General features: G+C 46.1%; 122 protein-coding genes, 1 tRNA gene and 2 pseudogenes (1 of these 125 only partly in view). 69 read left to right on the top strand and 56 right to left on the bottom strand.

Going from position 1 to position 178,082, the window contains the following annotated elements; all coding sequences use genetic code 11:
* Positions 1–472 precede the first annotated feature (472 nt).
* The 8 genes from ACMA1I_RS06245 to ACMA1I_RS06210 all read left to right on the top strand — a co-directional run bounded on the left by ACMA1I_RS06245 (position 473) and on the right by ACMA1I_RS06210 (position 9,255).
* The gene (locus ACMA1I_RS06245; RefSeq protein WP_337067438.1) at positions 473–1,705 is read left to right on the top strand and encodes a multidrug effflux MFS transporter; all 1,233 of its coding nucleotides are present in this window, start codon (positions 473–475) and stop codon (positions 1,703–1,705) included.
* A gap of 771 nt (positions 1,706–2,476) precedes the next feature.
* The gene (locus ACMA1I_RS06240; RefSeq protein ID WP_337067437.1) at positions 2,477–2,938 is read left to right on the top strand and encodes a DUF4268 domain-containing protein; all 462 of its coding nucleotides are present in this window, start codon (positions 2,477–2,479) and stop codon (positions 2,936–2,938) included.
* Between the two features lie 246 nt (positions 2,939–3,184).
* Complete coding sequence (locus tag ACMA1I_RS06235; protein ID WP_337067436.1) at positions 3,185–4,195, top strand: LacI family DNA-binding transcriptional regulator; 1,011 nt, start codon at positions 3,185–3,187, stop codon at positions 4,193–4,195.
* Between the two features lie 192 nt (positions 4,196–4,387).
* Positions 4,388–5,302, top strand: coding sequence for a carbohydrate kinase (locus ACMA1I_RS06230; protein ID WP_337067435.1), 915 nt, complete (start codon positions 4,388–4,390; stop codon positions 5,300–5,302).
* Between the two features lie 699 nt (positions 5,303–6,001).
* The gene (locus ACMA1I_RS06225) at positions 6,002–6,436 is read left to right on the top strand and encodes a nuclear transport factor 2 family protein (RefSeq protein WP_337067434.1); all 435 of its coding nucleotides are present in this window, start codon (positions 6,002–6,004) and stop codon (positions 6,434–6,436) included.
* A gap of 413 nt (positions 6,437–6,849) precedes the next feature.
* Positions 6,850–7,416: a sigma-70 family RNA polymerase sigma factor gene (locus tag ACMA1I_RS06220; RefSeq protein ID WP_337067433.1), complete on the top strand. Its 567-nt coding sequence runs from the start codon at positions 6,850–6,852 to the stop codon at positions 7,414–7,416.
* Positions 7,394–8,722, top strand: coding sequence for a hypothetical protein (locus tag ACMA1I_RS06215; RefSeq protein WP_337067432.1), 1,329 nt, complete (start codon positions 7,394–7,396; stop codon positions 8,720–8,722). The genes ACMA1I_RS06220 and ACMA1I_RS06215 overlap by 23 nt, the downstream gene beginning before the upstream one ends.
* Before the next feature lie 80 nt (positions 8,723–8,802).
* Positions 8,803–9,255, top strand: a complete 453-nt coding sequence (locus ACMA1I_RS06210) for a CHRD domain-containing protein (RefSeq protein WP_337067431.1) — start codon at positions 8,803–8,805, stop codon at positions 9,253–9,255.
* 116 nt (positions 9,256–9,371) lie between these two features.
* Here the strand turns inward: ACMA1I_RS06210 and ACMA1I_RS06205 are convergent, their stop codons facing one another.
* Both ACMA1I_RS06205 and ACMA1I_RS06200 read right to left on the bottom strand, forming a co-directional pair.
* Positions 9,372–9,620: a DUF3820 family protein gene (locus ACMA1I_RS06205; protein WP_337067430.1), complete on the bottom strand. Its 249-nt coding sequence runs from the start codon at positions 9,618–9,620 to the stop codon at positions 9,372–9,374.
* A 65-nt stretch (positions 9,621–9,685) separates the two neighbouring features.
* The gene (locus ACMA1I_RS06200) at positions 9,686–10,144 is read right to left on the bottom strand and encodes a GNAT family N-acetyltransferase (RefSeq protein ID WP_337067429.1); all 459 of its coding nucleotides are present in this window, start codon (positions 10,142–10,144) and stop codon (positions 9,686–9,688) included.
* Between the two features lie 289 nt (positions 10,145–10,433).
* Here ACMA1I_RS06200 and ACMA1I_RS06195 point away from each other — a divergent pair, with 289 nt between their 5' ends.
* Positions 10,434–11,315 (top strand): hypothetical protein, encoded by an 882-nt coding sequence (locus tag ACMA1I_RS06195; protein ID WP_337067428.1) that lies wholly within the window; start codon positions 10,434–10,436, stop codon positions 11,313–11,315.
* 59 nt (positions 11,316–11,374) lie between these two features.
* Here ACMA1I_RS06195 and ACMA1I_RS06190 read toward each other — a convergent pair whose 3' ends face one another.
* The 3 genes from ACMA1I_RS06190 to ACMA1I_RS06180 all read right to left on the bottom strand — a co-directional run bounded on the left by ACMA1I_RS06190 (position 11,375) and on the right by ACMA1I_RS06180 (position 15,132).
* Entirely contained in the window at positions 11,375–11,641 is a 267-nt protein-coding gene (locus ACMA1I_RS06190; RefSeq protein WP_337067427.1) for a hypothetical protein, read from the bottom strand.
* A gap of 118 nt (positions 11,642–11,759) precedes the next feature.
* Positions 11,760–13,382: an alpha-amylase family glycosyl hydrolase gene (locus ACMA1I_RS06185; protein WP_337067426.1), complete on the bottom strand. Its 1,623-nt coding sequence runs from the start codon at positions 13,380–13,382 to the stop codon at positions 11,760–11,762.
* A 187-nt stretch (positions 13,383–13,569) separates the two neighbouring features.
* Positions 13,570–15,132 (bottom strand): PQQ-dependent sugar dehydrogenase, encoded by a 1,563-nt coding sequence (locus ACMA1I_RS06180; protein ID WP_337067425.1) that lies wholly within the window; start codon positions 15,130–15,132, stop codon positions 13,570–13,572.
* A gap of 426 nt (positions 15,133–15,558) precedes the next feature.
* On the opposite strand from ACMA1I_RS06180, the gene ACMA1I_RS06175 reads away from it, so the two are divergent.
* From ACMA1I_RS06175 to ACMA1I_RS06160, 4 genes are all read left to right on the top strand, one after another.
* Positions 15,559–16,473 (top strand): YihY/virulence factor BrkB family protein, encoded by a 915-nt coding sequence (locus ACMA1I_RS06175; RefSeq protein WP_337067424.1) that lies wholly within the window; start codon positions 15,559–15,561, stop codon positions 16,471–16,473.
* Positions 16,474–16,845: 372 nt separating this feature from the next.
* On the top strand, positions 16,846–17,250 hold the full coding sequence (locus ACMA1I_RS06170; protein WP_337067423.1) for a DoxX family protein: 405 nt from the start codon (positions 16,846–16,848) through the stop codon (positions 17,248–17,250).
* A gap of 255 nt (positions 17,251–17,505) precedes the next feature.
* Positions 17,506–18,168 carry a hypothetical protein gene (locus ACMA1I_RS06165; RefSeq protein WP_337067422.1) on the top strand — a complete coding sequence of 221 codons (663 nt, stop codon included), beginning with the start codon at positions 17,506–17,508 and terminating at the stop codon, positions 18,166–18,168.
* Positions 18,169–18,250: 82 nt separating this feature from the next.
* Positions 18,251–18,865: a hypothetical protein gene (locus ACMA1I_RS06160; protein WP_337067421.1), complete on the top strand. Its 615-nt coding sequence runs from the start codon at positions 18,251–18,253 to the stop codon at positions 18,863–18,865.
* Between the two features lie 552 nt (positions 18,866–19,417).
* Here ACMA1I_RS06160 and ACMA1I_RS06155 read toward each other — a convergent pair.
* Positions 19,418–20,116: a cyclase family protein gene (locus ACMA1I_RS06155; protein ID WP_337067420.1), complete on the bottom strand. Its 699-nt coding sequence runs from the start codon at positions 20,114–20,116 to the stop codon at positions 19,418–19,420.
* 97 nt (positions 20,117–20,213) lie between these two features.
* Entirely contained in the window at positions 20,214–20,837 is a 624-nt protein-coding gene (locus tag ACMA1I_RS06150; RefSeq protein WP_337067419.1) for a hypothetical protein, read from the bottom strand.
* Positions 20,838–21,383: 546 nt separating this feature from the next.
* Here ACMA1I_RS06150 and ACMA1I_RS06145 point away from each other — a divergent pair.
* The 15 genes from ACMA1I_RS06145 to ACMA1I_RS06075 all read left to right on the top strand — a co-directional run bounded on the left by ACMA1I_RS06145 (position 21,384) and on the right by ACMA1I_RS06075 (position 49,095).
* Entirely contained in the window at positions 21,384–24,584 is a 3,201-nt protein-coding gene (locus ACMA1I_RS06145; RefSeq protein ID WP_337067418.1) for a SusC/RagA family TonB-linked outer membrane protein, read from the top strand.
* A 69-nt stretch (positions 24,585–24,653) separates the two neighbouring features.
* Positions 24,654–26,096 carry a SusD/RagB family nutrient-binding outer membrane lipoprotein gene (locus ACMA1I_RS06140; protein ID WP_337067417.1) on the top strand — a complete coding sequence of 481 codons (1,443 nt, stop codon included), beginning with the start codon at positions 24,654–24,656 and terminating at the stop codon, positions 26,094–26,096.
* A 191-nt stretch (positions 26,097–26,287) separates the two neighbouring features.
* Positions 26,288–27,805, top strand: coding sequence for a calcineurin-like phosphoesterase family protein (locus ACMA1I_RS06135; protein ID WP_337067416.1), 1,518 nt, complete (start codon positions 26,288–26,290; stop codon positions 27,803–27,805).
* A gap of 1,070 nt (positions 27,806–28,875) precedes the next feature.
* Positions 28,876–30,222, top strand: a complete 1,347-nt coding sequence (locus tag ACMA1I_RS06130) for a DUF1080 domain-containing protein (protein ID WP_414703873.1) — start codon at positions 28,876–28,878, stop codon at positions 30,220–30,222.
* A 154-nt stretch (positions 30,223–30,376) separates the two neighbouring features.
* Positions 30,377–31,720: a Gfo/Idh/MocA family oxidoreductase gene (locus tag ACMA1I_RS06125; RefSeq protein ID WP_337067414.1), complete on the top strand. Its 1,344-nt coding sequence runs from the start codon at positions 30,377–30,379 to the stop codon at positions 31,718–31,720.
* 358 nt (positions 31,721–32,078) lie between these two features.
* Entirely contained in the window at positions 32,079–32,651 is a 573-nt protein-coding gene (locus ACMA1I_RS06120; RefSeq protein ID WP_337067413.1) for an XRE family transcriptional regulator, read from the top strand.
* Positions 32,652–33,131: 480 nt separating this feature from the next.
* On the top strand, positions 33,132–34,241 hold the full coding sequence (locus tag ACMA1I_RS06115; protein ID WP_414703870.1) for an aspartate aminotransferase family protein: 1,110 nt from the start codon (positions 33,132–33,134) through the stop codon (positions 34,239–34,241).
* 147 nt (positions 34,242–34,388) lie between these two features.
* Positions 34,389–37,664, top strand: a complete 3,276-nt coding sequence (locus tag ACMA1I_RS06110) for a SusC/RagA family TonB-linked outer membrane protein (RefSeq protein ID WP_337067407.1) — start codon at positions 34,389–34,391, stop codon at positions 37,662–37,664.
* A 17-nt stretch (positions 37,665–37,681) separates the two neighbouring features.
* Positions 37,682–39,175 (top strand): SusD/RagB family nutrient-binding outer membrane lipoprotein, encoded by a 1,494-nt coding sequence (locus ACMA1I_RS06105; protein WP_337067406.1) that lies wholly within the window; start codon positions 37,682–37,684, stop codon positions 39,173–39,175.
* A 68-nt stretch (positions 39,176–39,243) separates the two neighbouring features.
* The gene (locus tag ACMA1I_RS06100; RefSeq protein WP_337067405.1) at positions 39,244–40,872 is read left to right on the top strand and encodes an alkaline phosphatase family protein; all 1,629 of its coding nucleotides are present in this window, start codon (positions 39,244–39,246) and stop codon (positions 40,870–40,872) included.
* A 16-nt stretch (positions 40,873–40,888) separates the two neighbouring features.
* Positions 40,889–41,572 carry an HAD-IA family hydrolase gene (locus tag ACMA1I_RS06095; RefSeq protein ID WP_337067404.1) on the top strand — a complete coding sequence of 228 codons (684 nt, stop codon included), beginning with the start codon at positions 40,889–40,891 and terminating at the stop codon, positions 41,570–41,572.
* Between the two features lie 3 nt (positions 41,573–41,575).
* Positions 41,576–42,913, top strand: a complete 1,338-nt coding sequence (locus ACMA1I_RS06090; protein ID WP_337067403.1) for a DUF5690 family protein — start codon at positions 41,576–41,578, stop codon at positions 42,911–42,913.
* Positions 42,914–42,927: 14 nt separating this feature from the next.
* Complete coding sequence (locus tag ACMA1I_RS06085) at positions 42,928–44,058, top strand: TIGR03364 family FAD-dependent oxidoreductase (RefSeq protein WP_337067402.1); 1,131 nt, start codon at positions 42,928–42,930, stop codon at positions 44,056–44,058.
* A 1,186-nt stretch (positions 44,059–45,244) separates the two neighbouring features.
* Positions 45,245–46,378, top strand: a complete 1,134-nt coding sequence (locus ACMA1I_RS06080) for a hypothetical protein (protein WP_337067401.1) — start codon at positions 45,245–45,247, stop codon at positions 46,376–46,378.
* Positions 46,379–46,659: 281 nt separating this feature from the next.
* Complete coding sequence (locus ACMA1I_RS06075) at positions 46,660–49,095, top strand: TonB-dependent receptor domain-containing protein (RefSeq protein ID WP_337067400.1); 2,436 nt, start codon at positions 46,660–46,662, stop codon at positions 49,093–49,095.
* Positions 49,096–49,233: 138 nt separating this feature from the next.
* Here ACMA1I_RS06075 and ACMA1I_RS06070 read toward each other — a convergent pair whose 3' ends face one another.
* Complete coding sequence (locus ACMA1I_RS06070; RefSeq protein ID WP_337067399.1) at positions 49,234–50,448, bottom strand: GAF domain-containing sensor histidine kinase; 1,215 nt, start codon at positions 50,446–50,448, stop codon at positions 49,234–49,236.
* Between the two features lie 351 nt (positions 50,449–50,799).
* On the opposite strand from ACMA1I_RS06070, the gene ACMA1I_RS06065 reads away from it, so the two are divergent.
* The 3 genes from ACMA1I_RS06065 to ACMA1I_RS06055 all read left to right on the top strand — a co-directional run bounded on the left by ACMA1I_RS06065 (position 50,800) and on the right by ACMA1I_RS06055 (position 53,108).
* Positions 50,800–51,075, top strand: a complete 276-nt coding sequence (locus ACMA1I_RS06065; RefSeq protein ID WP_337067398.1) for a hypothetical protein — start codon at positions 50,800–50,802, stop codon at positions 51,073–51,075.
* Between the two features lie 165 nt (positions 51,076–51,240).
* Positions 51,241–52,272 carry a DUF262 domain-containing protein gene (locus tag ACMA1I_RS06060; protein WP_337067397.1) on the top strand — a complete coding sequence of 344 codons (1,032 nt, stop codon included), beginning with the start codon at positions 51,241–51,243 and terminating at the stop codon, positions 52,270–52,272.
* Positions 52,269–53,108: an MAE_28990/MAE_18760 family HEPN-like nuclease gene (locus ACMA1I_RS06055; protein ID WP_337067396.1), complete on the top strand. Its 840-nt coding sequence runs from the start codon at positions 52,269–52,271 to the stop codon at positions 53,106–53,108. Before ACMA1I_RS06060 ends, ACMA1I_RS06055 begins: the two co-directional genes overlap by 4 nt.
* Positions 53,109–53,196: 88 nt before the next feature.
* Here the strand turns inward: ACMA1I_RS06055 and ACMA1I_RS06050 are convergent.
* The 3 genes from ACMA1I_RS06050 to sucC form a co-directional block, all read right to left on the bottom strand.
* A tRNA-Leu gene (locus tag ACMA1I_RS06050) sits at positions 53,197–53,280 on the bottom strand.
* A 15-nt stretch (positions 53,281–53,295) separates the two neighbouring features.
* Positions 53,296–53,832, bottom strand: a complete 537-nt coding sequence (gene hscB / locus ACMA1I_RS06045; protein WP_337067395.1) for a Fe-S protein assembly co-chaperone HscB — start codon at positions 53,830–53,832, stop codon at positions 53,296–53,298.
* Between the two features lie 442 nt (positions 53,833–54,274).
* Complete coding sequence (sucC, locus tag ACMA1I_RS06040; protein ID WP_337067394.1) at positions 54,275–55,477, bottom strand: ADP-forming succinate--CoA ligase subunit beta; 1,203 nt, start codon at positions 55,475–55,477, stop codon at positions 54,275–54,277.
* A gap of 229 nt (positions 55,478–55,706) precedes the next feature.
* On the opposite strand from sucC, the gene ACMA1I_RS06035 reads away from it, so the two are divergent.
* The 3 genes from ACMA1I_RS06035 to ACMA1I_RS06025 all read left to right on the top strand — a co-directional run bounded on the left by ACMA1I_RS06035 (position 55,707) and on the right by ACMA1I_RS06025 (position 59,388).
* A complete protein-coding gene (locus ACMA1I_RS06035; protein WP_337067393.1) occupies positions 55,707–56,798 on the top strand; it encodes an AI-2E family transporter in 1,092 nt (363 codons plus the stop codon).
* 89 nt (positions 56,799–56,887) lie between these two features.
* Positions 56,888–57,556 (top strand): ABC transporter ATP-binding protein, encoded by a 669-nt coding sequence (locus tag ACMA1I_RS06030; RefSeq protein ID WP_337067392.1) that lies wholly within the window; start codon positions 56,888–56,890, stop codon positions 57,554–57,556.
* Positions 57,557–58,602: 1,046 nt separating this feature from the next.
* Entirely contained in the window at positions 58,603–59,388 is a 786-nt protein-coding gene (locus ACMA1I_RS06025) for a hypothetical protein (protein WP_337067391.1), read from the top strand.
* Between the two features lie 224 nt (positions 59,389–59,612).
* Here the strand turns inward: ACMA1I_RS06025 and ACMA1I_RS06020 are convergent, their stop codons facing one another.
* The 8 genes from ACMA1I_RS06020 to ACMA1I_RS05985 all read right to left on the bottom strand — a co-directional run bounded on the left by ACMA1I_RS06020 (position 59,613) and on the right by ACMA1I_RS05985 (position 73,010).
* A complete protein-coding gene (locus ACMA1I_RS06020) occupies positions 59,613–60,812 on the bottom strand; it encodes a hypothetical protein (protein WP_337067390.1) in 1,200 nt (399 codons plus the stop codon).
* A 141-nt stretch (positions 60,813–60,953) separates the two neighbouring features.
* Complete coding sequence (locus ACMA1I_RS06015) at positions 60,954–61,757, bottom strand: NIPSNAP family protein (RefSeq protein ID WP_337067389.1); 804 nt, start codon at positions 61,755–61,757, stop codon at positions 60,954–60,956.
* A gap of 62 nt (positions 61,758–61,819) precedes the next feature.
* Positions 61,820–62,164 carry a hypothetical protein gene (locus ACMA1I_RS06010; RefSeq protein ID WP_337067388.1) on the bottom strand — a complete coding sequence of 115 codons (345 nt, stop codon included), beginning with the start codon at positions 62,162–62,164 and terminating at the stop codon, positions 61,820–61,822.
* 493 nt (positions 62,165–62,657) lie between these two features.
* Complete coding sequence (locus ACMA1I_RS06005) at positions 62,658–64,421, bottom strand: efflux RND transporter periplasmic adaptor subunit (RefSeq protein WP_337067387.1); 1,764 nt, start codon at positions 64,419–64,421, stop codon at positions 62,658–62,660.
* Between the two features lie 174 nt (positions 64,422–64,595).
* Positions 64,596–66,032: a TolC family protein gene (locus ACMA1I_RS06000; protein WP_337067386.1), complete on the bottom strand. Its 1,437-nt coding sequence runs from the start codon at positions 66,030–66,032 to the stop codon at positions 64,596–64,598.
* The gene (locus tag ACMA1I_RS05995; protein WP_337067385.1) at positions 66,029–69,790 is read right to left on the bottom strand and encodes an efflux RND transporter permease subunit; all 3,762 of its coding nucleotides are present in this window, start codon (positions 69,788–69,790) and stop codon (positions 66,029–66,031) included. The genes ACMA1I_RS06000 and ACMA1I_RS05995 overlap by 4 nt, the downstream gene beginning before the upstream one ends.
* A 217-nt stretch (positions 69,791–70,007) precedes the next feature.
* Positions 70,008–70,427 (bottom strand): HYC_CC_PP family protein, encoded by a 420-nt coding sequence (locus tag ACMA1I_RS05990; protein WP_337067384.1) that lies wholly within the window; start codon positions 70,425–70,427, stop codon positions 70,008–70,010.
* A 240-nt stretch (positions 70,428–70,667) separates the two neighbouring features.
* The gene (locus ACMA1I_RS05985) at positions 70,668–73,010 is read right to left on the bottom strand and encodes a mechanosensitive ion channel family protein (RefSeq protein ID WP_337067383.1); all 2,343 of its coding nucleotides are present in this window, start codon (positions 73,008–73,010) and stop codon (positions 70,668–70,670) included.
* Positions 73,011–73,412: 402 nt separating this feature from the next.
* Between ACMA1I_RS05985 and ACMA1I_RS05980 the strand changes: the two genes are divergently transcribed.
* On the top strand, positions 73,413–75,320 hold the full coding sequence (locus ACMA1I_RS05980) for an ATP-dependent DNA helicase RecQ (RefSeq protein WP_337067382.1): 1,908 nt from the start codon (positions 73,413–73,415) through the stop codon (positions 75,318–75,320).
* 75 nt (positions 75,321–75,395) lie between these two features.
* On the opposite strand, the gene ACMA1I_RS05975 is transcribed toward ACMA1I_RS05980, so the two are convergent.
* Positions 75,396–76,157 carry a hypothetical protein gene (locus ACMA1I_RS05975; RefSeq protein WP_337067381.1) on the bottom strand — a complete coding sequence of 254 codons (762 nt, stop codon included), beginning with the start codon at positions 76,155–76,157 and terminating at the stop codon, positions 75,396–75,398.
* A gap of 423 nt (positions 76,158–76,580) precedes the next feature.
* Positions 76,581–77,882 (bottom strand): DUF4861 domain-containing protein, encoded by a 1,302-nt coding sequence (locus ACMA1I_RS05970; RefSeq protein ID WP_337067380.1) that lies wholly within the window; start codon positions 77,880–77,882, stop codon positions 76,581–76,583.
* Positions 77,883–78,367: 485 nt separating this feature from the next.
* On the opposite strand from ACMA1I_RS05970, the gene ACMA1I_RS05965 reads away from it, so the two are divergent.
* Complete coding sequence (locus ACMA1I_RS05965; RefSeq protein WP_337067379.1) at positions 78,368–79,615, top strand: bifunctional 3,4-dihydroxy-2-butanone-4-phosphate synthase/GTP cyclohydrolase II; 1,248 nt, start codon at positions 78,368–78,370, stop codon at positions 79,613–79,615.
* A gap of 195 nt (positions 79,616–79,810) precedes the next feature.
* Positions 79,811–80,491 carry a hypothetical protein gene (locus tag ACMA1I_RS05960; RefSeq protein ID WP_337067378.1) on the top strand — a complete coding sequence of 227 codons (681 nt, stop codon included), beginning with the start codon at positions 79,811–79,813 and terminating at the stop codon, positions 80,489–80,491.
* 170 nt (positions 80,492–80,661) lie between these two features.
* On the opposite strand, the gene ACMA1I_RS05955 is transcribed toward ACMA1I_RS05960, so the two are convergent.
* The 3 genes from ACMA1I_RS05955 to ACMA1I_RS05945 form a co-directional block, all read right to left on the bottom strand.
* Positions 80,662–81,432 (bottom strand): ABC transporter permease, encoded by a 771-nt coding sequence (locus ACMA1I_RS05955; RefSeq protein WP_337067377.1) that lies wholly within the window; start codon positions 81,430–81,432, stop codon positions 80,662–80,664.
* Positions 81,433–81,439: 7 nt separating this feature from the next.
* Positions 81,440–82,330: an ABC transporter ATP-binding protein gene (locus tag ACMA1I_RS05950; protein ID WP_337067376.1), complete on the bottom strand. Its 891-nt coding sequence runs from the start codon at positions 82,328–82,330 to the stop codon at positions 81,440–81,442.
* Between the two features lie 108 nt (positions 82,331–82,438).
* Positions 82,439–83,221, bottom strand: coding sequence for a hypothetical protein (locus tag ACMA1I_RS05945; protein ID WP_337067375.1), 783 nt, complete (start codon positions 83,219–83,221; stop codon positions 82,439–82,441).
* Positions 83,222–83,669: 448 nt separating this feature from the next.
* On the opposite strand from ACMA1I_RS05945, the gene ACMA1I_RS05940 reads away from it, so the two are divergent.
* Positions 83,670–84,302, top strand: a complete 633-nt coding sequence (locus ACMA1I_RS05940; protein ID WP_337067374.1) for an HAD family hydrolase — start codon at positions 83,670–83,672, stop codon at positions 84,300–84,302.
* An 85-nt stretch (positions 84,303–84,387) separates the two neighbouring features.
* Here ACMA1I_RS05940 and ACMA1I_RS05935 read toward each other — a convergent pair whose 3' ends face one another.
* From ACMA1I_RS05935 to ACMA1I_RS05900, 8 genes and pseudogenes are all read right to left on the bottom strand, one after another.
* On the bottom strand, positions 84,388–85,869 hold the full coding sequence (locus ACMA1I_RS05935; protein WP_337067373.1) for a PQQ-dependent sugar dehydrogenase: 1,482 nt from the start codon (positions 85,867–85,869) through the stop codon (positions 84,388–84,390).
* A gap of 372 nt (positions 85,870–86,241) precedes the next feature.
* Positions 86,242–86,760 carry a cupin gene (locus ACMA1I_RS05930; protein ID WP_337067372.1) on the bottom strand — a complete coding sequence of 173 codons (519 nt, stop codon included), beginning with the start codon at positions 86,758–86,760 and terminating at the stop codon, positions 86,242–86,244.
* 468 nt (positions 86,761–87,228) lie between these two features.
* A pseudogene (locus ACMA1I_RS05925) lies at positions 87,229–87,390 on the bottom strand (recombinase family protein); the annotation flags it as partial.
* Between the two features lie 690 nt (positions 87,391–88,080).
* Positions 88,081–89,763, bottom strand: a complete 1,683-nt coding sequence (locus ACMA1I_RS05920) for a RagB/SusD family nutrient uptake outer membrane protein (protein ID WP_337067371.1) — start codon at positions 89,761–89,763, stop codon at positions 88,081–88,083.
* A gap of 9 nt (positions 89,764–89,772) precedes the next feature.
* Positions 89,773–92,967: a TonB-dependent receptor gene (locus ACMA1I_RS05915; RefSeq protein WP_337067370.1), complete on the bottom strand. Its 3,195-nt coding sequence runs from the start codon at positions 92,965–92,967 to the stop codon at positions 89,773–89,775.
* 71 nt (positions 92,968–93,038) lie between these two features.
* Positions 93,039–93,140 (bottom strand): annotated as a pseudogene (locus ACMA1I_RS05910) (IS1 family transposase); the annotation flags it as partial.
* A gap of 304 nt (positions 93,141–93,444) precedes the next feature.
* Positions 93,445–94,704, bottom strand: coding sequence for a DUF2264 domain-containing protein (locus ACMA1I_RS05905; protein WP_337067369.1), 1,260 nt, complete (start codon positions 94,702–94,704; stop codon positions 93,445–93,447).
* Positions 94,705–94,817: 113 nt separating this feature from the next.
* Entirely contained in the window at positions 94,818–96,056 is a 1,239-nt protein-coding gene (locus ACMA1I_RS05900) for a glycoside hydrolase family 88 protein (protein WP_337067368.1), read from the bottom strand.
* A 598-nt stretch (positions 96,057–96,654) separates the two neighbouring features.
* On the opposite strand from ACMA1I_RS05900, the gene ACMA1I_RS05895 reads away from it, so the two are divergent.
* Complete coding sequence (locus ACMA1I_RS05895) at positions 96,655–100,884, top strand: two-component regulator propeller domain-containing protein (RefSeq protein ID WP_337067367.1); 4,230 nt, start codon at positions 96,655–96,657, stop codon at positions 100,882–100,884.
* A 243-nt stretch (positions 100,885–101,127) separates the two neighbouring features.
* Here ACMA1I_RS05895 and ACMA1I_RS05890 read toward each other — a convergent pair whose 3' ends face one another.
* From ACMA1I_RS05890 to ACMA1I_RS05870, 5 genes are all read right to left on the bottom strand, one after another.
* The gene (locus ACMA1I_RS05890; protein ID WP_337067366.1) at positions 101,128–101,376 is read right to left on the bottom strand and encodes a hypothetical protein; all 249 of its coding nucleotides are present in this window, start codon (positions 101,374–101,376) and stop codon (positions 101,128–101,130) included.
* Between the two features lie 221 nt (positions 101,377–101,597).
* A complete protein-coding gene (locus ACMA1I_RS05885; protein ID WP_337067365.1) occupies positions 101,598–102,071 on the bottom strand; it encodes an integrase core domain-containing protein in 474 nt (157 codons plus the stop codon).
* A gap of 5 nt (positions 102,072–102,076) precedes the next feature.
* The gene (locus tag ACMA1I_RS05880) at positions 102,077–102,496 is read right to left on the bottom strand and encodes a hypothetical protein (RefSeq protein ID WP_337067364.1); all 420 of its coding nucleotides are present in this window, start codon (positions 102,494–102,496) and stop codon (positions 102,077–102,079) included.
* Positions 102,497–102,751: 255 nt separating this feature from the next.
* Positions 102,752–109,396 carry a T9SS type A sorting domain-containing protein gene (locus ACMA1I_RS05875; RefSeq protein ID WP_337067363.1) on the bottom strand — a complete coding sequence of 2,215 codons (6,645 nt, stop codon included), beginning with the start codon at positions 109,394–109,396 and terminating at the stop codon, positions 102,752–102,754.
* Positions 109,397–110,558: 1,162 nt separating this feature from the next.
* Entirely contained in the window at positions 110,559–110,951 is a 393-nt protein-coding gene (locus ACMA1I_RS05870) for a hypothetical protein (RefSeq protein WP_337067362.1), read from the bottom strand.
* 762 nt (positions 110,952–111,713) lie between these two features.
* Here ACMA1I_RS05870 and ACMA1I_RS05865 point away from each other — a divergent pair.
* Complete coding sequence (locus ACMA1I_RS05865; RefSeq protein WP_337067361.1) at positions 111,714–112,145, top strand: hypothetical protein; 432 nt, start codon at positions 111,714–111,716, stop codon at positions 112,143–112,145.
* Between the two features lie 311 nt (positions 112,146–112,456).
* Positions 112,457–113,350 (top strand): lytic transglycosylase domain-containing protein, encoded by an 894-nt coding sequence (locus ACMA1I_RS05860; RefSeq protein WP_337067360.1) that lies wholly within the window; start codon positions 112,457–112,459, stop codon positions 113,348–113,350.
* Positions 113,351–113,422: 72 nt separating this feature from the next.
* Here the strand turns inward: ACMA1I_RS05860 and ACMA1I_RS05855 are convergent, their stop codons facing one another.
* Positions 113,423–114,730, bottom strand: a complete 1,308-nt coding sequence (locus tag ACMA1I_RS05855; RefSeq protein WP_337067359.1) for a pectinesterase family protein — start codon at positions 114,728–114,730, stop codon at positions 113,423–113,425.
* 147 nt (positions 114,731–114,877) lie between these two features.
* Between ACMA1I_RS05855 and ACMA1I_RS05850 the strand changes: the two genes are divergently transcribed.
* From ACMA1I_RS05850 to ACMA1I_RS05830, 5 genes are all read left to right on the top strand, one after another.
* A complete protein-coding gene (locus ACMA1I_RS05850) occupies positions 114,878–115,666 on the top strand; it encodes a PhzF family phenazine biosynthesis protein (protein ID WP_337067358.1) in 789 nt (262 codons plus the stop codon).
* 299 nt (positions 115,667–115,965) lie between these two features.
* The gene (locus ACMA1I_RS05845; protein WP_337067357.1) at positions 115,966–117,807 is read left to right on the top strand and encodes a DUF1080 domain-containing protein; all 1,842 of its coding nucleotides are present in this window, start codon (positions 115,966–115,968) and stop codon (positions 117,805–117,807) included.
* A gap of 18 nt (positions 117,808–117,825) precedes the next feature.
* Positions 117,826–119,805 carry a c-type cytochrome gene (locus ACMA1I_RS05840; protein ID WP_414703869.1) on the top strand — a complete coding sequence of 660 codons (1,980 nt, stop codon included), beginning with the start codon at positions 117,826–117,828 and terminating at the stop codon, positions 119,803–119,805.
* Between the two features lie 94 nt (positions 119,806–119,899).
* Positions 119,900–120,670 carry a DUF1080 domain-containing protein gene (locus ACMA1I_RS05835; RefSeq protein ID WP_337067356.1) on the top strand — a complete coding sequence of 257 codons (771 nt, stop codon included), beginning with the start codon at positions 119,900–119,902 and terminating at the stop codon, positions 120,668–120,670.
* A 266-nt stretch (positions 120,671–120,936) separates the two neighbouring features.
* Entirely contained in the window at positions 120,937–121,413 is a 477-nt protein-coding gene (locus ACMA1I_RS05830) for a Dps family protein (protein WP_337067355.1), read from the top strand.
* Between the two features lie 86 nt (positions 121,414–121,499).
* Here the strand turns inward: ACMA1I_RS05830 and ACMA1I_RS05825 are convergent, their stop codons facing one another.
* Complete coding sequence (locus ACMA1I_RS05825) at positions 121,500–123,248, bottom strand: M14 family metallopeptidase (RefSeq protein ID WP_337067354.1); 1,749 nt, start codon at positions 123,246–123,248, stop codon at positions 121,500–121,502.
* Positions 123,249–123,655: 407 nt separating this feature from the next.
* Positions 123,656–124,096: a DoxX family protein gene (locus ACMA1I_RS05820; RefSeq protein ID WP_337067353.1), complete on the bottom strand. Its 441-nt coding sequence runs from the start codon at positions 124,094–124,096 to the stop codon at positions 123,656–123,658.
* On the opposite strand from ACMA1I_RS05820, the gene ACMA1I_RS05815 reads away from it, so the two are divergent.
* From ACMA1I_RS05815 to ACMA1I_RS05800, 4 genes are all read left to right on the top strand, one after another.
* On the top strand, positions 124,095–124,220 hold the full coding sequence (locus tag ACMA1I_RS05815) for a hypothetical protein (RefSeq protein WP_337067352.1): 126 nt from the start codon (positions 124,095–124,097) through the stop codon (positions 124,218–124,220). The two genes, ACMA1I_RS05820 and ACMA1I_RS05815, sit on opposite strands and share 2 nt — an antisense overlap.
* Positions 124,221–124,582: 362 nt before the next feature.
* Positions 124,583–125,359 carry a 5'/3'-nucleotidase SurE gene (gene surE / locus ACMA1I_RS05810; protein WP_337067351.1) on the top strand — a complete coding sequence of 259 codons (777 nt, stop codon included), beginning with the start codon at positions 124,583–124,585 and terminating at the stop codon, positions 125,357–125,359.
* A gap of 928 nt (positions 125,360–126,287) precedes the next feature.
* Positions 126,288–129,275 carry a TonB-dependent receptor gene (locus ACMA1I_RS05805; protein ID WP_337067350.1) on the top strand — a complete coding sequence of 996 codons (2,988 nt, stop codon included), beginning with the start codon at positions 126,288–126,290 and terminating at the stop codon, positions 129,273–129,275.
* A 14-nt stretch (positions 129,276–129,289) separates the two neighbouring features.
* On the top strand, positions 129,290–130,783 hold the full coding sequence (locus ACMA1I_RS05800; RefSeq protein ID WP_337067349.1) for a RagB/SusD family nutrient uptake outer membrane protein: 1,494 nt from the start codon (positions 129,290–129,292) through the stop codon (positions 130,781–130,783).
* A 273-nt stretch (positions 130,784–131,056) separates the two neighbouring features.
* Here the strand turns inward: ACMA1I_RS05800 and ACMA1I_RS05795 are convergent, their stop codons facing one another.
* The 4 genes from ACMA1I_RS05795 to ACMA1I_RS05780 all read right to left on the bottom strand — a co-directional run bounded on the left by ACMA1I_RS05795 (position 131,057) and on the right by ACMA1I_RS05780 (position 137,817).
* Positions 131,057–132,412: a RagB/SusD family nutrient uptake outer membrane protein gene (locus tag ACMA1I_RS05795; RefSeq protein ID WP_337067348.1), complete on the bottom strand. Its 1,356-nt coding sequence runs from the start codon at positions 132,410–132,412 to the stop codon at positions 131,057–131,059.
* Positions 132,413–132,433: 21 nt separating this feature from the next.
* Positions 132,434–135,457 carry a TonB-dependent receptor gene (locus ACMA1I_RS05790; RefSeq protein ID WP_337067347.1) on the bottom strand — a complete coding sequence of 1,008 codons (3,024 nt, stop codon included), beginning with the start codon at positions 135,455–135,457 and terminating at the stop codon, positions 132,434–132,436.
* Between the two features lie 540 nt (positions 135,458–135,997).
* Positions 135,998–136,576: a histidine phosphatase family protein gene (locus ACMA1I_RS05785; protein WP_337067346.1), complete on the bottom strand. Its 579-nt coding sequence runs from the start codon at positions 136,574–136,576 to the stop codon at positions 135,998–136,000.
* A 656-nt stretch (positions 136,577–137,232) separates the two neighbouring features.
* Positions 137,233–137,817 (bottom strand): GNAT family protein, encoded by a 585-nt coding sequence (locus ACMA1I_RS05780; protein ID WP_337067345.1) that lies wholly within the window; start codon positions 137,815–137,817, stop codon positions 137,233–137,235.
* Between the two features lie 361 nt (positions 137,818–138,178).
* Between ACMA1I_RS05780 and ACMA1I_RS05775 the strand changes: the two genes are divergently transcribed.
* The 13 genes from ACMA1I_RS05775 (at position 138,179) to ACMA1I_RS05715 (ending at position 152,190) form a co-directional block, all read left to right on the top strand.
* Positions 138,179–138,880: an SDR family oxidoreductase gene (locus ACMA1I_RS05775; protein WP_337067344.1), complete on the top strand. Its 702-nt coding sequence runs from the start codon at positions 138,179–138,181 to the stop codon at positions 138,878–138,880.
* Between the two features lie 28 nt (positions 138,881–138,908).
* Complete coding sequence (locus ACMA1I_RS05770) at positions 138,909–140,027, top strand: NAD-dependent epimerase/dehydratase family protein (protein ID WP_337067343.1); 1,119 nt, start codon at positions 138,909–138,911, stop codon at positions 140,025–140,027.
* Positions 140,028–140,070: 43 nt separating this feature from the next.
* Positions 140,071–142,128 carry an SDR family NAD(P)-dependent oxidoreductase gene (locus ACMA1I_RS05765; protein ID WP_337067342.1) on the top strand — a complete coding sequence of 686 codons (2,058 nt, stop codon included), beginning with the start codon at positions 140,071–140,073 and terminating at the stop codon, positions 142,126–142,128.
* Complete coding sequence (locus ACMA1I_RS05760) at positions 142,128–143,138, top strand: MDR/zinc-dependent alcohol dehydrogenase-like family protein (RefSeq protein WP_337067341.1); 1,011 nt, start codon at positions 142,128–142,130, stop codon at positions 143,136–143,138. The genes ACMA1I_RS05765 and ACMA1I_RS05760 overlap by 1 nt, the downstream gene beginning before the upstream one ends.
* A 2-nt stretch (positions 143,139–143,140) precedes the next feature.
* Positions 143,141–144,193, top strand: coding sequence for a Gfo/Idh/MocA family oxidoreductase (locus ACMA1I_RS05755; protein WP_337067340.1), 1,053 nt, complete (start codon positions 143,141–143,143; stop codon positions 144,191–144,193).
* Positions 144,194–144,199: 6 nt separating this feature from the next.
* On the top strand, positions 144,200–145,309 hold the full coding sequence (locus ACMA1I_RS05750; protein WP_337067339.1) for a glycosyltransferase family 4 protein: 1,110 nt from the start codon (positions 144,200–144,202) through the stop codon (positions 145,307–145,309).
* A 639-nt stretch (positions 145,310–145,948) separates the two neighbouring features.
* Positions 145,949–147,076 carry a glycosyltransferase family protein gene (locus tag ACMA1I_RS05745; RefSeq protein ID WP_337067338.1) on the top strand — a complete coding sequence of 376 codons (1,128 nt, stop codon included), beginning with the start codon at positions 145,949–145,951 and terminating at the stop codon, positions 147,074–147,076.
* The gene (locus ACMA1I_RS05740) at positions 147,073–148,179 is read left to right on the top strand and encodes a glycosyltransferase family protein (RefSeq protein WP_337067337.1); all 1,107 of its coding nucleotides are present in this window, start codon (positions 147,073–147,075) and stop codon (positions 148,177–148,179) included. The genes ACMA1I_RS05745 and ACMA1I_RS05740 overlap by 4 nt, the downstream gene beginning before the upstream one ends.
* A gap of 168 nt (positions 148,180–148,347) precedes the next feature.
* On the top strand, positions 148,348–149,424 hold the full coding sequence (locus tag ACMA1I_RS05735; protein ID WP_337067336.1) for a glycosyltransferase family protein: 1,077 nt from the start codon (positions 148,348–148,350) through the stop codon (positions 149,422–149,424).
* 51 nt (positions 149,425–149,475) lie between these two features.
* On the top strand, positions 149,476–149,850 hold the full coding sequence (locus ACMA1I_RS05730; RefSeq protein ID WP_337067335.1) for a hypothetical protein: 375 nt from the start codon (positions 149,476–149,478) through the stop codon (positions 149,848–149,850).
* A 10-nt stretch (positions 149,851–149,860) separates the two neighbouring features.
* Positions 149,861–150,691 (top strand): TIGR04290 family methyltransferase, encoded by an 831-nt coding sequence (locus ACMA1I_RS05725; protein ID WP_337067334.1) that lies wholly within the window; start codon positions 149,861–149,863, stop codon positions 150,689–150,691.
* Positions 150,692–150,938: 247 nt separating this feature from the next.
* Positions 150,939–151,508, top strand: coding sequence for an NUDIX hydrolase (locus ACMA1I_RS05720; protein WP_337067333.1), 570 nt, complete (start codon positions 150,939–150,941; stop codon positions 151,506–151,508).
* Between the two features lie 226 nt (positions 151,509–151,734).
* On the top strand, positions 151,735–152,190 hold the full coding sequence (locus ACMA1I_RS05715; RefSeq protein ID WP_337067332.1) for a MarR family winged helix-turn-helix transcriptional regulator: 456 nt from the start codon (positions 151,735–151,737) through the stop codon (positions 152,188–152,190).
* 32 nt (positions 152,191–152,222) lie between these two features.
* Here ACMA1I_RS05715 and ACMA1I_RS05710 read toward each other — a convergent pair whose 3' ends face one another.
* Positions 152,223–153,206: a formylglycine-generating enzyme family protein gene (locus ACMA1I_RS05710; RefSeq protein ID WP_337067331.1), complete on the bottom strand. Its 984-nt coding sequence runs from the start codon at positions 153,204–153,206 to the stop codon at positions 152,223–152,225.
* Between the two features lie 456 nt (positions 153,207–153,662).
* On the opposite strand from ACMA1I_RS05710, the gene ACMA1I_RS05705 reads away from it, so the two are divergent.
* The 3 genes from ACMA1I_RS05705 to ACMA1I_RS05695 all read left to right on the top strand — a co-directional run bounded on the left by ACMA1I_RS05705 (position 153,663) and on the right by ACMA1I_RS05695 (position 156,508).
* On the top strand, positions 153,663–154,478 hold the full coding sequence (locus ACMA1I_RS05705; RefSeq protein WP_337067330.1) for a TerB family tellurite resistance protein: 816 nt from the start codon (positions 153,663–153,665) through the stop codon (positions 154,476–154,478).
* Between the two features lie 284 nt (positions 154,479–154,762).
* Positions 154,763–155,617, top strand: a complete 855-nt coding sequence (locus ACMA1I_RS05700) for an aminotransferase class IV (RefSeq protein ID WP_337067329.1) — start codon at positions 154,763–154,765, stop codon at positions 155,615–155,617.
* A gap of 126 nt (positions 155,618–155,743) precedes the next feature.
* Positions 155,744–156,508: a Mut7-C RNAse domain-containing protein gene (locus tag ACMA1I_RS05695; RefSeq protein ID WP_337067328.1), complete on the top strand. Its 765-nt coding sequence runs from the start codon at positions 155,744–155,746 to the stop codon at positions 156,506–156,508.
* Between the two features lie 48 nt (positions 156,509–156,556).
* On the opposite strand, the gene ACMA1I_RS05690 is transcribed toward ACMA1I_RS05695, so the two are convergent.
* The 6 genes from ACMA1I_RS05690 to ACMA1I_RS05665 form a co-directional block, all read right to left on the bottom strand.
* A complete protein-coding gene (locus tag ACMA1I_RS05690) occupies positions 156,557–157,327 on the bottom strand; it encodes an oxygenase MpaB family protein (RefSeq protein ID WP_337067327.1) in 771 nt (256 codons plus the stop codon).
* 791 nt (positions 157,328–158,118) lie between these two features.
* Entirely contained in the window at positions 158,119–159,192 is a 1,074-nt protein-coding gene (pelA, locus tag ACMA1I_RS05685) for a pectate lyase (RefSeq protein ID WP_337067326.1), read from the bottom strand.
* Between the two features lie 182 nt (positions 159,193–159,374).
* Positions 159,375–160,688: an NCS2 family permease gene (locus ACMA1I_RS05680; RefSeq protein WP_337067325.1), complete on the bottom strand. Its 1,314-nt coding sequence runs from the start codon at positions 160,686–160,688 to the stop codon at positions 159,375–159,377.
* A gap of 186 nt (positions 160,689–160,874) precedes the next feature.
* Positions 160,875–161,360: an ankyrin repeat domain-containing protein gene (locus ACMA1I_RS05675; protein ID WP_337067324.1), complete on the bottom strand. Its 486-nt coding sequence runs from the start codon at positions 161,358–161,360 to the stop codon at positions 160,875–160,877.
* Between the two features lie 358 nt (positions 161,361–161,718).
* Complete coding sequence (locus ACMA1I_RS05670; RefSeq protein WP_337067323.1) at positions 161,719–165,603, bottom strand: hypothetical protein; 3,885 nt, start codon at positions 165,601–165,603, stop codon at positions 161,719–161,721.
* A 189-nt stretch (positions 165,604–165,792) separates the two neighbouring features.
* The gene (locus ACMA1I_RS05665; protein ID WP_414703872.1) at positions 165,793–167,724 is read right to left on the bottom strand and encodes a M13 family metallopeptidase; all 1,932 of its coding nucleotides are present in this window, start codon (positions 167,722–167,724) and stop codon (positions 165,793–165,795) included.
* A gap of 611 nt (positions 167,725–168,335) precedes the next feature.
* Between ACMA1I_RS05665 and ACMA1I_RS05660 the strand changes: the two genes are divergently transcribed.
* From ACMA1I_RS05660 to ACMA1I_RS05650, 3 genes are all read left to right on the top strand, one after another.
* Positions 168,336–168,563, top strand: coding sequence for a hypothetical protein (locus ACMA1I_RS05660; RefSeq protein ID WP_337067321.1), 228 nt, complete (start codon positions 168,336–168,338; stop codon positions 168,561–168,563).
* Positions 168,564–168,947: 384 nt separating this feature from the next.
* Positions 168,948–170,102: an acyl-CoA dehydrogenase family protein gene (locus ACMA1I_RS05655; RefSeq protein ID WP_337067320.1), complete on the top strand. Its 1,155-nt coding sequence runs from the start codon at positions 168,948–168,950 to the stop codon at positions 170,100–170,102.
* Between the two features lie 27 nt (positions 170,103–170,129).
* Positions 170,130–171,662 carry a PAS domain-containing sensor histidine kinase gene (locus ACMA1I_RS05650; protein ID WP_337067319.1) on the top strand — a complete coding sequence of 511 codons (1,533 nt, stop codon included), beginning with the start codon at positions 170,130–170,132 and terminating at the stop codon, positions 171,660–171,662.
* 634 nt (positions 171,663–172,296) lie between these two features.
* Here ACMA1I_RS05650 and pbpC read toward each other — a convergent pair.
* From pbpC to ACMA1I_RS05625, 5 genes are all read right to left on the bottom strand, one after another.
* Positions 172,297–174,651: a penicillin-binding protein 1C gene (pbpC, locus tag ACMA1I_RS05645; RefSeq protein WP_337067318.1), complete on the bottom strand. Its 2,355-nt coding sequence runs from the start codon at positions 174,649–174,651 to the stop codon at positions 172,297–172,299.
* 807 nt (positions 174,652–175,458) lie between these two features.
* Positions 175,459–176,286: an anti-sigma factor gene (locus ACMA1I_RS05640; RefSeq protein ID WP_337067317.1), complete on the bottom strand. Its 828-nt coding sequence runs from the start codon at positions 176,284–176,286 to the stop codon at positions 175,459–175,461.
* The gene (locus tag ACMA1I_RS05635; protein ID WP_337067316.1) at positions 176,279–176,833 is read right to left on the bottom strand and encodes an RNA polymerase sigma factor; all 555 of its coding nucleotides are present in this window, start codon (positions 176,831–176,833) and stop codon (positions 176,279–176,281) included. The genes ACMA1I_RS05640 and ACMA1I_RS05635 overlap by 8 nt, the downstream gene beginning before the upstream one ends.
* 372 nt (positions 176,834–177,205) lie before the next feature.
* A complete protein-coding gene (locus ACMA1I_RS05630) occupies positions 177,206–178,006 on the bottom strand; it encodes a ferritin-like domain-containing protein (protein WP_337067315.1) in 801 nt (266 codons plus the stop codon).
* Positions 178,007–178,017: 11 nt separating this feature from the next.
* Positions 178,018–178,082: the 3' end of a ferritin-like domain-containing protein gene (locus tag ACMA1I_RS05625; RefSeq protein ID WP_337067314.1), read on the bottom strand. It continues 646 nt past the right edge of the window; 65 of the gene's 711 nt are visible here — the last part of the coding sequence; its start codon lies off the right edge, out of view; its stop codon occupies positions 178,018–178,020.

Raw genomic sequence — 178,082 nt, 5'->3', positions numbered from 1 at the left:
AGACTCGTTAAGGGTAAATATTCGGAGCGGTTTGGTTCTTTATCATTAGTAGTTTGCATACTAGAATAAAGAGCCGGCCGCTCTGTTTTGTTCCTACTACTATATTTTCAGAATAAGCTTTATTAAATACTATTGGTTTAAAGAATATAATTTATCTCGCAATAGTATATAAATAATCTGATATATTTTTCCTGTATTATAAATTAAGTATTTTGATATAGTATATTTCTGATAGGTCTGTGGTTAAGGCATTGGTAGCTAGTAGGTTATTTGTTACTGGAGCAACATAAAAATAATTTATCACAGCACCTGCTGCTGTACCTTTGTTACCTTAATTCCTGCCGATGATTACTAAATATAGCAACAGCTGGGGCAACAACTCTGGCTCCCAGCGGTATAACTCTTCTTTTAACAGCAATTTTTTTAGAACCGGAATTAATGTTGTAACTTTGAATGTTTTTTCAATTTATATATGACACGTAGACAATATTTTATAGTTATTTTAATACTGGGTGCTCTTTCAACCATTAGTCCTTTTGCAATTGATATGTACCTGCCTGGTTTTCCGGCCATTGCAGCAGATTTAAACACTACTATTTCTCAGGTTCAGTTTTCTCTTACCAGCTATCTAATTGGTATTTCGGCAGGTCAGCTGCTCTACGGCCCACTTCTCGACAGGTATGGACGTAAAATGCCTTTGTACATGGGCCTGGTTATTTACATCATCGCTTCATTGGGTTGCGCCCTTACCAACTCTGTCGAATCGTTGATCGGAATGCGTTTTTTACAAGCCATAGGAGGTTGTGCGGGTATGGTGGCAGCACAGGCGCTGGTGCGCGATATTTTTCCGGTTAATAAAACAGCGCAGGCTTTCTCGTTGCTTACACTGGTGATAGCTGTATCGCCTATGATTGCGCCTACAGTGGGAGGTTACATGACAACTGCTTTTGGCTGGCACTCGGTGTTTATTGCGCTGGCGGCCATTACTGCTCTTATTATGGCGGGAGTACACTTTTTCCTGCCGGTGGGCAAGGTGGCAGATCCCAGTATTTCGCTGCGGCCTAAACCCGTGCTCAACAACTTCCTGACAGTGCTCCGGCAGCCACAATTCCTGATTTATATGCTGGCCGGTGGTATTGCCACAGCGGCTCCTTTTGCCTACATAGCCGGCTCCGCCGATGTGTTTATGAACATTTACAATGTGAGCGAGCAGGAGTACGGGTGGATTTTCGCCACTATTGCTTTTGCCATGATTGGTTCTACACAGCTCAACCATGTGCTGCTGAAACGCTTTACCAGCCAACAGATTATTATAGTAACCTTGTATTACCAAACGGCCATTGGTCTGCTCATGGTGCTTGGCACCTGGTACGGCTGGTATGGCAAGTATAGTCTGGTAGCCATTATTTTTATATTCCTCACTGGCCAGGGATTAACAAACCCGAATGCAACAGCCTTGTCGTTGGCACCATTCTCGAAACACACAGGAAGTGCCGCTGCCCTGATGGGAAGTTTCAGAATGGCGATGGGCGGATTAGCGTCTGCTATTGTAAGTTTTCTGCACAACGGTACCACTATGCCAATGGTGAGCATTATGTTGGGGTGTGCGCTGGTGGGTCTGCTGATCTTGATGACCAGCACCCGGATCGTACGGTACCGCGCCAGCCGCCAAATGGTAGAAGAAGATACCTCTGTGGTACTATAGTTACCCTTAAGGCCAGTTAACGTAAATAGCCTCAGGAAGGGGTTTTTCATTAGAATAATTTGGTTTTGCAGAAGCTGCCTTGACATTTAATAAATTTTGCGGCAGCAAGCTACAGAGCGAACACTTTGCCTGGTGCAGCTACTGACGATTTTTTGTCTGAGCGTTCAGCGAGTTCAAAATCGTCTTGATTTTTTTGGTTCTTTTTGTATCAAGACAAAAAGAATAAGAAAGCCAGCTATGCAATAGCTTCATTCCGCTGTCACAGCAAGAAAAGCCGCTATGTGAACTTAGACTTAAAAGCTAATAACGACTGCTAAAGTGGCTATGCGAACTTTGACTAAAAGCTAATAGCGCCTGCTAACGAATCTCGCCCACGCTATAAAGTGAAACCGTTGGCATGAAAGTACGAGCTACAAGCTCGCACTAGCGAGGAATTTTAACCAGGAAGCTAATAGCGACTGCTGTTGGATCTCGCCCACAAGTTCCTTCCAAAATGACAAAAGGTGGATGATAAAGGACTATCTAATAATTCGCTACTACCGCACAAATTAGCTATAGTAATCTGGTTTTGCAGCGGTGAGGTACATTGGAGCAGCTGTTAATAGTCGTAACCATAGTAATTTTGGAATCTTGCAGGCAAGAGGCAAAAGCAAATGGGCCAGGAGGTGTAGGTGGTGAGCCTAAATAGCCACAGGCGCAATACGTGACAGATACAGCTCCTCTGCTAAAACCACTTTTGCTTACCAGCCATCAGAATCGTATTTTTAAAGCATGTATACACGAGAACAAGCATCGCAGCTGCGCCAGGCTTTCTGGACGGCCTTTGGACAATATATAGCGCCGCACCCTTCGGCCGAGGGGTTGCGCACCAATTGGGCAAATTATAAAACCGGCCTCAAGCATGTTTACTTCAGAATGCAGGCCGATAAAAAGTCGGCCTCTATTGCCATCGAGATTACCCATCCGGACCCTGAGATCCAGCTGCTTTTTTTCGAGCAGTTCCAGGAACTTCGCGCCATGCTGCACGATACAGTGGGGGAGGAGTGGGAGTGGGCCTTGCACACCACCGACGAACATAACCGCATTATCAGCAGAATTTACAAGGAGCTGCCCAGTGTAAATGTGTTCAACAAAGATGACTGGCCCGCCCTGATTTCTTTCTTTAAACCGCGCATTATTGCCCTCGACGAGTTCTGGAGCAATGCCCAGTACAGTTTCGATCCTCTGAGGTAAACAACTAAACCTGCTTTCTGTCTTCTTTCAGAATCTTACCTTTTCCGGTATTTGCTGCTCCGGCATGTGCCGTGGTGAGTAGGCGTACGAGCAGCTTCTATCCACTCCAGTCAGTTTTTTTGCAGCCTGTGTTCAGGAGTAGAGCGCTTGCCTGGTCCTGGCTTAGGAGTAAATGAAGATAATGCTTGTATGTTTAAACGTTTAAATTTAATATTAAGTCTGAATCAACTACAGAACAGGGTCGGCATGAAAAGGAAAGTATCGTTAAAGGATATTGCGCAGAAAGTAGGAGTATCTACTGCGCTGGTGTCTTATGTACTAAACGGGCAGGAACGCGAGAAACGGGTAGGAGAGGAAGTCGCCATAAAAATAAGAGCCGCCGCCAAAGAACTCAACTACCAGCCCAACCAGATTGCCAAAAGCCTGAAAAGCGGTAAAACACATACCATTGGCCTGATTGTAGCCGATATTGCCAATCCTTTTTCGGCCAACATTGCCCGCATTATAGAAGACGAAGCCAAGCAGCACAAGTACAACGTAGTATTTGGCAGCTCCGACGAAAACGCCGACAAAGCCTGGGACCTTATCAAGGTTTTGCTCAACCGCCAGATCGATGGGTTTATTATTGCCCTTACAGAACATGCCGAGGAACAGGTGCGGTACCTGCAGGAACATCATATTCCGTTTGTTCTTATAGACCGGTATTACCCTGATATAGAAGTAAGCTATGTAGCACTCGATAATTTTAAGGCCGCTTACGATGGAGTGGAACATCTTATCCAAAAGGGCTACAAAAGGATCGGGATGATAAATTATAATTCGGGACTTTACCACCTGCAGGAGAGAACCCGAGCTTACCGCCAGGCCCTTCAGGATTACAACATAAACCTGGAGGCAGATTGGTGTATAGAAGTAAACGAAGATCGCCTGAAAGAGGACATGGACCGGCACATGCAGGAGTTGCTATACGGAGAGCAGCCCGTAGAGGCACTGTTTCTGGCCTCTAATAAAATTGCTATCAACGGACTCAAGTTCATAAATGAGAAAAAGCTCCGGGTGCCGGAAGACGTAGCAATTATTGGTTTTGATCAGACCGATGCTTACGACCTGTTTTACTGCCCCGTAACGCACATCCGGCAACCAATGGCAGAAATAGGACGAAAGGCTGTGCAGGCCCTGCTTCAGCTAATAGACGGAAACCAAGCCCGTACCCAGCTCAACCTGGAGGCAACGCTGGTGGTGAAGAGCTCTTGCTAAGCTTCTACAAGGCAAAAACAGCTATTTCAATTATCAGCACCATCGTGTGCACGAGGAACCTGGCTGCCAAAAGGAGCAGGCTATATAGTTTGGTTTCGAAATGCTTTTGTGCTTAAACACTCGTTTCTGCGTAACATATGTAGTTAATTTGTACATCTTTGTCGTGTTATCTGTAGCTAACCTGTGTCTTCTATGAATTTATCTTCTGAGCAACCAGCTGTTATTTGTTTTGGCGAAGTGCTGTGGGACGTATCTCCTTCCACTGCCACACCGGGAGGCGCCCCCATGAATGTAGCCTACCACCTGCAGCAGCTCGGCATAAACGCCACTTTAGTAAGCAGAGTAGGTGCCGATGAGAAAGGCCAGCAACTGCTGCAGCACCTCCAAAACTGGGGCTTGTCTACGGCCTTTTGTCAGACAGATCAGGAACATAAAACCAGCGAAGTGCTGGTGCGCCTGGACGAGCACAAAGATGTAACCTATGATATTCTGTATCCTGTTGCCTGGGATTTTGTCTCTTTTGAGGAAGCACATGTACCCCTGGTACAACAGGCCGATGCCCTGGTGTTTGGCAGCCTGATTACCCGTCACGATGTATCGCAGCAGACCTTGCTAAGGCTCCTCGAGCTTTCTTCTTACAATGTGTTTGATGTGAACCTGCGGGAGCCGTACTACACCCCGGCAAAGCTGGCGCAACTTCTGCCGCACACTAACCTGCTTAAACTGAATGTAGAGGAGCTGGAGCTGGTAACCGGTTACTTCAATCAGAGCCTGAGTACAGAGCAGGAGCGCATAGCGCTATTGCAGAACCAGTTTAACATACACGAAATCATTCTTACCAAAGGCAGCAAAGGAGCTTCTTATTACACACCTAACGAAAACTTTCACCAAGAGGCTTTTGCGATTGAGGTGGCCGATACCATTGGCAGCGGAGATTCGTTTCTGGCTGCCTTTCTGGCAAAGAAGCTCCGGCAGCAGCCACCCGAAGCTGCGCTGGCCTTTGCCGCCACTCTCGCTGCTTTTGTAACCATGCACCACGGCGCTTGCCCGCCCTATGAGCTGCAAACATTACATGCCTTTCAGCAGCAACTGGAGCAGCAAGGCTAGGGCACAGCAGCTGGCAAGGCCAAATTGTTCTAGCTCATTTGTGCCGTGGTTGAGCATAGTTTGTTGCTCAACCACCATCTTACTTTTGGGATCTTAAAATGATCTTGTGGGGAGAGGCATCAGCAGCGGTTTTTAGTCGAAGTTCGCATAGCTGCTTCTATTGCTTTAATAAAATGAAGCTGTTGCATTGCCTGCTTTCCTGTTCTTTTTGTCTTGATACAAAAAGAACCAAAAAAATCAAGACAATTTTAAACTCGCTGAACGCTCAAACAAAAAATTGTCAATCTGTGCACCTGGCAGAAGTAATCGCCCTATAGCTTGCTGTCGTAATACCTTGTTAATAATTAGCTTTCAGCAAATTAATCTAATGAAAATTTCCTTCCAGAGGCTTTTTAGTGCCTAATGCTTCTTTACGAACTACTATTGTGCTAGTGCTCCTCTCTGTTTATTGCTGGAGCGTTCTTTTGACTGCTAAAGAGTATCAAAACCGGCCGAAATCTTGGTAAAGTAGTTAGGAGCGAAAAGGCGCATTCTATATAATTTCTTATTTTATATCTGGTGAAGAAAGGGTTTATTATTTTAGCTTCTGTTATGTTTTTTCTAAATAATTTAATAGCTTGATCCTGTCCCGGCATTTGGTTAGAAATATATTTTGCCTTGTGAGGTGGGGCTAAGGCATGGTGAAGTGATCAACAGGAAATGAGAAGAGTTATAAGCTTGCTGGCTATCTGCCTGTTCTGGCAACTGGCGGTTCAGGCACAAACAAGAAATGAGAAACGTGTGGCCGCTGCCGTAGAAATTTTCCGGACTGTGCTGGTGAATCCAGATAAGGTGGTGCTGGAAAATGTGCTGTCGGAGGAGTTGAGCTTTGGGCATTCGAGCGGAAATGTAGAAGGAAAAACTACTGTTATCGAAAAACTGGTTAGCGGCAACACCAATTGGGATATGGTGCAACTAACAGATCAAAGCATACAGGTCTCTGGTAAAACGGCCATTGTGCGCCACAGGTTTATTGGCGAGCTCCGGAGTGCCGAAACCGTAGAAAAAATTAATATGCATGTGCTGCTGGTATGGCAAAAGCACCGCGGCAAGTGGCAATTGCTGGCAAGGCAGGCCGTTAAACTTAACCCCTAAGGCTGTAGCAACAGTAAGTGGCGCGTTTTTAACCTTATAACCTGCTTTTATCAATGCTGCTGACAGAGGCAGTGGCTGACAAATGTTATCTGCCATATAGCAGCTGCATCAGTAGCCACAGTACCTGCACCAAGCGTTTCAACTCCTGCACGCAAGGGCAGTTAAATTCTTTAACTTATTTTGGCGTAGCAGCAGGGCCCTGACACCCAATATTGCCATTGCTATTTACAAATCACTGAAACACTCCCCTCTACTGATTAGGTCAGTTACTCCCTGTTAGGCTGCTGGTGGCAGTTCGGCATGTTGCATAAAATTTGTAGCACCTACAGACGTTCTATTGCCCCAAATATTTTTTTGCAGCAAGGCAACCATTCCGAAAATGGGGGCGTGATGGACATATTAATTCAGACCGAGTGACGGATACAGAAAGCAAAGAGGTTGAGGAGCTTCTTCGTGGATGTGTACAGCAAAACCGCGACGCTCAAAGAAAGCTTTATAAGCTTTTCTTCGGCTATGCCATGAGCATCTGTCTGCGCTACTCCAAAAATGCAGAAGAGGCAAAAGAGGTGCTCAACGATGGGTTTCTGAAAGTTTTTACGCGGCTGGACAAGTATAAACCGGAGAAGCCTTTTAAGGGCTGGGTGAGGCGGATTATGATTAACACGGCCCTCGACAACTACCGCCACAACCTGAAGCACTACCACCTCGCAGACCTGGAAACCGCTGAACCGGCCGCAGATACTTTTGATGTATTGCAGCAGCTACATTATGAGTACCTGATAAGCCTGGTGCAGCAGCTCTCACCTGCCTACAGGGCTGTGTTTAACCTGTTTGTGATAGATGGCTACACACACGAGGAAATAGGCACTCTGCTGGGTATTTCAGTGGGGGCATCTAAGTCAAATCTATCTAAGGCGCGGGCAAATTTACGGGAAGCATTAAAGAAAAACAGGATACATGAGGATAAACAATATATCTGACGAAGAGCTGGATAACCTGTTCAGGAAATCAGCAGAAGGCTTCGATCCTCCTTATGATCCGGAAGCCTGGCGGGCTATGGAGCAAAAGCTGGATACAGGCAAAGGCCATGCTGCGGGCTTCTGGCGTGTGCTTCCGCTTTTGTTGCTTCTCCTCCTAATCGGCACAGTGCCTTTATACGATGTAAGGCAGGGACAGCAGCCAGTTTCAGTTGCCTTACCAGATCCAGAAAATACACCACACCTGCAGCCACGCTTGCCTGCACCCGCTGCGGTTACCGGAGAAACAAAGCTGCCTGGGGATAACTCCTCCTACAGAGGCCTGCAGGCTTCTGTTGCCCAGGCAGCCCATCCGGGAGCACCAGCACCAGGTAGCCAGGAGCAGCCTGAAAGCAGAAACACCTTCGGCATACGAAAAAAGAAAGCAGCTGCCTCTGTCGCCATACCGCATAACGTAGTGCCGACTACTGCCACAGCAAGCTCTTTTCCTGGGGCTGATAAGGTAAATTGGGGAACTGCAGACCTTCCTGGTTTACCGCCTCATGCAGCTCCTGCCGACACAAGCGGTGGGGTGCCCGTCCCGGTGCTGGCAGATATGGAAAAGCCGGCTGCACCTGAGGCTAAAGATACTGTGCCGCAACCTGGTAAAGACGAGAAAAAAGCCTCTTTTAAGCAGACCTCAGCTGCTGAAAAGCAACCTTACCTGCTGCAGAAAATACACTTGATGCTGGCAGTGGCCCCCGACCTGACCATGGTAAAGTTTAAAGACCCAAGCGTGTTTAGTTCGAACGCAGGCTTGCTGGTAGCACTGCCGCTTTCACGCAGGCTCAGCCTGGTTTCGGGGGTGCTGTGGGCGAAAAAGCGGTACAGTGCTCAACCTCAGGATTACTCCCCGTCGCCGGATTATTGGGACGGGAAGTACCTACCCGACAAGATAGACGCGACCTGCAAGGTGCTTGATATTCCCTTAAATATGCGGGTACTGCTACTGGAGCGGGGCAAAAATCAGCTGGCGGTACAGGCAGGGCTTTCCAGTTACATTATGCTGCAGGAGGAGTACCTCTATAACTATGAACGCTACGTAAGTTACCCCTATACCAAAACCTGGGTAGTAGAAAATGAAAACCGACATTGGTTTGCTGTTCAAAACTTGTCGGTTGCTTACACGCGCAGGCTTTCTTCTGCCTTTGCCGTAGGAGCAGAGCCATTTGTTAAAATACCGTTTAGCAGCATAGGGGCGGGCCATGTGAAATTAACCAGTGCCGGTGTGCTCCTTACAGCCGGTTATACCTTCGATCTTAAAAAATAGACACCCGGTGCTTATGTTCAGATAACATAGGTCGCATACAGCATTTACTACTTATATTAACTTATTTAACAAAAATTGATATGAAAAATGTAAACATCCTGAGCAGGCTGTTCCTACCGCTTTTGTGCCTGTTGGTCTTTTCGTTGAGCAGCTGCAGCGACGATGACGACGACATGGACAACCTGGTCTCTTTCCAGAACATCAGTCTGACCGGGGCCAAAGAAGTACCTGCCAACACCTCACAGGCTACTGGTACATTTAACGGCACCTTCGACAAAACCACCAGAATCATTACCTACACCATTACCTTCACCGGCTTAAATCCGACAGCCATGCACTTTCATAAAGGGGACCCAACAGAATCAGGACCGGTAACGATCGGGATAGGGTCTGCCCCATACACCAGCCCGGTAACTGGTCAGACGCCAGCTTTAACTCAGGAGCAGGCAGCTGAACTGTTATCTGGAAGGTGGTATGTAAACGTGCATAGTGCTCAGTTCCCGGCAGGGGAAATCAGAGGGCAGCTAAGGTAATTTCTACTACAGAGAAGCCAGCCAAGCCTGCCAATCTTTGATAAAACCTGGATTGGCAGCTTTAGCTGCAACACTTTATCTGACGCTAGAAAATAGAAAACCTGCTACTGACGAGGCTAAGAGTAACCTTTTTTCAGCTGCTTTTTGAGAGGCGTGAGCAGGTAGTCCAATCCGTTGGTTTTGATTTCGTAGATGGTAGCCAGTTGCATTCCCAGTTTACCGGGCGGAAAGCCTTCGCGGCTAAACCATTCGAGGTAAAAAACAGGGAGGTCGCAGAGGGTGGTGCCTTTGTATTTCCCGAAAGGCATCTTCATTTTTATAAGGTCCAGTAGAATGTCGGAATTTGGCTGCGCCGGATCTGTCATGGGAGCAAAGGTTAGGTAGAAATTATTCGAATGAAAACGGCCTTCCGGAGGTGTTTTTGGCCGATTTAAGCCTTTATCATTTCAATATGGTCGATGCCGTCTTCATCATATACGTCGCTGGACTGCACAAAACCAAACGATTCGTAAAACTTCCGCGCATACAGCTGTGCTCCAATTTTTATCGGGCCATGGCCGAAGAGCTGGTAACAGGCTTCAATAGCTTCCCGCACCAATTCCTTTCCTAAGCCGGTGCCTCTTGCCGCCGGGCTGGTAACAATTCGCCCAATCGACATTTCGGTGTAGTATAACCCGGCCGGTAGGAGTCGGGCAGTAGCAGCCAGCATGTTATTTTGGTATAGCAGCAGGTGGTGGCACTGTTGGTCTTTATTATCTAAATCCAGGAATACGCAATTTTGCTCTACTACAAAAACTTCGCTACGGAGCCGGAGCAGGTCGTACAGTTCGTCCGGTGTAAGGTCTTGAAATGGTTTGCAGATGCTACGTGGGCCGGTTTCGCTGCTCATATGGTGTAGGGGTGCTGTTTCGAAAGCAGCAAAGATACGCAAGGCGGTTAACTTCTACAGCAGGCTTGGCAGAGAAAGTAGAACAGGCTTACAAATAGCTTTTACTGCTGATAATGGTTAAATAATTTAAATAAAAGTTTATATATTTATATGAAAGGGCGGACTTCAGCTTCCAATTTGGCAATGCCTCCTGTTACAATCAAATTTTGTAGACTACCTAAATCAAAACAAATGTGCATGAAAAGAAGCGGTCTTAAAAACTGTTGGCCTCACACCCACAGTTCATAAAATGGATAGCAGGAAAAAAAACGTGTTGGCAAAGCACTTTTGGTCTACAGCCTTATGTTGTATACTGCTGCTGGCGACAGAAGGACTCTTTGCGCAAAGATCTTTTTACACGCCCAAATCACTTATCATGCCGCTGCACGATCGGCAGAACCAGTTGCATGTATCGGTTGGCAGAGCTGGTGGGTACGACCTGCATCTTTCCTATGCTTTTACAAACAAGTTTGCTGTGTTCGGAACAGCCACTTTGGACCACGGTATCAAAAAAAGAAGAGGCATGCTTAACAATCGGTCCAACATTGACCGGAATGACTATGTGCTAAGAGGAGGTCTGGGTTATTTTAGAAAAAAGGAAGGGCGAATGTTTTCTATTTTGGAGGTGTACGCAGGCGCTGGTGTCACTGAAATAGATAATTATTGGTACTCCCTTTCAAGTAAACTTAGCAACGAAGAAGTTACAAAGGCCAAATACTGGAGTTATTTCGGGCAGATCAACATCGGCGATAAGCTGGAAAGAGTGGAATATGGCTTTGGCCTGAGGCTGGTCTACTCCAACTACAGTTACTTTCGGTTTTACAATCGCCACCGCTCTAACGACCTTGAGCAAAGCCAGTACATTGGCCTGCGTGGCCTTACCGTAGAACCTGGCATGAATATAACCTTTAACCTGCCGAAGCGGCTTCAGGTAACCTGCCAGTATGGCCTAGCCCTCCCGTTTGGCATCAGGAATGTGAACCAAAAAAATACAACTGCCTACTTCGATGGTTCTTCTGTTACGGTTCAGGAACAGGTTGAGCGTACAAATGTGCCACTTACTGCCCTTATGGGCAGGCTAGGTTTGCAGTACAACCTGAATCTGGGTGGTGAGCAAAAAACGGCCCATTAGCATGTACTATAGCAGGTGAAGCTTTACAGGGCGGCACAAGTTGAGCCGCCCTGTAAAACTCAATCTCGTTTCACCAGTTTATTAAAGTTGCCGCTTGGGTCGTGGAGCAGCGCCAGCTTGCTGTTCTCAAATTCTTCAAAGAACTCATCCCAGCTTATTTCCTCAAAGCTGTCGTTGCTATCGCTCTTTTCAGGGAAGTGAATGCGCAGCACTCCTTCGCCGCTGCCATCGCTTTCGGTGCCTTTGATTACGCAAGGAACTCCGCCATGCTTTTCGGCCCATTCTTTAATCTCTTTCTTGTCTGTTGTTTTCTTAGATTCGCTCATAGTTTTATAGTTTGTATGTTGATTTTACATAGTACGCGCAGTAGAAGGTACAGGATCAGGTAAATAAGGTCCTCCTCTGGACCCGTGGCTCAGTACTTAGATAGTGCTAAATTTCTCCTTACTCTATTTCAATTATCAGTCCTTCATTGCCTTTTAGTTTGATCTCATTTTCCACCGTTTCGGTTTCATGGTCCGGAAGCAGGCTAAGCATCACCTTGCCTTTAAATTTAAAACGATCTGGCTTAAAGTAGCAGGTTTTGTCGGTCAGGTTAAGTACAACAAGAAAGTTTTTTTCTTCTGTTTTCCGCAGGTAAGCAATCAATTGGTTATCTGAGAAAACAGGCCGGTAAAGACCTTTGTACAAGGCTGGCTCCTGCCGCCGAAGCGCAATCAGCTTTTTGTAGAGCGACAGCATAGAATCCGGGTTTTGCAGCTGGGCTTCTACGTTGAGTTTCTCTGTTTTTTCGACCATGCGGAGCCAGGGTTTGCCGGTGCTGAAGCCTGCATTTTCGCTGTTGTTCCAGGGCATGGGTGAGCGGTAGGGGTCACGGCTGAGGTCTTTGTCTGGCATAAGTTTGCCCTGTGGGTCCTGCACCTCGTCTTTGGGGATTTTTACGTCTTGCAAACCTATTTCGTCGCCGTAGTAGAGGGTAGGGGTGCCGCGGAGCGTTAGCAGAAGCATAGCCGCCACCCGCGCCTGTGCCTCGCCCAGTTTGCTAGCCATCCGGGATTGGTCGTGGTTACCCATTACCCAGTTAGGCCAGCCAGCGTTTGGCAGGGCTCCTTCGTATTGATCTATAGCGATGGCTATTTTTTTAGGCTCCCAGGGCAGGGTGAGTAGCTGAAAGTTAAAGGGCAGCTGTGCTCCCTGGTTATCGGGGCCGTAGTAGCTTACGAGCTGGTGTATGGGCAGGTATATTTCCCCGATGAGCACACGGTCGGGGTAACTATCGGTGAGGTTACGCATTTTTTCAATAATGTCGTGCACCTCGGGCTGGTCGGTAGAATACACAGGCTGCAGCTGGTTGTAGGTAGGTTGCTCTTCTTTGTAATCAGGGTTGTCGGGGTTATCGCGGAAATATTCGTCTTTGATCAGGTGCCACATCACATCTACCCGGAAACCATCTACACCCTTTTCGAGCCAGAAACGCATTTCTTCCAGCACCGCCTTTTGCACTTCGGGGTTACGCCAGTTCAGGTCAGGCTGCTCCGGCAGAAAGGCGTGGTAATAGAACTGCTCCGTTTGCTCGTCCCACTCCCAGCCGCTGCCGCCGAACATGGCCAGCCAGTTGTTGGGCGGATTGCCCGCTGCATCGGCATCTGCCCAGATGTACCAATCGCGCTTGGGGTTGTTGCGTGAGGAGCGGGCCTCTTTAAACCACGCATGCTGGTCGGAGGTATGGTTAGGCACCTGGTCCACGATCAACTTCATACCCCGCTGGTGCGTTTGGCGCAACAGTTCCTCAAAATCGCGCATGGTTCCGAACATTTTGTCTACGCTCTTAAAATCAGAAATGTCGTAGCCAAAGTCTTTCATCGGCGATTCGTAAAACGGCGTTACCCAGATGCAGTCTATGCCCAGATCTTTCAAGTAGTCGAGTTTGGCGGTTATGCCTTTCAGATCTCCGATGCCATCGCCATTGGTGTCGTTAAAGGAACGAATATATACTTCGTAAATGATGCCTTTCTGCCACCAAAGGTCACCTGATGCTCTTTCTGACTTGGGTGTTTTTGCCTGCATGCTGCTGAGTTTAGGTTAGAATGCTGACTAGAGCTAACGGTGCGGCAGCCCTTTAGGTTAAAAGGTGGCTAGCGTAATTCTGCTAATGAAAATGGGCTTCCGGAGGCTTGTTTGGATAGAACAAGCCAAGGGCCGGCCAGATGTTGGCCTCCCTTGTTTCAGACATCTATAGCCTCTGGCCATTGCACTATTCCTGTTCCTGCCGTAGTAAACCGGTTTGGTTGTTTTGCTTACGAGCGGCCTCTTTGCTGCCAGGGGTACCGCCGCTTTTGTAAGTAAATTCCATGATGCAGCCGGAACAGGCATTTTCGTCTGGTGGAGCTTCTTCTGAGGGGCCTGAGGTTACGGTAACGCTATCTGTAGAGAGGTAGAGGCGGGTGCCATCCGGCGAAATGGCGATGTCGCGGTAGCGGATGGGAGCCTTAAAGTAGCTGAGGGTATCGCCGGTAATGCCATTACCTTTGGCATTGAGTTGCAGGCGGAACAGCTTGCCATTTTTTAGCGATGGTATAAGAAGCGAGTTTTGCCAGCCAGGTATGGCAGCCGCCGTGTACACGCTCAGGCTGCTGGGCGCTTCAGAAGGCCAGTCTGGTTTGTCGGTGTCGGCTTTTATCTTGCTCATCACAGATTTTAGAAATTTATTAGGGTGTGGGTACAGGCTTTTAATCGGGTCCTGGTAAGCAGCTCCAAGGGCTTTTGCGTTGGCTGCCTCAGAACGAATGGTAGGGTAGGTGGTTTGCCAGGTACCGGGCAAAAAGCTATAGGGTGTGGTACCGGCTGCCAGTCCATCGTAATTACCGTCGTTGTAGCCGATAATGAGCGGGTGCCCGTAATTTTTTCCTTTGTAAATAATATTGAGCTCGTCGTCGGAGAAGGGGCCGTGCTCGGAGGAGTAGAGATAGCCGGTACCGTTTACTTCGGCATAAGCAAGTCCCTGGGCATTGCGGTGGCCGGTGCTCCAGACGGCATTTTGTTTTCTTTCAGAAGTGAAAGGGTTGTCGTTTGGAATCCATTTGCCGAACTGGCCTTTGTCAGCGTCTGGTTCCAGGTTAAAGCGCAGCACCTTTCCTTCATAGCTGCTGCTGTTCTGTGCTTTGTTCGGCCTGCCGCCGTTGGCGTACTGGCCGGCTCCCATATCACCTACCGTCAGGAAAAGGTAGTTTTGGCCAGCTACGGGGGCAACGGTCAGGCGGCCGGAGTTGTGGTCGTTGCTGGCAGGAATAGTGTCGCAGAGGACTTCGGGGTTTGTCAGTTTCTGATCTTTTACATCGTAGGCATAGCGCACAAGGCGGGTAGTATAGTAGCAGCCACCTTCTTTGGCCTCACAGCCATCTCCCTCCTTATCAGCTCCTTTAAACTCGTAGATGTAAGCCAGGTATACATAGGGTTTGCCCTGTAGCAGCTCAGGGTGTAGCGCCAGGCCCATTAATCCGCCTTGTGGCCAGCGCTTACCACCGCTCTGCTCTTCGTCCTGTTGGTCGTACCTCGGAAATTGCCTATCCTGGCTCAGGTCCAGTAAAACGGTTCTTTTGCCACTTTCCGGATCTATGCGACTTATTTTATACCCTTTCGCCTCCGTAACCCATAAGTGATTATCGGGGCCGTAGGTAATCTCCCAAGGGTCGCTTAGTTTTTGTGCAATTACTCTTCTGGTAAATTCTTCGCCTTTGGGGCCTTTTATTGTTTGGGCAGTAGCCGGAATGAGCGTTATATATAGTAAAGCAATAGTAAATTTAAATAGCCTCAGCATGTGAATATCTTTTTATAATTCAAAATTCGGGTACTTTTCTATAGAACCTTTAATCCAGAATAAGGTTGCCACTGAGGTTAATTACAGACATTAAATCAGTTTTTCTACATCATGTATGCGGTAACTACTAAGGACTCAGGGGAGGCTATATTGCTTTAAAAGTTGCTACTCTATTGCCCTGTTTTGGCAGCTAGCCAGCTTGTTAGTGAGGTTTATTAGTGTGTGGGGCTGCTGCTGGGGTCTAACTTCTGCTGTTTACGCTCGTTAATTATGCCAGTCGCTGGCTAGATCTGGCGTTACAACCCTGGACTGGAGACAGTAATAGGCTATATAAATGAGGTTCCTTTAAATGCAGGAGAAGTCTGCTAAACAAGTTCCTCAGCAAGTTGTTGGCTCTTCTTGTAGAAGTATTGTTAAAGAAATCACGTGAATAACATTGTAAATCATACCTGGCGCATATTAAAAGATGCCAATAAGAATTTTCAGCATGGGGAGCCCATTGTGTACAGTGCTGCCATTGCTTTTTTTACCATTTTTTCGTTGCCCGCAATTTTGATTGTGCTCACGCTGGCAGGCTCTGCTTTTCTCTCAGAGCAAACAGTAAGAGAAGAAATAGTGGTGCATCTGCAGAAACTGATTAACCCGGAAGCTGGCGATCAGATAAACGACCTGCTCGAAAACGTGCTGGATTTTCCGGCCGGGTTCTGGGGAATTTTTGTTGCCGTTGTTGTGGTGATCAAAAGTGCTACTATTATTTTCTTCATCATTCAGAAGGCTCTAAATGCTGTGTGGCAGGTGCGGGTAAAGCCTAATGTAAAGTATCTGCGGTTTTTGAAGCACCGCCTCATAACTCTGGCGATGGTGGCTGGCCTTGGACTGTTGCTGCTGCTGAGCATTTTGCTGAACACTGTAATTGCTGTTTTTAGCGAAGGTTTGCAAAATGTGCTTGGAGAGAATTTTACACCGGCAGTCAGGGCTATTAACTGGGCTTTTTACCTGGCAGTGGTGTTTGGATTTTTTACGGCCATTCATAAAGTATTGCCCGATGCACGCATCTCCTGGAAAGATGCGTTTGCCGGTGGAGCTATTACGTCTATCCTGTTTCTAATTGGGAAACAGATCATCAATATTATTTTAGGTAGTATTAAAATTGTGGGCATTTATGCTGCGGCCGGGTCGCTGGTGGTGGTGCTGTTGTGGGTCTTTTACTCCTCGGTTATACTAATACTGGGAGCAGAAGTAACCAAGGCCTACGCCAATAACAGGGGCCGGGAGGTAGAACCCACCGGCATAGCAGATAAATACGAAAGCGAAAAAATTGCGTCGGGGCAGGGGAACTGATTGGCTTTTGCGTCTTCGATATTATTGTCTCCTGGTGCTGATGTTATGTTAAATGGGTATATAGCGTCTCGCGTACAGACTAGTCACGGCTGCGAATAAATATTTACCAGCAGCAGGTAGCAACATGAAGAAATAAAGTTGATTGGCCGACGGTGTAATAGCTTCAAATCTTTTGTAGGCAAGTTGTGCTTAAAGCGTTCGAAATAGGGGGAGCTGCCTTGGTGGCTGTGCTAGTTCACTGTTGAGCCTGATAACCTAACCTAGAGTAGCTGTAGCGGCTTTTTTAGTCGTACAATAGCTCATGGTTGAGTTGAAGATTTCGGAAGGTATATATGCTATGCCCGATGCAATTAACTGCTTTTTATAACTACTATGTCAAAACTCTTCAGCTGGTTAGATAGGAACCAAGATATTGGTGTTTTGCTACTCCGTATCTTCATAGGGTGTCGGCTGATCTATGGTGTACTAGACAATATAATTTATTGGCCGCATATGCTGGAGTTCCGCGATTTCCTGCAGCAGTTTGACTTTCCGTTGCCATTGGCTAGTGCTGTTATATCAGTTTACGCGCAATTTTTAGCTGGTGTATTCGTGTTGGTGGGATGGAAAATACGTTATGCTGCTCTAATATTAATTCTAAATTTTACCATTGCCTTTCTTATGGTAGACCGGCATGGCTCGATCGAAAGCATGACACCAGCACTAGCCATGCTTTTCAGTGCTTTGCTTTTCTTATTTCAAGGCAGCGGCAAATTTTCACTTGACAAACAGTTATAGCCAATATAATTCCCACCTAAATTCAGGACGGAGTCACAACTGCCCTTATCTTTTTATCAGATTATCCCTCGTTTTCGAGTTGGTTGAGCTGTATTGGCAGCCAGTAGTGATATAGTTTACCTGAAATTTACTATATTGAGGTACGGAAGAAAAATTGACAACTCGCACAGGATGTGCTCAAATTGCCTCCGCACATAATGCAGATAAGCGTATGTTTGCGTTTAGCTACTAGTTAGCAAATATAAAAACTATAAAATGAACAAGTACCTTCTGTTCCTTTTGCTCTTCATTCCTGTAGCAGCCTGTACAGACAAAAATGCTACGTTTAATGCACAAGTTAATGAATCAGTAGGTACAGATAATCAGGACTTGTCATTAACTGATTTAAAAGACAGATTTAAGTTTGCAAATCTTAAAGTGTTTGAAATAGATACCTTAAGCTACGGAACAAGACCTGTTAATTACCAAATGCTGGATGAGAAGTACTTTAACAAAGTATGGCAAGAAAAGAAACATAGCTTTGCGGAACAAGACTTCGTGGCAGAGTATTTTCATTCATGGCAAGAGAGAAATCCTGACTTGATAGAATTTACCATACTTACCGAAGACGAAAGTAGTAACTGTACCTTATTGAACTACTGTATTTTTGATAGCGCTGGTAAAGCTGTAGATAAGTTCGTAATAGCTGCAAGGTGTGGAGATGGCGGTTGGGTGTATGATTCCTATGGCAAAGAGATTTCAGATGACACACTTGAAGTGGTTAGTGTAGAAACTGAAAGTGAGTTAATGGCAAGTGGCGGTATAAGTGAAATCGTCGAAGGCGATTCAATTGTAACTCACTTTACCATTGGCAAGGACGGCAAAGTAACTAAGAAGGAAATTTCAAAAACTCTCATAAGAAGAGAAATCAAAAATTAAATGTGCTAACCACGTGTATACTTTATGCTGCTGCTATGCTTTGCACATCGTCTACACGAGGCCGTTAGCTTGTATTAGGACTATGAGAAGGAAACCCTCCAACATCTATTTCTACTTAACAGCCGGAGTTCTTCTTCTGTTTATATTACCATATTACTATCTGTGCAATATTTTAACTTTCAAAAAACAGGGAACAGTACAAGAAGTAACCCAAATTGGGAACACTACCTTTAAGTTGCTAGACCATGAGCTGTGTTCTGTTCAATGCTCGGATGCGCTGCATTGTGAAAATCTATACTTGTACTCAGTTCATTCAGCTAATGATAAAGCAGTTCTTAAGTTTCTGAAAGAGTTCAAGCCCGTTAACGGGTGTTACGCAACGATTCTCCTTCAATCAGGAAACACAGCAAGCAAAGATTGGAAAGCAATTGTATCAGCAAAGCCAGATGAAGTAAACTTTCCAAAAACCGCATTTGCCTTAAACTATAAAGACAAGAGCAGCCTAAGCACATTGGACTTAGTTAATGGCAAGGCAAACGGAATGTTCCGGAAGTATAATTCGGATGGTAGTCTTTTTATTGAGCAAAGAATTGTAAATAATGTAGCTGACGAAAAAAGAATTGTTTATTATCTAAACTACAAGGTTGTACAGGAGTGGAAGGATAACAGGTTAATTTCGGAAGACACTATAAAATAATAAAAGCTAACACGATATTGGTACCATACTTCGGCTACGCCTGGTTCACAGCCGTACTAATCGTTACCAGTAATTTTTAATGAATAAAATAATTGAGCCTTTACCAGAGAATTATAAAGTCCTGAACGGGAAATTTTCAATTTAGAACCCACAACTGTAACAAATGATAAGAAACTAGTTTCCTTTTTATAAAATCACTACGGCTGGTTAAACTGGCGTCCATTATACGCTGCTCCAATTTAGCGCATCACCTTCTAATAATAGGTAGTTGGCTCTTTGCTCAGCCGGATCTATTTAAATTATCATTCTATTGAACGTAAAGCACCTTATACAACAGCAAAAACCATGAAACTAGCAGACGATTTTTTACCAGTGAAAGGCATAGGAGCTGAGTTGAAGAAGTTTCTAATAGACGTAATTCAGGGTCGAATTAAAATTGACTTATCCTAAGTAAGCTTTTTGGCAAAAAAAGGCTTTTATGCTGGTTAGGAGGTACCAGCCTTTGCAAGGCTTCAGCTGAACCATGAAGTGTACACGTGGTTGGTAAATGCTTTATTGATTCTCAAATACTGCTATTGCTCTGACAGGAGAGCCGGTTCCTCCACGAATTTTTAAAGGCAGGCCAATAAAACGAAACCGTCCACGGCCGATTAGAAGATGTAAGTTAATTAAGTTCTCGTAGTGTGTGAAGCCAAGCTCTCCACAAATCCGATGTACCTCTTTGTTACTAATTCCTGAAACTCCTGGGGCCATTGTTTCTACTCCAAAGGCAGAAATTCCTTTGCTCCCTAACCAGCGTGCAGCATCGGCGCTTAATCCTGGGCCATTCCTCCAATCTTCTCCAGCAAAGGCTTTTCTATAGTGGTCGGTATAAAGCAAAACTGTATCACCTTTCTTTATTTCAAGTTCAGCATTGTTACAAGCCTCTTCTATCTCATGTGGCTCAATCAGTTCTCTTAAGCCTTTGTTCGAAAAGTTTAAACATATTCCTTCCGTATAAAACATGGTCAGCGGCATCGTATCAATTGATTGCCCTCTGTTTTGCCGTGCCATGTGATTCAGTGCATCTACATGAGTGCCAGTATGCTCACTTAGCTCTAACTTATTAACACTAGGCGAAACAGTGGTTGAATTAGCAATGCCTTCCCATTTTTCATGGGAGCTATGCATACTTATTTTTACCTCTGGAAGAACTTTATGAACAGGCATCCCTGTAAATATTTCCTGGCTTAAATCTATTATTTCATGCATAGGACTAAATAAGGATGAGTATTATAACGGTGCTGGTATATGCGACATGCAAGGCTTTAGCCGAAGCATGTCGAATATACTGGGTTGTGTGGTGTAGTTATTCAAAATCTCGGTAACGCACCTCTTCATTGATAAACTTCTTAAAACTTGGAAGATTATCCCCTAAAGGTTCATGATTCTTTTCAAAAAAGGTGTAAAGTTCTCTAACTTTCTTATTTTCAGGTTCAAGCTTATACATATGCTGAACAAGGAAATATGCATCGTCCTTAACCTCCTGTTCATAACGCAGCTTAGCTAGAAGGAACATAGCTGGCACATTGGTTGAGTCCAAGTCAAGGCTAGTACTTAAAAGCATATCATAAACATCATTATGCGTATTGTATTGATGCTCCAGAAATTCTGCCAGTGCCAGCATTTCATTAGTATTCATATACTCAAGGGCAAACTCTCCAACACCTCCCAAATAGGGAGCATAATCTGTTCCCTTCCGAATGAAAGGAGACACATCTATTTTAAACATACTAGGAAAAATTTTCTCCGCCTCCTTAAACTTCTTTTCATGAATTAGATTTATAAAAACAATGGCTGAATCCTGCTTTGTAATAGGCTTGCTGATTGTTTTATATTCTTCAAAACTAAATAAGTTCGATTGTTTCTGTTGCACACTTCTACAACTGTAGCAGGTAAAAAGTAAGGCAACTAGAGCAAGTTTAGCTTTCACTTAGGATTTTTTATTATTTCTATTGCACACAACTATGTGCTAAACGGAGTATTCGGTTTATCTGCCCAACGGTAGTCGGATAAACGGAACTTGACTGCCGAATATACTATATAGACGCAGTAATATAAAGTAGCCTGCTGAAAGTTTCTAATAGCGATAATTAACCCTGCGATTCTAACCTTCAGGGTTGAATTTCTCCGACCAAAACTGATACAACAAGCAGGCCCTCAAATTATTCACATGAAATTGGCCTTCCTGAGGGTTTTTTACTGAATTTTCTCATAGGGCTTGCGCAGGCAGATCATCTTCCTGAGCATTTTCTACATCGTACAAGCCTCTATTAGGTGAGAAGGAGTCGCAAGAACAAGGCACCTGTGGCACCTTTCCATAGCTTCTGTTTAACAAAAAAGGCAAATAAACTGGTTTAAGAAAATGCTATTAAATAGAGCATTGAAATGTTTGAGCCTTAATACTACCTTAAAGTAGAATTAACATAAGCGTTATATTATAGCCATAGCTTTGCAGGAAAATCAACCAACCAAAGTTATGACTTTGAAATTTTTTACGCTTTTTAGTAAACAGTTAGCAGTATTACTCTTTTTGCTGCTGTGCTGCTACAAAACAATGGCACAGGCACAAACCATACAAGGTGTTGTGCAAGATTCTAAAGGTTTACCACTTCCGGGTGTAACAGTATTGTTAAAAGGCACTACTACTGGCACTATGACTACGGGCGATGGTACGTATAGCCTCACCAGCCCTCAGCCACTCAGCACGCAAGATGTGCTCGTGTTCAGCTTTATCGGTTTTAAAAGGACAGAGGTTCCATTTGCCGGAAATTTAATTATCAGTGTGAAGCTGCAGGAAGACGATAAAATGCTGAAAGAGGTGGTGGTAACAGCCTTAGGGATAGAGCGGGAGGAGAAGGCTCTTGGCTACGCCACCCAAACCGTTACTGGCGAAAGCCTCACCAACGCCCGTTCCAATAACTTTGCAAGCGCCCTTTCAGGTAAGGTGGCAGGTCTGACTTTAGTGTCACCTGGTTCAGGACCTGTTAACTCTACACGTATATCTTTACGCGGTGATAACTCGCTTGATCCTAATGGAAATAACGCGCTGATCGTGCTGGATGGGGTGCCGCTCAACAGCGACATGACCAGCTCAGGTGTAAACGATGCCTATGGGGCAGGCACAGGCCACGACATTCCAATAGACTTTGGCAACGGTATTGCCGACATTAACCCTGATGACATCGAGAGCATCACCGTACTAAAAGGAGCAAGCGCGGCGGCGCTTTACGGTAGCCGTGCTGCTAACGGTGTGTTAATTATTACCACCAAATCCGGCAGAAGTAGAAAAAAAGGCCTGGGCGTGACGGTAAATTCAAACATTAGCATTAACGATGTGCTGAAGTGGCCGGACTACCAGTATGAGTATGGCCAGGGAACACATGACCTGAACAGCGCTGGTCAGCCCTTCTATTCCTATCAAGCATCAGAGGACGGTAAAAATACAGGCTCCACCAGTAGTGCTTATGGCCCTAAGTTCGACGGACAGTACTTCTACCAGTACGATCCGACACTGGAAGGGCAGTCTGCGGAGCGCCAGCTGTGGAGGCCTTACAAAGACAATATCAAAGGCTTCTTTAGAACAGGATCTACTATAACTAATAGTGTAGCAGTAGATGGAGGGAATGAGAATGCCTCGGCACGCGCATCTCTGACACACTCCAAGAACGAGTGGATAATGCCTAATACTGGTTTTGAGCGCATGACTGCTGCTCTGAGCCTGAATTATAATGTGTCAGATAAGCTCAAGCTTAACTCTAAGGTTAACTTTACGCACAAGAAAAGTGATAACCTGCCTGGCACTGGCTACAGCAACCAGTCTATTGCTTACTTCATGATCTTCCAGAACCCAAACGTGGATTTGGCCTGGTATGAACCAAGATGGAAAATGGGCAAAGATCAGATAGAGCAGATACACCCCTTCAGCTCCTACATAGATAACCCTTATGTAATTGCTTACGAGATGACCAACGCGATGAATAACTATTCTACGGTTGGTAATCTTACGGCCACTTATGAGTTCACGCCAAAGTTAGACCTGATGGTGCGATCTGCTATCACGTCAAGGCAGGAAGATCGTCAGCAGCGGCGTCCGTTTAATACAGCAAACTTCCCTTTCGGCTACTACAAAGAGCAGAGCATTTTCGACTATGAGATCAACAATGACTTCTTGCTTACCTATAAGGAGTCGATCGGCAGCGAGATTGATATTAGAACTTCGTTTGGAGGCAACACCAGACGCGAAAAGTACAGACATTCAGATGGGGTGATTGATGGCTTAGTGAGTCCGGGAGTGTATAAGCTCTCTAACGGCCTCAGCAAGCCGATGATGGCAACATTTCATTCAAACAAGCGTGTAAACAGCCTCTATGGCCTAGCCACATTTTCTTATCAGGACAAGGTGTTTGTGGACGTGACGGGTCGTAACGACTGGTCATCTACCCTGCCGGTGCAGAATAATTCCTTCTTCTATCCTTCCATCAGCTCGAGCTTTATCCTGAGCGATATCTTTACCCTCCCGCGCCAGGTATCCTATGCCAAATTGAGGCTCTCCGCGGCCAAGGTAGGTAACGATACACGTCCTTACAGAACCAGAAAGTACTACGCACAGAGTGACTTCGCAGGTTCCGGTTCTGTGCCTACTACACTGCATAATGAGAACTTCAAGCCAGAGCTTACCACCAGCTACGAGGCTGGTCTGGAGTACAGGCTGTTCCAGGGGCGCCTTGGCATGGACATCACGCTTTACCAAAGTTTCACAGAGAACCAGATTCTGGAAATTCCACTCGACCCTACCACCGGTTACACTAGGGCCGTGATGAACGCAGGAAAAGTGCGCAACCAAGGTATAGAACTGATGGTGAACGCAACCCCGGTAGAGACAAGAGATTTCCGTTGGAATACGTCTGTGGTGTGGTCCAGGAACCGCAACAGGGTAATGGAATTGACCGAGGATCTTGGGGCTGACCAACAAGTAATACACACAGGCGGGCAGGCTAGCATTATTGCCAAAGTTGGCGGAAGCACAGGCGACATCTACGGTTTTGGTTTTGTAAGGAGCCCAGACGGGCAGATCGTTTACGACAAGGCAGGCCTACCGGCTTACCCTGCCGAGACACAGTACATCGGCAATGCTTATGCTGACTGGAAGGCTGGCTTCAACAATGAGGTCTCTTATAAGAACTTCCGCTTTAACGTGTTGCTCGATGGCCAGTACGGTGGCATCATCTACTCACAATCGCACCACAAAATGGCGGAGCAAGGCAAGCTAAAAAGCACGCTTATGGGCCGTGAAGAAGGTTTATTGATCGGTGACGGTGTGGTACAAAATGGTGACGGTACCTACTCGCCAAACACCACCGAAGTAACTCCTCAAGCGTACTACACCCGCTACTACCGTCGCGCCAACGTGGAGTCCAACTCCTTCGATGCCTCTTACCTGAAGCTGCGCGAAGTGCGCCTGGAGTATAACCTGCCAAAGACGCTGCTAGCTAAGACCAAGTTTCTACAGGGAGCAAGTGTAGCACTATACGGTCGCGATCTTGCCATGTTCACCAAGTTCCCACTATTCGATCCGGAAACAGCCGCACTGAACGGCGCTACCATCATGCCGGGCGTGGAAATGGGGCAGATGCCTTCTACAAGAACCATTGGAATGAATGTGACACTCCAGCTTTGATTTAACTCCTAAAAGATAGCTAGGGCTGGCCTGAGGTACCTCAGGCCAGCTTCTCAAAGAATAAATGCAATGACAAGAAGTATAAATAAATTCCTGGCAGTTCTGGTGGTCCTAACCTGCCTTAATGTCTCCTGTACAGATGATTTTGAGGAGATCAATATTAATCCTAACCTCATCGAAAAGATTAGCCCTGGCACATTGCTCAATCCGATCATTTACGAAGTGTCGAACTTTAACGCCAGTAGAAGCAATGGTTTCACGTTTGATCTGATGCAGGTAACGCTGCCATTCCCGAGCGCATCGGGTGGCGTGCACCGGTACGACATTGGAGAGAACTCTGGTAGCTCTACCTGGAATACCTACTACCGCTGGCTTGCCAATATAAAGGAAATGGAGGAGGCAGCCGTTGTTGCAGAAGATCCTAACTATGAGGCGATTGCCCTTACCCTGAATGCCTGGGTATATTCGTTGCTGACTGACTCTTTCGGAGATGTGCCCATGGAAGAAGCATCTCGTGGGGATGAAAAGCTCTTGTACCCTGCTTTTAATACACAGCAGGAAGTTTATACGAAAATACTGTCTGACCTGGAGCGGGCAAACAGCCTCTATGACCTTTCCAGGGGCATGGTTTACGGCACAGATATCCTTTACGGCAACAATGTGGGCAACTGGCAACGGTTTACTAATTCACTGCGGCTGCGCTTATTACTCAGAGTATCCAAAAGGTCTGAAACAAATGCGGAGGCCCGCATGGCCGAGATCGTAAATAATCCAAAAGCAAACCCTGTATTTACTAGGAATGAAGAGGCAGCTATTCTTAAAATTTCAGGTGTTCCACCACTCACCTCGCCGTGGGGCCGTCCGGTTGACTTCAGAACAGGCCGTGCTGCCGGTGCCTTTTTCATCGACAATTTAAATGCGCTAGAGGATCCGCGCCGTTCTAAGTTCTTCAGTGAGGCGACCTCTATCGATGGCAAAACCACAGTAGGCTTCAAGGGCATACCGAGCGGCTTCGACAGTAACGGTGCGCAATTCGACTTCTCCCCATCAAGCCCTAACATTGAATTGGTAACAGCCCCAATGATTTCAATAATCATGAGCTATGCAGAGGTGGAATTTGTTAAGGCTGAGCTGGCGCAGAAAAATATTATAGATGCTGATGCGCAGTCACACTACGAGAAAGGTGTAGAGGCCGCCATTACACAATGGGGTGCCTTGGTGCCAGCTAATTACTTTGATAATCCTGCCGCTGCATACGATGGGACTCTGGAGCGCATCATGCTGCAGAAGTACCTGGCGCTATACTTTACAGATTACCAGCAGTGGTTTGAGTATCGCCGCACTGGCCTGCCCGTGCTGCCTAAAGCAGCAGGTATGATGAACAACCAGCAAGTGCCGGTGCGTTTCCGCTACCCTTCTAATGTGCAGCAGATGAATGGCGAGAACTACAGAAAGGCTGTGGAGCAAATGGGTGGAGACGATATCAACATTAAAGTATGGTGGGAGAAATAAGGCGTATGGCAGCTATGTTTAGGCAGTTTGCACAGCTACTGCCTAAACATAGCAGAAGCAAATTATCCAAATAAAAAAGCCCTTCCGGATGCTTTTTGTGTTTTTCGGGCTATAGGGCTACAGCAGCATTTCAATTTAAACATGAACGGCACAGAAGTCTCCATCGACCTCGCTGCCCATACATTCTTAACATGTCACAAAAAAGAAGAACCTTTCTTAAATCGCTTGGCCTGGCCGGGTTCGGGCTTACGCTCAGCACCGACTTGCTGGCAGCTAAACCAGTTGTAGCAGCCAAAGGCAAAGACTTATCGGCAATCAGCATCAAAGGCAGAGTGCAAAGCCAGGGCAAAGGCATTGCCAGCGTAGCCGTAACCGATGGCATTAACGTTACCCTCACCGACAGCAAAGGCAATTATGAGCTTACCAGTAACGTAACCGCTGATTTTGTGTATGTGTCGGTTCCTCGGGGCTATGCTTTTACCAACGAAAAAGGAATTGCCCGCTTCTATAAAAAAATAGTGCCGGCCAATGGCCGTTTTAAAGCTGATTTCGAACTGCAGAAGCTGTCGCAGGACGATACCAAGCATAACTTTCTGGTGTGGGCCGACCCGCAGATCATTTCTAAGTCGGATGCCGAAGAACTTAAAACCGTCTCAGCTCCCGACACGCAGCAGCTGGTGAAAAGCTATGGTCCCGATGCCCTTTTCCATGGCTTTGGCTGCGGTGACCTGGTGTGGGATAAGTTTGAGCTGTTCGAAGACTATCAGCAGGCGGTAGCTACTACCGGTATTCCGTTTTTCCAGGTTATCGGTAACCACGATATGGATTTGGATGCCCGTACCGACGATCTTTCGGCCCGCACCTTCAAAGACCTCTTTGGCCCCACCTACTACTCATTTAACCGGGGAGAGGTGCATTATGTGGTGCTCGACGATGTGTTCTTTATCGGCATATCCAAAAAATACATTGGCTACCTGACCGAGCAGCAACTGGCCTGGCTGGAGCAGGACCTGGCACATGTAAAACCGGGTACTACAGTGGTAGTAAACCTGCACATTCCGGCCTACACCAAGCAGCACATTCGCAGTAACGAAAAAGAAGAATCGTTAGGTGGTGTGGTTTCTAACCGCAAAGAACTGTACCGACTGTTGTCGCCTTACAAGGCGCATATTATGTCGGGGCACACGCACTTCAACGAAAAGATTATAACCGGCGATAACCTGATAGAGCACGTGCACGGCACTGTTTGCGGCGCCTGGTGGACCGGCCCGATCTGCTACGACGGCACCCCCAATGGCTATGGCGTGTACGAAGTGAATGGCAGCGAGGTGCAGTGGTTTTACAAATCGGTGGGTCACCCGAAGCAGCACCAGATGCGGGTATACCCCATAGGAGCCGTGAAGGAAATGCCACAGCACCTGGCCGTAAATATTTGGAACTGGGACCCCGCCTGGAAAATAGAGTGGCTGGAAGATGGCAAACCTATGGGCGAGATGCAGCGCCAAACTGCCCTTGATCCAATGTCAGTAGAACTGCATTTGGGTTCATCGAAACCTGCCAAGCATAAGTGGGTGGAACCACACCCAACCGATCATATTTTCTTTGCCAAGCCTTCCGCTTCTGCACAGCGTCTCACGATACAGGTAACCGATCGTTTCCGAAACAGCTATAAAGAAGAAGTAGACTTAAAGGAGCTGAGCAGAATGTAGTGGTTCTGAAACCATAAAGGCCGCTACAAACAGCACATAAGCGCAGGAGCTGGGGGAGACCCTGGCTTCTGTGCTTTTTTATTACAGGCTTATACAGCGGCAGTACAAAGCAGCAGTACTAAGCTATAATTTTTAACTGCCCGTGTTTGCCATTGGTAGGCTTGAGTTATTCTAACGCAAGTTGTGCGGTAGCGAAACGTCTTAATATTACTCCGCTATCTCACTTTTGTCATCTTGAAAAGATCTTGTGGGCGAGACGTATAAGCTGCGGCTACTGGCGTTTTAGTATAAGTTTGCATAGCTGCTGCTATTGCTTTAATAAAGTGAAGTTGTTGTATTGCTGGAGTCTTTGTTCTTTTTGTCTTGATACAAAAAGAACCAAAAAAATCAAGACGATTTTGTCTAAAGGGGGCCCCTGCACCCCCACTCGCTGAACGCTCATACAAAAAATCGTCAATCTGTGCACTTGGCAGGGGTGTTCGTCCTGTAATTGCCTGCCGCAATACATTGCTTGGAATTAGCCTTTGAGTAAATTATTCTAATGAAAATGGCCTTCCAGAGGCGAAAAAGAAGCGTATGTCATTGGGCTTTCCTTACGAAGCAGTCTTCTAGTAAGTCATTCATCATTTCTAATTTTTAATTTAGAATGATGCGTAGCCACATCTGGCGCAGCCTTGAATTCTTCTAATGAATTTGCCCTTCCAGAGGTTTTCAGAGGCTGGCCGCTGCTGGGGTTAGTTAGGTTTTTGATGCTTGTGAAGAGAAGAATTTAAAAATTGTTACCACCTGTACTGATAAATTCCTAAATTAAAACGCAGAAAGTTAGAACATCACTTATTCTGCAGAAAGAGAGACAGGAGAGGATTTAGGGTAGAAAGAATCTTTTGATTTTAAACTAGTGAACTATCATTAGTTAGGATCCGAGCTGTTGAAGTGAAGGATTACAGAATGAATAGAGCTTTAAAAATAGGGTATCAACTAGCAACATACGAAGCATATATATCATGATGAACTATAAAAGCTGCCTATGGGTAGGTGTGCTGGCTGCGGCCACTGCTGTGTCAGGTTCTATGGGTTGTTCGCAGAAATCCCAGAAATCGGAACAGGTCTCTTCAGATAACTGGACGAACCTGTTTGATGGCAAAACACTAGACGGCTGGAAGCGGGTGGCAGGGGAGGCACCCTACGAGGTGAAAGACGGAGCCATAGTAGGCACCACCATCGCCAACACCCCCAACACTTTTCTGGTAACCGAAAAAGAGTACGGCGATTTTGTGCTCGAACTGGATGCCATGGTCGAGAGCAATGGAAGCAACTCCGGTATACAAACCAGGAGCCATTTTGACCCGGAGGCCAACAACGGCAAAGGCAGGGTGTATGGCAGGCAGGTAGAGTTCGACCCATCGGAGCGGGCCTGGACGGGCGGCATTTACGACGAGGCACGCAGAGGCTGGCTCTACCCGCTCAGCCTGAACCCTGAGGCCCGGCAGGCTTTTAAAATGGGGGAGTATAACAAAATCAAAATCGAGTGCATCGGCAACGAAACCAAAACCTGGATAAACGATGTGCCGGTGGCTTATGTCGTGGATACCCTCGATCCGAGCGGGTTTATCGGGCTACAGGTGCACTCGATTAATAACGAGGAGCAAGCCGGTAAAAAAGTATTCTTCAAAAACATTCGCATAAAAACCACCGATCTTACACCAACTCCTTTTCCGGCAGGCGTGTACGTGGTTAATAACCAACCCAATGCCCTCACGGCTTACGAGCAGGAACATGGCTGGAAACTGCTGTTCGATGGAAAAACAACGGAAGGTTGGGTTGGTGCCTACAAAAGTTCCTTTCCGGAGAAAGGCTGGAAAGTAGAGAACGGTGCGCTCACGGTACTGCCGTCAGATGGAGGAGAATCGCAGAACGGTGGCGATATTGTCACCTCAGCCAAGTACAGGGCCTTCGACCTGTCGTTCGACTTTAAGCTGACTCCGGGCGCGAACAGCGGCGTAAAATATTTCGTGACCCTGAGCGAGAACAACTCCGGCTCCGCCATCGGGTTAGAGTACCAGATTCTCGACGATGAAAAGCACCCTGATGCTAAAATGGGCCGCAACGGTAACCGGACTCTGGCCTCGTTGTACGACCTGATAACCGCCGAAAAACAGTCCCGCTTTCTGCGCCCGATCGGGGAGTGGAACAAAGGACGTGTGGTAGTGCACCCCAACAATAAAGTAGAACATTTCCTGAATGGCATTAAAGTGCTGGAGTACGAGCGAGGATCTGCCGCGTTCCGGGAGCTGGTGGCCAACAGCAAGTACAAAGACTGGGAAAACTTTGGCGAAGCTACCGAAGGGCATATTCTGCTACAGGACCATGGCGACCAGGTGAGTTTCAGGAGCATCAAGATTAAAGAGTTGAAGTAACACAGCCACAATTGCTACAATGCTGCCCAAAGGTAAAGTAGCCTGAAATGCCTCCGGAAGGGCAAATTCATTAGAATAATTTGACTTGTGAGGCAGGATAGACCAGCAGAGCACCTGTTAAATATAGTACTTGTTCACATCATAGCCATTGCATATGAATACCAAGGATAACAACTCCCGCAGAGAGTTTCTTAAAAAAGCTGCGATCGGCACTGCCGGATTTTCACTTATGGGCTTTAGTGCCAGTAGCTACAGCCGCATATTGGGTGCCAACGATCGGGTGCAGGTGGGCATAGTGGGGTTTTCGAACCGGTTTAAAGACTCGCTTTTTCCGGCCTTTATGAATTATGCCAAGGAGCTAAATTTTGAGTTTGTGGGGGTCTCCGATATCTGGAACCGCCGCCGCGACGAGGCTGAGGCTTTTGTAAAATCTAAGTCGGGTGCTAAGCTGAAGAAGTTCCGGAACAACGACGAGCTTTACGCCAGCAAAAACCTGGATGCCGTGATCATCAGCACCGCCGACTTTCAGCATGCGCTGATGGGAGTGGAGGCCGTGCGAAATGGCAAAGACGCGTACATAGAAAAACCACTGGCCGAAACCATGGAAGATGCACGCGCCATTTTGAAAGCGGTAGAAGAAACCGGCAAAATTGTGCAGATTGGCTCACAGCGCCGCAGTGCCCCCAACTACATAGCAGCCAACGAATACATCCGGTCCGGCAAGTTCGGCGACATAAAAATGGTGGAAATGAGCTGGAACGTAAACCAACCTGGCCGCTGGCGGCTGCCGGAGCTGGTAAAAGAAATCCGGCAGAAGGACACTGACTGGGACCGCTTTCTGATGGACCGCCCCAAAGTGGCCTGGGACCCGCGCAAGTACCTGGAGTACCGCCTGTTCTGGCCTTATTCCTCGGGTATTCCGGGGCAATGGATGTCGCACCAGATAGACACGGTGCACTGGTTTACGGGGCTGGAGTATCCGCGCAGTGTGGTGGCAAACGGAGGTATTTACATGTGGCAGGATGGCCGAGAAAATGCCGATACCATGACCGCCGTTTTCGACTATGGACCCGAAGCAGACCCTGCCAAAGGATTTCAAGTGGTGTACACTTCCAGGTTCAGTAATTCGGCAGGTGGCGTAAAAGAGCTCTACTACTCCAATGGCGGGATGCTAAACCTCGACACCAACAAAGTTACCTCAGAGGGCGGCCTGGCGGAGAGGCAGGCAAGTGCCATGGGCCTGCAGGCAAACCAGCTGGCAGACTTTACTTTGCCGAGCCAGGGAGCAGCCGGTACTGAGGCCAACATGGGAGGCGACCCAACTACCTCGCTCCACATGCGCAACTGGATGGAGTGCGTTCGAAGTAGAAAAACCCCCAACGCTTCAGTAAGAGCAGGCTACAACCATTCCGTGGCTAATATTATGACGCGTATTGCCATGCAAACAGGTAAGCGGGTTTCTTTCGATAAAGCCAAGCAGGATGTGGTAGTGAGCTAAAGCAGTTCTGTAACAGGCAATGTAAAGGAGCAGGGGCCTCTTTCCGAGTGTAAAGGGAGAGAGGCTCCTTATTTTTCTTAAGCCACGACCATACTATAATTTAAACTGTATCATTTCCTTACTTCCATTTACTGTTCTGGCGTGAGTCCTTATGTCAGAAGGACCAAATTTTTGACGTGCTTTTCACTTCAAGTCCAGCTGTTCCCTGTCCCCAAACCAGATTGATAGCTGTTGGGCCGTCAGACTACCATTACAGAGTGACATTACCCAGTTTGTGCTGGTGCGCCAGGTAAAGCACCTTTAGAGAGATAACCACTTTTCTGTTTGTTTTATATCTTTACTGGCTAAAGCCCATAACATGAACGAAGATATTTTGGTCCAGATAGGCAACCAGATTAAGGAACGCAGAAAGAATAAGGGAATTACAATACAGGAACTGGCAGACAAGGCCTCTGTGAGTAAAGGATTGATATCTCAAATAGAAAACAGCCGAGCAATACCATCCCTTATGGTACTGATTGGTATTATTAAGGCGCTAGAGGTGGACCTCAATGTCTTCTTCAGAGAGATTGATACCGCAAGTACAGGTAAGACTATCTTGGTAAAACGCCATCATGAATACTACTACTTTGAAAAAGAACATGCCCTTGGTTTTCATTATCACAGAATTTTCACTCGGAATATAGAGCAGTCTACTGTAGACATCGTTCTGCTGGAGCTCGAACCCAATGCGAGCAGGCCAATGGTTGTGACTGAAGCCTTTGAGTATAAGTATATAATTACAGGTACAATTGAATATTGCTTTGAAAATGAAGTAGTAACCTTGAGTGAAGGTGACTCGATGTTGTTTGACGGTAGAATTCCGCATACTCCACGAAACAGTGGTGAGGGTAAAGCTGTTATGCTGGTTATTTATTTTTTTGAACAATAGCGTTTTCTCTTCTAATCCTTGTTCAGACCCAACTTGTTTAACAATATCTTAATTTGAACTTTGTTTAATAATAATAAACAAAGTTTAGATTTGCTTAACAATTTAACGTTAGGCAATGCACAGCAATTCCCATTCTTTTCTTGAAGGTGACATCAATAATACATCCCGAAGAGCCGCCTGGATACACGCGAATCTTGATCCGGATACAATCGGATTACTGGAACGGGATAGCAGGCATTTCCTCCATCAGTCACTATCAACTCCCTGTCTAGATGTAGTTTCCGATTCTTGTGGTATTTCCATGGTAAACACGGCCGGCAGGGAATATATGGACTTCCATGGAAATAATGTGCATCAGCTGGGGTATAAGAATAACTATATCCTTGACCGTGTGAAGGCACAGATGGACAGTCTCATTTTTTCTCCGCGTCGGTTTACTAATCTTCCCGCAATTGAATTAGCCGAACGGCTCAAACAGCTATGCAATGGACGGCTTTCCCGGGTCCTGTTCACNCACAGATGGACAGTCTCATTTTTTCTCCGCGTCGGTTTACTAATCTTCCCGCAATTGAATTAGCCGAACGGCTCAAACAGCTATGCAATGGACGGCTTTCCCGGGTCCTGTTCACTCCCGGAGGCACTTCGGCTGTCAGTATCGCTTTGAAATTAGCAAGGTTAGCTACTGGGAAGTTTAAAACCATCTCGATGTACGATGCATTTCACGGAGCTTCCATGGATAGCATTTCGATCGGCGGAGATTACAGTTTCCAACAAGACCTGGGCCCTTTGCTTACAGGCAGCATTCATGTACCTCCGGTAGATAACTACAGGGGGATGTGGTACAATCCAGATTCCCGCCTGGGCGATATAGCCTATGCTGATTATATAGAATATGTGATAAAAAAAGAAGGAGATGTAGGGGCCCTGATTGCTGAAACGGTAAGAAGCACCACAATGCACATCCCTTCGAAGGAATACTGGAAAAGGATCAGGGAAATTTGCGACCGGTATAAGGTCCTGCTTATCCTGGACGAGATACCCATAGCCATGGGCCGTACCGGGACGATGTTTGCCTTTGAGCAATATGGTATCCTGCCAGACATACTTGTTCTCGGAAAAGGACTTGGTGCAGGAATCATCCCGATGGCTGCCGTTCTATGCAAGGAAGAGCTTAATGTAGCCGGTCATGTATCGCTTGGACATTTTACTCACGAAAAAAATCCGCTCGGGGCAGCTGCTGCTCTTGCCGCTTTCGACTACATGGAAGAATATGGAGTACTCGGACATGTTCAGGAGATGAGTCTGTACCTCTTTGAGCGGCTGAACCAATTAATAGAGAGATTCGAAACAGTCGGTGATGTAAGAGGGGTAGGGATGCTTTGGGGTATTGAACTGGTAACCGACAGAGAGACATGCAAAGAGAATTATGTACTTGCAGAGAAGATGCTCTACGCTTGTCTTTCAAAAGGCCTTAGCATAAAAGTATCATCCGGTAATATCCTTTGCCTCTATCCCCCACTGGTTTCTACAAAACAAGAACTAGAGCATGCAGTTCAGATTATAGAAGAAGCGCTAATTGTTAACATGTAGTAATATAACGAAAGGAGGATTTTATAGAAAGTAAAAATAAACTTTCCCGCACTTAAAAAAGGCTAACAAGCAGCATTTCAGGTTCGAAACCTCGCAAATTTCTTAACCCGAAATGCCGCTCATCAATTAAAAGATATAGACAAAATTATGGAAATTTTTATTCACTTGTTAAATTATTTAAAAAGGGGAGTACACAGCTTACTGGTTTGCCTGCTGCTGTCCAGTATGGCAATGGCTCAGCAGGCAGAAAGGGTAGAGGGAACAGTGACTGACCAGGCCGGGCAGACAATGCCTGGCGTGAGCATCAGGATCAAGGGAAGTACGTCATCTACGCATACAAATGGATCGGGTAATTACAGCATCTTGTCACATTCTGCAGATGATAAGCTAGTGTTCTCTTTCCTGGGATACCAGACCTTGGAAGTAGCAATTGCCAACCGCTCCTCTGTTGATGTTGTATTGGTTGAAGAAGCACATAGCCTGAACGAGGTTGTCGTTACTGCGCTGGGGATTGAGCGTGAGAAAAAGACGCTTGCATACGCCACCCAACAGATCAGTTCAAAAGATATAAACGATGCTCCTGCTTCTAACTTTATCAGTGGATTATCTGGTAAAATTGCTGGCGTCAACATCGTCAGCGGAGGGGCCATTGGGTCGTCGGCGAGGATCACGCTCAGGGGGGAGTCGTCTTTATCGATGCAAAACAACCAGCCGCTTTTTGTCATTGACGGTACACCTGTAGCAAATGACCCGACAGTAAACAATAGCGCTGATTATGGAAACAGCGCCGCAGCGATTAACCCGGCCGATATTGAGTCTGTAAACGTATTAAAAGGCCCTGCGGCTTCTGCTCTTTATGGCTCTAGGGCTGCGAATGGTGCTATTGTGATCACCACGAAGAAAGGAAACAAGGGTGGTGTGGGAGTTGATTTTAACTCCTATTATTTTGTTGGTAAAGTAGGCCGGCTGCCTAAGTTTCAGAACGAATTCGGAGCAGGACGTAATGGAGAGTATAAAGGATCAAACTTCGGTGCCAGTTGGTCGGCCTACCCTGATGGACTACAGGATGGTTACGATGAAAGCTGGGGCCCGCGGCTGGATGTAGGTACGTTACACGCGCAGTTCGATTCGCCAACAACCAACGGATTTCGTGGTGCGGATGTAAGTTTAAATAATAGGGGCGATATTATAGCCACCCCATGGGTATCTCAGCCGGACAATATCAAGGATTTCTTTCAGACCGGGCGAAAAATTTATAACAACCTTGCTTTTTCAGGCAGCAGCGATAAAGGACATTACCGCCTGTCAATGACGGCACTGAACGAGACGGGTACCATCCCTAATAATAACCTGGACCGGTACCAGGCAAGCATCAGTACCGGGTATATGCTTTCCAAGAAGCTTAGCTCCAACATTAACCTAACCTACGCAAATACGCAAAGCTCAAACCGGCCAGACAACGGGTATGGTCGGAATACGGTGATGTATTTCTTCACCTGGATGAACAGAAATGTTAATACCAACAGCCTCAAAGAATATTGGCAGAAAGGCCTTGAAGGAACCCGTCAATTCCAGTACAATTACGGTGAGAATCATAATAATCCGTTCTTCCTGATGTACGAAAATACCAAGGGACAGAATAAAAATCATGTTTTCGGGAATGTGGATCTTACGTACATTTTAAACGAGCACTTGGATATTAAAGTGAGGACTGCGCTCGATTATTATAACGACGAGAGGCCGACACGAACATCTTACAGTGAAATCAGCTCGCCTAAAGGCCGTTATGAAATACAGCGTTTAGGTTACATGGAGCGCAACAGCGATTTTCTTTTAACCTATAAGAAGCTGTTTACTGGTGATGATCTTGAGCTCACGCTTTCCGGAGGTGCTAACCAATTCGATCTCTCGCATAGTTCCAATGTAGCTGGCATACCCGAACTGCTTATTCCAGGTATCTACAACCTGTCCAATACATCGGCACAGAGTTATGTCTCGTCGAGCGAAATGAAGAAGCGTATCAACAGTGTTTATGCCCTCGCTAATTTTGGTTATAAGGACCTGTTCCATCTGGATCTGACAGCCAGGAACGATTGGTCAAGCACGCTACCGCAGAATAACAACTCCTATTTTTATCCATCTGTGGGGCTTAACACAAACCTAAAAAAGCTGCTCGCGATACCGAATTTTGCCAACCAGGCACAGGTACGCTTAAGCTGGGCGAGAGTAGGAAATGACGCAGCACCGTATCAGCTGATCAATGCCTATGTTAATCAGCAGAAGTGGGGTGACCAGCCCGCACTGTCTGGAAGTTCCTCCCTGGCGAATGCTAATCTGAAGCCTGAAATTATTTCTACCTACGAGCTTGGGACGGCATGGAGCTTCTTGAGCAACAGGCTGGCTTTTGATGTAACCTATTATGATATACGTTCAAAGAACCAAATCGTAGCACTGCCACTGGTATCCAGCTCAGGTTTCGCTTCCAGGGCCATAAACGCCGGAGAAATAAGAAATACTGGTTTTGAGGTAATGCTTTCGGGCACTCCAGTTTCTCATTACAGTTCGCTGAGGTGGGACGTTTCCCTGAACTGGGCAAAAAACTTTGGCAAGGTGATATCCCTCACCGATGAGGTTGATAAACTTGTACAGGCGGCACCGGGAGAAGAAGCCTCGATACAGGCCCGCGCAGGTGAGCGAATGGGCGCAATATGGGGCCCAGGATTCGAGAGGGTACCTGACGGACCGTTGAAAGGTAAGATCATCATTACTCCAAACGGAAATGCTAAGGCAACGAGCGAAGATATCAACTTAGGAAATATCAATCCCGATTGGACTGCAGGCCTGTCAAACCGAGTTTCGTTCAAAAATTTCTCGCTTTATGCTCTGGTAGGCGGTCAGGTAGGTGGAAAGTTTATTTCCAGATTTTATAATAAGGCTGTCGGTGCCGGTCAGCTGGCTGAAAGTGCCGAAGGCAGGTCTGCCCGGCCGGTAGGGCAGGAGTACCTAGACCCCTACTTTATTCCGGGAGCGGCACAGATGCCTGACGGATCATATCAGCCCAATAACACCAGTACAGACGGCACATTCAGCTCTGGGGTATATGGCACAGATATCAGGTATTTTTACAAAGGCCGGATGGATCATATTACCGAAGCCCAGCTCTTCAGCGCAACCTATTTTAAGTTACGGGAACTTACGGTAGGGTATACACTGCCTCAAAAACTGATAGCCGGAACATTCATACAGAAGGCGACTCTCAATCTAACAGGCCGAAACCTTTTTCTGATTACGCCAAGCAGCAACAGGCATTTCGATCCGGAAGTTTCTGTTGCCACAGCAGGAAACGGGTTGATCCCCGGGTTTGAAAATATGAGTCTGCCTTCTTCGCGTGAATTGGGAGTAAGCTTGCACGTTAGTTTCTAAGAATAATTACCAAAGAAATGAAGACATTAAAACTGATGCTCATCGCGACCCTATTGTTGGTGATAGGTTGCACAAAGGATCTTGAAGAAATTAACAAGAACCCCAATGCCCCAGAGTCGATTGAAGACCCCGGTTTTCTCTTGGCACATATCATACGATCTTCGGCAAATGCTAATTTGAGAAATTCATTTTCCAGGGGAAGTGTTGCGGCTGACCAACTGGCTTCGGCCTATGCGAGCAACTTTTCCAACTGGACAAGATCTGAAGCGGAAAGTTATTACAACTGGAGTTTTTACTCGTACATACGCGACCTAAACGAAATCATCGCCTTGTCGGAAGAGAAGGGGTATAATAACTACAAGGGTATAGCGCTGGTTCTGCGATCCTGGCTCTTTCAGAACCTGACCGATCTGTACGGACCGATCCCCTTTCGTGAGGCCGCTAGTGTTAAATACAGCAATATAACAACACCTGTATACGAAAGCCAAGAGGCTGTTTACGCTGGCTTGCTGGCTGATCTGGAGACAGCCGTATCGCTGCTGGGAACTTCGAGTGAATCAGTTAACGGGGATATATTGTATAGCGGCGACATTCAAAACTGGAAGAAATTCAGTTCTGGTTTAATGCTCCGCCTGCTGATGCGCCAATCCAACAGAGTGAATCCTACTGCGCAGATGGAGAGGATCATTTCTGATCCGGTTCGGTATCCTTTATTTACATCACACAGTGATCAGGCGGCGCTGCAGTATCTGGCAGATACGCGTGCAAATGAAGCACCTTTTTACCGTAACAGTAACAGCGATTACGGGATCAGCTACCGAGCCTCTAACACGCTGGTGAATTACCTGCAATCGCTTAACGATCCGCGTCTATATGTTTTTGCATTGCCAGCTTCTCTGGCTGATGTAGGTTATGCAGGTGCCATAAATGGTACAGGCGACTGGGATAATCCTGCTAAATATTCTCCTCCTGGTATGCTATGGGCCCCATTGCAATACAATCCTCTTGCTTCTCCTGTTGCAGCACAGAGCATACTGCTGAGCTATTCCGAAGTGCAGTTTATATTGGCTGAGGCTGCTGAAAAAGGATTCCTACAAGGCGGTTCGTCTAGAGCAGCCGAGCATTATCTGAATGGTATCAAGATGCAATTTACCTATTACTCAAGCCGAATTCCTGCCAACTACGATTTCCCGAAAGCGGCCGATGTAGATGCCGATGCGGCATATTATGAACAGGCTGCCGTCAGCTATACAGGGACAAAGCAGCAGAAAATTGAAAAGATTTGGCTTCAGAAATGGCTGAGTCTTTACTTAGTAGGATTTGAAGCATGGTCTGAATGGAAAAGGACTGGTTTCCCGCACATAGTGGCAGGCCCGGTTAGTCCCGGTCACATACCACAGAGAGTTCTCTATCCCGCAGACGAAATGCGGCTTAATGAACAAAATTATAAGAATGCCGTGCAGCTGCTGGGGAGTGATGAATTAAGCACTAAAGTGTGGTGGGCCAAATAGCCAGGGCTAAGATGATGATAGTTAAAAAAATCAAGCCAGTCATTTATAGTATGATGCTCTTTGGACTTATGGCATCCTGCTCGCGAACAAAAGACGGTTTTCCGGACGGTATCGAACATGTGGTCGTTATTGGAATCGATGGGTTGAGCGTCGAAGGACTTAAAAACGCAAAAACTCCGGTACTAGATAGTCTGATTTTAAATGGAAGCGTGTGCTGGAATGCTCGTACGGTTCTACCATCAGTAAGCAGTCCGAACTGGGCCTCCATGATTATGGGGGCCGGTCCGGAGCAGCATGGCATTATTAACAATGAGTGGGAATTGGATGATCATGCTATAGAACCCATTGTGAGCGGACAAGACGGCCGTTTCCCTTCTATATTCAGTATCCTCAGAAAACAGCGACCCCAAGCAGAAATTGCTTCTATTTACCAGTGGGATGGTTTTGGGCGACTTTATAACAAGGAGAGCCTTAGTTTCGACCGGACGTTTTCAACGGCTGATTCCACCGCCACAGCGGCGGCGGCATATATAAGCCAAAAGAAGCCGCACTTCACATTTATTCATCTGGATGATGTGGACGGGGCTGGACATGGTAATGGGCATGGCACCCAGATCTATCTGGACGCTGTGGGAAGGATCGATTCCCTGGTAGGGATGATCATGAATGAAATTAATCGGGCAGGTATCAGCGACAAGACACTGATAATGATTACCAGCGACCATGGCGGTATAGGCTATGGTCATGGCGGAGATTCGAAGGAAGAAATAACGGTGCCTGTAGTGCTTAGCGGAAAAGCAGTTAAACAGAAATATCTAGTGACTCAGCCGGTTTATATGTACGATGTAGCTGCAACCATTGCTTTTGCGCTACAGCTGAAAATTCCCTACAGTTGGATAGGCCGACCGGTAAAAGCTGCCTTTAGGGGTTACGAAGAACCTGAAGGTAATGAGGATGAGAAGATCCTGATTACTGCGCCTGTAATATACCCTAAAAGAGATCTTTATCAGCAGGCTGGAGGACTTTATATTGGACGGATGGCAGAGGTTAGTATAAAGGAACCCTCTGAGGATGTAACAATTCGTTTTACAACGGATGGCTCTGAACCAGGCCCACGTTCGGCTATATACGAAAAGCCATTTAGTTTAGAGAAGACAAGCGTTGTCAAAGCAAAGGCCTTCGATGCCAGTGGTAACGAGAGCTTAAGTACAGTGGCATATTTCAGGATTTTGTCTGAGGAACACGGGAACGGATTATCAACTTCTTTCTATCAGGGCGCAGACTGGAAGTTCCTACCGGTATTAAAAAGCATTCAGCCCAGCTCACGCTGGGTAAGTCATGAGTTTCAGATAGATAGAGAACAGATAAATGAACTTATAACCGGAGGGAATCCTAATTTCGGACTTGTTTATGAAGGTTTTTTAGAGATAGACAGGGATGGAGAGTACACCTTTTATGCCCATTCTGATGACGGAAGCAAGGTTTACCTGAATGACGAGGAGGTGGTAGACAACGATGGCAGCCACGGTGTAAGAGAACGGATTGGCAAAATAACATTGAAAAAAGGCAGGAATCCTATCCGTGTGGAGTTCTTCAACGGAGGAGGAGGATACTGGCTGGATGTCTTTTATAAAGGTCCGGGTATAGCCAAGCAGATTATACCCGCCGACAAATTGTTCCTTAAAAGTATTGAATAACTGATAAACAACAAATATGAGTATTAAACTAATGGTCTTTGATATTGCTGGAACTACTGTAAAGGATGATAACGAAGTTGCGAAGGCTTTTCAGAACGCATTGAAAACGTGCGGATTTTTTCTGCCCTTGGAGAAGATCAATCCCTTCATGGGGTATGAAAAACATTTTGCTATCAAAGAGATACTAAAGGAAGCTGGGGAAGCCGAGGCATATACCGAAACAGTGGTCAAGGAGATACACCAAGCATTTGTCAATGATTTGAAGGTGTTTTATTCTGAGCCGGAAACAACCATCCCTTTGCCAAATGTTGAATCAACCATGCAAACCCTCCATGATTTGGGTATTATAGTGGCCATTAATACCGGCTTTTCAAGAGACATTGCCGATGTGATCGTAAAGCAACTACAATGGTTCGAACGGGGCCTTGTAGATTATATGATCGCCTCAGATGAGGTTGCTAAAGGAAGACCGTACCCAGACATGATCCATTCCCTGATGAAGCAGGCAGGCATTGATGATCCGTCGCTGGTGGCCAAGGCGGGTGATACAGAGGTGGACATTAACGAAGGAAAGAATGCGGGATGTAAATATGTTATAGGCGTTTCTACCGGCACTTTTACAACTGAAGAACTACGTGCTTATGATCCTACCCATATCATATCCGATATCGCTGAGGTAATCGATATTATCAAGGCTTAAATAATGGGCTTAACTGCTTCTATCAGTGGTAAGATTAGTCGGTATCCCTATGTTGTTATTTCGCTAATCACTGCTTCAGCAGCCTTCGGGTGTTATACCAGTATGTATGCTTTCCGGAAAGCATTCACTGCTGGGCTTTATGAAGAGGCAGAATTTTTAGGCATTAATTATAAGCTCTGGCTAATTAGTGCTCAGATCCTCGGTTATATGTTAAGTAAGTTTTATGGTATCAGGTTCATCTCCGAGCTGGGTCATGAGAAGAGAGGCTGGAAAATAGTTCTGCTCATCAGTATAGCCTGGATAGCGCTGCTGGGGTTTGCAATTGTACCGGCTCCATATAATATCGTATGTATGTTTCTTAATGGATTACCATTAGGATTAATTTGGGGGCTGGTGTTTTCATTCCTGGAAGGGCGAAGGATCACAGAGTTTCTTGGAGCTGTTATGAGCATTTCGCTGGTATTTGCATCTGGCTTTATAAAAACGGTTGCCAGGACTTTGGTTGATGATCTGGGCGTTGCAGAATATTGGATGCCTTTCGCCACCGGGCTACTGTTTGTAGTGCCCCTGCTTATTTTTGTTCTATTGCTGGAAGCGGTGCCGCCGCCAACAAAAAAGGATATAGAAATGCGTACGCTGAGGGCTCCGATGAATGCAGCACAGCGAAGGGCTTTCTTGTCGGACTTCCTTCCCGGTATTATACTCACCGTATTTGCATACTTGCTATTCACCGTGTTGAGGGATATTCGCGACAACTTCCAGGTAGAGATCTGGTCCAACCTGGGCTTTGTAAATCAGGATATATATGCGAAAACCGATTCAGTGATTGCCATTATTGTATTGGCGCTGATGAGCCTTCTTATCCTCGTGCGTAGAAATTTTGTAGCTTTCGCCCTTATACACGTCATGATCCTGACTGGCTGCCTATTGGCAGGTATTTCAACGTTTCTTTACCTGCAGGAGGCCCTAAGCGGTATGAATTGGATGGTTATATCCGGACTGGGACTTTACATGGCCTATATTCCTTATAATGCAATCTTTTTTGAAAGACTGATTGCTAGTTATCACCAGGCAGGTAACATCGGCTTTATTATGTATGTGGCCGACTCTACCGGTTATCTGGGCAGTGTAGCTGTTCTGTTTGTTCGCGAGTTCGCTTTTGTTAATCTTAGCTGGACAGCTTTCTTTCAGCACGCCTTACTCCTATGTTCTTTGCTAGCCGGTCTTGCCGTCTGCTTTTCTCTGGCCTATTTCTATACGAAAAAGGTCAGAATCAAAGATAATACCGGGACAGATGCATTTTCAGTTCCGCGTGGGGAGGTACAAATTATTAAAACATAATCATTATTTACAGAATGAAATCAAATAAAACAGCCATCGTTGTTGGTGCCGGTATAGTAGGCCTGGCTTGTGCAAGGGCCCTTGCATTAAAAGGATATAAGGTAACTGTATACGAAAGAAACAAACGCGCTGTAGGAGCATCGATTCGAAACTTCGGCATGATCTGGCCCATAGGCCAGCCGGAAGGGCGAGCCTACCAGTGGGCTCGCCGGTCGCGGGAAATCTGGCAGGAAATATGTGATTCGGCAGGAATATGGTATGCTCCTTCAGGATCGCTGCATCTGGCATATAGTGATGCAGAACTTGCGGTCATGGAGGAGTTTACAGGTCTTTATGAGCGAGAACGTCCGTGTTTAATGCTATCGACTGGAGAAACACGAAAGAAGTCAGAAGCTGTCAATCCTCGGGGGCTTAAGGGCGCCCTATGGAGCGCTGAAGAATTGATCGTGGATCCAAGGGAGGCTATACCTAAGGTTGCACTTTATCTGCAGGAGCAACTGAATGTTGAATTCAAATGGGGCTGCTGTATCAACAGGATTGATGATGCAACTGTTTACTCCGGTGCGGGAGAGTCTCAGAAAGCTGATAAAATATATGTATGCAGCGGCGCTGACTTTGAAACTCTATATCCTAAGCTGTTTGGTTCCCTAGAAATAACCAAATGCAAACTGCAGATGATGCGTCTTGTCACCCAGCCCGAAAACTGGAGTATTGGCCCTTCACTCTGCGGAGGACTGTCTATGCTGCACTACAAGTCCTTTGCGGCTGCTGCAGCAACAGAAGAGCTACGTAAAATACTGGAATCGGAACTGCCCGAGTACTTTAAATGGGGCATCCATGTAATGGTAAGCCAGAATGGCAAAGCTGAACTGACTATTGGGGATTCGCACGAATACGGTCTCTGCCACGATCCGTTCGACAGGCAGCATATTAACGAACTTATTCTTGCTTACCTGAAGCGCTTTGCAACTTTTAAAGATTGGGGCCTGCTTGAGTCCTGGAACGGTGTTTATGCTAAGATGACTAATGGTGAAGATCACCTGCTGCTTGAACCAAATAGCAACGTTACCATTTTAAATGCGCTTGGTGGTGCGGGGATGACCCTTTCTTTTGGCCTTGCCGAATATTGTATATCGAGCTGTTAGGCGTAGTAAATTATTTCATGGTTATTTAAATTCATTTTATTGGTTATCCAGGATGAACGTGCTGCCCAATCTATGCATTGGATTTGGTCACTGCCATCGGAAGGGAGATCGCTGGGTCGGTGCCAAAAAGCCGTATCTTCTACTACGGGAGCCCCTGCAGAAGAGCGGGATCACACCATGGGTAGGAATAGGAATCGGCACACTGTCTGGTTCATCTGTCATAAAAATCTGTGCCTAAGACTACACACTCTACTTATCTTCTGATGAAGTATCCTAACTTAATTAAATAGCTCCAATCCTTGATACTGAGCAAGTCTGGATATAGAACATGATCTATATCTATGTTGGGCCAGAATTCAACAACCTGTCTCTGATTACCGATGCTTATTCAAGATGATCGAGGGCTACAGCCTGTATTAGCTTTTGAGCATAGAAGGTTGCCTAAAACTCTTATTAATGGCACTTGCCACTCTCAGTAGACAAGCTAGTAGGCTTATTCACTAATCTGGCCGGGGCATACGGTACTTCAGCATCGAGTATGGGAAAAGTTAAAAGCAGCAGACATTGACATTAGCATAACAGACAGTGGCGAGGCAAATGAGTATTAGATTGCCGAAGGGAAAAGGGATCTTAAAACATGAGTTCAGGCTCAACCAAGAGTTTAAAACACATATCGTGCAGAAGTCCACTACAGCCGCTCTGACTTAACAGCTTCTAGATCTGAAGCCAAACCAAATTCCAGCCGAAGTAGAGCATTTGGAAAGGACATTGACCAAATTGTAAAGGTAGTCCCTTTGTCAGGTAGCAGACTACCGCCTCAGGAGAAAGCCAGGTACAGCAGTATTTTAATAATGGCTTTGCTCCAGTATAAGCTGCATTAATATTTCTTTCAATATAATTTGTTGCTGCAAAAGTGCAAAATATTTTAAATAAGTTAATTTCAATAATTTGATCAGTGATATATTTTTGTGTGAAAAGTAATGTTTAGCTGTATAGTATAATTTATTAATAAAATAACCTAAAATGCCCGTTGTTTAAACTGCAATTGCCTCACTTATCTTTAAATATGGTTCTTTTAGAAAAAAGAATAGTGATGGCATCAGATTTTTCTACTCTAATGTTAGTGTCTCTTAATAATTCACAATAATTTATAATTTTTAAACCTTTACTTGAGACATACTTATACATGAAAAGATCGAAGATTTTATTGCTGTGCCTTGGGCTTGGCTTTTTCACAGTTTCCTGCGAAAAAGAAATGGAAGACATGAAAGTAGAATCACTTTCAAACTCTCAGAATGTTGGTATCGCAGCTTCGACTAGACTGACAGTGCCAAATGGTTTAGCCCTGAGAAGGCCTTCTAATTTTGCACCTCTGAGCGAGAGCTTCAGAGAACTTTTACTTAACGAGGCGGTAGAGCCTAGTGAGTGTAGCCCGACACAGTTTGTTACTGTACAGAATAAATACCTGAATCCGCTTGTAAACGACCTGTACTCTATTTTCGGACCGGCAGAATATGCCGATATTTTTTATCTGTACTCAGACCTGAACCTATACTCGGCTTACTTCGATACGTCGGAGCAGTACTTTGGAGAAAAGGGAGAGTACACCAATTTTGTAGCTAAACGCAAAAGAGAGCTTGAGAAATTCTGGAATATGCCAAACCAGATTCAAATTAACGGGCAGCACACTGCCACGCTAAACGATCGGGAAAAGCTGGCTGATGTGTATGAATTGGTAGGTGTTAATGTGAATAGCAGAGAAGAAGCCTATGCTATAGCCGATGAGATCTTATATTTCAATACCTTATCTCCGAATTTACCGGAGAATCCTTTCTTCGCTCTTGATGGTTTTGCCACTACTTACAGAAACCTGATCGTGATTGGAGATGGAATTGTATCTATGTTGTCTGAAACCGGAATTGAGCAGGACATTGTCTGGACGGGGATTCTGGCACATGAGTGGGCTCACCAGATTCAGTTTAAAAACTTTGCTTCCTGGTACCCTAACGGTGCCGCTGCAGACCCTGCAGAAGCTACGCGCTACACCGAACTGGAGGCAGACTTTTTGGCGGCTTACTACATGACGCACAAACGAGGTGCAACCTACAACAAGAAACGAGTGGAGCAGTTCTTTACATTATTCTTCCAGATCGGCGATTGTGGCTTTACCAACTCCGGCCACCACGGAACACCAATTCAGCGTATGGCAGCTGCCCGTTTAGGATTTGAACTAGCCGACCAGGCTCAGAAACAAGGCCATATCCTGACAGCGCAACAAGCACACGATATTTTTGTATCCAGAATAAACACCGTGTTGTAATTGTTAAAAGACTTCTGAGCAAAAAAGGCTGGCCATTGAGGTCAGCCTTTTTTGTTTTAGCCGAATCCCTGTTTTTCAACCCTCCGCATAAGTGTTCGGTATCAGACAGGTATTGTCCATAATCAAACATGCTGGGGTGTTATTTGAGTGCAGGTAGGGGGTATTTAGTTGAAAATGAGCTTGTAGTGTAACTGGCATACGTGTTGGTATAGAGTTTAGTGTAGCGCCAGGCAGCTGCTTTAGCCTGGTTCGCACAAGTAACACTTCACCATACCTACACTATGAAAAATTTATTACTTCCATTGCTTTTGCTGCTGTTCTGCCAGGCGCAGGCGCAGCAGGCCGGCATTGCTGGTTTCGTTAAAAATGAAGCAGGCCAACCGGTGGAGTTTGCCAACGTGGCCCTGCTGCGTGTTGCAGATTCGACGCTGGTAAAAGGTGCCCTCACCGATGCCTCCGGTGCTTTTGCGTTTGATAACCTTTCTGCCAGCAGTTATTACGTGGTGGCCATGATGGTAGGCCTGACCAAAGCCGAGAGCGCCGACATTATGCTCACTACAGGCAACGAACAGGTGCAGCTGCCGACACTGGTGCTGAAACAGGCGGCGACCAATTTAAAGGAAGTGGTGGTAGAAGGGCAGAAGCCGCTCATAGAGCAGCACCTCGACAAGACCGTGATGAACGTCGAGAACAGTATTGTAGCAGCCGGAAGTACTGCGCTGGAGGTGCTGGAAAAGGCGCCCGGTGTCTCCATAGACCAGAACGAGAACATCAGCATGCGTGGCCGCCAGGGCGTAATAGTGATGATAGACGGAAAACCTGTGCAAATGTCCGGCACAGAACTGGCCAACCTGCTACGTGGTATGTCTGCCAATGCAGTAGAAAAAATTGAGCTCATTACCAACCCCTCTGCCAAATACGATGCCGCCGGTAACGCAGGCATTATCGACATCAAACTGAAACGCGACAGCAATCTGGGCACCAATGGCACGCTCACTTCCTCATTCGGGCAAGGTCAGTACGCCAAATCGAACCAGGGGCTGCAGCTAAACCATCGGACAAAGAAGTTTAATGTATTTGGCAACTACAACTACGTGTACAGGAGCGATTATACCCAGCTCGATATTTACCGCCGCTTCTACGATAATACCGGCGCCTACAATGGCACTTACGACCAGCAAAACACCTTTAACTTTATTGTAAACAGCCATACCTTGCGGGTGGGTGCCGATTATTACCTCAGTCCTAAAACAGTAATGGGCGTGGTGGCAAATGGGTTCCTGCTCGATATAAACCGTAACAACCTTAACCGCTCCAATATATATGATATGCCGGAGCGCCCCGAAGCCTACTTCCTGACAAATGCCATTGCCGGCCACGACCGCAACAACCAGGGGCTTAACTTTAACATCAAACACACGATAGATAGTGCGGGCCGGGAAATAAGTGCCGATGTGGACTACATTGTGTATAACAACCAGGACTTTCAGGATTTTACTACCAATTATTACAACCAGCTCAACGAGAATACGCAGCCAGCTTACCTCTTGCATGGCGGTCTGGATGGTGACTTAACAATTAAATCAGCAAAAATAGATTATACCCAGCCCTGGAACGCAGTAGGAGGTACCCTGGAAGCTGGCCTGAAGACTAGCCTGGTAACAGCCGACAACGACCTGCAGTTCTACGACCGAAGCAATGGCGGCAATACGTTGGATACAGACAAGAGCAATCATTTTTTATACAAAGAAAACATACAGGCAGCTTATGTGAATACTTCTAAAAAGTGGAGCAAGGTAAGCCTGCAACTGGGCCTGCGCCTCGAAAACACGCGTGCCGAAGGGCAGCAACTAACCGATGGGCAGCAGTTCGACCGCGACTATACGCAACTTTTTCCGAGTGCTTTTGTGGGCTATACAGCAAGTAAAAAGAATGAAGTAGGCTTGTCGCTGAGCCGCAGAATTAACAGACCATCTTACCACCAGCTGAACCCGTTCAAGAATTTCCTCGACCCAAGCACTTATTCTGCCGGCAACCCTTTTCTGAAGCCGGAGCTATCGTATTCTTTTGAACTGTCGCATACCTACGACCAGCGGTTTACTACCAAACTTGGCTATAGCCGCACAACCGATGTTATTATTCAGGTGCTGGCGCCTGATACGGTGGCCGAAAAGCTGGTGGCACAGAAGATGGAGAACCTGGCCCAGCTCGATTATTTCAACATAACGCTTTCGGCCCCGTTTACGATTGGGAGCTGGTTTAGCAGTGTAAACAACGGAACATTGTACTACGCGCTGTACCAGGGCAACCTGGCGCAGACAAACCTTAAAAATGGCCGGCCATCTTATACCCTCAACTCTAACAATACCCTGAAATTAAAAAATGACTGGTCTGCAGAAATAGTAGGGGTGGTCAGATCCAGAGAAGTGTATGGGTTTATGGAGATCGAGCCAATCTGGTTTTTGTCGGCGGGCGTGCAAAAGCAGCTTTGGGATAAAAAGGCCACTGTTAAACTGAACGTATCCGATATTTTTTTCACTAACAAAACAAGAGGGGCTACCTCTCTTACCGGCTATGCCGAAAATTTTTACCAGGTACGCGACTCGCAGGTTGCCACCCTCAGCTTTACGTACAAGTTCGGTAAATCGCAGGAAGCGCCATCGCGCCGCAGAACATCAGGTGCCGAAGAAGAAAAAAGCAGGGCAGGAGGGAACTAGTGCTCTGCTAAATTAAAAATTAGAAATGACGGTTGCCAGCTTCTTTGGTAGATCAAGAACAGTAATGCTAATTATAGAAATCAAATTGGAGGAAGAAGCACTAGCATGTGGTGCCGCAGCAGTAAACCCGCCACTGATTTACAGAATAATGGTAAAAGTAGTACCTTGGTTTAAGGTGCTGCTTACCTTTATCTGGCCGTTGGCCTTGTCTACCATTCGTTTTACAATATACAAACCCAGGCCGCTGCCTTCTACGTGGTCGTGCAATCGCTTAAATATGGTAAAAACAGTATCCTTTTTTTCGGAAGGAATGCCAGAGCCATTGTCGGTTACAGTTAGTTTTATTTTGTCCTGCACCTTTTCCATTGCCACACGCACTTCCGGCGGCCTATCCGGGGAGCGGTATTTAATAGCATTGCTCAGGAGGTTGTACAGTATGCTTTTCATGTTCTTTTTAGAAAAGCCTATCTGCAAATTTTCTTCACTGCTTACTTCTATTTTTGCTTTTGTAGCTACTATCAAAGCATCGAGGTCTTGCCGAACTGTTTCTACTATTTCGAAGATATTGATGGGTTCTGTTTCTTCTTCTTCTCCATTTTTATCTATCTGTACAATAGTAGTGAGGTCGTTTACAGTAGTAGTGAGCCGGCGGAGCGAAGTCTGCATATAACCCGTAATCTGCTTTATCTCCTTTCTGTTTAGGTCCTCTTTGTCTACGGCAGCTGAAATAACAGTAATCAGCCCTTCTAAATTGTGCAAAGGCGACTTAAGGTCATGCGATGCCGTGTACACAAAATTATCGAGATCGAAATTTGAATTAGCTAATAACCTGTTCTCATTCTTTAGCTTCAGGTTTGCCTGCTGCGTTCTATCCAGCAGATCCTGACTTTGCAAGTGGAAGGCAAGCAGTTCGGCAAACATTTTAAACATGCCGATAACCTTCTGGTTGTTGATATTGGCCGGTTTGGCATCTATGGCGCAAAGTGTTCCGAAAAAGGTGCCGTCTTTTAAAATAATGGGGAAAGATATGTAGCTCTGAAGCCCATAGAGGCGGGGGGTATGGTGGTTGCAGTAGATTTGATCTTCTGTGGCATGATCGAAAAAGACTGGCTCGCGGCTATCTCTTATCTCATTGCACAGGGTGGTCGCAATTTCCAGTTCACCGCCTTCCTTTAACCCGAACTGTACTTCGTCGCGTACGCTGCAGGCTACCCACCTGTCTTGTGTAACGCGTGCAATGGCCGCAAAACCCATTCCTGTGGTGTGGCAAATAACTTCGAGCATGGTGGGCACAATAGGGATTTGCCTCACTGCCTCCAGGTCTTGGTACAAATCGTCTTCGATTTCAATCATAAAGGAGAATATTTAACCAAGTCTGGCAAGTTAAGCTTAGGGCTATTGTCCGCTATAGTTCAAATTTAAGCAAAAATAGTTAAAAGTAGATGTTGTCTTAGAAGTAACATCCAGAATGTAAGCGTCAGTTTTGGAGCTGCTCTAATTCAATCTCTGCACTCTATACAGACTTCTATACGAATTGCGACTATTTAGAGGGGCTACAGAGTCTAAAGAAAGATGAAATAAAAGAGGTGCCGCTTGAGTTCTGTACGCTTTATCTTATTCTCTTAGACAAGACAACAATAAGGTTTTATGACAGACTTGACAAAAAGAACAGAATCACATTGCAAAACTTAAACAAAGAAGAAAATGCCAGTATCAAGAAATAGAAAAAAGAAGAATACCTATACAAATAACCACAAGTTTAAAACTGCTTCCATATTGAGCCTTGAAGATATCTTAAATATCAACATGAATACCTGTAGGAAATGTGGAGGGAAAAGAGATGAGTTTTTATATGAAGAACTATCAGAAAAAGAGCAAATTCATTGGAGGGAATCAGGAATAGTAGATTTAATAAACTACTTTCTCTTATGTCCCAATTGTGATGAGTACTCTGCCATATTTGATATGGAAGAATTCTAACAAAAAGAACCGGGTAACACCGGTTTTTTTATATAATATATATATGTATGATTTATATCTTCAATAATAAAATATTTAATAACAAATTTGTTAAATGATAACTGCTTCTGGCTACAAATGATCAAGAAGACCAGTAGTAATTCCAAATTATAAAGGCAATGAAAAATGATAAATGAGAAAGAAATAGAAGAGCAAATACGTGAAAAACAGCAAATCGTAGACTATGACGTAAAAGAATATCCAGTTGAAATAATTGTTAAAAAATATACGGATAATGCTGCTACTGATGAAAATGAAATTTTTATACCAGCATATCAGAGAGCATTTGTATGGGATGATGACCGTCAATCTAAATTCATAGAATCTATACTGTTAGGTTTGCCTATTCCTTACATCTTTACTGCTGAAAATACTGATGGTAGATTAGAAGTAATAGACGGATCGCAGAGAATAAGAACTTTAACCAATTTTTTAAACAATAATCTGCAACTGCAAGGTCTGGAAATTTTACCAGCATGTAGTGGACTTAAGTTTTCTGACTTTCCAATTAGCCGACAAAGGAAGATTAATAATACTAGCTTAAGGATGATTGTACTTTCAGAAAAGAGTGATGAAGAAGCAAGATATATGCTTTTTGAGCGTATCAATTCAGGAAGTGTACTTTTGCTTGCGATGGAAAAGAGAAAGGGCAGTTACAGAGGTGATTTTACTAATTTTGTCTATGAATGTTCTAAACATCCATTATTTGTTGAATTAACTAGTTTCTCACCAAAAATTGTTAAAAGAGGTGAGCCCCAAGAGCTGATATTACGATTTTTTGCTTATTCAGAAAGTCTAGATGAATATAATGGGTATGTTAATGAATTTTTGGACTCTTTCACAAAGACGAGAAATGAAAATTTCGATAAGGCGAAAATGGAGAATGAGTTTATTGAGATGCTAAACTATGTAAAAGCAAATTTCCCAAATGGATTTTTAAAAGGCCCTAATCATATATCTACACCAAGAGTTAGGTTTGAGGCTATTTCAGTTGGCGTAAATCTTGCACTTCGAGTTAATAAAAATCCAACAACACAAGTGAGTTCATGGTTAAATTCATTAGAGTTCATTAATCATGTAACAGGTAGCTCAACTAATACACCAACTAGATTGAAAGCAAGAATAAGTTATGTTAGAGATAAAGTACTTGGTCTATGATTGATGTTATCTATGATTATCGCGAACGAGTTGCGCAAATCGATAAATATTTATCATTAGTGTGGGTTTTAGATAATATTCCTGAAATTGGTAATTTATCTTCTATCGCTAGCAAGAAAGCTGTTTTAAGTGAGGATGATATTTTAACGCTTGACAACTACTTGGAAGAATCGTCTGTATTTAAACTAGAAGGGGAATTAATAAAAATATTAAAGTCTAGTACTATTTTATTATTTTATAATCTGATAGAAGGCACAATTAGTTCTGTTTTAAATGAGTATTTTGGAATAATAAATAATGAAGGCGCATGTTACAATAATTTTAAAAAAGAAGTTAAAAATATATGGATTAAATATAAGCACAGAGCGTTTAGTGTAAAAGGGAAAAAAGAGGTTGATTACATAGTAACTACTGTTGAAAATGTTTTCAATGAAATTGTTGAAATAGCACTAAAAACAATAAAAGATTCTGAACTCGGTAATAAATTAATATACAATTACGAAGCCTATGCAGCCGAGACTCAAGCGAACGAAGTTTCTGGGAATTTAGATGCAAGAAAAATTAGAGAAGTATTTAAACTTTATGGATTACCAGAAATAAACATAAGTTGTAATTCGATGCTTAAAGTTAAAAACAAAAGAAATAGTCTAGCCCATGGTAATGAAACATTTGCACAAGTTGGGAGCAATTTTACTGTTGAAGAGCTTTTTCGAATGAAAAAAGATATTACTGGATTTTTGGAGGTCCTACTTTTTGAAACTGAAGGATATATAAATGACAAAAGATATTTAGAGTCCTTTCCAGACGCTTGTGTACCTAATGTTGATGTAAATTAAAACAGCTTGTTCCGTCCCCTGTACCGTCCCCTTTAAACAATAAAGCCCTGCAAATATTTAATTTACAGGGCTTTATAATTACTAACCGTACCTTGGGCCGGAGTCGAACCGGCACGAGTGTAACCTCACAGGTGTTTGAGACCAGCGCGTCTACCAATTCCGCCACCAAGGCAAAAGCGTTCCTCTTTCAGGAACGTGCTGCAAACTTAGATAATGTTTCTTTTATTCGCAACAGGTATTTTTTCTTTAGGTAATATGTTTTTACCTCCTCTAGTGCCGCTTCTTTTGTAACTCCATGAAGCTCAGGGAATCGCTGTAATGTAGGCAGAATATCGGCGTCTAACGTGGCGGTTAAACCAGCCACATTTTCTCCAATTTCCTGTAATTTTTCCGCATCAAAATCGAATTCCAGCTCCATCAGCTCCTCGTTCATCTCCATCATCTCCATCAGGAAGTCGGAGGGAAGCTCATTTTTGCCGCCTTCTTCCAGTAGCCCGTGCTCCTTCAGGATGTACTGCATGCGCAGATCAGGGTCGGAGAGGGTGCGGTAGGCGTTGGTGTTGATGGTAGAGAGTTGCAGAATCTCCTGCTGCTTCTCAGGCGTATCGTTGGCAAAAAAGTCGGGGTGGTAGGCGCGGCTGAGCTCGTAGTATTTAGCCTTCACCGCCTTCTCATCGGCCAAAAAGCTTTCCGGTAAATTATAAAACTCGAAGTAGTTTGTCATGTAGCTATTATCGAAATATCAGTTTAAACAATTTGCAGCACAAACAGCCGCATCCGCTAATTTACTCTGTTTCTCAACAACAAGTTCAGATTTAACAAAATGCCTTGTAAAAAGCTGTGCCATCAGGTAGTAGGTGCAGCAAAAGGTTGAGTGATGTAAGATAGAAGTTATACCATACTTCTGCTTCACTCAGACATTCGCAGGAGCTGCGCACACTGCGAGGTCTTACAGGCTAACTTTAATTAGCCATTTAACCATTAATAATATCACTTCCTCCCATCTTACATAAGCACATTAAGCGATTAACACATCAAGCAAATTCTTCTAATGGAAACGGCCTCCCAGAGGGTTTTAGCGCAGTTGGGGTCAAGGGTTCACCAGGGGCTGAAAACAGAAAAGGCTGCCGGTGAGGGCAGCCTTTTCTACTATAGCTAAGTTTTGCTTAAGCGTTTATTTCAGCAAGAACTTGTTTTACTTTTTCAGCGGCTTCTTTCAGTACCACAGCAGAGTACACTTTCAGGCCAGACTCATCTATTATACGAGCGCCTTCTGCAGCGTTTGTTCCCTGCAAACGAACGATAATCGGAACACGAATGTCGCCAATGTTTTTGTAAGCTTCCACTACACCATTTGCCACACGGTCGCAACGTACGATACCGCCGAAAATGTTGATCAGGATTGCTTTCACGTTCGGGTCTTTCAGGATAATACGGAAACCAGCTTCTACCGTCTGCGCGTTGGCGCTACCACCTACGTCGAGGAAGTTAGCAGGCTCACCGCCAGAAAGTTTGATGATGTCCATAGTAGCCATTGCCAGACCGGCACCGTTTACCATACAACCTACGTTGCCATCCAGCTTCACGTAGTTCAGGTTGTGCTCGCCAGCCTCAACTTCCAAGGGATCTTCTTCCGAAATATCGCGGAGGTCAGCCAGGTTCTTGTGGCGGAACAGGGCACTGTCGTCGATGTCTACTTTGGCGTCTACAGCCAGAATTTTATCGTCAGATGTTTTTAAAACCGGGTTGATCTCGAACATAGAAGCGTCGATATCGATGTAGGCTTTGTACAGGTTGGTAACGAATTTCACCATTTCCTTAAAGGCATTGCCGGTAAGGCCAAAAGCGAAGGCTACTTTACGTGCCTGGAAACCCTGCAGTCCAACAGCCGGATCGATCCACTCTTTAATGATTTTTTCAGGAGTTTTCTCAGCAACCTCCTCAATGTCCATACCACCTTCAGTAGATGCCATGATCACGTTCTGGCCCTTCGCGCGGTCCAGCAGAATGCTCAGGTAAAACTCTTTTGTTTCTGATTCGCCAGGGTAATATACATCCTGCGCTACCAGCACTTTGTTCACCAGTTTACCTTCTGGGCCTGTCTGGTGGGTAACCAGGGTCATGCCGATAATCTGGGAAGAGATGTCTTTTACCTGCTCCAGGTTTTTGGCCAGTTTTACACCGCCACCTTTACCGCGACCACCTGCGTGGATCTGTGCTTTGATAACGTGCCAGCTTGTACCGGTTTCTTCAGTAAGTCTCTGGGCCGCTTCTACAGCCTGCTCTGGCGTTTCGGCCACGATACCTTCCTGAATCCGGACACCGTAGCTTTTCAGAATGTCTTTAGCCTGATATTCGTGTATGTTCATGCTTTCAGTTTTATTGGATGCACGAAAGTAAGCCATTATCCCCTGAAATTCAAGTAAAGAGTTTTTTAATATTGAGCTGTGTCCATGCTTTTATCAAATACTTAGGTGGCTATTAATCTGCCGTTTCAGGCTCTAAACTACATTATAACAAACAGCCGGTAACGATATAAAGCATTAGGGAGTAAATAAGGAAGCCTTAAAATGTGAATTTAAAACCAAAACTCAACTCATGCAGCAACCTTACTCCTTCCCTAAGAGGGTGGCAACCGCCGCTTTTATTGTGTTACTTATTGCTTCGGGCTTCTACCTTTTAGGCAAGGCTGCTTATTTCTTTTTACTTGTATTTGCTGCTGTGCTACTGGCAGTAATGTTTTGCGGCCTTACCGATATTGGAGTAGAAAAACTGAAGCTGAAACGCTGGCTCAGCCTTTTGATAGTAACTATTTTGGTGTTCGGATCTGTTGTTGGGGCTTTTATGCTTATTGCCCCTACGGTGTCGGAGCAGGTAGAGGAGATGCGCGAAACCATACCCGAGGCTATTACGCAGCTGCAGGACTGGCTGAAGCAGCGCACCTGGGGTGCCAAGCTGGAAGAACAAATACCGAACGACATGAGCAGCTTGCTGCCGGAACAGGATGAGCTAACCAGCAAACTTACCGGTATGTTTACCTCCACCCTCAGCCTGCTGGCCGATTTTTTTATTGTGATTATTGCCGCCTTGTTTCTGGCCGCTAACCCGGGCATGTACACCAAGGGGGTTGTGAAGCTCATGCCGGTGCATAAACGGGATCGGATACTGGAGGTACTGCACAAACTCTATCATACACTAAAGCAATGGCTGCTGGGCATGGTGTCGGCCATGGCTATTATTGGGGTCAGTACCACCATCGCTTATCTAATTATTGGTTTGCCGCTTGCTTTTGCCCTGGGCCTGATTTCGTTTTTCCTGGCCTTTATACCAAACATTGGTCCGTGGCTGGCGGGGGCGCCTGCCGTGCTGGTCGGCTTTACCGTAGGGCCCGATATGGCGCTTACCGTGTTGTTGGTGTACGGTGGCATTCAGTTGGTAGAGAGTTACTGGATTACGCCTCTCATTTTTCAGAAAACAGTAGATCTGCCACCGGCCCTGCTGCTCTTTGTGCAGGTGCTGTTCGGTATTTTAACTGGTGGGCTTGGCCTGCTCATGGCAGCTCCCATACTGGCGGTAGCCATGGTAGTGGTAAATGAGCTTTATGTAAAAGATGTACTGGAAAAGGAAGCCCCGCAGGAAAACCGAATAGCCGGCAATGTGCGTATTGTAGGCGAGAGTTCCGAAAAATAGCAGTGCATACCAGAATTCTGCTGTTTGTTTAGTAGCTTTGGCAGCTACTAACGTTAAAGTTTCCGCTAGATCTACACCCAACAAGTATTGTGCTGCAGGTAATTAACATTCATAAAAAATACGGTGCGCTGGAGGTTCTCAAAGGCATCGATTTGTCTATCCGGACAGGAGAAGTTGTTTCGATTGTAGGGGCTTCGGGCGCTGGCAAAAGCACGCTGTTGCACATCTTGGGCACCCTCGATACCGCAGACACCGGCGATGTAATGTTCGACGACCGCAATATTGCAAAACTCAACGCCACCGAACTGGCGCGTTTCCGCAACAAACACATCGGGTTTATTTTCCAGTTCCACAACCTGCTGCCCGAGTTTACAGCCATCGAGAACGTGTGCCTGCCAGGTTACCTGGCTGGTCGCCCGGAGAAGGAGGTAGAAGAACGTGCAAAGGAATTGTTAACCATGCTCAACCTTTCGCACCGCTTCCACCATAAGCCTTCTGAAATGTCGGGGGGGGAGCAGCAGCGAACAGCTGTGGCACGTGCCCTCATCAACTCGCCCCGCATTATCTTCGCCGACGAACCAAGCGGCAACCTCGATTCTCAAAATGCACAGGAGCTGCACCAGATCTTCTTCAGGCTGCGTGAAGAGTTTAACCAAACCTTTGTAATTGTAACACACAACCTCGAACTGGCCGAAATGGCAGACCGTACCCTTACCATGAAAGATGGCCTGATCGTACAGGGCGAATCGATGGTATAAAAAGACACAGGGCACAAGTCACAGGACTTATCCAATGCCTTGCGTCCTGCTATACCTTTTCATCCTGTTTCTGCCAAACAATCTCTAAACCCCAAGTAATAACTCTGTTATTTTTCTCCTGAAGGCTATTTTCATTAGAAGAATCGAAGGCTGCTCCAGGTATGGCTGCGCTCAATTGAAAATTAAAAATCAAAAAATCTGAAAGGCTTGCCAGAAGATCACTTCGTAAGGAAAGCCTAAGACTTTATGCTTCTTTATAGTCTCCGGAAGGGCATTTTCATTAAAAGAATTCACACCGAAAGCTAATACCTTACAAGATTTTGCGGTAGGAGGCTAATAGGCGAATACCTATAGCAAGGTGCACTCATTGACGATTTTTTGTCTGAGCGTTCAGCGAGTGGGGGTGCAGGGGCCCCCTTTAGACAAAATCGTCTTGATTTTTTTGGTTCTTTTTGTATCAAGACAAAAAGAACAAAGACGCAGGCAATGCAACAGCTTCACTCCAAAGTTACAGCAGGAGCAGATGCTATGCGAACTTAGACTACAACTGCAATACCAGTAGCCGTTGCTTTTGCCTCTCGCTCACAAGATCCTTTCAGGAGGACAAAATGGAGAAAAGGTAGGGAGAAGGCAGCCATAAGCTAATTTCAAAACTGCAATAGACCGAAAACTGTAGTAGATTGATAAATTTCTCAGACGATACGAATAGAAAGAGCCTGTTTCTCAATCTGTGAAATCCGCAAAATCTATCAAGCCTAAGATTCAGATAAAGAAGTATTACAGCACAGCCGGTCAACTGGTTCTATAAGTAGCTGACAATTAGCAAAAAACCAAACTCATCCTTTTCCTTTTTTTATTCGTACTATATATCCCCCTTTTCCTCTTTTATTACCACTTTACAGGTGCACACGGAAAAGGCTGTTGTGTTTTGAAAATAATTTTTAAAACACTGATAACCAGCATATTAAAATTTACATTTTAAAACGATTTTGGCACTAATCGGGTAACTGCTGTGTTTATTAATTGTACTAAAAAGCTAAGAAGAAATGAGTCAAACACAAAAAGACACCACAGTGCAGAAAAAGTCGAAAGTCGAAAGCTACGATATAGCTAAATCGGATGAGACACTGCACCTGGCTGTTGATCTGGCTAAGTTCATAAAAGAGAACAGGTTATTCCAAAATATACAAGGCAAAGAGTACGTGAACGTGGAAGGCTGGCAATATGCCGGTTCGCGCTTAGGTATTCTGCCGGTAGTGGAGCATGTAGTCAATATCAGCACCGACGATGAAATTAAATACCAGGCTAAAGTAAACCTGCTCGACCTTAGGAGCCAGCAGGTAGTAGGCGCCGGTTTTGCGATTTGCTCTAACAGAGAGCAGGGCAAAAAGTATTACCAGGAGTTCGCTATCGCGTCTATGGCGCAGACACGGGCAATCGGTAAGGCATACCGTAACATACTGGCCTGGATCATCAGAGCGGCTGGCTACGAGCCCACACCTGTTGAGGAGATGGACTATGCCGGTAATGAGCCAGCAAAAGTAGCAGTTCCAACTGAGAAAAAGGCTACTATGAAAGCAGCTCCTGCAGTAGCAGCTGCTGCAACTGAGACTGCGGCAGAAGCAGACAAAACGCCAGGTGTGCGTTATGCCTCTGCCAAGCAGAAAGAAGAAATAATCCGCCTGCTAAACAACCCGGTTATTACGCGCCAGGAGAAGACGAAAATGTTGCTTAACATTAACCGTCTGGACGAGGAGCGTGCTGCGCAGGCTATCGATAAACTGAAAAAAGTAATCGAAGACCGCGAAGACGGTCAGTCCGCCGCTGCGTAAGCTGCCCTTATTTAAATTTATAGTTTATGCAGTCCCTGCCTTTGAAAAAAGGCAGGGCTTTTTTTTGCTTCTTCTATTCTTATCTGTTTAGTAAATAACCTAATTATTCTAATAAAAAGGGCCTTCCGAAGAGATTTTGACCATAAATGTGCTTAGGGGTAAGTCTGGCTACCACCCTTTCCTAAAGCTCTAAGTCATGCGCAACAGTAAATCTGAGTGGCTGGTTACTGAAATAAATAGTTCATGCCCACAGACAATGACTGCTGCTTAATTCTGGTTAAAACAAACTCCGATACCAGCATAGGGGGATTGTACATTGCAGTTATTTCGACCCTCTTGCCTAGAATAAGACCGGTTCTGAATCCGTAAGAATGCCAAAGCTTTTTAAGAGGAAGTGCTATGTCGTTTACACTGGGTTCTGCACGAGATGCGCCATCGTTGTAATAAGATTCTATGCGATGGATATTTTCAGGGTAATTCGATAAATTCATACTAACAGCCGCCCCAACATATACTTTAATACTTTCGGTATTAAAGAGAGTATAGATCAGTTGCGGGCTTATGCTTATTGATCGCTGTTTAACTTTGTAATCGTAGGTGTTATAATACCCAAACCTGCTGCTCAACCTGTTCTCTATATGATAGTCGGCTGTTGTTGCCGCCAGCTCCATTCTCAGGTAATACCGTTGTATATGTTTGTTTCTGAAAACATCAAAACCTAAAGCCAGTCTGGGCGTAACAGCGCCCTTATTGCTATCAGCGTTTTCCAAACCGTCGTAAAGCGTAACTTTAATGATGTTCTGGTTAAGGCCCGGCCCCAGAAAGAACCTGGTGGCTGGTTTAAGCGCTTTAACCGAGGAGGTTTCTTTCGAGTTATTGTTGAGAGTTAAAGCAATTTTTTCCAGATCGCTGGCCTCGTAATGCGCCGAAGCAATAGCTCTCTGGAGCTTTGGGGAGTTGGTGTTTAAGCTATTAGCCAAAAATTGTAATTGACCAACATAGCCTTTCTGTTCTGCAATCTGGGATTCAGAACCGGGAGCAAAGCTTCTGTTGTAGTACAATTCCTGTGGCTGGGCTTCGCCTTTTTCCTGAATAAAGTACCTTGTCTTTAGCTGGTCTGTATAGGAGAGGAGCTTTACGTTGCTCCCATCCACATGCACCTTCAAAAAAACTGTTTCTGCCTCCCGTGTGGCAGTGTTCAGGTAGGTGTGCCGTTGCAAATCCACAGGGTTCATGGTAATAGGGCCGGTGTAACGCTGGTAAGCCTCTATTCCGGTTAGTTCAAGGTACTGTATGTCTGCTACACCATACTCAGTAGTAGTCTTGCTTTTTTCCTGATTTTTAAAAGTGAATGAAACCGGAGTGGTATTCATTTCCTTGTAATTTATGAATCCCTGCAGGGTGTCGCCTGCTGTTGTTACCACAAAGCCAGGTTTATAAAAAGACTGCGCGCTTAAAGGAAGTTGTAATAACAGTAGCAGACTTAACAATAAGCTGCCTTGGTAATTTCTTGAGTTTGGTTTCGATTTAATCACTTGAGCAAAGAAAGATAATGTTTAATGTTATTATAGTTGCGAGTAAGGTGCAGGCACCAGAAAATATTTGGTTATATGCGATACCGTATGCGCATACTCCGGCATGGCACTTAGTTTTTTCCACTCCGGATCGTCACTGAATTTTTTCCAGCTTTGCTCCAGGTCTGCTTTGTCTTTAAAGGTAAGCATGTAGGTGAGGTTGGGCCGTTGCGGACCAATCAGAGTCTCGCCAAAAAAGACAGGGGTGAGGCCGGTGCGCCTGAAAATAGGTATTTCACCACCTTCGTTGAACATCCGGACTTTTCTTTTGCCGGCGTCTTCGCTATGGCTCTCATAAATGCGAAGTTCAAACATGCGCTGTTGATTTTGACTTGTTGTTTTCGGCACTTCCAGCACGGGCATGTCTTTAAAAGAGTGCATCAGCGAACTTTCTATTCGCTGATAGGCTGGTGCGGTGTGCGTAGCCATTAAATACTCCTTTGCCGCCTGTTGGTAAGCAGCATCTTTTTCCAGCTGCTCCTGTGCCTTTTCGAACTGCTGTAGCGAGGCAAAAGGAATTAAAACAAACAGGTTTGGTGCCTCCGATGGCTCCATTTCACGAAAAACGCCCACTGTTTTAATACCCATCCGGTTATAAGCCGGAATGGCCGCAGCTTTTAAGTAAGCCTCTACCAGTTGCTGCTGCTCCGCCGATTTAAAGGTGTATCTGCGTAGCTCATAAAATTCACGTTTGCCTTTGCCCTGCGCTGTAGCCGCAAAGGCAGCCATAAAACAGATAACGAAAATAAATGTAAATAAGAAAAGCTGCCTGGCTGTGTATGTTATTCCGTTCATAAGAAACAAGTTGTAGTGTATGTTGCTAATAATTATTCTTGGCTGTTTAAGTACAGGTTGTATTAAAGTTCCTGTAGCAGAGGTTGTTGCTGCTCCTGAATGAAATGCCTGGTCTTGAGCATATCATTGTAAGACAGAAGCTTTACATTTTCTCCTCTCTCCAAAACTTTCAAAAAGATTGTAGCACTGGTAACATCCAGCGAGGTGTTATAAGTAGGATGCCTCAGATCTATGGGGATGGTGATATTAGGGCCTTTGTACCATTGGTAGGCTTCCATGCCATTCACTTCAAAATAGGCTGTGTTGTTTGAATCGAACTCTGCAACAGCAGGATCTGTGACAAACTGCTTAAAAGAGAAAGAAGTTGGCGATAGGACCCACTCGCAGTAGTTAATATAATCTTGCAAAGTGTCTCCGGCCGTTGTTACCACATAACCTGGCTTGCAATTAGCTCGAGCTTTTAAAAAGTTTGGACATAGAAAAAGCAGAGCCAAATACTTGCTAGTGTTCATAAAAGAAAGGTGCAAAGGGCTGTAAAGATTATCGTATAGAATTCTTCTTCTGCTGTTGAAAACTGTGCCTTATAAACAATTGTTATGGCTTATTTCTGGCTATGGTGCTTAAAGGTAATGAAATAGTTTAATTTGTATATCAGATCGTTGAAATTTAAGTTCTGTAATACAGCATTTTATTCAATTCATTGTGGAACAAACACTATCTGCATTCCTGCCGCTTTTCTTCTATAGTTAACGGAAGACAAATGCACATACTCCTCTATATGATGTTACGAAGTGCCCTAAACTTACAGGAGCTGCTGACAGCTAAAAAAGCAAGTGCACCTGGAACGGAATGACCTGGTGCACTTGCTTGAAAAGTTTTATGTTAGTTATTGAGGTGCGCTCAGTGCTGATGCCCCTGCTTACTGTCCTCCGGTGACTTGGCAGGTGTTGCCATTGGCCGATAGGTTTTTTCGGTGTCGCCGCAGCTGAGCATCGCCTCACCAAAATAAGGATTCCGGATTTCCTTCTGCTCACTCAGCCAAAAAGCACCGGCATCGTTGTCGGCCATGGGGCAGGTTTGCTTGTAGGCTACCTGTTGCTGCACGCCAAACAGCTCTACTGCCGCTATCAGGTTATCAGAGAGAGGCGAGAAAGCAATCCGCTGCTTCTCCAGGTCCTGCAGCTTTTGTATAGCTTCGGCGTTTAGTTTCATCGGTGGTATTATTTCCATCCACCGGTTGTGCGTTTCAGGTTCCAGCAGGCTCCTATCTACCTGACCCAAGGTTGCCAGAAAACTACCTGCCGCCTTGCGGGCCGCTGCAACGTCAGAGGCTACCAGCGCATTTTTTAAGGTGAAATAATGTGCGACCAGCGCTGCAAACTGGTTCTGAAAGGCTTCAGGAACCGTTACTGTAGTCGCGACAGGAGCTGTCATCATGCTGTAGTTGCCACTTAATTGTGCTGCGCCGTCTACGGCAAAAACACCATTCGTTACGACTTCTTCGCCTGCACTTAAGCCGCTTTCTATGGTATAGCTCTCGCCAAGTTGTGGACCAAGTATTACTTCGCGCATCTCAAATGCCGGTTTTTCGAGGTTATCAATCTTCACATACACCACCGACCGTTTGCCCGTCCAGAGAACGGCAGAGCGGGGAACAGTAAGGCCTGATTGTTCTTTCTTAGCAGCTGTTTGCATGGTGGCATTCACGAACATGCCGGGACGCAGCTGGTTACCCGGGTTGGCTACTTCTGCCCGTACCTGTACGGCCCGCGTGCCCGTAATAAGCACAGGCGTTATAAATTTAACTTTAGCTGTAAAGTTTTTGCCGGGTATTCCCGGTGCCGTAAAGTTAAGGGAGGCACCTTGCTGTACCTGTGCCAGATTACTTTCGTAAGCATCGAGTACCACCCACACCGAGTTTAAATTAGCCACGGTAAACATGGGACTACCAGTGGTTACATAATCTCCGGTGGCTACCAGCCGCTCCGTCACTACACCAGAGGCGCTGGCATAAATATCGAAAGACGTTATCAGTTCGCTGGAGTTTTCGATGCGTTGTATCTGGCTGTTAGTGATTCCAAGCAGGCGGAGTTTGGTTCTGGCGGCCTCGTGCAGTTCGGGCATCAGCTCTCTGGCTTTGGCAGCTTCCTGCAACTCGCGTTGCGCACTGATTAGTTCGGGAGAGTAAACGGATGCCAGCCGCTCGCCTTGCCGCACCTGCTGCCCCATAGAGTTCACGAATAGTCGCTCTACCCGCCCCGGGAAGCGAGCCGTGATAGACGAAACCCGCTCCTCATTTTGCTGAATAGTGCCTGAAAGCTGCAACTCATTTTCTGTACTGGCAGTGCCTACCACCGTTGTCTGGATATTAGCCAGCGCCACCGCTTCGGGCGTCATTTCAAGTACATAGGGGTTAGCCTGAGAGGCAGAGCGGCTTCCGGAAGATACTGCTACCAGGTCCATGCCGCAAATAGGGCATTTGCCGGGTTCCTGTTGTCGTATCTGCGGGTGCATTGAGCAGGTATACTCATGCGCTCCGGCAGCTTCAGCGGCATGGTTGTGTACAGTTTCAGAACTGCCTCTGCCAAATAGCAGCCATCCTAAGGCTACGCCAGCCAAGGCAATGAGCAGGTAGGTCGCTATAGATTTATTTCTTGCTGTCATGGTGTGTTATATGTTGATTCTGGTAAGGAAAACCAAAATGTCTTAGTTAAAAAGGCTGTTTTAAGAGCAGGCCGCCATCAGCAACTACAGCTCTCTCTACAGCACATAAAGAAATTCTGCTAATGAAAAAGGCCTTCCAGAGGCTAAAATGCCAAATTGGGGCCAAGGGTAAACTCATTCGTCGGTGCCGGTTAATAATCTTATTCCCGAAACCGCTGTGTGCTGCTCTACCACTGCCTGCAGTTGCTGCTGTTTGTAGCTGAGCAGGTTTTGCCTTTGCCGTAGCACTTCTTCCAGGCCAGTGGCCGCTACCGTGTAATTCGTGGTAAGCAGCCGGATAGCTTGTTCGTTTAGGGCTACCTGCTCTTGCAACAATTGCAAGGTGCTGCCTGTTCGCTGGTACTCGTAGAGTAGGTTCTCTAGTTCTGTAAGCAGTTGCCTTTCAGTGTACTCTTTTTGCTGCCTGGCTGCCTGCTGGGCATATTCCGCTTCTTTTTTCTGTGCATTGTATTTTTTTCGGTAAATAGGTAAGGTTACTCTCACCATGGGCATCAGCATATTGTTACCGGCCATCTCACCCATCATGGCATCGTTGCGCGGCCTGAATACCATATAATTTACACCTACGCCTATCATAGGGCGGCCCATGAGCTGAGCCATACGGAGCTGAGCTGTTCTGGCTTTTTCGTCCCAGGCGTACATCTGTAGCATCGGGTGGTTCTGGCGAATAGAATCCTGTAGCAAGGATAGTGTAGCCGGCAGTACAGCCGCTCCTAAGGAATCACCTACCTGTACAGGCAAGTCAGGTTGCCGGTGCAGCAGGTTGTTGAACTTTACTTCCTGCGGTCTTCTGGACTGGCGGAGCAGGTGCAGCCTGTTCTCCAGTTCCTTCACCTGCACCCTGATCAGGATAACATCTACCATGCTGCCACCCGTTGCCGTACCACTCATAGCCGACATACCAGAGTTGCTGCCCATGCCGCCACTGCTGGTTTGCGGGGCTGAAGCGGCACTGCTGCCACCGCCCATGCCTGCCATGCCGGCACCGCCGCCGCTGGCCATGCTGCTGCCACCGCCGGTGCTGTTGGCCCGAGGGGCCGGAGCACCGGAAGAGGCACCCGTGGTTGTTGGCGATTTATACTTCGCCAGCGCAATGCGCTCCAGTGCCTGCATAATCTCCAGTTCCTTTTCCACAAGCAGAGCCTCCTGCTCTAAGCGGTAGAGGGTATACCAGGTGGTGCGCACCTCGTGGTAAAGGTTTATTTTAGCTTCTATAAAATTGGAGAATTGCATCTGGGCCATATAGGTTGCTTCGTCCTTGGCTGCGCCCAGCGAGCCAAACCAGGGGAACATCTGCATAATAGCGGCATCGCCCACCTGGTTGCCCATGTAACGCTCCATCGGCTTCAGGAAAAAATTAAAGTTTGCCTCCGGGTCTGGCAGGGCTCCTACCTGCGGTACCCGTTGCAGGGCTGCCTGGTATTCGCTGTAGCGTGCCTTCAGCAAGGGGTTGTTTTCACCGGCTATTACCAGGTATTCCTCCAATTGCTGCGCCTGCAGGGCAGGGGCCAGCAGCAGGAGCAGCACGAAGTATAGAACGACCTTTTTCATATCGTGTCTTTTTTAAGTTTAGATTCTTCGCGCCAGCTGTAAAGCACCGGCACAATAAACAGTGTAATCAAAGCCACCACCATGCCTCCAAAAGTCGGAATGGCCATTGGAATCATAATATCGGAGCCCCGGCCAGAGGAGGTAAGTACCGGCAACAGGGCCAGCAGGGTAGTGGCCGTGGTCATGAGGCAGGGCCTTACACGGCGGGTTCCGGCCTCCAGCACCGCCTGGCGCACCTCTTTGCGGGAGGCAGGTTGGTTGCTTTCAAAGCTTTGTTTCAGATAAGTACCCATTACCACACCATCGTCGGTGGCAATTCCGAACAGAGCAATAAAGCCAACCCAAACGGCTACGCTCAGGTTAAAGTCGCGCATCTGGAAGAGTTGGCGCATATTCGTATCTCCGAAAGAAAAGTTCAGAAACCAGTCCTGCCCGTAGAGCCAGAGCATCAGGAAGCCACCTGCAAAGGCCATAGCAATGGAGGTGAATACAAAAAGTGTGGTATAAACGGAGCGAAACTGGAAGTACAGAATCAGAAAGATGATGATAAGGCTGAGCGGAACGATAAATGCCAGTCGCTGCTCTGCCCGTACCTGGTTCTCGTAGTTGCCCGAGAACTTGTAGCTTACTCCGGCAGGCACCACCAACTCACCAGTTGCTATCTTCTGGTCCAGATAACGTTGGGCATCCTCCACCACCGACACCTCCGCAAACCCATCCTGCTTGTCGAGCAGCACGTAGCCTGTCAGAAAGGAATTCTCGCCCCGAATCATCATCGGACCAGGCCTGTAAACTACCTCTGCCACTTCGGCTAAAGGAACTTGAGCACCGCTGGCCGTGCTGATGAGGATGTTATCAACAGAAGTCGGGTCGTTGCGGAATTCGCGGGCATAACGGGCACGGATGCTATAGCGCTCACGACCTTCTACTGTAGTGGTCATGGTCATGCCTCCCATGGCTACTTCTATGTATTCCTGTACATCGGTTACATTTAAACCATATCGGGCCATGGCGCGGCGGTTCAGCTCAATCTCCATGTAAGGCTTACCCAGCGATCTGTCAGCAAACACGGCTTCGGGTTTTACCGAAGGTACCAGCTTTAGGTGCCGCTCCAGTTGCAGGCTAAAGTCCTCGATGGTCTTCAGGTCAGGACCATACACTTTTATGCCCATTGGCGCGCGCATGCCGGTTTGCAGCATGACAAGGCGTGTTTCTATAGGTTGCAGCTTAGGCGCAGAGGTAACACCCGGTATGTTGGCGGCTGCTATTATCTCGTTCCAGATATCGTCTGGTGTGCGAATGTGGTCGCGCCACTGGCGGTAGTAAGCACCGTTGGCATCAGGTACCAGGTTTCCTGCGGCGTCACGTTCAAACTCACCGGCTTTAGTTGTTTTGAAGCGAAGCCGCTGTCCGTTCGCATCTGTCATAAACTCGGATTTGTACTGAATCACGTTTTCGTACATCGACATGGGCGCAGGGTCTAGAGCGGTTTCAGCGCGTCCCGCTTTACCTACCACCATTTCTACCTCCGGAATGGCTGTGATGAGCATATCGAGCTGTTGCACAATACGGCGGTTGGCTTCTACACCGGAGTGAGGCATAGAAGTTGGCATCAGCAGGAAAGCACCTTCGTCAAGGGCAGGCATAAACTCTTTGCCCATACCGGGAAAGGTGTGGGTAAGGCCGCTCCAGGCAGTGCTGGTTCGGATGTTGTAACCAGTTTTGTCTACCCCTTTTGCAAACCAGCCGAATATGCTGTTAAACCCAAGCCAGCTGAGCAAGCCAAGCAGCATGATAAAGCTTGGTATCAGCAGAAAGGTCTTTTTATGATGCAGGCACCAGAGCAGGATGCGCGGGTAAAAATGAATAAACAGTTGAAAGGCACCTAAAATAAGGCCGATAACTAGTACAATAAAAAGGAAGTTTACAAACAAACTTACCGATACTCCCAGCGGTAACCACTGAGAAGCCAGCAACCACGAAACAGCCAGCACGGCAATAGCTACAGTAACAGTAGCCTGGTGCCTGCCAAATGGCACTGGCCGGTAGTACGAAAGTAAGTTGTTTGCTGCCAGCAAAACAAGAGTAATACCTGCCAGCGGAAGAATGAACAGAGCCGCCACGCCCAGTGCCAGCAGCAGCCAGTTGAACAAAAGAGACCAGCGGACGTTCCGGGCTTTCAGGCCCAGTACCAGGTGCGAGAATGCCGGCATAATCATAATGGTGAAGACCAGCGAGGCTACCAGCGCAAAGGTTTTGGTAAAGGCCAACGGTCCAAAGAGCTTTCCTTCTGCTGCCTCTAAGGTAAACACAGGCAAAAAGCTGATAATAGTAGTGGATACTGCTGTAATGATGGCAGTGGCCACTTCGGTGGTAGCCTTGTAAACAGTGGTTAACAATGGCTGACCGGGAGGTGCCTCCTCGCGGTGCCGCAATATGTTCTCGTTCAGGATAATGCCTAAATCGACCATGGTGCCAATGGCAATGGCAATGCCCGATAAGGCCACAATGTTGGCATCTACCTTAAAGTAGCGCATCATGATAAACGTCATGAGCACTGCCATTGGCAGGAGTGCCGATATGAGCAGCGAAGCCCGCAGGTTATACACCATCACGATAATCACGATGATGGTGATGAGGATCTGCAGTACAATCGCCTCGTTTAGCGTGTTCAGGGTTTCGTTTATGAGGTGCGTTCGGTCATAAAAAGGCACCACGGTAACTTTAGAAGTGCGGCCGTCGGCCAGCTTTTTAGAGGGCAGGCCTGCTGCAATTTCGTCTAACTTGGCTTTAGTATTATTGATAACGGCCAACGGATTATCACCATAGCGTGCAATTACGACACCACCCACGGCCTCTGCACCACTTTTATCTAAAATGCCCAGCATGGAGCGGTCGGCAGGGCCAATGTTTACATGGGCTATGTCTTTAATCCGGATGGGCACATTGTCTGTAACGCGCACTACAGCTTCTTCTATGTCAGAGAGGTTTTGCACATACCCCAGCCCCCGCACCAGGTACTCCACCTGGTTTATTTCCAGGGTGTTGGCGCCTACCTCCTGGTTGCTGTTTCGGAGCGCTGTCATCACCTCCATCATCGACACGTTACTGGCCCGCATTGCATTAGGGTCCAGGTCTACCTGGTACTCTTTTATAAAACCGCCAATAGAGGCCACTTCAGCCACTCCTTCGGCACCGGCAAGGGCATAGCGCACATAATAATCCTGGATGCTCCGAAGTTCGTGCAGATCCCAGCCACCGGCTGGTTTACCCTCTTCATCGCGGCCTTCGAGGGTATACCAATACACCTGGCCTAATGCAGTGGCATCAGGGCCTAACTTAGGGGTTACCTCGGCAGGCAGCAAACCGGTTGGTAAAGAATTCAGCTTTTCGAGAATGCGGGAGCGGCTCCAGTAGTACTCCACATCTTCGCTGAAAATGACGTAAATGCTCGAAAAACCGAACATGGAGGTGGAGCGGATAGTTTTTACACCCGGCATCCCTAACAGAGAGGTGGTGAGCGGATAAGTAATCTGGTCTTCCACATCTTGTGGCGAGCGTCCCATCCACTCTGTGAAAATTATCTGCTGGTTTTCGCCGATGTCCGGAATGGCATCTACAGGCACCGGATCGCTTGGCAGAAAAGGAACGTTCCAGTTAAACGGAGCCGTTACAATTCCCCAGCTGACCAGGAGCAATAGCAGCAAGGTAGTTACCAGCTTTTGCTCCAGAAAGAATTTTATGATACTGTTCAGCATGCTTTTAAAAAGGACACAAGTATCAAGACCCAGGACACAAGACTTTTAACAGAGATGTGTATTTTGCTGAACTTCTTGCGGTGAAGGCACGGCAGGAGATTCAGAGAAATTGGCTTGATGCTTTATTCGATTAATATGAAATTGAGCTGCAGCCAGAAAGGCAATAGCAAGCTAGACCAGCCTCAGCAGGGGCAGGTAGAAATCGAAAAAGCAGGGTTTATAGAAGGAAGGACTGCACCAGCACCGGTACATCGCGGACCAGTGGGGGAGAGGAATAGTGTGCAAAAGCAGGTTTAAGGGCAATATGCTGTTCAAACAACTGCAGCAGCACTACTTTTATGGCTGCTATAAATTTAATATCTAGGTGCTTGGTCAGCAGCTGTGCTTTAGTATCGGCTACATCGCCAAATTGCTCGAACACAAAGGTTTGGTCGTCGCAGCAATTATCTGCGGCAGGCGCATGGCACGGAGGCAAGGTTTGCTGCTGTTGCTCCATGGGGCATTCCTTAGCATTGCCAAAAAGACTGATGTCGTGCACTTCACCATCGCATACGTGCATGCCTACCGAGATGCCTGTCGAGGAGACGAGCACCAGCAGCGTAAGAGCCAGCAACATGAATTGGCGAAGTAATTTCATTTGAATTATTATGACGACAGCAGTAGCGGGTTATTAAATTTTGCTAACGCGCAGCACTTAAAATAGTAACCTGTTACAAACCCGAATAGTTCTAAACACTACAAAGGTAAGCTTCAACAGCTTATAGTGCTTATAGTTTTCATTAAAAGTTTTACAGATTTTCAGCCACTGTGGTATAAGCAGCTCTTGAGAACCAGACTGGTTGTAGAATAGTAACCAGGTGGTAAGATTACAGGTGTTTTACAGCACTTTTATCTCCTCCTGTGTCAGACGTCTGTAAATGCGCAGCAATACTTCACTCTTCGCCGCCTGATCTTGCCGGATATTTGTAACCCAAAACAGGACTTTCAGCTCCAAAGAGGCCGAACTAATAGTGTTGAGTAAAATATCTGGCGGAATTCTCTTTAACACATTCGGGCTTTTTTCGATTTCCTCTACAATGTATTTTTTTACCTGCTCCAGGTCTGCATTGGGGTCTATTTTTAGTAGCAGTTCCACGCGCACGTTTCGGTTATTTAGCGTCCAGTTGGTTACCTGCCCAGATAATAGATCTCCGTTCGGAACAATTATTTCGGAACCTTCGGTAGTGAGGAGCCGGCTGGATCGAATGCCTATATCTTTTACGCGGCCTTTTTTGGTGCCTATTTCAATGGAGTCGCCTAGTTCAAACGGCCTTTCAAAAATAAGGATAATACCAGACACCAGGTTGTTTACAATGTTCTGTAAGCCCAGGCCAATACCTACGCCCAAGGCTCCCAGCACAACCGTGATGTTGGTAAGGGGCATGCCAGAAGCGGAGATGGCCAGAATAAAACCGACTACCAGCACCACCAGCCGTACAATAACCATGCGTGAACCGCGTATGTTGCGACCAGTTATAAAATCATTGTTCCTGACCCCGAAAAAATATCCTACATACTGCTGCAGCTTGTTTGCCAGGTATAGGATCAGGAAAAAGAGCAGCACGTTGCCAATGGTGAAGGTAATGCTGCCAAGGGTCCGGGTTGTGGTCAGGAACTGCTCAAGCACATTGTAGATAGGAGTGTAGATGTTGAGGTTGGTGGTGAAAATGGCAATCCAGAAAACAATCACCAGAAAAGAAAGCACCTTAGTGGCAGTGGCTTCCATTTTCTTGTAATCGAAGTTAAAGCGGGAGCTGCTTCTGTCGGAGACTTTGCTGGCTTCTATCTGCAGAAAAAAAGCTTCTGTTATCAGCTCTACCAGTATTTGCAGTCCTATAATCTGGGTTAGGCCAAAGATAGCAGCTGTACTTGTAATTTTAGCCAGCGTAAGGCGACCAAAGATATTACAGAGAATAGCCACCACATTCAGCACAATATAAATAACCGACACCTGTTTTACAAAGCCCGCCAAAGAGAGTGCCTGCCGGATGTCTCTTGTGAAAAATATGCCAAACACCACTGAAATAGAGTTAAATACCAGCAAACCTACCCTTAGGGCAGGGCTGGGATTGATGATGGAGCTGCTGACGGCGAATATGATGAACAGGACAAAGATGGCGATCCAGTAGTAAAACAGATGCCGGGGCCAATTGCGCCAGAACAGCACTGTGAGCGACAGCATGAGAAAGAACTGCATAATCTCGACATAGGCCGTAGGAGGGTGCAGGTCAAAAAATGGCGCTATGTTGAGCGCCAGCACCAGGGCACTCAGCACTGGCACCTGCTTCAGGTATTTTATCTGACGATATGCCACCAGCTCCCCATTATTGTGCTGTTTTATGATGCGGTAATTCCGGAAAACCCACCACATAAAGGCCAGCGAAATAGCCAGGAGCCAAATCCAGTTTTGCCAGTTCGTTTGGAAATAGTAAGTCAGAAGCTGCTGCTGTCCCTCATACGACTTGCGGAGCATGTAGGCTAGCTGGTCTTCCTCCACGGCATGGTCTTCAGCGTTCCAGATGTAGGCAAATTCTCGGGTGAAATTCCGGGAGTTATATTGCCGCAGTAGCTCGTCTACCCGCCCCTGCAGCTCAGTTGTTAAAAAGTAAAAACTCGAAATGCTTGCCTGAATCTTGTTCAGCTTATCCAGGTTTTGGGTGGTGGTGCTGCTGGCCATTTTCCATTGCTCGGTGAGCAAGCCGAGTTCGTTGCGGTACAAAGCGGTAAACGAGCTGTCGGTAGAGAGGGCCAGCAGCGCAGAGTCCTGAGAGAAACTGTTTATTTCGGCGTTCATGCCAATCAGCTCCCTGTTGAAACCCGACAATGTAGTTCGCTGCTCGTTGAGTGCCTGCTGCATATTGTTGAGCAGCACCATGTACATCTGCAGGTTTTTTATGTCGATAACTCTGCTGTAAAAAGATAAATTTTGCTGAATAGTGTTGAGGTTGGCCTCTATTTTAGGCAAATTCTGTTCTATGGAAGAGGTACTTAATCCTCTTCGGTTTATCGTGTTTATGCGCTCTATTGTCCTTCTTGCTTCTTCTACACGAGCCAGCAGGCTGTCTACAGCCTGGGCTGTGGCACTCCCTACAATGGCCGGTGCCTCCTGGGCCTGCCCATAAACTCCCTGAAAACTGCAGATGAGCCACAACAGGAGCAGGGGTGTCAGGCTTCTTCTCAATTTATTTTTAGTACAATGCAAGCTGTAAAACATAGTAGTTTAGAAAGTAGCTTCTCTGGTGCGGTGGCCACAGGTAGTTTCATTATAAAGCCTTGGCTTAGGCAGCAAATGCAAACATGCTGGCACATGAAGTCAGCCATGCAGTTTGCTGGTAAATATAGGTTATAGGCTACTCTTACTACTGACGTTTCGAAAGGTTATGTGCCGGATTAAACGCAACAACAGTTTCAGAATTATTCTAATGAAAATGCCCTTCCGGAGGCATTTTTACCTTCCCGGTGGCAAGGCTTGGGTCAGGTTCTAGTTATTTCGGACGCACATAACCCACTAGTCATAATTTTGAATTTCTGATCTTGTATTACCTGGGAGCCTTATCTTTGCACAATATATTTCCCTAAACCAGTGCAGGACATTCACCACATTCTTAAAACTTACTGGGGCTATGAGCAATTCAGGCCTTTGCAGGAGGATATTATATTGTCGGTGCTGGCAGGCAAGGATACGCTGGCGCTGTTGCCGACTGGCGGCGGCAAGTCAATTTGTTTTCAGGTGCCGGCGCTGGCGCTGGAGGGCATTTGCCTTGTTATTACGCCCCTTATTGCCCTCATGAAGGACCAAGTGGAGCAACTGAATAAGAGGGGAGTGGCTGCAGTAGCCATTTATTCGGGTATGAACCGCCGCGAGATTGACATTGCCCTGGATAACTGTGTTTTTGGGAACACAAAGTTTCTGTACCTCTCGCCGGAGCGACTGCTCACCGACTTGTTCCAGGAGCGGGTGAAGCGCATGAAGGTAGGCTTGCTGGCCATAGACGAGGCGCATTGTATCTCGCAGTGGGGATACGATTTCCGGCCGCCTTACCTGCAGCTGGCCGACCTGCGCCAGATACTGCCTGATGTGCCGGTTATTGCGCTCACTGCCACTGCCACCGAACAGGTAAAGCAGGATATTCAGGAGAAGCTGCAGTTCAGGCAGCAGCAGGTGTTTCAGAAAAGCTTTGCCCGGGCCAACCTCTCTTACTCCTGCCTTTATACCGAAGACAAAGTAGGGCGCCTGCTGGAAGTGCTGCAGCGCATGCCGGGGCAGGCCATTGTGTATGTCCGTAGCCGTAAGCAAACCGTGGAGCTGGCAAAGTACCTGCAGAGCAAGCGTATTGCCGCTGCCGCTTACCATGCCGGGCTCAAGTTTGAGGAACGAGGTGCTGCCCAGAGCGCCTGGATTCAGAACAAGATACGCGTGATCGTCGCTACAAATGCCTTCGGAATGGGCATAGACAAGCCTGATGTGCGGCTGGTGGTGCACCTCGAGCTGCCAGAGAGCCTGGAGGCTTACTACCAGGAAGCAGGCCGGGCCGGTCGCGATGAAAAATACGCTTATGCGGTAGTGCTATACGGACCAAACGATGTGGCGGACCTGGAGCGGAAAGTAACGGAGGCGCACCCACCGCTGGAGTTTATCAGGCGGGTTTATCAGGCGCTGGCAAACTATTACCAGTTGGCCGTAGGAAGTGGCGCCCTCAGCAGCTTCGACTTCGATCTGCAGGATTTTGCAAAAAGCTATAAGCTAAAGCCGCTGGAGGTACACCACGTCATCAAACGGCTAGAAGGCGAAGGCTATATTCAGCTAAACGAAGCCTATTACATGCCCTCGCGGCTCATGCTCGTAATGGATAGTATGAAGCTCTACGAGTTTCAGGTGATTCACCCGGAACACGAGGCGCTGGTGCGTATGATCCTGCGCCTGTACGGTGGCGAGGCCTTCAGCAATTTTGTGAAAGTATCAGAGAAAAAGCTGGCGCAGCAGGTGCGTATTCCGGAGGAGGACCTGCGCAGGAAACTGGAGTACCTGCACAAGTTGCAGGTGCTGGTATACGAACCGCAGCACGATACGGCGCAGCTGCTGTTTACCCAGCCGCGCCAGGATGCCCTGAACCTGCCGCTGGACCACGCCAAGCTAAAAAGGCTGCGCGAGCTGGCCCTGCTAAAGGTAAAAGAAATGGGCCGCTACATAGAAACAACCGACCGCTGCCGCACACAACTGCTGCTGGAGTATTTCGGTGAAATCAGCGACAAGAGCTGCCGCATTTGCGACTATTGCCTGGCTCAACGTAAAAAGGAGCGTACCCGGCAGGAGCAGGAGGCGCTACGGAAACAAGTGCTGGAACTCCTGCAGGAAAAGCCGCATTTGCCCAAAGAGCTGGTACAGCAGTTCGAACCTAAGCACACCGAAGCAGTAACAAACCTGATTCGTGAGATGGTGGATCTGGGTACAATCAGGTATCAGGAAAGTGGCAAACTGGAGGTAGTGTAAAGGCTCCGGACTACTTTAGACCTATCGCCTAAGAACATAGATTTTTCTCAGAAAGGGTCGCGTACTAGAAAAAGTTTATTTCCTGCCGTTTTTGGCGGTAATGTTGCTTCCTCCGACGTTTATAACCACACCAAGCGAGAAAACAGAGTAGGCTGCCGTTAAATAATCGCGGTTTTTAAGGCCGATGGTAGTGCCACTGGTATATTGCAGCTGCACCGAAGGGTTTAGGGTAAGGCGGGTGTAGAAAATGGGCTCAATAAAAATGTTATCTTCGGTAGTTGCTGCCAAGCCGTTAATTTTGAAATCCTTCATGTTGATGTAGCTGCCGCGTATGGCAGTGCCATAGTTTAAAGGGTATTCCCGGCTAAACACTTTAAGTGATTTCTTTCGCTTGGAGCTGAAATTAACCTGCACAAAATATTTGCTGAAACTAGCCTCGTAGCGGTCTGTTAGCAACTCGCCCGTTTTGTTTTCCTTTTTATCGATACGGTCGCTGCTGCCACCGCCAAGGCCACCGTATACTTCCAGCACGCGGTTATTATCAGGACCGAAAGTCGTAAAATAGCCACCTGCGGCTTCTATCAGGTTATGCCTGAAATCTCTTTTTCGGCGCTCGGTGTTTAGCATGGAGCCGTTTACCTGCACCGCAAAATGATCTGAAACGGCATACGCCGTATTAAACGTGACATTGCCTTTGGGCGTAATATGACCAGCTGCACTTAATTCGCCTTTCTCGGTAAACATGGGTACGTTGGGTACATTGGGCATGTAGGTAGAGACACAGCCAGAAACCGATACAAGGAGAAAAAGAAAAAGCAGGTAATAAGGTCGTTTCATATAATAAATTCTGTAGCCGTAGTGCCAACGGCTATTATATAGGCGAAGTTAGTGCTTCTTTAAAATAAATTGAGCCTCAATAATACTATACAAAAACGTGCATGTCCAGCTATTTCAAAATTATTCCGTTAATGTTGTGCTGCAGCTGGTTAATTTCTGGTGTTACAATTTGCAACAGTAGATGTGTTTTTATTGTGTAAAGATCTGAAAGAAAGGCCGGTGTAGAGCAATTGATGCTGTGTGTTGCTGATTTGCCTTTGTCCTGTTCCTTAAATAGCAAAAGCTCCTCCCTTTCTTACTTAAGAAGTTGGGAGGAGCTTTTATAAGAAACTTACAATCTAATAAACCTTTATTTTTTTACGTCATACTGGCTTCTTCTAAAAGAGGTAAGCCAGGCCTGCGTATGCGGAAAATAGCAATAGTTTATTTTACCTGCACATGAACTTCTGCATCGATCTGCTGCGTGAGGTCCTGTACATATTTCCGGAAGTAGTCAAGGTTTTTAAATTGCTCATCGCTCAGCTCCCAGGCGCCAACCGCATAGTAGGTTATAGGCTCGTTTGCCTGCACCTTCATTTTGGCAAACCAAGCCTGCGACACAGGGCCGGTTTTAGGAGAAGCAGTATAGCCCTGGTAGGCACTCTTAGGTACAATAAGGGCCAGAGGTAGTAACCATTCTCTGTTATAAGTTTCGTTGTCGTGGGTGAACAGCACCACCCAGTTGTCTCCAACCTGTATTTCTTCAAGCGGAAAGGTTTCGTCCAGGTTATTCATGCCAATGAGCAGAGTTTCGTCGCCTTGCAGGCCATCTGTAACTTTAACAGTGTTTTGATAGGCATACATGCCGGGCGTAATGGCAGGGTTTTCAACAATGGTATAGCTGCGGTCGGTGTTGGCTGGTTTCCAGTTGTTGTACCTTATCTCCATTCTGGAATGCACAGGCCCTCGTGCCAGTATCTGAAAGGAGGTACTTTCTACGTTATTAACCGTATCGCCGGCAACAATTCCCAGGCGCGGATAGTTTTCGCCTATTTTCAAAGCAATGCCGCCAATACCCACCGAGCTGCCAACAGCCATTATATCGCGGCCCCAGTCGTGCATAACATGGTAATTATCTTCCACCGCACCGGTTTTGCTAATACCTACGCTGTCGGGCGACATGGCAGCTGTTTTCTTCCCGAAAAGATCTTTTGAATTGCGGCCATCCAGGTAATGCCTGAAGCCGACTTTGTCGTTTTCCCAGGTAGGGCCGTCGGTTTGGTAAGGCTGGAAGCCAGTTGCCTTCTCCATTTGGTTTGCATAAATGGTGTCGCTGGTGGCGGGTTGCAGCGGTATATCTTTGGCGCTGCGCTTGCCGAAGCGAATATTAGTGCGAACGGTATATTTAGGCGACGTTTCTACCCAGCTAAGTTGCAGCACCTGCTCCCCATTGGCTGGGAGGTTTGTAACCAGAAAAAGCTGATCCCACTGGTTGTCGCCATCCAGATCGTCGAGTTGGGAGGCAATGGTGTCGCCGTTCTGTGTGAGCAGGAGAGGGTAAGCCTGGCCTTCGGGGATATTGGGAAATTCACTTCGCTTAATGGCAATTGCTTTATCGCTCAGGGCAATAGAAGAGCGGTTATGGAGAGTAATTTCCTGCGCATCGGTTGTCTTAGAAGACTGGCAGGAGAAAAGCATGCCCCACAAGCAGGCAAGAGAGAAGGCGGAGATTCCTTTTTTAATCATGCAGTTAGCTATTATTAAAAAGTTGAAACATTGGACGAAGCCACAATATAGTCAGAGCGATATTAAAATTCATCCTGTTGGATGTAATTTGCCGGAAAGGCAGCAGTTTAAATGCCTAAGCTGCTTGCACCATGTTGCCAGTTGCAAGAATGAATAAAGCAAATATTACCCTAAAGGTGAAAAGAGTAATTAGGGCTCAGGGAGGCTGTTTTCATTAGAAGAATTGTACATGGCGGTTCTGGCGGGTGGTCCCAGTAGAGTCAGTTCAGGTGATTATGTAAAAGATAAACAAACAGTCCCTTTTCAACCTGCCAATCAAAACTAGATAGGAGAAGAGGCCGGTCTCTAACTATTTCTGCTCCTAATGTGTTATGAAATAAAAAGGGATTGCGGCTTAATCTTCATAGATTTGTATTGCAATTCAATTTTCAAAAAATTAACTAATAGGCAGCTGCTCCTAGAGCAGAGGCTATATTATACTATATATGGAAGCTATCGAAAAGGAAGAAAAGCCAATTTTTAATACCATTGAAGAGGCCATAGAAGCAATTCGGCAAGGCGAAGTCGTGATTGCGGTAGATGATGATGACCGTGAAAACGAAGGTGACTTTATTTGCGCAGCAGAAAAAGTGACTCCCGAAATCATTAATTTTATGGCGACACACGGGCGAGGCCTTATTTGTGCCCCCCTTACCGATGAGCGTTGCGAGGAACTGGGGCTGGAGCTGATGGTCGGCAAAAACACGGCCCTCCATGCCACGCCTTTTACCGTGTCGGTAGACCTGATTGGCCATGGCTGCACCACCGGCATATCGGCCTCAGATCGTTCTAAAACCATACAGGCCCTTATTAACCCAAGTACCGATCCTAAGTCGTTAGGTAAACCTGGCCATATTTTCCCGCTTAAAGCAAAGAAAGAAGGTGTGCTGCGGAGACCGGGCCACACAGAAGCAGCTGTAGATCTGGCTCGTTTGGCAGGTCTGGCTCCGGCCGGTGTGCTGGTCGAGATCCTGAACGAAGATGGTTCTATGGCCCGCTTGCCCGACCTGGTGAAGGTGGCCAAGCGCTTCAACCTTAAGCTCATTACCATCAAAGACCTGATTGTGTACCGGCTAAAGCAGGAAAGCCTGATCACTCGTGAAATAGCCATACAGCTGCCAACCGACTTCGGCGATTTCGATTTGTATGCCTTTACGCAGCACAGCAATAAGGCGCACCACCTGGCACTTGTAAAAGGGACCTGGGAAGAAGATGAGCCGGTGCTGGTGCGGGTACACTCCTCGTGCGTTACAGGCGATATTTTTGGCTCCTGCCGCTGCGACTGTGGTCCGCAGTTGCACGAGGCCATGCGCATGATCGAGCGCGAAGGCAAAGGCGTGGTGGTATATATGAACCAGGAAGGTCGGGGCATCGGACTGCTTAACAAGCTGAAGGCATACAAGCTGCAGGAGCAGGGCCGCGATACCGTAGAGGCAAACCTGGAACTGGGCTTTGGCATGGATGAACGCGACTATGGTGTTGGCGCGCAGATATTAAGAGACCTGGGTGTAACCAAAATGCGCCTTATTTCCAATAACCCCAAAAAACGTATCGGCCTGATTGGGTACGGACTGGAGGTAGTTGAAAACGTGCCTATAGAAATAATACCAAATGTGCACAACCAAAAATACCTCACTACTAAGAGAGACAAGCTTGGACATACCATCCTTAGCAAACTTTCTCTGAATAATTAAATAACCCATCTGGGTGTGGAGCCTGAGCGTTAGAATTGTTACTGTTCTGATGCTCAGGCTCTTTTGTTTGTTTTTTTTTCATACTGACAGTAACATTTTTTATTATTTACAATATAATAAAGCATGTTGTGAATAGAATGCCTAAGGGCTAGGTTGGAAAACACAATGTTAAGTGTGTGTAAGTGATGCTGGCTTATGAAAAAAATAACAAACTTGCTACGCCTTTTCGTAGCTTTCGTCCTATTTGTAATGATGGGGCTTGAAACATATGCCCAGAACAGATTAGCCCCCGATGTACAGGAATGGCCGGTGGGCGAAGTTGTACTCTTAACAGGTGATACCCTCCAGGGGCCTATTACCTATTACCGCACAGAGGATGTGGTGAACATACAGCAACCAGATGGTACCCTTAGGGCGCTCTCACCGGTAAATGTCGATTATTTTAAAGTACAGGAGTCGCCCGATGCCTACACACGGTTTTTCGTGACCTATAACTGGGACTTAAACAGATCTTACAGCGATTTCCGGAAGCCTACCTTTTTTGAGCGAATGAATAAAGGGCCTGTAACCCTAATTACCCGCGAAACCTATATTAACAGAGATTTGTCGAGCCGAAGCTTTTTGGCGCGTGGCGGAAATTACGATCCTTACTATGCTTCAGGCATGCCTAATTATGTGCAGCAGGTGGTGCCAGTATATTACATCCTGTTCCCGGATGGCGAAATAAGAACGCTCCGTAATGTTAAAAAGGACCTGCAGCGAATTTTCGGCAAAAAAGCCTCGGAGGTGAATAAATATGTGAAAAAGCACCGCCTCTCTTACGACAAGCTACATGGCCTAATAGCTATTATTAACTATTACAATACCTTGTTATAGTGCGGTTGCCAAAGCAGGTAATACCTGCCTCTGCATCAATTCTTTTATTTTACTGAAGCAGCCAAGCTGTTCCTGCCAGTTTAAAAAAATCTTCTTGGGTGCTGCACCTCTTCATAAAAATTAGTCTGGTGCCTGTAGAAATAGGTTTAGGTTGCTGTATGCTTAACTAATTACATATCGCGGAGCTTGAGTAGGAGGTAAGAAGCTGCCAGGTAAAGGCCAATGTAGAGCAGAGCCGGCAGTAGCGCCCATCCTGGCGAAAGTAGTTCTGTTGGGCTGGTGGCCTGATCAAACATTTGCTGCACCGGCATGGGGGTGAGGCTGGATAAGACTTTGGTTGGAAAAAATTTGTCGATGCTGTCGGGTATCTGCGACCGGATGATTGGCTCCAGCACCAGTACATACGCTACAAAAGAAATTATAGCCAGACCACTTTTTTTGAGAATTACGCCAAACAGCATCGCCAGCGCCATAAAGCCTACCGCCTGTACAAAATAATAAAAAAGAGCATCGAGGTGTCTCATCATACTGCCTACAGAGGTATCGATGCTGCTTCCCACTCCGAAGATAAAGCCGATTATCAACAGAAAGAGAGTAGCAACTGAGGCAAGCGCCAGCATAACATAAAATTTGGCTAGCACCAGCTCCACCCGCGACAGCCCATCTATGAGTTGTTGCCTAAAGGTGCGGAAGCTGTACTCATCTGCTACCAGTACAATAATCAGAATGCCCAGTAGGGTGTTAAAAAAGCTGGAGATATAGGTTAGGTTTAACCAAATGCGCGGAAACTGATAATAGCTGGAGCCAAGGCGGGCATTGTTTATGGTAACGCTATCCACAGAATAGAAAATGAGGAAGACGAGGAGCATAAAAATGCCGAGTATAGCCCAAAATGTCCGGTAAGGCAGTACTTTATATAACTCTAAACGAAGTAAATGCATGGGGTGGTTAATTTTTGATGATCTCCATAAACTGGGCTTCAAGGCTTTTTCGCCGCACGATCAGCTGCGATAACACAATGTCTTGTGCAAACATATCGCGGTTAATGTCGAGGCTGGTATAACCTTCGTCGAGCGTCAGGACGATGCCTTCTTTTTCCGGCTTGAACTGCAGCACGTACGGCAGGCGCTCCAACAGTTGCAGCACGGGCGCCAGCTCAGGGGCAGTGATCAGCACCTGCTCGTTGGCAGAAACAATTTTCCCTACCGAACCGCTGGCCATCAGCTTACCCGACCGTAAAACCGCCATGTGTGTGCACACTTTCTCTACCTCATCCAGCAGGTGACTTGCCAGAATAATGGTTTTACCCTGGGCCGCAATACGCAGAATCAGGTCGCGCACTTCGGCAATGCCTTGTGGGTCCAGCCCATTTGTTGGCTCATCGAGCACTAGTACTTCAGGGTCTTTCAGCATGGCGGCACCAATGGCTAGCCTTTGTTTCATGCCCAGCGAAAAACCTTTAAAAGGAGAGTTGCTTCGCGTTCCAAGGCCAACCAAGTCCAGCACATTATTTATGCTGGCATTGTCGGCCCCCTTTATATGCGCTACAAGTTGTAGGTTGCGTTTAGCCGTTAGGTAAGGGTAAAAGTTAGGCGTTTCGAGCAGGGCGCCCACCCGTTTTTTGGTGGTTTTACTGATGGGGCTCCCAAACCAGCTAAAGCTGCCACTGCTTGGCCGTATCACATCCAGCACCATACCCAGAGTAGTAGTTTTTCCGCTGCCGTTTGGTCCAAGCAAGCCATAAATGCTGCCTTCTTCCACCTGTAGTGTCAGGGCATCGAGGGCCTGTATGCTGCCGTACCGTTTCGAGAGGCCGTTAATATCTAGAACTGTTGCCACAAAGGTTCCTGTTAAGTGTTAATCGTCGGCTGAAAAAGCGATGAGAACAAATATAGAGTTTTTAATTTGTTGGCGGATTAATTTGGCGAAAATACCTCTACTATAGCTTTACCTGAACAGGATCGCTCTGTTTTGTTTCGACAGGTTAAATTGAAGGGCAAAGTTAAGTTGTACCGGTTTGTAGGCTAGTTCCGGTCTTGATATTTTGGCGCTGTAAATAGCCTGAGTTTGAAATTTTACCCATTTAAATCCAACTCGCAGCGTAAAGCAGGGCTCTACAAATAAGTGGGTGTGCTGGTCTACGTTAGCAAGCTGGTTGTGCTCCAGGTACCAATCGGAGTAGGTTGTGCTTACATTCCGGAACTGCTGGGCCACTAGCCGACTTGAAATTGAGAGTTCAACTACATCTTCAGAAAGGCCGATAGTTGGTTGAATAAATATTTTTCTGTTATCAGCTGAAAATAGTCTGTGCTGTTCCTCCGGCTCATCTGATGTATTACCCACGAAAATCGGGTGATTGTGCAAATGCGTATGTCCAAAGCCTGCGCCGCCGTACACTTCCATAAAGACTTTTTCTATAACTGGCCGATAGTAGCCAACGGCAGCTTCCAGGTTGTAGCGGTAAGGCTTGTAGGTATGCGGAGTGGTGTTACTGCTGTCGCTGATGGTCCATTTTGTTCGGTTGTAGCTGCCGTTTGCCATTACCGCTATATGATCTGACACAGCATAGGCAGCCTGCAGGTTATTGGGGTTTAATACCATTTTCAGGTCTCCTTTTTCCTGCATGAGCGGCACGTTTTGCATGGTAGGTGTGTACACCACGCTGCATCCAGATGCCAGGAGCAATAGCAGCATGTAGAACAAGCTTATCCGATGTAGGGGGAGCGCCATATAATCTCTTTTATGTATTTGTTCAATGCAAAGATAAAATATAACTAAAAATATTATAACGCAGAAGCTATTACAACCTTACATGCAGAAGAAAGTGAAGATTTTAGAAGTATGATTAAATTATTTAAATAAAAATGGCCTTCGGGAGGCTTATTAGCGAAAAATGTTACAGGGCTTTTACAGGTAACTGCTAATCTTCTAGGTATTTACCAGGGGAGTTATACCGGCCGAAGAAACCAGGTGACTGGGCTAAAGCTATGGCCGCTTTACCTTAATCGCAAATTATCAAATTATAATCTTCATGCACCGGTCCTTGCAACATTGAGGTTGGTTAGACAGTAAAATCGTAACTTGCAGCCGGAGGTACAAATACCTTCTGTCATTTTTCATTTCTACCTTTTGCTGCTGCTGGAAGCAGTGGCCTGGGTAGGACAACTTAATTTAAATAATGCTTAATAATACAGATAGTATCATTTTTGACTTGGATGGCACGCTTTGGGATGCCACCGGCACCGTAGCCAAGGCATGGCAGGCAGCAGTAGATAAGGTAGACTACGTACAGGATGAGATAACCCAACAGAAGGTGCAGTCTGTAACTGGCATGGCCTACGATGCTATTTTTGACAAACTGTACTCATACCTGAGCACCGAACAACGAAATAATTTTAAAGCCATTTGTGCGAAAGAGGAACTGGAGTACATGAACGCACAGGGCGGACACCTGTACGACGACCTGGAGAAAACACTTCAGGCATTGAAAAAGAAATACCGCTTATTTATAGTAAGCAACTGCCAGACGGGTTACATCGAAACTTTTTTGGAGCACAGCAAGCTAGGTGAGTTGGTGGAGGATCACCAGTGCTACGGCACTAAAAGCTTGCCTAAGTCAGAAAACATAAAGGAAGTGGTGGAGCGAAACCAGCTAAGAAACCCAGTATATGTAGGCGATACGCTAGGCGATTATGAAGCAAGTAAAGCAGCTGGTGTTCCCTTTATTTACGCTAGCTACGGTTTTGGAGAAGTACCGGGTTATGATGCCCGCATAGATCGTTTTTCTGATCTGGAGAAACTGTTGGAGTAAGTAAAGCATTAGGAGTTATGGTGTTAGAGTTGGGTTGCTTGTGCTGCTCCCTCTACCTCATAACTCCTAACGCTTTTTATGATGCCTACTCTACAGGAACCAGCTTGTACACATGGCCGGTTTCTACGCCCACATATAAGTACCCATCGGGGCTCATTCTTACTTCTCTTATACGGCCTATATTCTGCAGAAGCTTTTCTTCGCTCACAATTTTGCCGTTCTCTATTTTGCACCTGCTCAGGAACTTGAACCTCAGTGAGCCCACCATCAGGTCGCCTTCCCAGCCTTTGTAGCGGTTACCTGTTACAAAGGCCATACCCGATGGCGCAATTGAGGGCACCCAATACCAGATCGGGTCTTCTATGCCAGCCTGTTGTGTTTTGTCTGTTATGGGCTTGCCGTTGTAGTTTATGCCATACGATACTACAGGCCAGCCATAGTTCTTGGCCGGTTTTACAATATTTACCTCATCGCCGCCACGTGGGCCATGTTCATGCGACCATAACTCGCCAGTTTGAGGATTAAAATCGAGGCCCTGGGGGTTGCGGTGGCCATAGGAGTAAATAGAAGGCAAGGCACCTTTCTGATTAACAAAAGGATTATCGGAGGGAATGCTGCCGTCATCTTTAATGCGGTGTACTTTTCCCAAGTGGCGGTCCAGCGTTTGTGGGTTCTCCTTTTCGTTTCCTCGTTCTCCTACTGTAAAGTACAAAAGGCCATCTTTGCCAAACACCATGCGTGAACCATAGTGGTGCCTGGTTTCAGAATAGGGCTGGGCCTCGAAAATCACTTTCTGCTCGGTAAGCTGGTTGCCACTGAGCTTGGCCCTCATAATGGCCGTAGTAGAAAGCGTTTTGCCACCTTCCTGCTTTATGGCGGAGTAGGAGAGGTACACCAGGTTGTTTTTGCTGAAATCAGGGTGAAGTGCCACATCCATCAGGCCACCCTGCCCTTCGGCGCGTACGGCAGGTGCTCCCTGAACGGGTTGCAACTGCTTGTCTTGTGTAACTCTTGAAAACTTACCCGATCGCTCCGTTACCAGCAGGTCGCCATCAGGCAAAAAGGCGATGCCCCACGGTACGCCAAGGCCGCTGGCAACCGTTTCTAACCGGAATTTCTGGCTTTCGGAGGTATATACTTCCCGGGCACCCTCATTCTCATTAAACGAATAGGCCTCTACCGACTGTATACCTTCTTTTATGTAGGTGGCCAGTTCCTGAATTTCGGTATCAGAAAATGTTTCGGCAAAGGCAGGCATGCCGGCCGCTGGAATACCTTCTTTAATAGACTTAAAGATTTCTTCTGGCGTGCTGCCATATTTCCACTTGCGATCGGCAAAAGTTACCGCGTTTTCGCCGTGGCAGCCGGAGCAGTAGCTGGCAAAATTTGTTTGAGCTTTCCGGGCATCTTGCTCTGACAAAGCTACGGCACCAGCGGTTGCGGTTGTGATTGCACTACCCGTTGCTGTAGCAGCAGCGGAAGTGGTGGTGTTAGTAGAATTGGCACAGCTCCCTAGACCGAATAAGGTGAAGGCCAACAATGGAAGAATCAGGTTGTTCTTGCGCATAAAATTATAAGTAGATCTGTAGTTAAGCGTGCAGTACGCGAGTATTTAAAACTGAGCGCAAATTATTCAAATGAAAATAATCTTTAAGCAGATGTCAGACAGCAGAAATTAGATGCTAGCATTTTTCCTCTTGTCTGCTCTGCCCAGACACTTACAGGAACTGCGCACGCTGCCTGGCCTTACCTGCTGGTTTTATTACCCGCTAAACCAATTCTTCTAATAAAATTGGCCTTCAAGCGCTATTCTTAGCACTTTTAGTGACAGGTTTATGGTATGTTTGGCGGCAGTGTTGCAGTAGCTGATATTATCTGAAAGCCTGTTGCTGTACCTAAAACGGCAAAACTGGCTATAAGATACAGCTGTAAACTGGCTTCAACCTTTTTTTTGCCAGTGCTTTAGCAAGGGGCCGGTTGCACCGGCCACAGGATCGGTGGCGGGAAGGGGAACACGAGCTATGTTTTTTTGCTTTTCGGCTACATAATCAGATTCCGTGCAGATGTCGTACTCTACCTGGCCCTGTGGGTAGGCACCGACTACTACAAAATCAGATGAAGCTGTTTTTTTGCAATGACCCGTTCCGGCAGGCAACACCACCATATCGCCGGCAGTTATTGTCAATTCGTGCCCTTGTGGACCGCCTAAAATAAGGGTAGCCGTGCCTGCTGCTACTCCCAGCACCTCATGAGCTATACTGTGGTAGTGGTGGTAGTTGAAAACACCATTGGTCCAGGTGCCAGCCCAGTTATTTCTCCTAAAAGCCTCCTTAAACTCATGCTCCAACTTGTTGCTTTCCGAAAACACCTGCCAGTACAGGAGTAACGGTAGCTCCGGGTTATTGGGTATCTTCTGGTCCGGAGAAAGAAAAATAGGCGTAACGTTTATAATGTTCATAAGAGTTGACTACAGCTGCTTAACATGTAGATAAAACGAAGAAAAGAGATTTTGTTTACGTGGTGTAGCCGGAATAATAAAAGACAGTGCTAGTAGCTGCTGTGGCAATGTTTTTATCTGAATGCGTGTATTGTTGTCCGCTTTCTGAAGGAGCTTTCTTGCCGCGTTCATACAACACCTGTATGATGTGGTGCAGCCAATAAACAGGTAGTAAAGAGGACGCTCTTTGGTAACTCCTCCTAATACTTTGCCTTTATTAGGTACAAGCTTGCTGCTTAATGTAATGGATGTAGCAGTAGCAGGTGGCCCGGCCGATGTCCGGGGTCTGTGCAATCTGTTCCACTATCCTGGTGCCCGAGGCAAAGAGGGTATTGGCAGGCCTGCCTTCCTCCATAGCCGCCTTGAAAAAACCAGCAGGTCGGCCTCCTTTTCTACCCCGTGACCTGGTTGCGTCTAGTCTAGTCCCTCTTAAGTCCGCTCCCGAATAATCTGCCGCTCGAACTCTGCCAGAGAGGCAAAAAAGTTGAAGGTGAAGCGGCCGTTAGGCGTGGCCGTCTTGATATCATTCTGCAGGATCACAAAATCCACTCCCTTTTGCTGGAAGTCTGTCATTAATTCACTCAGGTCCTTAAGGGATCGACTAGTCGGGCTTCCACACCACTACGGTGTTCCCGCTCCAGCTCTGGCCGCTCTTTTTTTTCCTGCCTCACTTCTTCTCTCTTTAGAGTTGCTCACATCTGTATATGTTTAGGGCAGCTGTTTGCAGCTTTTAATCTTGGGTGGAGACCCTTTATCTTCATGTTTATCTCACTTACTTATCTCAACTACACACAAACACTTTAGATATATGAGACGGCAAAACGGGAATCAGGAACTTCTTTTTGATCATCAAAAAGCTAGATGTAAAAATTGATACCAAGCTACGAGATTATCTCAAAAACGGCCGTATTCTAAGAAAGATCTTGTCCAGACGATGGCAGACAGCAACCAATACTACTGCTGTTGGTTGAGACACGTTTTGTTTCTGTTTGGTTTTGGTGAAGGTGTCAGCTTCCCAATTTTAGAACTTTCTTAGAGTATAAACCTTACCTGCGGCAGAGATCTATAAAAAAGTAAAGCGGTATAGATAAGTCTCTACACCGCTTTATGGTATTCGATTTGCACTAGCCTATATGCTCAATGAGTTTGTCGCCTACTCCTATCTAAAAAGTTTGAGATGAGTCATATTTGACCAGACTTATTTGCACATCATAAATATAAAATTAAAATATGGGAATATTTTTTTACTTAAACTACACTATTCCACATTGTTGAAATGATTTATCTTGGATAACCAGGATTCTGTTCTAATTGTGCACCGCGGTTACCTTCTATCTCATCTGCTGGTATCGGCCAAAGATTAAAATGTTCACTCATTCCCTGGCTCACATAAAACGGGTTGTATTTCATAACGCGGTTGTACAATAAGCCTAAACGCATTAATGTAAGTCTACGTTTTTCCTCCAAACCGAGTTCGCGCATACGTTCATCCAGAATATAATCTATATTTAACTCTGCAGCAGTTACCGCTGATGCTTTTGCTCTCATACGTACAGCATTAACATCATCAGCGGCAAGTTGGGGTTGGCCATTTGCTAAATATGCCTCAGCTCTAAGCAAATAGGTCTCTGCCAGTCGCACCATATATTGATCGGTATAGGTTGCTCCTGCACCACCAGTAAGTCCATATGGTACCGTAGCTGGTGTTCTGATTAAGCCCGCCGGATGATTATAAGGGGTTGTAACTTTGGTTGGATATGCGTAAAACTCCCTTCGCTTTGGTGCTATCTCGGTTGACCATACGGTATCACGACCTATCCTTTCTGCAATAATAGCCAGCGCACTAGAGTTATCTTTGTTGTATACTCTAACAAAGTTGTGGTTAGCGTTTCTAATGTCGTTAACAAAATCAGGATTGCTTGCATTTTCACCCCATACCGTATTTTCAAAATAATCAGTAGGTATCCCCCAGCCAATACCGCGACCACCAGTGTAATCTCCAACAGGCCAGGAATTGAAAGGCGCGAATCTTAATAAAGGTGCAAAATGTCTTTCGGCTAAATAAGAATCTGCCATACCTCCAGATACTATACCACCTCCCTGAATATCTAATTCAAATTGAATCACCCATAAAGCCTCAGTGTTCCCACCCGTCCTGTTTTGGTTTCCGCGTCTAAACAAATCCCAATACACATCGCCGGGAGTTTCATTGGAACGAGTACCGAAGCGCGACTGCATAAGTGCCGTATTAGGATCATCTATAACTCTGGAAGTAGCCTCAATGGCAGCTGTAGGTTGACCTAAAGCTAGATATGCTTCTGCTAAATAATGGTAGGCCACCACATTGCTTACTCTACCATCTCTAACCTGGTTAATACTTGGCAGATTTTCAGCAGCAAAGGTTAAATCTTCTACAACTATAGTTCTTAGGATTTCTTCTTTGCTGGCACGTACAAAATCAACTTTAGGAGAAGTCACTTCATCTAAAACCTTAGGTACCCCGCCATACAAGGTTACTAAGACATTATAAGCGAACCCTCTGAAAAAACGAGCCTGAGAAACAATATCCTTTATTTCTTGTTCGCTCATCTGCGAATTTGGAGCTCTTCCTATAATAGCATTAGCCTCGGCTATGGTTTTGTAAAGCAAATTCCAGTGTACTGTTGGAATGACACTTGCAGGATTGTAAGCCTGTACCATATTACCATGCCGTATGATGCTTCCTGGCTCACCATCATAAACAAGGTCTGTACCGTAGAGAAAATCGAAAGGCCTTTGATCATCCCTGTTGTAAAATTGTCTTCTAACCAGGAAATATAAATTATTTACAGATGCATTGAAATCTTGATAATTTGTATAGGCATTGGTAGAACTTAAAAAATCCTCTGGTTTTTCGTCCAGGAAATTATCGCTACACGAACATATAACGGTAATAATTGATATAACTATTAATAGTTTTTTCATGATAGTATATTATAATGTTAAATTAAGACCAACGGTATACGCTTTCAATACTGGTCTTCCATCTCGTGATAATCCTACCCCATAAATATGCAGAGTTGGATCAGGATTTCTGGTTTCTTGAAATTCAGGATCCCAACCTCTCCACTTTGTCCAGGTGGCCAAATTCTTACCACTTACAAATATGCTTAAGTCTTTGATTGCAAATTTTTCTAAGAGTGATTTATTGAAATTATAGCTTAAACTTACATCTTGTAATCGTATAAAGCTCCTGTTTTCATATCGTGTTCCCGCGATAGCAGGCGCTCCTGCAGACAATGCATTTAAACCATTAGGATTCTGTGGAGACCAATAGTCAATACCACTTAGGTGATTTAACCATAAGGTATTTGCATCCCTGTACAAAGCATTATTGTTTGGTGCTATAAAGAAATTGTTACCACCCTGAACAGAATTGAAGAAGATATTTAAAGAAAAGTTCTTGTATGAAAAACTATTTAACAATGATGCTCTAAAGGCAGGATCACGTGTACCTAATATTTTCCTGTCATCTGCCTGTGTAATTCTTCCATCATTGTTTTGATCCACAATTCTGTAGTTACCTGCTTGGTATCCAGGAAGTATATTATCCTCTCCAATCTGATAGATGCCATTAACTTCATAATCATAAATGGCGTTGATAGACTCACCTATAAAGAGTCCGTTTTGTATTAAATTATCTTCTACACCATCTCCATTTGAATCTTGACCGGTAAGTGAAAGGATTTTATTTCTATTTGCTGAGAAGTTAGCTGTTGCACTCCAGGTAAAATCATTTGAGCGCACAACAAAACCAGTAAGCGAGATCTCTATACCTTTGTTTTGAACCTCACCCAAATTAGATTGAATGCGATCAAAACCGGTTATAAAGGGAACCCTAGCAGCAAATAATAAATCGTTTGTTATATTGTTATAAACATCAACAGTACCAGTTACGCGGTTTGAAAATAGACCAAAGTCAAGCCCGAGGTTAAGGCCAGCCGTTTTTTCCCAGCGCAGATTAGGGTTAGGCAGAGACGTTAACTCCTGACCGAAGGCAGGACCTGCACCATCGCCAAATACATACGCTGGGCGTGTAGTTAATCGTGCAAGCGAGCTATACCGTGGGGTTTGGTTACCACTGATTCCATAACTTGCTCTGACTTTAAGAGTGGTTAGCCAATTTACATCTTGCATAAAGGCCTCGTTAGAGACATTCCAGCCAAGCGCTGCAGAAGGGAAATAAGCTGTTTTTTGATTTTCAGCAAAAGCAGAAAAACCGTCTCTTCTAATTGTACCGGTAAAGATGTAACGCTCATCAAATTTATAAATCAAACGAAACATCTGGTAATTCAACCTTTCGGTATAAGCTCCGGAATTTGCTACAGGAATAGAACCTACACTAAGGTCATTATACCCTAAAGTTAATCTATTAAAATTTCTTACATACGTATCCGTCTCTTCTTGTTTGCGCTCTATAGCACCGTAGAGTAATGTCGCACCAAAATCGTGCTTTCCAAACGTACGGTTATATCTTAGGATATTATCTAATGTATAATCATTATAAAACCGGTTAAGTTTTCCTGCATCACCTACCAGCCCAGCTCCGTAAATGCTTGATCCGTATAGCTTATCGATCCTGTAATTATTACCAAAATTTAAACGGTAGGAAAGTCCTTCTAAAAAAGGAAAATTTATCTCTGAATATAAGTTGGCAAAAAGGTAATCATGACGCTCATAATCTTCTGTATCATAAGCTAAAAAAGGATTTAGCTCTATAGTACCGGAAGGATTAGGTATTAAGTTACCGTTTGCATCATATGGTTCCAGTAATGGAGAGGCTGCACGTAATTGGAAAAGATGTGGCTCATCACCATCCTGATTTATAAAAGAACCAAAAGCTTGAACTCCTACCTTCCACCAGTCAGTAGCATCTGCATCAAGATTTATGCGAGCATTCTTTCTGGAAAATTTATCATTTTTAATTATTCCTCGCTGCTCAGTTGATCCTAAAGACAATAAGTAACTAATTCTTTCAGAAGCACCAGCTATGCTAACCTGATTTTCCAGGATGTAACTGTTCTGTGTACCTTCACCCCACCAATCGAAATCAGTAGGTTTAAAATTGCCTGGATTATCAGGATCTTCTAAGGTAAAGTTCACATTGGCGCCGGGATTGTTTCCAAAATACCCCTGATAATTTGGGTTTGGAGTCGTGAATGAAGGTGGCAGAAATTCATATTGATACAGCTGTCTGTTAAGATAATCTATATACTCTTCCCTACGCATTGGTCTTAAATTAGTCGTAGGGCTTAAAGTTGCGTACGAAGAATTAATCGTAATTCTTGGTGCCTGATTTCTTTTACCGCCTTTTGTAGTAATTAGAATTACACCATTAGCTGCCTGCGCTCCATAGACTGCTGTTGAACTTACATCTTTAAGAACATCGATAGATTCAATATCATTAGGATTTATTGAGGATAAGGATCCATTATACTGTATCCCATCTAAAATGATCAGTACATCCTGATTTCCACTTAAAGAAGATCTGCCCCGTATACTTATTTCAGGTGTAGCACCTGCAGCGTTTACCTGACCAACATTTAATCCTGGAACAGTTCCCTGCAAACTCTGGGCAATATTAGTGTTTGGTGCTTGCCTGAAAGCTTCAAGATTAGCACTGGCTACAGCTCCTGTTACATCACTTTTTTTCTGGGTTCCATAACCTACTACCACAACCTCGTCCAGTGCCTTGGCATCTGAGCTGAGGCTTACATTGATGACAGCTCTATTTCCTACTGCTACTTCCTGTGTTAAGTAACCAACAAAGGAGAACACTAAAGTGCCTCCTCCTGAGGGAACCGTAATAGTATAACTTCCATCAACATTAGTAGGCGTAGCTATTGATGACCCTTTTAATAACACTGTTACACCAGGCAAGCCCGCACCACTTTCATCTGTTACTTTTCCGGTTACAGCCAATTCCTGAACTGCTGATATCCCTCCTGTATGCCCTGGATTGGCTAGAGCTTTATCTAAAAATTTTGCTAAGGAGCTTTTTCCAAACTTGTAATTAGATTCATCCCTGCTTGCACTAGAGTAACTGTGCGCTACTCCCGGGAGCGAGACACAGCATGCTGCAAGAGCCAGGCTGTACCTTCCCAAAAAATGTGTAGTTATTCTTTTCATACATTCATCATTTTTTACTTAACCAAGAAATAAATAAACTAACGGTAGTTCCTTAATGGTAATACTAAGTTTTAGTTTGCGACAAATGACTTAATAGCCATCAAGTGTTTGTCAAACTTTTTTGAGAAAGAGAGCGCCTTTCTCACCAGCCTTGCACATCTCTGCCTGAGAGAGCAGAAGCAGCCTGAGGCATATAAAACTTAACTTATATCTGTATTATTTATAATGATATAGAATTTAAGTAGTCGTCTGTAGTTGACAGACTAATGCTCGTCAACCCTTAAGACTACAAAGAACCTCCTTGTTGATTCTTGAGACTCTGCGTCATTCCTAATTATTATCGAAACGTGTTAACAGCCAAGTAACATAATTGCCACAATTGATACTTTATTCCTGGAGATCATCTTATCTTAGCTTATGATATTGTTGAAAACACTCATTTGTTATTAATACTAATTCCCTCCACAAGCAGAATAATTAGTCCCTAATGGCATGATCTATAGGAATTTGCTGTCCACTCCATATTTTTTTCTGCGTCCATGGTTTTGTAGGATTTGCCCAAAACGGATCTTCTGGAGCAAGTCCAAGTACAAGAAATGCTTCTGAACATAAATAAAGGCTGCCAGTGGAAATGTATCCTTCACCTATGCTCGGCTGATGGCCAAAAAAACCAATGCGCAACCAGCCCTTTTCATCGAAGGTTCCAGGGGCCTCTACTTGCCTCTTTATAACAGTGTATAATGCCGAGCGTACCTGTGCGGGATCGATTTCTCCAGGTAACTCTTTCCACAAAGCAACCTGGGAGAGTAGTTGAAAAGCGCCAAAACGGTAGGCCAAAGAACGACCAATTGGCGGGTAGGTTCCTTCCGGTGATATTAGCCTCTCCTGAATAGCAGCGTATCTTCTTGCCCTGTGTTTAACACGTTCAAAGTCTTTTTCTCTTTCATTTCTGCTTTCCTTAAGAACTTTAAGAATGTCGAGCATCATCGGCTGAATTACAAAACTATTATAATAATCCCAATGGAACTCCCGTCCGTCTCCATACATACCATCAGCAAGGTACCACTCCATATGCTTGTTTAAGGCGTAATCTATTCTTACCATATCTGCTTCGCCATCAAATTTCAACAACGCAGCTTCCACCATTCCGGTAAAAAGCAACCAGTTGCTATAATGCGGCTTTATGACGCGGGAAGACTTTAAAGCTGCAAGTACATTTTGCTGTGTCTCTTTAGAAAGCCGCCCCCACAATTGATTCGGAGCTCTTAATAGGCCCTGGGCCAAAAACGCAGCATCTACCAGCGGCTGGCCATCCTTGGTAAAATTCATAAAATCCGGAGATTTGGGATCAGTGGCATTGTGGATACTCTTCAGGGCCAACAGTATATACTTTTCTCTAAGCTTTCCTTCCGGCGTGTTGTCAGGACCTAACTCCAGCCAGGGAGCCATTCCAGATAAAAGACGCCCAAAAGCTTCCAGGTAAGTAACATGCGTGCGATCATCCCAGGCACCTGGCGATTTCTCAACAGGCATCCTCTTTTTTAACTCGTTTTTGCTTAATGCTTCTAACACAGGATCAGCAATTTTAACAAGTGTAGACACATAATATTCTCTTACCTTCGGCTCTTTTTTACTAGGAGGGTGCTCATTTGCCTGTCCACTATGAGACATAAAAGCAAACCAAAGAATAATGACTATACACTTTTTTATGAAACGCAGGTCTATAAAATGCTTCATTATCATACTTGTTAGGGTTCTGATTAAATCTTTATCCTTCCTGACCTTCGGTCTGAACAAGAAAGACTTTAATTTATGGCATGCCACGTCTACTCAGTTATTTCTTCTGCTCCTTACTTGCCATATTCCAGGTACCTCTTCAGCGCCTCAACATAATAATAATCGCCATAGGTTAGAGGAACATCTACTTCGGAATTTGCAGGAAGACTGCCAACACTATGCTTCAGGATAAAGCCGCCATTCGTACCTGGGGCTGCCAAATATTCAGGGGTAGACAAGGTGCGAATTATTTGCTCTGCAATGTTAAAATACTGTTCGGCCTTATCACCCTCTACATATGTACTGAGTTCTAACAGGGCAGATGCCATGATGGCTGCAGCGGAAGCATCACGTGGGGCATTCGGAATATCCGGAGCATTAAAATCCCAGTAAGGTACTTTATCAGAAGGCATATTAGGATGGTTCAGCATAAAAGCTGCTATTTTATTAGCCTGCTCCAGGTACTTCTTATCGCCTGTCTCCCTGTACACGTCGGTATAGCCATACAAACCCCAAGCCTGTCCTCTGGCCCATGCTGATTCATCTGCATAGCCCTGAGCAGTTTTTTTCTCCTGTACACTGCCGGTCTTTGGGTTATAATTTAACACATGATAAGTGCTGTTATCTTCACGGAAATGGTTTTCCATGGTGGTATTAGCATGTTTCACCGCAATGTTATAATAGGTTGAATCTCCGGTTTCCTTAGTGGCCCAAAAAAGCATGTCCAGATTCATCATATTGTCTATGATCACCAGAAAGTCCTGAGGCTTGGATTCCCATGACTTAATTGCCCCAACATCCGCATTGTAACGACTGATCAGAGATTGGGAGCTTTGGATTATGATATCTTTATGTTCAGGAGTTGGATTTATGCGATTGGCATTACCAAAGCTGTCAAACATCATAAACCCCAGATCGTGCGTTTTGGTATTAAATTTCTCCTTTTCCAGCACGGTCATAATCCGGTTTGCTTCCTGAAGCAGCTCCTTATCTCCTGTTACTTCATAAAGATACAATAAGGTTCCAGGATAAAAACCGCTCGTCCACCATCCCGAATCGCTGGTTTCCAGCGAGTCTTTATCTGCATAATAAGTCTTAGGAAATCGTCCTTCAGGGAGCCTGTTCCTTAACACCTTATATTGTGCGACAGCTTTCTCCAGATTTTCTTCAGCAAGTTCCTTTACCTCCTTGTCCGGAGTGATTTTTAATTGCTGTTGTACATTTTCGCTGCTGTTACTGCTACTGCTACAGGAAAACTGTAGCCATGAAAAAGCAGCCAGAAATAACATACTGTACTTGTTGTTTAAGTTCATATGTAAAATAAAGGTTTATAATTAAGGTGTCTAACTAATATTTGTTATGTAGATAAATTGAAATCATTAAACAAAACAGCTGTTTCTATCTATTTTATACCGATAGCTTTCTTTAAATAATTCATTTAATCTATCTACTGTCTCAGGAAGTAAGTTCAAGAAGAATTATTTACAACCTGTCTAATTGCAAACTTCATAATAAGAACAGATACTACAGGGGCACAAATCAGCTAATAAAGGGGCACAAATTGACCAATAGCCCCAAATAGCTTTTATTGTCCATTTTTCTAGGGTATTTCGTGGAGTTTACTAAGGACACATATCAAAAAACAAGTTCTTTAAACATATATGGTAGGCACAGGATATGATGAGTGAAAGTCGTTAAAAATTAATGATCCACACCAGGATGTCTTACTTTAAGATTCCCTACTAACTCCAGAAAATCATAAAAATAATTTTTTGCCCTACTTTCAGTCATTTTTTATTTGCTCATAAATTTGGCTATCTTAGAGAGGCATAATTTTATGGACCTAAATGAACAAAAGCACTCTTTTAAATTTTTGTACCCGCGAAAGCAACGAAATTTCTACTGCCATTTATGAAGAATAGTGTAAGCTATCATCTAAGCCGGATAAACAGAACAAACCATAAAATAAATAGAATGGTTTTGTTTTATATAGCCAGGAATGGAAGAAGAAATAGCATCCTTTTTATCAATCTATTCATACTTATAGCAGCATTTATTATGGGAAGTGCAAGCTCCATTTTTGCGCAACCAACTTCCTTTAAATTCAACCACCTTACAACTATAGACGGGCTCTCCCAAAGTAGTGTAAACTGGATTCATCAGGACAAGCAAGGGTATATGTGGTTTGCTACCAGCGACGGCCTGAATAAATTTGATGGATATGAATTTACCATTTACAAATACAACAGCAAAGACAGCACCAGCATCAGCGACAACCTTATAGAAACAATTTATGAAGATAGCCAGGGCAATTTGTGGATAGGCACAAGAGGAGGAGGTCTTAATCTTTTTAACAGAGACCATGACAACTTCACCAGGTATCTGCATGATCCCAAAAATAACAACAGTATCAGCTGCAATGAAGTTTTTTCCATACTGGAAGATGAAAAGGAAAATCTGTGGATAAGCACCTCCTCCGGACTTAATTATTTCAACAGAAGTAAAAACGTATTCAAGCGTTTTGCTCACGATCCAGGCAATAGTAATAGTCTCAGCAATAATTATGTTCTCCAACTATTTAGAGGTAGCGACGGACGGATTTGGCTAGGCTGCCGTGGAGCCTTAAACCTATTCGACTCCAAAAGAAAAAGTTTCAAACATTTCCTGCCTGATGAGTATGTAGAAGGTTCCACTATTTCGGGAATTGCTGAGGACGAAAAAGGGAATTTATGGGTGGCGTATGACGGTAGCGGCTTATTTTATTTCGATGTGGATAATGAGCAGTTTACCCGAGTAGGCCATACAAGAATTAAAAATACCATATCTCACAACGGCATTACCAGTATTGCCCAGATTAATGGGAACTTATGGATAGGAACCCACCAGGGAGGGCTGAACATTCTGAACCTGAAAACACGCACCTTTAATAATTATAAGAACCAACCCAACAATACCAATAGCATTAGTTCAAACACCATTCATTCTATTTTTGAGGATCGGCAGGGCAACGTGTGGATAGGCACATGGAGCACTGGTTTGAACGTATTGTTCAATGAGAAAAAATTTCTCCATTACAAGTGTACCAGTAGTGGTGGTAATACCCTCAACAATAGTATAGTAAAAAGTATAATGGAAGATGAGGAAGGCAAGTTCTGGATAGGTACCGAAGGAGGAGGACTCAACTATTTCGACAGGGATAAAAATTCCTTTATAAATTATATGAGTCATCCTTCCTGGGAAAGTACTGATTATATTTTAGGAATGTTTAAAACCAAAAATGGAAACCTCTGGATCGGCTCCTACCGAGGAGGATTGAACTATTACAATAAGAAAAATAAAAGCTTTACAAATTTTAGGTCCGATAAAAATAACCCTGAAAGCCTCAGCAATGATGATGTAAGTGTTATGCTGGAAGATTACGAACAGAATCTGTGGGTAGGCACCTGGGGGGGAGGGCTTAACCTTTTAAATAAAGGAACAGATAGATTTATCCATTTTAAGCATAAGCCTAACAAACCAGCGAGTTTGTCGCGTAATTTAGTTAATGCTCTTTTTGAAGATAGTAAAAGAAATTTGTGGGTTGGTACTGACGCAGGATTGAATCTACTGAACAAAGACAGGAAAACTTTCAAGGTATTTCTTAATAATGAACAGGACCCACTTAGCTTAAGCAACAATAGTATCTTGGTATTTCATGAAGACAAGAAAGGTCGGCTATGGATAGGAACAGGTGGTGGCTTAAATTTATATCATCCAGAAAAGGAGAAATTCACTTCATATACAGAAAAAGATGGGTTACCGAATAATGTTATTGTTTCTATCCTGGAGGATGATCATGGCAACCTGTGGCTTGGCACCAATAAAGGAATTTCTAAGTTTGACCCAAAAGAACGTTCCTTTAGAAATTATACAGTTGGGGATGGATTACAGGGCAATGAATTTAAACGGCAGGCAGCCTTTAAAAGCAAAAGCGGGGAAATGTACTTTGGAGGGGTCAATGGATTTAACATTTTTCATCCGGATAGCATAAAAGATAATAATTACTCCCCCCCTGTAGTGTTTACAGATTTTCAGATCTTTAATAAGAGTATTCACCCTAATGCCCCTGACTCGCCCCTTCAGGAGCATATTTCAGTAACTAAAGAAATTGTACTTCCCTACCACCTATCGGTAATTAGTTTTGAATACGCTGCCCTAAATTATCTGCTTCCTGAACAGAATCAGTATGCTTACATGTTGGAAGGCTTTGATAAGGAATGGAATTATGTAGGTAATGCTCGTACAGCCACATACACAAACCTCGATCCGGGTAAGTATCTATTAAAAATAAAAGCTTCCAATAACGACGGCGTGTGGAATGAAGAAGGAACTACCCTTTCCATTATCATCACTCCCCCTTTCTGGAAAACTACACAAGCTTATATCCTCTATGGGGTCTTATTAAGTTTGCTCATGTATGGCGCCTTAAAATACTATTCAGAGAGGATTAAGCTCCAAAATTCGTTATTATTTGAGAAAAAGCAACGCCAGTTGGAGCATGATCTAAATGAGGAAAGGCTTCGTTTCTTTACAGGTTTCTCACATGAATTAAAAACACCACTTACCTTGATTTTAGCTCCGGTAGAAGACTTAATAAATAAGAACGGTAAGGACAAGCATAGTCTGAATCTTATTCATAAAAATGCCAGATACCTGTTACAGATCATAAATAAATTATTGGAGTTCAGGAAAACCGAAGTTGACCTGAATGAACTTAAGATAGCAGCATACAAACTCAATTCAATTTTAGAAACATGGATTAATAATTACCAGCATTTGGCACAAAAAAGGAAAGTAGACCTTATCTACCATGCCACTAAACAGGATATAATAGCATATATTGATCTAGAGAAGCTACAAATTATGGTAAATAATTTGCTATCCAATGCTTTTAAATTCACGCCAGTACAGGGAAGAATTGAGGTAATTCTAAATCAAGATAAAAGTAATATCTTGATTCAAGTCAAAGATACTGGCATAGGCATTCACCCTGATGCTGTACCACGCATCTTCAACTGGTATTATAGTGAAGGCGGCTCAAAAAATGTAGGTACCGGTATAGGGTTAGCTTTGACTAAGAGGCTGGCAGAATTACACCAGGGGGATGTTCTAGTTGAAAGTACATTGAACCAGGGCACAACCTTTACCATTACCATACCACATGACCAGAAGTTGTCTCCTAATCCTCAAAAACATACTGTTCCCAACGTCTCAGATTATTTTTTTGATGTAGAAGTGCCTAACCTTCCAGACTTTGAATATTTAATTGAAAAAGAAGAGTGCGAAGAAAAAATTATACACACTAATAGCGAGACAACTAAAGAAGTTCTTTTACTAGTGGATGATAATCCAGGCATTATTCAGTATTTAACTGGCCTCTTAAAAGATGACTACAATATTTTGAATGCTTTTGATGGGCAACAGGGTTTAGAGAAAGCTTTTAAATATATTCCCGACCTTATTATCTCAGATATTAGCATGCCTAAAAAAAGTGGCATTGAGTTTTGTCAAAGCTTAAAACATCACGTAGCCACATCTCATATTCCAGTTATCCTATTAACAGTAAACAATACTTTTGAATATATTAAAAATGGTTTTACAGAAGGGGCCGATCTGTATGTGACTAAGCCATTCAATGGACAACTTCTACTTACTCAGGTAAAAAGCTTGCTGGAAAAACGTAAACAGCTAAAAGATTACTTTAATAGTAATACTAGTGAAGCTGAAGACGATAACGAAGAAGAAAACACTACGCTTTTCCACCTTGAAAAAAAATTCCTGGACGAACTGGAATCAACAATTCTGTCTCATATTGAATCAGAAGAGACGGACGTAGAATCCATTGCCCAAGCTTTAGGAATGAGTAGAACTTCACTTTTCAGGAAAATTAAAGCAATAACTGGGCAAAATATCAACGAGTTTATTCGCGCTGTAAAAATAAAAAAAGCCTCTGAGTTAATTTCTGAAAGTGGGTACAATATTTCTCAAGCTGCTTATGCAGTTGGGTTTAGCAGCATTAAACACTTCCGTAAACACTTCAAAGATCAATATGGAAAACTGCCTTCAGAATTAAATACTAAAAAGAGTTATAAGACTGTCTAATTCCGCTTTAGCTTATATGAAGTATTAGCTCCTCCTTAGAGTTGCAACCTTTAACTGGAGACCATTTCATGGCAGATTTAAATTGATAGTTAAATTTGACTAAGATAAAAAGACGTGTATTTGACGCTCCTTTAAACGGATGGCCATTGCCCTTTCCTAGGCGAGGGGATCAGCAGATGATTTATGTATAGATCCAGGCCGGTTGAGCAAGTGGCGGCAGAAGGACAGTTCCCTGTAAGTTCTCTAAGGGATTAAGTGACGATCAGAAAGAGATCGAGCGGCTACAAAAGGAGCTGAAGGAGGCGCAGTTGGAGCGGGATGTACCCGATGCTGACTCAACGTCTGCTGGTTTAAAAAGGCCATCAGCATCTTCTCCAGAGGTGACGGGCGGTATATGGATTCATAAATGAGCACGGCATCCAGTTTCCTGTTAAGAAGATGTGCAAAGTACTCAAAGTCAGTGCCAGTGCCTATTATTATTGGCTTTATCATCCGGTAAGTTTGCGGGAGCTCAAAGAGCAGGAGTTAGTGGCCCAAATCAAGGAAGTGTGTCAGCAGTGCAAGTGCCGTTATGGCAGCCATAGGATCAGTTTTGAACTCCGGGAGCAGGGGATTCTGAAAGTGCCTCGTTTTTCGGACAATTTAATTGATATTTCTTTCACTATTACTACTATGAAGTGGTCATGTAGTAAACCTTCGGTACAGGCCCTGTGTCAGGGGGCAGGTTCCATATGTCCACTTCTGCTTTTCAGAGGCCATTCCATTGGCGTCAGGTTCCCCAGCGCCTCATGCGGCCTTCTGGTGTTGTACTCCTCCACCCAAGCTTGAGCAAGCTCCCTGACCTCCTCTAGTTCGAGGAACAGGTAAGCATCGAGCACCTCCCTGCGGTAGCAGCCGTTAAAGCGCTCGATCAAGCCATTCTGCATCAGCTTGCCGGGCTGGATGAAATGCACGCTGATTTCTTTCTTCCTGCACCAGCTGGTGAAATCGGCGCTGGTGAACTCCGGCCCGTTGTCCACCCGGATGACCGCCGGCTTTCCGCGCCAGTCGATGAGCTGCTCTAGTGTTCGGACCACCCTTTTAGAGGAAATGGAAGAGGCCACCTCTATGGCCAGCGCCTCCCGGTTGCAGTCGTCTATCACGTTCAAAGTCCTGAACCTGTTGCTTAATATCAGGCTGTCACTCATGAAGTTCATGCTCTAGTTAAGGTTGCCGGCACGGGTGGAGCAGCGGCTGCTTCACCCGTGCCGGCAACCTTAACGTTACTTTCCTCTTTTTGTTGAGTTTGGGCAGCCTGTAGACCCGGTACACCCGCTTGTGGTTCCATGTCTTGCCAGCCCGTTTCAGGTAGGCCAGCAGCTTCCGGAAACCTTAGGTGGGATGAGCCGCGGCCAGCTCCTGCAGGGCGGTTATGACCTCCGAGTTCGTCCCTGCGGCTCCTGTAGTAGAACTGGGAGCGGGCAAGGCCAGGGAGTCGGCAGTCCCTGGCAACACTTAGGCCGTAGTCAGAGACGATCTCCTTAGTGAGCTGCCTTTGCTGCCCGTGGCTGACAGCCTTTTTTGTGATGACCTCCTTGAGAATCTCGTGGTTGGGGCTCAGGTCCGCGAACATCTTCTTGAGCCGGGCATTCTCCTCCTCCAGCTCCTTGAGGCGCTTCACCTTGGAGACCTCTATTTAATATAATATCTGTTATAATCGATTATTTCTGCCATTTTGTTTAGAGGGGAGTTGACTAGAGAGAACAGGTTGTGATTCATTTCATCCTCGTTATAAAAAATAAACAGGTAGACCAGGTCCTGTTGCGCGTTGACTGATGTATTACCTCTACTACAGATAATTCCTCATTTAAAAAGCAAAACATTTAACTTAGTTTTTCACTACTTTGATACTCTGTGCTGCTTGATCAGTAATAACTCTTAATAAGTAGGTGCCTTGCCCTACCTTTTCAGGAATGGCCACTGCAACCTGGTTGTTACCTTTTACCAATGCTTTGCTGTCTTCCCAGATCTGTCTACCATTCAGATCGTATAAAATAATACGCCCAGGCTGTGCTGTTGCTACTTCAATTGAGACTTCAAGATGATGGACAAAAGGATTGGGATAAGCAGCGATAGTTTCTGAACCGGTACTAAAGCTTAATGCTCTTACAGCCGAATATGCATACTGACTATCTAGATCCTGTTGCCTTAACCTATAGTAACGTATGCCGGATTTACCAGCTTCTATATCTATAAATGAATACTGCTGTTCAATGCTGGAATTTATAGTATTTGATTTAACAAACCCAATGGCTCTGAAGGAATGGCCGTCAGGTGATACTTCCACTGAAAAACCTGCATTGTTTGTTTCTGTAGCTGTTTTCCAGGTAAGAACAGCGTTATTTCCGTTTTTCTTAGCTTGAAAGCCTGCTAAAGTAACCGGTAACGAAGAAACTTCTTCTCCACCTATCGCAAAGTCTGAAAATCCAGACAGCCCAGTTCTGCTAATTGTCAGGCTGGATTCTGTACCTGAAGCAGCAACATGAGTACCTTCTAAAGTCCAGGGCTGTAACTTATCAGCTCTTTTCAATACTACAAAATGAGTAAGTTTATCAATTCCTCCAAAATTAATTGCTTCAAAGGTAGCTTTATAAACACCACCTGTTAGTGCTTCGCTTCCTGTTGTACCGGCAGTAAGGGTCCAATAGCCAGATGTACCTGTTTTAGCTATTTTGTAATCTACATGGTTGCTGTTTTGTTGGGTTAGTGGCAGGCCAGAAATACCCGGATCAGAAGGAACAAACTCTGCTGTTAGAGTACCTCCTGAAGGTGCTACAGTATATTGAATGGTAGCCACGCGTCGGGTGGTGCTTTGGCCAACCGGAAATGTAATGTCAGCCCCTACAGAAGCTGATAGCCAGCGTTGTAATTTACCTGACACAAAACCACTGCCTGTAACCTCTACACTTCCTGTTGTTGTGGCACTGGTGCCAACTGTGAGCAAGTGCCCGTTGCTATACAGGATACTGTTTTCCAGGCGCAATGTTCCGGCTACGGTAGTTGGGGCTAATAAGCTAAACCCACTAGGATTGCTCACGGTTAAATTATGAAAAGAGGTAAGAGTGCTGCTTTGTGCGGCAGTACCACTGAATTTAACCGTTAATGCTTTCAAATCATAATCAACGAATTTGTATTGATTTATAAAATCGGCTTGTGCCAGAATACGAGTTACTTCTATGGTACCTGTTCCGGTAAGGGTTCCTACTGTCCCGCTGGTGTTCACAACGACCTCAGGTGCGGGTTTGAAAACACCACCCGGGCCAATTATCAAAGCGTTTTCAACATTTAAATTTCTTAGCGCGCTAACAGCAGCAGTGTTGTTCGCCACAAACAGATCATAAAAGTTGGTTTCTGCAGTGCCCGTGATTTCCTGTGCAGTATTTCCGTTAAAATGGACTTCGTTATACTCTAGGTTCAGCTCACCATTCGTATATAAATTCCCTTTTATGTTAATGTCTGTTAAGACTGTTGTAGAATCGTTTATAACAAGATGATGAAAATTAGTTGTTCCAGAACCTGAGATAGAAGCATTGATAGTATTGAAGGTGAAGGTGGAGGAATTGCCGTTGAAAGTGCCATCGTTAATAAAAGCACCCGTTATGGAGTGGCTAAGCGCAGTACCCCCGTTGAATGTACTACCCTGTTCTATCATTAAATTGTTTGAAATATTCCAACCACGAGAGGGAATTACACCTGCTGCATGCGTATTCGTAACCTCAATATTTGTAAGATTCTGCGGGCAGCTGGTTAAAGTGATTTTGCCACTTCCGCCAAACCGCAACGTGCCTGTACTATGTAAGCTAGAACCTAAGGCAAGCGTTCTATCTGTGGTGGGGCTAAAATTAAGAACACCAGAGCTTGTTACGGTTCCCTCATTCATAAAGGCACCATAAAGATTATGCGTATATATGCCACCATTAAACGTTGAACCAGCATTTACCTGTAATAACCCATTTACTGTCCAGCCAATACTGGCAGTAATACCCGCGGTATTGTCTATAATAACGGTGATAAAGGTTGGAACGCTGTTAGAAACCAGAATTGGTGCTACCGATCCAGTGAGTATCATTTTGCCTGATGAGGTCGAGGACATCGTACCCACTAAACGGATAGTTTGCAACCGCGTACCAGTATAAATCACAGTGCCATCGGTAGACATGTTACCAGAGTTTGTTACATTTCCAGAGAAAATAGTTACACCATTACCAACGGCTATACTCCCAGCATTGTTAAAATCATTAAGCACTCTTGTCGTATCGGAAACCATGTTATAACTACCGGTGACAATCAGGTTGTATAAATTAAATTTACCAGAAATTGTTTTGGATTTTCCGGCTAAGGTTAAAGTACCGGTACCTGGATTTACTGTGCCGTAGCTGGTTACATTGCCTTCGGCGGTTACTGTAAAAGAACCTGTTTGCAGTGTAGAACCATTGCTTATATTTAAATCTCCTTTTACAGTAGTGGCACCTAACAACGTTTTTGCATTAGTGCCTCCGTTTTGGAAAACAAGGTTGCCATAGCTTACCCGTGCTACATTCTGTGTGCTGGTTCCATTATAATAAACTGTGCTGGTGGCATTCAGGTTGTTTGCGTTAAAATTAGCAGGGTAATTTGCAGTGCCAGCCAGGTATAAAGCCGTATTAGCAGCCATATTAAAATTTCCTCCAGCTGCACTTCTGTTTAAAGTAAAGGTTTGTAAATCAACTGCTCCGGCGGATATAGTTATATTCCCGTTCAATCTTATATTGTCGGTAAGTGTAAGGGTACTGTTACCTTTCTCTACTAACAGTTGGTTAAAAGTAGTGGCATTAACTGTTTGGGGCCCGGAGCCATTAAATTTAACTGTTCCGGAAGATGGAACAAAGGTGCCGTTGTTCGTCCAGTTACCTCCCATTTCGTGCGTGAAGGCGCCACTATCAAAAGTAGTGCCAGGAGCAAGGGATAAGTTGCCCTTGACAGTTAAGTTGCCTTCAGCCAACAGTACAGATTTGTTCAGGAGGCGCAAGTCCCCGGCTACTGTAGCTGCCGAGACAGTAGCCACGCCATCACTGCTATTTATAACCAAATGGTTGTAGTTGATATTCCCCGCTACGGTTTGGCCGTGGTCGCCTTGGTAAGTCACGGTGCTGGAGCCTGCAGTAAATAAACCATTTGTGTAGTTATAATCATCACCTATGATAAGATTGCCAGCCCCTGTAAAAGTTATAGCGGCATTGCCCGACTGGGTAAGCGATTGTTCTACATGAACGGTACCTGTAGCGACTGTAAGGTTGATGTCATGCCCGGTTTCACCGTCGCTTAACTCTAAATCGCCGCCTATGGCAAGTCGTTGACTACCGATAGAAAGGGTGTGGGATGCATTCTCTGACCATAGGCCATTTATATTACCACCTACTTCTAAATTACCTCCTGCAAGTGTAAGAGTAACAGGTGAGGCACTCCCAAACTGAACACTCCTTGCCACCGCATTGGCAGAGATAACAGGCTGACGAGAAAAAGGAATCTGGCCTATTTCCACAATATCGGATGCTAAAGGCACTCTTTCTATTGTAGAACCTTCTACAACCCAGTTTGATGGAGTATGCCAATCCTGGCTGATGGTTCCTCTCCATTGCACCACCGAGTTTAAATTAGAGAAGGTCCAGTTGCCGGAAATGTTAGACAAACCGGTCGCTTCTACCCATCGGTCTGCTAAACTGCTTCCTGTTTTTTGGATTGGTGTCCAGGTGGAGGCTGTATTTTGATAAATATTTAAGTCTTCTGCCGTGTTACCATTTAATTCTTGTTCACGATAGGTCATACGCCATGTGGCGTTAGAGTAGGTGCCGGAAGGGATAGTAACGGTATATAATCTGTTGATGGCACCCCCGGAAGGGAAGCTGCTGACATTGGAGCCTGGCACCACTCTAACGGTTACAGAATTAATGTTACTGGCTGAGCCAAATGTTAAAGTATTGTTCGGTCCTGAAAACGCATACGTAGTGCCAGCGCTAAAAGCATGTGCCCGCGTGATGGTGCCATGAATGATACCGGGCCCGGTTCTGGTGTTGGCAATGGTTAATACCTGTGCCCTGGTTTGCATAGCGCCGGCAACCATATTTACTGTTGACGCATTTACATGATTATTTAAAAAAATGGTGTTGGTTGCGGATGATTTTTCTACCGTTAAAGTTGTGAAGGTAGTAGCGCCAGTAATGCTTGCATCATATACTCCAGTAAATCTTATAGTGCTGGTATTTGGGTTAAATGTGCCGCTATTTATCCAGTTGCCTTGTATGGTGTGTGTGAAATTTCCTGCCGAAAAAGTTACGCCACTATTCACCTGTAAATAGCCATTCGCAGTTAAGTTAGCGACACCCGTTTTGGTGCCTGTACCGGCCATAATAATATGGTGGTAAGTAGTGCCGGTAATGTTCTGGTTGTTGCCGTTATATTCAACTGTATTTGGTGAAGTGGTAGTAACATCAAAGGTGCCGGAGGTGAGCGTAAGATTCCCTGTAATTCCTAAGCTTGCGTTAGCTGCCAGCTGCAAGCTATTGCCGTTTAGGGTAACATTAAATAAATTGAAGTTAGCACCGTAAGTAGATGTTCCTGAAAAAGTAATGGTGCCGGCATTAGCCGTCAGCAAACCATTGCCACTTAAATCAGCTTTTATCCTAAAGCTGCTGCCTGTAGTAACTGTACCGGTAATACGGAGCGAATGCAGGTTCAAACTGCCCGCAGTCCCAGTGCTCAGTGTTTTATTCAAACCGGTTAAATGGATGGTGCCGTCAGTCAGGTTAAAGGCATTGGAGTTAGTATTTGTTACTAATAAGTTACCGTTTACTGTCAGGTCGCTTGCTGAACTAATGCTTCCTGAAACAGTCAGGTTATCGAAAGTATAGCCCAAACCAGTAATTGTTTTGCCTGTTCCACTCATGGTAAATGTGCCTGCGGCAGGAGTGCCACTGCTTTCTGCCGCATGAATAAAAGTGCCTGCACCACTGGCAGATAAGTTGCCTGCTACTGTTATATTGATCGCTTTACCGGTAATGCTGCCATCTATGCTCAGGTTGTTGAAAAATGTGTGGGATGCACCTGCTATAGTTTTACCAGTTCCACGCAAGGCTATGGCACCAGTGCCTGTGCCTCCATTGAAGGTGCCATTGTTTGCCCAGTCCCCATCCAGTGTATGAGTAAAGTTGCCTCCGTTAAAGATAGTACCTGCGCCTATTAATATATTTCCGTTGATTGTAAGGGATTGGCTTGCTGTAAATGTAAGTACCCCTGTTCCAGTATTACTACTTGTCAGGTTGCCGGAAATAGTGATAGGAGCTGCTGCAAATGTTTTGGTAGGGGAGCCAGTACTAGCACTCAGAAGTAGGTTTCCGTAAGCTTCGCTGGAAACTGTCTGAATTGCGCCATTGTATTCCACTGTACTGGTAGTACCTAGTGAACGCTCAGCATAATTAGCAGGAAAAGTATTGGTGCCGCCAATACGAAGAGTAGCGTCGTTGGCTACACTAACAGTGCCGCCCAAGGTTGATGTAGCCCGGTTAGCTGTGAAACCTCCTAGATTCATTATGCCTGCATTTACGAGGAGTTGCCCATCAAATGTGCTGGCTGCCGAAAAAGTTATGTGATTGGTTAAGGTTTTAGTCATGCCACCACTGACCACTAGCACAGAATAAGGCCTATTAGAAAGCGGTGCAATAGTTTGGTTTATGTCTGTTGCGGCATAATCTATGGTACCGCCGGTATGTAGGGTAGTGGGGCCAATGGAATAGTTACCCGAATAAGTAGCCGCTTTAACTTTAGCAATTCCGCTGGAGGTGAGAGTAAAGGTCGAACCAGCTAGCGTAAGGAGGTTCTTACCCGGATCTAACGTGCCCGAGACAGATAATGCAACAGTAACGCTGATAGGAGAAGCAATAGTAGTGGTACTGCCCTGGTTTATGGTAAGACCCATAAAGCTTGTTGTCCCGGTAAGAGTTTGACCTGTACCTGTAAATATAACAGTGGGAATGACTTTCTTACCCTGGGTAGATCTAGCAGGCACGTATTTGCCGGTATTACTCCAGTTACCGGCTACTTTTAATGTAGAACCTGAATGGTTAAGTGTGCCAAGTGTGCCAATCGTAAGGCTACCGCTAATCGTTAAGTGGCTTTTAGAGTTGTATAGGGTGATAGAGGCTGTTTTCGTGCTGCCAAGCAAGACCGATTTAGCATTTATAGAGCCTGTGGCAACAGGGTTATACCTTCCGGTATGGTGTTCATCTCCGATAACAGCATGGAGAGAGGCATTAGGCACACCACTGGTCCAATTGGCTGATGTATACCAGCCAGTGCTGTGAGCTCCGGTCCAGCTGGTGGTTTGGGCTGTAGCTGGTAATACTGCTAATACAAAACAAAAGCAAAACAGCAGACAGAACATTTTGTATTTAAGCAGTATTGGGATCTTTTCCGTCTGTGGGTTGTAAATGTTCATCATCGTGAGGGGGTAACGAGATATTTTAATAATCCAAATTGATGTTTTATGTCCCAGTAGTTAACTGGGAATATAGAATTTGTATATCAACGATTGGTTGTTTCAGGCGGTAGCATTAAAGAAGTAATGCTGAAGTTTTTCTGCTAATATCAAGCAGAAAATCTGCTTGCTTTGTAGCAAGTCTGAGCAAGTTCGAATTCAGCATTTAAAATGGTCTTTCAGGCCAGCATTACATGTTTAGCACTTAATGAAAGCTGTTTGATATAAGTTCCTGATAATAAAAAAAGCAATGATTTAATTTACTATTCAAAAAAATTAGAGTATATCACTTGATCAAAAGCCACTGTCCCCATAATAAAGAAATGATGCTGACGGACATAACAGTTTTTTGGCTGTTGTGAAGTGTCATAATTAAGAAGCTTCCCCTTTACAGCTGTCACAAAAAGAGCGATTTGCCCCTTATGCTGAGAAGCTGCAGTTTGAGCTTCTTGAAGGCAAGACAATGGACACAGACCATGTCACTATCACTGACAACATGCTAAACCAGGCAAAGGAGAAGTTGAAGAACATCACCGGACAGAATGAAGCTTCAGCACCCCCTTCTACATCTCCCGTCACTTGATGCGGGATGTAGACATTAGCATGCCATTCTTTCGCATGCTTGGTAGCACTTTCAAGTTTAGATAAGTTATTTGCAAATAGATAGCGGTTTATAAGCCACGATAGAGCTCAATTTATATCTCATACTATTACACAATTTTGGGTGAAACCCAGCTGCCCTTATTCATATCATAATATCCACGTTTCCTGGAACACCACCAACATGGCTTGTTGCTCCACGTTGCTGCTGCTCAGCCCTACAGATTAGATAGCAATCCATGAAGGTAGAACACGAATTAATGGCTAAAAGCAGCCATGCTCTATAGCCAAGGCTATTGAAAAGAACCAAGTTCTACTTGTCTCCAACACCTAGCAACAGGTTCAGTAACGTCTAGCAGCAGGTCCGGCAACAAAAGCAGCAATGCGCAGCAACTGCTGCTTTTGAATATGTCGAGATTCCTTTGTTGGTGGAATTTCATTGATTTAGGTAAGGGATTTTAATTTGAATACCCGTACAAACTCGCCAGTTATAGATATTGTTTGAGTATTTTAAAGCGAGCTTGTGTTATTCGATGCTTATCAACCACCCAATTGCTTCCTCCTTACTAGTGAAAGCCTGCATTTGGAATGGAGGTTCTTGGGTTTCCTGTATGTGTTTTACATTATCATTTGCCCTTGTTTCGACAGAAGCAATAACTGACTGAATACGGGCCAGCTTCTTTAGTCGCGTTTTCATTAGCCCCGCTGCCAGGTAGTTTGCAATTTCTCTGCCTTGTTCCGCATCAACTGTGGATACAGTCCTTGTTCCGTCCAAGACAAGGAGCTTTATATCATAATTCTTAATATTGCCTACCAGCAAATCAATGCTGTGCTTTATTTCAGGTAGCAGGTAATCGTGAAGGTCAGGGTATTCTACCACAGCTATATCAGTAGCAGGGTTATAATCAAGCTTAATCACACTGTTTTGAAAAAGTACCATACATTTTGTTACTAATGTACAGCAAAAGTAGTAAATGAAAACCACAGTATTAATAAACTGTAAATATCTAGGCAGGGACTTGTAAATCATGAATTAAATCGGAAGATTTTGTTAAAAGTTAAATAATCAACAAAAAACAGAAGCAATCCGCAACTTACTTTTAATGAAGTTAGAAGAGGAATTAAAAAAGGGCATCCTGGTTTTGCACCTCTACCAGGAAAGCAGGAGTAAAGGCTTAAGGCCTTCATTTTGGTTTTTGCTTTAACATAACAGAAGTTATAGGAGAAACCCGCCCCAGAGGCTGGAATCGAGGGGTAAGCTTTTTGTACTTTGGCGGGAGCAGAAATTGGAGGGAAATTCTTTCAATTGCGTTGCCGATAGCCTGTAAATTTGGTATTGTTCGATTCTGTTTATCTCACATTGTATATTAAAACCTTGCTTCTCTATGATCTTGGAATACACGCGACACGTTGGGAGTAGCAAAATATTAAGCATGGAAAAACTGTGTCCTTTGAATCTTATGAATGTGAATAGAGAGTTTAGATAAATACTGTTTTAAACTCTCCTGTAAAATCAGAAAAAACAGTAAAGAAGTAATGGCTTGGCCTAACTACCCTAATGACAGATATACCTATAGTATTTAGGTATGATGGCATGGTTGGATAAAAATAGGTAAGTAACACTGCTCTACTAAATAATTGAAAAGAAGAAAATCACTCCCAAACGTATACTTTATTGCTTATGTATTTTATTCAAAAAGCTATTATAGCCACTGGATTTGTATCCCTCCCTTTTATAACGTTTGCTCAGGATTCAAGTGCTCTGCCTTATAATGAAAATCAAATAGAATTCGATCAGGAAATGAGTCCATCAGGTACCGCAACTGATAAGTATAAAGCTATTCATGATATTTCTGATAGTGTAAGAGGGATTCGTGGCGTCAATGGAATAGTCTATTGGGTTAGTGAGGATAAGGGTACATTATCGGCCTATGAAGGAGCGCGACTACTCTGGCGCACGGATGTGGCTGAAGCCTTTGAGTCAGATTTCCAACAGCCGCAAATTGAGAAGCTTGTTTTTGCCTCTAACGTGATTTTTGTACTCGTCAGTAAAAAAGGATTTGCTGAGATTAACCGAGAAACTGGTCAACTAGGGAGCAAACAAGTAGACTAAGGAGGTAAGGTAGCTTTGCCGCCGCATAACCCAGTCAGTTTCTCTTGATTAACATAATTTGGCTTATGAGCCAGGAGTGTATACTACGGCAAGAAAGCAATTAAAAAAGCGGCAGAATATTGGTGAAATTCACAATGTTTTTAGCTGCATCAAAAGCCCTCTGTTTGCTTTCATTCAATACTTTTATGCGCCTGCTGTTCGTTACTTTACAAAAGCCAGTTTTACCCAATTTGTCGCTTTATTCTTATTTACTCCCGGTTTTTAAAGTATATTTATAGCCTGACTTTTTTAACTTATATTTTAAAATATCTATGTTTACCCTCCGCTACTGGAAACCCGCCCTATTATGTGTTTGTCTGATGGGTACTGTAAACTTGTGTAGCCAAAAGGCCGCAGAGCCAGAATTTGTGTATAAGCAGTACCGTTCTTACCCTTTGCCAGCGCAAATGACTTTTGCCGGAGAGGAGGTGCCTTTGCAGGTGCCAGATGTAGCCGAGCGTCTGGATCGTGAATTACAATCTAATGCTTATTTCCACTCCAACACCATTCTGGCTCTAAAGCGCATCAGCCGTCACTTACCCGAAATAGAAGCTGCGCTACGGGAGCAAGGTTTGCCCGACGATATCAAGTATGTGGCCTTGGCCGAGAGTCTTTTGGGCAATGTGGTTTCGCCGGCCGGAGCGGCAGGTTTCTGGCAACTGATGCCAGAAACCTCGCGCGGCTATGGTATCATTATTAACGATGAAATAGACGAGCGTTACCATCTGGCAAAGGCTACTGTGGCGGCTGCAGCTTATTTTAAAACCGCAAAAGCAAAGTTTGGTAGCTGGACCAATGCGGCTGCCTCTTACAACCGTGGCATGGCTGGCTTACAGCGTGCTCTTACTTCTCAGCGGGTAACATCGTATTACGATCTGTACCTCAACGACGAAACAAGCCGTTACCTTTTCCGGATTCTGGCCCTGAAAGAAGTGCTGACTAATCCTGACCGGTATGGCTTCGATACGAGCCGCATTAAAGGCTATGCGCCTTTGCAAACCCGCACTATCACCGTTACAGAGTCCATTGCGGATCTGCCTCAGTTTGCGCTGGACAATGGCAGCAATTATAAAACCCTGCGCCTCTATAATCCCTGGATAAAAGATTACAAGCTTACCATTACCTCCGCAAGGCCGCGTTATGAGCTGCTTTTACCCGCTTCGTAAAGCAACACCATAGCCTCTATACATACTTACACTAGCACCTGTACAGGCCCTGGCATTTGTGCAGGTGCTTTTTTAGCGCTTTTTCCTGTTCGCTTTTTTGGTAACCGGCTTTAGTTGCAGGTCAGCCAGGCGTGGATGTGTGGTAGGCAGAGAAGCGAAGATGGTGCCACCTTCTACTGTTAAGGAGGCAGGAATATCGTTTGGGTTCAGCAATGCAAAGGTGAGGGTGTTGGTGCCGTTTACCTCTGTCCAGCGTAATTGCTGGCCCTTTTTCGTTTTTAATACAGGGTTTCCGCGCACTGTTACCGGCTCGGAAAAAACTACCTCTACTACCCGGTCGGGCGCAGCAATGCGGACTTCTGTTACCGTAGGAGCATCTGTTCGTTCCGGGTCCCACCGTCCGTCAAATGTCCAGGCGGCGGTTATTTCTTTTGGTGCAGGTGCTCCAGCGGCTTCCTGAAGGTTGTTGGCATGCCAAGGAGCGTCTCCGCCTTCACGGTGGCAGTCATGAAAGAATGCCCGGCGGCCCCATCGGAAATCATCTGTAGGCTTATCAGGAGCATTGGTATCCAGAATATCCTGGGTATTGGCGGAGAAGCGGCAGGAAATCAGGTAAAACTGCGAGTCCCGCGGATATCGGCCCAGGGCATAATTCTTGGCTCCATCAAAAAAAGAATCTTTGATGACCAGTTTTTTGCGCGGATCCTTTCCGCCATCGTGCCAGAGAGCAGCGCGCGTATCTACCTCATAAAAAGTAGAGTTGGTTACATAAGCCCAGCCCCGAGGGCACAGGTAATCTATATTGCCCTGAAAATGACAGTTAGCATGATAGTAAAGACCTCCTCCACGCGCCCAAAGTGCAACAGTGTCGTTTCCTTCAGCTATAAAATCGCAGTTTTGAGTAAGTGTAAGCGTGCCGCGCCCAAATAGAGCAAAGGTGTGGCGGCGGAAGGGGTAGGTGTTTTCAATAGTCAGGTTTTCGAGGATAATGCCATCTGCAAAAATATTTACCACGCCACGGCCAAGTGCGGCCGGCTCCTGTTCCGGGTGCCTTCTTGGGATGTCGTATTCGATTCGGGTTCCTTTGCGGCTCTCTCCGCGTAGTGTCACATTCGGCCGGTTGATAAGTATCTGTTCCGTATACACGCCATCGCGGATGAAGATGATAATCCGATCAGAATCTGTATTCTCCAGTGAAGCAAGCGCAGCTGTAATGTTACTAAAGTCACCGGTGCTATCCTGAGCAACTGTAATATCGGGTGGCAGTGCGGAAAAACTCTGAGCGAAAGAATTAGGGTGAAAGAAGATCAGCGACAGCAAGCTAAATAAAAAGAAACTGAGGGCATGCCTCTTAGTAGGAGTTGTAATGCTTATATTCATTTTAAATAAAGAAGTTTAGAATAGCCACTCACTCATTTTTACCACTAAAGATTTGTGAAGAAGCTGAAATTTTCAGCGCTTTTATTACATTCGTAGTAGGAGCAGAGGAATAGCTGCAGCCTGATTGCTAACATTTCGAATTAAACTATGAAAACAATTACACTCTACCAAATAGACGCTTTTACAGACAAAGTTTTTCATGGCAACCCTGCTGCTGTTTGTGTGCTGACCGAATGGTTAGGGGAGGATAAAATGCAGCAAATTGCGGCAGAAAATAATCTGGCAGAAACAGCCTTTGTAGTAAAGCAGGGAGAGGAGTATGGAATCAGGTGGTTTACGCCTGCTGTAGAAGTGGACCTCTGCGGCCATGCCACACTGGCTGCAGCCTTTGTACTGTTTCAGTTTTCAGGTCATTCAACCAATCACATTTCGTTCCAATCGCACCGGAGCGGGCTTTTAACGGTAGAGCGGCAGGGGGAAGCACTAACCCTGAATTTTCCTGCAGATGTTTACGAGCAGGTGGAGGTGCCTTCGACTTTGATAACCTCATTGGGCAAAGCTCCTGAAGCGGCTTATAAAGGAAAAACAGATTACCTCCTTATCTATCCATCAGAAGCAGATATAGTAGCCCTGGAACCTGATTTTAGAGTGATGGGCACAGTGGAGGCTCGTGGAGTTATTGTATCGGCTCCGGGCAAAGAGGTAGATTTTGTGTCACGGTTTTTCGGACCTCAGGTTGGTATCGACGAAGATCCTGTTACCGGCTCTGCCCATACAACCTTAACCCCTTATTGGAGCCATCGCCTTGGTAAAAAATCTTTAACAGCGAAGCAACTCTCAAAACGGCAGGGAGACCTTTTGTGTGAGTTTTTAGGAGAAAGAGTAAACATAACAGGCAAAGCAGTAGCGTACCTGAAAGGAGAAATTTTTATCTGAAAAAGGAAGCCTTAGGAGCAAGTCGTCTGTTTACGGTCTTCGGATGAACAACCTTATGCCAGGTTTAACCACACAGGTATCTTTTCGAAACATTTAGTACCCTTTCTTAACCAAAAGTCTTTTTACCTTTACCAGAGTATTGCAACATTGATTTGGTGAATGATGTGCCTGTAAGGGTGCATAGGGCGACTTCTGCCTTAGAAAACTAATTGCATAAATAACGAATATTAGTTCATAAAAAGAAGTGTGGGTGGAAAGTTATTCTACAACACACGGAAAGGCCATTAATAAATAGATACATGTTTAGACTGTTTTGCTTGTCTCCTGTAGTATGGCTGGCTGCCGCTGCTTGTTGGGTTTTACTGGCGATGCCCTTACCGGCGAAAAGCCAAGTGAAAGCCATACCCTTAACTGATTTGTCGTTTTTCAGAAATCCCGGGAAAAGCTGGCAAATAGCCGGCGATGTAAACGCAACACTATCCAGCCCGAACACTTTGCAGGTACGCAACGGAACAGGCATACTGGTAAATGTACCAACCAAGAAGAAGCCGGGCACAGACCTCCTTTCTGTGGCCGAGTACGGTGACCTGGACCTGGAATTAGAATACATGATGGCAGCTGGCTCCAACTCTGGCATTTACCTGCAGGGGCTGTATGAGGTACAGTTAGCAGACAGCTGGGGAGAAACGCAAAGTACAGCTGCCTCAAACGGAGGTATATACGAACGCTGGGATGAAAAACGGCCCAAAGGGCAGCAGGGCTATGAGGGGTATGCTGCCCGTCAGCAGGTGGGGCGCGCTCCGGGTCTATGGCAACATCTTAAAATATCGTTTCAGGCGCCACGCTTCGATGCCAGCGGTAAAAAGATGGAGAACGCGCGAATGCTGCGGGTGGAGCTGAACGGGGTTGTTATTCATGAGCAGGTGGAACTGTTCGGGCCAACGAGAGGGGCCCTCCAAGCCGAAGAAAAAGCAACAGGCCCGATCCGATTACAAGGCGACCACGGTGCGGTTGCCTTCCGGAATATTACCATAAACCATTTTGTACGGCCGCGCCCTGAACTGTCGAACCTGACCTACACCATTCACAAAGGTCGCTACGATGAGAAAGCCGACTATAGCCAGCTGCCCCCTGAAGCAGAGGGAGCTACCGGTACCCTTACGTCAAACCTGGAGTATAAATCGAACCAGTTTATGGTGCGCTTTAAGGGGACCTTACATATAAAGGCCTCAGGAGATTATAACTTTAGCACCCATACCCCAGGTGGCGCCGCTGCCCTGAGAGTAAACAACAAAGGGGTGATACCAATGCGGGAAAAAGGTGGCAAGGGGACTATTGCACTGCCACAAGGCGAACTGCCTGTTGAGCTGCTGTATACCAAGTACATGGATTGGGCAACTCCAGAGCTGGAGTTAAAAGTGGGCGGACCAGGTCTGCGGGAGTTTGTAATAAGCGATGCAGAAATAGGTCAGGCGAATAGTGCCGATCCTATTCTGGTGCTGGCAGAAGAAAAGCCGGTTTTACGGAGTTTTATGGATATACCAGGTAATACGCGTGTAACACATGCCGTATCAGTTGGCAGCCCCACGCAACTCCACTATACCTACGACCTCAACCATGGCACATTGGTGCAGCTATGGCGGGGAGGATTTATAGAGGCAACTCCCATGTGGCACGACCGGGGCGATGGCTCCTCCCGCCCCTTAGGATCTGTTCAGTATTTTGGCAAGCCAGCGCTGACGTTGGCAAGGCTCAACAACGAGCAGGCAACCTGGGTTGCCGATACTACCGGAAGTGGCTTTCGTCAGAAAGGATACAGGCTTAGCAAAAACGATCAGCCAACTTTTCTCTACCAGGCCTTCGGAGCTTCTGTTGAGGATGCCATACGGGTACTGGAGAAGGGGCTGGGGCTTCAGCGGGAGCTTACCCTACAGCATGCCGGCGCGGGCTTGTATGTGCGCCTGGCAGAGGGTATGAATATAGAAGAAGTAAGTAAAGGCCTGTACCTGATAGATGACAAATCCTATTATCTCCGGATAGAAGAAGCCGGAGGTGCAAAACCGATTGTACGCAACATGGCCGGCAAACAGGAACTACTCCTTCCTGTCCGGGAAAAACTTATCTATTCAATCTTGTTTTAAACTAAGCTGATGTCGCAAATGATGAGGAAGAACTTCTGTAAAACCGGAATTTGGCGCCTGTGCCTGAGTGCTGTACTGATGGCAGGTATCGGTTACCAGGCACAGGCGCAGGAGTCGCCGAAAGAAGAAGATTTTTACAAGATTATGAAAATAAGCGCCCCGGAAGGCACATTACTAGAAGTTGGCGGACTTGCTGTTCTTCCAAACGGCGATTTGGGCGTATCTACCAGAAGAGGCGATATTTTTATTGTAGAAAACCCGACCAGCGCGCGCCCTCACTTTCGCAAGTTTGCCTCTGGTTTGCACGAAGTGTTGGGGCTGGCCTACAAAGATGGTTCACTTTATTGCGCCCAGCGCGGAGAACTAACCAAACTAACTGATACTGACCACGACGGAAAAGCAGACTTGTTCGAAACCATATATGCGTGGCCACTTTCCGGTAATTACCATGAGTACAGCTTTGGACCCAAACTGGCACCAGACGGAGCTTTTTATGTGTCTACCAACCTTGGTTTTGGCAGTAACTGGTGGCATGCCATCAGTATGGTGCCCTGGCGGGGATGGTTGCTCAAGATAACAGAAGACGGTAAAATGGAGCCCTGGGCAACTGGCTTGCGTTCTCCCGCCGGCCTAGGCATGGTAGATGATGAATTGTTTTACGCTGAAAACCAGGGAGACTGGGTAGGCTCAGGAGGTATTTGGCATCTGCAAAAAGGCGCTTTTACAGCACATCCTGCTGGTTTACGGTGGAGCAGCCGCCCCGAGTCGCCTGTAAAACTCACCATTGAACAAATGCATGCTCAGGTAGACCCGCGCTTCGATACCGACGAAAACGGTGAATCTGTGAAGCCGGAAAACAGGCAGCAGGAAGATTTTAGAACAATGTTTGAGCTAAAGGAGGAATTTCCTGAAATGCGACTGCCTGCGGTGTGGCTTCCGCATGGCATTATGGGCATATCAAATTCTGAACTGATTAAAATTCCGGAAGGCTACTTTGGGCCTTTTGCGGGGCAAGTATTGATAGGGGACCAGGGGCAGAGCAAAATTATGCGGGTAATGCTGGAAAAGGTGAATAACGAGTACCAGGGAGCCGTCATCGATTTCAGGAGTGGCTTCCAGTCGGGGGTGTTGCGCATGGAGTGGGCCAAAGATCGTTCGTTGTTCGTTGGCGAAACAAACCGGGGCTGGGGGTCGGCTGGCGAGGCAAACGAGGGGCTGCAACGCCTTGTCTGGAACAAGCGAATTCCGTTTGAAATGCGCAATATAAAAGCGATGCCCGATGGGTTTGAAATAGAATTTACCTTGCCTGTAGATAAAAAGACAGCAGAAGACATTGCCTCTTATTCCGTGGAAAGCTTTATTTACAAATACCAGGCAGTGTATGGCAGCCCACCGGTTTATGAGCAGAAATGCACGATAAAAGGTGTAAAACTATCTGAAGATGGTATGAAAGTCCGGCTCCTGGTCGATAATTTACGGAAATCATTTATTCACACCATTAGCTTGGATGGCGTAAGAGCAAAAGAAAATTACTACTCTTTAGTTCACCCAACGGCTTATTACACGCTCAACAACATACCCGAGGGAGAGAAATTAGCGGTGAGTGAAGTAAGTACGCGTAATTCTGCCAAAGCTGCTCCTGCTAAGGCCTCAGCATCCAAAACAGCGGCCGCTTCTAAGGCAAAGACTCCGGCTCGGGCTAGTGCAAAATCATCAGCGCTGGCATCGGTTGCTCCTAAAAAGCCTACGTTTGATGAAATAAAGCCTTTGCTGGTTAAAAATACCTGCACTGCTTGTCATGCTGCCGACAAAAAGCAGGTGGGGCCTTCGTTTGCGGAGGTGGCCAAGCGCAAGTATACGCGCAAGCAAATTGTTGAACTCATCCGAAACCCGAAGCCAGAAAACTGGCCCACATACGCCACTCCCATGCCACCCATGCCCCAGGTGCCAACAGAAGAAGCTCTTAAAATTGCCGACTGGATTAATTCTCTTGAATAGCCGTATGATTAAGTTCGTAATTTTATTGGCCTTGGCAGCATCGTTCGAATCAGGTCGAGACAACATGTTTTCATCAAAAAGATCGTAATCCTTTATGAAATTTAGCACCCCTACCACTCACAAAATAGTAGTTGCCACAATAACTTTTGGCCTATTTGCCTTTAGTGCAGCGCAGGCACAGCAGGTTCCTGTACCGCCAAAAATGGTCCCTGAAATGACCGAATTCTGGGAACCGGAGCCACGAGTGGTAACGCCGGGGCAAGGTATGGCCGCTCCTTCCGATGCACTTGTGCTATTTGATGGGAAATCGTTGGACCAGTGGAAAGCCAAAAGTGGAGGCGGAGCAGCAGCCTGGCAGGTGAAAGATGGTACCTTTATAGTAGGAAAAGGCGACATTTCTACCAAGCGCGAGTTTGGTGATTTTCAGCTGCACATCGAGTGGAGTGCACCCAATAAAGTTGAAGGAAACAGCCAGGGCAGAGGCAACAGTGGTATTTTTCTGCAGGACCGCTATGAACTGCAGGTGCTGGATTCCTACAACAACAGAACATACTCTAATGGTCAGGCAGGCAGTATTTACAAGCAGCACCGCCCCCTGGTAAATGCCATGCGCCCACCAACGGAGTGGAATGTATACGATATTATTTACACCGCCCCCCGCTTTAAAGAAGATGGAAGCCTGTTCTCGCCCGCTCGTGTTACAGTGCTGCACAACGGGGTGCTTATACAGAACAACACAGAGGTAAAAGGCCCTACCGAGTACATTGGTTTGCCGGAATACAAAGCGCATGGCAAGGCACCCATTAGTTTGCAGGACCACGGCAACCCTGTTGCCTACCGCAACATCTGGATCAGAGAGTTGTAAGTGGCCTGCACTACCACCGCTTTTGCCCTCGCCCATAACCAGTAACTTATGGTTGAAGGCATAGGTCCGGCGGGAGAAAGCTTCTAGATTTAGAAGTTATTTCTGTTTTAAAGTAAACAATACCGGCCACGAACGTAAAGGGAGGGGAGAGGGCAGTCAGAACCTGTTGCTCAAACCAAGAAGGTGATGCCTGTCATTGGCGATTTGGCGGGCTACTTCTGGCTTTACATACTTTACAACCTAAACCTTTATCGCAAAGAGTAACTATGGCAAATAAAAATTTAATTGGAATCGATGCAGCGCAGGCGCAGCAGTTAGCAGACAAGTTAAATACCCTGTTAGCCAATTACCAGTTGTTTTACATTAACACCAGAGGCTTTCATTGGAACATCTCCGGGAATAAGTTCTTTGAATTACATGCTAAATTTGAGGAACTGTACGACGATGCCATCATCAAGATAGATGAGATCGCCGAAAGAATTTTAACCCTTGGACACAAGCCGTTTCATACGTTTACAACCTACCTGGCACATGCTACTATTAAAGAAGTTTCGGATGTATCGGATGGCGATACGGCGGTGCAGGAAGTGCTGAACGGCTTTAGCGTGTTGCTCGGTTTGGAGCGGGAACTGCTGGTGCTATCGAGCGACGCAAACGACGAAGGTACCAATGCCCTGATGAGTGATTACATACGGGAGCAGGAAAAGCTAGTGTGGATGTACTCAGCCTATTTAAAAGAGTAACCTCCTCCTGGACCTACTCTGTCGGTACCAGATATACAGTATTTGTAAAACAGCAAGCGCCACCTGTGAGGGTGGCGCTTGCTGTTTTACAAGGGTAGTTTAAGGTGCTGCATCAGGCGTGCCACCGGGTACAGGTTGTGCGTGTATTCGTAGTGCCGAGAGTGGCGGTACACGAACTCCAGTTGTGTCCGGGCATTTTGGGCAAAGGCCGGGTCCTGCTGCTTTTGTTTTTCTAGTTGCTGGCGCAGCTCAGGTTGCTGCTTCAGGATCTCTGCTGCCAGGTCTTCGAACACGTAAGACGAAAAATACTCTTTTTGCATCAGCACCGCATCAAAATAATTCCAGTTAAAAAACGAATCGGTGGCCTGCGGCTCCAGTGTCTCCAGCAGGTAACGGTTAGTTTCCTGATTCAGGTACACTACGTAGTCTCCTTTAAGAAATTGCCGCTCCATACTGCGTGTCTGCACTTGCACATCGGAGTGCAGGTAATGGCCTTCGTAAGGGCGCGGACTGGTTTTAAAGTCTCTGATGTAATAGTTTTCTACGGTAATGGTAGTGTCTTTCAGCAGTCTTTTTAGTTGTACCTTTTCCGTTTTCAGGTGTTCTATTACCTCCTGCCATGCCTGCGGAATAAGGTAGGCTACCGGTTTCTGCACCTTGGTGGTGGGGGTAAAGGTGTTGTAGTAAGGAATGGTGGTGGGATAGGGGGCGTTGCGATCATAATAGAGGCGCTGCTGTCCGGTTACCTCGCTGGGTTTGTATTTGGCCGCGTAGCCCAGAAACGGAATTTTCTCTACTTTGCTTGTATCGAGTTGCCATTGCAGCGCGAACTCCTGCTGAACCAGCGTTTCCTGCTTGGCTTTGGCCCGGGCTGCGGCAATTCTATCGGAGTCGCGGTGCACGGTGCGAATCATGTGCTGCATGAGTTGGTAAGTGGCCTGCACCCGCTGGGCAAAGGGCTTGAGCATGTGCGTTTCGGGCATAAACCCGATGGTGTGGTAGAGGGCGGCGTAGCCCGTGGAGTAGCGTGGCGATTCTAGAAAAGCCACTGTGCCCGACTCCGGGGTGTCGCCTCGAAGGTCCATGTAAGGCACCATTGGGAACTTGCCTTTTTTCATGCCTTGGTACAGCGCGGGCAGCATGGTTTGCTGCAGATAGCGGGCCAGATGCGGGTGCAGCTTGTTGTGCTGTGTAGGAATGAGCGTCATCACGTGCTGGTAATCGGCCCCGTTAGAAGTGTGGTTATCTATAAACACGTCTGGGTCCCAGTCCCGGAAAATGTGGTGGAACAGCACAGCATTGCGCGAGTCGGTTTTAATAAAATCGCGGTTCAGATCGTAGTTGCGCGCGTTGCCCCGGAAGCCGTAGCTCTCGGGACCGTTTTGGTTGGTGCGGGTGTGGCTGTTGCGGTTCAGGGCACCGCCAATGTTGTACACCGGAATAATGGCGAGCACCACATTATCGAGCTGCCGGCGCAGGTTCTTGTGCTGCAGATAATCGCGGGCCAGCATCATGGTAGCATCTATTCCTTCTGGCTCCCCCGGATGAATGCCGTTCTGGATCAGCAGGACCCGCTTGTTTTTCTGCTTAACAGAAGCCGGGGCAAAATCCTTATCGGTAGAGACGAGGACCAGGTGCAGCAGCCTGCCGGAGTCGGTGTAGCCGTAAGGCACCATTTTTACTTCTTCATAAGCCTGGTCCAGGCGCGTGTACCAATCTATGGCCTCCTGGTAAGTGGTGGTTTGGTTGCCATTACCTTTTTCGTACGGCGTTTTTAAATCAACAGAATCGGGAGCTGTTGTAAGAATAATGGCTAATAATAAATTTAGCAACATGTATAGCAGGTAGTTTGCAGTTAGTAGCTGGTTGTAAGCGTAATTATGCTAATGAAAAAGGCCTTCCGGAGGTAGTTTTGAGGTTAAGGCTCCAAGGGTTTAAAAAACAAGTTTGGCTGAAAGGAGACAGAGGCTGTTTTGCCTGCTCGTTCTAGTACGTTCTCCAATCAAATATTTAAAATCAGAAATGGACGCTGAGGCAGGCATTTTAAGGCTTTTCTGATTGGGTAGAATACTAAAACGCAGTTGATTGTAGTAGAGAGAGGCGCAGTCCTTATATCTTTAAATTTCTGCTTTTTAATTTAGCGCAGTACTACGTTGCCCTATGCCTTAAAAGCCTGAAAAAGGCTCCGGAAGGCCTTTTTTATTAGCAGAATTAATATTTGCAAAGGAGGTTGATGGTGTCCCTAAAAAACGCTACGATCTTTCCGGGTCGGGATCAGGCTTTCGTCGAGGCTATATTTGCCGGGGCCAATAAAGTAGAGAGAAAAAAACAGGATAGCAGCTTCGAGGGCATGAGAGTAACCATTAAAACCATCGCCGGCCGCCAAATGCCTGATAACGGCAATTATCAAAGTAAACACTAAGATAATGCAGGTGGGGCGGTGGAGCAGCCCCAACATCAGAAGAGCTCCACCAAGAGCCTCTGCAGCGCCAGCCATAAAGCCCCAGAAAGCAGGCATGAATCCAATGCCAATCAATTCCATATTCTTACCAATCTGCTCCCATTTCTCAGGACCACCGGCAAGCTTTGGCCACCCATGAATGATAAACATAAACCCTATGCCAAGCCGGAGTAGCAATAAACCAGTATCTGTAAGATTATATTGTGCGCGTAGAAAACTCATGAAAGCAATAATAACTATAATTACTGTATATCACAAAGAGCGAATAGCCGATTATTTGCTAAAGCCGGAGGAATCGGCAACAGAAAGCTGGTGGAGCCAGGCCGATGCACGAAGCCACTTTTGAACAACCCCTAATTTCTGTACCGCCACCAGCTCATACTCACTCAGGGTAACGACCTGAATTTAGCAAAATTGCTGTAGCAGGCTTTTAGTGGAGTTAATGCCAGAGGAGGTTTTGATCTGATGGCTGCCTGCTTAACAACAAATCGAAGCCACATAATCTCGGCTAAAAGCATTATATTTAGATTAAACCTTGATGAGCAGGTGCAGGTTGTAGTATATTAGCACGAAATTAGTAACCTGCTGGTGTAGTAGGCAATCAGGCAAGGGTCAATAATAGTAGTATAAGCATAAACCCTGACGCGCGCGCTTCTGCTTGTGCCCCGCATTGCCTGGCAGAACTACCGGCAATAACAACTGACAAGTATGACAAAACCATTAATATTAGTCTCAAACGACGATGGCATTACAGCACCGGGCATCCGGATGCTGGTAGAAATAGCACGGAAAATAGGTGATGTGGTGGTGGTCGCACCGGATAGCCCTCAGTCGGGCATGGGCCACGCCATTACCATTGGCAATACTCTTCGCCTAGACAAATCTATTGCCCTGCACGATCTGGATGTGGAGGCCTATGAATGCTCCGGCACTCCTGCCGACTGCGTAAAACTGGCAAAGTTTTATGTACTGAAAGATAGACGCCCAGACCTGGTGGTGAGCGGCATCAACCATGGTTCCAACTCCAGCATTAGCGTGCTTTATTCTGGCACTATGTCGGCAGCAATAGAGGCGGCTATTGAGGGTTTTCCGGCTATTGGCTTCTCGTTGTGCGACTATGGACACGACGCTGACTTTTCGCATGCGGCCGAGGCCGTAGAGCAGATTATCCGAGGAGCGCTGAAGCATAAAATTCCGGAGAACACGGCGCTAAACGTGAACATTCCTAAAAAGAGCGAGGAAAAGATTAAAGGCATTAAGGTTTGCCGACAGGCACACGCTAAGTGGCAGGAAGAGTTCGACGAAAGACTAGATCCAAATAACCGCCGCTATTTCTGGATGACAGGTAATTTTGTAAACTTTGATAAAGGCGAAGATACCGATGAGTGGGCTTTAGTAAACAATTACGTGTCGGTGGTGCCCTGCCAGTTCGACCTGACGGCACACCATGCTATTGCCAGGCTGAACAACGAATGGTCTTTTTAGCATAAGCAGCTAAACTATTAGTGGCAGTAGCGGGTTCTGAGAAAGCAGCCGTTACTGCCATTTTTTTGCTACTTAAGCCTCATTATACAAAGAAGTTATTTCTTATACTTCAAAAGATAGCTCAGATATTTTAGAATACCAGCCTGCTCTGTTTCAATTTGTTGCTGCTTTCAGGAATAACAAAATGCCTTTTTTAGGTGCCTTTTCAGTTTATAGGTTACATTTTTTGAGAGATAACCAGATAGTTATCCACCAAAACCATCTGCCTTAAAACCAAAATTTACCTCTGGAAGGCCTGTTTCATTAGAAAAATTACTTTTTTGTTTTGTTAATAAAGATTGATGTTTGTTAGTGTAATAATTAAATGTAGGAACATTTAATTTGTTATTTATCTAAGAGGTTTTTTTGCCAAGTAGTTCTGTAAATAAACAGTTGCTACTGATTTTCAGGAAAAATATAGTTCACCGCATTGAAATATAGGATTCTTAAACCATATTTGTAACCCTAAGTAGGACCGTAGCTGTAAAACACAAACTTGATAAATTTTATTTTTCTTTGATTTAATTATTGGTATTTTAGAAAGTATAATTACTATTTTAGTTCTGTAGATAAAGCTGTGGTGCAAAAAAAATGCTACCATCCAATTTTTACCTGACGCTGTAAATACATTATCTGTTGGTTTCTGCATACATGTAAAAGAACCAAAAAGCCTGTAACTAAACCCGCTTTTCGGTATTTTTGCGTTCAACAAAGTTGGTTGGGTAAACCATCTCCATGCAGTGCTATTTCCAGAAAGCAGCTATCCTGAAGCATAAATTTATTTACAAGTCAAAACCTGGCTGCTTTTTTTGCTTCTGCCTTTCCGCCCCATCTTTGCAACTACCCAATCCCGCTGGCACATCTTAACCTATTTTAATTTAACACAAGAATGAGAAAAATTTTACTGTTACATCTTGTCCTGCTGCTTTGCTTGTATCAGCAGGCGATGGCGCAGGGCAGAACCATTACCGGAACAGTAACGGAGCAGGCAACAGCCAAAGGCTTGCCTGGCGTGTCTGTCTTAATTAAAGGCACAACATCGGGCACAAGCACCGATTCTGATGGTCAGTTTAGATTGAGCCTACCGGTGGCCCAGGCAAACGAAAACCTGACATTGATTTTCAGCCTTATTGGAATGGCCTCCCAGGAAGTGGTGGTAGGAGGGCGAAACTTATTGCAGATTTCCCTCGCTCCCGATTCCCGCCAATTATCAGAAGTAGTCGTGACAGGCTACACCACCCAGATCAGGCGCGAAGTTACCGGCTCTGTGGCAACTGTGGTAGGCGAAGAAGTTTCGCTCACGCCCAACGGGTCGTTTGAACAAGCGCTGCAGGGAAGAGCGCCAGGTATGCTGGTACAAGCTAATTCGGGCCAGCCAGGAGCAACAGCCAGTGTGCTCATTCGGGGCAGAGGTTCTGTATTGGGTGGAACGCAGCCCCTGTTTATTTTAGACGGGGTTGAAATTTCAGCTACCGATTTTTCCACGCTCAATCCGGCTGATTTCGAAACTTATACCGTGCTAAAAGATGCCATCTCCACCTCGCAGTATGGCTCCAGGGGCGCTAATGGAGTAGTCGTTATCACCTCCAAAAAGGGTGTGGCTGGTGCTACCCGATTGCAGTATAATGTGCAGTATGGCTTTTCAACTCTGCCCGAAAACAGGCTAAGGGTAATGAACACCGAAGAGAAACTGGCATACGAAATGGCAAATGGGAACCCCTACAGATGGAGTGCTGACGACATTGCCCGACTCTCAAATATCAACACTAATTGGGAAAAGGTTCTTTTTAGAACCGGCGTTACTAAAAATCATAGCTTAACCGCCTCAGGTGGCAACGATAAAACTACCTACATACTATCCGGCTCCGTTTTCGACCAGGAAGGAACCGTGCGGAACACAGGTCTGCAGCGCTATACGGGCAGAGCCAATGTAGAGAGTACAGCCGGTAATTTTACTTTCGGTCTCAACTCAACGTTTGGCTACTCAGAATTTACAAATACCTACGAAGCCACTACTTCCATTAACGTGCCGCTCAACGCCATCCGTTGGACTAACCCCTACGAAACGCCTTTTGACGAAGAAGGCAATTATACACAGACCAGAGCCGGGCAACCCAATGCGCTGGAGCTGATAAACGAAAATACAGCGCTCCGGCAGCAACTGAAGGGGGTAGGTAATATATACCTGGAGTATCAGGTGCCGGCATTGCCGGGGCTTTCTTTTAGAACGAACTGGGGAGGCGACTACACATCTAACGAAAGTAACGTGTTGCTGGACCCCAGCACGGCTCCGGGGAGAGGCGTGCCAGGTGGCAGAGGACAATTAACCCGTGGCTACAACCGCTTTTTCCGCTATACCGGAACAACTTCTGCCTCTTACCTGCATCAGTTTGGAACAGATCATTCGCTCCGTGTTTCCTTGTTCAACGAAATTATTAAAGGAGCTGGCCGTAGCTTCGGGTTTACTGGTTACGGGTTGGGCGGTCCGTTTGAGAATGAGGCAGGCATTACACCAGGTACTGCTACCAACGACTTTATTCCGGCTGTAAACGGAGACGGTACCAGCCATGCGCTTCTATCTTATTTTGCCATGGCGCATTATGGCTTCAAAAACAGGTACTACATTAGCTTAACCGGCCGTCGCGATGGATCCTCCCGGTTTGGGCTCAATAATAAATGGGCGAACTTTGGCTCTGTAGGTGTAAGCTGGGTCGTGTCTGACGAAGCATTTATGGAGAATTTGAGTAGCCTGTTCAACGAACTCAAAGTGAAAACAAGCTATGGCTCCTCCGGGAACCAGGCCGGTATCGGTGATTTTCAGTCGATGGAGTTATATGGCCGCTCGGTGTACAATGGCGTAAGTGGTCTGCAACAGCTGCAGCTTCCTAACCCCGACCTGCAGTGGGAACGGCGCACTACCTTTAATGCTGGCATCGAACTAGCCACCTGGCAGGGCCGCGTGCGGGCCAGCATCGAGTACTACAATAGCCGCACTACCAACCTGTTCCTGAACCGTCAGCTATCCAGAACCACCGGCTTCAGCGACCTTATTTCCAACATAGGCGCCCTACAAAACCAGGGCGTAGAATACGCATTAGATGCTGACCTGATCCGGACAAAAGATTTTTCATGGAGCGCTAACCTGAATTTCACTTACAACCAGAATAAAATTAAAAGACTAGTAGGCGAGGGCGATAACGACATTGTAAATGGAGTGTACATTAACCGTGAAGGAGAGTCTTTGAATTCTTTTTATGTGGTACGGTATGCCGGCGTAAACCCGGATAACGGTAATGCACAATACCTCAACCTGAACAATGAGGTAACCGAAACCTACAGCCCAACCGATCGGGTGCTGGTAGGTTCTGCAGAGGTGCCATTTTTTGGAGGCTTTGGAACGACCCTGCGTTATAAAGGTTTTGAAGTAAACACTTTATTTAGCTTTGTGCAGGGCAACAAGATCTACAACGAAGACCGCACCAATGTGGAAAACCCATGGTTTGTTGGCGATAACCTGGCTGCTGTGCTGCTGAACGAATGGCGTGAGCCGGGCCAGGTAACCAACATACCAAGACCTACCCAGGCCATGAGAACCGGAACCACTCGCTTTCTTGAAGCTGGCGATTTCCTGAGATGGCGTAACCTGATGGTGTCTTACACATTGCCGCAGCACCTGACCCAAGTGGTAAGGCTACGGCAGGTAACCGTATTTGCGCAAGGACAGAACCTGGCTACTTTTACTAAGTTCCAAGGCTTCGACCCTGAGATGGCGACACCGGAGCTTACCGGCGCAAGATCGCGAGTGCCAGGCCAATTGGCGGGGGCTCAGTATCCTGCCTTGCGTACCATTACTTTTGGCCTTTCGGTTGGACTCTAATTTTAATTATCACCATGAAATTATATAAGTTAATTATAGGTCTGAGCATGGGTTGTGCTGTTTCTCTTACAGCCTGCAAAGACATCATAGAAATAGAGCCGGAGTATCAGAGAGCCGGCTCATCTAAAGGGTTTTCTACCTTAAATGAACACGAGTTTGCCCTAACTGGAGCATATGCCTTGTTCAGGGCATCTGGATACTATGGCAATGGTACTCATAATACAGGGGCATGGGCTGCTCTGCCTGATATGATGGCAGATGACCTGGTGCAGACGGTAGAGGACTTTGGCAACTGGAACACCCAGGCCAACTGGACGTACGCGGCAGATGAAGCCGACATAGAGCTAAGCTGGGTGGCGGCCTATTCCGTTATAGCGCAAGCTAACCTCACGCTTCGGAACATTGAACAGTTTGAAGCCACCAATCCAAAACGGGTTAACCGCATAAAAGGACAGGCATTGGCCATAAGGGCTATGGTGCACTTCGACCTGCTGCGTTTCTGGGGCGAAAGCTACGAACGTACTGCTACTGCTCTTGGAGTACCCTATAAAACAACTGTAGACGTAGAAGACCTGCCTGAACGATTGTCTGTAAAAGAAACCTACGATCATATATTTGATGATCTGGAAGAGGCGGAGCTTTTGCTCGCAGATGTGGACAATGTGATGAACACTGCTACTAACAGAGCGTATATAGATCAAACAGCTACACATGCCTTACTAGCCAGGGTACACCTTTATGCCAAAGACTACGAAGCTGCTGAGAACTTTGCAAGCCGCGTAATAGCTGTCATACCCTTGGCTAATCAGGCTGGCTTTTCAGGAATCTGGCAGGATATTTATCCTGCAAATGCAGAAGTTATCTGGAAAGTGACGCATAGTGCAGGCGAAGGTAATGTAGGGCTTGGTATCCACATTGGCAGCGCGAACCGCAATTTATTCAGACCAGCCACTCACTTAGAGGCTACCTTTAATAAGCCAAACGACATACGCTTTGTCTCTTATTTTGGAAGCAGAGAGTCGAGCAGCAACGCACCTGTTTATCCGGGAGGCTCTGGTGCACCCGGTAATAGACGAATTGTAACAAAATACCTTGGCCGGGGAACAACCTTAGATAACCTAACTGATTGGAAAGTACTGAGAACTGGAGAAATGTACCTGATCCGTGCTGAGGCCAGAGCTAAGCAGGGAGGAGCCAAATTAGTTGCGGCACTGGCAGACTTGAATGCTTTGCGTGCCGCACGTATCCGAAATTATGTACCAGTTGTTATAGGAGATGAGCAGGCATTGCTAGAGGCAATAGCGCTGGAGCGTAGAAAGGAGCTTTTTGCAGAAGGGCACCGCTGGTTCGATTTAAAACGTTCCATGCGCGCTATTAGCCGCCCAGATGTAGAAGTTGCCTCTGCCTCTGTTACGCTAACTCCAGCTGCTCGCGAATGGGCCTGGCCCATACCTCAAGGTGAAATAGATGTTAATCCGAACATAGTTCAAACAACAGGCTACCGGTAATACAGCAGTCCCCTAGGCCATCCAATGACATAAAGTCCTCTGGAAGGCCATATTTATTAGCATAATCTGAGTTCGTTATACTGATTGAAGGTTACACTAAGTATATTGATTGGGAGGTACAGGAATTAGTAAGTCAAGACTGCACTTATTTTTTATAGTAGCATTACTATTTTCTTATTATTAAATCTCTTTAGTCCTCAAACCATTTACTTATAAAAAGAGAGGCTGCCCCAATGGAGCAGCCTCTCTTTTTATTTATTAGCTAAACCCTGTTTACAAGTTAGGGTTTGCATTCTTCTCTCTTAGCGGAACAGGTAGAACTAAGTTTGGAGAGTCGTAGGCAAGTTGGCCTACAGACTGCTGCAGACGCTTGGCATCATGCAGGGCAAAGCCTTCAAAGGCCAGTTCTGTTTTTCTTTCCTGCAGAATCTGCTCCATTGTTATATTGCTCAAGGTGCTGGCTTTCGCTCTTGCTCGAATAGTATTGATATCCTCTACTGGGGTAGTGCCAATTGCCGTGCCGTTGCGGAAGTTAGCTTCTGCTCTAATCAGGTACATCTCGGCCAAACGAACTACAGCGATATTCGCATAATGATCCCGGTATTTCCCGTTTCTAAGGATGCGGGGGTCAAGATAGAATACATCTCTGCGCTCGTCTGCTGCCTCAAAGTTGTTCAGGAAGTTAGGGTTTATAGTAATCTCACCACGACCTAAAACAGCATCGGCATAGAACGTTGTTAAACCATAGTTAGCAGAACCAGCGTTGCTCTGATTGGTTTGCTGAATCGCAAATACATACTCAGGTACATTAGAGCTGTTGTTAAACGCATCAGCATAAGTAGGAGTAAGTGCAAAGCGCTCAGACGCGATTACACGATCAGCTTCCGTAGCTGCATTTGCCCAGTTGGCAGCGCCACCTTGCTGCAAATATACACGTGCCAAAAAGGCGCTTGCAGTGTAGGTAGAGGCTCTGGTGCCGTTTGCTTCAGGCAACAAGTCTTTTGCACGAGTAAGGTCTTCCAGTACTTGTGCATACACGGCAGCAACAGAAGCTCTGCTTACCCGATTTGCCTCTGTAACGACTGTAGTAGGAGTGAGTACAAGTGGCACTGCTAAATTGGTGTTTGGGTCGCCAGACTGCCAAGGCAGTCCATACAAACGAACCAACTCAAAATAAACAATACCTCTGATGAACAAGGCTTCCCCTAAGATCCTGCTTTTGTCAGCTTCATCCTGAACAACATCTATTTTCTCAATGACGTTGTTTACGATGTTGATGGTCTGAAATCCTCTTATCCAGGTTCTTTCTGCCTCCAGGTTAGAGTCATCTGTATTTTTGCCAAAAAACTGGCGGTACGTAGCGAATGATCCTGTCCAGGTTAAATCGCCGGAAGCAGCTAAAAGTTCGCTTGCCAGGTTTATATTGGTGCCATAAAACTGGCCACCCTGCAGTCTTTCGTAAGCACCAATCAAGGCAGTTTGTACGCCTTGCGGGGTAGTGAGTGCTACAGCTGCATCAATAGACAGTTGCGGCTGTATATCAAGTTGTTTGTCGCAGGCAGAGAAGGCAATCATAGACCCAAGCGCCAGGACACTTACTTTTTTACTAAAATTAAATATATCTTTCATTATGTTCTTCTTTAGGGGTGATTAGAAACCAAAGTTTACACCTGCAGCAAAGGTTTTAGCCTGCGGAATGGTATAGAAGTCTGTACCGGCTCCTACGTTAGCTCTTTGTGAAGAAGGTCCAGTGCCTTGCGTGTTAACTTCTGGGTCCCAACCTGGATAATTTGTAATCGTGAAGAAGTTCTGAGCAGTTAAGTAAACACGAACACTACCTAAATGCGCTTTGGTAACTACATTTTTAGGAAGAGTGTAACCAAGGGTAAGGTTTTTTCCTCTCAGGTAAGATCCATCATATAACCATCTGGACGATTCACCGGTACCGTTGCTGTCGTAGAATCTGGCTTCCGGAACCCTGGTAATGTCTCCAGGCTGTCTCCATCTGTTAAGTTGATCCGCGGTTTGGTTGTCCAGGTAATCCATGTTGGCAGATTGGTAGCGGCCGGCACTGTTATAGATATCGTTGCCATACACGAACTGAAGCAGGATGCTCAGATCAAAGCCTTTGTAAGTAAAGTCGTTTACAAAGCCGCCTGTAAATTTAGGGTTCGGGTTACCAACCACTTGCTGCTGTGCTGCACCAAAATTTGTTGTTGTTTCGTCGCTATCAGCATTCAGGTAGTAAAGGGCATCACCGGTAGCAGCATCAACACCAGCGTATTTTCTGGTAAAGAACACGCCAATAGGCTGGCCTTCTACAGCACGGTTAATAGCACCTGCCACAATTACCTGGCCCTGAAGGTCGGTGATTGTGTTGCGGTTTCTGGAGTAGTTAAAAGAAGAAGACCATGTTAGTTCGCCGGTTAAGTTCTGGGTAGTTAAGCTAAACTCCCAACCTTTGTTTTCCAGCTTGCCCACGTTCTGCGTAATGCTGGTAAAGCCGGTAGTGGCAGGCACCTGTACGTTAAGCAGTAAGTCTGTTGTGTTCTTTAAGTAGTAGTCTACGCTACCAGAAATGCGGTTATTTAAGAAACCGAAGCTAATGCCTGCATCAAACTGTCTTGTGGTTTCCCACTTCAGGTCTGGGTTAGCAACTGAAGTTGGGTATATACCTGCTACACCTGCATAAGACACTACGCTGTACAAGCCTCGAGACTCGAAGTCGCCAATTTCCTGGTTACCAGTAAGGCCGATGCTGGTTTTCAGTTTTAAGAAGTTCAGGAAGTTTACATTCTCCAGGAAAGCTTCATCTGTTAGGATCCAGCCTAAACCTAGAGCCGGGAATACGCCATATTTGTTATCGGTACCAAATCTGGAAGAACCGTCTACGCGTGCGCTAAGCGATACCAGGTACCGGTTGTGCAGTTTATAGTTAGCTCTGGCAAAGTAAGATACAAGTGAATATCCAGTGGCGGTAGAAGAACCGAAAGTAATTTCAGAAGCGCTAGCTAATTTCTTGAAGTCATCGTTCGGGAAACCTTCACCTTGTACAGAGCTGGTGCTGGTAGTAGCATTTTGGTAGCTCATACCCAATGTAGCATCTAGGTTATGAATTTCGTTGAAGGTTTGGTTAAAGTTAAAGTAATTGTTGGTAGTGTAGTTTACCACATTTACTGTACGGTAAGTACCAAAACCACCTCTGGAAGAACCTGTCTGTGTTAGGTTACCCTGGTATCCCTCTTCTACCTGGTTCAGCAGGTCAAGTCCGAACTCGCTTCTGAAAGTAAGATTAGGAGTAAAGTTCAGCTGACCGTATACCTTGCTCAGGTTACGGAAAACAGTAGAGTTATCGAAGGCATCACGCGCCTCAATTAAACTGTTGTAATAGATGGTGTTGGTATTTAGCTCACCTGTTTCTGGGTCATTAATTGGCTGAATAGGAGTGAGGGCCACAATCTGGAGTGGCGAAGCAAAGGCATTGTCGTTTGCAACACGTCTGTTTTCTGAACGGGCAAGGTTAAAGTTTGCACCTACTGTTATAAGGTCAGATGCTTTGTGGTCGAGGTTTATTCGGCCACTGTATCTTTTAAAGTTGTTGCCTATCAGAATACCATCCTGGTCGCTGTAAGAGCCACCAATGTAAAAAGTGGTTTTGTCTGTACCGCCGCTAGCAGATAAGCTGGCTTCTTGGTAACCACCTTTTCTGAAAACCTGGTCCTGCCAGTTAGAGTTGGCCGGATCTCTCCATTCCGGAAGAAAATAGTCCATTGCGTCCTCTAAATCATTAAAGTCACCGCCTTCTATCCATTCGGCCACAGTGCGGGATCTTGCAAAAGATTCCTTATATAAATCTACATACTGCGGTCCATCCAGGAACTTAACTTTGTTGGTAGCCTGGCTTACACCAGTAGAATAGTTCAGGTTAAATCTTGTTTTGCCGCTACGGCCACTTTTAGTAGTAATCAGAACCACGCCGTTAGATCCTCTGGAACCGTAAATGGCAGCCGAAGAGGCGTCTTTCAGAATGTCGATTGATTCAATATCATTCGGGTCGATGTCTGCAAGAGGGTTTGTTGGTTCGTTGGTGCTAATTCCTTGGTTCTCAGTAGTAATTGGAATGCCATCTATTACATAGAGTGGCTGGTTATTAGCTGTAACCGAAGCAGAGCCCCTTACCCTTACTTTAATTCCCTGCCCCACTTTACCGCTACCAGATTCAATGTGCACACCTGCCACACGTCCTTGGATGGCAGATTCTAAGCTCACCACCGGAACGTTTTCGATTTCTTTGCCGCCGATGCTGGCGATGGAGCCAGTTACGTCCCGACGTTCTTGTGTACCATAACCTGTCACAACAACCTCAGTTAATTGATTCACATCAGCTTTCAGTAGTACGTTAATAGTAGAGCGGCCATTTACTGGCTGTTCTTGCGTGGCCATTCCCAACGACCGGAAAACTAGGGTAGCGTCGGTGCCGGCATTAATGGAATAATCGCCATCAATGTCTGTTGAAACGCCGATAGTGGTTCCTTTTACCAGCACTGTTACGCCTGGTATAGGGCTCCCATCCACAGCTGATGTTACTTTTCCCGAAACTGATTGCGCCTGGGCTACAACATTTCCAAGGAAAATGAAAACACCTACTAAGCTCAGAAGTAGATTTCTCTTCATTTTAAATTGGTTAAATGGTTTGTAAATAATAGGAATTTGATAAAAAAAGATTATTCGTATAAGGGTAATTTACAAGTATAATAAATTTTAATTTGTTTTTAATGTCTTTTTATCCACATAAAAAGAGTGGTATTAAACTCTTATTTAGTCTTTAAGTGCAATCGTTTGTTAGTTCTGGTTTAGCATATTAATAGTACTTTTGTTAGGTGTAGATTTGTTAATAAATCCTTAATAATTTCGTAATATGCTCAGAAGCAGCTAGTAGCTATTTTGAGAGCAGGCAGTAGTATTAACAATATTTAAAATGATAAATGGTGTTGCAGCCAGCAGATAACTGTAGCAACACAGTTATGATTTATTATATTTGGCTATACCCTGTTAGTTAAAAAAAATTACACCTTCGGGTTAAACAAAGCTGTTAGGTAAACTATTTTACTATAACTACTCAAGTCGCAGAACAGAGGTATGTGTAGGATTAGACTTGAGTTCGGTATCTGCTTTCTGCTGTTACCTGCAACCGGCAGTTTTCAGTTTCGCTTTTCATCGCTCCAGTATGTTAACTGCCAAAAATCCGCTGCCTCCTTTGTCGTTTAATTTCCAACCCATGCGGCGCAACTCACGCATAATAAAATTATTAAGTAAGCCATGCGCAACTAAAATGGCGGCATGGTTCTCCTGTGCCTCGTGCACCAGCATAGAGGCACAGGTGCGGGCGCGTTGCCTGGCCTGCTTAAAGGTTTCAATTCCTTTGTTGTTGAAGCCCATAAACCACAGTATGCGGGCACTGAGTAACCAAAAACTGACAGGTAGCCGCAAAAAAGGCAGTGCGAATATCTTTCGCTCAAATTCCCGGAATTCAGGTTGTACTATCAAGGTTGCTTCTTCTCCGAAAATAGCTCGGGCAGTAAGTTGTGAGCGGACTAATGTGCTGCAGAATACTTTTTTAAAGGTCCCGGCTGGCAAGGCATGGTGCTCAAACACAAATTCTTCTACTTTGGCCGCATCATAATCAGAAATAAACTGGCTGGCAGCTTTAGAGTTGAAGAAGCCTTTCTTCTCCACCATAGGTCTGGCATGCCTAATTAATACAATTTTCTGGTTAGAGGGGCTGTTTTTCAACCTGATAGCTTTGTTTTTGCTGCTATACGGTTAAGTTGTATAAAAATGTTTTGCGAGAATTAACTTTAATATAATATAAGCTCGTGCCCTAGTAGCGGCAAAACGATTATACTTAAAGCCTGGAGGAGAATTGCACAGGTTTTATGATGATAAATTTAAGTTTATTGTATTGATAAGTAACTGATTACACGATGCAGCTGCTCAGATGAGAAAGGAGGATGTGGCTTGATTCTACTTAATCGATGTTAGACTGCTTCTTGGTAAAACGCCAAACTTTTGAGTCGCAAAAAGTCTGGTATTCCCCAAGTTACAGGCCGTAATAGTGTAGTTAGGGTAGAATCTGCTCATGCACTGCTTTAACTGTTGTTATTAATCTAACGGGAACCCGAGAATCATATTATTTTCTTCGTTTGATTTTGCTTGTGTGCAGGAGCCTCCGGGTCTGTTACCTTGTAAATCAAATTATCCTAATGAAAAGGGCTTTCCAGAGGCTTTTTTAAAAGGTAATGTCTTAGGGTATTTTGGGTACACGCTTCTCTGGTAAAACACATTAAATTCTGAATTGGGCGCATTCTGTAATTATTCTAATGAAAATGCCCCTCCGGAGGCAAATTAGACAAATTACAGCAAGGGCAGGATACTACAACCATGTTAGCCTAAAAAAGGTCGGCAAATACAGTTTGTTTTACCTGTTCCCACTCTTTTCGTAGCAAGCTGTAGTAAACGGTGTCGCGTCTTCGGCCGTCGTGCATCAGTGTATGGCTGCGAAGCACACCTTCTTCTGTTGCACCAAGTTTCAGCATCGCCCTGCGCGATCTGGCATTAAGCACATCAGTTTTTAACTCAACCCGCTCGTACTGCAACACTTCAAAGGCATACGATAGTAATAGAAACTTACATTGCCGGTTCAAGCCGCTTCCCCTATAGTTGTGGCCAAGCCAGGTCCAGCCAATCTCCAGGCGCTTGTCAAGTGCCGAAATATTTCCGAAAGCTGTACTGCCGGCCAGGTTTCCTGTCTGCTTATCCAGAATGGCAAAAGTATAGCGCTGCTGCTGTTCTCTTGCCTGCAGGGCAGTGCTTAGCCACTGTTCTAGCTCCGCAACCGAATTAATGCGCAAAACCATGTAGCGCCAGATGTCTTCATCTAAGGCAACTGCCTGCAAACCCTTTGCGTCGGATGGCAGTAAAGGGCGAAGCAGTACACGGTCGTTTTGGAGGGTGATATCGTTTGAAAAGTTCATGACGTTCTTCTGGAATTTCTCCCGAATTTAAGAACTGATTTCCTTTCATGAAAATGACAGCCAATCATTGCCAAACCAGTGCAATTTCAATCTTCGTTTCTCCTCTGAATCACTTCAATTTTAAGAGATGACCAGCTCCTGTTTTAGAAGCAGGCAGAGGAGCTAATCCGGTAGAAGGTTGGAATTCAGTAGAAAGGGATTAATACGGATAAATACTAGGTTGTGCGAACTTATACGTATTTAATTGGTTTTTACCAATAAGCAGCAGCTTCTTCTATAACCCGAATGTAATTCCATCGTTCTTAGAGTGCATTGATCTAAAGAAAAGTATATAGCTAGAATCAAATAAAAGAACGCATAAGTGCAGCAGTTAAAAGGTAAAAAAGCAGTAGTGAGTGGAGGAGGATCTGGTATAGGATATGCTATAGCCAGCAAGCTTTCTGAAATTGGAGTGCAAACTGCCATTGCCGATATTCAACCGGTTTCGGTGCAACCTGCCCTGTTCGCTTATCAATGCGATGTTAGTTCAGGCCCAGCCGTAGACGAGCTCTTTGCACAGGTGCAACAGCAGCTAGGACAGCCAGATATTCTGGTCTGCTGCGCTGGTCGTGGCATACACGAAAAGCTGGTGGAGGGGGACCCGGAGAAGTGGCGACAGATCATCGATGTAAATATAATGGGAGCCTTGCGTCTGGTGCGGGCATTTGTGCCGGGCATGCTGGCGAGCGGAGGCGGACACGTGGTGTTCCTGTCTTCTGTAGCTGCGCAACAAGCTTTCCCATATGGTGGTGTGTATGCCGCCACAAAAGCTGCTTTGGAAGTAGTTGCCGAAACGCTTCGCCAGGAGGTATTGCCCACCATTAGGGTAACAGTGGTAGCACCAGGTGTTACCGATACTGCTTTTTTTGAAAACACAGTCTCAGGCTTTCACACAGCAGCAGATATCGGGTACGGAGCCCTTAGCCCCGACAATGTGGCCGATGCAGTGCTGTTTGCGTTGCAGCAGCCGGAGGGTGTATCTGTAAACCGGATCACCATCAGGCCCAACAGTCAGCCTTTTTAAGTTTTACCTTCAATTTACGAATATAACTATGAAACAAAGGATCTTGATTACAGGGGGTGCGGGTTTTATTGGATCGCACCTGGCAGACGAACTGCTCCGCCATGGGTACCAGGTGAGAGCGTTAGACAATCTTTCGGAGCAGGTGCATGGGCCCGGGTGCACACGCCCGGAGTATTTAAATGAGGAGGTAGAGCTGCTGGTTGGTGATGTGCGTGACCCTAAGGCTGTAGAATTGGCACTGGAGGGAGTAGATGCCGTGTTTCATTTTGCCGCTATGGTAGGAGTGGGGCAAAGCATGTATGAGATTAAAGAATATACAGATGTAAATAACATGGGCACCGCTGTATTGCTCGAAGCGCTGAGCAAAAAGCCGGTTAAAAAGCTGATTGTTGCCAGTAGCATGAGCGTTTATGGCGAAGGCCTGTATAAAAATGGGGCGGGCGAGGAAGTAGTAGGCTCAGAACGTGCCATAGACCAGCTAAAAGCCGGAGAGTGGGAGCTTTTTGATGCGCAGCGACAGCCATTGCAACCCATTCCTACGCCAGAATTCAAAACACCTTGTCTGTCTTCGGTGTACGCCCTTTCTAAATACGACCAGGAGCGGCTTTGCCTGATGGTAGGCCGGGCTTACAATATTCCTACTGTAGCCATGCGCTTTTTCAATGTGTATGGCACACGGCAGGCGCTTTCTAATCCATATACCGGGGTGCTGGCCATATTTGCTTCCAGGCTGCTCAACAACAACGCTCCTATGATATTTGAGGATGGAAACCAGCAACGCGACTTTGTGCATGTGCACGATGTAGCCCTGGCCTGCCGTTTAGCTTTGGAAACAGAAGAAGCGAACGGGCAAGTATTCAATGTGGGTAGCGGCAACAACTACACCATCCGCGAAATAGCCGCACGCCTGGCTACCGTCATGGATAAAACAGATTTTCTTCCACAAATTACAGGCAAATACAGAGTGGGAGATATCCGCCACTGCTACGCCGACATTTCCTTGGCAAAAGAAGTATTAGGCTTTTACCCACAGGTAGAGTTTAACGCCGGTTTAGAAGAGCTGGCATCGTGGCTGGAAGGCCAGATCGCCTATGACCGTGTAAACGAGGCGAGCAACGAATTGGCTGCCCGCGGCCTAACGGTTTAAAACCGCGTACCTTATCTTCTGTCAATCAAAAGGATAATCAGCAATGAACATAGATACACAAACAGCATCAACAACTGCACGGCCAGCCATTGGGGTGGTAGAGTGGTTCAGAATTGGAGAGCAGGAGCATGTACTACAAACACTAAAAGACCTGAAAGCCCTGGGCGTAACTTTATTACGCACCGGCGTTTCCTGGGCCGACTACTACACTCCAGGTGGTAAAGAGTGGTACCAATGGCTTATTCCTACCCTGGCCCGCGAGGTAGAAATACTTCCTTGTTTCCTCTACACGCCGCCTTCTATCGGTATAAAAGCCAAAACATCATCACCGCCCAAGAACCTGAAAGCCTATGCCGATTTTCTGGATGTGTTTATAACCGACTTTGGAGAACATTTTGAGTGGGTAGAGCTATGGAATGAGCCAAACAACCGCACCGAATACGACTTTACCATGGACTATGGCTGGCACAAATTTGCCGAAATGGTAGGTGGGGCAGCCTATTGGGCAAAGCAGCGGGGTAAAAAGACAGCACTAGGGGGCATGAGTCCCATAGATCCGAACTGGCTCGATATGATGTTTGAGTTGGGAGTAATGGAGCATATCGATGCAGTAGGTATACATGGTTTTCCGGATGTTTTTGACCAGTTGTGGGACGGTTGGGACGATAATATTGCAGCCGTGCGGGAAGTCATGAACCGCTACAGCTCTAAGGCAGAGCTCTGGATTACCGAGGCAGGCTTCTCTACCTGGCAGCACGACGAGTATAAGCAGCTGCAGGAATTTAAGAAAGTGCTGCAAACCGATGTAGACCGTGTGTACTGGTACAGCATGCGAGACCTAGACCTGAGCCTGCCAACAGTGGGCGGTTTTCATGTAGATGAACGGGAATATTATTTTGGCCTGAAACGGACAGACGGTACCCCAAAACTTCTCTTCAGACTTTGGGAGCGCCATGGCATTAATGAGCTGCAGGAGCTGGATTATATTAACAGAGACCTTGGTGCTAACGCAGAACCTTATACCCTCATTACAGGCGGAGCCGGTTTTGTGGGCACTAACCTAGCTAAGCGCCTGTTGGACCAGGGAAAACGAGTACTGGTATTCGATAACCTGTCGCGCGAGGGCGTAGAGCGCAACCTGCAGTGGCTGCACAACACCTACGGCGATAAGCTGGAGGTATACGTAGGAGATATCCGCGACCTGCAAACAGTGAAAAAAGTAGTACAGCATGCCGAGGCCGTTTTCCACTTTGCAGCACAAGTGGCAGTAACCACCTCAGTAGACCTGCCCATCAACGATTTCGACATCAATGCCAGAGGCATTATAAATTTGTTAGAAGCCATCCGGGCGCAGGACACGCCGCCGCCGCTGGTGTTTACCTCTACAAATAAAGTGTATGGTGGCCTCGAGGATCTGAAGTTTGTGCAAAACGAAACCCGCTATAACCCTACAGATGCGGAGATTCTTTCGCATGGCATCAGCGAGAAAAGACATCTTGACTTCCACAGCCCTTATGGCTGTTCCAAAGGCGCGGCCGACCAGTACGTTATAGACTATGCCCGCACCTACAACCTGCCTGCCGTCGTTTTCCGGATGAGCTGCATCTACGGACCACATCAGTACGGAAATGAGGACCAGGGTTGGGTAGCACACTTTGCCATCAGAGCCATGGAAGATAAGCCGATTAATATTTATGGCGATGGAAAGCAGGTGCGCGATATATTATTTGTGGAAGACCTGGTGGATGCATTCCTGCTGGCACAGCAGCATATGCCTGAAATCACAGGCCATGCCTTTAACATTGGCGGGGGCGTGCACAATACAGTAAGTCTGCTGGAACTACTGCAACTCATAGGCGAGTACAAAGGCGAAGAGGTGCCACTTTCTTTCGGCGACTGGCGGCCAGGCGATCAGCATTATTATGTATCCGATACCCGAAAGTTCCGTAAAGCTACCGGCTGGTCGCCCAGGCACAATGTGCAGCAGGGGGTAGCCAAACTTTACCAATGGCTTTGCGAGAACAGTGGCCTAAACGTTCCGGAATTTGTTACCATCACAAACCAGCCTGTAGATCAGGTTAAAAAAGTAGCTGTAGCCTAATGCCAGATACCCTTTTATCACCACACCCAGCGGTAGCCGCAAAAGCGGCTACAACCATGCAGGCAGCTGTTATTGCAGCGCCACAAACAGTAGAAATACAAGACACATCCTTACCCGAGCCTCAGGCAGGGCAGGTGCGCCTGCAGTTAGAAGGTTGCGGACTCTGTGCCTCCAACATACCTGTGTGGGAGGGCCGCGAGTGGTTCTCTTACCCGGTAGCAGCCGGCAACCCAGGTCACGAAGGCTGGGGCATAATAGATGCCATTGGCGAAGAGGTAACAGGCTTTGCAGTAGGCGACCGTGTAGCAGCTTTATCTTATAACTCCTATGCGCAATACGACCTGGCCGATGCCGACAAGTTGATAAAGCTGCCGGAGGCATTGGCAGGAAAACCTTTTCCGGGTGAGCCACTTGGCTGTGCCATCAATATCTTCCGCAGAAGCGACATACAGGCAGGCCAAACAGTAGCTATCCTGGGCATTGGGTTCCTGGGAGCGCTGCTGGTGCAGCTGGCAAAACATGCCGGAGCCAAGGTTATAGCCATTTCGCAACGCGACTTTTCGCTGCAGGTGGCAACCGGCTGTGGAGCCGATGAAGTAATCAAGATGGACGACCATTGGCAGATTATTGAGAAAGTAAAATCACTTACCAACGGCAAATTCTGCGAGCGGGTAATAGAGTGCACTGGTAAAGAATGGCCGCTCAACCTGGCAGGCGAACTAACCGCCGAAAGAGGCAAACTCATTATTGCCGGTTTCCATCAGGACGGTATGCGCCAGGTAAACGTGCAACTTTGGAACTGGCGTGGCCTCGATGTTATAAACGCGCACGAGCGCGACCCGCAGGAATATATCAAAGGAATGCAGGAGGCTGTAAAAGCAGTAGAAGCTGGCATCCTGAATCCTGATCCGCTTTATACTCATACTTATGCCTTAGCCGATATGGCAACCGCATTTGAAAACCTAAGCAACCGCCCCGACGGATTTGTAAAAGCTCTTATTACTTTCTAAACATGCACAACACCCTTACTGAAAGCACCCAAACACAACCAAATTCTTCTGAATCCGCAACAACAGCTACAAGACCTGTTTTAGGTTTTTTAGGCGTAGGCTGGATTGGCCGCAACCGCCTGGAGGCGATAGCCAAAAACCAGACAGCAGACATAGCCTGTATTGCCGATGTTGTGCCTCAGAATACACAGGAGGCGCTAAAGGCTGCTCCTGCCGCCGAAACAGTTAAATCACTGGAAGCTATTCTGGAAAAAGAGCAGGTAAACGGCGTAGTAATTGCTACCCCAAGTGCATTTCATGCAGAACAAAGCATACTGGCCCTGGAAGCAGGCAAGTCGGTTTTTTGCCAGAAGCCGCTTGGCCGTAATGTTGAAGAAACAAAGCGTGTGGTAGAGGCTGCCCGTGCCGGAAATAAACTGCTGGGAGTAGATTTGTCGTACCGTTTTACGGCGGCTATGGAACAGGTGTATAAGGTGGTGCAGTCAGGTGAGTTAGGTCATATTTATGGCGTGGAGCTGGTGTTTCATAATGCCTATGGGCCTGATAAAGCATGGTTTTACGAGCCGCAGCTTTCGGGAGGAGGCTGTGTGATAGATTTGGGCGTTCACTTAGTCGACCTGGCTTTATGGTCCCTGAACTTTCCGGCTGTACGGGAGGTGAAAAGCCATCTTTTTGCAAAAGGAAAACCTATTTCTATGGCAGAGGGTAAAGTGGAAGACTACGCTACCGCCAGCATAGAACTCGCCACTGGCACGCATGTAAGCCTTAGCTGTTCCTGGAACCTGCCGGCAGGTCAGGAAGCCATTATTAGCGCCACATTTTACGGCACCAATGGCGGTGTTGCTTTCAAGAACATAAATGGCTCTTTCTACGATTTTGTGGCTGAGCGCTATTATGGAACCAGGTCGGAGCGACTCTGCTCGCCGCCAGATGAGTGGTCGGGCAGGGCAGGTGTGGTTTGGGCCGAACGACTGGCAAAGGGCGATGGCTTCGACGAGGAGGCGGAACAGTTTGTGAAGGTAGCGGAAGTGTTAGACAAAATTTACGGAAGATAACAGATCATGGAAGTACAACACCCATCCAAAATTTTAATGACGGCAGATACCATGGGTGGTGTCTGGACGTATGCCATAGAATTGATCAAGGCCCTCGATTCTCTTGGTATTCATGTAGACCTGGCTACTATGGGCGCTCCCTTGAGCGAAGAGCAGCAGCAGGAGGTAAGCGAAATAAGCAACCTGACCCTGCACGAAAGCAACTTTAAGCTGGAGTGGATGGACAACCCCTGGGAAGACGTAGCCAAAGCAGGGGAATGGCTGCTGCAGCTGAACGAAGAAATTAAACCAGACCTTATTCACCTCAACAACATGGCTCATGGAAACCTGAACTGGGGAAAACCGGTGGTGGTGGTGGTGCATTCGTGCGTGCTGTCGTGGTGGAGAGCCGTTAAGGGAGAAGAGGCTCCAAAGGAATGGGAAACATATCTCGAAACTGTTAAAGCCGGGCTGCATGCGGCCGATATGGTGGTGGCTCCTACACAGTCTATGCTGCACCAGGCCGAAGAATTGTACGGGCCATTTAAGCAGCGAACTGTTATTTACAACGGCCGTGGCCAGCAACTTTTTCAGTATGCTACAAAAGAGCCTTTTGTATTTAGCATGGGCCGCGTGTGGGACGAAGCCAAAAACATAGGCATGCTGGCACACATTGCCTCTGATCTGCCATGGCCGGTTTATATTGCCGGTGACGACAAACATCCTACTACCGGAGAAACGATAGACCTCGAAAATGTGCATTTTCTGGGGCAACTGTCGCCAAAAGAAGTGACGCAGTGGCTTTCCAGAGCTTCTATTTATGCCTTGCCAGCGAAGTATGAACCATTTGGTTTAACTATTTTGGAAGCAGCCATGTCGGGTTGTGCCTTGGTGGTAGGTAAAACCGATAGCCTGGTCGAGATCTGGGGAAATGCCGCGAAATACGTGAACCCACAAAGTGCCGACGATCTGCGCGATACCATCAACCACCTGATCGAGGATGAGTTTACCCGGAACATTATGTCGTGCCGCTCTATGAAGCGCTCCTACGGCTACGCCTCCGAGCACATGGCCCAGGACTACAGCAACATTTACCGCCAGTTGCTCCGGTTCAAGCTGCCGGAAATTGCCTTATAGCGCAACTCTGGTGTGCAAGCATCTAAATTATTCTAATGAAAAAGGCCTTCAAACGGTTATTTAGATTTCTAAGGTCAAGGGTAGCAGCTGTTTCTTTCAGTGAAGTGTAGTGTTGCTAAAGTTGAACCTGCCTGCAGGCACGATAGGTTGGCTAGACCCTCAACAAAATTATCAAGATTTACCTCGGGAAGGCTGCTTTCATTTGAAGAATTGATTTTGAGGTAGCTGCTCTCATAATAGTAGTATAGCAAGAAGCCACAGAGCAAACACCTTTGCCCGGTGCACCTATTGACGATTTTTTGTTTGAGCGTTCAGCGAGTGGGGGTGCAGGGGCCCCCTTTGGACAAAATCGTCTTGATTTTTTTGGTTCTTTTTGTATCAAGACAAAAAGAACAAGAAAGCAGGCAATGCAACAGCTTCACTTCAAAGTCACAGCAGGAGCAGATGCTATGCGAACTTAGACTAAAAAGCTATAGTAATAGCTGTTGCATCTCGCCCACAAAATCCTTTTAAGATGACAATAAGGCGGTGGTGAAACTGCTAAAAAATGACTTCTAGCTACCGAATAAAATTAGAACACTCAGTAAAATTCTAGCACCAATAGAATCTATAATAAAAAAGAATCGAACAAACACTTACATGAACATCATCTTATTCTACCACTCTATTCTCTCCGACTGGAACCACGGCAACGCACACTTTCTACGAGGTGTGGTGCGGGAGTTACAGGAGCGAGGGCACCAGGTGCAGGTATATGAGCCGCAAAATGGCTGGAGCCTGCAAAATCTTATAGAAGGCTATGGCGAGCAGAAGCTGGAAGAACTGCAGGAGTATTACCCTGGCATTAGCACCAACTTCTACACCCTGGATACACTAAATCTGGATGAGGTGCTGCACGAGGCCGACCTGGTGCTGGTGCATGAGTGGAGTGAGCATGAATTGGTGAAGCGGGTAGGAGAGCATCGGGTAAAGAGTAACTATAAACTCCTCTTCCACGACACGCATCACCGGGCTGTAACAGAGCGTGAAAGCATGGCAAAATACGACCTCACGCATTACGATGGGGTACTGGCGTTTGGCCAGGTTATCCGCGACCTGTACCTCCAGCAAGGCTGGACCTCCCGCGCCTGGACCTGGCACGAAGCTGCCGATACCAGCGTTTTTTATCCGCACGAAAAAACGGAACCCGAAGGAGACCTGGTATGGGTCGGCAATTGGGGCGACGAAGAACGTACGGCAGAACTTCACGAGTTTCTGATTAACCCGGTAAAAGAGCTGGGGCTAAAGGCTAAAATTTATGGAGTCCGTTATCCGGAACATGCTCAAAAAGCCCTGGCAGATGCAGGTATTACCTACGGTGGCTGGCTGCCGAACTATAAGGCTGCAGAAGAGTTTGCCAAATATAAAGTAACAGTGCACGTGCCCCGCCGGCCATACGTGGAGGCCTTGCCGGGCATTCCGACCATACGCCCGTTTGAGGCCATGGCCTGTGGCATTCCGCTTATTTCTTCGCCGTGGAGCGATGCCGAAAACTTGTTTACCCCGGGCACTGATTTTCTGGTGGCGCGAACCGGCGAAGAAATGAAACAGCATCTGCAAACAATTTTGCACCAGCCTGAAAAAGCCGCAGAACTTGCCAGCCACGGCTTGCAAACTATTCAGCAGCGCCATACCTGTGCCCATCGTGTAAACGAATTAGAACAGGTATGCCTGGAACTGGGCATTGCGCCAGCCAAAGTTTCTCCTACTCAAACAGCCACAGCATGAAAACTAAGAAATTAAACATAGCCTTCTTCGGCTCCAGCCTGGTATCTGCTTACTGGAACGGGGCAGCAACTTATTACCGAGGTATTGTGCGGGCGCTGCACGGACTTGGGCATAGCGTTACCTTTTACGAGCCCGATGCCTACGACCGCCAAAAGAACCGCGACATGCCAGATCCGGACTGGGCAAAAGTAGTGGTGTACGAAGCCACACCGGAAGCTGCTCATCAGTGCCTGGAAAAGGCCGCCCAGGCCGACATCATCGTAAAAGCGAGTGGCGTAGGCGTGTTCGATGAGCTGTTGGAGCGGGAAGTACTGCGCTTCCAAAACGATGACACGTTGGTTGTTTTCTGGGATGTAGATGCGCCGGCTACCTTAGATCGGGTGCATCAGAACCCGGAAGATCAGTTTCTGCAGCTTATCCCGAACTACGACATGGTGCTGACCTACGGCGGCGGTCAGCCTGTAATAGAAGCTTATGAGGCCCTGGGAGCTAAAAAGTGCGTGCCCATTTACAATGCCTTAGATACTTCTACACATTACCCGGTGGCTCCTGAAGCTCGCTTTGCCTGCGACCTCGCCTTTCTGGGCAATCGCCTGCCCGACCGCGAAGCCCGGGTAGAAGAATTTTTCCTGAACCCGGCGGCAGCTACCCCAGCTAAAACGTTTATGCTGGGCGGCAGCGGCTGGAGCGACAAGCCCATGAGCGCCAACATCAACTACATTGGCCATGTGTACACCAACGACCACAATGCCTTTAACTGCACCCCCAAAGCAGTGCTTAATATAAGCCGCGAGAGCATGGCCCGCTATGGCTTTTCGCCTGCCACTCGGGTGTTCGAAGCAGCCGGAGCGGGTGCCTGCATTATTACCGATTTCTGGGAAGGCATCGACTTCTTCTTTGAGCCGGATCAGGAGATATTGGTAGCTAAAAGTGGAGCAGAGGTAGCAGCTATTATAGCAGATCTGTCTGAGGAAAAGGCAAAGGCAATTGGTAAGGCTGCCTACAATAAAGTACTGTCGGCGCACACCTATAACCACCGCGCAGCGCAGCTGGAGCAACTGCTATATACCAAGATCAAAGCAGAAAAAGAGGCTCTGGCTTAGTGCTGCTATAAATAAAATATGATCATGGCACGAGCGAATACGCGCACAAACACTCGCAGGTCTGTAAGACGCTGCGAGTTCTTAGGAGCAACCGCAGCAATAGAAGCAACTGAATGGCTGAAATAGCCAGTTGCATTGTAACAATTTAACAATCCAGCAATTAACTAAATGAACATCGTCATACTTGGTTTATCTATTACTTCTAGTTGGGGAAATGGCCATGCCACTACCTTTCGTGGGCTGGTGCGGGAGCTAAACAATAGTGGGCACCAGATCCTGTTCCTGGAGCGCGATGTGCCCTGGTACGCCAACAGCCGAGACCTGCCGAACCCGGAGTACTGCCAGACAGCGTTGTATGCATCTTTAGAAGACCTGAAGCAACGGTTCACGGAGCAGGTGCGCGAAGCGGAAGTAGTGATAGTAGGCTCTTATGTGCCGGAGGGTGTGCAGGTAGGAGAGTGGGTTGTGCAAACAGCGCAAGGCATTAAAGCGTTTTACGACATCGATACGCCGGTAACGCTGGCCAAACTGGAGCGACAGGATTTCGAATATTTGCACCCGCGCCTTATTCCGCAGTACGACCTGTACCTGTCGTTTACCGGAGGCCCAACACTCGATCTGCTGGAGCGGCACTATGGTTCGCCAATGGCAAGGGCACTGTACTGCTCTTTCGATCCAACACTATATTACCCCGAGCAGCAACAAATGCAATGGGATCTAGGCTATCTCGGTACTTACTCCGACGATCGGCAACCGCCCCTCGAGAAGCTGATGCTGAAGGCAGCCCGTGAGTGGCCTGAAGGAAAGTTTGTAGTAGCCGGGCCACAGTACCCGGAGTCGGTGCAGTGGCCGGCTAACACCCAGCACATCCACCACTTACCACCGGCAGAGCACCGGCAGTTTTACAACAGCCAGCGCTTTACCCAAAACATTACACGAGCCGACATGATCAAGGCAGGCTATTCGCCGAGCGTACGCCTGTTCGAAGCAGCTGCCTGTGGCACTCCTATTATCTCTGATTACTGGGATGGGCTGGATTCTTTATTCACCTTTGATGAAGAGATTCTAGTAGCTTATACCGCCGCAGACACGTTAAAGTACCTGAAAGAGCTGCCAGAGCAGGAGCGAATAGCCATGGGGGAAAAGGCTCGGCAAAAGGTGCTAACGCAACATACGGCGGCTCATCGTGCCCGGGAGCTGGAAAGCTATGTACGCGAGCTGATGTCGCTGCCGGTTAAAGAGTAATCGTAAGCTGGTGGAGCAGCCATTACTGACAGGTACTTTAATCGAAATCATATGAAAATGACGGCCGTCCTTTTTTCAAGAGGAATATTTTTTCTGATAGCGATATTACTTTCTTCTTGTGTAGCCTTGCAAGGGGCCTTGTCCGGTGAAGTTTCCATCCATTACATAGGAGAATCTTATGAGGCAACAACAACAGTAGAAACATTTTATGCTGTGCAGGATGTAGTAGGGCACTATAAAGTAATAGGCCACATGACCAACGACTTAATACTGCCTTATGAAGTAGATGATATAAAGGAGAAGATGCAGGAAAAGGCAAAGCAGGTAGGTGCTGATGCGATTATTTTTACAGATCTGGCATCTGCCCACGTAAAAGACGAACTAGACAAAGTAATAGTAAAAGCCATTGCAATTAAATACTTATAACACAAACCGGATGGATATACAGCAGGAGATAGAACAACTCGGACCCTGGTTTCATAACATACACTTGCCTGGCGGAGAGCAGACAGCACCCTCGCATTTTCTGGGAGATTTTCCGGCCTTTAAATGGCAGCAACTGGAGCAGCTGATTCCGGCTGATCTTTCGGGTTGTAATGTGCTGGATATTGGCTGCAATGCGGGGTTTTACTCCATAGAACTGGCAAAACGCGGCGCACACGTGCTCGGTATAGATGTGGACCCGCACTACCTTAAGCAGGCGGCCTGGGTGGCAAAGCAGTTTGGCCTCGAAGACAGGGTGGAACTGCGGCAGATGCAGGTATATGATGTGGCGCGTCTCGACCGGGAGTTCGACCTGATTTGGTACATGGGCGTGCTCTACCATTTGCGCTACCCGCTGCTCTCTCTGGACATACTGGCGCAGAAGGCCCGGAACCTGCTGGTATTCCAGACGCTTACCATGCCAGGCGATGAAGCAGGCGAGGTGCCGGAAGATTTCGGAATAAACGACCGGCAGCGGATGTTGGAGCCGTCGTGGCCTAAAATGGCATTTATAGAAAAGAAAATGGCAGGTGACTTAACCAATTGGTGGGCCCCAAACCATGCCGCCATCGAAGCTATGTTGCGTACGTGCGGCTTTAAAGTAGTACAGCGGCCGGGGCACGAGTTGTATGTGTGCGAAGTAGACCCGCAACTGCGCCAGTACCAGCAATGGAACCAGTCGGAATACTTGTCGGCGGTGGGCCTGGCCTGGCAGGAGGCCGTGAAGGAGAAAGTCGGTACCAAGAACAACTACATGGTATCCGGAGCCAGGGAACAGCATTAGATAAGCATTGCAGGACCTGCTGGCGCACCTCATCTGAGCCATAAAAGCTATAAGCTAGAATTATATTGATACTGTTTATCTTTGAAGCCACTCCTGATGCACCTGTCGGAGTGGCTTTAACTTTATTATGTTTGCCATCTGCCCAGCGCCCCGTAACCATTGCAACGGAGAAATAGGATGCTCGTGCATCGGGACAAGAGCTGGCGTAGAAACTTATTTTATTTTTTTACCTACTATTTACACTACAATGTCCGCTAAAATAGAAGCCTGGAAAACCCTGAAATCTGAAATGGTTTTTGAACACAAGTGGTACAAATTGCGCCGCGACCACGTAGAGCTGCCGAATGGGTTGGAACTCGACGATTATTTTGTAAGTGTTCGGCCTAATGTGGTGGTGACTTTTCCGCTTACAGCCGATAATCAGGTCATATTTGTTCGGCAGTACAAGCATGCGGCCGGTGAGATTTTGATTGAGTTGCCTGCCGGTGTCATAGATGAAGGAGAGACTTTGCCCATGGAGGCTGCCAAACGGGAGCTTCTGGAAGAAACAGGTTATGCTTCTGATAATGCCGAGCTCTTACTGGAGGTTATTGATAACCCTACTAAAGACACAAACAAAATGTACTACTTCTTGCTACGCGATGTGGAAAAGGTGGCAGATCAGAACCTCGATGTTTCAGAAAACATAGAAGTACTCACTATTCCGCTGGAGGAAGTGGAGGCTAAGATTATGGCCGGCGAAATTAAAGTCTCCGGCACAGTGGCCTTGTGTATGCTGGCCCTCCGAAAGCTGGAAGCCGAAAAGCAAATTATTTAAATGGGAATGCCCTTCCGGAGGTATTTTTACTTCATTTAAGCCAAGGCCCGGATAGCTATTTGTCGTACAGCTGGTTTTTAGTTATGCTAACAAGTAGTTGTTCAACAAACACAGTTTAAAACCGTACAGATTTCTGCAGGGAGCTGGGCTGCAATTCGCAAAGGGCAGCCCGGCTCCCTGCACGATCTTAAACTAATTCTCTTATTTCCTGGACTTAAACACCGATATGAGGCTTGAAGAAGAAATAGGAATGACACAGTTCAGGAGTCCTTTTCAGAAGGCTTACCTGAATATACTTTTTACAGGCAACTGGCTGGAGGCGCAAGTAGAGAGCCTCATAAAGCCCTTTGGCATTTCGCCGGAGCAATACAATGTGCTGCGTATTTTGCGTGGGCAACAGGGCAAACCAATAAACCTGTACAAGGTGCAGGAGCGGATGCTAAGCCGCATGTCTAACGCCACTCGGCTGGTAGAGAAGCTCCGCCTGAAAGGGCTTGTAACCCGGGAAATATGCGAGCATAACCGCCGGAAAGTAGAAATAGCCATCACGCAAAAAGGACTTGACCTCCTCAACAAACTCGATCCGCTGGTAGAAGAACAGGAGAGGGCACTATTTGAGCGATTAGAGGCAGCCGATGTGGAGTCGCTGAGCGAAGTGCTTGATAAGGTACGGGGCAACTAAAACAGTACACTGGCCGCCTTTGCCGTAGCTGACTACCAATCGCGCTTTTCAGGGCTGGCCAGTAGTTTGGCTGTTCCTTCGCTCACGGGCTCCAGTGTTACTTCACATACCGACCTGAAACCTAGCCAGATTTTAGGCTCCTCATATTTCTGCGACTTCTTTATCTGCGCAAACTCCATTAGGTGCGCCCAACTGCCACCTTTGGCTACTCCCTTTTCAGCTATCATTTCGGCTACATTGCCCACTGTATCGTATATCCGGAATTTGTTGGGTCGGTTTACAGAAACAGGTTTGTGATTATCAAAGAAAACTGGAGTGTGGTGTGGCTGAAAATAACCAAATCGGAAACCGTTGCCAAATGAACTGATGCAGTTAAAATCTGGAACCGGATGATAGCGCAAATAGTACTTTAGCTCCTTCCGCAGCTCAGGCCGTTCGTACCCCATGCTATCTATAATCTGGTGGTTTGGGTTAACGGAGGTGAAAAACGATTTCACTTTAATACCATAAGGATACGTTTCAGGATCGAGGCCACCGGCAGCTGCCTGTTCCCACTCTGCTTCGCTGGGTAGCCGCCACCTGAAAACAACCTTATAACGCTTTTTGGCACCTTTCTGTGTAAGCAACTTATTGTTGTACTTGTTATAGTTTTGCGTAGAAATTAGGGAACGCCATTTATTAAATGCCACCGCCTGCTCATAACTAATGCCTACCACCGGATAAAACCTGAAACGGAGATAGCGCAGGTATGTCTTCTTTAAATTACCGCTTTTGTCTACACTATCCCAAAGGCTGGTATCTGGCAGCGCCTGCAAGTAAGCCTCTCTGGAAGAGTCGCGTTTAAGGGCATGCAGGTACTCGCTCCAATGCATATTCGTTATTTCAGCCCTGTCGATAAACAAATTGTTTTCCAGGTAAACACTGCCCGGTGGGGTAGGCAAAGCTGTGTTGGGCATGTCGGGTGAGGCAGCGGCAGGAAAGAGCAGAAAAAGCGTGTATAAAACTAGCCGTATCATAATTAAGCATCCGATTACAAGCCAAAGCATCTCCGTTGAGCCGGGAAAACAGGTATCTAAGATAAAAAAAATATAATACTTTTTAGTGCACAGTAGCCATAAAACTAGCAGAACCAACAAAAAGCAAAGCTGGCGGATAATTTCTTCGGCCAAATACATGCTGGCATACAGCTTATGTGAAGTGGAACTGAGGAAATGCTGCTATAGAATTAATTAAGTAGTTATCAGGTTCTTCTGGATCGGGTTAGGTTTCTGTACTGGTGCCACCGCAGCAAATAGATTCTTCAGTTTTAGGATTGTGCCGAAGTAAATTATTCAAATGAAAACGGACCTCCGGAGCCTAAATTGGCACCTAAGCCCCTAGGGTAGCGTTGACCCCGTTCAGACTTTTGCTTCTGCAGATTAACCTGCTGTTACTTAGGAACGTTAGAAGTAGCAGCAATTAAATATAACAAAATGGAACAGGGTCAAACTACTTTACTTAAAGACTATTCTCAGGAAGAGAAAGCTGCTTATTTCGGTGCTTTGGCAACCATGGCATCTGCAGATGGCACAACTACCGAAGAGGAGCTGGAGTTTTTGCAAATGATGGGCGAAGCAGCCGAATTGCCACCCAATGTACAGCAGGAAGTGGTGCAGATCGCGAAGAATCCTACTATCATAGACCTGAAACAATGCTTGGATGTGCTGAAGAAAAGCCAGTTAAAGTTCTCTTTTATCACCGATATCATAAGCTTTGCCAAATCCGACGGCCTGTACTCGGCCGACGAGCAGAAGCGGATAGAACAAATGGCTACGTACCTCGACATAAATCAGAAGCAGTTCAGTGTACTCGACCAGTTCGTGAACAAGGCCGATGAGGCAAAGGAGCGGGGAGAAGATCCTACCTCTTCCTCGTTTCTTAACAAAAGTGGCTTTGGCGAAATGTTTAAGAATGCCGGTATTTCACCCGGAATGGTGCAAGGCATGTTAGGCATACTGGCACCTATGGTTATTGCTGGCATGATGAGTGGTGGCCGCAGGCGAGGCGGTATGATGGGCGGTGGATTGTTGGGCAGTGGATTGTTGGGCAGCCTGCTTGGTGGCGGTATGATGGGTGGTGGCATGATGGGAAGCGGCAGGCGAACCGGAGGCGGACTCGGCTCTATTCTGTCGGTGCTGGGTGGCTTAAATGGCCGCCGTGGCTATGGCAGCATGGGCGGCGGCGGTTTGGGTAGTCTGCTCGGTAATATATTGGGTGGCGGACGAAGAGGCGGCGGTACAGGGTGGTAATTTCCGGTTTTATCAAGGCAGATTCTCCTGCTTCTGCCAAAGCCGGTTTTTTATCAAGAAAGGCCACCAATTGCTAGCACATAACTAAATTATTCTAATAAAAAGGGCCTCCTGGAGGCTCTTTTGCTGTGCTAATGCCTTGGGGTTCAACAGGTGGCAAGCAGCCAGATCTGCCTGTAAGTTGATATGCTATCATATCTGGCTTTTTCTAATTATTTTTCACCTTATCTGAGCCTGTTACGGTAAAGCGGTAACAGGCTCTTCTCACCAAATCATACAAAGTAATGGCAGCAGAAAGAAAGGTGTATGCCTTTATTCATCATGAATTTGTTCCCTTAGCCGAGGCATACCTGCACATCAGCGACCTGGCCATTCAGCGCGGCTACGGGATTTTCGATTATTTTTGGATACAGCACGGGCAGCCGCTCTTTCTGGAAGATTACCTGAATCGCTTTTACCAGTCAGCTGATCTGATGCAGTTGCCGGTGCCCCTGGAGCGGGAAGCTCTTCGCGAGAAAGTGCTGGAACTGATCCGGCTCAACAACTTTCCGCTTTCTGGCATGAAACTGCTTCTTACCGGTGGTTATTCCGAAGGCGGTTACGAACCGGGCACCCCAAACCTGGTACTAATAGAGCAGGCAGTAGAATACCCGGAGCAGGAGAACGTAGAAAAAGGAATCAAAATAATTACACATCAGTACCAGCGCGAACTGCCGGCCGCTAAAACCATAAACTACAATATGGGCATTAGGCTCATCGGCCAGATAAGGGAAAAAGGGGCGCAAGATGTACTCTACCATCAGCATGGAATTATAACGGAGTTTCCGCGCAGTAACTTTTTTATAGTGAAGCAGGACAACACCATTGCAACACCTGCGCATGAGGTACTTAAGGGAGTAACCCGTAAGAACGTGCTGGAACTGGCATCAGCCACCTATGCCACAGAAGAAGGCGATATTACGTTGGATGACGTGCTACAGGCAAAGGAGGCTTTTCAGACCAGCACTACCAAACGAATCGTTCCTATTGTGCAGGTTAACGATACTCTTATCGGCACCGGCAGACCAGGGCCTGTTACACTTGCTTTGCTGGAGCAGCTGGAGGCCTTGGAGCAGCAGTACCTTGCGCAGTATAAGTAGCTAGCTGCTGCACCAGGCAACAGCGTTGAATTTTTGCGAAGATTTCCGGTAAGGATAATGAGGCTTTTCCAACATTTTAAAGTTTAAGAGCGGTTCGCTTCTGAAGAAAGATAGCTTAGGGAGAATATGGAAAAAGCAGCCAGTTTTTATTTTTACGGTTCTCTCAACGACTTTTTGCCTGCTAGCTATAAAAGCAAACTGGTGCCATATACTTTTACAGGAGCACCAGCGGTAAAAGATGCTATCGAGGCCCTTGGCGTTCCGCATCCGGAGGTGCAGGGGATACTCGTAAATGATTACCCGGTGGATTTTAAATACCAGCTGCAGCAGGCCGATTGGGTAGAGGTGTATCCGGCAAGTGCGGGAGCGACATGGCCAGCGCACTACTCCATTCAGGCCCCTTTACCAACAACTCCAACATTTATTCTGGATGTGCACTTGGGTAAGCTAGCTAAAAGTTTAAGGTTGCTGGGCTTCGACACACTCTATCAAAACGACTTTACCGATAGCACCATTGCACAACTGGCCAGTGAGCAGCATCGGGTTGTACTTACCCGCGATATTGGCTTGCTTAAACACAAAAGCATTCAGTGGGGGTATTGGCTGCGGTCGCAGCACCTGGAGGAGCAGTTAACAGAGGTATTATCGTATTTTAGGTTAGCATCAAAATTCAGCACTTTCAGCCGTTGCCTTGTCTGTAACAGCCTCATTTTACCCGTTCCGAAGGCAGCGGTGCTGGCACAACTTCCAGCCAAAACAAAGCTCTATTTCGATGAATTTTACCAGTGCCCTACCTGCCAGCGTGTGTACTGGAAAGGTTCCCATTACGAGCGCATGCAGGAGTTTGTACAGCGGCTAAAGGCAGGTGAAGCCGGTTCTGTCGGAGACTAAAAGGAAGCGGTTAAAAGGCTTTCCATTCAACCTTTAAACGTCTGGAGCCTAGCTTTGAACTGGTTGGCGATCGAGGTTGCGTATCTGGTTTTTGTAGGCACCAGGCAATAGAACAGATTTTAGCAGCCAGTCTAACTGAAATTTTCGGATGAGTTTATAAGCTGCTAAAACAGGTGCCAGAACCGGTAGCGAACCAAAACCCAGCAGCTGTTTTACTTGGCGCGGTACCACCAGTTTCTGGCCCTCCAGTAGGAGCCGGTAGCGAACAAAACCCAGGTGCTTGCGGTACTGACGGTACAAATCTGTGGTGTAATGGCTCTTCTGCAGGTCTTGTTGCAGGTGCTCCTTCCGCATTACCTGCCAATGCGCAAAAGTGACTGGTAACTCTTTCAGGCCCATTCGGTGGCCTACCCTGTTGAAAACTTCAAATACTTCTGTTTTCTCTTCTAGGCTTAACTTCCGTTGCAGCACCTCATAGGCCCGGATGGAATAATCGATCAGCATAAAGAGCACATCCCGGTAAGCCCAATCGGGGATGTGCTGGCCTCGTTTTGCCTCTACACTGGCATGTATCTTGGCCATTTGATCGATGGTGGCCAGGGCAGCAGCTTCTTCAGAAAACACAATCTGCCGTGCATAGGTGACCGTAGAGAAAAGCCTGCCAAGTGGGTCGGCTGGCAACCTGCCAGTAAAATAAAGCCAGTCTACTGCCTTATTTAAGGCAAATTCAGCAGCGGAACCGGCAAAAATAAACAAAATAGTGTCTCCGTTTCCCCAAATCTGGCGAACAATAGAGTCTTCGCGGACAAAATAGCTCATGGTTGTATAACAAAAACAGCCGCTATATTGTCCCTCAACCATTCAAAATTTGGGTAAGGAAGTAAAACAGAACAAGAGGTGCAGCCTATTTCCCAAAAGTGAGGCACTTGGTTCTGGAAGGCTGTTTTCATTAGCGGAATTGAGGCGGCTTCACCTAATTCAAAATTAGAAATAAAAATTATAAATAGCTTACCAGAGGAACTCTTTGTTGCTCAAGCCTAAGGAGTTAAGGTCTAAAAAAACCTCTGGAAGGCCAATTTTATTACAAGAATTTAGATTGGGCAATAACCAATCCAAAGAAATATATTGCGGCAGGAGGCCAAAAGTAGAAGACCTCTGCCAGGTGCACTTATTGAGGCTCCACTGTTTGAGCGTTCAGCGAATTTGGAGCATCTTGATTTTTTTGGTTCTTTTTGTATCAAGACAAAAAGAACAAGGAGGTAAGCAATGAAACAGCTTCAACCTACTGTCACAGCAAGAAAAGCCACTATGCGAACTTAGACTAAAAAGCTAATAACGACTGCTAACGAATATCGCCCAAGCTAGAAAGTTAAACCGTTGGCATGAAAGTACGAGCTACAAGCTCGCACTAGCGAGGAATTTAAACTAAAAAGCTAATAGCAATTGCTGTAGCCTCTCGCCCACAAGATCTTTTCAAGATGACAAAAGTGAGAGGTGCCCCTCGCACACAAGATCATTGCAGGACGATAAAAGGGAGGTGAATGTAGAGTTTAGAATTTATGGACAAAAACACGACTTGTATTATTATTAGCTGCTTTTGAGCATCATTTTTATATCTTTCCCCACTTCTGTAGCCATATCGAGTATTCTTTGGCAAATGCTTCTGCTGGCCAGGTGCCGTACCAGGCATAGCCGATCCGCCGCTCATTTTCTATTTCGGCCAGACTGTTTTTCTTAATGCCATCGCGCCCGGCAAAGAATGGTTTATTAGTGTCAAGGTCGTAAAAGCGGGCCCAGATCTCAGCGTCTTTTTCGGCAACGAATACTACATCGCGGCCAGAGGCCTCTGCGGGCGCATCAATCCGTTTTCGGGTGTAGTCCTTTATTTTTACCTCATCGAACCAGGCTTTTGCTCCTGTTATGGCAGCTTTAATTTCGGGAGAAGGGTTCTCCACACCCATCAGGAACCGCACAATTTCAACGCTTTCTGATAAGGCGATTCCAGGAAGTTCATAAGAACGGGCAGTGGCAGGTTTAAGGGTTTTATGATCGTATTGGGCAGCCCATGCGGTTAACTTTCCGTTTCGTTTCTGCTGCGTTTTCAGGATACAGGCAATACCACGTTCTTCTGCCTTTTTGGCTCGCTCGCTGTACTCAGAAAAGGCGGCCATTGCGCCGGTGCCACGGTTTACCTCGCGCAGCACCTTGAGCACATTTGTCATGGCATGGTCGTTAAAGGTTACCTGCTGCCGGTAGTGGCTGGTATCGGGGTAAAACTGAGGCCAGCCACCGTTGGAGTACTGAGCCTGGAGCAGGTACTCTATGCCTTTTTTAGCAGCAGCCAGGTAGCGGTTGTTATTCGTTTCTTTATAGGCTTTGGCAAGATGCCAGATTTCTTTGGTAGTGGCTCCATTGTCTATGGTGGCATCTTTGGCAGTAAAACCAGCCTTTACAGCCTTTTTTTGTGCGGAGGTGAGCTCAACAGTATATTTCACCGCTTTATTATGAACAGCCTTAGGCCAGCCACCCGATTCGCGCTGGTAGAGCAGCATGTTTTCGGCTTCAGCATCTGTTTTAGTAGTGGCCTGCAGGTAGTGGAAGGCAGTAGCGCTACTGGTGCTAACAGTCGGTAGTTGCAGGCCGGCCCATAACAGCAGAAGCAAAAAGTTTCTGTTAAGTTTCATTAGCAAAGGTTAAATTTAAATGAAATCATAATATAGCTTGAATGTAGCGCTGTGGCAACTTGAGCGGATCTTTTTTATATTTAAATATTAACAAACATTAGTATTCTGATTCGGCTGCTCCAAAAGCTCCAATTATATGCTGAAAGTAACCAGACTAATAAGTTTGAGAAAGTATCAGCAGCTTACACTATAAGTGCGAGAATGCAGAAAATATCGATTAGCAACAGAGCCAGTGTTAATTCCGACTTCTTGCCGTTGGCCAGCTTTAGGGCAGTATAGCTCAGGAAACCCCAGATAATGCCCTGTGTAATAGAATAAGTAAACGGAATAAGTACCATGGCCATAAAGGCAGGAATAGCCTCATCGAGTTGCAGCCAGTTTACCTTTACCACGGGCCTGACCATAAATACCCCCACCAGCACCAGCGCAGGTGCAGTGGCAATGGCTGGCACTACAGATAGGAGCGGGGCAAGGAACAGGAAAGGCAGGAACAGAACGGCTCCCACTATGGCCGTGAGTCCGGTTCGCCCGCCTTCCTCAATGCCTACAGCCGACTCTATGTAGGCAGTGCCGGGGCTGGAGCCAACAAGGCCAGCTAATGTAGTGGCAACGGCATCGGTAAGGAGAGAGCGTTTTACATGCTTCGGCTCTCCCTGCTCATCTAGCAGGTTGGCTGCTTCTGCTAAACCTACAAATGTTGAGATACTATCGAACATGTCGGTAAACAGAAAGGCAAAAATTACCGGCACAATGGCCCACTGTAGCGAGTTTACAAAATCTAATTGCAACAGGAGGCTAAAGTCCGGTGCGGCAAAAAAGCCCTGCCAGTTCACGATGGTTTGTACGCCTTCTGCTGTTTGGCCTCCCCACCACCTGCCGATGGGGTAAGCGGCCAAGGTGGTAAACAAAATGCCAAATAAGATGCCTCCCTTCACGTGGCGCGTAAGTAGCACCGCCGTTACCAGCAGCCCCGCCAGAAAAGTAAGCAAAGTAGGCGTAAGTGTTCCGAAACCCAGAATGGTGGTAGGATTGGCTACAATAAAATCGGCATTGGCAAAGCCGATGAGGGTGATATACAGGCCAATCCCTGCCGCAATGGCGTAGCGCAGCGGGCGGGGAATAGCCTTCAGGATCAGCATCCGGACGTTGAACAGCGAGAGCAGCAGAAATACCACGCCTGACCAGAATACAGCGCCTAGTGCAACAGGCCAGGGTATGCCCATGCCCAGCACTGCAGAATAAGTGAAAAATGCGTTCAAGCCCATTCCTGGCGCCACTATAATGGGGTTACGTGCATAAAGCCCCATCATAAGGCTACTAAAAAAGGCCACCATAACCGTTGCCGTTAGTACCCCGGAAAAGGGCATGCCAGCCTGGCTCAGGATAGTGGGGTTTACAACAATGATATAAGAGGTGGCCAGAAATGAGGAAATGCCGGCAATAATTTCGGTTTGGAGAGAGGTCCCGTTTTTCTTCAGTTCAAAAGTCGAAAGCATTTCATAACAGGTTAGAGCTTGCAGAAAGCTAATATAATGGAATATTCTGAAGGAGTCCGAACCGAAAAATAGCCGGGAAAAACTCAATAACAGAACCTGGCAGGTCTGTTGAGCTACGGAGGAGTTTAAGAAAAGCAGGAAACCGCACTACAGTCATTGGAGCAGCTCCCGTGTAACCTGTAAGACTTACTGTAGTAGCTCCAGCGCCTCGGTATTGCCCTGCTGCATGGCCAGGTCTAAAGCGGTGAGGCCTCTTACATCCTGTATAGTAGTATCGGCGCCATAAGACAGCACGAGCTTAACGAGTTCGTTTCTGCCAAAAAGTGTCGCGAACATAAGGGCTGTGCCGCCGTTGCCATTCTGCAGATTTAAGTCGGCCCCATGTTCTATCAGCATTTTGGCAATTTCGGGGTATCCTTTAAAACAAACACCCATTAAAGCAGTGTTGCCGCTCAGGTCCTGCACATTGGGGTCGGCGTTGGCCTCGAGAAGCAGCTTGGTGGCTTCGGGGTGGCCATCGTAGCTGGTTAAGATCAGCGGTGTAAAGCCTTTTGCGTTCTGCACATTTATGTTTACTCCTTCTTCGATCTGCTGCTTCAAATAAGCTACATCTCCTTTGCGGGCAGCATCAAAAAGTAAGTCTTCGGGTTTGGTAGAGGAAAAGGTGTTCATAAGGCTAATGTTTTTGAAACAATTGGTTTTTAGCTGAGCATACGGAACAAAGGCATTAAAGGCTATGAAAACAGCAAGGACCCTAGGAGCTGTAAGGATTTTGGTGGCTCCGGAAGGCTGTTTTTATTAGCAGAATTTGCTTGTTGCTTGTTAGTTGCCGATTGTTAAATGACTCAATTGTTAAATGGATGGTTCTTGTAAGACCTCGCAGCGTGCGCAGCTCCTGCAAGTGTCGGGGAGAAGCTGAAAAATCTAAGATTTAAAGTCTAGCATCAAAATCTAAAAAATGCCTCCGGAAGGCAAATTTCATTAGAATAATTTCACTTGCAGGTAAATAACTCCTTCCTGCTATACCGTTTTATTCGCTGATAAAAATGTTTACTACTTTTTCGACAAGTGGTGGCATGAGGCTGGAGGTAATGCCATCGATCATGGCTTTGCTCATGTGGTTAAAAACAGATTTCTGATAGTTCCGCGATACCTCTATAGTACCAGGGCGCAGTTCCCGTCGGCCAGCAGGGTTATTTGATTTTAAGACCAGGTTGTTGATAAGCCAACTGCCGGCATTTAATAAGAAGCCTGTTTTCTCTTTGTCTTCCTTGTTGAGCAGCTTTATTTTCAGATCTTCATACAAGAAGTCGAGGTGGCCTACTGCCTCATGTTCTGTAGAGGTTACTGAAAAGATAGCCTGCTTTATTTTACCCTCTTTTGCTCTTACAGCCATTAAATTCTCCAGCAAGGGGTTTATAGCACCAAACTTCATTGGCTCCAAAGTGCCTTGGTAAGTATACATGTCTTCCGGATGGTTGAGGTAAAACTCGAACAGCACCTTGAGTTTGCTCTCGTCCATGAACTGGGTGGAGCCGTGCACAATTGCTTTGTCATTTTTTTCTATAAGCGAGGCATCGTTGGTAATGTGGAAGCCCTCTAGCCGCATGTCGTTTAGGATTAGTTGGCCGGGGTTGATTCCATTGGGGGCTATTTCGGCGTAACTAAGTTTGCTGCGCTCCACCAAAACTGTATCTACTGCCAGGTACAAATCGAGGCCACGCAACATTTTCTGTAAGGTAAAGGGCTTGCGGTTAGGGTCCTGCGGCAGGCGGTTATCGCGGTACAAAGTTGCTTCCAGATCCTGAACCAGAACCTTCTCCACCACAATATCCTGATAGTTATAAAGGGCATTTAAGTTTATGCCGTGCAGGCTAATGGCAGGCACCGTTATGTCGAAACGATCATCCGCGTAATCGAGTTTTTTAGTAAATTCATCCAATTCGTATAGCGGCACTAGGCGCACACTGTCTATGTACACAGCCTGCTCGTTCAGGTTTGTTCTCACCTCTTTTACTTGTAGTTGGTATAGGCTGTCGGGCAGGTAAATGGCGTAGTCGCGGATCAGCAGGCCCATATCGTCTACATAAAACATGTCCAGCGGGTCGCTGGCCTGCAGGTCTACCAGCCGAAACTGCTCTAGTGCCAGCGACACATGTTTTATGGTCTGGCTTCGAAGCAGGGTGTCCTGGAGCATGTTGAGCCGGAAAGTGCCATCCGTGATGTTGATGTTTTTTACCCGGAAAGATTCTACCATGTCGTTGAGGCGGTCGGTATTTTCTGCTTCCTGATCAGTGGCAGGCACGTTCTGATCCTGCAGGATACCTACTTCCGGCTGCGTCAGTTTAATTTCACCCATGGTAAACTTGCCTGTTTCGTAAGCGCGTACCAGGTCCAGACCAGTTATTTTAAAGTGTTCTGCCGAAAGATCAAATAAATTCCGGCTTGCCTCCTCCTTGTGTTCTTTTTTCAGGCGTTTATGCACCTCTTTATCAGAAACCAGATCGATGGAGCTTGCCAGCAGTTCCTGCTCCCGGCTGGAGTATTGCAGTTTGCCAAGCTGTAAGGTATAGAGGCTGTCGGGGGAGCGGTAGCTGTAGTCGCTGGCGGTGAGTGTAAGCTCTTCTACCGGCAGGCTTTCGTCTAGGTTGTTCAGTTTGTCGGCCGTCAGGTGAAATCCCGAAACAGTAGCAGAGGCATGCACCAGGCGCTGTGTCCGTACCACATTGTTTCGCCTGTCGTGGTAGGTAAAGTTACCATCGTCTAAGCGCATAACTTTTATGGAAATGGTATTGAGCAGGCCAAAAAGCTGTCCGGAAATTTCCTGCTGATCTGGTAAATCCGGCGACTCAGGTACTTCATTGTCCTGCAAAATGGCCACTTCTGGTTGGCTTAGTATGAGCTCGTTGAGGTGCAGTTGCCTGCTGTTGAAGGCCCGTACTACATCGAGCCCAGTTATCTTTAGCTGGGTAGCGGAAACATCGAAAAGGCGGCGCAGTGCTTTGGCAGAGGGTTTTAGCTGGTTGTTGAAGGTGGTATCGGCATGTACTTCCAGCGTTTGGGCAGTGAGTTCCTGCCTGCGGGTAGAGTAGCTGAAGGTGCCCAAGGTGATCTGGTGCGGGTTGCCGGGCAGGTGAAAGGTATAGTCCCTGGCTGAAACTACCAAATCGTTTATAGGAAGTGCTTTTGTGGGGTTATAAACAAAAACTGAGTCGATAGTGATTCCTGTCGCCACTACTGCCGCATGCTGTAGCTTTTGCGAATTCCACAGCTTACCGTCTTTGGTCTGGTGGCTAAAGGTGGCATCTTGTATGCTCAGTTCCTTTAGCTTCAACTCCTGCACATACCTTGATACCTGCTGATACGTTTCGCGAAGCGCTTTTTCGAAATCCTGCGCCTCCACTTGCGGATCATTTATCAAGCCGATAGCCGGTTTTTCTAGCCTGATGCTACCGATGGCAAGTGTACCTGTCTGGTAAGCCTGAATCAAATCTAAGCTTTTAACCTGCAATTGCGGTAAGGACAGGTTGTAGAGCGTGGGGCTTGCTTTACCAGCTTTCTTCAGCCTGTCGTTTTTGCGCAAATCGGCTGCTATTTCTATGTTAGCCGCCTTTAAGGTTTTGTTGCGGGTATCCAGTTCCAGTTTTTCCGCTTGCACCAGGTAAGGGCTCTCCGGATATTGAAAGCAGTAATTTTGCGCGGCAAAATGCAGCGCTTCAACAAAAAAGTTTTCTTTAGGCGAGAAAAGGGTGCTGGAGTCCACTTGTACGCCTTGTATAGCTACTGTTATACCATTTAGCTGTTGCACCGTTTGCACCACTTCCAACTGCTGCCGAAGTGCCAGCTGTGCATTTAAAATATGTAGCTCCTGTAGTAACAACAAGCTGAGGTATGGCGATATTTGTTTATAAAGTTCGGCCAGGTCGGGGGTATCAGGCGAAGCTGGTAGAGTTGGGTTCTGCAAAATGGCCAGATCTGCTCTCTCCAGGTGCAATTGCTCCACCCGCAGTTGTTTGCTCTGGTAAGCCTCTAGCACATTTAAGCCACTGATGCGCAATTCGGGAACATAAAGATCAAATACGGTGGGGCTGGCTTTGCTTGGATGCAGGGCCAGGTTTGCCTGGTTATTAGACCTGATTTGAGTGTGGCGAAGCAGAAACTCGCCTTTGGCCGATGAATAATCTAAACCACCCATGCTGACGCTGTACACACTGTCAGGAGACTGGTAAGTATAATCCTTAATTTGCAAGCGGATATCCGCTGCATCAAACATCTCGGAATGGTCTGGCTGGGCGCGCAGGTTGAGCCGCAGGTCCTTCATCTGAAACACGATCTGCTGTACCAGGTGCTCTGCCTGCTCGGGGCTTGCCAGCTGTACCTGCCGATAGGTTGCACCAGGTATATGGATTTTGCCTATTCTAACGGCTTCTATAAATTCTGGGGCCTGAGTAACCTCTTCTTCTGATGTTTCGCCTGCAATGCTGCCATCGTAAAAGCCTGTAATCTGAGGCTTATCCAGGAGCACCTCACCAATGCGCAGCTGTTTCCGCAGCAGCACATTCAGGAGCCTTATGCCTTTAATTTCCAGTAATGGTGCCTGTACCTCCAGCAGCATGTTACTGGCCTGACCCCGCTCTTTTTGCTGTTGGTGAACCGTTGTATCAGGTAAAACGTGCAGGTTATAGAGGGTAAAGGAGCCATTGAGCAGGTTAAGTTGCAGTTTCTCAAAATCCAGATTGTACAAGCCTTCCGTATTTTCTGTGACTTGCTTTTTTACAAAGCGTTCCACATACGGCTCCAGCAGTGTAAGCAGTAGCAGCGATACTATAAGTAATAAACTAAGTAAGCTGCCGAAAAGTATTCCTGCGATTTTCAGCAACCTTAAGCCCAGACTGGTGCTTGCTGGTTTTGACATAGGGTTAGTTCGGGTGTATTTTTTGACTATATGTATAGCCGGGTGTTGGACCTATGTACGGGTGTTTAGAAGCTTCTGGCGAAATCAGGCCGAAAAAGAACAGGCTAAAGCAAAAAAAAGCTGCTCAACCAGTTTGGCTGAGCAGCTTTTTTTTAAAAGGTATTGTGGCTTATGTGCGCGCAAATTACATTACCAGATTCTGATTCGGTCTTCCGGTTTCTTGTAAAGCTTATCTCCTGGTTTTACATTGAAGGCTTTGTACCAGGCATCCATGTTAACCGGAGCACCAATGGTTCTGTATTCGCCTGGAGAGTGCGTATCTGTCAGGATCATTTGTGCAGCTGTTTCAGGCAGGATATTGCCTCTCCACACCTGGGCCCACGATAGGAAGAAGCGCTGGTCAGGGGTAAAGCCGTCGATCTTTTTCTTAGACTTTCCTTGTTTGGTCATTTTAAAGGCTTCGTACGCCGAAGCCAGGCCGCCAAGGTCGCCAATGTTCTCACCTAAAGTCAGTTTACCGTTTACGTGAATCGTATCGAGCACGGTATAGGCATCGTATTGCTCTTGCAGCGCTTTAGCTTTTTCCTGAAACTTGGTGCGGTCTTCGGCAGTCCACCAGTTGCGGAGGTTACCGTCTTTGTCGTATTGGCTACCAGAGTCGTCGAAACCGTGCGATATTTCATGCCCGATCACAGCACCAATACCGCCATAGTTTACAGCATCATCTGCATTCGGGTCGAAGAATGGCAACTGCAGGATACCTGCCGGGAACACAATCTCGTTCATAACCGGGCTGTAGTAGGCGTTTACTGTTGGAGGAGTCATACCCCATTTGGTTCTGTCTACTGGTTTGCCAAGCTGGCTGATCATGTCGTTGTAGCCCCACTGGCCGGCATTGCGCACATTCTGGAAGAAAGTGTCACGGTTAATTGCCAGGCCATCGTAGGTTTTCCATTTGGTTGGGTATCCTACTTTAGGAGTAAAGGCATGCAGTTTGGCCAGTGCTTTCTCTTTGGTTTCGGCACTCATCCAATCCAGGTTTTTGATGCGGATCTCATAGGCCTTAATCAGGTTGTCGATCATCTCATCCATTCTGGCCTTGGCTTCTGGTTTAAAGTGCTTCTGCACATACAGCTGGCCCAGCAGTTCACCAATCGTGCCGTCGGTAAGCGACGACATGCGTTGCCAACGTGGTGTCTGCACCTTCTGACCGGTTAGCACCTGCGCGAAAGCAAAATTAGCATTAACAAAGTCGGAGCTGAGGTAAGGAGCCGACGATTTAAGCACGTTCCATTGCAGGTACGTCTTCCAGTCGGCAAGTGGCGTGCTGGTTAACTGGCTGTCTAGTGTCTTAAAAAAGGCAGGGTTGTTTACCAGAATAGTGTCTTGCCCGGCTACTTTCATTTTTGGCATGAGCTGGCTCCAGTTCATGTTTGGAGTTTGCTTGCTCAGGTCGGCAACAGAAAATTTGTTGTACGTTTTGTACGGGTCGCGCATCTCTACACGCGCCATTTGTGCTTCTGCAAGCTTCTGCTCAATACCGAAAACGATATCCGCATTCTTTTGAGCAGTAGCCTCTGGTACTCCTGTTAAGGTGAAAAGCGTAGTGATGTAATTTTTATAAGCTTCCTGAATTTTAAGAGAGCGGGCATCCTTCTTCAGGTAGTAATCGCGGTCTGGCAGGGTAGTGCCGCCCTGGCTGAGTTGAGGTACCATGTTCTCCACATTTTTGCGATCCTGGCCTACATAGAAGCCGAACATAGGAGCGCCTGCACCGGATGTACGTAGGTAGGCTGCCTCATTTAGTACCCCGTTTAGGTCTGTAATGGCATTAATGCGATCCAGGTCAGTTTTCATAGGCGTAAAACCCAACTTTTCGATGGCGGCACTGTCCATGCTGGCGGCGTAGAAGTCGCCAACACGCTTCTCGATAGAGCCTGCCGGAGCGTTGGTGTTGGCTGCAGATTCTGCCAGAATTGTTTTAACAGCGTTGATGTTAAAATCGCGGAGCAGGTTAAAGCTTCCCCAACGGGTTTCTTTGGCCGGAACCGGGTTGTTCTTAATCCAGGTGCCGCTCGCGTAAGTGTAAAAATCATCTCCTGGCTTCACGCTCAGGTCCATGTTTGCTTTATCAATAAAAGCGGTTTTCTTGTTGTTTTTTGCCCCAGACTGGGCAGATGCTTCCAGAGAGCAGATGGCGGCGGCTCCCAGCAGGAAAAGCGTGACGTTTTTCTTCACGTTCGTTTTGCCTGCTTTTGCAAATTGTAAATGCATAGATGTAGGTAAGGTTTGGTCTTTAAAAAGGTAAACTCCTGTTCACTCTTATTTCAAAATAGGCAGTGTTAATAGCTTAAAATTAATACTTAAGTTCAAAAATGAGCTGTTTTTTAATCTATAACTGATTATAAGTATCCCGAAGCAATCATATCCTTCTTGGATTCAATGAATTAACTTTTTCGTGGTGCCTTTAACTTATTAGTTTACAAAAAAAAGAAGTTTTAAAGTTCCCGAACAGGCCTTTGTTGATGTTGTGACACTGGTTGGTAAAGATAAAAAACTTCTGATAAAAACTGCGCTCTATCAAATTTCTTAAACGCAGAAGCAACTCTTTTAACTGCTTCCTTCTGCGGTGCACCTGCTAAAACAAAACCATAAATTACAAGCACCGTTCCAGTTAAGGGGGCAGAAACAGTAGGTATAGGCTCTGCGTACCAAATATAAAACGAAAGACTATGAAATCAGAAAAAGACAAGCCAGCCTCTGAGGTTGAAGAAGAAGGAAAAAAAGTTAGCGGCGAGCCAAGTCCTGGCAAAGAAGAAGCCTCCGGCGATGCAACTAAGGCGGCAGAAGAAAGCTCAGATTACCCGGGCACAGAAAAAGCAGACCTCGATGAGGTAAATAAAAAAGGAAGAATGACCGGCTACAACGAACTTCCGGAGCAGGAAAATGTTGGTAAATAACTCCGGAAGTTGTTTGAAAAGAGAAAAGGCTGACACATAAAATCAGTCTTTTTTCTTCTCTGCTGCTAGTTTACGTGCTTTTAGCAGGAGCAGCCAGAGCGGGAGCAATAAGGTTCGAGTTGACTTTACCTGTACAATGTTGGTTGCTCCTAATTATTCTAATCAAAATGTCCTTACGGAGGAATTTTGACATTAAAGCGTCAAGGCAATGCAGCACTAGAATACAAATAAGTTTCCTACATTTGGGGAGTACCCTCCCTGCCGCTCCTAACTATAGTGTTAGGTAAAGCAGCACCTGAACCCGATTCTACTAAAAAGACGGAGGAGCACCAGGCAAACCGCTCAAAAAGTGAATATTACAAGGTGCCTCCGTGCCAGAGCTACATGAATGTAAACAATATTTTAGACACCGTCCGGCAGATTGCCGGCAGTACCGTACAAGCCGAAGCAGCGGCAATAGATGCTCAGGCAAAGTGGCCGGAAGAAAGCCTTAGGGCTTTGCAGAGAGCTGGCTTAGGAGGTTTAGTGGTGCCGGAAGCCTGTGGAGGTCATGGCCAGGGCTTGTACAGCCTTGCCCGCTCTTGTGAAATATTAGGCGAAGTGTCTGCCTCCGCTGCCCTATGTTTCGGAATGCATTGTGTGGGAGCGGCCGTAATTAGTGCTAAAGCCACACAACAGCAAAAAACAGATTTTCTGAAGCCCATAGCCGCAGGAGAGCACCTCACTACGCTGGCCTTAAGCGAGCCTGGTACCGGGGCTCATTTTTATTATCCGCAAACCCAGCTTTTAGCGCTTTCCGAGGATGAGTTTCTGGTGAATGGCGCAAAAACCTTTGTTACTAACGGTTCCAAAGCAGACTCTTATGTAGTCTCTACGGTAGGCGTGGAGCCAGATGCTGCCCTGCATGAGTTCTCGTGTGTTATACTGGAGAAGGAGATGCAGGGGCTGGAGTGGGGCCCAGAGTGGCATGGCCTTGGCATGCGGGGCAATTCTTCCAGAAGCCTTACCCTGGATCAGGTAACCATGCCGGCCCGTAATCTTTTAGGCGAACGGGGCGATCAGCTTTGGTACATTTTTCAGGTGGTGGCGCCCTATTTTCTTACCGCCATGTCGGGTACATACCTGGGTATTGCCCAAGCTGCATTTAACGAAGTGCAACGGCACCTTATAGAAAGAAGCTACCGGCACAGTGGCACCTCGCTTAGCGAAGTACCGGTGCTGCAGCACCGCCTGGGGCAGCTCTGGGCCAAAATCGAAAGAACGCGGCAACTTATATATTACGCTACGCAACTTGGCGACCAGGGCGACGAACAAGCTGTTTTACCTATCTTATCGGCAAAGGCGGAAGTGGCACACTGCTGCGTAGATGTCGTAAACGAAGCTATGACCATGGCAGGAGGTATTGCTTACCGAGAAAATTCCAGGCTGGAGGTACTGCTGCGCGATGCTCGTGCAGCGCATGTTATGGCGCCCACCACCGATCTGCTTTATACCTGGCTTGGCCGTGCCTTGCTTAATCAGCCCATTTTAGATTCCTGAGTTCCCGGAACTCATCTTCCTCTGTATATGGAAAATATTCTGCATTTAGGTTTGCATAGCGAAACACTGAAGCTTTTTCAGGAGAACTGGCAAAAGCCCCCTGCTACATTTACGAAAGTAGATGGACCAGATCTAAAACAGAACCTGGATAACCTGCTGCCATACGGTGCGTTGTTGATAGGAGAGGAGGTCGCGAACCCCATTCGGGTGGCGCAGGAGGCTTATGCGCTTGATAAACATATTTCTGTACTGCTGATAAACGACGGTGAGAACCATACAAAAATAAAGCATGCCCTTCAGTTTTCGCCGTTTATTGGACCTACTGTGCAGAGTTTCTCTAACAGGGTGGGCAAACAACTGCTGAACATTGTAGCCGATTCTATACAACGGACAAACCAGCGGAGGAGCTACGCCAGAATTAAACCTGCGGCTATGCCCGTGCAAAACCTTAGTGTAGGAGCTGTAGAGAAAGTGCGCGTGGATTATACGGCTAAGGTCTTGGAAGAGGCGCCTATTGGGGCTGCTCTTGTTTCTAATGCAGGGCAGTTGCTTACCATCAATGCGTATGCAGCTAACCTTTTTAACAAATCCGAAAAAGAGATTTTAGGTTCTGACTTTTCCGGTCTGTTTCCTGAATACCAGCAGGCAGAAATAAGGCAGTTTGTGTTAGATACCTATCTTACAAAACCTAAGCAGGTATTTGAACTACAATTTAGCGACAAAAAGCGCTACCTCGAAATAGCTGTGGCAGATATTAGTACAGAAGAAACCTCCAAGTATAAAATCATTATCCTGAACAATATTACCAGCAGTGTGCTGGCACAGAAACACACACAGGCACACCTGGAGCAGCTTGAGCAGCTGAACGCTAACCTGAAAAGAGTAAACGACGACCTGGACACCTTTGTCTATACCGCTTCGCACGATCTGAAATCTCCAATTCTGAACATAGAGGGGCTGGTTAACCTGCTTGAGGTAGGATTAGGACCTGCAAAGACGGGTGTGGCCGATGAATTGCAGCACATTAAAACATCGGTTCAGCGCTTTAAACGTACGGTAGAAGACCTTACAGAAGTGTCGAAAATACAGCGGAGTTTCGACCAAAAGGCCGAGTTGCTGAATGTGGCAGAACTGGTGGACGAAGTGAAGGAGCTCATACAGCATGAGATTGTAGCCTCAGGTGCTGAGGTTACACTGCAGTGCGAGCTAGCACCTTCGCTTCACTTTCCGAAGCGCAACTTCAAAAGCATCTTATATAACCTCATTCTCAACGCCATTAAATACCGGTCTCCTGACAGGCAAGCTCATATTCTGATTAGCACTGCCACCGAGCAGGACCATTTTGTGCTGCGCGTGCAAGACAATGGCCTGGGTATACCTGCTGAGAAAAGGCAGCGGGTATTTGAGTTATTTAAGCGAATGCACTCCCACGTAGAGGGCAGCGGCGTCGGGCTCTACATCGTAAAACGGATTATCGATAATGTAGGCGGCTCCATTAGCATAGAAAGCGAAGAGCAAAAGGGCACCACTTTTAAAGTAACGTTAAAAGAAATGATCTGAGGCAGGTGCTGATGGTTTTAATTTGGAAAATACTTCTTCCAGTTTTTCATCTTAAGAACTCAGGTTGTGCGGTAGTAGCGTGTTGTTCATTAGGCCGTCGTCATCACTCTTTTGTCATTCTCAAACGATCTTGTGGGCGAGCTTCGAAAACTTTGGATACTGGCTTGGAAGTCTAAGTTTGCATTGCTATTGCTAAGGTGTTAGCTATAGCTATTTATTACATTGCTAACTTTCTTGTTCTTTTTGTCTTGATACAAAAAGAACCAAAAAAATCAAGACGATTTTGTCTAAAGGGGGCCCCTGCACCCCCACTCGCTGAACGCTCAAACAAAAAATCGTCAAATCGTGCACTTGGCAGAGGTGTTATCTTCGTGGCTTGCTGCCGCAATACATGGTGTAAGATTAGCTGTTATAAAAATTTTTCTAATGAAAACTGTCTTTCAGAGGCGAAAAAGAAGAATATGGCCTTGGGCTTACAAAGCAGTCTTCTGGTAAGCCATCTATCGCTTCTAATTTTTAATTTTGAATTGGGCGTAGCCACATCTGGCGTAGCTCATCAATTCTTCTAATCAAAAAGCCCTTCCGGAGAAGTTTTTGCATTTTCAACACCAAGGGTTGAAACCTACAAAAGGTGCTACTCGAGGTAGCGCACCAATATTTGAATATCGGTGTTGCGGCCCTGGTCGTCGGTGCAGGAAATTTTATAATGGCCGGCATGTGGAGGCTCAAAAAACACTTTTTCGTTGGCGGCACCTGCTCTCAGGAACTTATCATTTAGATACCAATACACCTGCTTTACCTCGTTGTGGGTATTGGCGTGCAGCATAAGTTGCTGGTGCTCCTCCCTCTCTAGTATGTATTCCATATCGGCAGTAGGAGAGGTTATAAGCGGGGCAGATTCCTGAAAAATACGAGGACAGGCAGGGTTGTGTGGCGGCAGTTGCTGGTAAGGTATATGCTCTGAATTATAAAAAGTAAGTATTTCAGGAGTGTAGTTAGGAAACCATTTTTCTGTATAACCGGCGTCGGGCAGGCAACTGGTGCAATACGCCATGCTGCCATCCGCCGACACTTTTACCTGTTTCAGATGCGTGCACTTGGCAACAGGCGACACACCTGGTATATAGGTATCGGTGGTGTGGCTGGTGCAAAAGCTGTTAACGGGCATGCCACTTTCTACGCACACGCTACGGTACCGCGTGCCTTTAGGCTCTTTAAACCAACTTTCAGGGCTGTTGTAGTCGATACTGTTAAAGATGTCGAAAAGAAGGGGAGTGGCAGAGTCGGTGCCATTAAGTTCGGGCACTCCCTCTCCCGAAAAGTTTCCTACCCACACGCCTACCGTATACTTCTGGTTGTAGCCAATGCTCCAGGCATCTTTTCGGCCGTAGGATGTGCCAGTTTTCCAGGCAATTTTAGGGAGCCGCGTGCTATTGTGGGCATTGTGTGGCAGGTCGGGCCGCTTGAGCTGTGTCAAAATCTGATTTACCATATAGGCAGCAGCAGGAGAAATTACCTGCGTATATACTTTACTGCTGTCGTTTTGCAGCCAACGGATAGGAATATAGCGGCCCTGGTTGGCAAAAGAAGCAAAGAGAGTCGTGAGTTCCTCTAGCTTTACACCACAGCCACCTAAAATAAGCGACAAGCCCAATTGGTTCTTTTCCTTCCGTATCTGCGAAAAACCAGCCATTGAGAGCTTCTGCACAAAATGCTGTACCTCCAGCTGGTCCAGCACCTTTACGGCAGGTACGTTGAGCGAAGTGGCCAGCGCCTGTTCTATGGTAATGTTACCACTGTAGTTGCCAAAGTAATTTTCGGGGCGGTACCCGGCATAGTCTATGGGTACATCGCTGATAATGGTTTTAGGTGTAAGCAGGCCCTGATCTATAGCAGCAGCGTATAAAATAGGTTTTAAGGTACTGCCTGGGGAGCGGATAGCTCTTACACCATCAACCTGACCGCCATGTGCGGCATCGGTAAAATCGGCAGAGCCCAGGTAGGCCTCAACTGTGTGGGTTTGGTTGTTGATAACCAGTACCGAGGCATTGTGTATGTTTTTGTGGCGCAGTTGCTGCAGGTAATTGTAAGCCAGTTTCTCTACCTGTTCCTGTACTTGCCGGTTTAAGGTGGTTTTAATAACCGGCTGGTTACGGTATTGGCGGAACATGCGGTAAGCAAAATGAGGCGCCACGCGCGGGGCATCCTGTCGGGTGGCTGCTAGTGGCTCCTGCAGGGCATCGGCAATATCTTTGTCAGGGAAGGCACCGATCTGCCGGTAGTACTGCAGCCATTTGTTCCGGAAGGCCACAATACGACTGTTTTGCACGCCAATTCTGAGCGAGGACGGTTTATTGGGAATAACCGCCAACGTAACCGCTTGCGCCAGGCTCAGCTCCTGTGGCGACTGATGAAAATACAGCACCGAAGCTGCTTTTACACCTTCTATGTTGCCACCAAAGGGTACCAGGTTAAAGTAAAGCAGCAGAATTTCATCTTTGCTATACATCCACTCCAGCTGCAGTGCCCTGAACAGTTCGGTTATCTTATGCCAGTAAGTTCGCTTGTTGGGGTACAGCAGGCGCGCTACCTGCATAGTAATGGTGGAGGCCCCTGATGTTGTTTTTCCCCTGATGGTGTTGTTGACGAAGGCCCGACCGATGGCCACCAGGTTTATACCCGGATGATAGTAAAAGTAGCGATCTTCTTTCAGGAGCACTGCCGTTTTCAGCACCGGGTTTATCTCTTTTGCCTCCAGTTGCATGCGCCATTTATCATCCGGACTCAGAAAGGCGTTGATTACGCTGCCATCTGAAGCGGTAATAACAGGAGAGTAAGCCAGGTTAAACTTTAGTGGGAACAGCAGGTGGAGTATTGTAAAAGCCAGGGTACAGCTAAGCAGCAGGGTAAGCAAATACGTTATAACCCGTCTACTGCTTCGCGGCAGAAGTGGCTTACGGTAATGCTTCAGTTCTTGTAAAAGCTGCATGGGCCGGCACAATCAGATAAGTTGAGTGTAGTAAAATTACAGATTTTGTCTGAAACTACAGGAGGTGTGAGAAGGTAGTATGTTTAGGGAAGTTTTTACATTTATTCAGCCTCTTCCAATATCTTCTTTGAAGGCTATTGTGGGCAAGAAGTACTTTTCTTTTGTCATCGCTTTGGGATCTTGTGGGGTAGATCCGTCGGCAATGGCTAATAGCTTTTGGTTTAAGTTCCCTCGCTAGTGCGAGCTTGTAGCTCGTACTTTCATGCCAACGGTTTAACTTTCTAGCTTGGGCGATATTCGTTAGCAGTCGTTATTAGCTTTTTAGTCTAAGTTTGCATAGCTGCTTTTACTGATGTGACCTCTGAGTAAAGTTGTTTCATTGCCAGTGTCTTTGTTCTTTTTGTCTTGATACAAAAAGAACCAAAAAAATCAAGACTATTTTGTTCAAAGGGGGCCCCTGCACCCCCACTCGCTGAACGCTCAAACAAAAAATCGTCATTGGGTGCACCGGGCATTTGTGCTCTCTTCGTTGCCTACTGCCGCAATACCTTACTTCAGATTGGCTACCGCTCACTTCAATCTTTCTAATGAATTTGGCCTTCTGGAGGTTTTTTGGAGGAGTAGGGGCTAGGGGGCTTTTACAAGACTGAACTTGTGGGATGTAGGAAATAATGCAGTCGGAGACTATCTGACATAAAAAGTGCGTAGTCGGAAACTACGCATAATAAAAATATAGGTCTGATTTAAAATAAATAGGTTGATACCAGTACATTTTCAAATCTTCACGTCAAATATATATCAATAAACCTAAGACTCCACCTTGCCCATTACAGTCAGTTGCTCCAACGTTGGATTTTCGCTGCCGCCTGCTGGCTCCAGGGTTACGGCAAAGGCCTGTGCCGAGGCAATGGCTTTCATCTGCTGCAGGTTCAGGGAGCTGTTTACTTCAGAAAAAACTCCTGCATCAACGGGTTTTCCGTTGTCGAGGGCCCAGAGCTGGTATTGTTTACCTGCCGGGGCAGCAGGCAGGCGCATCTGGTCTATAAATACCTGGCTGTTTTTAGGGTTCCAGAAAATGGTCATATTAGCATCCGGATGAGCTTCTACGCCAGCCAATCTAACCTGTTTGTAGTCGGGATTGCGGTATACCGAGAGTGCTATTTCCTGTTGTTGCAGGCGCAGCGAAGCAGTTTCTACATTTTGGGCCATCAGCCGCTCAGAGGCAATTACTTGCCCCAGCCGCGACTCCGCATCCTGCCACTTGTTGTAAAAATGCATGCTTAATAGCCCTGATATAAGAAAAAGGGCAATGCTGGCCGCAAACATCCACTTGTAGGGCGAAGCCTCCCGCACCGGGTACATCGGCACAACCTCCTGCTCCTTTGTCCCCTGGGCTGGCGGAGCTTGCTGCTGCGCGCTTATCTGCGCTAATATTCTGTTTTTGAGCTCAGGCCTTGGCGACCTGGCATACTGGCTGGCATAAAGCTCCATGGCAGCACAGGCTTCGTTCAGGGCTACACGTACCTCTGGCGAAGCGGCTGCACGTGCCTCTACCTCTTCACGCTCTGCCTGTGTAAGTCCACCGGCTGCATAAAGCTCCAGCACACCAGATGCTATATAATCATCGTTATGCACGCCCTTTAAAAAATTTAGATAAATACTTAACAGCACTTCGTGCCCTTGTCTTTACAGTTCCAAGCGGAATATGGTATGTTTCGGCAATTTCGCTCTGTGTCAGCCCCTCAAAGTACATCAGGTCTATAATCTGTTTCTGATCAGGCTGCAGCTGCTCTACCATTTCGCGAATACCAATATGTTCCGGATTGAAGGAATCCGTTGTAAAACCACGGCGCGAATCAGAGGGTAACGGCTCGGATGTACTACTTACGCGGTAGGCTTTAGAGCGGATTTTGTCGATGGCAAGGTTTCTGCAAATATTTATCATCCAGGTAAATAGCCTTCCTTTTTCGGAGTCGTAGCTGCCAAACGAATTCCAGATTTTAAGAAAAGACTCCTGCAAAACATCCTCAGCAATTTCTTCTACTTTTACGATTTGCACAATTACGCCGAAGAGGGTGGCGCTGTACATGTCGTAAAGTACAGCCATGGCTGCTTCATCCCTGGAACGAAGTCGTTCTATCAGGGCTTCTTCGGTCAGCTTCTCGTTGGACTGGTTGATCAATTAAAAATTGTTTTACAGATGCGCCTTTCGCCAAAACACTTAAAGGTAAATATATTTTGGCAAATTTTATACTATAACTACTTCGGCGGCAGAAGGTTTATGATTTTGAGCATCTGGTTCAAATTTATTATCGGTGGCAGCGCCTGTTACACTTACAAAAAGCAGGCACAAAAAAAGAGCTACCTGGGGCAGCTCTTTTTCAGGGGGAATTTATGTACTCATCAATTAAACTATCATTAAGTAAAACAATCAGATCAGATAGCTCTTCAGGAGCCTCTTTCTTATGGAAATAATTGTTTAAATAGCTAACAACTCAAAGGCAAAAATGTTTTAAAGTGCCGCTACTACAGTGTTTGCGACACACCTTGCCTGCTACTCAAACAGCGACACAATGGTGGCAACCTGTTCTTTAGTAAGTGGCTCATCAAAAGCTCCGCTGGCAATAGCAGCTGAGTAGCCACCGCCAAGGGTTTTAATATCGTTGATGCCACCCTGCGATACATTGCTTTCGCCAGCATAAACCGGTTGGGCACCAGCTGGCACATTGCTGTTTTCGTGGTTGCCCTCGATCCAGCCTTTGTTGCCGCGCATTCTTCTGATGTGGGCGGCATGTCGAGCCTCTACCGAGTGGATCTGCAGGGCTGCCTGCAGCACGGTGTCGTTGCTCATAACATTGCCTGCCTGACCTTTGTAGGCGCGTACGCCGGTATCTTCAAAAGCCTGGGCTAGCGTCAGGAAGGTTTGGTAATTGGTGTTCCAGTCAGCAAAGTTTTTACCGAAGTTGAAGGTTGGTTCCTGTATCGGCGTTCCGTTTAGCTGCTGAATGGTAGCAATAAGTAAGGTTACGTGAGCAGCCTCGTGGCCCTGAATTTTCTGGATGGCGGCGCGGGCTGCAGCATCTGTAATGAGACCGTTGGCGGCTAAGCCCTGGGTATAGAAATTGCGCTCCAGGTACTCTAATTTCAGGGCGAAATTCAACACATCTACAATATCGTTGGTGCTCTGTCCATAGGCCTTGTTAAACACAGAGGCAAGTGCCAGCGGAATAGCAGAAAGTGCTGCCTTTTTGCCAAAGCTGCCCATGTTTTTAAAAACCGCTCGCCGCGAATCTAAGCGCGCATATACTTCTGAATCGAGCTGTTCTATGTCTTTTATGATCTTGAATATGTTCATGACTTGTGCGGTTATTTAGGTAAATTGTTCGCAGAGATTTTTGTTTTTATAAAAGCAGAAGCTGCTTTGAGTACAT

The organism is Pontibacter sp. 13R65 (genome assembly GCF_047525655.1).
Classification (GTDB): domain Bacteria; phylum Bacteroidota; class Bacteroidia; order Cytophagales; family Hymenobacteraceae; genus Pontibacter.
This window is presented reverse-complemented; position numbering and strand designations above follow the sequence as displayed.

Bases quoted from the DNA above. Each gene is read 5' to 3' on its own strand.
- ACMA1I_RS06245 (WP_337067438.1), top strand. From the start codon at position 473: ATGACACGTAGACAATATTTTATAGTTATTTTAATACTGGGTGCTCTT.
- ACMA1I_RS06240 (WP_337067437.1), top strand. From the start codon at position 2,477: ATGTATACACGAGAACAAGCATCGCAGCTGCGCCAGGCTTTCTGGACG.
- ACMA1I_RS06235 (WP_337067436.1), top strand. From the start codon at position 3,185: ATGAAAAGGAAAGTATCGTTAAAGGATATTGCGCAGAAAGTAGGAGTA.
- ACMA1I_RS06230 (WP_337067435.1), top strand. From the start codon at position 4,388: ATGAATTTATCTTCTGAGCAACCAGCTGTTATTTGTTTTGGCGAAGTG.
- ACMA1I_RS06225 (WP_337067434.1), top strand. From the start codon at position 6,002: ATGAGAAGAGTTATAAGCTTGCTGGCTATCTGCCTGTTCTGGCAACTG.
- ACMA1I_RS06215 (WP_337067432.1), top strand. From the start codon at position 7,394: ATGAGGATAAACAATATATCTGACGAAGAGCTGGATAACCTGTTCAGG.
- ACMA1I_RS06210 (WP_337067431.1), top strand. From the start codon at position 8,803: ATGAAAAATGTAAACATCCTGAGCAGGCTGTTCCTACCGCTTTTGTGC.
- ACMA1I_RS06205 (WP_337067430.1), bottom strand. From the start codon at position 9,620: ATGACAGATCCGGCGCAGCCAAATTCCGACATTCTACTGGACCTTATA.
- ACMA1I_RS06200 (WP_337067429.1), bottom strand. From the start codon at position 10,144: ATGAGCAGCGAAACCGGCCCACGTAGCATCTGCAAACCATTTCAAGAC.
- ACMA1I_RS06195 (WP_337067428.1), top strand. From the start codon at position 10,434: ATGGATAGCAGGAAAAAAAACGTGTTGGCAAAGCACTTTTGGTCTACA.
- ACMA1I_RS06190 (WP_337067427.1), bottom strand. From the start codon at position 11,641: ATGAGCGAATCTAAGAAAACAACAGACAAGAAAGAGATTAAAGAATGG.
- ACMA1I_RS06185 (WP_337067426.1), bottom strand. From the start codon at position 13,382: ATGCAGGCAAAAACACCCAAGTCAGAAAGAGCATCAGGTGACCTTTGG.
- ACMA1I_RS06180 (WP_337067425.1), bottom strand. From the start codon at position 15,132: ATGCTGAGGCTATTTAAATTTACTATTGCTTTACTATATATAACGCTC.
- ACMA1I_RS06170 (WP_337067423.1), top strand. From the start codon at position 16,846: ATGTCAAAACTCTTCAGCTGGTTAGATAGGAACCAAGATATTGGTGTT.
- ACMA1I_RS06165 (WP_337067422.1), top strand. From the start codon at position 17,506: ATGAACAAGTACCTTCTGTTCCTTTTGCTCTTCATTCCTGTAGCAGCC.
- ACMA1I_RS06160 (WP_337067421.1), top strand. From the start codon at position 18,251: ATGAGAAGGAAACCCTCCAACATCTATTTCTACTTAACAGCCGGAGTT.
- ACMA1I_RS06155 (WP_337067420.1), bottom strand. From the start codon at position 20,116: ATGCATGAAATAATAGATTTAAGCCAGGAAATATTTACAGGGATGCCT.
- ACMA1I_RS06145 (WP_337067418.1), top strand. From the start codon at position 21,384: ATGACTTTGAAATTTTTTACGCTTTTTAGTAAACAGTTAGCAGTATTA.
- ACMA1I_RS06140 (WP_337067417.1), top strand. From the start codon at position 24,654: ATGACAAGAAGTATAAATAAATTCCTGGCAGTTCTGGTGGTCCTAACC.
- ACMA1I_RS06135 (WP_337067416.1), top strand. From the start codon at position 26,288: ATGTCACAAAAAAGAAGAACCTTTCTTAAATCGCTTGGCCTGGCCGGG.
- ACMA1I_RS06130 (WP_414703873.1), top strand. From the start codon at position 28,876: ATGGGTTGTTCGCAGAAATCCCAGAAATCGGAACAGGTCTCTTCAGAT.
- ACMA1I_RS06125 (WP_337067414.1), top strand. From the start codon at position 30,377: ATGAATACCAAGGATAACAACTCCCGCAGAGAGTTTCTTAAAAAAGCT.
- ACMA1I_RS06120 (WP_337067413.1), top strand. From the start codon at position 32,079: ATGAACGAAGATATTTTGGTCCAGATAGGCAACCAGATTAAGGAACGC.
- ACMA1I_RS06110 (WP_337067407.1), top strand. From the start codon at position 34,389: ATGGAAATTTTTATTCACTTGTTAAATTATTTAAAAAGGGGAGTACAC.
- ACMA1I_RS06105 (WP_337067406.1), top strand. From the start codon at position 37,682: ATGAAGACATTAAAACTGATGCTCATCGCGACCCTATTGTTGGTGATA.
- ACMA1I_RS06100 (WP_337067405.1), top strand. From the start codon at position 39,244: ATGGCATCCTGCTCGCGAACAAAAGACGGTTTTCCGGACGGTATCGAA.
- ACMA1I_RS06095 (WP_337067404.1), top strand. From the start codon at position 40,889: ATGAGTATTAAACTAATGGTCTTTGATATTGCTGGAACTACTGTAAAG.
- ACMA1I_RS06090 (WP_337067403.1), top strand. From the start codon at position 41,576: ATGGGCTTAACTGCTTCTATCAGTGGTAAGATTAGTCGGTATCCCTAT.
- ACMA1I_RS06085 (WP_337067402.1), top strand. From the start codon at position 42,928: ATGAAATCAAATAAAACAGCCATCGTTGTTGGTGCCGGTATAGTAGGC.
- ACMA1I_RS06080 (WP_337067401.1), top strand. From the start codon at position 45,245: ATGAAAAGATCGAAGATTTTATTGCTGTGCCTTGGGCTTGGCTTTTTC.
- ACMA1I_RS06075 (WP_337067400.1), top strand. From the start codon at position 46,660: ATGAAAAATTTATTACTTCCATTGCTTTTGCTGCTGTTCTGCCAGGCG.
- ACMA1I_RS06070 (WP_337067399.1), bottom strand. From the start codon at position 50,448: ATGATTGAAATCGAAGACGATTTGTACCAAGACCTGGAGGCAGTGAGG.
- ACMA1I_RS06065 (WP_337067398.1), top strand. From the start codon at position 50,800: ATGCCAGTATCAAGAAATAGAAAAAAGAAGAATACCTATACAAATAAC.
- ACMA1I_RS06060 (WP_337067397.1), top strand. From the start codon at position 51,241: ATGATAAATGAGAAAGAAATAGAAGAGCAAATACGTGAAAAACAGCAA.
- ACMA1I_RS06055 (WP_337067396.1), top strand. From the start codon at position 52,269: ATGATTGATGTTATCTATGATTATCGCGAACGAGTTGCGCAAATCGAT.
- hscB (WP_337067395.1), bottom strand. From the start codon at position 53,832: ATGACAAACTACTTCGAGTTTTATAATTTACCGGAAAGCTTTTTGGCC.
- sucC (WP_337067394.1), bottom strand. From the start codon at position 55,477: ATGAACATACACGAATATCAGGCTAAAGACATTCTGAAAAGCTACGGT.
- ACMA1I_RS06035 (WP_337067393.1), top strand. From the start codon at position 55,707: ATGCAGCAACCTTACTCCTTCCCTAAGAGGGTGGCAACCGCCGCTTTT.
- ACMA1I_RS06025 (WP_337067391.1), top strand. From the start codon at position 58,603: ATGAGTCAAACACAAAAAGACACCACAGTGCAGAAAAAGTCGAAAGTC.
- ACMA1I_RS06015 (WP_337067389.1), bottom strand. From the start codon at position 61,757: ATGAACGGAATAACATACACAGCCAGGCAGCTTTTCTTATTTACATTT.
- ACMA1I_RS06005 (WP_337067387.1), bottom strand. From the start codon at position 64,421: ATGACAGCAAGAAATAAATCTATAGCGACCTACCTGCTCATTGCCTTG.
- ACMA1I_RS06000 (WP_337067386.1), bottom strand. From the start codon at position 66,032: ATGAAAAAGGTCGTTCTATACTTCGTGCTGCTCCTGCTGCTGGCCCCT.
- ACMA1I_RS05995 (WP_337067385.1), bottom strand. From the start codon at position 69,790: ATGCTGAACAGTATCATAAAATTCTTTCTGGAGCAAAAGCTGGTAACT.
- ACMA1I_RS05990 (WP_337067384.1), bottom strand. From the start codon at position 70,427: ATGAAATTACTTCGCCAATTCATGTTGCTGGCTCTTACGCTGCTGGTG.
- ACMA1I_RS05975 (WP_337067381.1), bottom strand. From the start codon at position 76,157: ATGAAACGACCTTATTACCTGCTTTTTCTTTTTCTCCTTGTATCGGTT.
- ACMA1I_RS05970 (WP_337067380.1), bottom strand. From the start codon at position 77,882: ATGATTAAAAAAGGAATCTCCGCCTTCTCTCTTGCCTGCTTGTGGGGC.
- ACMA1I_RS05965 (WP_337067379.1), top strand. From the start codon at position 78,368: ATGGAAGCTATCGAAAAGGAAGAAAAGCCAATTTTTAATACCATTGAA.
- ACMA1I_RS05960 (WP_337067378.1), top strand. From the start codon at position 79,811: ATGAAAAAAATAACAAACTTGCTACGCCTTTTCGTAGCTTTCGTCCTA.
- ACMA1I_RS05955 (WP_337067377.1), bottom strand. From the start codon at position 81,432: ATGCATTTACTTCGTTTAGAGTTATATAAAGTACTGCCTTACCGGACA.
- ACMA1I_RS05945 (WP_337067375.1), bottom strand. From the start codon at position 83,221: ATGGCGCTCCCCCTACATCGGATAAGCTTGTTCTACATGCTGCTATTG.
- ACMA1I_RS05940 (WP_337067374.1), top strand. From the start codon at position 83,670: ATGCTTAATAATACAGATAGTATCATTTTTGACTTGGATGGCACGCTT.
- ACMA1I_RS05935 (WP_337067373.1), bottom strand. From the start codon at position 85,869: ATGCGCAAGAACAACCTGATTCTTCCATTGTTGGCCTTCACCTTATTC.
- ACMA1I_RS05930 (WP_337067372.1), bottom strand. From the start codon at position 86,760: ATGAACATTATAAACGTTACGCCTATTTTTCTTTCTCCGGACCAGAAG.
- ACMA1I_RS05920 (WP_337067371.1), bottom strand. From the start codon at position 89,763: ATGAAAAAACTATTAATAGTTATATCAATTATTACCGTTATATGTTCG.
- ACMA1I_RS05915 (WP_337067370.1), bottom strand. From the start codon at position 92,967: ATGAAAAGAATAACTACACATTTTTTGGGAAGGTACAGCCTGGCTCTT.
- ACMA1I_RS05905 (WP_337067369.1), bottom strand. From the start codon at position 94,704: ATGAAGCATTTTATAGACCTGCGTTTCATAAAAAAGTGTATAGTCATT.
- ACMA1I_RS05900 (WP_337067368.1), bottom strand. From the start codon at position 96,056: ATGAACTTAAACAACAAGTACAGTATGTTATTTCTGGCTGCTTTTTCA.
- ACMA1I_RS05895 (WP_337067367.1), top strand. From the start codon at position 96,655: ATGAAGAATAGTGTAAGCTATCATCTAAGCCGGATAAACAGAACAAAC.
- ACMA1I_RS05890 (WP_337067366.1), bottom strand. From the start codon at position 101,376: ATGATAAAGCCAATAATAATAGGCACTGGCACTGACTTTGAGTACTTT.
- ACMA1I_RS05885 (WP_337067365.1), bottom strand. From the start codon at position 102,071: ATGAGTGACAGCCTGATATTAAGCAACAGGTTCAGGACTTTGAACGTG.
- ACMA1I_RS05880 (WP_337067364.1), bottom strand. From the start codon at position 102,496: ATGTTCGCGGACCTGAGCCCCAACCACGAGATTCTCAAGGAGGTCATC.
- ACMA1I_RS05875 (WP_337067363.1), bottom strand. From the start codon at position 109,396: ATGATGAACATTTACAACCCACAGACGGAAAAGATCCCAATACTGCTT.
- ACMA1I_RS05865 (WP_337067361.1), top strand. From the start codon at position 111,714: ATGTATTTTATTCAAAAAGCTATTATAGCCACTGGATTTGTATCCCTC.
- ACMA1I_RS05860 (WP_337067360.1), top strand. From the start codon at position 112,457: ATGTTTACCCTCCGCTACTGGAAACCCGCCCTATTATGTGTTTGTCTG.
- ACMA1I_RS05855 (WP_337067359.1), bottom strand. From the start codon at position 114,730: ATGAATATAAGCATTACAACTCCTACTAAGAGGCATGCCCTCAGTTTC.
- ACMA1I_RS05850 (WP_337067358.1), top strand. From the start codon at position 114,878: ATGAAAACAATTACACTCTACCAAATAGACGCTTTTACAGACAAAGTT.
- ACMA1I_RS05845 (WP_337067357.1), top strand. From the start codon at position 115,966: ATGTTTAGACTGTTTTGCTTGTCTCCTGTAGTATGGCTGGCTGCCGCT.
- ACMA1I_RS05840 (WP_414703869.1), top strand. From the start codon at position 117,826: ATGATGAGGAAGAACTTCTGTAAAACCGGAATTTGGCGCCTGTGCCTG.
- ACMA1I_RS05835 (WP_337067356.1), top strand. From the start codon at position 119,900: ATGAAATTTAGCACCCCTACCACTCACAAAATAGTAGTTGCCACAATA.
- ACMA1I_RS05830 (WP_337067355.1), top strand. From the start codon at position 120,937: ATGGCAAATAAAAATTTAATTGGAATCGATGCAGCGCAGGCGCAGCAG.
- ACMA1I_RS05825 (WP_337067354.1), bottom strand. From the start codon at position 123,248: ATGTTGCTAAATTTATTATTAGCCATTATTCTTACAACAGCTCCCGAT.
- ACMA1I_RS05815 (WP_337067352.1), top strand. From the start codon at position 124,095: ATGAAAGCAATAATAACTATAATTACTGTATATCACAAAGAGCGAATA.
- ACMA1I_RS05820 (WP_337067353.1), bottom strand. From the start codon at position 124,096: ATGAGTTTTCTACGCGCACAATATAATCTTACAGATACTGGTTTATTG.
- surE (WP_337067351.1), top strand. From the start codon at position 124,583: ATGACAAAACCATTAATATTAGTCTCAAACGACGATGGCATTACAGCA.
- ACMA1I_RS05805 (WP_337067350.1), top strand. From the start codon at position 126,288: ATGAGAAAAATTTTACTGTTACATCTTGTCCTGCTGCTTTGCTTGTAT.
- ACMA1I_RS05800 (WP_337067349.1), top strand. From the start codon at position 129,290: ATGAAATTATATAAGTTAATTATAGGTCTGAGCATGGGTTGTGCTGTT.
- ACMA1I_RS05795 (WP_337067348.1), bottom strand. From the start codon at position 132,412: ATGAAAGATATATTTAATTTTAGTAAAAAAGTAAGTGTCCTGGCGCTT.
- ACMA1I_RS05790 (WP_337067347.1), bottom strand. From the start codon at position 135,457: ATGAAGAGAAATCTACTTCTGAGCTTAGTAGGTGTTTTCATTTTCCTT.
- ACMA1I_RS05780 (WP_337067345.1), bottom strand. From the start codon at position 137,817: ATGAACTTTTCAAACGATATCACCCTCCAAAACGACCGTGTACTGCTT.
- ACMA1I_RS05770 (WP_337067343.1), top strand. From the start codon at position 138,909: ATGAAACAAAGGATCTTGATTACAGGGGGTGCGGGTTTTATTGGATCG.
- ACMA1I_RS05765 (WP_337067342.1), top strand. From the start codon at position 140,071: ATGAACATAGATACACAAACAGCATCAACAACTGCACGGCCAGCCATT.
- ACMA1I_RS05760 (WP_337067341.1), top strand. From the start codon at position 142,128: ATGCCAGATACCCTTTTATCACCACACCCAGCGGTAGCCGCAAAAGCG.
- ACMA1I_RS05755 (WP_337067340.1), top strand. From the start codon at position 143,141: ATGCACAACACCCTTACTGAAAGCACCCAAACACAACCAAATTCTTCT.
- ACMA1I_RS05750 (WP_337067339.1), top strand. From the start codon at position 144,200: ATGGAAGTACAACACCCATCCAAAATTTTAATGACGGCAGATACCATG.
- ACMA1I_RS05745 (WP_337067338.1), top strand. From the start codon at position 145,949: ATGAACATCATCTTATTCTACCACTCTATTCTCTCCGACTGGAACCAC.
- ACMA1I_RS05740 (WP_337067337.1), top strand. From the start codon at position 147,073: ATGAAAACTAAGAAATTAAACATAGCCTTCTTCGGCTCCAGCCTGGTA.
- ACMA1I_RS05735 (WP_337067336.1), top strand. From the start codon at position 148,348: ATGAACATCGTCATACTTGGTTTATCTATTACTTCTAGTTGGGGAAAT.
- ACMA1I_RS05730 (WP_337067335.1), top strand. From the start codon at position 149,476: ATGAAAATGACGGCCGTCCTTTTTTCAAGAGGAATATTTTTTCTGATA.
- ACMA1I_RS05725 (WP_337067334.1), top strand. From the start codon at position 149,861: ATGGATATACAGCAGGAGATAGAACAACTCGGACCCTGGTTTCATAAC.
- ACMA1I_RS05720 (WP_337067333.1), top strand. From the start codon at position 150,939: ATGTCCGCTAAAATAGAAGCCTGGAAAACCCTGAAATCTGAAATGGTT.
- ACMA1I_RS05715 (WP_337067332.1), top strand. From the start codon at position 151,735: ATGAGGCTTGAAGAAGAAATAGGAATGACACAGTTCAGGAGTCCTTTT.
- ACMA1I_RS05710 (WP_337067331.1), bottom strand. From the start codon at position 153,206: ATGATACGGCTAGTTTTATACACGCTTTTTCTGCTCTTTCCTGCCGCT.
- ACMA1I_RS05705 (WP_337067330.1), top strand. From the start codon at position 153,663: ATGGAACAGGGTCAAACTACTTTACTTAAAGACTATTCTCAGGAAGAG.
- ACMA1I_RS05700 (WP_337067329.1), top strand. From the start codon at position 154,763: ATGGCAGCAGAAAGAAAGGTGTATGCCTTTATTCATCATGAATTTGTT.
- ACMA1I_RS05695 (WP_337067328.1), top strand. From the start codon at position 155,744: ATGGAAAAAGCAGCCAGTTTTTATTTTTACGGTTCTCTCAACGACTTT.
- ACMA1I_RS05690 (WP_337067327.1), bottom strand. From the start codon at position 157,327: ATGAGCTATTTTGTCCGCGAAGACTCTATTGTTCGCCAGATTTGGGGA.
- pelA (WP_337067326.1), bottom strand. From the start codon at position 159,192: ATGAAACTTAACAGAAACTTTTTGCTTCTGCTGTTATGGGCCGGCCTG.
- ACMA1I_RS05680 (WP_337067325.1), bottom strand. From the start codon at position 160,688: ATGCTTTCGACTTTTGAACTGAAGAAAAACGGGACCTCTCTCCAAACC.
- ACMA1I_RS05675 (WP_337067324.1), bottom strand. From the start codon at position 161,360: ATGAACACCTTTTCCTCTACCAAACCCGAAGACTTACTTTTTGATGCT.
- ACMA1I_RS05670 (WP_337067323.1), bottom strand. From the start codon at position 165,603: ATGTCAAAACCAGCAAGCACCAGTCTGGGCTTAAGGTTGCTGAAAATC.
- ACMA1I_RS05665 (WP_414703872.1), bottom strand. From the start codon at position 167,724: ATGGACCTGAGCGTGAAGCCAGGAGATGATTTTTACACTTACGCGAGC.
- ACMA1I_RS05660 (WP_337067321.1), top strand. From the start codon at position 168,336: ATGAAATCAGAAAAAGACAAGCCAGCCTCTGAGGTTGAAGAAGAAGGA.
- ACMA1I_RS05655 (WP_337067320.1), top strand. From the start codon at position 168,948: ATGAATGTAAACAATATTTTAGACACCGTCCGGCAGATTGCCGGCAGT.
- ACMA1I_RS05650 (WP_337067319.1), top strand. From the start codon at position 170,130: ATGGAAAATATTCTGCATTTAGGTTTGCATAGCGAAACACTGAAGCTT.
- pbpC (WP_337067318.1), bottom strand. From the start codon at position 174,651: ATGCAGCTTTTACAAGAACTGAAGCATTACCGTAAGCCACTTCTGCCG.
- ACMA1I_RS05630 (WP_337067315.1), bottom strand. From the start codon at position 178,006: ATGAACATATTCAAGATCATAAAAGACATAGAACAGCTCGATTCAGAA.